General features: G+C 71.7%; 166 protein-coding genes, 2 tRNA genes and 12 pseudogenes (2 of these 180 running past the window's edge). 91 read left to right on the forward strand and 89 right to left on the reverse strand.

The genetic code is table 11. The features are described from left to right. Nucleotides 1-1,253: the 3' portion of a pyruvate, phosphate dikinase gene (gene ppdK, locus ACQCO7_RS42265; protein WP_464076816.1), read on the forward strand. 1,402 nt of this gene lie to the left of the window's left edge; 1,253 of the gene's 2,655 nt are visible here — the last part of the coding sequence; its start codon lies off the left edge, out of view; the stop codon is at nt 1,251-1,253. Nucleotides 1,254-1,315: 62 nt separating this feature from the next. On the opposite strand, the gene ACQCO7_RS42270 is transcribed toward ppdK, so the two are convergent. Beyond that, nucleotides 1,316-1,771, reverse strand: a complete 456-nt coding sequence (locus tag ACQCO7_RS42270) for a hypothetical protein (RefSeq protein ID WP_464076817.1) — start codon at nt 1,769-1,771, stop codon at nt 1,316-1,318. Nucleotides 1,772-2,043: 272 nt separating this feature from the next. Here ACQCO7_RS42270 and ACQCO7_RS42275 point away from each other — a divergent pair, with 272 nt between their 5' ends. The 4 genes from ACQCO7_RS42275 to ACQCO7_RS42290 all read left to right on the forward strand — a co-directional run bounded on the left by ACQCO7_RS42275 (nt 2,044) and on the right by ACQCO7_RS42290 (nt 8,604). Next, a complete protein-coding gene (locus ACQCO7_RS42275) occupies nt 2,044-3,036 on the forward strand; it encodes an ABC transporter ATP-binding protein (RefSeq protein WP_464076818.1) in 993 nt (330 codons plus the stop codon). Beyond that, nucleotides 3,033-4,412: an ABC transporter permease gene (locus tag ACQCO7_RS42280; protein WP_464076819.1), complete on the forward strand. Its 1,380-nt coding sequence runs from the start codon at nt 3,033-3,035 to the stop codon at nt 4,410-4,412. Before ACQCO7_RS42275 ends, ACQCO7_RS42280 begins: the two co-directional genes overlap by 4 nt. A 4-nt stretch (nt 4,413-4,416) precedes the next feature. Then, a complete protein-coding gene (locus tag ACQCO7_RS42285) occupies nt 4,417-7,143 on the forward strand; it encodes an alkaline phosphatase family protein (protein WP_464076820.1) in 2,727 nt (908 codons plus the stop codon). Nucleotides 7,144-7,416: 273 nt separating this feature from the next. Next, nucleotides 7,417-8,604: a S1 family peptidase gene (locus ACQCO7_RS42290; RefSeq protein ID WP_464076821.1), complete on the forward strand. Its 1,188-nt coding sequence runs from the start codon at nt 7,417-7,419 to the stop codon at nt 8,602-8,604. A 103-nt stretch (nt 8,605-8,707) separates the two neighbouring features. On the opposite strand, the gene ACQCO7_RS42295 is transcribed toward ACQCO7_RS42290, so the two are convergent. Further along, on the reverse strand, nt 8,708-9,241 hold the full coding sequence (locus ACQCO7_RS42295) for a GNAT family N-acetyltransferase (protein WP_464076822.1): 534 nt from the start codon (nt 9,239-9,241) through the stop codon (nt 8,708-8,710). Nucleotides 9,242-9,894: 653 nt separating this feature from the next. Between ACQCO7_RS42295 and ACQCO7_RS42300 the strand changes: the two genes are divergently transcribed. Continuing rightward, nucleotides 9,895-12,639 carry a hypothetical protein gene (locus tag ACQCO7_RS42300; RefSeq protein ID WP_464076823.1) on the forward strand — a complete coding sequence of 915 codons (2,745 nt, stop codon included), beginning with the start codon at nt 9,895-9,897 and terminating at the stop codon, nt 12,637-12,639. Nucleotides 12,640-12,660: 21 nt separating this feature from the next. Continuing rightward, entirely contained in the window at nt 12,661-14,403 is a 1,743-nt protein-coding gene (locus ACQCO7_RS42305) for a hypothetical protein (RefSeq protein ID WP_464076824.1), read from the forward strand. Nucleotides 14,404-14,468: 65 nt separating this feature from the next. On the opposite strand, the gene ACQCO7_RS42310 is transcribed toward ACQCO7_RS42305, so the two are convergent. From ACQCO7_RS42310 to ACQCO7_RS42335, 6 genes are all read right to left on the reverse strand, one after another. Next, the gene (locus ACQCO7_RS42310; protein WP_464076825.1) at nt 14,469-15,053 is read right to left on the reverse strand and encodes a hypothetical protein; all 585 of its coding nucleotides are present in this window, start codon (nt 15,051-15,053) and stop codon (nt 14,469-14,471) included. A gap of 132 nt (nt 15,054-15,185) precedes the next feature. Further along, complete coding sequence (locus tag ACQCO7_RS42315; RefSeq protein WP_464076826.1) at nt 15,186-15,371, reverse strand: AraC family transcriptional regulator; 186 nt, start codon at nt 15,369-15,371, stop codon at nt 15,186-15,188. Between the two features lie 142 nt (nt 15,372-15,513). Beyond that, nucleotides 15,514-15,954 (reverse strand): STAS domain-containing protein, encoded by a 441-nt coding sequence (locus tag ACQCO7_RS42320; RefSeq protein ID WP_464076827.1) that lies wholly within the window; start codon nt 15,952-15,954, stop codon nt 15,514-15,516. 84 nt (nt 15,955-16,038) lie between these two features. Further along, nucleotides 16,039-16,755, reverse strand: coding sequence for an ANTAR domain-containing protein (locus ACQCO7_RS42325; protein ID WP_464076828.1), 717 nt, complete (start codon nt 16,753-16,755; stop codon nt 16,039-16,041). Between the two features lie 61 nt (nt 16,756-16,816). Further along, nucleotides 16,817-17,560 carry an ANTAR domain-containing protein gene (locus ACQCO7_RS42330; RefSeq protein WP_464076829.1) on the reverse strand — a complete coding sequence of 248 codons (744 nt, stop codon included), beginning with the start codon at nt 17,558-17,560 and terminating at the stop codon, nt 16,817-16,819. 763 nt (nt 17,561-18,323) lie between these two features. Beyond that, complete coding sequence (locus tag ACQCO7_RS42335; RefSeq protein ID WP_464076830.1) at nt 18,324-19,355, reverse strand: ketopantoate reductase family protein; 1,032 nt, start codon at nt 19,353-19,355, stop codon at nt 18,324-18,326. Between the two features lie 386 nt (nt 19,356-19,741). Here ACQCO7_RS42335 and ACQCO7_RS42340 point away from each other — a divergent pair, with 386 nt between their 5' ends. Further along, on the forward strand, nt 19,742-20,335 hold the full coding sequence (locus ACQCO7_RS42340; protein WP_464076831.1) for a TetR/AcrR family transcriptional regulator: 594 nt from the start codon (nt 19,742-19,744) through the stop codon (nt 20,333-20,335). 347 nt (nt 20,336-20,682) lie between these two features. Here ACQCO7_RS42340 and ACQCO7_RS42345 read toward each other — a convergent pair. Continuing rightward, nucleotides 20,683-21,523, reverse strand: a pseudogene (locus tag ACQCO7_RS42345) (transposase); the annotation flags it as partial. A gap of 581 nt (nt 21,524-22,104) precedes the next feature. On the opposite strand from ACQCO7_RS42345, the gene ACQCO7_RS42350 reads away from it, so the two are divergent. Further along, the gene (locus ACQCO7_RS42350) at nt 22,105-22,911 is read left to right on the forward strand and encodes a serine/threonine protein kinase (protein WP_464076832.1); all 807 of its coding nucleotides are present in this window, start codon (nt 22,105-22,107) and stop codon (nt 22,909-22,911) included. A 274-nt stretch (nt 22,912-23,185) separates the two neighbouring features. On the opposite strand, the gene ACQCO7_RS42355 is transcribed toward ACQCO7_RS42350, so the two are convergent. The 5 genes from ACQCO7_RS42355 to ACQCO7_RS42375 all read right to left on the reverse strand — a co-directional run bounded on the left by ACQCO7_RS42355 (nt 23,186) and on the right by ACQCO7_RS42375 (nt 29,857). Continuing rightward, a complete protein-coding gene (locus ACQCO7_RS42355) occupies nt 23,186-24,412 on the reverse strand; it encodes a mandelate racemase/muconate lactonizing enzyme family protein (protein WP_464076833.1) in 1,227 nt (408 codons plus the stop codon). Between the two features lies 1 nt (nt 24,413). Then, a complete protein-coding gene (locus tag ACQCO7_RS42360) occupies nt 24,414-25,241 on the reverse strand; it encodes a carbohydrate ABC transporter permease (protein ID WP_464076834.1) in 828 nt (275 codons plus the stop codon). Beyond that, complete coding sequence (locus ACQCO7_RS42365) at nt 25,241-26,095, reverse strand: carbohydrate ABC transporter permease (protein WP_464076835.1); 855 nt, start codon at nt 26,093-26,095, stop codon at nt 25,241-25,243. Before ACQCO7_RS42365 ends, ACQCO7_RS42360 begins: the two co-directional genes overlap by 1 nt. A gap of 118 nt (nt 26,096-26,213) precedes the next feature. Beyond that, nucleotides 26,214-27,482, reverse strand: a complete 1,269-nt coding sequence (locus ACQCO7_RS42370; protein ID WP_464076836.1) for an ABC transporter substrate-binding protein — start codon at nt 27,480-27,482, stop codon at nt 26,214-26,216. Beyond that, nucleotides 27,479-29,857, reverse strand: a complete 2,379-nt coding sequence (locus tag ACQCO7_RS42375; protein ID WP_464076837.1) for a ricin-type beta-trefoil lectin domain protein — start codon at nt 29,855-29,857, stop codon at nt 27,479-27,481. Before ACQCO7_RS42375 ends, ACQCO7_RS42370 begins: the two co-directional genes overlap by 4 nt. 256 nt (nt 29,858-30,113) lie before the next feature. Between ACQCO7_RS42375 and ACQCO7_RS42380 the strand changes: the two are divergent. Together ACQCO7_RS42380 and ACQCO7_RS42385 are read left to right on the forward strand one after the other, a co-directional pair. Beyond that, nucleotides 30,114-31,013: pseudogene (locus ACQCO7_RS42380) on the forward strand (CE1 family esterase); the annotation flags it as partial. Between the two features lie 190 nt (nt 31,014-31,203). Next, nucleotides 31,204-34,059: a glycosyl hydrolase family 95 catalytic domain-containing protein gene (locus tag ACQCO7_RS42385; protein WP_464076838.1), complete on the forward strand. Its 2,856-nt coding sequence runs from the start codon at nt 31,204-31,206 to the stop codon at nt 34,057-34,059. Between the two features lie 36 nt (nt 34,060-34,095). On the opposite strand, the gene ACQCO7_RS42390 is transcribed toward ACQCO7_RS42385, so the two are convergent. Together ACQCO7_RS42390 and ACQCO7_RS42395 are read right to left on the reverse strand one after the other, a co-directional pair. Beyond that, complete coding sequence (locus ACQCO7_RS42390) at nt 34,096-35,781, reverse strand: ThuA domain-containing protein (protein ID WP_464076839.1); 1,686 nt, start codon at nt 35,779-35,781, stop codon at nt 34,096-34,098. A 12-nt stretch (nt 35,782-35,793) separates the two neighbouring features. Continuing rightward, entirely contained in the window at nt 35,794-38,613 is a 2,820-nt protein-coding gene (locus ACQCO7_RS42395; RefSeq protein ID WP_464076840.1) for a PQQ-dependent sugar dehydrogenase, read from the reverse strand. A 252-nt stretch (nt 38,614-38,865) separates the two neighbouring features. Here ACQCO7_RS42395 and ACQCO7_RS42400 point away from each other — a divergent pair, with 252 nt between their 5' ends. Continuing rightward, entirely contained in the window at nt 38,866-39,615 is a 750-nt protein-coding gene (locus ACQCO7_RS42400) for a FadR/GntR family transcriptional regulator (protein ID WP_464076841.1), read from the forward strand. 77 nt (nt 39,616-39,692) lie between these two features. Here ACQCO7_RS42400 and ACQCO7_RS42405 read toward each other — a convergent pair whose 3' ends face one another. The 3 genes from ACQCO7_RS42405 to ACQCO7_RS42415 all read right to left on the reverse strand — a co-directional run bounded on the left by ACQCO7_RS42405 (nt 39,693) and on the right by ACQCO7_RS42415 (nt 42,595). Next, on the reverse strand, nt 39,693-40,118 hold the full coding sequence (locus ACQCO7_RS42405; RefSeq protein ID WP_464076842.1) for an RICIN domain-containing protein: 426 nt from the start codon (nt 40,116-40,118) through the stop codon (nt 39,693-39,695). A gap of 437 nt (nt 40,119-40,555) precedes the next feature. Next, nucleotides 40,556-40,951, reverse strand: a complete 396-nt coding sequence (locus tag ACQCO7_RS42410; RefSeq protein ID WP_464076843.1) for a siderophore-interacting protein — start codon at nt 40,949-40,951, stop codon at nt 40,556-40,558. 711 nt (nt 40,952-41,662) lie between these two features. Beyond that, nucleotides 41,663-42,595, reverse strand: a complete 933-nt coding sequence (locus tag ACQCO7_RS42415; RefSeq protein ID WP_464076844.1) for a helix-turn-helix domain-containing protein — start codon at nt 42,593-42,595, stop codon at nt 41,663-41,665. Between the two features lie 175 nt (nt 42,596-42,770). Here ACQCO7_RS42415 and ACQCO7_RS42420 point away from each other — a divergent pair, with 175 nt between their 5' ends. The 4 genes from ACQCO7_RS42420 (at nt 42,771) to ACQCO7_RS42435 (ending at nt 46,749) form a co-directional block, all read left to right on the forward strand. Then, nucleotides 42,771-44,120, forward strand: coding sequence for an aldehyde dehydrogenase family protein (locus ACQCO7_RS42420; protein WP_464076845.1), 1,350 nt, complete (start codon nt 42,771-42,773; stop codon nt 44,118-44,120). Between the two features lie 38 nt (nt 44,121-44,158). Beyond that, nucleotides 44,159-45,247: an alkene reductase gene (locus ACQCO7_RS42425; RefSeq protein WP_464076846.1), complete on the forward strand. Its 1,089-nt coding sequence runs from the start codon at nt 44,159-44,161 to the stop codon at nt 45,245-45,247. Between the two features lie 237 nt (nt 45,248-45,484). Further along, nucleotides 45,485-46,045 carry a snapalysin family zinc-dependent metalloprotease gene (locus ACQCO7_RS42430; RefSeq protein WP_464076847.1) on the forward strand — a complete coding sequence of 187 codons (561 nt, stop codon included), beginning with the start codon at nt 45,485-45,487 and terminating at the stop codon, nt 46,043-46,045. 98 nt (nt 46,046-46,143) lie between these two features. Further along, nucleotides 46,144-46,749, forward strand: a complete 606-nt coding sequence (locus tag ACQCO7_RS42435) for a dihydrofolate reductase family protein (protein WP_464076848.1) — start codon at nt 46,144-46,146, stop codon at nt 46,747-46,749. Nucleotides 46,750-47,525: 776 nt separating this feature from the next. Here the strand turns inward: ACQCO7_RS42435 and ACQCO7_RS42440 are convergent. After that, nucleotides 47,526-47,915, reverse strand: coding sequence for a hypothetical protein (locus ACQCO7_RS42440; protein WP_464077434.1), 390 nt, complete (start codon nt 47,913-47,915; stop codon nt 47,526-47,528). Between the two features lie 213 nt (nt 47,916-48,128). After that, nucleotides 48,129-48,403: pseudogene (locus ACQCO7_RS42445) on the reverse strand (hypothetical protein); the annotation flags it as partial. 238 nt (nt 48,404-48,641) lie between these two features. Between ACQCO7_RS42445 and ACQCO7_RS42450 the strand changes: the two are divergent. Next, nucleotides 48,642-49,445 carry an alpha/beta fold hydrolase gene (locus tag ACQCO7_RS42450; protein WP_464076849.1) on the forward strand — a complete coding sequence of 268 codons (804 nt, stop codon included), beginning with the start codon at nt 48,642-48,644 and terminating at the stop codon, nt 49,443-49,445. A gap of 308 nt (nt 49,446-49,753) precedes the next feature. Here the strand turns inward: ACQCO7_RS42450 and ACQCO7_RS42455 are convergent, their stop codons facing one another. From ACQCO7_RS42455 to ACQCO7_RS42465, 3 genes are read right to left on the reverse strand one after another with little or no spacing between them, the layout of a single operon-like run. Beyond that, nucleotides 49,754-50,356 (reverse strand): RraA family protein, encoded by a 603-nt coding sequence (locus tag ACQCO7_RS42455; RefSeq protein ID WP_464076850.1) that lies wholly within the window; start codon nt 50,354-50,356, stop codon nt 49,754-49,756. After that, complete coding sequence (locus ACQCO7_RS42460; RefSeq protein ID WP_464076851.1) at nt 50,353-51,009, reverse strand: RraA family protein; 657 nt, start codon at nt 51,007-51,009, stop codon at nt 50,353-50,355. Before ACQCO7_RS42460 ends, ACQCO7_RS42455 begins: the two co-directional genes overlap by 4 nt. Further along, nucleotides 51,009-51,671, reverse strand: a complete 663-nt coding sequence (locus ACQCO7_RS42465; RefSeq protein WP_464076852.1) for an RraA family protein — start codon at nt 51,669-51,671, stop codon at nt 51,009-51,011. Before ACQCO7_RS42465 ends, ACQCO7_RS42460 begins: the two co-directional genes overlap by 1 nt. Nucleotides 51,672-51,745: 74 nt before the next feature. On the opposite strand from ACQCO7_RS42465, the gene ACQCO7_RS42470 reads away from it, so the two are divergent. Then, the gene (locus ACQCO7_RS42470; RefSeq protein WP_464076853.1) at nt 51,746-52,645 is read left to right on the forward strand and encodes a LysR family transcriptional regulator; all 900 of its coding nucleotides are present in this window, start codon (nt 51,746-51,748) and stop codon (nt 52,643-52,645) included. Here ACQCO7_RS42470 and ACQCO7_RS42475 read toward each other — a convergent pair. The 7 genes from ACQCO7_RS42475 to ACQCO7_RS42505 all read right to left on the reverse strand — a co-directional run bounded on the left by ACQCO7_RS42475 (nt 52,642) and on the right by ACQCO7_RS42505 (nt 59,572). Then, nucleotides 52,642-53,478 (reverse strand): HpcH/HpaI aldolase/citrate lyase family protein, encoded by an 837-nt coding sequence (locus ACQCO7_RS42475; RefSeq protein ID WP_464076854.1) that lies wholly within the window; start codon nt 53,476-53,478, stop codon nt 52,642-52,644. The two genes, ACQCO7_RS42470 and ACQCO7_RS42475, sit on opposite strands and share 4 nt — an antisense overlap. Next, nucleotides 53,475-54,341: an HTD2 family dehydratase gene (locus tag ACQCO7_RS42480; protein WP_464076855.1), complete on the reverse strand. Its 867-nt coding sequence runs from the start codon at nt 54,339-54,341 to the stop codon at nt 53,475-53,477. Before ACQCO7_RS42480 ends, ACQCO7_RS42475 begins: the two co-directional genes overlap by 4 nt. A gap of 24 nt (nt 54,342-54,365) precedes the next feature. Beyond that, complete coding sequence (locus ACQCO7_RS42485; RefSeq protein WP_464076856.1) at nt 54,366-55,706, reverse strand: MFS transporter; 1,341 nt, start codon at nt 55,704-55,706, stop codon at nt 54,366-54,368. 67 nt (nt 55,707-55,773) lie between these two features. After that, on the reverse strand, nt 55,774-57,240 hold the full coding sequence (locus ACQCO7_RS42490) for an aldehyde dehydrogenase (RefSeq protein ID WP_464076857.1): 1,467 nt from the start codon (nt 57,238-57,240) through the stop codon (nt 55,774-55,776). 15 nt (nt 57,241-57,255) lie between these two features. Next, a complete protein-coding gene (locus ACQCO7_RS42495; protein ID WP_464076858.1) occupies nt 57,256-57,852 on the reverse strand; it encodes a thiamine pyrophosphate-dependent enzyme in 597 nt (198 codons plus the stop codon). After that, the gene (locus tag ACQCO7_RS42500) at nt 57,852-58,391 is read right to left on the reverse strand and encodes a phosphonopyruvate decarboxylase (RefSeq protein WP_464076859.1); all 540 of its coding nucleotides are present in this window, start codon (nt 58,389-58,391) and stop codon (nt 57,852-57,854) included. Before ACQCO7_RS42500 ends, ACQCO7_RS42495 begins: the two co-directional genes overlap by 1 nt. Before the next feature lie 197 nt (nt 58,392-58,588). Then, complete coding sequence (locus ACQCO7_RS42505) at nt 58,589-59,572, reverse strand: LysR family transcriptional regulator (protein WP_464076860.1); 984 nt, start codon at nt 59,570-59,572, stop codon at nt 58,589-58,591. Nucleotides 59,573-59,734: 162 nt separating this feature from the next. Between ACQCO7_RS42505 and ACQCO7_RS42510 the strand changes: the two genes are divergently transcribed. Continuing rightward, complete coding sequence (locus tag ACQCO7_RS42510) at nt 59,735-60,934, forward strand: CaiB/BaiF CoA transferase family protein (RefSeq protein ID WP_464076861.1); 1,200 nt, start codon at nt 59,735-59,737, stop codon at nt 60,932-60,934. Nucleotides 60,935-60,963: 29 nt separating this feature from the next. Continuing rightward, the gene (locus ACQCO7_RS42515) at nt 60,964-62,133 is read left to right on the forward strand and encodes an acyl-CoA dehydrogenase family protein (protein ID WP_464076862.1); all 1,170 of its coding nucleotides are present in this window, start codon (nt 60,964-60,966) and stop codon (nt 62,131-62,133) included. Nucleotides 62,134-62,292: 159 nt separating this feature from the next. Here the strand turns inward: ACQCO7_RS42515 and ACQCO7_RS42520 are convergent, their stop codons facing one another. Next, on the reverse strand, nt 62,293-62,640 hold the full coding sequence (locus ACQCO7_RS42520; RefSeq protein ID WP_464076863.1) for an MmyB family transcriptional regulator: 348 nt from the start codon (nt 62,638-62,640) through the stop codon (nt 62,293-62,295). On the opposite strand from ACQCO7_RS42520, the gene ACQCO7_RS42525 reads away from it, so the two are divergent. Next, entirely contained in the window at nt 62,539-62,940 is a 402-nt protein-coding gene (locus ACQCO7_RS42525) for an SDR family NAD(P)-dependent oxidoreductase (RefSeq protein ID WP_464076864.1), read from the forward strand. The two genes, ACQCO7_RS42520 and ACQCO7_RS42525, sit on opposite strands and share 102 nt — an antisense overlap. A 200-nt stretch (nt 62,941-63,140) precedes the next feature. On the opposite strand, the gene ACQCO7_RS42530 is transcribed toward ACQCO7_RS42525, so the two are convergent. Continuing rightward, complete coding sequence (locus ACQCO7_RS42530; protein WP_464076865.1) at nt 63,141-63,956, reverse strand: SAM-dependent methyltransferase; 816 nt, start codon at nt 63,954-63,956, stop codon at nt 63,141-63,143. A gap of 155 nt (nt 63,957-64,111) precedes the next feature. Beyond that, complete coding sequence (locus ACQCO7_RS42535; protein ID WP_464076866.1) at nt 64,112-64,591, reverse strand: hypothetical protein; 480 nt, start codon at nt 64,589-64,591, stop codon at nt 64,112-64,114. A 566-nt stretch (nt 64,592-65,157) separates the two neighbouring features. Between ACQCO7_RS42535 and ACQCO7_RS42540 the strand changes: the two genes are divergently transcribed. Further along, nucleotides 65,158-67,470 carry a molybdopterin-dependent oxidoreductase gene (locus ACQCO7_RS42540; protein WP_464076867.1) on the forward strand — a complete coding sequence of 771 codons (2,313 nt, stop codon included), beginning with the start codon at nt 65,158-65,160 and terminating at the stop codon, nt 67,468-67,470. Nucleotides 67,471-67,561: 91 nt separating this feature from the next. Beyond that, nucleotides 67,562-68,113, forward strand: a complete 552-nt coding sequence (locus ACQCO7_RS42545; protein ID WP_464076868.1) for an EF-hand domain-containing protein — start codon at nt 67,562-67,564, stop codon at nt 68,111-68,113. Nucleotides 68,114-68,157: 44 nt separating this feature from the next. Here ACQCO7_RS42545 and ACQCO7_RS42550 read toward each other — a convergent pair whose 3' ends face one another. Genes ACQCO7_RS42550 through ACQCO7_RS42565 form a run of 4 tightly spaced genes read right to left on the reverse strand, consistent with a single transcriptional unit; the run spans nt 68,158 to nt 76,320 of the window. Further along, nucleotides 68,158-69,456 carry a TIGR02679 family protein gene (locus ACQCO7_RS42550; RefSeq protein WP_464076869.1) on the reverse strand — a complete coding sequence of 433 codons (1,299 nt, stop codon included), beginning with the start codon at nt 69,454-69,456 and terminating at the stop codon, nt 68,158-68,160. After that, the gene (locus ACQCO7_RS42555; RefSeq protein WP_464076870.1) at nt 69,444-73,514 is read right to left on the reverse strand and encodes a TIGR02680 family protein; all 4,071 of its coding nucleotides are present in this window, start codon (nt 73,512-73,514) and stop codon (nt 69,444-69,446) included. Before ACQCO7_RS42555 ends, ACQCO7_RS42550 begins: the two co-directional genes overlap by 13 nt. Further along, entirely contained in the window at nt 73,511-74,758 is a 1,248-nt protein-coding gene (locus tag ACQCO7_RS42560) for a TIGR02678 family protein (protein WP_464076871.1), read from the reverse strand. The genes ACQCO7_RS42555 and ACQCO7_RS42560 overlap by 4 nt, the downstream gene beginning before the upstream one ends. Beyond that, nucleotides 74,755-76,320 (reverse strand): TIGR02677 family protein, encoded by a 1,566-nt coding sequence (locus tag ACQCO7_RS42565; RefSeq protein WP_464076872.1) that lies wholly within the window; start codon nt 76,318-76,320, stop codon nt 74,755-74,757. The genes ACQCO7_RS42560 and ACQCO7_RS42565 overlap by 4 nt, the downstream gene beginning before the upstream one ends. A 308-nt stretch (nt 76,321-76,628) precedes the next feature. Between ACQCO7_RS42565 and ACQCO7_RS42570 the strand changes: the two genes are divergently transcribed. The 5 genes from ACQCO7_RS42570 (at nt 76,629) to ACQCO7_RS42590 (ending at nt 81,298) form a co-directional block, all read left to right on the forward strand. After that, complete coding sequence (locus tag ACQCO7_RS42570; protein WP_464076873.1) at nt 76,629-77,444, forward strand: oxidoreductase; 816 nt, start codon at nt 76,629-76,631, stop codon at nt 77,442-77,444. A gap of 53 nt (nt 77,445-77,497) precedes the next feature. Then, a complete protein-coding gene (locus ACQCO7_RS42575; protein ID WP_464076874.1) occupies nt 77,498-78,409 on the forward strand; it encodes an alpha/beta hydrolase in 912 nt (303 codons plus the stop codon). A 45-nt stretch (nt 78,410-78,454) separates the two neighbouring features. Then, nucleotides 78,455-79,468, forward strand: a complete 1,014-nt coding sequence (locus tag ACQCO7_RS42580) for an NADP-dependent oxidoreductase (RefSeq protein ID WP_464076875.1) — start codon at nt 78,455-78,457, stop codon at nt 79,466-79,468. Nucleotides 79,469-79,545: 77 nt separating this feature from the next. Beyond that, on the forward strand, nt 79,546-80,136 hold the full coding sequence (locus ACQCO7_RS42585) for a TetR family transcriptional regulator (protein ID WP_464076876.1): 591 nt from the start codon (nt 79,546-79,548) through the stop codon (nt 80,134-80,136). A gap of 421 nt (nt 80,137-80,557) precedes the next feature. Further along, nucleotides 80,558-81,298: a methyltransferase domain-containing protein gene (locus tag ACQCO7_RS42590; RefSeq protein ID WP_464076877.1), complete on the forward strand. Its 741-nt coding sequence runs from the start codon at nt 80,558-80,560 to the stop codon at nt 81,296-81,298. Nucleotides 81,299-81,558: 260 nt separating this feature from the next. On the opposite strand, the gene ACQCO7_RS42595 is transcribed toward ACQCO7_RS42590, so the two are convergent. The 4 genes from ACQCO7_RS42595 to ACQCO7_RS42610 form a co-directional block, all read right to left on the reverse strand. Further along, on the reverse strand, nt 81,559-82,200 hold the full coding sequence (locus tag ACQCO7_RS42595; RefSeq protein WP_464076878.1) for a TetR/AcrR family transcriptional regulator: 642 nt from the start codon (nt 82,198-82,200) through the stop codon (nt 81,559-81,561). Between the two features lie 77 nt (nt 82,201-82,277). Further along, nucleotides 82,278-83,495, reverse strand: a complete 1,218-nt coding sequence (locus tag ACQCO7_RS42600) for a cytochrome P450 (RefSeq protein WP_464076879.1) — start codon at nt 83,493-83,495, stop codon at nt 82,278-82,280. Further along, nucleotides 83,492-84,715 carry an NAD(P)/FAD-dependent oxidoreductase gene (locus ACQCO7_RS42605; protein WP_464076880.1) on the reverse strand — a complete coding sequence of 408 codons (1,224 nt, stop codon included), beginning with the start codon at nt 84,713-84,715 and terminating at the stop codon, nt 83,492-83,494. The genes ACQCO7_RS42600 and ACQCO7_RS42605 overlap by 4 nt, the downstream gene beginning before the upstream one ends. A 2-nt stretch (nt 84,716-84,717) precedes the next feature. Beyond that, a complete protein-coding gene (locus ACQCO7_RS42610) occupies nt 84,718-84,915 on the reverse strand; it encodes a ferredoxin (RefSeq protein ID WP_464076881.1) in 198 nt (65 codons plus the stop codon). A gap of 116 nt (nt 84,916-85,031) precedes the next feature. Between ACQCO7_RS42610 and ACQCO7_RS42615 the strand changes: the two genes are divergently transcribed. From ACQCO7_RS42615 to ACQCO7_RS42630, 4 genes are all read left to right on the forward strand, one after another. Next, the gene (locus ACQCO7_RS42615) at nt 85,032-85,526 is read left to right on the forward strand and encodes an SDR family NAD(P)-dependent oxidoreductase (RefSeq protein ID WP_464076882.1); all 495 of its coding nucleotides are present in this window, start codon (nt 85,032-85,034) and stop codon (nt 85,524-85,526) included. Nucleotides 85,527-85,544: 18 nt separating this feature from the next. Further along, nucleotides 85,545-86,306: a nuclear transport factor 2 family protein gene (locus ACQCO7_RS42620; RefSeq protein ID WP_464076883.1), complete on the forward strand. Its 762-nt coding sequence runs from the start codon at nt 85,545-85,547 to the stop codon at nt 86,304-86,306. Nucleotides 86,307-86,868: 562 nt separating this feature from the next. Next, complete coding sequence (locus ACQCO7_RS42625) at nt 86,869-87,846, forward strand: LLM class flavin-dependent oxidoreductase (protein ID WP_464076884.1); 978 nt, start codon at nt 86,869-86,871, stop codon at nt 87,844-87,846. 144 nt (nt 87,847-87,990) lie between these two features. Then, a complete protein-coding gene (locus ACQCO7_RS42630) occupies nt 87,991-88,359 on the forward strand; it encodes a nuclear transport factor 2 family protein (RefSeq protein ID WP_464076885.1) in 369 nt (122 codons plus the stop codon). On the opposite strand, the gene ACQCO7_RS42635 is transcribed toward ACQCO7_RS42630, so the two are convergent. Then, nucleotides 88,325-89,167, reverse strand: a complete 843-nt coding sequence (locus tag ACQCO7_RS42635; protein WP_464076886.1) for a helix-turn-helix domain-containing protein — start codon at nt 89,165-89,167, stop codon at nt 88,325-88,327. The two genes, ACQCO7_RS42630 and ACQCO7_RS42635, sit on opposite strands and share 35 nt — an antisense overlap. A 649-nt stretch (nt 89,168-89,816) precedes the next feature. On the opposite strand from ACQCO7_RS42635, the gene ACQCO7_RS42640 reads away from it, so the two are divergent. Next, nucleotides 89,817-91,262 carry a transposase gene (locus ACQCO7_RS42640; protein ID WP_464076887.1) on the forward strand — a complete coding sequence of 482 codons (1,446 nt, stop codon included), beginning with the start codon at nt 89,817-89,819 and terminating at the stop codon, nt 91,260-91,262. 67 nt (nt 91,263-91,329) lie between these two features. Here ACQCO7_RS42640 and ACQCO7_RS42645 read toward each other — a convergent pair whose 3' ends face one another. From ACQCO7_RS42645 to ACQCO7_RS42660, 4 genes are all read right to left on the reverse strand, one after another. Further along, the gene (locus ACQCO7_RS42645; protein WP_464076888.1) at nt 91,330-92,817 is read right to left on the reverse strand and encodes an MmgE/PrpD family protein; all 1,488 of its coding nucleotides are present in this window, start codon (nt 92,815-92,817) and stop codon (nt 91,330-91,332) included. Further along, complete coding sequence (locus ACQCO7_RS42650) at nt 92,814-93,797, reverse strand: diacylglycerol/lipid kinase family protein (protein ID WP_464076889.1); 984 nt, start codon at nt 93,795-93,797, stop codon at nt 92,814-92,816. The genes ACQCO7_RS42645 and ACQCO7_RS42650 overlap by 4 nt, the downstream gene beginning before the upstream one ends. Nucleotides 93,798-93,846: 49 nt before the next feature. Further along, nucleotides 93,847-93,936, reverse strand: a tRNA-OTHER gene (locus ACQCO7_RS42655). Between the two features lie 3 nt (nt 93,937-93,939). Continuing rightward, nucleotides 93,940-94,029: transfer RNA gene (locus tag ACQCO7_RS42660), tRNA-OTHER, on the reverse strand. Between the two features lie 208 nt (nt 94,030-94,237). Here ACQCO7_RS42660 and ACQCO7_RS42665 point away from each other — a divergent pair. Then, entirely contained in the window at nt 94,238-95,338 is a 1,101-nt protein-coding gene (locus tag ACQCO7_RS42665) for a fatty acid desaturase family protein (protein WP_464076890.1), read from the forward strand. 139 nt (nt 95,339-95,477) lie between these two features. Beyond that, nucleotides 95,478-96,893: an MFS transporter gene (locus ACQCO7_RS42670; RefSeq protein WP_464076891.1), complete on the forward strand. Its 1,416-nt coding sequence runs from the start codon at nt 95,478-95,480 to the stop codon at nt 96,891-96,893. Nucleotides 96,894-96,966: 73 nt separating this feature from the next. On the opposite strand, the gene ACQCO7_RS42675 is transcribed toward ACQCO7_RS42670, so the two are convergent. Next, nucleotides 96,967-97,143, reverse strand: a complete 177-nt coding sequence (locus ACQCO7_RS42675) for a hypothetical protein (RefSeq protein WP_464076892.1) — start codon at nt 97,141-97,143, stop codon at nt 96,967-96,969. A gap of 22 nt (nt 97,144-97,165) precedes the next feature. Continuing rightward, nucleotides 97,166-98,146 (reverse strand): bifunctional lysylphosphatidylglycerol flippase/synthetase MprF, encoded by a 981-nt coding sequence (locus ACQCO7_RS42680; protein WP_464076893.1) that lies wholly within the window; start codon nt 98,144-98,146, stop codon nt 97,166-97,168. Between the two features lie 182 nt (nt 98,147-98,328). Here ACQCO7_RS42680 and ACQCO7_RS42685 point away from each other — a divergent pair, with 182 nt between their 5' ends. The 11 genes from ACQCO7_RS42685 (at nt 98,329) to serS (ending at nt 108,869) form a co-directional block, all read left to right on the forward strand. Beyond that, nucleotides 98,329-99,927, forward strand: a complete 1,599-nt coding sequence (locus tag ACQCO7_RS42685) for an aldehyde dehydrogenase family protein (RefSeq protein WP_464076894.1) — start codon at nt 98,329-98,331, stop codon at nt 99,925-99,927. A 33-nt stretch (nt 99,928-99,960) separates the two neighbouring features. Beyond that, nucleotides 99,961-101,100 carry an acyl-CoA dehydrogenase family protein gene (locus ACQCO7_RS42690; RefSeq protein ID WP_464076895.1) on the forward strand — a complete coding sequence of 380 codons (1,140 nt, stop codon included), beginning with the start codon at nt 99,961-99,963 and terminating at the stop codon, nt 101,098-101,100. A 40-nt stretch (nt 101,101-101,140) separates the two neighbouring features. Further along, entirely contained in the window at nt 101,141-102,430 is a 1,290-nt protein-coding gene (locus ACQCO7_RS42695) for an aspartate aminotransferase family protein (protein WP_464076896.1), read from the forward strand. A gap of 5 nt (nt 102,431-102,435) precedes the next feature. Continuing rightward, nucleotides 102,436-102,930, forward strand: coding sequence for a type II toxin-antitoxin system RatA family toxin (locus ACQCO7_RS42700; protein ID WP_464076897.1), 495 nt, complete (start codon nt 102,436-102,438; stop codon nt 102,928-102,930). Between the two features lie 38 nt (nt 102,931-102,968). Beyond that, nucleotides 102,969-103,490, forward strand: coding sequence for a hypothetical protein (locus ACQCO7_RS42705; RefSeq protein WP_464076898.1), 522 nt, complete (start codon nt 102,969-102,971; stop codon nt 103,488-103,490). Next, nucleotides 103,487-104,038, forward strand: coding sequence for a flavin reductase family protein (locus ACQCO7_RS42710; RefSeq protein ID WP_464076899.1), 552 nt, complete (start codon nt 103,487-103,489; stop codon nt 104,036-104,038). The genes ACQCO7_RS42705 and ACQCO7_RS42710 overlap by 4 nt, the downstream gene beginning before the upstream one ends. A gap of 74 nt (nt 104,039-104,112) precedes the next feature. Then, a complete protein-coding gene (locus ACQCO7_RS42715; protein ID WP_464077435.1) occupies nt 104,113-105,036 on the forward strand; it encodes a ferritin family protein in 924 nt (307 codons plus the stop codon). Further along, on the forward strand, nt 105,033-106,049 hold the full coding sequence (locus tag ACQCO7_RS42720; RefSeq protein ID WP_464076900.1) for a beta-ketoacyl-ACP synthase III: 1,017 nt from the start codon (nt 105,033-105,035) through the stop codon (nt 106,047-106,049). Before ACQCO7_RS42715 ends, ACQCO7_RS42720 begins: the two co-directional genes overlap by 4 nt. A 43-nt stretch (nt 106,050-106,092) precedes the next feature. After that, a complete protein-coding gene (locus tag ACQCO7_RS42725; RefSeq protein ID WP_464076901.1) occupies nt 106,093-106,323 on the forward strand; it encodes an acyl carrier protein in 231 nt (76 codons plus the stop codon). Further along, the gene (locus ACQCO7_RS42730) at nt 106,320-107,543 is read left to right on the forward strand and encodes a beta-ketoacyl-[acyl-carrier-protein] synthase family protein (protein ID WP_464076902.1); all 1,224 of its coding nucleotides are present in this window, start codon (nt 106,320-106,322) and stop codon (nt 107,541-107,543) included. Before ACQCO7_RS42725 ends, ACQCO7_RS42730 begins: the two co-directional genes overlap by 4 nt. A gap of 45 nt (nt 107,544-107,588) precedes the next feature. Then, nucleotides 107,589-108,869 carry a serine--tRNA ligase gene (serS, locus tag ACQCO7_RS42735; protein WP_464076903.1) on the forward strand — a complete coding sequence of 427 codons (1,281 nt, stop codon included), beginning with the start codon at nt 107,589-107,591 and terminating at the stop codon, nt 108,867-108,869. Here the strand turns inward: serS and ACQCO7_RS42740 are convergent. Continuing rightward, entirely contained in the window at nt 108,821-109,723 is a 903-nt protein-coding gene (locus tag ACQCO7_RS42740) for an AfsR/SARP family transcriptional regulator (RefSeq protein ID WP_464076904.1), read from the reverse strand. The two genes, serS and ACQCO7_RS42740, sit on opposite strands and share 49 nt — an antisense overlap. 545 nt (nt 109,724-110,268) lie before the next feature. Between ACQCO7_RS42740 and ACQCO7_RS42745 the strand changes: the two genes are divergently transcribed. Beyond that, nucleotides 110,269-111,576, forward strand: a complete 1,308-nt coding sequence (locus ACQCO7_RS42745) for an APC family permease (RefSeq protein WP_464076905.1) — start codon at nt 110,269-110,271, stop codon at nt 111,574-111,576. A gap of 7 nt (nt 111,577-111,583) precedes the next feature. Here ACQCO7_RS42745 and ACQCO7_RS42750 read toward each other — a convergent pair whose 3' ends face one another. Together ACQCO7_RS42750 and ACQCO7_RS42755 are read right to left on the reverse strand one after the other, a co-directional pair. Then, nucleotides 111,584-112,198: a helix-turn-helix transcriptional regulator gene (locus tag ACQCO7_RS42750; RefSeq protein WP_464076906.1), complete on the reverse strand. Its 615-nt coding sequence runs from the start codon at nt 112,196-112,198 to the stop codon at nt 111,584-111,586. A 134-nt stretch (nt 112,199-112,332) separates the two neighbouring features. Then, complete coding sequence (locus ACQCO7_RS42755) at nt 112,333-115,209, reverse strand: AAA family ATPase (RefSeq protein WP_464076907.1); 2,877 nt, start codon at nt 115,207-115,209, stop codon at nt 112,333-112,335. Between the two features lie 188 nt (nt 115,210-115,397). Between ACQCO7_RS42755 and ACQCO7_RS42760 the strand changes: the two genes are divergently transcribed. The 5 genes from ACQCO7_RS42760 (at nt 115,398) to ACQCO7_RS42780 (ending at nt 124,750) form a co-directional block, all read left to right on the forward strand. Beyond that, nucleotides 115,398-118,199 carry a helix-turn-helix transcriptional regulator gene (locus tag ACQCO7_RS42760; protein WP_464076908.1) on the forward strand — a complete coding sequence of 934 codons (2,802 nt, stop codon included), beginning with the start codon at nt 115,398-115,400 and terminating at the stop codon, nt 118,197-118,199. Between the two features lie 281 nt (nt 118,200-118,480). Continuing rightward, on the forward strand, nt 118,481-122,212 hold the full coding sequence (locus ACQCO7_RS42765) for an nSTAND1 domain-containing NTPase (RefSeq protein ID WP_464076909.1): 3,732 nt from the start codon (nt 118,481-118,483) through the stop codon (nt 122,210-122,212). Between the two features lie 571 nt (nt 122,213-122,783). Next, complete coding sequence (locus ACQCO7_RS42770; protein ID WP_464076910.1) at nt 122,784-123,398, forward strand: hypothetical protein; 615 nt, start codon at nt 122,784-122,786, stop codon at nt 123,396-123,398. 69 nt (nt 123,399-123,467) lie between these two features. Next, a complete protein-coding gene (locus ACQCO7_RS42775) occupies nt 123,468-124,346 on the forward strand; it encodes a glycine betaine ABC transporter substrate-binding protein (RefSeq protein WP_464076911.1) in 879 nt (292 codons plus the stop codon). A 44-nt stretch (nt 124,347-124,390) separates the two neighbouring features. Then, nucleotides 124,391-124,750 carry a hypothetical protein gene (locus ACQCO7_RS42780; protein ID WP_464076912.1) on the forward strand — a complete coding sequence of 120 codons (360 nt, stop codon included), beginning with the start codon at nt 124,391-124,393 and terminating at the stop codon, nt 124,748-124,750. Between the two features lie 349 nt (nt 124,751-125,099). On the opposite strand, the gene ACQCO7_RS42785 is transcribed toward ACQCO7_RS42780, so the two are convergent. Continuing rightward, nucleotides 125,100-125,819 carry an SDR family NAD(P)-dependent oxidoreductase gene (locus ACQCO7_RS42785; RefSeq protein ID WP_464076913.1) on the reverse strand — a complete coding sequence of 240 codons (720 nt, stop codon included), beginning with the start codon at nt 125,817-125,819 and terminating at the stop codon, nt 125,100-125,102. Nucleotides 125,820-125,907: 88 nt separating this feature from the next. On the opposite strand from ACQCO7_RS42785, the gene ACQCO7_RS42790 reads away from it, so the two are divergent. Then, nucleotides 125,908-126,516 carry a TetR/AcrR family transcriptional regulator gene (locus ACQCO7_RS42790; protein WP_464076914.1) on the forward strand — a complete coding sequence of 203 codons (609 nt, stop codon included), beginning with the start codon at nt 125,908-125,910 and terminating at the stop codon, nt 126,514-126,516. Nucleotides 126,517-126,738: 222 nt separating this feature from the next. Beyond that, on the forward strand, nt 126,739-127,185 hold the full coding sequence (locus tag ACQCO7_RS42795; protein WP_464076915.1) for an NAD-dependent epimerase/dehydratase family protein: 447 nt from the start codon (nt 126,739-126,741) through the stop codon (nt 127,183-127,185). Nucleotides 127,186-127,793: 608 nt separating this feature from the next. Here the strand turns inward: ACQCO7_RS42795 and ACQCO7_RS42800 are convergent. Further along, on the reverse strand, nt 127,794-128,594 hold the full coding sequence (locus tag ACQCO7_RS42800; protein ID WP_464076916.1) for a PaaX family transcriptional regulator: 801 nt from the start codon (nt 128,592-128,594) through the stop codon (nt 127,794-127,796). Nucleotides 128,595-129,138: 544 nt separating this feature from the next. Between ACQCO7_RS42800 and ACQCO7_RS42805 the strand changes: the two genes are divergently transcribed. Genes ACQCO7_RS42805 through ACQCO7_RS42820 form a run of 4 tightly spaced genes read left to right on the forward strand, consistent with a single transcriptional unit; the run spans nt 129,139 to nt 132,563 of the window. Beyond that, nucleotides 129,139-130,116: an ABC transporter substrate-binding protein gene (locus ACQCO7_RS42805; protein ID WP_464076917.1), complete on the forward strand. Its 978-nt coding sequence runs from the start codon at nt 129,139-129,141 to the stop codon at nt 130,114-130,116. Then, nucleotides 130,113-130,934, forward strand: a complete 822-nt coding sequence (locus ACQCO7_RS42810; RefSeq protein WP_464076918.1) for an ABC transporter permease — start codon at nt 130,113-130,115, stop codon at nt 130,932-130,934. The genes ACQCO7_RS42805 and ACQCO7_RS42810 overlap by 4 nt, the downstream gene beginning before the upstream one ends. Before the next feature lie 5 nt (nt 130,935-130,939). Next, nucleotides 130,940-131,722: an ABC transporter permease gene (locus ACQCO7_RS42815; protein WP_464076919.1), complete on the forward strand. Its 783-nt coding sequence runs from the start codon at nt 130,940-130,942 to the stop codon at nt 131,720-131,722. Nucleotides 131,723-131,747: 25 nt separating this feature from the next. Continuing rightward, complete coding sequence (locus ACQCO7_RS42820; RefSeq protein WP_464076920.1) at nt 131,748-132,563, forward strand: ABC transporter ATP-binding protein; 816 nt, start codon at nt 131,748-131,750, stop codon at nt 132,561-132,563. A 91-nt stretch (nt 132,564-132,654) separates the two neighbouring features. Here the strand turns inward: ACQCO7_RS42820 and ACQCO7_RS42825 are convergent, their stop codons facing one another. Further along, entirely contained in the window at nt 132,655-132,801 is a 147-nt protein-coding gene (locus ACQCO7_RS42825; RefSeq protein WP_464076921.1) for a hypothetical protein, read from the reverse strand. Between the two features lie 449 nt (nt 132,802-133,250). Beyond that, nucleotides 133,251-134,150 (reverse strand): maleylpyruvate isomerase N-terminal domain-containing protein, encoded by a 900-nt coding sequence (locus ACQCO7_RS42830; RefSeq protein ID WP_464076922.1) that lies wholly within the window; start codon nt 134,148-134,150, stop codon nt 133,251-133,253. Nucleotides 134,151-134,431: 281 nt separating this feature from the next. On the opposite strand from ACQCO7_RS42830, the gene ACQCO7_RS42835 reads away from it, so the two are divergent. The 3 genes from ACQCO7_RS42835 to ACQCO7_RS42845 are packed head-to-tail and all read left to right on the forward strand — an operon-like array spanning nt 134,432 to nt 142,066. Further along, nucleotides 134,432-134,734 carry an acyl carrier protein gene (locus ACQCO7_RS42835; RefSeq protein ID WP_464076923.1) on the forward strand — a complete coding sequence of 101 codons (303 nt, stop codon included), beginning with the start codon at nt 134,432-134,434 and terminating at the stop codon, nt 134,732-134,734. A gap of 49 nt (nt 134,735-134,783) precedes the next feature. Then, the gene (locus ACQCO7_RS42840; protein ID WP_464076924.1) at nt 134,784-140,468 is read left to right on the forward strand and encodes a type I polyketide synthase; all 5,685 of its coding nucleotides are present in this window, start codon (nt 134,784-134,786) and stop codon (nt 140,466-140,468) included. After that, on the forward strand, nt 140,465-142,066 hold the full coding sequence (locus ACQCO7_RS42845) for a long-chain-fatty-acid--CoA ligase (protein ID WP_464076925.1): 1,602 nt from the start codon (nt 140,465-140,467) through the stop codon (nt 142,064-142,066). The genes ACQCO7_RS42840 and ACQCO7_RS42845 overlap by 4 nt, the downstream gene beginning before the upstream one ends. Nucleotides 142,067-142,124: 58 nt before the next feature. Here ACQCO7_RS42845 and ACQCO7_RS42850 read toward each other — a convergent pair whose 3' ends face one another. From ACQCO7_RS42850 to ACQCO7_RS42865, 4 genes are read right to left on the reverse strand one after another with little or no spacing between them, the layout of a single operon-like run. Further along, entirely contained in the window at nt 142,125-142,676 is a 552-nt protein-coding gene (locus ACQCO7_RS42850) for a carboxymuconolactone decarboxylase family protein (RefSeq protein WP_464076926.1), read from the reverse strand. 25 nt (nt 142,677-142,701) lie between these two features. Then, on the reverse strand, nt 142,702-143,571 hold the full coding sequence (locus tag ACQCO7_RS42855; protein ID WP_464076927.1) for an SDR family oxidoreductase: 870 nt from the start codon (nt 143,569-143,571) through the stop codon (nt 142,702-142,704). 49 nt (nt 143,572-143,620) lie between these two features. Next, nucleotides 143,621-144,178 (reverse strand): flavin reductase family protein, encoded by a 558-nt coding sequence (locus ACQCO7_RS42860; protein ID WP_464076928.1) that lies wholly within the window; start codon nt 144,176-144,178, stop codon nt 143,621-143,623. After that, a complete protein-coding gene (locus tag ACQCO7_RS42865) occupies nt 144,163-144,969 on the reverse strand; it encodes a thioesterase II family protein (protein WP_464076929.1) in 807 nt (268 codons plus the stop codon). Before ACQCO7_RS42865 ends, ACQCO7_RS42860 begins: the two co-directional genes overlap by 16 nt. Nucleotides 144,970-145,158: 189 nt before the next feature. Here ACQCO7_RS42865 and ACQCO7_RS42870 point away from each other — a divergent pair, with 189 nt between their 5' ends. Beyond that, nucleotides 145,159-146,037, forward strand: coding sequence for a 3-hydroxyacyl-CoA dehydrogenase family protein (locus ACQCO7_RS42870; RefSeq protein WP_464076930.1), 879 nt, complete (start codon nt 145,159-145,161; stop codon nt 146,035-146,037). A 57-nt stretch (nt 146,038-146,094) separates the two neighbouring features. Here ACQCO7_RS42870 and ACQCO7_RS42875 read toward each other — a convergent pair whose 3' ends face one another. From ACQCO7_RS42875 to ACQCO7_RS42900, 6 genes are all read right to left on the reverse strand, one after another. Then, nucleotides 146,095-146,424 carry a hypothetical protein gene (locus tag ACQCO7_RS42875; RefSeq protein ID WP_464076931.1) on the reverse strand — a complete coding sequence of 110 codons (330 nt, stop codon included), beginning with the start codon at nt 146,422-146,424 and terminating at the stop codon, nt 146,095-146,097. A gap of 34 nt (nt 146,425-146,458) precedes the next feature. Further along, complete coding sequence (locus ACQCO7_RS42880; RefSeq protein WP_464076932.1) at nt 146,459-147,628, reverse strand: LLM class flavin-dependent oxidoreductase; 1,170 nt, start codon at nt 147,626-147,628, stop codon at nt 146,459-146,461. A gap of 516 nt (nt 147,629-148,144) precedes the next feature. Then, complete coding sequence (locus ACQCO7_RS42885) at nt 148,145-148,732, reverse strand: aspartate/glutamate racemase family protein (protein WP_464076933.1); 588 nt, start codon at nt 148,730-148,732, stop codon at nt 148,145-148,147. Between the two features lie 118 nt (nt 148,733-148,850). Further along, nucleotides 148,851-149,870 (reverse strand): ornithine cyclodeaminase family protein, encoded by a 1,020-nt coding sequence (locus ACQCO7_RS42890; RefSeq protein WP_464076934.1) that lies wholly within the window; start codon nt 149,868-149,870, stop codon nt 148,851-148,853. Next, the gene (locus ACQCO7_RS42895; protein WP_464076935.1) at nt 149,867-150,769 is read right to left on the reverse strand and encodes an ABC transporter substrate-binding protein; all 903 of its coding nucleotides are present in this window, start codon (nt 150,767-150,769) and stop codon (nt 149,867-149,869) included. The genes ACQCO7_RS42890 and ACQCO7_RS42895 overlap by 4 nt, the downstream gene beginning before the upstream one ends. Nucleotides 150,770-150,822: 53 nt before the next feature. Continuing rightward, nucleotides 150,823-152,268, reverse strand: coding sequence for an MFS transporter (locus tag ACQCO7_RS42900; RefSeq protein ID WP_464076936.1), 1,446 nt, complete (start codon nt 152,266-152,268; stop codon nt 150,823-150,825). 299 nt (nt 152,269-152,567) lie between these two features. Between ACQCO7_RS42900 and ACQCO7_RS42905 the strand changes: the two genes are divergently transcribed. Further along, nucleotides 152,568-153,269, forward strand: a complete 702-nt coding sequence (locus ACQCO7_RS42905) for a GntR family transcriptional regulator (RefSeq protein WP_464076937.1) — start codon at nt 152,568-152,570, stop codon at nt 153,267-153,269. Nucleotides 153,270-153,334: 65 nt separating this feature from the next. Here ACQCO7_RS42905 and ACQCO7_RS42910 read toward each other — a convergent pair whose 3' ends face one another. Beyond that, complete coding sequence (locus tag ACQCO7_RS42910) at nt 153,335-153,811, reverse strand: hypothetical protein (protein ID WP_464076938.1); 477 nt, start codon at nt 153,809-153,811, stop codon at nt 153,335-153,337. 1,226 nt (nt 153,812-155,037) lie between these two features. Between ACQCO7_RS42910 and ACQCO7_RS42915 the strand changes: the two genes are divergently transcribed. Genes ACQCO7_RS42915 through ACQCO7_RS42935 form a run of 5 tightly spaced genes read left to right on the forward strand, consistent with a single transcriptional unit; the run spans nt 155,038 to nt 185,610 of the window. Then, the gene (locus tag ACQCO7_RS42915) at nt 155,038-164,517 is read left to right on the forward strand and encodes a type I polyketide synthase (protein ID WP_464076939.1); all 9,480 of its coding nucleotides are present in this window, start codon (nt 155,038-155,040) and stop codon (nt 164,515-164,517) included. 10 nt (nt 164,518-164,527) lie between these two features. Then, nucleotides 164,528-175,165, forward strand: coding sequence for an SDR family NAD(P)-dependent oxidoreductase (locus ACQCO7_RS42920; RefSeq protein WP_464076940.1), 10,638 nt, complete (start codon nt 164,528-164,530; stop codon nt 175,163-175,165). 25 nt (nt 175,166-175,190) lie between these two features. Next, complete coding sequence (locus ACQCO7_RS42925; RefSeq protein WP_464076941.1) at nt 175,191-184,121, forward strand: amino acid adenylation domain-containing protein; 8,931 nt, start codon at nt 175,191-175,193, stop codon at nt 184,119-184,121. A 37-nt stretch (nt 184,122-184,158) separates the two neighbouring features. Further along, the gene (locus ACQCO7_RS42930; protein WP_464076942.1) at nt 184,159-185,364 is read left to right on the forward strand and encodes a cytochrome P450; all 1,206 of its coding nucleotides are present in this window, start codon (nt 184,159-184,161) and stop codon (nt 185,362-185,364) included. A 48-nt stretch (nt 185,365-185,412) separates the two neighbouring features. Further along, entirely contained in the window at nt 185,413-185,610 is a 198-nt protein-coding gene (locus tag ACQCO7_RS42935; protein ID WP_464076943.1) for a ferredoxin, read from the forward strand. Between the two features lie 641 nt (nt 185,611-186,251). Here the strand turns inward: ACQCO7_RS42935 and ACQCO7_RS42940 are convergent. The 3 genes from ACQCO7_RS42940 to ACQCO7_RS42950 all read right to left on the reverse strand — a co-directional run bounded on the left by ACQCO7_RS42940 (nt 186,252) and on the right by ACQCO7_RS42950 (nt 188,326). Then, a complete protein-coding gene (locus tag ACQCO7_RS42940) occupies nt 186,252-186,572 on the reverse strand; it encodes a Scr1 family TA system antitoxin-like transcriptional regulator (RefSeq protein ID WP_464076944.1) in 321 nt (106 codons plus the stop codon). Further along, on the reverse strand, nt 186,569-187,669 hold the full coding sequence (locus ACQCO7_RS42945) for a Scr1 family TA system antitoxin-like transcriptional regulator (RefSeq protein WP_464076945.1): 1,101 nt from the start codon (nt 187,667-187,669) through the stop codon (nt 186,569-186,571). The genes ACQCO7_RS42940 and ACQCO7_RS42945 overlap by 4 nt, the downstream gene beginning before the upstream one ends. A 138-nt stretch (nt 187,670-187,807) precedes the next feature. Next, nucleotides 187,808-188,326 carry a flavoprotein gene (locus ACQCO7_RS42950; RefSeq protein WP_464077436.1) on the reverse strand — a complete coding sequence of 173 codons (519 nt, stop codon included), beginning with the start codon at nt 188,324-188,326 and terminating at the stop codon, nt 187,808-187,810. Nucleotides 188,327-188,783: 457 nt separating this feature from the next. Here ACQCO7_RS42950 and ACQCO7_RS42955 point away from each other — a divergent pair, with 457 nt between their 5' ends. Further along, a complete protein-coding gene (locus ACQCO7_RS42955) occupies nt 188,784-189,161 on the forward strand; it encodes a transposase (protein WP_464076946.1) in 378 nt (125 codons plus the stop codon). Between the two features lie 214 nt (nt 189,162-189,375). Here ACQCO7_RS42955 and ACQCO7_RS42960 read toward each other — a convergent pair whose 3' ends face one another. Together ACQCO7_RS42960 and ACQCO7_RS42965 are read right to left on the reverse strand one after the other, a co-directional pair. Beyond that, complete coding sequence (locus ACQCO7_RS42960) at nt 189,376-190,845, reverse strand: RICIN domain-containing protein (RefSeq protein WP_464076947.1); 1,470 nt, start codon at nt 190,843-190,845, stop codon at nt 189,376-189,378. A 76-nt stretch (nt 190,846-190,921) separates the two neighbouring features. After that, nucleotides 190,922-191,854, reverse strand: a complete 933-nt coding sequence (locus ACQCO7_RS42965) for a hypothetical protein (RefSeq protein ID WP_464076948.1) — start codon at nt 191,852-191,854, stop codon at nt 190,922-190,924. 259 nt (nt 191,855-192,113) lie between these two features. On the opposite strand from ACQCO7_RS42965, the gene ACQCO7_RS42970 reads away from it, so the two are divergent. The 9 genes and pseudogenes from ACQCO7_RS42970 (at nt 192,114) to ACQCO7_RS43010 (ending at nt 202,537) form a co-directional block, all read left to right on the forward strand. Beyond that, entirely contained in the window at nt 192,114-194,984 is a 2,871-nt protein-coding gene (locus ACQCO7_RS42970; protein WP_464076949.1) for an ATP-binding protein, read from the forward strand. A gap of 14 nt (nt 194,985-194,998) precedes the next feature. Beyond that, a pseudogene (locus ACQCO7_RS42975) lies at nt 194,999-195,133 on the forward strand (IS6 family transposase); the annotation flags it as partial. Nucleotides 195,134-195,538: 405 nt separating this feature from the next. Next, nucleotides 195,539-196,024: a transposase domain-containing protein gene (locus tag ACQCO7_RS42980; RefSeq protein WP_464076950.1), complete on the forward strand. Its 486-nt coding sequence runs from the start codon at nt 195,539-195,541 to the stop codon at nt 196,022-196,024. After that, nucleotides 196,018-196,407, forward strand: coding sequence for a hypothetical protein (locus ACQCO7_RS42985; RefSeq protein ID WP_464076951.1), 390 nt, complete (start codon nt 196,018-196,020; stop codon nt 196,405-196,407). The genes ACQCO7_RS42980 and ACQCO7_RS42985 overlap by 7 nt, the downstream gene beginning before the upstream one ends. Before the next feature lie 400 nt (nt 196,408-196,807). Then, on the forward strand, nt 196,808-197,047 hold the full coding sequence (locus ACQCO7_RS42990; RefSeq protein ID WP_464076952.1) for a hypothetical protein: 240 nt from the start codon (nt 196,808-196,810) through the stop codon (nt 197,045-197,047). 172 nt (nt 197,048-197,219) lie between these two features. Then, complete coding sequence (locus ACQCO7_RS42995) at nt 197,220-198,695, forward strand: aminotransferase class V-fold PLP-dependent enzyme (RefSeq protein WP_464076953.1); 1,476 nt, start codon at nt 197,220-197,222, stop codon at nt 198,693-198,695. Between the two features lie 125 nt (nt 198,696-198,820). Next, nucleotides 198,821-200,470 carry a benzoate-CoA ligase family protein gene (locus ACQCO7_RS43000; RefSeq protein WP_464076954.1) on the forward strand — a complete coding sequence of 550 codons (1,650 nt, stop codon included), beginning with the start codon at nt 198,821-198,823 and terminating at the stop codon, nt 200,468-200,470. Nucleotide 200,471: 1 nt separating this feature from the next. Further along, the gene (locus tag ACQCO7_RS43005) at nt 200,472-201,737 is read left to right on the forward strand and encodes a wax ester/triacylglycerol synthase domain-containing protein (protein ID WP_464076955.1); all 1,266 of its coding nucleotides are present in this window, start codon (nt 200,472-200,474) and stop codon (nt 201,735-201,737) included. Next, the gene (locus tag ACQCO7_RS43010; RefSeq protein ID WP_464076956.1) at nt 201,734-202,537 is read left to right on the forward strand and encodes an SDR family oxidoreductase; all 804 of its coding nucleotides are present in this window, start codon (nt 201,734-201,736) and stop codon (nt 202,535-202,537) included. Before ACQCO7_RS43005 ends, ACQCO7_RS43010 begins: the two co-directional genes overlap by 4 nt. 117 nt (nt 202,538-202,654) lie before the next feature. Here the strand turns inward: ACQCO7_RS43010 and ACQCO7_RS43015 are convergent. The 3 genes and pseudogenes from ACQCO7_RS43015 to ACQCO7_RS43025 form a co-directional block, all read right to left on the reverse strand. After that, nucleotides 202,655-203,029: pseudogene (locus tag ACQCO7_RS43015) on the reverse strand (hypothetical protein); the annotation flags it as partial. An 824-nt stretch (nt 203,030-203,853) separates the two neighbouring features. Then, complete coding sequence (locus ACQCO7_RS43020; protein ID WP_464076957.1) at nt 203,854-205,350, reverse strand: M81 family metallopeptidase; 1,497 nt, start codon at nt 205,348-205,350, stop codon at nt 203,854-203,856. A 105-nt stretch (nt 205,351-205,455) separates the two neighbouring features. Beyond that, nucleotides 205,456-206,646, reverse strand: coding sequence for an ROK family transcriptional regulator (locus ACQCO7_RS43025; RefSeq protein ID WP_464076958.1), 1,191 nt, complete (start codon nt 206,644-206,646; stop codon nt 205,456-205,458). A 174-nt stretch (nt 206,647-206,820) separates the two neighbouring features. Between ACQCO7_RS43025 and ACQCO7_RS43030 the strand changes: the two genes are divergently transcribed. The 6 genes and pseudogenes from ACQCO7_RS43030 to ACQCO7_RS43055 form a co-directional block, all read left to right on the forward strand. Continuing rightward, on the forward strand, nt 206,821-208,569 hold the full coding sequence (locus ACQCO7_RS43030) for a peptide ABC transporter substrate-binding protein (protein ID WP_464076959.1): 1,749 nt from the start codon (nt 206,821-206,823) through the stop codon (nt 208,567-208,569). Nucleotides 208,570-208,571: 2 nt separating this feature from the next. Beyond that, the gene (locus tag ACQCO7_RS43035; RefSeq protein WP_464076960.1) at nt 208,572-209,531 is read left to right on the forward strand and encodes an ABC transporter permease; all 960 of its coding nucleotides are present in this window, start codon (nt 208,572-208,574) and stop codon (nt 209,529-209,531) included. Then, entirely contained in the window at nt 209,528-210,391 is an 864-nt protein-coding gene (locus tag ACQCO7_RS43040) for an ABC transporter permease (protein ID WP_464076961.1), read from the forward strand. The genes ACQCO7_RS43035 and ACQCO7_RS43040 overlap by 4 nt, the downstream gene beginning before the upstream one ends. Further along, complete coding sequence (locus tag ACQCO7_RS43045) at nt 210,388-212,079, forward strand: dipeptide ABC transporter ATP-binding protein (RefSeq protein WP_464076962.1); 1,692 nt, start codon at nt 210,388-210,390, stop codon at nt 212,077-212,079. The genes ACQCO7_RS43040 and ACQCO7_RS43045 overlap by 4 nt, the downstream gene beginning before the upstream one ends. 167 nt (nt 212,080-212,246) lie before the next feature. Further along, on the forward strand, nt 212,247-212,378 hold the full coding sequence (locus ACQCO7_RS43050) for a helix-turn-helix domain-containing protein (protein ID WP_464077437.1): 132 nt from the start codon (nt 212,247-212,249) through the stop codon (nt 212,376-212,378). A 243-nt stretch (nt 212,379-212,621) separates the two neighbouring features. After that, nucleotides 212,622-213,233, forward strand: a pseudogene (locus ACQCO7_RS43055) (IS3 family transposase); the annotation flags it as partial. Between the two features lie 206 nt (nt 213,234-213,439). On the opposite strand, the gene ACQCO7_RS43060 reads toward ACQCO7_RS43055, so the two are convergent. Next, the gene (locus tag ACQCO7_RS43060) at nt 213,440-214,051 is read right to left on the reverse strand and encodes a TetR-like C-terminal domain-containing protein (protein WP_464076963.1); all 612 of its coding nucleotides are present in this window, start codon (nt 214,049-214,051) and stop codon (nt 213,440-213,442) included. Nucleotides 214,052-214,152: 101 nt separating this feature from the next. Between ACQCO7_RS43060 and ACQCO7_RS43065 the strand changes: the two genes are divergently transcribed. Further along, nucleotides 214,153-215,493 carry a carboxylesterase/lipase family protein gene (locus ACQCO7_RS43065; protein WP_464076964.1) on the forward strand — a complete coding sequence of 447 codons (1,341 nt, stop codon included), beginning with the start codon at nt 214,153-214,155 and terminating at the stop codon, nt 215,491-215,493. Between the two features lie 200 nt (nt 215,494-215,693). Here the strand turns inward: ACQCO7_RS43065 and ACQCO7_RS43070 are convergent, their stop codons facing one another. The 5 genes and pseudogenes from ACQCO7_RS43070 to ACQCO7_RS43090 form a co-directional block, all read right to left on the reverse strand. Further along, complete coding sequence (locus ACQCO7_RS43070; protein ID WP_464077438.1) at nt 215,694-216,245, reverse strand: aldo/keto reductase; 552 nt, start codon at nt 216,243-216,245, stop codon at nt 215,694-215,696. Then, a pseudogene (locus tag ACQCO7_RS43075) lies at nt 216,191-216,547 on the reverse strand (SDR family NAD(P)-dependent oxidoreductase); the annotation flags it as partial. The pseudogene ACQCO7_RS43075 and the gene ACQCO7_RS43070, both read right to left, overlap by 55 nt. A gap of 202 nt (nt 216,548-216,749) precedes the next feature. Beyond that, a pseudogene (locus ACQCO7_RS43080) lies at nt 216,750-216,932 on the reverse strand (transcriptional regulator); the annotation flags it as partial. A 298-nt stretch (nt 216,933-217,230) separates the two neighbouring features. Further along, a pseudogene (locus ACQCO7_RS43085) lies at nt 217,231-217,587 on the reverse strand (ABC transporter substrate-binding protein); the annotation flags it as partial. Nucleotides 217,588-217,843: 256 nt separating this feature from the next. After that, complete coding sequence (locus tag ACQCO7_RS43090) at nt 217,844-218,449, reverse strand: TetR/AcrR family transcriptional regulator (protein ID WP_464076965.1); 606 nt, start codon at nt 218,447-218,449, stop codon at nt 217,844-217,846. A 369-nt stretch (nt 218,450-218,818) separates the two neighbouring features. On the opposite strand from ACQCO7_RS43090, the gene ACQCO7_RS43095 reads away from it, so the two are divergent. Next, complete coding sequence (locus ACQCO7_RS43095; RefSeq protein ID WP_464076966.1) at nt 218,819-219,670, forward strand: alpha/beta fold hydrolase; 852 nt, start codon at nt 218,819-218,821, stop codon at nt 219,668-219,670. Nucleotides 219,671-220,290: 620 nt separating this feature from the next. Here ACQCO7_RS43095 and ACQCO7_RS43100 read toward each other — a convergent pair. Continuing rightward, a pseudogene (locus ACQCO7_RS43100) lies at nt 220,291-220,800 on the reverse strand (glycoside hydrolase family 3 C-terminal domain-containing protein); the annotation flags it as partial. A 591-nt stretch (nt 220,801-221,391) separates the two neighbouring features. Between ACQCO7_RS43100 and ACQCO7_RS43105 the strand changes: the two are divergent. Then, complete coding sequence (locus tag ACQCO7_RS43105) at nt 221,392-222,258, forward strand: alpha/beta fold hydrolase (protein WP_464076967.1); 867 nt, start codon at nt 221,392-221,394, stop codon at nt 222,256-222,258. Nucleotides 222,259-222,648: 390 nt separating this feature from the next. Here the strand turns inward: ACQCO7_RS43105 and ACQCO7_RS43110 are convergent, their stop codons facing one another. After that, the gene (locus ACQCO7_RS43110; RefSeq protein ID WP_464076968.1) at nt 222,649-223,221 is read right to left on the reverse strand and encodes a TetR/AcrR family transcriptional regulator; all 573 of its coding nucleotides are present in this window, start codon (nt 223,219-223,221) and stop codon (nt 222,649-222,651) included. A gap of 187 nt (nt 223,222-223,408) precedes the next feature. On the opposite strand from ACQCO7_RS43110, the gene ACQCO7_RS43115 reads away from it, so the two are divergent. Continuing rightward, on the forward strand, nt 223,409-223,594 hold the full coding sequence (locus tag ACQCO7_RS43115) for an AMP-binding protein (RefSeq protein ID WP_464076969.1): 186 nt from the start codon (nt 223,409-223,411) through the stop codon (nt 223,592-223,594). On the opposite strand, the gene ACQCO7_RS43120 is transcribed toward ACQCO7_RS43115, so the two are convergent. The 4 genes from ACQCO7_RS43120 to ACQCO7_RS43135 form a co-directional block, all read right to left on the reverse strand. Then, nucleotides 223,583-224,047: an SDR family NAD(P)-dependent oxidoreductase gene (locus ACQCO7_RS43120; protein ID WP_464076970.1), complete on the reverse strand. Its 465-nt coding sequence runs from the start codon at nt 224,045-224,047 to the stop codon at nt 223,583-223,585. The two genes, ACQCO7_RS43115 and ACQCO7_RS43120, sit on opposite strands and share 12 nt — an antisense overlap. After that, nucleotides 224,008-224,130 (reverse strand): hypothetical protein, encoded by a 123-nt coding sequence (locus ACQCO7_RS43125; protein ID WP_464076971.1) that lies wholly within the window; start codon nt 224,128-224,130, stop codon nt 224,008-224,010. The genes ACQCO7_RS43120 and ACQCO7_RS43125 overlap by 40 nt, the downstream gene beginning before the upstream one ends. Then, on the reverse strand, nt 224,088-224,390 hold the full coding sequence (locus ACQCO7_RS43130) for a hypothetical protein (RefSeq protein ID WP_464077456.1): 303 nt from the start codon (nt 224,388-224,390) through the stop codon (nt 224,088-224,090). Before ACQCO7_RS43130 ends, ACQCO7_RS43125 begins: the two co-directional genes overlap by 43 nt. A 356-nt stretch (nt 224,391-224,746) precedes the next feature. Then, entirely contained in the window at nt 224,747-225,856 is a 1,110-nt protein-coding gene (locus tag ACQCO7_RS43135) for a GlxA family transcriptional regulator (RefSeq protein WP_464076972.1), read from the reverse strand. On the opposite strand from ACQCO7_RS43135, the pseudogene ACQCO7_RS43140 reads away from it, so the two are divergent. Both ACQCO7_RS43140 and ACQCO7_RS43145 read left to right on the forward strand, forming a co-directional pair. After that, a pseudogene (locus ACQCO7_RS43140) lies at nt 225,846-226,781 on the forward strand (NADP-dependent oxidoreductase); the annotation flags it as partial. The gene ACQCO7_RS43135 and the pseudogene ACQCO7_RS43140 sit on opposite strands and share 11 nt — an antisense overlap. Before the next feature lie 39 nt (nt 226,782-226,820). Continuing rightward, nucleotides 226,821-227,573: pseudogene (locus ACQCO7_RS43145) on the forward strand (nuclear transport factor 2 family protein); the annotation flags it as partial. A gap of 895 nt (nt 227,574-228,468) precedes the next feature. Here ACQCO7_RS43145 and ACQCO7_RS43150 read toward each other — a convergent pair. After that, nucleotides 228,469-229,536, reverse strand: coding sequence for an alkene reductase (locus tag ACQCO7_RS43150; RefSeq protein WP_464076973.1), 1,068 nt, complete (start codon nt 229,534-229,536; stop codon nt 228,469-228,471). Nucleotides 229,537-229,724: 188 nt separating this feature from the next. Next, the gene (locus ACQCO7_RS43155; RefSeq protein ID WP_464076974.1) at nt 229,725-230,564 is read right to left on the reverse strand and encodes an alpha/beta fold hydrolase; all 840 of its coding nucleotides are present in this window, start codon (nt 230,562-230,564) and stop codon (nt 229,725-229,727) included. 68 nt (nt 230,565-230,632) lie between these two features. Here ACQCO7_RS43155 and ACQCO7_RS43160 point away from each other — a divergent pair, with 68 nt between their 5' ends. Further along, nucleotides 230,633-230,686 carry the 5' portion of a TetR/AcrR family transcriptional regulator gene (locus ACQCO7_RS43160; protein WP_464076975.1) on the forward strand. 618 nt of this gene lie beyond the right edge of the window, so the window shows 54 of its 672 coding nt (coding positions 1-54); it begins with the start codon at nt 230,633-230,635; its stop codon lies off the right edge, out of view.

Genomic DNA, 230,686 nt, shown 5'->3' on the forward strand with positions numbered 1-230,686 from the left:
TCGCCCGCCTCGCGACCACCGCCTCCGGGACCGTCGTCCGCGAGGGCGACACGCTCTCCGTCGACGGCACCGCGGGCACCGTCCACCTCGGCGCGCTCCCGCTCACCGACTCCGACGTCGCCCGCGCCCTGGAGACCGGCACCGCGACCGGACCGCTCACCGAGGCGGTCCTCGGCGCCCTCGCGCACGCCGACTCCGTACGCCGGTTGGAGGTGCGCGCCAACGCGGACACCCCCGAGGACGCCGTGCGCGCCCGCGCGTTGGGGGCTCAGGGGGTCGGGCTGTGCCGTACCGAGCACATGTTCCTCGGTGCGCGGCGCGCCCTGGTCGAGGCGATGATCCTCGCCCGCGACGACACGGCACGTGAACGGGCCCTGGACGCGCTGCTGCCGCTCCAGCGGGACGACTTCACCGGCATCCTCAAGGCCATGGACGGGCTGCCGGTGACGATCCGGCTGCTCGACCCGCCGCTGCACGAGTTCCTGCCCGACCGCACCGCCCTCGCCGTCCGCCTGGCCACCGCCGCCCACCCGGACCCCCGCGACCGCGAACTCCTCGGCGCCGTCGAGCACCTGCGTGAGCAGAACCCGATGCTGGGTCTGCGCGGCGTGCGGCTGGGCCTGGCCGTGCCCGGTCTCATGGCCATGCAGGTACGGGCCGTCGCCGAGGCCGTGGCACGGCGGCTGCGCGACGGCGGCACGCCCCGCGCGGAGATCATGGTCCCGCTCGTCGGTACGGTCGAGGAGCTGCGGCTGGCCCGCGCGGAGACCGCGCGCGTCCTCGCGGAGGTCGCCGCCGAGACCGGCGAGCCCATGGACCTGCCCGTCGGCACGATGATCGAGCTGCCGCGCGCCGCCCTCGTCGCCGGACAGCTCGCCAAGACGGCCGACTTCTTCTCCTTCGGCACCAACGACCTGACCCAGACGACCTGGGGACTGTCCCGCGACGACGCCGAGGCGTCCTTCTTCCCCCTCTACCTGGAGAAGGGCGTCTTCACCGAGTCGCCCTTCGAGACGATCGACGAGGAAGGCGTCGGCCGGCTGGTCGAGCTGGCCGTCACGGCCGGCCGCGCCGCCAACGCCCGCCTGGAGACCGGCGTCTGCGGCGAACACGGCGGCGACCCCGCGTCCGTCCACTTCTTCCACCGCGCCGGACTGGACTACGTCTCCTGCTCCCCGTTCCGGATCCCCGTCGCCCGGCTCGAAGCGGGGCGCGCGGCGCTGGAGGGGGTGGAGGCGAGCGACAGCAGGTGACGCGGCGGACGCCGGCGCCGAGGGCCCGGCCTCGCGAACCTCGGCGAGGCCGGGCCGCTGGCTCAGTGGTTGGTGCCGGTGGCCCAGATCGCCTGGCTGCCGTCGTAGATGACCACGTTGCCGTCGTCCTGGATCACCAGGCGGGAGCCCGGGTGGCCCGCCGTGTTGGACGCCCACACCGCCCTGTTGGAGGCCGTGTAGACGACGAAGTTTCCGTCGGTCTGGAAGCGGGCCGTCCAGCCCTGGTTCACGGTGTTCGAGGCCCAGCGGGCGCGGTTGAACTCGTCGTAGACGACGAGGTTGCCGTCGGACTGCATGATCAGCCGTGCGGTGTTGGAGGAGACCGACTGGTTGTGGTTGAGGGTGAACGGCGCGTAGCGCGTCTGGTTGGCGCGCAGCGCGGGGTTCTCCGCCGTCGTGCCGGCGCCGGCCGTCGTGGGCGCGGCGCCGGCCTGGCCGATGAGCGGCAGGGTGGCGAGGGCGGTTGTTGCGAGAAGTGCGATGACTTTCCGTCTCACGAGCGAACTCCCTGAGTCAGATGGTGCATCCAGCAGTTCCCTGGCCCCGAACTCTGGCAGCACAGCCGCGCCGGTCGCGAGGCTTTCTTTCGCTATGACCGGTTTGTGTCCACCGATGACTTGAAGCGGCGGAGGAGCGGAGCGGCCCGGCGCGCTCTTCACCGCCGCTTGCCCATACCTTGACGAACCGTTCCAGGATCGTTCAGCCCGCCTGCCGGGTCCGCGTCGTGTGCCGTGCCTAAGTTCCTTCAGCGTTGCGGAGAAAGGGACTCATGGACACACCACGTCTCGCGGTCAGGGCGCGCGCGGTCACCAAGTGCTTCGGCGAGGTGGTCGCGCTCGACGGTGTCGATCTGGAGGTGGAGCGCGGGCGGATCCACGGACTGGCGGGGCCGAACGGCGCCGGGAAGACGACGCTGCTCGGGCTGCTGCTGGGGCTCGCCCTGCCCGACGGCGGAAGCCTGGAGATCCTGGGCGCACCGGCGCGTCGGGCACTCGCCGGTCCCGAAGGGGTCGCCGGGTTCGTGGACGGGCCCGGTCTGTACCCCTCGCTGACGGCACGTCAGAACCTGGTCGCGCTGGCCGAGTTGAGGGGGACGGCCGAGAAGGCGGCCAGGACCGACGAGGCGCTGCACGAGGTCGGCCTGAGCGACGTCGCCGACGGCAAGGTCCGCGGCTTCTCCCTCGGCATGCGCCAACGCCTGGGCCTGGCCGCCGCGTTGCTCACGAGGCCCCGGCTGCTCGTCCTGGACGAACCCGCCAACGGCCTCGACCCCGCCGGTAAACGGCACGTGCACCGCGTCCTGGCCCGCCTCGCCGCCGAGGGAACCGCCGTGGTCCTCTCCACCCACCGCATGGACGACCTCGACGCGCTGTGCACGGAGGTCACCGTCCTGGCCACCGGCCGCGTCGTCTTCTCCGGCCCACCGGAGAAGCTGGCCGCCGAGAACGGCGAACTCGACCACCGCCTGCGGACGTCCGACCCCCAGGCGGCACGGAGGCTCGCCGGGGAGACGCCCGGCATCCGCATCGTCGACGACACCGACGGACGGCACGACCCCGAGGTGACCGTCGTACGCGGCTCGGTGCCGGCGCTCGACGCGCTCGTCACCCGGATCGTGCGCGCGGACGTCGCGGTGCGCGAACTCTCTCCGGTCGTCCCGCCTTTGGAAGCCGCGTTCCTCGCGCTCACCGAGCAGCCGACCGAGCAGCCGACCGAGCGGCAGCAAGAGCAGCGGGCCGACCGGCAGGAGACCGCCAGATGACCACGCCCACCACGACCACCGCCCCCGCCGGCACCACCCCGCCCACCTCCACCGCCCGCCGGGTCCCCCTCACCCGCGCCTACCGCTTCGAACTCGTCAAACTCGCCTCCCAGTGGCGCATCCGCCTCCTGCTCCTCGCCTGCTGGACCGCCCCAGGACTCTTCGTCGCCGGCGTCGGCCAGCAGAGCACCCTCCCCTCCGACACCCTCTTCGGCCGCTGGATGCACGCCACGGCATGGGCCAGCCCTCTGGTGATCCTCGGCTTCGCCGGCACCTGGGCGCTCCCGCTGCTGACGTCGGTCGTCGCCGGTGACGTCTTCGCCGCCGAGGACCGCCTGGGCACCTGGCGCCACCTCCTGGTCGTGGTCCGCTCACCGCGCCGCGTCTTCGCCGCGAAGGCGCTGGCCGCACTCACCGTCGTCCTGCTGTTCGTGGCCGGGCTCGCCGCGAGCAGCACGGCAGGCGGCCTGCTGACGGCCGGCGACCACCCACTGGTCGGCCTCGACGGCCACCTCCTTACACCGGGCGACGCCGCCGGCCGCGTCCTGCTCGCCTGGCTCTGCGCCCTCGCCCCCACCCTGGCCCTCGCCGCGATCGGCCTGCTCGGCTCGGTGGCGCTCGGCCGCTCCCCGACGGGCCTGCTGCTGCCCCCGCTGCTGGCGCTGGCGATGTCGGTCGCGCAGCTGCTGCCGCTGCCCGTCGCCGTACGCCTCGCCCTGCCCGGCTACGCCTTCATCGCCTGGAACGGCCTGTTCACCAGCCCGGCGCAGCTCACCCCGCTCATGATCGCCGTCGCGGTGAGCCTGGCGTGGGCGGCCTTGGCGACCGCGCTGGCGTATCTGCTGTTCCTGCGCCGCGACTTCACCAACCCGGTCCACGACGGCGCCGGGCGCCGCGCGCTCACCCTCGGCCTGCTGCCGCTCGCCGCGCTGACCGCCGTCACCGTCGGGGCGGTCGCCGCCGCCACCCCCTGGGCCGGCTCCGGCATCGAGCAGGGCAAGGTCCAGCGCTCCCTCGCCACGGCGTTCGCCCACCTCTACCGGCTCCAGACCGAGCAGCTCCACCGGCCCGCCGTCACCGAGGCCCAGGTGCGGGCCTCGGCCGCGTGCACCAAGAGCGACGGCCGGGGAGCGCAGGAGGGCGCGGGCAACGACTGGCGGTGCGTCGTCTCCTGGCACCTGCCCGGCGTACCGGTCACGGGGACGGCCGTCTACCAGCTCGACATCGGCTCGGACGGCCGGTTCGTGGCGGACGGCGACGGGCCCAAGGAGGTCAACGGCTACTTCCTGCTGCGGACGCCGACCGGCGACGCCCCCAACCCCCTCTGGCAGTTCGACGGCAACGTCGAGCTGCTCGACACCACCTCGAAGGGATAGGTCCATGCAGGTCACACGGCGTATCAAGGAGAAGCCGGGCAGACGCCTCAGCCGGCGGACGCTGCTGGTGACGACGGGCATCACCGTCGCCCTCGGCGTCACCGGCACGGCGGTCGCCTCCACGACCCAGTTCGGCCACCAGCACGTCGGCCAGGTCACCGCGCGCGGCCAGGTCGTCTCGGCCGACCAGTACATCAAGCCGTACGGCACCCGCACCGTCATCGACGACGGCAAGATCATGTCGTCCACGGTCAGCCCCGACGGCACGCACCTCGCCGCGTCCGTCACCGACGGCGACGCCTCCCTCGTCATCATGGACCTGACGACCGGTCGGGTGAAGCAGAAGATCGGCACCAACGCGGCCGACGACCTGCGCATCAGCAGCGGCGCCGTCGGCCAGGAAGGCCCGACGTACTCGCCCGACGGCAAACAGCTCTGGCTCGGCCAGGCGGGCGGCTACACCAGGTTCACGGTCACTGCGGACGGCACCCTCACCACCCCGACCGCCGTCCCGATCCCGGCGCAGGGCACGCAGCAGGCCCTGGTCGGCGCGGCGGTGTTCTCGCCGGACGGCTCCACCGTGTACGCCGCCGTCAACGGCCAGAACCGGGTCGTCGCCCTCGACGCCGCCACCGGCGCGATCCGGCAGAGCTGGACCGTGGGCACCGCCCCGCGCGGCATCGCCCTGGCCGACGGCAAGCTGTACGTCAGCAACGAGGGCGGACGCGCCGCCAAGCCCGGCGAGACCACCATGAACTCGTACGGCACCGACGTACCCGCGAACCCGAAGACCGGCGCCGCCACCACGGGCACCGTCAGCGTCATCGACCCGGCGCGCCCCACGGTCGCCACCCTCGCCGTCGGACTGCACCCGACCGCCGTGTACGCCGCGAAGGGCGCGGTGTTCGTCACCGACACCGCCGACAACAGCGTGTCCGTCATCGACACCCGCAGGGGCAAGGTCGTCCAGACCATCGCCACCCGGCCCTGGCCGGAGGCGTCCGTAGGGTACGAGCCCAATGCCGTGACGCTCACCGGTGACGGGCGCCTGCTGGTGACACTCGGCCGCGCCAACGCCGTAGCCGTCTACCGCTACACCTCCCCGCAGCAGCCCGCCCGCTACGTCGGCCTGCTCCCCACGGACTACTACCCCTCCGGGATCTTCGCCTCCGGCAAGAAGGTCGTCGTCGCCAACACGCGCGGCGTCGACGCCCTGCGCCCCGACAGCGCCGGCCACAGCACCCACGACACGACGTCGAGCCTGACCCGGTTCACGCTGCCGGACGACAACGTCGTCAGGGCACGGACGGGCGACGTCTTCCGGCAGAACGGCTGGACGTCCGGCTCCGTCGCGACCGCCCGGGGGCGCGGTCACGCGAGGCCCGTACCCGTCCCGGCGCGCCTCGGCGACCCGTCGACGATCAAGCACGTCTTCCTGATCGTCAAGGAGAACCGGACCTACGACCAGCTCTTCGGCGACCTCCCGCAGGGCGACGGCAACGCCTCGCTGACCCAGTTCGGCACCAACGTGACGCCCAACCAGCACGCCCTGGCCCAGCAGTTCGGGCTGTACGACAACTTCTACGACATCGGCACGAACTCCGCCGAGGGCCACAACTGGCTGACGCAGTCGGACAACCCGGAGTACACCGAGTCCTCGGCGGGCGAGTACACGCGCAGCTACGACACCGAGAACGACGTCCTCGGCCACCAGAAGACCGGCTTCCTGTGGACCGGCGCCCAGGCGGCCGGCAAGAGCGTCAAGGACTTCGGCGAGTTCCAGTCCGTGGAGACCAAGCCGGCCGGCGCGACCTGGCAGAACCTGTACTGCGACAGCGAGAACATGGCCGCGACCGGCGCGCGGACCGCGTACCCCATCAGGACGGGCTCGGCGATCCCCTCCCTCAACAAGGTCTCGGTGCAGGGCTTCCCGCTGTTCGACCTCGACGTCCCCGACGTCTACAAGGAACAGATCTGGCAGCAGGACTTCGCCGCGCACGGACCCGCGAACCTCAACATGTTCTGGTACTCCAACGACCACACCGGCGGCCCCGCCAACCCCGCCGCCGAGGTAGCCGACAACGACCTCGCCGTCGGCCGCATGGTCGACACCATCACCCACAGCAGGTACTGGAAGGACTCGGCGGTCTTCGTCGTCGAGGACGACTCCCAGGCCGGCCTCGACCACGTCGACGGCCACCGCGCCCCCGTCCAGGTCATCAGCCCGTACGCCCAGCACGGCGCCGTCGACAGCCGGTACTACTCCCAGATCACGATGGTCCGCACCATCGAGCAGATCCTCGGCATCCACCCGATGAACCAGCTCGACAGCGCGGCCACCCCCATGTACGGCGCCTTCACCGCGAAGCCGGACACCACCCCGTTCACCGCCGTCCCCAACCGCACCTCGCTCACCCTCGGCGTCAGCCCCCAGCCCGCCTGCGGCTCCGACACCCCGGCCGCCCAGGACACCCAGGCGGCCCCCGCGCCGACCACCGCCGCCGTCCCGCCCGCGCGGCAGGACCTCGCGGCCCAGTGGAAGAGGTGGGCCGCGCACCAGCGCCTCACCGGGCCCGACGCGGTGCCCGACTACGCGAACCCCACCCAGATGAACCGCTACACCTGGTACCAGACCCACGCCTGGAGCACCCCGTACCCCGGCGACAAGAAGCTCTACACACCGGACGCGGTGCCGGGCGCCTACCTCCCGTCGGCGGAGTCCGACGGCTGAGGCGTACAGGCCGACTTTCTCTCGGTGAGAAAAAAATCCGGTAAAGGGGGATTCGTATTCGACCGGTCGACAATGGAGACATCGGCGATCCGGAAAATGCGGACAGATCGATCTTCGCTCTTGTCATGTCCAGCGAAGGTCGTTCAAGATTCAGGGGCGGTCGCCCGAAACGGCGGACCGCCGGACGACGACCACCGGAAAAGGGGACCCCCATACCCTTTTCCACCCCCCACTGTTAGCGGTCGTCCGTCCGGAATCCGGAAGGAACAACCCTTGCGCATCTCCCGGAAATCCCTCGCGGTGCTCGGCGCCGCCGTTCTGCTCTCCTCCGTCACGGTCTCGGGCGCACAGGCGTCGGTGGCCTCGGCGGACCAGTACGACCCGGCCATGCTCAGCGCCCTGGCGTCCTCCCTCGGCGTGAGCCAGAGAGCCGCCGCCGAGCGCCTCGACCACGAGACGTCGCAGCAGCACACCCTCACCGCACTGGAGCGGAAGGGAGTCGCGACGGACGGGGCGTTCTTCGACGCGAAGGGCGAACTGGTCGTCAACGCCGAGAACGCCCAGGCGGCTCGGCGGATCGCGGACGCCGGACTGCACGCCCGCACGACGCGCCACGGCGAGAGCGAACTCAACGCGATCAAGGCCCAGTTGGACGCGGCGGCCCTCAACGCGACGCCCGCCGGAGTCAGTTCCTGGGAGGTCGACCTCGCCACCGACACGGTGACGGTCAAGGTCAGCGACGGCAGCGCCCCCGCCGCCCGCGCCTTCCTGAACGTCGCGCGGGCACACAAAGACGCCGTCCGCGTCCTGTCCGACCAGCGGGAACTCGCCCCGCAGGCCGTCATCAAGCCGGGCTCCGAGATGGCCTTCAACGGCTTCGTCTGTTCCGTCGGCTTCGGCGCCCGTGACTCCTCGGGCCGCCAGTACCTGGTCACCGCCGGGCACTGCATCGAAGACCTCCCCGTGCTCAGCTACCAGGGGAGCCGGTTCGCGCAGGGCACCAACACCCGCTTCGCGTCCGGCAGTCGGAGCGTCGACATGGGCATCGCCCGCCTGGACTCGGGCAACTCCATAGCCACCGTGGTCAACACGTACGGCCGGGCCACCGAACCCACCGTCAGCGGCAGCCGGCGCGCGGCGTCCGGCGCCACGCTGTGCAAGGCGGGCCGGACCACCAACTGGACCTGCGGGCGGGTGAACTCGTACAACGTGTCCGTCACGTACTCCGACCCCGACGGCGGGCCCGACACCGTCGTCACCGGCCTCGGCAGCTCGTCCGTCTGCACGCAGGGCGGCGACAGCGGCGGCGCCTACATCTCCGGCAACCAGGCCCAGGGGATGACCTCGGGCGGTCCGTCGAGCCAGCGGTGCAACGGGTCGGTGAACTCGCCCGGGTCGTCGTACTTCCAGCCGCTCGACGACGCGCTGTCGTTCTACGGGCTGACTCTCAACACCGCCTGATCTGCGGCGTGGTGGAGAGGTGAACACGGGGTCGGCCGACACTGGCCGGCCCCGTCGTGTCCGTCGGGAGAGGGCGGCGCCGGTACGGGCCCGTTCGGCGGACTCAACGACCGCCCGCGCCGCCCTGGCTCGGCGGGGTCTGCCTCGGCGTCAGTTCGGCGAGTACGTCGACGCTGTCCCGGCTCGCGGTCAGCGTCGCGCCGTTGCGGCGCAGGGCGGTGAGTGCCGCCGTGTTGTGCGCCATCGTGTCCGCGACCACCATCCGCGCACCGGCCTTCGCCGCTTCGCCGAGGAGGATGCGCAGAGCGGCGGTGCCGATGCCGCGTCCGCGCTGCGAGCGGCCGAGCCACATGCCGGTTTCGAGGACGTCGGGGCTGTCGCGCAGGGCCAGCCGGGCCGACCCCACGACCGCCCCGTCATGGACGACCGTGAAGGTCGCCTCACGGAGCGGACCGGCGAGCCCGGGGAAACGGGACCGGTGCCAGTCCCGGAAGGCTTCCCGGCGGTGCGCGGTCCACCCGGGCGGACCGGCCACGGGAGGCATGACCTCTTCGGGCACCGCGTCCTTGACGGCCACCGCGAGGAGCACGTCGAGGGCTCCCTCGTCCAGCTGCCGCACCGCCACTTGACCGACCACGCGGGTTCCTCTCCACCGAACGCCGAACGCCGAACGCCGAACGCCGAACGCCGGTTGCCGATCCTCATGTCCTACGGGGCACGGCGCCAGCGGTTTTCGCGGTCGCCCGGGCCGGGACGACCGGACGTACGGCTCACTGGCCGTCCTGCGCGAGCCGGACCCTGTCGAGGCCGAAGTCCATCGTGCCCAGCCCGAGACGGCTGGCCTTGAGACCGCTGGTGATCTCCACGCGAGGCTCCGCCTGACCGGCGGACGACGGCCGCCGGGCTCAACCCGGCCGGGTACGCCCCCGCCGGGGTGCCCGTCCGGTCCAGCTCTACGGCATCAAGGCCGCGACACCCACCGCACGACGTCAAGGACGTGACGGTGCGCACTGGTCGGCTCACCGACTCCCCAACACAAGGCGAGTCACCTCACCGACTCGTCGTCGGACCAACCGGTCCGCCCCGCCGCACAGTGGAAACCGTTCTTGCTGGCAGACTCCCCGCCTATGGAGGACCAGGTCACCCGAACTGGAGACCAGTGCCAAGCGGTTTCTCCGTTCCCGATGGAACAGAAGGCCAAGCGAATACAAAGATCAAGGGAGGGGAGCGGGAGGATTCCCGGGTCGGTATTGAATCGGGATATCGATGGTCACAGGGGGAGAAACCGTCATGGCACTCGTCGTCACCTTCGCAGGCCGAGTTCCGCTCACCACGCCGGGATCGGGGTCCTGGCTGAACGTGTGGTCGTACACGATCCAACCGGCCCCCGCCGACCTCCTGCCGGGGCAACGCGTCGCGCTGGCGCTGCCCGCGGACGCGGATGTGCGTGATCCCGCTCTGTTCCCCGGCGTACCGGCGCTGACCGGCACCTTCCTGGAGGCCGGTGACGGGGTCAACCGCCAGTACGTGGGGCGCGTGGTGAGCGGGACGGGTACTCAGACCATCTCCTTCGTCGCCCCGCAGGCCCAGCAGAACCGCGAACTGCTGCTGGTGACGCAGTCCCAGACGGGCCGGCCCTGGTCGGTGAAACCCTTCGCGACCAGCACGTCGGGGCCGAGCGACAACGTCGGCACACTCCCCGCCCCCGCCCCGGCGCCGGGCCCGGGACCGGGCCGCCCGGTCGGCGACTTCGCGGGCACGGTCCCGTACGCGAGCGAGCTGTTCGGCGTCTACCAGCCCCTGCCGGGCTGGCTCGGCCACTCCTCCACCGCACGGGCCGCGGCGGCACTCGGCGCACCGCTGCCGAAGGAAGCGCTGGCCGGCCCCCGGCAACTCACGCTCGGCGAAGGGCCCCTGGCCCCGCTGGCCCCGCTCGCGGTGTGGGGCAACCGGCCGCCGACGGACGGCATCCTCTCGCCGGTCGGCCTGGTCAACCTCTTCCGGGAGTACTTCTTCGAGTTCGACACCTTCCTCGGCACACCGGTCGGCCACCTGTGGTTGAGTCCGGGCGGCACCGTCGAGGTGGTGGAGACCTCCACCCGGCGCACCCTGGTCGAGCGGACCGCCGAGCAGTCCGAGACGTCCACCCGCAGGACCGAGGAGGCGCTGACCGACCAGACCGACCTCGCCGACGCGGTCAAGGAGTCCAACGCCAACGAGACCTCGCTGGGCGTGACCTCGAACGCGAGCGCCAACTACGTAGGCATCGTGCACGCCGACGTCAGCGCCAGCTACAGCACCAAGAACACCACGAACAAATCCTCCGAGGTCAGCCACAAGCACTCCCGGACCCAGAGCTCCAAGGCCGGCAGCGAGATTACCCGGAACTTCAAGACCACCTTCAAGACGGTCACCGAGACCACCGACACATCGAGCCGCCGGTACGTGGTGCAGAACACCACCGACAAACTCGTCAACTACGAACTGCGCCGCAAGATGCGCAAGGTCGGGGTACAACTCCAGCACATCGGCACCCAGTTGAGCTGGCAGGTGTTCGTCGGCGACCCGGGCCGCGCACTGGGCCTGGGCGAACTCGTGCATGTGGCACCCGCCCCGGACCTGACCGCGCTCAAGCAGCCGGTCAAACCCGCCCCCCTCGCCCAGGCACACGTCACGTACTCGGACAACTACCCGATCCAGCGGACCGCGGACAGCGACAACGCCCCGCACCAGGACGCCGACTGGGTGAAACAGGACGGCTGGGACCGGCTGTGGCGGGGCGAGGAGGACGAGTACATCGTCGCCCACTTCGAGTACTCCGCGCCCCCGCCGGGACCGGGCTGGAAACTCAGCACCGCGCCCGGCAACGAGATCCGCAAGGTCTCCGCGACGACCAGCAGCGGCCAGGTCGCCAAGTTCCTCGCCACCTACGAGGTGGTGGACGCCACGTCCGGCCGGTTCCGCGTCAACTGCACCAACGTGCACTTCGGGGGCGGCCCGTACGTCGCGTTCACCCTCGCGCTCGTCTGGGAGCCGCCGCCCCCGGACCAGGACCCCGCACTGCGGCAGTACCTCGCCGAACTCGCCGTGTACGAGCAGGAGGTGGCCAAAGTACAGCGCGCGGCGTACGCACAGGCGGTCCACGACCGGCTCGACCTGGTCACCAAGGTCCGGCAGCGGGACCCCGAAGACCTCCGCAAGGAGGAGCGGCACAGCGTCTTCGCCGACCTGATCGGCGGGCTCGACCTGTTCCAGGGCCAGGACGAGAAGCGCCACCTGTCGGCCGAACTGATCCGCGGGATGTTCGACGTCGACCAGATGCTGTACTTCGTCGAACCGGACTACTGGCGCCCGGCGCCCACCCCCACCATCCCCACCACCTCCGCCGACTCGGTGGGCCGCTACCCGGTCCCGCCGCACGACTGGAACGCCACCTCCGGCGATCCCGTCGGCGGCGCCACGGTCACCAGCCGCTTCAGCTACACCGGCGCGGTGAACCCGCCGCGCGCCACCACCTCGACACCCCAGGACAAGCTGGAGTACCGGGTCGACTACCTCATCACCGAGAACACCCCGCCCGCCCCCACCGGCAGCTCCCTGGGCTGGCTGATCCAGGCCGACGGCGACGAGCGGCGCAACGAGTTCCTCAACGCCTCCTGGGTCAAAGCCGTGCTGCCGGTACGCCCCGGCCACGAACTCGACGCCCTGGGCTGGCTGTCCAGCGCCCAGGTCGAGGGCGACGCGGCCCTCGACAAGGACTACGCCTGGCAGACCGGCGACCCCGCCGACTGGCAGGGCAAGTCGATCGGCTGGGTCCTCCAGGCGCTCGCCGCCGAACTCCAGGCCCGCAACACCGACATCACCCGCACCCTCGCCGCCGAAAGGGTCTTCGAGACCGGCTTCGACCCCCTGGACGGCGGCTTCCGTCCCGCCGACCCCTACCAGATCTTCGACCAGTGGACCGAAGTCCTCCCCACCGACCAGGTGGTGGCCGTCGAGGTCACCTACGACCCCCGGACGGGGCGGCAGCTGTGACGGCCGGGGCCCGGTGACGCCGTGCGGCTGACCGTCGTCAACGCCAACCCCGCCGTACCGCTGTGGACGCACTTCCTGCTGCGGAAGTGGACGGCCACCGTCGAGACACGCGCCCAGGGCGCCGGTGCGGGCCGGCCCGTGCCGGTGCCCGTGGGGCCCTCGGGGTTCACGGCCGACCTCGCGCCCGACACCGCCTGGCTGCGCCTGGTGATCGACGCGAGCGTCGACGTGGACCGTACGACCTACCCGATGCTCCGCATCCAGCAGGAGTTCACGGTCACGCCCGACGGCAGGCTCGTCCCGCTCGGCTGGCGCAAGGGCCCGGCGTACGACCCCCTCGGCCGCCCGAAGGGGATTCCGGCGCTGCACCCGCTGCTGGACGTCACCGGCTCCACCGTGGCGCTGGACGTGCGGTTCGTCGACATCACCGACCTCTACAACGCCCTGCACGGCCGCTCGGCCTGGGCACAGGTCATGAACCTCCTGCGCGGCACCGACCGGACGATCCGGGCCCTGGCGAGCCTGGGCGGCCACCCGCTGGTCTGGTACGCGGTCCTGCCCGCCAGCACGTACACCCTTCCCCGGATCAAACCGGCCGTCATGATCATGCCGGCCGACTACGGTGCGATCTCTTACGACAACAGCCTGGCCGGACTGCGGTCCTCGCTGCACCGTGTCTCCGCCGCCCTCCCGAACAACTACATCCAGTCGGGTCTTGAGATCCTCGCGAGGGTGCTGACCGAGCCGCTGACGGACGACCGGTACGAGAAGCTCCTCGGCCCCTACATCGCCCTGCGCAAGACGTTCCGCGGCGACCCGGCCGCCCTGCCCGGACCCCTGCACCACTTCCGGGGCGTCCTGTCCTACCTCCCCGGCAAGGATCCCGAACCCCAGTACTGGGACGTTCCGCTCGGCTTCGAGCGGGCGATCCACGACGAGAAGTACGTCCTGCTGGTGCCGGTGATGAACGGCGGCGAGGGCGGTGTCCTCCTGCGGCCCGGGCTCGACGATCTGACCGCCGGCGCCGTCGCAGCCGTCTACACCCATGGCACGGCCCTGGACGCCGACACCCTGACCGTCGACAAGCCGGTGATGATGGCTTACAGCCAGGCGGGCGGCAACGCCTTCACCAGCGCCGGCAACAACCTCGGGAAGATCGGCGGCCTCGTGCTGTTCGAGACCGTCTACACCAACGAATTCCCGCGCGATGCGACCAACCACCGGCTGCTGCTGGGCAAGGACGTCATCCCCAAGCTGCTCCAGGAGAACGTCAAGGTCGTCGTGATCGGCCGCTGGCGCGAGCGCCCGCGCGACTACCTGCCCGACGGCAAGATCCTGCGCGGAATCACCGTCCTCCCCGACGCCGCCAACTACTACCTGCTGGACTATCCGCTGCCTCCCGACGGCCGACTGGCCTCGGCGCACCCCGTCGTCGCGTTCCGCTACTCACGCCTCGTGAACGGCAAACAGGACAAGGCCCTCGACCTGATCCTCGGCTCGGACGACCCCGCCCACATCGACGACCCCACAGCGCGGAGCGAAGCGGCAGTCGAGGCGTCGATCGCCGCGTACCGCAAGGCGGGCCTCAGCGACGAGGCCATCGTGCGCCAGGTGTTCTCGGCGAAGTACCTGCCGGATGACCTGGCCCTGGGCGGTTTCTACCAGCACAACCTCATCCTGGCGGGGGGCCAGCACCTGGACACGAGGACGAGGACGTACCGGGGGTTCGCCCAGGAGGCGCTGAGAGTGTTCGGAGCACCATGACCGGACCGGCGGATGCCGTCGGCCCCGGGCAGGGGAGGCCGACGGCATGGCCGGGGCGCTCGGGCCTACAGGTACGGGAGGACGAAGTCGTACCCCGCGACGCTGTGCGCGGCGCCCGCCGGGCAGCGGCCGTTGGTGGGGTAGCCGTAGTAGTAGAGCCCGTAGCACTTGGGGCAGAAGCGCCAGTTGCGCTGCGTGTTCGGGGTCTGCGGGATGTCGTGCGGGAGGACGAAGTCGTACCCGGCCGCCGCGTGCGCCGCGCCGGCGGGGCAGCGGCCGTTGTCCGGGTAGCCCCAGAAGAACATGCCGTAACACTTCGTGCAGAAGCGCCAGTTGTGCTGGGCGGTGGGGGTCTCCGGGATGTCGTGCGGGAGGTTGAAGTTGTAGCCGGCGGAGTCGTGGCCGCCGCCGGCCGGGCAGGCGCCGTCGGTGGGGTAGCCGCGGAAGAACATGCCGTAGCACTTGGTGCAGAACCGCCAGTCGGCCTGGTTCGCGCGGACCGCCGCGTGCGCGGAGGGGGCGGTGGCCGCGGTTGCCGCGGCGGCGCCGAGACCGGCCGCCGCGAGGCCGAGTACCTTGCCGAGCACGGTCCGGCGGGCCGGGTGGGAGTGCTGCTGCGGTGCGTCGTCACGTCTTGCCGGTAAGCCCATGGGTGCACCCCTTCGTGAAGGGCCTTCTGATGGAGCCCGAGTGGGCGTTCAGGGCGACCAGTATTCAGCTCATCACTTTGCGTGGTCAACGGGGTGTGGGCGCACGACTGGCGGGCCGGGTGCGCTCCTGTACTACCCGGCGCGCAACGCGTGGGGAGTGACGCCGAGTCGGCGGCGCATCGTGCGCGCGAGGTGGCTCTGGCCGGTGAAACCGCAGGCGAGGGCGGACCGGGCGAGGTTCGTCGAGGACGTGGCTGTCCGGGCCGGCGGCCGGCGGGGTGTCCTCCTGGGCTGCCATGGCCCCGGCCGCGACCCCACTCCCCATGGAGCCGCGGACCGGGTTGCCTCTACCGGGTGCGCCGGGTGCGGGAGTGCCCGGCAGCGGGAGGCGCACGGTCGACCAGGGTCCGGGGCCGCTTGGTGAGCGTAGTTGTGCCGTGGCGGCGGGGACAGGGCGGTTTCAGGTCGGTCGGGCCGCCGCCCGGGGCGGCACCGGTGCGGGCATCTGGTCCAGGATGTCGAAGTCCAGGTGCAGCCGGGGAAAGGTGAGCAGCCGCAGGAGCACCGGGTTCGTACAGATCAAGCGCAGGCGTCCGCCGTGCCGGGCGGCGCGGGAGCGAGCGCGTTCGAGGAGCCGTACGCCGGTGCCGTCCATGAAGTCGACGGCACGCAGGTCGACCAAGAGGTCGACGCTGCCGGCGTGGTTGATCGTACCGAGGCGATGGTCGATGCCTGGGGCCGTCTGGATGTCGATTTCGCCGCACAGGACGACCAAGGTGCAGTCTCCGTGCGGACGGATGTCCTTGACGCAGATCACTGCGGGGAGCGGAAACACCGCGACCCTCTTCTCCGGGTGTGGATGTCCATCGGGACTGGTCACCAACGGGATCTGGGTCGGCACTTCAGGCTAGGAGAGGCGGCCTGTCGGCCGGCCGGTCGCGCCGAAAGTCTGCGGAGACGTCGGCCCGTCTGCTAGGTGGCGGAGTCAGGGGGTGCTCTCTCCGTTGTCCTCCAGGCGGACGCGGCGGGCCAGTACGTCCCGGGCGACGTCCAGGAGCGGCCGGTCGTGGCTGAAGGCGTAACCACGCAGCCGGATCAGGGCGTGGTCGCAGTCGGTGTCCAGCGCGTCGGCGAGCATGCCGGTGGCCTGATGCACCTCGGCGAAGTGGAGACCGGGGTCGTCGAGGAGCGGAGCGTGGGGCAGGTCGGCGTGGACGGCGGTGGTGATGGCGATCTGGGCGAGGGTGTCGGCCAGACCGAAGGCGTCGGTGAGCTGGTCGGTGGTCATCGGGCCGGGACGGGTCCGGTGACCGGTGAGCGCGCCGAGCGCGATGATCCCGATGCGCAGGGGGAAGGAGAACACCGCGCGTACGCCCAGCGCCTCGATCGCGCCGGGCAGGGCCGGCCAGCGGACGGTGGCGAACGCAGCGGTGTCGGCCACGTCGGGCAGCAGTATCAGGGCTCCGTGGCGGGCGGCGTCCAGGCTGGGGCCCTGGCCCTGGACCTGCTGGAGATCCTCCAGCGCGGGAGTGAACTCACCGGAGGACTGCACCAGTTCGGTCCGGTCGCCGGCGCCGAGGAGCAGGCCGAGGCCGTCCAGGCCCAGCATGTCGGCGCAGGCCGCGAGGGGCAGCGGTGCCAGGCCGGGGCCGGTGTGCGAGCTGAGGGCGCGCAGGTAGTCGGCCATCATCGGATGGGTCACCGCGACCGCCTCTTTCTCAGCGCCGCACAGTGCGGCCGACGATCGGCCAAGGGGCCGGTCCTCACCGATCACGCTGCGGGAGGAGGGACGCGTCGGCCGTGCCCTGGAGGACCTGGCGGGCGATCTCGGTGAGCCGTGTCTGGTGATCGCGTGCGTAGCGGCGCATGAGGGTGAACGCCTCCTCGACGCCGGTGCCACGGCGGTTGGCCAGATACCCCTTCGCCTGCTCGATGATGACCCGGCTGTCCAGGGCGGCCTGCAACTGCGCCGTCACGGTCATCTGCTCACTCACCGCCCGCTGTTGAAGAACACCGATGGCCGCGGTGTCGGCCAGCGCCTGACCGAGCCGCAACTGGGACTCGTCCAGCGGACCCGGGCAGTCCCGGAAGAGATTGAGGGCCCCGATCACCTGGTCGTGCAGCCGCAGTGGAGCCGCCACGACCGAGGTGAAGCCGGCCTCCACCGCCCGAGGCGCGAACCGGGGCCAGCGCACCCTGGCCATCTCGGTCGCCAGCGGTACGTCGGGGATCCGCTTCTTGGTCCGGAAGCAGTCACGGCAGGGGCCCTCGTCCCACTCGATGCTGGCCAGTTCCAGCAGGCGGGTGCGTTCGTCCGAGGCCGCGGCGTCCACCAGCCGGCCCCCGGGGGTGGCCAGCAGGACCCCGGCCGCCGCGACATCCAGCAGGCTCACACAGTGTTCGGCGAGCGAATGGAGGAAGTTGATGACGTCGAAGTCCTGCACCAATGTGTCGGCGAGGTCGACGAATGCCGCCGCCAACTGCTCCTCGCGCGGCAGTTCAGTCATGCCCCACCCACCTCCAGCAGTGATCCGGGGGGCAACCTTCCCACAAGCCGCCGCCTCCTGCCGTCACCCATCCTCGTCCGCCCGGGGTGCCTTTGCCAGGGCCGCCTGGTGCCGGGTTCCTGAAACGGTGCGCACATGGCGGCGGCGTGGTCGCGGAGGTGGGGACCGTGTACGGCTGTGCCGCCGCCGTGGCTGCTGGGGCAGATGGAGGCTTCTCGGGAGGTCGCCGATCCTGAGGCGGACCCTCGGCGGAGTCCTCGCAGCTCAGTGGCCATGGACGAGCACCGTGGTGATCGCGACGCATGTGGTGCAAGGCGGTTCGGCATTCTTCACCCGGCCCCGGACCCGCTCGACGTGACGCGCTCACCCGCCGGGCACGGCTGCTGGTCGCTGCGACCATCACCTGCGACGTCATCGAGGCGATCGTCGCCATCAGTGCCGGCACGATCGCGTCCTTCCAGTCCGCGACGAGGATGAGGCCCTGCTCGATCTCGCGCTGGAGGTCGCGGTCGCTCAGGTTGTGGACGACGAAGTCTTCTGCGCGCGGAGCATGGCCTGGTGGACGGGGTGGGAGGCGCTGCGGGTGAAGCGCGTCGACAGCCTGGCCCTGCTTGGCCGACAGCCTCGGGGCGATTTCATCGGCCGGCTCGGCGTGTGGCGCAGCCGGGGCAGGAGCGGGGCGAGCCCGCTCACGGCCGCTGGAGCCCGGGTGGATTCCGGACTCCGCCTGTCACTCTTCAGCACGCGGGCCCTCGATCAGGTGTCACCGTGCCTGGTCGTCAGGAGTCGCCTCAAGCCGGGCCAGCAGCTCCTCGAGTGCCGGCATGGCATGGCCGGTGCGGCGGCCTTCGGCCAGGCAGTCGTGCAGGATTCCGACGTCCTGGGCGCGGACCTTGCCGCCATGGTGGAATCGATTGAACGCCTGGTAGTCCAGCGGCAGCATGTCCTGTTCGATGTTCTGGTGCGTCTGGGCGGTCTCGCGCGGGCCCATGGCCTTGGCCATCTGCTGCCCCGTCTCGCCGTGGCGCGGGAGCGTCATGATCTCGGACTGGGCGCCGCAGGCCAGATTCCACAGCTCCTCGTCCTGCGTCAGGGTCGCGAAGTCGGGCCAGCCGGCGAGCTCGCTGGCTGCGTACACAGGCGCGGCGGCGTTCAAGAAGACGTCGTCGACGGCGCGGGGGATCTGCGCACACTGCGATTGACCGCTGCGCTCGTACAGAGAGGCGAACCGCTCGGCGGCAGCCGCATTGCCGGTCTCGATGCGGAAGCCGATCCGGTTCGCCGGATGCCGGTAGCAAACGCTCGCCTGCGCCAGTGTCGCCGGGTCCGTCGGCGGATGCACGGGCAGGCCGGCCGCGGCCTGGTGGCTGAACATGCCCAGGAACCCGTGGGTGAGCCGGTCCTCCTCGATGCCCAGGGCCTGGAGGTGGTGCTCGCGGACACCGAGGCCGAAGCCGCACATGATGACGTGTGCGTCGCAGGCCCGGACCACCTTGCCCAGGCCGCGCAGCAACTCGGTTCCCTCCTGCGTCCGGCTGGTGTGGCCGTCCAGCGTGATGACAACGAACTCGAAGCCCGTACTCGCCAGTTCCGTCACGTCATCGGTGACGCGGTAGTTGCCGAGGGTCTTCAGTTCGGTGTCGTCGTAGCAGTACAGCTGCTGCGTGGAGCCGAGCGCCCCCTTGCGGCCCGGCCGTACCAGGAAGGTGATATCGGCTCCCGCCAGCCCGAGGTGGTAGCCGACGGGCAGCCCCGTGGCTCCAGCGCCGACGACGAGGACGGATGAGGTGGTCATGCGGATGCCTCCGGTTGAACAGTGGTTGGTCGGTCTGGTTGATGCGGGAGTACTCGGGGTCGGCCGAGCTCGGCCGGGCATCGGGCGGCCGGGGCGGCGTACTCCTCGATGCACCGCGGTCTCCGTGTTGCGAGGGCAGGGACGTGATGACGGCGTCGAGGTCGAACGCGGAGCGCGTCACCGCTGTAGATCACGGCCTTACTGATCTCCGCCCAGTCCCGGCCCACGCCGCCGTAGTGCTGGCGTGGAACGTCCAGCTTGTGCGCACGCGTGTGAACCATGAGCGCTTCTCGGAAATGGCGATCCATATGTGAAACATTGTGTCAGAGTAGACGGAGGAGTTCAGGACTGCAATTTTGAGTCTTTCCTGCAGTAGCATCGGGGGCGTGACCCCAGCCGTGACCCGAACCAGCACCCGAGACATCGCCCGCAGTGCCGTACGGGCCGAGCTGGCCCAGGTGGCCTTCGACCTGGTCCGCCGCGAGGGGTACGAGAACGTCACCGTGAACGACCTCGCCACCGCCGCCGGCGTCTCGCGCAGCACGTTCCTGCGCTACATCGGCAGCAAGGAGGAGGCCGTCCTCAGCGCCTTCGACGCGCACGGCGAGCAAGTCGCCGAGGCACTGCGCGCCCGCCCTGCCACCGAGGACGACTGGACCGCGCTACGGCGTGCACTGGACACCTTGATGGAGCGCTATCGGCAGGACCCGCAGAGCGCGCTCGTGATCACGCGGCTGGTCCAGGACACCCCGGCGCTGTGCGCGCGCCACCTGGAGAAGCGGAAGGGCTGGCGGCCGGCTCTCGCGAAGACCCTCGCCGAGCGCACCGGCGAGGCCGAGTCGACGACGCTGGCCCACGCCGCACGCGCCGCCGCGGCACTGGAATGCCTCGACGTCGCCCTCGACCACTGGACAGCCTCCGACGGCCGACTGGATCTGCCCGGCCTCCTGGACGAAGCGTTCGCCGCTCTGGCCTTCTGACACTGCCCCCAGAACTCCTAACCTTCTGCAACCACATCCCCGACCTCCGCGAACTGCGCTCTGGCGTGGTCCCTCACCTGCTCGAAGCCGCGGAGCGGTGACCCGTGCCGCTCCGGCCGTGCGCAGCCTTCGCCGCCGCCGGCGTGAACCTGCCCGCGGAACGGGCCTGTTCCAGCGCGGTCGAGCCAGGAAAGGCATGGGCTTGCGCAACAGGGCTTCGGCGACTCCCACCCCCAGTTGCACAGCCACGCTGGGCTGTGGTCCATGCTCCTGGACCTGGGTTCGACATGATTCGGCGGCCTGGAGAGCGTTTCTCCAGGCGGTGGTGTTCGCGCTGGTCGGCGGGGTCCGGGCTGAAGGCCGAGGATCTGCTTCGGGGCAGGGATCCGGAGCGTGCTGAGCAGTCTCGTTGGGGCTTGGCCAGGGCGGTGACCTGCTGGAAGGTTCCGGTGGGGCTGGTGAACGTGCCGAGGTGGACGCGCTGGAGTTCGCGGCGGATGCTCGCCAGGTGGTGCTGGTGGTGGTCTCGGTGATGCGGATCAGCAGGAGAGCGAGCCGGGCACAGAGCGACGTGAGCGCGGATGCGTTCTTCGAGCCGGTGGTAGACCGGCCGCAGGTCGATGACCTGCTTCATGTCGCGCCGGCCGCGCTCGACTTCGAGGAGTTGCTTGTAGCCGAGCGCGATGTCCCCGGCGGACAGGTGCGGGTCCGAGCAGCGTTCACCGCGCTCGAAGTCGCTGAGCTTGGCAGTGTCGGCGATCAACTCTTCGAGCTGGGCCACGAGTTGGGTGCGCATGTGCTGACCGCGCTCGGCGGCCTCGGGGGTGTGGCAGATGACGAACCGTTCCGTGTCGTTGATCCGCACCTCTTGACGCGCATACTCTCGGCGATGTCCTGGTAGCGGCCCTGCCGTGACAAGGCGGCCTTGATCTGCGGTGATCCGGAGCGGAGCTCCTCGCCGATGATGTAGGCGTGCTCGCCACTGCGCAGGTGGCGGCGGTTGGCCTCGGAGGGGAAGCCGCGGTCGGCCACTCAGACGATCTTGGAGAGGGGCCAGTCCCGCATGTCGTCCTTCGGTACTGCAACCTGGCACCCTCGACATGGGCCTCGTGCGGCAATCCCGAGTGCCGGCCAGCTCGTGGATCTGACCGAGCACCCACGGCGGCACCTCGCCGATCCGGACACCACAGCATCCACCGACCTGTCGGCCTGTACCGGCGTGTACTTCAGCCACACCATGAACAGGCCCAGATCCTGTCACCGGCGTACGCCTTCGTGGTCGGCTCCGCGCGGTGCTGACCAAAGCGGAGATGGCGCAGCCATTGATCCGCTGGCCACACCACGTCCGACCCGTCGTCGATGACCGTCCAGTACCGCGTTCCGGACGGCATCCGAACCGGGAAAGCCCTCACTCCTCACCTCTTGCTCTGAGACCTGTGCAACGACCGGCCACGGAGCGGCACCCCCTGAGAACCGACCACCGGGACCTTGTCGGCCCGGACACGCTTCCCGTCGGCCGCGCGGAAGGCTGTGGCCGGGAGTGGGCAGCCGCCCGCGACGCCTGGCTGACGGCACGGGGACCGGCTCTGCGTGCGGGTTGAGGTTACGGCTGGGGGCGTCGGGCGAGGACTGACAGAGTGGAGCAAGTCGCAGTAGAACGCCCGCGGACAAGAAAACTGCTGAGGCGTCGGGAGCGCGGTTCGGGAACCGATGGTCGTGGTGTGCGTCCTCTACTGGTGAGGCAGACGGTGTGTTCGGGGGGATCTGGCGTGGAGACGATCATTGTGCAGCCGTTGGGGCGGGCGCGGGCGCGGGCCGGTGTGGGTGGTGTGGGGGTGGCGGGGTTGTTGAGGCTGGCGCCGGGGGAGGTGGCGGAGTTCGGGCGGGGGACGCCTGACGGGGAGGGGGTGTCGATCGTTCTGCCCGATCCGGGTATCTCCCGGCGGGCGGGGTTGCTGGAGGCGGCGGGGGACTACTGGCGGCTGTCCAACTTCAGTGCGGGTACGGCGTACTTGGTGGAGAACCTGGAAGGTGCGGGGGAGTACATGTCGGTGGGGCCGGGGAGGCTGTCCGCGCCGGTGCCGTTCGAGTTCGCGCGGGTGGTGCTGCCGGGGGTGCGGGGGACTGAGGGGTTCAAGGTGTTCGCTCCGCGTCCGGCGTACCGGGAGGAGCGGGTGGTTCCCGGGGCGGGGGAGCGGACCGTGCACCCGTACGCCCTCGACACGGCCGCGAAGTACTTCCTCGTCCTCGTCGCCCTGTGCGAACCGCGCCTGCGCGACCCCTCCGACAGCACCCTGCCCGGTGCCGGGGACATCGCGGAACGCCTGCGTGGTCTGCCGGACTGCGAGGACCTGACCCGGTCCGCGGTGAACTACCACATCGACTACCTGGCCTGCCGCAAACTCCGCCTGGACCACGGCGACTCCCCGGACGCCCCGGCCCGTACCGGGGCCAAACGCGCCGCCCTGGTCTCCGTGGCCCTGCGCTTCGGCCTCGTCCGCGAGGAACATCTCGCCCTGCTGCCCTCCCGCAAGAACTGGGGCTCCGGGACGACCTGGCTGCGGGTGGCGCCGTAGCGGGCGAGCGCCTTCTCGAAATCGGCGCAGGACTGTCGTCGGCGTGGAGGCAGTCGCCCTCCTCGTCGGGGGAGAGCTGTCCGGAGACGTAGATCGTGTCGGGGTGAGGTGGACACGAGGCGTGTGACGGCGCCGGGGATGTAGCCGCACCGCGAGCCCGCGACACCGGCACCGCCCTCGGCCTCTTCGCCGCGCACCGCCGCCACGCCGTCGACATGGTCGCCGGAACCACTGCCTGCTCCCCACCCCGCACGACGCCCCACGAGACCCGCGATCAGATCATCGGCTCCGCGTCGTGCCGCTCAGGACTCTCGTCCGGTCGGCGGAGCGGAAGGGGGCGGCGGGAGCCGGCAGCGGGCGGAGTGGGGAGCAAACGGCGGCCCGCCCATTCCGGGCGTACGTTCGTGCCGTTGCCCGCCGGGGGAGCGGGGCGGCGGGGCGCTGTCCGGATCGCCTCCTCGTCGATCCGGATGCCCAGGCCCGGCGAGTCGCCGAGGATGAACTCGCCGCCCTCGACGTGCAGATCGACGTGGATGCCGAGCGGCGGCCGGAGGTCCTGGAGTTCGCCGGCGAGGTGGTTCGGCGTGGCGGTCGCGGCGTGCAGCAGGCCGACCGGGGTGGTCCCGACGCAGCTGACCGGCAGATCGTGCGCGTGGGCCAGCGTGGCGACCCGCAGGAAGTGGGTGATGCCCCAGACCGCGCTCGTCTGGACGATGTCGACCGCCCCCGCGGCGAGCAGCGGGCGGAACTGTTCGAGGCCGGAGAGGTTCTCCCCGCTGGCCACCGAGGCCCGGATCCCCCTGCCGACCGCGGCCATCCCCTCGGCGTCCCAGCGCCGGACCGGCTCCTCGACCCAGGTCAGGTCGAGGGTGCGTTCCAGCGCGCACACATGGCGAACGGCCTGCTTGCGGGACCACGACTCGTTCGCGTCGAGCATCAGCGCGGGCTGCGCTCCCCGGGCGGCGTCGGCCAGGACCTCGCGTACCAGCGACAGCCGCCGCCGGTCCCGTTCGACGTCCAGACCGCCCTTGAGCTTGGCGGCGCGCACCCCGTGCTCCGCGTAGGACTGGTACACGGCCACGAGTTCGGCGTCGGTGAGGCCGATGTCCAGACCCGAGGCGTACGCGGCCACCCGCCGGTCCCGGCCGCCCAGCAGACGCCACAGGGGTTCCCCGGCGGCCTGGGCCTTGATGTCCCACAACGCCGTGTCGAACGCGCCGATGGTCCCGAACACCGCGCCCGCGTGACCGGCCTTGAACGTCTGCCGCAGCATCCGGTCGTACAGGGCCGTGACGCCGCGCGGGTCCTCGCCGTCGAGGGCGGCGAAGACCGCCTCCGCGTCGACGTCCGGCCCCAGACCGACGCCCGTGATGCCCACGTCGGTGGTCACCAGGACGATCGGCACGGGGACGACCCCGTCGGCGAAGACGCCGTTGGCGTCACCGACCGGCCGCCCCCATTCCAGGACCGTGTTCAGGGTTCGAAATCCGGTGATCCGCATGTCAGCCCTTCGTGGAACCGGCGGTGACGCCTTCGGCGATGTGACGCTGGAACAGGAGGTAGAGCAGCAGCATCGGCACGGCGGCGATCAGGACACCGGCGGCGAACGTCGGGATGTCGTCCGCGTACTGCCCGCGCAGCGAGGTGACTCCCACCATCAGGGTGCGGTTCTCGGCCGACGGCATCATCAGCAGGGCGATGAGGACGTCGTTCCAGCAGAACAGTGCGTCGAGGACGCCGACCGAGACCAGGGCCGGGGCACCCAGCGGCAGCATGATCCGCCGGTAGACGCCGAAGAGGGTGTTGCCGTCGACCCGGGCCGCGTCGACGAGTTCGGCCGGGACGTGCGCGTAGTAGCTCGCCATCAGGAAGACGGTGAACGGGAGGAACTGCGCGACATAGGCGAGGACCAGCCCGGCGTGGGTGTCGATGAGGTGGAGGCCGGCCATCGTCCGGGCGAGCGGCACCATGATGACCTGGAACGGGACGAACAGGGCCGCGAGGCAGCCGAGGAAGAGCGCCCGCGACCCACGGAACCGCAGCCGGCCCAGCGCGAAACCCGCCATCGACCCGATGAGCAGCAGGAGGACGACCGAGCACGTCACGACGGTGAGCGAGTTGACGAAGTACCGTGCCATCCCGGCGCTGTTCCACGCGGTGGCGAGGTTGCCCGGGCGGGGGGAGTGCGCGGGGGCGAAGCGGTCGAGGACGTACTCGTGCCGCGTCTTCAGCGCCACGTTCGTGGTGAACACCAGCGGATAGACAGTGGCCAGCGCGAGCGCCGTCATCGCGAGGGCGACCAGCCACTTGGCCGTCCGGGAAGCGGACATCATTCCGCCCTGCCGGAGCGGCGGAGCACGCCGATCTGCACCAGTCCCACCACCACCATGACGAGGAAGAGCACGGTGGACGCGGCCGAGGCGAGCGCCGGGCGGTTCAACTGGCCCTGCTGGATCCAGATGTAGTACTCCGGCAGATAGGTGGAACCCCCCGGGCCGCCGCCGGTCATCACGTAGAGCAGTCCGAACATCGACGTCAGCATTCCGATCATCGTGGTCACGAACACGAACTGGATGGTGCGCGACAGGCCCGGGACGATCACGTGCCAGATGATCCGGGGCACCGACGCGCCGTCGATCCGCGCCGCGTCCAGCAGCGAGGAGTCCAGCGTGGCGAACCCGGCGAGGAACACCACCAGCGCCATCCCGAAGGTCGCCCAGACATGGACGCCGACGACCGTGTAGAGCGCGATGTCCGGATCGCCGAGCCAGTCGACCCGGCCGAGACCGAGATCGTCGAGCAGCGTGTTGACGGGACCGTCGTAGGCCAGCAGGAGGTTGAAGATCGCGCCGACGATCACCGGTGACAGCACCGCGGGGAAGAAGTAGGCGCCGCGGAAGAACCGGTGCCCCGGAACGCGCAGGTGGATGAAGGTCGCGAGGAGCCCGGGAACGGCGACCGCCACCGGGAGCAGCAGCACCAGCACTCCCGTGTTGCGCAGCGCGCGGCGGAAGAGCGGGTCGTCGAAGAGGGCCGTGTAGTTGTCCAGCCCGACGGAGGTCCCGTCGAGTTTCCCGTCGCCGGTGAAGGAGAAGTTGACGCCGAGCACCAGGGGGTACAGCCGCAGGGCGACGACGACCAGCACCGCCGGGGCGACCAGGACGTACGGCGCGAGGCGGTCCACCCCAGGACGGCGGGACCTCGGCCGACTATCCGGGGGCGCACCCCCTGCGCCCGGCGGCCCCGTCCGCTCGGCCGGCGCCGGACGGACGGGGGGCGGCGTGCCATCGAGCGGCACCCGGTCAGCCTTCCCGATCGGAGGCGGCGAGCTGCTTCAGCGCCTCGTCGACGGTGACCGACCCGCTCAGCAACTGCTGGGACAGCCGCCCCATCAGATCGAGGGTCCGCGAGGAGAGCGCCACGTGCAGGGCGGGTTTGCCGCTCTTGATCTCGGAGACGATCGTGGAGACGGCCGGGCCGCCCTTCGACACGTCGACGGAGGGGTCGGCGACGATCGCGCCCGCGTCGGCGTAGAACGCCGCCAGCGCGTCCCGCGAGGTGAGCGAGCGGACCAGGTCGGCGGCGAGCTTCGGGTCGGCGGTCCACCGGGCGACCGCGTACCCGATGCCGCCGTCGTACGGAAGACTCGGTGTCGCCCCGGGCGTGATGACCGGCGCCCGCATGACGCCGATGTCGTCGGGAGCGAGGAACTCGCCGAAGTCCTTCCAGTGCCCGACGTCCGACATCAGCCCGATGACGTGGGCGGCCTTGCCGGAGGAGAAGAGCGCGAAGGCGTCGTTGAACATCGCCGTCGAGTTGGCCCCCTTGTTGTTGAGGCCGGCGGCGTCGGTCTCCTTCCACAGCTCGAAGATCCGCTTCACGTGCGGGGACGTCCAGTCCCGCTTCCCGGCGATCCAGTCGTCGTACTCCCGGCCGGTGAGCGCGCCGGAGCCCAGCCCGGAGAGGAAGAACTGGATGCCGGCGCCCTCCTTGTTGCCGAGCGCGACGCACGCGACGCCGGTCCTCTTCCTGATCGTGGCGCAGTCGCCGACGAAAGCGTCCCAGGTCGCGGGCGGGCGGTCGGGGTCGAGGCCCGCTCGTTCGTACAGCTTCTTGTCGTAGTAGATCGGGTGGCCCTGCAAGGTGACCGGTGCGGCGTAGGTCTTGCCGTCCTTGCTGAACGCGTTCCAGCTCACCAGGCGGTCCCGGTCCCCGGCGACGTAGGGGTCCAGCGGGACGAGCGCGTCCGTCCGGTCGCGGATCCGGCCGCCGCCGTTGAACAGCATGACGTCCGGCCCCTTGCCCGTCTGGATGGCCGTGCCGAGCAGGGTGTAGTACTGGTCGAACGGCTGGGCCACGAACTCGACGGTGACGTCGGGGTGCTTCTTCGCGAAGTCGGCCTTCGCCTTGGCGAGGTAGGAGGCCGCGGCCTTGTCCCCCGACTTCCAGTCCCAGACCACCAGCTTGTCCTTGTCGCCGCCGGACGACGGTTTCGGCCCCGAGGCGCTGCCGCAGCCGGCCAGGACGGCGACGGTCAGGAGGACGGCCGCCCACGGTGCGTGACGTCTCATCGCAGGCTCCACTTCTGGTTGGCTCCGCCGTGGCACGACCAGAGGTGGATCAGGGTGCCGTTCGCGGTCCCGCTGCCGCTGGCGTCGAGGCACAGCCCGGACTGCACGCCCGTGATGGTGCCGTCGGCGTTGACGTTCCACTGCTGGTTGGTGCCGCCGTGGCAGTCCCAGACGATCGCCTTGGTCCCGTTGGCGGTTCCCTGCCCGGAGGCGTCCAGGCACTTGGTGCCGTTCAGGACGAGCTGCTTGCCCGAGGTGTGGGTCCAGCGCTGGTTCGCGTCGCCGGTGCAGTCCCGGAGCTGCGCCTGGTCACCGTTGGCCGGGTTCGCGCCGCCGAATCCGACGCAGCGGCCCGACTGGCCGCCCACGATCGCGCCGGCCGGCGGGTCGCCGCCGCCGCGCGGTCCGGCGTTCGCCATCACGGCCTGGGCACCGGACGGCCAGTTCCCGCCCGTGACGGTGGTGTTGCCGCGGACGACGTTGCCGCGGTCGCCGTTCGCGACGTTGGTGCTGCCGTTGGTCGACCAGTTGTCGGTGACCGTCCAGTTGCCCATGTTCTCCCCGCCTCCGTAGTTGGCGGTGGCCCAGGTGCCGGTGGCGTCGAAGACGTTGCGGGTGGCGGTGTAGTAGCGGGAGCCCTCGTCGAAGTAGAGGCCGAAGTAGCCGTTGGTCCGCAGGCAGTGGTTCCCGCTGATCTCGGCGTTCGGGTTCCACCCCAGGGTGTAGATGCAGCCGCCGTCGTTCATCTGCCGCATGACGTCGTGGATGTAGTTGTCGGTGAGCCGGTTGCCGGACGCGGTGGTCGGTGTCGTGTACCGGGGCTGGTAGTCGTACAGGCCACGGCCCGCGTAGTGGTTGCTGCCGCCCGCGTCGTTGCTGCCCCAGCCGTAGCCGATCGACATACCGGAGTAGGGCATGTTGTAGACCTCGTTGTGGGACACGTCCGTGGTCGTGACGTACGTGGTCAGGACCGACACGTTGCCCCGGTACTCCAGGCCGAGGTCGTGGATGCGGTTGTCGCTGACGGTGATGTTCCGATTGGTCATCCGCTGGTCGCCGGGGTGGTGCGCGTCGGCGCGGACCCCGCCGACGACGATGCCGCCCGCCGAACTGCGGGCGATCTCGGAGCGGGTGACCGTGATGTCGCTCGCGCCCAGGCCGACCCCGCTGGCATGGGCGTTCGCGTCGTTGCCGATACCGATGGCCGTCTGTCCCAGGTTGACGAACTCGCTGTCGTCGAAGGTGATGCCGCGCGCGGCGGACACCTGCACGGCGGCCGGCATCTGGCTCCAGTGCGGCCGGGCCGCCTCGAACTGACGGCAGCCGCTCTGGCAGGACGTCAGCCGGTCGGCGGGCCAGTTCCAGTCGCCCGCGAGGTAGGCGCCGGTCTGCTGGTCCGCGTACCCCTGGTCGCCGCTGGGGCCGAGCCAGCTCGTGCCGGTGAACGTGATCCCGCTGAACGTGATGTCGTGCGCGGGCGCGTCATAGGTGCCGCCGACGTTCACCAGCGACGGGAGCACCGGCAGTTCCACGCGGGCGGTGCTCATGTTCTGTCCGGCCAGCGGGATGTAGTAGAGCGAGCCCGTGCCGGGGTTGATGTACCACTCGCCGGGGGAGTCGAGGAATTCGTACGCGTTGGCCAGGTAGAACGGGCCGGCTCGAAACGGCGCCGTGAGCGTGTCGTAGCCGAAGGAGTTGTTATTCCACGCGGGCTGCCGCATCGTGACGACGTTCCCGCGGATGCCCTGCACGGGCGAGTAGCGGTCGGTGAACGAGTTGACGCTCTCCACCTCGACCCGGCTTTGGCCCGCGAGGTTGTTCAGGTAGCCCAGCGCGGGGTCGGAGAAGGTCATGCCCGTATTGGTGAAGGTGAACGAGGACCGGTTCACCTGGGTCCGCGCGCGGGTGGCGATCGCGCCGTCGACGTACAGCTGCCGGGTGTCGGTCCCGGCGGCGACGTCCGCGCGCCAGATGTTCTTCCCCGCGTCGGCGACCGACCAGCCGGTGACCGCGCGGGCGCCGCTGAACACGGGGCGCGCGGAGGGGGCGGCCCGCCACACGACACGGTGGCCGTTGGTGCCGGAGTCCGCCGCGGTCATCCGCAGGGGCGCGGACAGCCGGTACACCCCGTCGGCCAGCTCGACGACGATGTCGTCCGACATCGCCCCGTCGAGCGCGCGCACCGCGGCCTGCGCGGCGGGTAACGAACACGGCTCGGCGGCCGAACAGGCGGTGCCGGTACCGGACGGGGAGGCGTACAGGGTGGGCGTGGCCTCGGAAGCGGCGGCGGGGGCCGGGGCGGTCACGGCCGTCGCGGCGGTCAACGCCGCGCCGGCCACTAAGGCCCGCACCGCCAGGGACAAGGATGCGAACACGGGATCTCCTTCTACGTGGGATGGATCCGGCGAACGCCCCTGCCTAGGCAGACCTCAGTGCACCATATGAATCATGTACATGCAATGGATGGATACGACTCATCGCGCGATCCCTTGACGACAGTGGGACCTGCCGCTTCCATGGGGGACGTTTGAGCATCCGATGGACGAAGATGAGTCGGACTCATTCGAACTTCACGCGTAGCCCATGTGTACGGCGAACCCCCACAACGTAGTGGAGTGGAGTGGCGTGATGATGAAGTGCAGATCCTTGTTCCGGTCCGCCGTGGCCGCGGCCCTGCTGGTCGTGGCCACGGGCGGCGCGGCGCACGGCGGTACGGGCGCTCCCCCGCCGCAGGCGTCCGCGCCGAGCGCCGGGTGCGGCACCGCCCCGGCACTGGCCAGCGGTACCCACACGATCCAGAGCGGCGGCAAGACCCGCAGTTTCACACTCAAGATCCCGGACAACTACGACAGGAACCGCCCCTACCGCCTCGCGTTCGGCTTCCACTGGTGGGGCGGCACCGCGAACGACGTCGCCTCCGGTGGGAGCGACGGGTACGCGTGGGCCTACTACGGCATGCTGTCCCAGGCGAACAACTCGACGATCTTCGTCGCGCCCCAGGGCATCGGCAACGGCTGGGCCAACACCAACGGCGAGGACGTGACCTTCACCGACGACATGCTTCGGGTCCTCGGCCGGGGCCTGTGCGTCGACACCGCGCAGGTGTACTCCGTGGGATTCAGCTACGGCGGCGCCATGAGCTACGCGCTCGCCTGCGCCCGGCCGGCCGCCTTCCGCGCGGTCGCGGCCATCGCCGCCCCCGGACCGATCAGCGGATGCGCCGGCGGCACAGGGCCCGTGGCGTACCTGGGCATCCACGGCGTCTCCGACACCATCCAGAACGGTCGCGCGCTGCGGGACAGGTTCGTCCGCAACAACGGCTGCACCCCGCAGAACCCGCCCGAGCCCGCCCGGGGCAGCCTGACCCACACGGTCACCGCCTACTCCGGCTGCCGGGACGGCCGTCCGGTCGTCTGGGCCGCGTTCGACGGTGGCCATCAGCAGGGCCCTGTGGACGGGTGCGCCGGCTGCGAGAGCGGCGCGAGGAGCTGGGTCAAAGGGGAGGTGTGGCGCTTCTTCACCCGGTTCAACTGAGCCGCCCGAGGCCGTGAACGGTGCCGCCCGCCGGCGGTTCGGGCTCCAGCGCGGCTGACCGCCCCGCAACCGCCCCGGCACACCCGGCAAGGGCACGGCACCGACCATCGGGACCCCCGGCACGCCGGCGCGGCTGCGCAGCCGCACCGGCGGAGCTCCGTGTACGCCACAGGAAGGTGGGAGCCAGATGTCCGATCTGACACGACGGCAGGCGATGAGACTGGGCGCGGCCGGTGCCGTGCTGGGCCGCACCGGGTGGACGGCGACCGCCCGCGCCGACGCGACCGCGCCGCACGAGGTGCGAGCGGCCGGTGACCTCGCCCTGTGGTACGACGAGGCGGCCGGCGCGGAGTGGCTTCGCGCCCTGCCGGTCGGCAACGGCCGCCTCGGCGCGATGGTGTTCGGCAACACCGACACGGAACGGCTCCAGCTCAACGAGGACACGCTCTGGGCCGGCGGTCCCCACAATTACGACAACCCGCGCGGCGCCGCCGCCCTCGGCCGCATCCGGCAGCTCGTCTTCGCCGACCAGTGGGGCCAGGCACAGGACCTGATCAACCAGACGATGCTCGGCAACCCCGCGGCCCAGCTCGCCTACCAGCCCGTCGGCGACCTGCGCCTCACCTTCCCCAGCGGGAGCACGGTGTCCGCGTACGAGCGCCTGCTCGACCTCACCACCGCCACGACGGCCGTCACCTACACCGCGAACAACGTGCGGTACCGGCGCGAGGTGTTCGCCAGCGCACCGGACCAGGTGATCGCCATGAGGCTGACCGCCCAGACACCCGGCTCGATCACCTTCTCGGCCGCCTTCGCCAGCCCGCAGCGCACGTCGGTGTCCAGCCCGGACGGTACGACGATCGCGCTGGACGGCGTCTCCGGCGACATGCGGGGCATCGCGGGTACGGTCCGCTTCCTCGCGCTGGCCGAAGCGGTGACAGAGGGCGGAAGCGTCACCAGTTCCGGCGGCACGCTGCGGGTCACCGGCGCGAACAGCGTGACGGTACTGGTCTCGATCGGCACCAGCTACGTCGACTACCGGACCGTCAACGGCGACTACCAGGGCATCGCCCGCACCCACCTGAACGCCGCCCGGGGCGTCGCGTACGACACCCTCCGCGCCCGCCATGTCGCCGACTACCAGGCCCTGTTCGGCCGCGTCCGCATCGACGTCGGCCGCACCCCGGCGGCCGACCAGCCGACGGACGTACGGATCGCCCGGCACGGCTCGGCCGACGACCCGCAGTTCTCCGCGCTGCTGTTCCAGTACGGCCGCTACCTGCTCATCTCGTCGTCGCGGCCGGGCACGCAGCCGGCGAACCTCCAGGGCATCTGGAACGACCAGATGAACCCGTCCTGGGATGCGAAGTACACGATCAACGCGAACCTGCCCATGAACTACTGGCCCGCCGACACGACCAACCTCGCCGAGTGCCTCGCGCCCGTGTTCACGATGATCGACGACCTCACGGCCACCGGCGCCCGCACCGCGCAGGCGCAGTACGGTGCCCGGGGCTGGGTCACGCACCACAACACCGACGCGTGGCGGGGCACCTCGGTCGTCGACGGCGCGGTGTGGGGCATGTGGCAGACCGGCGGCGCCTGGCTGGCGTCCCTGATCTGGGACCACTACCGGTTCACCGGCGACGCCGAGTTCCTGCGGCGCAACTACCCCGCGCTGAAGGGCGCGGCCCAGTTCTTCCTCGACACCCTGGTGACCGAACCCCGCCTGGGACACCTGGTCACCAACCCGTCGAACTCGCCGGAACTCACCCACCACCCGGACGTCAGCGTGTGCGCGGGCCCGACGATGGACATGCAGATCCTGCGCTCCCTGTTCGACGGATGCGCGTCGGCGAGCGAGGTCCTCGGGGTCGACGTCGGTTTCCGCGAACAGGTCCGCGCGGCCCGGCAGCGGCTGGCCCCGATGAAGATCGGCTCACGCGGCAACATCCAGGAGTGGCTGTACGACTGGGTGGAGACCGAACGCAACCACCGGCACATCTCCCACCTGTACGGCCTGCACCCCGGTGCCGAGATCACCCGGCGCGGAACCCCCGAACTGTTCGAGGCCGCCCGCCGCACCCTGGAACTGCGCGGCGACGCCGGCACCGGCTGGTCCCTCGCCTGGAAGATCAACTACTGGGCGCGCATGGAGGACGGCGCACGGGCCCACAAACTCCTGCGCGACCTCGTCACCACGGACCGGCTCGCGCCCAACATGTTCGACCTGCACCCGCCCTTCCAGATCGACGGCAACTTCGGCGCGACCTCGGGCATCGCGGAGATGCTGCTGCACAGCCACCACGGCGAACTCCACGTGCTGCCCGCCCTGCCGCCCGCCTGGCCGACGGGGAGCGTCACGGGACTGCGCGGGCGCGGCGGCCACACGGTCGGCGCGGTGTGGCAGGGCGGCCGGCTCACCGAACTGACCGTCACCCCCGACCGCACCGGCACCGTCCGGGTCCGCGGCCGGATGTTCACCGGCGCCCACGACCTGCGCGACACCACGAGCGGCGGCCAGGTACGGCCGGCTCAGCCCGAGACCGACCTGATCGAGTTCACCGGCCAGGCGGGACACACCTACCGCGCGACCGCCCAGGGGCCGGGCCCGGTCGTGGAGACCGGCGTGTACTACCGGCTGGTCGCCCAGCACAGCGGAAAGTTCGCCGACATCAGCGGCGTGTCCACCGCCGCGGGCGCGCTCCTGCACCAGTGGCCGGCCACCTCGGGGCTGAACCAGCAGTTCGACTTCCTCGACTCCGGCGACGGCTACCACCGCGTCCGGGCACGGCACAGCGGAATGGTGCTCCAGGTCGCGGGCCCGGCCGGCGGCGCGGACATCACCCAGCAGCCGGACACGAACGCCGCCGGCCAGCAGTGGCGGGTGGCCGACCAGGGCGGCGGCGCGGTCAGCCTGGTCAACCGGCAGAGCGGTCTGGCCATGGACGTGCTGAACGCGTCGACCGCCGACGGAGCCCACATCTCCCAGTGGACCCCCGCCGCCACCGCCCACCAGAGGTTCCTGCTCCGACGCGGATAGCGGCGTACGACGGGGGAGGAGCGTGCCCCGGGACGGTCAGGGCAGCGTCCAGCGCTGGTTGGTGCCGCCGTGGCAGGCCCAGACGATGAGCGGGGTGCCGTCGGCGCTGCCGGCCCCGCTCGCGTCCAGGCACTTGTTCGACCGCGGGTTCACGAGCGCGCCGCCGGTACCGGTGGTCCAGTTCTGTCCGGGGCCGCCGTCGCAGGCCGACAGCTGGACGGGGGAGCCGTCGGCGGTACCGGCGACGGTCATGCACCTGCCCTGGCTGCGCCAGGTGTCGCCGTCCCGGGTCCACCGCTGGCCGGTGCCGCCGTCGCAGGTCCACAGCTGGAGCCTCGCGTCGGCCCGGCCGGCGTCGACGCACTTGCCGCCGGTGCCCACGACGGGACCCGGGGTGGGGGCGGCGCCCAGCTCACGGATCCGGATGTCGCGGAAGGACACCTCGTCGCCGTCGCCGTGGTTCTGGATGCCGATGTGCCCGGAGACCAGGGAGCGCGCCGGGTCGGTGTTGGTGAAGTCGTTGACCTTGGTGCCGTTCAGGAACACCTGCACGCGCTCGCCCTCCACCAGCGCCTCGAAGGTGTTCCACTCGCCCGGCGGGTTGAGCGCCGCGTCGCGGGCGGCGATGTCCGGCGCCCGGAAACCGTAGATCGCGCCGGTGGTGCGGTCCGGCGTGTCCGTGGCGTCGATCTGGATCTCGTGGCCCTGGGTGAGCGACGTGTTCGGATCGGAGCCGGGCGGGAAGCCGATCAGCACCCCGGAGTTGTCGTCCCCGGCCATCCGCCAGTCCAGCTTCAGCGAGTAGGACCGGAACTCCTTGGTGCTGTACCAGAGCAGACCGAGCCCGCCGGACGACGTCAGGGTGGCGTCGCTGTTGGCGAATCCCCCCGGACCGGCCTGGGACCAGCCGGTGGTGACGCCGTTGTAGAGGGTCGTGTAACCGTTCTCCGGCCGGCAGTCCGCCTCGGCCCGGCCCGCCGTGTACCGGATGCCGCCGAGCACCAGCGCCCGGATGCCCGGCTCGGTGTAGCTCGCCTGGGCGTGGCCGTTGCCGGTGTAGAAGGACCGCCCGCCCTGGACCTGCTTGCACCAGGTGTGCGGGTGGTCGGCGCCCATCCTGCCACCGGAGTACGTCGACTCGTCCAGCGTGGCCAGCACCCGGGCACCGGCCCGGACGTTGCTCCGGAAGTCGTACCACTCGTCGGTGCGCACCCACGCGGGCCCGAGGTGCTGGGTGGCCGGGTGCGCCCGGTTCTCGACCCGGACGGTGGCCTGCTGGACGGCCGGGTGCGAGGCGAAGTACGCGCCGGCCAGCTCGCCGTAGAACGGCCAGTCGTACTCGGTGTCGGCGGCCGAGTGGATGCCGACGTACCCGCCGCCGCCCCGGATGTAGGACTCGAACGCGCTCTGCTGGGCGCCGTTCAGCACGTCCCCGGTGGTGTTGAGGAACACCACCGTCTCGTACGGGGCCAGGTTCGCGGCGGTGAACTGCGCCGCGTCCTCGGTCGCGGTCACCGTGAAGCCGTTCGCCGCGCCCAGTTCCCGGATCATCCGGATGCCGGCGGGGATGGAGTCGTGCCGGAAGCCGGCGGTCCTGGAGAACACCAGGACGTCGTACGGCGCGTCGGCGGCGGCGCCGGCCGGCGGGCTGGAGCCGAACGCGAGAAGGGCGAGCGTGGCGGCGACCGCGCCGAGCACGCGCCGGGTGAACGAGCGTTTCATCTCTTCGCCCTCCTAGGACGACGTCCACTTCTGGTTGGGGCCGCCGGTGCAGGTCCAGATGATCAGCCGGGTGCCGTCGGCGGAGCCGGCGCCCTCGGCGTCCAGGCACTTGCCCCCGTTGCGGATGGTGCCGTCGCCCTGCGCTGACCAGTTCTGTCCGGCGGAGCCGTTGCAGGTCCCGAGCTGGACCGCTGTGCCGTCGGCCGTGCCGCCGCCGGCGGTCGCCATGCACTTGCCCAGGGCGCGCAGCGTGCTCCCGCCGACCGCCCACCGCTGGTGGGCGCCGCCGTTGCAGGTCCACAGCCGGACCTGCGTGCCGTCGGCGGAGCTGCCGCCGGCGGCCTCGACGCACTTGCCGCCGATACCGGTGATCTGCCGGCCGGTGCCGCCGCCCGGCGCGCCGAACGTGAACGAGTCCACGTCGAACAGGAAGCCGCTGCCGCCGGAGAACGTCAGATACAGCGTCACGGTGCCGGACGGGACGCTTGTCAGCGTGGTGGAGACCTCCGTGAAGGTGTCCCACCCGCCGGTCACCGGCACGGCGACCGAGCCGAGCACGGGCCCGGTCGGTGAACCCGTCCGCACGGACAGCGTGCCGCCCGCGCCGCCGGACGACACCCGCGCGGTGAACCGGGTCTCCCCGCCGAGCGCGTAGGGCCCGAACGCGATCCAGTCGCCGTTGTGGATGTCGCCGACGGTCCTGCCGCCCTCGGCGCCCGCCTTGTCGAACAGACCCGTGCCCGACTGGGCGGAGCGGTGCTCGGCCTGGCGGTGCCGCAGTTGCAGGGTGTGCTGCGTGTGCGTGGTCAGCGCCGGCTGGCCGCCCCCGCCGAGATCGGTGTACTCGGCGTCGAACACCGCGAACAGGTTCGCCGCCGTGTCGTGCTCGCCGTCCACGGGGATCGGCAGGGTTCCCGAGCATCCGGTACGTGAGGTGATCTGGTGGCCGTGGTCGTCGTGGCCCAGGAGGTAGGTCAGCTTCACCCGGGCGCAGTCGACCGTGCCGTCCTCCGGGTCGGTCACGGTGATCGTGTACGGCACGGTGTCGCCGAAGGAGAACAGGCTCCCGTCGGCCGGCGTGTTCAGCGTGACCGCGGGGGCGGTGTTGCCGACCGTGATCGTCACACCGGCGGTGGCGGTGCGCCCGGCCGGGTCGGTCACCGTGAGGGTGGCTGTGCGCCGGCCGTTGTCGGTGTAGGTGTGGCTCGGGTCGGGGGAGGAGGACGTTTCGCCGTCGCCGAAGTCCCAGCGGTAGGTGAGCGCGCCGCCCTCCGGGTCCGAGGAGCCGGCCGACGAGAAGCCGACCGTCAGCGGCGCGAGCCCGGACGTCCGGTCCGCGGCGGCTCGCGCGGTCGGCGCCTGGTTGCCGGCCGGGTTGTACTCGATGCGGTAGAGGGCGGAGTCCGCGTTGCCGCTGCCCCAGCCGGTTCCGTAGTCCAGCACGTACAGGGCGCCGTCCGGGCCGAACGCGGTGTCCATGATCTGGGTGCCGCGCCACGGGAAGTCGTTGATCTGCCCGGCCGATCCGTCGGCCTCGACGTCGACCGTCTTCAGCCAGCGCCTGCCGAACTCGGCGAGGAACACGTGCCCGTCCAGCGCGGCGGGGAACTTGACCGGCGACGGGTTCGCCGCGTCGTGGCGGTACACCACGCCGCCCATGGGCGACTCGGACCCGCAGCCGAACGCCGCGAGCGAGCAGTTGTCGTAGTTGATCCACGCCGGACGTGCGGCGGGCAGGGCGGTCAGCCCGGTGCTGTGGGGCGAGTTGTTGACCGGCGCGGCGCAGTTGAACCGGTTCCCGGACGGTCCGGACGGGAACGTGTAGTCGACGTAGGTCTCCGCGGTGGTGTTCTTGCCCATGCAGTAGGGCCAGCCGTAGTTCCCGGCCGAGGCGATCCGATCGAACTCCACCTGTCCGGCGGGTCCGCGGCTGGTGCTGGCCGTGCCCGCGTCCGGACCGTAGTCGCCGAGGTAGAGCACGCCGGTGGCCTTGTCCACACCGAAGCGGAACGGGTTGCGGAAGCCCATCGCGTAGATCTCCGGCCGGGTTCCCGCGGTACCCGGCGCGAACAGGTTGCCCGCCGGGATCGAGTACGTCCCGTTCGCGTTCACCTTGACGCGCAGCACCTTGCCGCGCAGGTCGTTGGTGTTGGCGGCGCTGCGCTGCGCGTCGTAGGCCGGGTTGCGGTTGGTGCGCTCGTCGATGGGGGTGTATCCGTCCGAGGCGAACGGGTTCGAGTCGTCGCCGGTGGACAGGTAGAGGTTGCCGGCCGCGTCGAAGTCGATGTCCCCGCCGACGTGACAGCACATGCCCCGGCTGGTCGGGACCTCCAGCACGGTCACCTGGCTGGCCGTGTCCAGCGTGAAGTCGGCGTTCAGGGTGAACCGGGACAGCCTGTTGACGCCGTTCCACGCGGAGAAGTCCGTGCCGTTGTCCGGTGCGTCACCGCCCGGCGTGGACAGCGGGGGCGCGTAGTACAGGTAGACGAACCGGTTGCCGGCGAACCCCGGGTCCACCCCGATCCCCTGCAAGCCCTCCTCGTCGTGCGTGTAGACCGGCAGGGTGCCGATCACGCTGGTGGCCCCGTCGGCGGTGGTGCGGCGCAGCACGCCGTTGCGTGCGGTGTGCAGGACCGAGCGGTCCGGCAGCACGGCCAGGGACATGGGTTCGCCCACTTCGGCGACGCCCCGGGCCAGCTCGACCTGCTGGAAGTCGGCGGGGTTCACCGCGTGCGCCGACGCCGGCACAGGGGCGACGAACACCGGCACGACGAGGGTCGCCGCGATCAGTACGGCCACCGCGATCAGGCGTCTTGCGATCAGTCTCTTCACGGCATCGGCTCCGGCGTGAGGGCAGAGGGCAGAGGGCAGGGGGAGGCGCAGCGGGAGAAGGGGGCATGGTGTGGTGCCTGCCGTCGCCCACCGCGGCCAGGTGGAGTGTCGGCATGTATACGACTCATGGAGGCGGCAAGATGCGCCAAATCCTTATAGTAGGCCGATTTGATCGAGGTCAGTCAAGGGCAGGGACGGGCCGATGTATGCGATTCATCTGTGGATCTCGGGCAGTGTTGTAGGTTTTTCGACATGGTGGAAGCGACAGTGGGCGGCGCCGCCCAGCCGGCGGGCTCGTATCGGCCGGGGTACGAGGTGGCCGCCGAGCGGATTCTCCAGCTCATCGCCGAGTCGGGGCTGCGGCCCGGCGACCGGATGCCGACCGAGAAAGAGCTGGCCGAGCGGCTCGACGCCAGTCGCAGCGTGGTCCGTGAAGCGGTCAAGATCCTCTCGGCGATCGGGCGGGTCCGGGCACACAAGGGCCGGGGCCTCTACGTCGCCGACGACGACGGGATGCTGGGCTCGTCGCGCTGGGGCGGGTTCTTCCTGCCCACCGACCTCGACCACGTCTACATGCTGTTCGAGTTCCGCCGCATCCAGGAGACCGCCGCGAGCCGGCTCGCGGCGACCCACGCGACCCCGGCCGAGCTGCGCGCGATCGAAGCCGCCGTCGAGACCTGCCGGCAGGGGCACCTGACCGAGCAGGCCGCACTCTTCGACCGCGGCGACGACGACTTCCACCTCGCCGTCGCCGTCGCGTCGCACAACCAGTTCCTGGTCGCCTCGGTACGCGAATCCCGCCGCCTGCAACGCCAGTCCAGCACGATCGGGCTGCACGGCACGGTGGGCGGGCACGCGCCCGAGGCGGTCGAGGAGCACGCCGCGATCTACCGGGCGATCCGCGACGGGAAGCCCGACGAGGCGGCCGGGGCCGCCGCCGTGCACCTCGACAACACGCTTGAGGACTACCGGCGCGAGATCCAGCGCCGGGTCTTCGGCTGACGCGGCGGTCGAGCGTGACGGGGAAACGGCCAGGGGAGGGGCCGCGGAAAGCGGTCCCTCCCCTGATACGGGCTGTTCTAGAAGCCCGGCTTCCCCTTCTGGTAGCCACCGCCGTTGCAGCCCGTCACACAGGCGGCGCCGGCGTAGTTGCTGTCCACGCAGGTACGGAACAAGACGTTCGAGAGCTCGACCTGGTCCCAGCTCGGCCCCTTGGCGAGGAAGCGCTGGTTGTAGTTGGGGTTACCGGAGTCGTCGCACCAGTAGGTCGTCAGCGCGCCGTTGCCGTTGACGTGCAGACACTTGCCGGTCGCCTTGTTCTTCAGCTGGACCACGTCATAGGCGTCGTGACGGACGTAGATCGGCTGCCAGGTCTGGTAGGCGTTCCCCTGCTGGCAGGGCAGCGTGTAGATGCTTCCGGTGTTGTCGGCGTCCAGACAGCGCCCGGTCTCCCAGTTGCGCAGGAAGTTCTCCCCGACATAGGCGGAGGCGGGGGCCGTGCTCATGAACAGGGCCCCACGGACATCCCCACGGCGAGGGCCGCCGTCGAACCACGGCGGGCGAAACGCCCGAGGGCCGTCCGGACGGAGGACCGCGCGTCCCCCTTCAGCTCTTCCATATGCACCATGCCTGTCTCCCCTTGACGAAACGCTGATCGGAACAGGGACGGCCGTCCTCGGAACCCGATGCTGCCAGGCGGACACGGTCGATCCGGCGCCGTCGGCGCTTCAGCGGCTAAGTACAGGGAAACCTGCCGCGAACCTGCCAGGTCCGACGGGGCCGGGGAGTACGGCGGCGACGAGTCGGGTGCGGGCGGCGTCGGGGGTGTGCTGGCGCAGGGTGCGGGCCAGCAGCCGCAGCCGTGCCCGTCCGGGCGGACACCGCCTCGGCGGTGCGTCCCGTCCCGGCCGTCGCCCCGGCGAGGAGGACGGCCGCCGTCCGGCTACTCCAGCCCCCTCTTGCCCGGTGTCCAGAACGGCTTGGTGAGTACTGACCTCCGGTCCCAGCCCAGCTCCTTCACCAGCAGCCGGCGTACGGCCTGGATGGTCCGTGCCTCGCCGGCGACGTACGCGATGCCGCGCGGCTCGGGGGCGAGGTGCCGTACCGCGTCCGGGAGGGACGTGTCGCCCCTGGTCAGCCAGTCGAGCCGGTCGGCGTGGCGCAGGGGGAGCCGGTCCGCGGCCGTCTCCGTCTCCACGCACCCGGAGACGCGTGCCCCCTCCGGGAGCGCCTCCAGCATCGCCCCGAAGGCGACGGACGCCGTCTCTTCCCCGACGAAGACGTGCTGGGCGGCGTCGGGGCGGAGCGTGAACGCACCCTCGGGCTTGCGCAGTCGCACCTGCTCGCCGACCTGGACACTCCGCCCCCACTCGGCCCCCGGCCCCCCCCTCGGCATGGTCCAGCACACACAGCTCGACAGCGCCGGAGGGGGAGTAGTGCCACAGTGAGTACGTCCGGAGGACCAGCCCGCTCACCAGGACGCGCACCTGCTGGCCGGGCCGGACGTCGAGACCGGCGAGCCTGTCGCTCTCGATGCGCAGGTGGCGGATGCGGGCGGCGATCGGCTCGGCACTGGTCACGGTGCATCGGATGAACAGCCGGTCGAGAACGGGGCTCAGTAAGGCGACGGCCATGGGTGGCTCCTCAACTTGGCGGTGAACGAGGGAAGGTGACGCATATGGCAGGGGAACGGTGGATGCCGGTGCCCTGAAGGTGCCCTCCGGCGAGCCGCCTCGCTCCTCCTCCTCGTCGGCATGCCGGGCCCCCGGCGCCACCGTTGCCGTCTCACCGTCCCACGCGGAACCCGCACCCTGCGCGTGAACGTCGCCGCCCACGACAGGGCCGCCCCCCTGGCCCCGGCGACTGGAGTCCGCGCATCACCGCCACCGCCTTGACCAGGGGACCACCGTCTCGTACAACGTCAACCGGTTCACATCCGCCTCGGATGTCTTCACCCCTGAGCACCGCATCGCCTCGGGTGTGAGGCCAGGCCGTTCGAGATCTCGACGCGGGCGCCCTGAGCCGCGAGGTCCCACGGGTCAAGGGGTGTTCAGCGAGCCGTGTGTGTCGGCGGCATTCCCGCGCCCGCCTTTGTTGCGTCGGTGCCCCAGCTGGCCAGCAGTCGTAGTGCTTCCGCGGAGGGGGAACCGGGTTCGGCGTGGTAGGTGACCAGCATCTGTTCGTGGTCGTCGGCCTGGTGGAACGATTCGAGGCGGAGTTCGAGTGCGCCGACGAGGGGGTGGTGCAGGCGCTGGATGCCGTGGCATTTCTCCTTGACGTCGTGGGTGGCCCACAGCCGCCGGAACTCCTGGCTCTTCACGGAGAGTTCGCCGACCAGGGCGGACAGCAGGGGGTCGTCGGGGTGGGAGCCGGCGTCCATGCGCAGCTGGGCGACGACGTCGTTGGCCTTGTGGTCCCAGTCCGTGAACAGGTCGCGGGACGCGGGCCGCAGGAACACCAGCCGTGCCCAGTTGCGTTCCTGCGCGGGCAGCTCGTCCCAGTCGCCGAAGACCGCCGCGGCCATCCGGTTCCAGGCGAGGATGTCCGAGCGCCGCCCCACGAGGGTCGCCGGGACACTGTCCATGGTGTCCAGCAGCGTCCGCAGATGCCCCCGCACCTGCTGGGTACGGTCGGCCGGCTTCCTCCTCCTCCTCCGCTGTAGCGGCTTCGCCAGGTGCGTGAGGTGGGCGTGCTCGGCATCGCTCAACCTGAGCGCGCGGGCGATGGCGTCGAGGACCTCCGCGGACACGTGCCGCCCGTTGCCCTGTTCCAGCCGGGTGTAGTAGGCCACCGACACCCCGGCCAGCTGCGCCAGCTCCTCACGGCGCAGCCCCGGCACCCGCCGGTAGCGCCCGAAGTCCCGCAGGCCCACGTCCTGCGGCTTCAGCCGGGCCCGCCGGGTACGCAGGAATTCACTGAGCCCGGCCTGTGGATCCAGCCCGCCGCCGTCGGGCGCGTGGGCCGGTTCGGGGTGTTCGTCCATGCCTCCGATTATCCCCGCCCGGACGTACGTCTGCCTGACCCGGCCAGTGGTAGGCATCGCCGGCATACACAGAACGGTGGCCTGGGTGAAGGCCGGCCCGTCCCGGACTCTGGAGGCCATGCCCGACCGGAAGACGGCCGGGACGTGGCCTGCACCAGGAACGGAGCACACCCCCATGACCGCGACAACAGCCCATCACGAGTCCAGGACGCACCGGAGTGAAACAGCCGCGGAGACGGTCGGCCGCCTCCGCGCGACGTTCGCCACCGGTGTCACCCGCCCGCTGGAGTGGCGTCTGGGCCAGCTGCGGCGGCTGCGGGCCCTGCTGACCGACAACGAGGAGGAACTCCTCGAAGCGCTCTGGGTGGACCTGCGGAAGAACCCCGCCGAGGCGAAGACGCAGGAGATCGACTTCACCGTCGCCGACATCGACGAGACCCTCGCCGGCCTGGAGGAGTGGCTGCGGCCCCGTCCGGTGGAGGTCCCCGCCCACTTCGGCCCCACCACCACGGCGTACACGACGTACGACCCGCTCGGGGTCGTCCTGGTGATCGCCCCCTGGAACTTCCCGCTGCACCTCCTCATCGACCCCATCATCGGCGCACTGGCCGCCGGGAACACCGTCGTCGCCAAACCCAGCGAGATGTCCGTGCACACCTCGGCCGTGGCCGCGCGCCTGCTGCGGGAGTACTTCGACGCCGACGTCCTCACCGTCGTCGAAGGCGGCGCCGAGGAGACCACCGCCCTCCTCGCCCAGCGCTTCGACCACATCTTCTACACCGGCAACGGCACCGTCGGCCGGATCGTCATGACCGCAGCCGCCCAGCACCTCACCCCCGTCACCCTCGAACTCGGCGGCAAGTCACCGGTCTTCGTCGCCCCCGACGCCGACGTGCACGAGACCGCCAGGCGGCTGGCCGGCGCCAAGTTCGGCAACGCCGGACAGCAGTGCATCGCCCCCGACTACGTCCTGACCGACCCCGCCACCGCCACCGCGCTGGTCCCCGCCCTGCGCGCGGCGCTCGAAGACCAGTTCGGCACCAGCCCGCAGACCGCACCCGACTTCGGCCGGATCATCAACGAACGCCACTTCGACCGCCTCACCCGCCTCCTCGACTCCGGCCGGACGGCAGTCGGAGGCGAACACGACCGCGACGACCTCTACATCGCACCCACCGTCCTCACCCACGTCGACCCCGCATCACCCGCCATGCAGGAGGAGATCTTCGGCCCGATCCTCCCCGTCGTCGAAATCGACGGCCTCGACGCCGCCATCACCTTCATCAACGAACGCGACAAGCCCCTCGCCCTCTACGCCTTCACCGAGTCCGAGGCCACCAAGGCGCGCCTGGTGAACGAGACGTCCTCCGGCGGCATCGCCTGGGGCCAGCCCGTCATGCAACTCCTCATGACCGGCCTCCCCTTCGGCGGCGTCGGCGAAAGCGGCATGGGCCGCTACCACGGCCGGTACTCCCTCGAAACGTTCAGCCACCTCAAAGCCGTCGCCGACGTCCCGCTCACCTAGACCCGCGCTCCAACCACCCCTGAAAGGCAGGACCTGCCATGACCACCGCGTTCGACCCGATCGACCTGAGCGGCAAGACACTCGCCAACCGCGTCGCGATGGCGCCGATGACCCGCAGCCGTGCCGACGCTCCCGCCGCCACGGCGACAGAGCTGATGGCCACGTACTACGCCCAGCGCGCGAGCGCCGGCCTGATCGTCACCGAGGGCATCCAGCCGTCGGCCGTCGGCCAGGGTTACACCAACACCCCCGGCCTGCACTCCGCCCAGCAGGTCGACGCCTGGCGGAAGGTGACCGACGCCGTCCACGCCCAGGGCGGCACGATCTTCGCGCAGCTGATGCACACCGGCCGGATCGGCCACCCCAGCCTGCTGCCCGACGGACTCGTCCCCGTCGCCCCCTCTCCGGTCGCGGCGGCGGGCCAGGTGTTCACCTACGAGGGCCCCCAGGACTACGTCACGCCGAAGGAACTGGACCAGGACGCCATCGGCCGGACGATCGCCGACTACGCCGACGCCGCGCGCAACGCGATCGCCGCCGGTTTCGACGGCGTGGAGATCCACGGGGCGAACGGCTACCTGATCCACCAGTTCCTCGCGCCCAACACCAACCTGCGCACCGACGGCTGGGGAGGCGGGCCGGCGGACCGGGTCCGCTTCGGCATCGCGGTCGCCACGGCCGTCGCGGAGGCGATCGGCGGCCACCGGACCGGCTTCCGTATCTCTCCCGGCAACCCCTACAACGACATCGCCGAGACCGACCCGGCGGACGTGCTGGAGACCTACACCACCCTGATCGCCGCTCTCGCCCGGCTGGATCTCGCCTACCTGCACCTGGTGGAGAGCCCGGACCGCGACCTGACCACCCGGCTGCGCAAGGACTGGCCGACGGCGTTCGTCCTCAACCCCTTCACTCACCCCGAAACCACCGGCCCCGACGCTCTCGCCCTCGTCGAGGACGGCACCGCGGACATCATCACCTTCGGCGCGCTGTTCCTCGCCAACCCCGACCTGCCCGCCCGCCTCGCGGCCGGCGGCCCCTACAACACCCCCGACGCGGCCACCTTCTACGGCGGCGACCACCGCGGCTACACCGACTACCCGGCGCTGCCCGCTGTCGGCGCATGACCTGAAAAGCCTTCAGATGCAGGGCCCTTCACACCGGAGGGCCCTGCATCATGCCCGCAGCGGACAGAACGAACCCCCCTCCACACCTTCCTTTTCCGAAGGGGGCACTGACGGAGAATAATCATGACAGGTACATGACCTGAAGGGCTTCCGGGGCATACGATCGCAAGGCCCCGAAGAGCGGCCGACGGCACGCCCTTCGGGGCCGGACCTCCCCCCACGGATGAAGGAGCAGCAATGCCCCTCAGCACATGGCTCAAGGCAGGCACGTGCGCCGCGGCGCTCACCCTCGCCATGGCGAGCGCCGCGACCGCCGCCCCCGCGAGTACCCGGGTAGCAGCCGTGACCCTTCGGTACGACGACACCCGCGCCGGAGGCTGGGAAGCCGCGATCGCTGCCGGAGTCGCCTCGTGGAACGCGAACGTGAGCAACGTCAGACTGGTGGAAGCGGCACCCGGCACCGGGGCCGAGATCGTGATCGTCGCCACCACGGGCTGGCCGCAGGCCACGCTCGGCCCCGTCCGCCCGGGCCGTCAGGTCCGCGTCGAACTCGGCAGCCAGGCCGTGAGCGACGGCTACGACAAGACCCGGATCGCCGCCCACGAACTGGGGCACAGCCTCGGCCTGCCGGACACCAAACCCGGCCCCTGCTCACAGCTGATGTCGGGTTCGAGCGCCGGTACGGCCTGCACCAACGCCGTACCCGACGCGAGGGAGCGGTCCCGGGTGCAGTCCGCCTACGCAAGCGCCGCCGCGCTCGTACCCGCTGCCGGCCGCACCCTCGTCGACGCGCCCTGAGCCCACTGCGTCGGGTCGGTGCAACTGACGTTCTGCGCACAGCCACCGATGAGTCTCCCGCGCTGGTGCGGTCTATCCGTCGATGAAAGGAGCGCACCATGCGCAAGATCGTTGTCTGTACGTTCCTGTCGCTGGACGGCGTCATGCAGGCGCCCGGCGGTCCGGACGAGGACGCCGAGAGCGGGTTCACGTACGGCGGCTGGCAGAAGCCGGTGAGCGACGACGAGGTCGGTGCGGCCATCGCCGGATGGTACGAGCCCTCCGACGCGATGCTGCTCGGGCGCAAGACGTACGAGATCTTCGCGTCGTACTGGCCGACCGCCGATCCCGGCAACCCGTTCACCGAGCGGATGAACAGCATGCACAAGTACGTGGCGTCCAGGACCCTGGCGTCCGTGGAGTGGCGGAACTCCACGCTGCTGGAGGGCGACGTCGCCGATGCCGTACGGACGCTGAAGGCATCCGACGGCGGCGACATCAACGTCGTCGGCAGCGGCGACCTCGCCCAGACTCTCATGCGGCACGGCCTGGTCGACGAGTACCGGCTGACCATCCATCCGGTGATCATCGGCACCGGCAAGCGGCTGTTCGCCGACGGGGCGATCCCCACCGCGCTGGAGCCGGTCAGCGTCTCGACGACGAAGAGCGGCACCGTGGTCGGCGTCTACCGGCCGAACGGCGAGCCCGGCTACGACAGTTACTAGTCCACGGGCCCGCCGTCCTGTCGGCGCGTGCGGGGCGCGTCGCGCAGTTCGTCGGGCGGCACGGCCCGTGGGAGGAGGCGGGCGGGGCGAGCCGCTGGGCCTCCTCCGGCACCACGGTCGCGTAGAGCGGGCTCGGCCACCGCGCGCGGCATCCGGTGGATTCCCGGTCCGGCCCGACCGCCCGGTGGGCCGTGCTTCGACCACGCGGTCTGCCTGGAAGGTCCGCCCCTGCCCGCGTCCGGCGTCGAGCGTGACCAGGTCTCAGCGGTCGCGGGTTCGGACGAGCCGGTAGGGATCTGCCTCGCGGCTGCCGTGATCGCGGCAGACCGTGCGAACGCGCGCGGACAACGCCGTCCACGGAGAACCGGTCCCCACTGCGCCGCACCACGGACGTCCCGCCCTTCTCGCGCCAGCCCCGTACAGTCTCCGTGTCCTGCTCGACAGCCCGCCTCCCCGGCACCTGGCGAACACCGGCCGGCTTCCCGCACGGACGCATGACCAGCGCCTCCCGTCCACCGGCCCGCCACTGATCGACCGCCTTCAGCGACACCCCGAAGACCGAGGTCACGCCGCCACCACCAGCGGGGCGGTCACCGTCGGGACCGCCCCGGGACCGCCGGTGGTCGGAGCCTGTTGCCTTTTCCCGCCTGAGATTGCAGGTCACAAGGCTGGTGTGGGACGGGGCGGGACGCTCGGGTCCTTGATCGACAGCAGGTGATGGTCCGCCGGCGGGAGGGTGGCGCCGACACCTGGATCGTGCTGCTCTTTCGCGTGCCTTACCAGTACGTGGCCGGCCCCGTGACGACCCAGCCGGCGTCGGTGGACCTGACCCAGAAGCCCAATGCCACCTCGATTATCCGGGCGCGGTAGGTGATCTCAACGTAGACATGGCTGCCGGTGTGGCCCCAGCGGAAGTCCGCGAGGTTCAGTTCGCCGAGCCAGGACAGATCCTGCTCCCACTCGTCGGCAGCAGGGCTTCCGCTCGCCTCGTCCCCATCGGCGCCTGCTTCGACGGACCCGGTCCACAGCGACATGAGCACATGACGGACCGGGTGGTGATCGATGAGCTGTTCGGCCTCAGGGATCCTTCCGGCTCGGAGCAGGCTGAAGTAGCGGCGCACGACAGCTTCGACGTCCGCCTTGGCAGGGTGCTCCGTCCAGATCATCACCGCGAGATCGTACGAGTTCGGTAACTGCCTCAGTCCGAGCCGGCCAGTTGGAGGGTGGCGACGGCTTGTCCGGGGGCGCGCACCAACCCGGCGGTGGGCGGGGTGAAGATGGTGCGGATGGTCGCGGCGACCTTCCCTAAGCTCTCCACTTCGTTGGAGCAGGGGAGACCTCACCACCGGAGTCCCGGTCGATCACGTTGAAGACGTTGCGCAGGAGGTCGCGTCCAGGTAGGCGTAGGGGAAGCGGACGTGATCCAGCGGGCGGGTGCGGAACGCGGTCAGCGGTTCGTCCAGCGCGGCGAGAAGCTGCCGGTGCGGACCGATGTGGGCGGTTGCTTCGGGCTCGATCAGCTCCTGCACCATCCGTTCGGCGATGGCGCGGAGGAGCTCGATTCCATCGGTCGAGCGTAGTGACTCAGCAGCCGTATCAGTTCAGACCGGGACAGGGCCGTCGTGCACTCCCCGTGGTCGAACTGGGCGTTCACCAAGGAGAGTTGCGCGATGGCCCGCCTCCTGTGCGACTTCAGATCGCCGGTGACGCCAGGCAACAGGCAGCTCACCACCCCCGGCAGCACCCCGAGCCCAGCCGTCGCTCCCCTCGCAAGGGAGAAGGTGACCTCTTGACTGGTTCCAGGAGTGCCGGCCCGTCAAGAGGCGATCCATATCGCCGGAAGTCGGAATCAGACTTTGAGTCTATGGAAAACGTCTGGTGGACTCGATGCCATGGCAGTGACGAACGAGCGCCTCGACGTGCGGGTCGACGGTGTGGATCTGAGTGTCTCCGCGAGCCACCGGGACGGAACCGGCACCCCCGTCGTCTTCCTGCACGGCTTCGGCTCCACCAAGGAGGACTACGCCGACGTCGCGTTCCATCCGGCGTTCGCCGGGCGTCCCTTCCTCGCCTACGACGCTCCGGGCTGCGGGGAGACGGCATGCGAGGACCTGTCGAGGCTCTCGATCCCGTTCCTGGTGCGGACCGCCCAGGCGGTACTCGACCGGGCGGGGATCCTGCGGTTCCACCTGGTCGGGCACTCCATGGGCGGCCTGACCGCACTGATGCTGGCCCACCAGGAGCCCGACCGCGTCCTCAGCTTCGTCGACATCGAGGGCAACGTGGCCCCGGAGGACTGCTTCCTCAGCCGGCAGATCCTCACCCACCCTTCGGACGACGCCGAACGCTTCCTGACCGACTTCACCGAACGGGCGCACCGCGCACCGCAGTTCGCCAGTGCCCTGTACGCGGTGAGCCTGCGCCGCAAGGTCCGTTCCGGCGCGGTGCGCGGGATCTTCGAGTCGATGGTCGCCCTGTCCGACCACGGCGACCTGATGACGAAGTTCCTGTCGCTGCCCTTCCCCCGCATGTTCCTGTACGGGGAGCAGAACTCCTCCCTGTCGTACCTGACGAAACTCGCCGCGAACGGCGTCGAGTTGGCGGAGATCGCACAGAGCGGGCACTGGCCGATGTACTCCAACCCCGTCGCGATGTGGGAACGGATCGCCGACTTCCAAGCCCGCGCCCGGCGCTGACGAACCTCGAAGGCACCGGCGGTTCCCTTCCGGCCGTCCCGAGCCGTCTCCCGTGCCCAGCAGCCCTCCCGGCGGCCCGCCCCGGCGATGGGAGAACCCGACTTCCCTACCCCGGAACCCATCGCCCCGGCACTGGCGAGCCGCTTCTCCCCGGAGCCGTACTCCGAGCGTGACGTCCTGATCAGCCACGGCGGCCATCACCGCGACCGTGCCGGCCGTCATGGACCCCGGGGAACGCGTGATCATCCCCGAGCCCGCCTACTCGCTCTCCCCGGACGCCGTACGCCTGGCCGCCGGTCTCCGTCAGCTCATCCGGTCGGCAACGCGTAGTACTCCAGGGTCGTCACGCCCGTGCGGATGGCTTCGAGGGCCCGCTGCTCGGCCGCCACCCGGGCATCGGCGCGGTCGAGGGTCTCCGCCACGGCCTCGGCCGGGACGATCACCACGCTGTCCGCGTCGCCGACCACGAGGTCGCCGGGGTGTACGACGACATCCGCCACACGGACGGGAACGTCGAACCGGCCGGGGTGCTCCTTGCCGGTGCCGACCACGGTGACGTGGCGGGCGAAGACCGGGAAGCCCAACTCCGCCTGCTCGGCGATGTCCCGTACGCCACCGTCCACGACCAGGCCGAGGACGCCCCGCTGCTGGGCGGCGACCGCGAGGATCTCGCCCCAGTGGCCGTACCGGGCGCCCTGGAGGTCGACGACGAGGACGCTGCCGGCGGGGGCCTCGGCCACCGCCCGGTGCAGGGCGAGGTTGTCGCCGCCGATGCCGTGCACGGTGAACGCCGGACCGGCCGCACGAGCCCCCGGCCAGGTGGCGCGCAGGGCGGGATCACAGGCGTGGGCGGCCCCTGAGGACGCCTCGTAGAGGGTGGCGGTGCTGTGCCCGCGGGCCGGGTCCGTCATGCCTGGCTCCTGGTCTGGAGGGTGTGGTAACCGAACTTCACGCGGGCCTCGCGCAGGGTGCCGCCGGCGCGTGCGGCGGCGAGGATGTCCGACTCGACGCGTTCGATGCGTTCGGCGCTCTCGGTGATCCGCCCGGCCTCGGCGGCCGGTACGACGACCACGCCGTCGGCGTCGGCGCACACCAGCGCACCGGGGCGGATCTCGATGCCGCTCACGGTCACCGGCTCGCCGACGGCCACGAGCCGCACCCGGTCCTTGCCGGTACGCATGAACCTGCCGCGGCTGAAGAGCGGGTAGTTCTGCGCGAGGGACGCCGACACATCGCGGCAGACGCCGTTGACGACGGTGCCCGCGATGCCGCGGTGGGCCGCGACCTCGGTCATGATGCCGCCCCAGACGGTGACGTCGGTACGGCCGCAGTTGTCGATGACGACGACCGCGCCCGGCGGTACGTCGTCGAGGAAGTCACCGACCGTGCCGGTACCGGCCTCGTCGACGGGTGCGTAGCGGACGGTGAAGGCCGGGCCCACCGCGCGGAAGCCGTTCGACAGAGGGGACAGGCCGTGCAGGGCACCCTCGATGCCGATCCGGTCGAGGGCGTCGGAGACCGCGGCGGTCGGCAGCGCGCGGAGCCGTGCGACGAGGTCACTCATCACGGTGCCTCCGTTCCGGCCAGGCGGGCGTCCCGCATCGCTTGCGGCAGCGGGACCCCGGCCCGTACCTCGGCCTCGATGGCGGCCTCCCGGTCCGCGAGCCGCCGGGCTTCCCGGAGCACGTCGGCGGCGCGCTCGCGCGGGACGACCACGACACCGTCCCTGTCCGCCAGCACCACATCGCCGGGGTGGACGGTCACCTCACCCAGCGCGACCGGCGCGCCGGACGACTTCTGCCGCAGCCGGCCGCGTGCGGTCACCGGCACCCGGGCGCGGGCGAACACCGGGAAACCGAGCTCGTGCGCCTGCCCCACATCCCGGCAGGCGCCGTCCGTGACCACACCACGGACGCCGCGCACCGAGGCACCGACGCTGACGATTCCGCCCCACGAGGACACGTCCGTACGGCCGCCGTTCGCGACCACGATGACGTCCTCGGCACCGGCCTCGGCGACCGCACTCGTCAGGATGTGCGCCCCGCCGTGCTCACCGGTGAGGGGGGCGAGTTCGACGGTCCGGGCGAACCCGGTGACCTTGGGTGTGCCCCACATCGGCGGCAGACCGCCCTGTCCGGGCGGAAGGCCGCAGGCATCGAGGGCGTCGGACACGGTGGCGCTGTCCAGTGCCTCGAACTGGGCCAGCAGGGAAGTTTCAACTGTCATGCCGTTCAGTCAAACAACCCGGAGTCATACACTGAAGGTCTGATTTCCTCTCTTCTTGATATGCGGAGCGTCTTGTGATCGAGGTCCGCCAGGCCCGCTACTTCCTCGCCGTCGCGGAGACGCTCCACTTCGGCCGGGCGGCGGAACAGCTGCGGATGTCGCAGCCGCCGTTGAGCCAGGCGATCCTCCAGCTGGAGCGGCAGCTGGGCGTGCGGCTGTTCGACCGCAGTGAGCGCAGGGTGCGGCTGACGGAGACCGGCCGGGCGTTCGCCGAGGAGTGCCGCAAGCTGGTGGCGGCTGCCCGGCACGCCCACGACGTGGCGGCACAGGCCGAGGCCGGGCTGGTGGGCACGTTGCGGATCGGTGTGGTGACCTCGGCGTTGAGCGAGCCGCTGCTGGGCACCCTCTCCGCCTTCCGCGCGGCCCGGCCGCGCGTCGACCTGCATCTCACGGAGGTCGACACCGGGGAGGGACAGGAGGCCGTCGCCCGGCACGAGATCGACATCGCCGTCATCCGGCCGAGCGCACCGGTGCGCGGCCTGCGCGTGCGGCCCTGGCGGCACGACCAGTTCGTGATCGCGCTGCCGGACGGTCATCCGCTGGCCGGGGACTTCGCGGACCCGGTCGACCTCGCACGGTTCGCGGACGAGCCGTGGGTGTGGCTGCGCCGCGAGGCTTCCCCGGACTACCACGACCAGCTCATGGCGACCTGCCGCAGAGCCGGGTTCACTCCCGACGCGCGCCACGTCGCCAACTCCATCCTGACCCAGCTGGCGATGGTGGCCTGCGGTCTCGGCGTCACCCTCGTACCGAACGTGGCGGTCAGTTCCGTCCAGGGCCCCCTCGCCTACCGTCCCCTCACCGACTCCGCGGACATCGTGGAACTGTCCCTCGTCTCCCGGGACGGCACACACGAGCCGCTGGTGGCGGAGTTCCTGCGGCACGCGGCGACGGACCGGCAGGAGACGGACTAGGCACGTCCCCGTGCCTGGCCGGCCCGGGCCAGGACACCCCGCGCGCGTTCGAGCACCGGCCGGTCGACCATCTGTCCGTCGACCGTGGTGACCGAGTCGCCGGCGTCGAGGACGCCGCGAGCCCAGCGCAGTTCGCCGGCCGTGGGAGCGAACCCGTCGGCGACGGGCCGTACCTGCGCCGGATGGACACAGAGCTTGCCGGTGAACCCCAGGCGCCGGGCGTGCGCGACGTCCGCGTCGAGCGCGCCGGGATCCCGTACGGCGGTGGTGACGCCGTCGAGGGGCGGATGGGCGTCCGCCGCGGCGGAGGCGAGGACCAGGCGGGAGCGGGCATGGGTGAGGGCGACGTGGTCGTCGTGGGCGACACCGAGCCGGGTGGCCAGGTCGACGTTGCCGAAGGCGGCGCGCACGACGCCGGGCACGGCGCACACCGCGTGGGCCCGCTCGATGCCGAGGGCGGTTTCGACCAGCGGGATCAGCGGGCAGCGGCCGGCCGTGCGGGCGGCGATCTCCGCCAGGACGTACGGGTCCTCGGCCTTGGGGATCATGATCGGGCAGCCTTGGTCGGCCGCCCGGGCCAGGTCCGCCTCGAACCACGGGGTACCGGGCGCATTGACGCGTACGACCGCCTTGTTGCCGAGGGTGAGCCAGGTGTCGGCGTTGTCGCGGGCGCGGTTCTTCTCGGCGGCGGCGACGGCGTCTTCGAGGTCGATGACGACGAGGTCGGTGCCGGAGGCGGCGGCCCTGCCGAAGCGGTCGGGCCGGTGGCCGGGGACGAAGAGCAGCGTTCGCGCGGCGGCGACGCGGTCGGTGTCCGGGTGGATCGGGGTCATGCGAAGGTCACCTCGGCGCTGGCGTGCCGTGTCTCGCGGTGGGTGGCGACGTGCAGCCGGGCGTGGCCGTCGGCGGGTGTGCCGTCGGCGAGGAGGCGCTCGCCCAGGAACACCGGGTGGTGCAGCCGGTAGGACAGCGACCGGATCCGCCGCTGCGGGGCGTTCCTGCGGACCAGTTCCAGCATGAGCAGGGCCAGCAGCGGGCCGTGGACGACGAGGCCGGGGTAACCCTCCACATCACGGCAGTACGGGCTGTCGTAGTGGATGCGGTGGGCGTTCGCGGTGAGCGCGCTGAACCGGAACAGCAGGGTCTCGGTCGGGTCGAGGCGTAGCCGCCACGGTCCCTCGGGCTCCGGTTCGGCCGACGCGTCGAGTGCGGCCGGGTGCCGGGCCGTGTTGTTGCCGTCGCCCGACCGGTAGACGATGTCCTGCTCCTCCACCAGACACAGACGGCCGCCCTGCCGGAACTCCTGGCGCTCGGTGACGAACAGGAGCTCGCCGCTGCGGCCCTGCTTGGGGGTGACGGCGGCCAGGCCGGCGGTGCGTTCGGCCGGTTGACCGAGGCGTAGTGGTTCGGCGATCTCGCAGCGTCCGCCGGCGAACATGCGTCTGCGGTCGGGGACGGGCGGCAGGAAGCGGGCGTCGCGCGGATGCCCGTCGGGGCCGAGGGCCTGCTGGGGTGCCCAGTGCGGGAAGTGGAGCCACTGCCACAGCGGCGGCAGCGGATCCCCGGACCCGGCGGCGGGGCCGGCGAGGTCCAGCAGCGCCGACAGCGCCGCCGTCGGGGCCGGCGAAAGGGCGTCCTCGTCGGTGACCGGTTCGGGATGCCATGACTCCACGTGGGAGGCGAGGGAGGCGGGCATGGGCTTGTTCCTTGCGTGAGGGAGTCAGGTCAGCGGGGCGGTGGCCTGCGGCGCGGGCGCCGGGGATTCCAGGAGAGAGGTGCGGGACGGTTCGCGTACGACCAGCGTGGCCAGGAAGGTCAGGCCGATGCACGCGGTGACGTACCAGAAGAAGACGGTCTCGTGGCCGCCCTTCTTCAGGGCCAGCGCGATCGGCTCGGTCAGGCCGCCGAAGGTGGCGGTGACCAGGGCATGCGGCAGGCCGACGCCCAGGGCCCGGACCTTGGTGGGGAACATCTCGGCCTTGATGATGGCCGCCAGTGCCGAGTAGCCGCTGAGGAACGTCAGCGCCGCGGTCATCAGGAGGAAGGCGAGCCACGGGCTGCTCGTGCGGCCGAGGACGGTCATGATCGGGACCGTCAGGAGCATGCCGCAGATCGAGAAGGCGAACATGACCGGGCGGCGTCCGTAGCGGTCGGAGAGCGCCCCGGCGACCGGTTGCAGCAGCATGTAGACGAACAGGGCGGCGAAGCCGATGACGGAGACCGTGGACTTCGGGATGCCCGCGGTGTTCACCAGGTACTTCTGTAGGTACGTGGTGTAGGTGTAGAAGGCGACGGTGCCGCCGATGGCCAGGCCGAAGACGGCCAGCAGTTGACGCGGATACTCGGTGAACAGGGCGTGCAGGCCCTTGCGTTCCCGCGCCGTGGCGGCCTTCGCCCTCTCCTGCTCGAAGTGCTGCGACTCCTCCATGGTGCGGCGCAGGTACATCACGACCAGACCGGCCGCCGCGCCGATCACGAACGGGACGCGCCAGCCCCAGCTCTCCAGCTGCCCCTCGGTGAGCAGGTTCTGTAGGACGATCACCACGAGCAGGGCGGCGAGCTGGCCGAGCACGATGGACACGTACTGGAAGCTGGAGTAGAAGCCACGCCGTCCGGGAGGAGCGACCTCGGCGAGGTAGGAGGCGCTGGAGCCGAACTCCCCGCCGACGGAAAGCCCTTGGAGCAGGCGTGCCAGGATCAGCAGGGCGGGAGCCCAGAGCCCGATGGTCTGGTGACCGGGAGTCAGGGCGATGGTCAGCGAGCCGATGCTCATGAGCGTGACCGACAGGGTCAGGGCGCGGCGGCGGCCGTACCGGTCGGCATAGGCGCCCAGCAGCCAGCCACCGAGCGGGCGCATCAGGAACCCGACGGCGAACACGACCGCCGTGGACAGGAGTTGGGCGGTCTGGTTGCCCTCCGGGAAGAAGGCGGTGGCGAAGTAGATGCTGAACGTGGCGTAGGCGAACCAGTCGTACCACTCGACGAGGTTGCCGAGACAGCCGCGTACGACGTTGGCGGTGACCTGGGAGCGTGCGGCGACGGGGGTGCGGCTCTGCGACATGGGAAGCTCCGTTGCTCGTGTCGCGGTGGGGAAGGACGCGCGCGGTCCTCTTCGGCGGAGGACGAGTTCAGCGGAGGACGAACGGATTGCCGGTGGGGGCGCCGGTGTTGATCCAGACGCTCTTGTCCTCCAGGTAGGAGGCGAGGGCGCCGATGCCGTTCTCGCGGCCGATGCCGGAGTCCTTGAAGCCGCCGAAGGGAGCCAGATAGCTCACCGCGCGGTAGGTGTTGACCCAGACGGTGCCGGAGCGGATCCGGTCGGCCATGCGGAAGGCGCGGCCGATGTCGCCGGTCCAGACACCGGCGCCGAGGCCGTAGCGGCTGTCGTTGGCGAGGGCGACGGCTTCGTCCTCGTCCTGGAACGGGATGACCGCGAGGACGGGCCCGAAGACCTCCTCCTGGGCGATGCGCATGCTGTTGCGTACGCCGGTGAAGACGGTCGGTTCGACGAACCAGCCGTTGTCGCCCACGGGTCTGCCGCCGAGGGCGAGCCTGGCGCCTTCCTGCCGGGCGATGTCGATGTAGTCGAGCACCTTGGCGTACTGGGCGGGCGTGGTGACGGGCCCGACCTGGGTGGCCTCGTCCATCGGGTCGCCCATGCGGGCCGTGCGCGCGAGGTCGACCAGACGGCCCACGACCTCGTCGTGCACGCTCTCCTGGACCAGCAGCCGGGACCCGGCGACGCAGGTCTGCCCGGTGGCGGCGAAGATGCCGGAGACGGCGCCGTTCACGGCGGCTTCGAGGTCGGCGTCGGCGAAGACGATGTTCGGTGACTTGCCGCCGAGTTCGAGGCTGACGTGCTTGAAGTCGCGGGCGGCGGCCTGGTTGATGTGACGGCCGGTGGCGTCCGAGCCGGTGAAGGTGACCTTGCGGACCAGCGGGTGCTCGACGAGGGCGGCGCCGACGTCCCGGCCGAACCCGGTGACCACGTTGACCACCCCGGGCGGCAGCCCCGCCTCGTGGAAGAGCCGGACCAGTTCGAGCGTCGACGCCGAGGTGAACTCCGACGGCTTGACCACCACCGTGCAACCCGCCGCGAGCGCCGGCGCGATCTTCCAGGCCAGCAGCAACAGCGGGGAGTTCCACGGCGTGATGACCGCGACGACCCCCACGGGCTCCTTCTTCGTGTAGGCGAAGTAGCCCTTCTTGTCCAACGGCGGGACGGTGCCCTCGACCTTGTCCGCGAGCCCGCCGTAGTAGTGGAACCACTGGGGTACGTAGCCGACCTGGCCGTGCATCTCGGTGAACAGCTTGCCGTTGTCGCGGACCTCGGTCTCGGCCAGGTGGCGGGCGTTCGCGGCGATGGTGTCGCCGAGCCGCCGCAGCAGAGCGCCCCGCGCACTGGCGGTCAGCTCGGCCCAGGGGCCGCTGTGCAGGGCGCGGTGGGCGGCTCGCACCGCGTCGTCCACGTCCTGCTCGGTGCCCTTGGCTATCTCGGCCCACGGCGTGCCCAGATAGGGGTTGTCGGTGGGGAACCACTCACCATCGGTGGCCTTGCGGCTCTCGCCGTCGATGAACATCTCGTAGCGCTGCATCAGGAATCCCGCCCGCTAGAAGGTGCCGAGGCCGAGAGCGGCGCGGAACGTGTTCTTGTTGGCGACGCCGTCGCGGGGCGGCAGCGCGCGCGGGGGCTCGGTGGTGTCGATGAGCACCTGGGCGTACGTGGTCGCCGCGCGCGCCGTGATGCGCGTGGCGAGGCCCTCGACCTGGGCGGGGCCGGTGATCCGTTCGGCGTCGCGGATGCCGAAACCCTGGGCGACCGCGATGAGATCGGTGCCCAGGCCGGTGTGGCTGGGCTGCATGCCGGTCTCGCCGAAGTGGGCGTTGTCCAGCACGACGAGGGTCAGGTTCGGCGGGAGTTGGGCCCCGATGGTGGCCAACGTGCCGATGCCCATGAGGTGTTCGCCGTCGCCGGTGATCGCGACGACGGGGCGGTCCGGCCGGGCGAGGGCCAGGCCGAGGGCGAGGGGTGCGGCGGCTCCCATCGCGCCCCAGAGGTAGAAGTTTCCGGGCCGGTCGCCGGCGGCGAACACGTCGTAGCTGGGGGAGCCGAGGCCGGTGACGACGAGCGCGTCCTCCGGGAGCCGGGAGATCAGGCCGGCGACGAAGCGGCGGCGGTCGAGGCGTACGTCAGGGGTGGTGGTCATCAGTCGCGCTCCCACTTCTTGCGGCCGATCAGCTTCTGACCGAGGAGCACGGCGACGCGCTCGCCGGCCTTGAACACCGAGTCCAGGGCGGCCTCGACGGTCTCCCCGACGTCCTCGGGCTCGTCGGCCCGGAGCACGGTGATCCCCATGAGTTCCAGGGCCCGCTGAGTGGTGCGGCCCATGGGGCTCTGCCAGGGGTTGAACTCGGCGTACTCGCCGCGCATCGTCACCAGCGTCAGGAAGGGGAACCGGCACATCTCCAGCAGGGAGAACATGTTGACGCAGTTGCCGACCCCGCTGCTCTGCATCAGCAGAACAGCGCGCTGACCACCCAGCCAGGCCCCGGCGACCACACCGACACCCTCCTCCTCGGTGGTCAGCACCACATCGCGGATCGCGGGATCGCGCTGCGCCTCGACGATGGAGTGGGAGTGGCCGGCGTCGGGGACGTAGGCGATCTGCTGAATGCCGCGCTTCTTCAGCGCGGCGAAGACGTCCTCCTGCCAGGAGGGTGGCGCGGGGGCGGGTGTCTCGTTCATGCCGTTCATCATGGGTTCTGATGAGTGACGCTGAACAATAGAAGTTCGTGATACCCGCATGCGCCGCTCGCATAGCGAGCGGTTGTGGCCGTGACCCGTCGTACGGAGGCGTCCCGCTCGATGCTCGGATGGTCGAGTACCGCGACGGCGTCCCACCCGTGGTGGTTGTCCGCCTGCCGGTCATGCGATGTCCCGGGTCACATGCTCTCGGTGTCGGTGTCGGTGTCGGTGTCGGTGTCGGTGCCGGTGCCGGACCCGTGGACCTGGGCGGAGGGCCATCTGCCCTGCTGCACGGCCGAGTCGACCTGTCGGACCAGCTCGCGTGCGACGACCTCCACGGCGGGCGGCGTGCGCCCGTGCCGCGGGGTGCCGAGGACGATCGAGCGCCACACGGCGGGTTCGCTCAGCGGCGCGGCGCTCAGCGTGCCCCGCGCGACGTCCTCGGCGATGCCCACGCCGGGCAGGACGGTCCAGCCGTGCCCCGCCTGGACGAGCTGTTTCTGCACCCGCATGGAGTTGGTCTGGACGACGACGTCCATGGGGGCTCCGGCGCGCACCGCCGCCGCGTCGATCAGGCGGCGCAGGGCGTGACCCGAGGCGGGCATGACGAGAGGGTGCCGGGCCGCTTCCGCGAACGGAACGGGGCGGTCGGCGCGGAGGCCGGCGGATGCGGGGGCGACCGCCCACAGATGCTCCCGCACCAGCGGGTGGGCGTTGAGGGAGGGGGTGCTGTCGAGGTTGTAGAGCAGGGTCAGGTCGAGGTCGCCGGCGTCGAGCCACTGCTGGAGATGGCCGGAGTACGCGGTCATCAGGCGCAGTTCGACGCCGGGGTGGTCGCGGGCGACGGCGGTCACCAGCGGCTCGGCCAGCAGGTCGCTCGTGCTCTCCAGCAGCCCGACGGTGACGATGCCCGTCACCACACCCGGGCTCGGCTGCACCTCGGCACGCGCCCGCTCCAGTTCGTCGAGGGCACGCCGGGCGCGGTCCACCATGATCACTCCGGCGTCGGTGGGCCGCATGCCCTGCCCGGTCCGCTCGAAGAGGTCGATGCCGAGTTCCTGCTCCAGGGTGCGGATCTGCCGGGTGACCGCGGGCTGCACCAGGTGCAGCAGCTCCGCGGCGCGCGTGACACTGCCCACCTCGGCGACCGTGACGATCGCCTTGAGCTGCTTGATGTCCAACGGGTCCTTCCTTCCGCGGCCACACCTCCCAGGGGGTGCGTGAGTCATCCGCACCGCGCATGGGGGCATCACATATTGCTATTTCCCATCCACCATCATGAGTGTTGATGATGGTACTCCCGGTACGGGACCCGGGATCCGCACCCTCCTGGAGGCCGCCTCATGACCGGGCACCCCGAAGAACCGCCGCTGGCCGGCATCACCGTCGTCAGCATCGAGCAGGCGGTGGCCGCCCCCTTCGCCACCCGCCAACTGGCCGATCTCGGCGCCCGGGTCATCAAGGTGGAGCGGCCCGGCGGGGGCGACTTCGCCCGCCGGTACGACACCACGGTGCACGGCGAGTCCAGCTACTTCGTGTGGCTCAACCGGTCGAAGGAATCCGTCACGCTCGACCTGAAGTCGGACGCGGGCCGCGGGGTCCTGGACCGACTGCTCGCCGGAGCCGACGTGTTCGTGCAGAACCTGGCGCCGGGCGCCGCCGCGAGGATGGGCCTGGGCGCCGAAGCCCTCGCCGAGCGCTTCCCTTCGCTGATCCCCTGCACCGTCTCCGGCTACGGAACCAGCGGCCCCTGGGCCGACCGCAAGGCGTACGACCTCCTGATCCAGTGCCAGACCGGCCTGGTCTCGCTGACCGGCAACGAGGGCGGAGCGGCTCGCGTCGGGATATCGATCGCCGACATCGCCGCCGGCATGTACGCCTACTCCGGCATCCTCACCGCCCTGTTCACCCGGGCGACCACGGGCGCCGTACGGGCCGTGGAGGTGTCGCTGTTCGAGGCCCTGGCCGAGTGGCTGAGCCAGCCCGCCTACTACACCCGCTTCGGCGGCACCCAGCCCCCGCGCATCGGCACCCAGCACGCCACCATCGCCCCCTACGGCGCCTACCCCTGCGCCGACGGCAAGGACGTGCTGTTCTCCATCCAGAACGAGCGCGAATGGGCAGCCCTGTGCGAGCGGTTCCTCGGCCGGCCGGGGCTCGTCACGGACCCGCGGTTCGCCACGGGCCCGGCCCGAGTGGACCACCGCACGGAGCTGAACGCGATCGTGGCCGAACGGTTCGGCGAGCTGAACAGCGACGAGGTGACGAGGCTGTTGGACGAGGCGGGCATCGCCAACGCGGGCGTGAACGACATCGAGGAGTTCCTGGCCCACCCGGTACTCGGTGAACGAGACCGCTGGCGCGACGTACGGATCCCCGGGGAAGCCGTGGTGCCCGCGCTGCTCCCGCCGGTCGACCTGGCGGGCACCGCCCCGCGCATGGACCCGGTGCCCGCGGCCGGGGAGCACACCGGGGCCGTCCTGGCCGAACTGGGATACGGCAGCACCGACATCGACCGCCTCAGGGCCGACAGCGTCATCTGAACCACATCTGGACCACAAGGAGTTCCCGTATGAGCACCCTCGACATCCTCGCCGAGGACGAGCAGTTCATCGTCCGTACGGTGCGCGACTTCGTCGACAAGGAGGTGAAGCCCGTCGTCCGGGAACTGGAACACGCGGGCACCTACCCCGAGGCCCTGATCGAGCAGATGAAGCAGCTCGGCATCTTCGGGCTGGCCGTCCCCGAGGAGCACGGCGGCACGCCGGTCTCCATGCCCTGTTATGTCCTGATCACCGAGGAACTGGCCCGTGGCTGGATGAGCCTGGCCGGCGCGATGGGCGGCCACACCGTGGTCGCCAAGCTGCTGCTGCGCTTCGGCACGGAGGAACAGAGGCGCCGCTATCTGCCGAGGATGGCCACCGGCGAGATCCGCGCGACCATGGCCCTCACCGAGCCCGGCGGCGGCTCCGACCTCCAGGCCATGCGCACGATCGCCCGCAAGGACGGTGAGGGAGGCTATCTGGTCAACGGCACCAAGACATGGATCACCAACTCCCGCCGCTCCGGCCTGATCGCCCTGCTGTGCAAGACCGACCCGGACGCCACGCCCGCTCACCGGGGCATCTCGATCCTCCTCGTCGAGCACGGGCCGGGCCTGACCGTCTCCCGCGACCTGCCCAAGCTCGGCTACAAGGGCGTGGAGAGCTGCGAGTTGTCCTTCGAGGACTACCGGGCGCCCGTGGACGCGGTCCTCGGCGGCGTCGAGGGCAAGGGCTTCGCCCAGATGATGAAGGGCCTGGAGACCGGCCGTCTCCAGGTCGCCGCCCGCGCGCTCGGTGTCGGCCGGGCGGCATTCGAGGACGCGCTCGCCTATGCCCAGGAGCGCGAGTCGTTCGGCAAGCCGATCTGGAAGCACCAGTCCATCGGCAACTACCTCGCCGACATGGCGACATCGCTGACCGCTGCCCGCCAGCTCACCCTGTACGCCGCCCGAGAGGCGGACGCGGGCCGTCGCGTGGACATGGAGGCCGGCATGGCGAAACTCTTCGCCTCCGAGACGGCCATGCAGATCGCCCTCAACGCCGTCCGCATCCACGGCGGTTACGGCTACTCCACCGAGTTCGACGTCGAGCGCTACTTCCGGGACGCCCCGCTGATGATCGTCGGTGAGGGCACCAACGAGATCCAGCGGGGCGTCATCGCGAGCCAGCTGGTCAAGCGCGGAGGTGTGGACGCATGAGGATCGACCGGGACGGCGTGGACGGTCTGCTCTCCGAGCTGGACGAGAGAGCGGGCCTCCAGCTGTGCGGCGCCCCGCGTCTCGCAGGATGTCGCGGCGCTTGAGGAGCACCGCGAGGGCCTCGGCCAGAACGGCCGGGTGGCGCGGGCGGGTCGCCGATCAGGGGGTGAGCTGCTGGTGGCCTATCACGGAGAGCAGCTCCAGCTTGCTGTGGCTTTCCGTGCCGGGGCGGGTGGTCAGGACGACGAGGGTCTGGGCCCGGTTGTCCGTGAACAGAACCTGTCCGTCGACCTCGATACGGCCGAGTCCGGAACGGACGATGGTCTTGGTCTCGTCGTAGCGGAGGGCTACCTCCTGGAGTTCCCACACGCGGACGAACTCGGGGCTGCGGTCCTCCCGCTGCTCGTGGACAAGGACGACGCGGTCGTCATGAACGTCACCTCCGCGCTGGCCTTCGTACCGCTGCCGAGCACCCCGACCTGCAACGCGACCAAGGCCGCCCTGCACTCCTTCTCGGAGAGCCTGCGCGTGCAGGTCGCCGAGAGGGGTGTCAAGGTGATCGAGGTGGCACCGCCGGGCGTACGTGCGACCCTGCTCGGCCAGCAGGACGACGAGTCCTCCATGCCGGTGGAGGACTTCCTCACCGAGACCCTCGACCTGCTGCGCGACAACCCCGACGCCAGGGAACTCGTCGTGCGGCGCCACCGGACCGGTAACCCGTCCGCAGGTCCCCAGTTCACCTCTCCGCACCCCGACTCCCGCCCCTCTCCCCTGAGTCCGTCACCACGGAGAGTCTGTCCGGCATGACGGCAGGGGGGCCGCCGGACAACTTCACCCGATCTGGCACACGGACAACCGCCCGCTGCACGGACGGACCTCCGAGAGGACGGATCACCCCGCACGTAGAACGTGAGGAGCACGACCGCACCAACGCCGGCGCGCCCCGGGGCGAAGGCCCAGCAGGCTTCGACTCCCCGGAACCGCCCCGGCTCTCCAGCGGTGGAGGCTCACGGCTTCCGCGCCACGGCCCCGAGTTGAGGTACGACCAGGGGCTCGGTGCCGGCCTCCGGTCGCCACAGCGAGCAGGGCACGAGGCCGGGCTCCAGGAGGGTGAGCCCGTCGAAGTACGGGGCGATCTCCTCGCTGCCGCGGGCGGTGACCGGTGGTGTGGCGTTGGCGTTCCAGAAGTCCATCGCCTCAAGCTGGAGGGCGCCGCCGAGGTCGGGCTCAGTGGTGGGGTGGGTCAGGACGAGGAAACTGCCGGGGGCCAGCGCCTCCACGAGCCGGCGTGCGATGGCCCGTGCCTTGTCGCCGTCGAGGACGAAGTTGAGGACGCCGAGCAGCATGAGCGCGGCGGGCCTGGTGAAATCGAGGGTGTGTCCGGCGCTGCGCAGGATGGTGTCCGGGTCGTGCACATCGGCGTCGATGTACGCGGTGGCGCCCTCCGGGGCACTGGTCAGCAGGGTGCGGGCGTGCGTGAGGACGATGGGGTCGTTGTCGACGTACACGATCCGCGACTCGGGGGCGATCCGCTGGGCGATCTCGTGGGTGTTCTCCAGGGCCGGCAGGCCGGTGCCGACGTCCAGGAACTGACCGATGCCGTGCTCCTCGGCCAGACAGCGCACGGCGCGGCGGAGGAACTCCCGGTCGGCGCGCGCGATGTCGCGGATGACGGGGATCATCCCGGCGACGTACTCGCCCACCTGCCGGTCGACCTCGTAGTTGTCCTTGCCGCCCTGCCAGTAGTTCCACACGCGAGCGTTGTGCGCCGTCCGGGTGTCGAGTCGCTGCACCGCGGCGTCGGCGCTCTGGTTCTCGCTCACGTCTTCCTCCCCGCGCAGGCCCGAGGACCGCAGGGAATCGGGCACTTACGGTCAACGGCTGCGCTACGGCACATCGGTGGACGTCATCCTGCCCCACACACCACCGTCGCATTCCGCGACAGCGCCTCCTGCCCGAGCCGCATGACCTCGACCCCTCACTCGATCCCCAGCGGCCCGATCCCCAAGTCCTCCCGCATCAGGCGACGCATCTGCGCCATGGCCTTGCGACGCCGCTCGATCAGGGGCGCGTCGTCGGCGGAACCGACAGCCACTCCACGGGCGTAGGCATCGCGGATCGCGCGCAGGCAGTGGAACGCCTCGTTCCCCGCCTCCACCACCTGGGGCGGGCCCACGAGCCAGAGGCGTTCGCTCGCCGTGTAGATCCCGGTGCCCCGCACAGCCTCCCGCACCGCCGCGTCGCGCGCCGACTCGGACATGTGGTCGCCCAGAGCGACGGCCCGTACCTCCTCGCCCGCGGCTTTGAGAGCGGAGACGTACTCCGTGTACACCTCGCGCCGTACCTCCAGCGCGTGCCTGGACTCCTCCCGCCGCCACCGGCTGCGATCGGCGGTCAGAGTGGCCGCGATGCCGATGCCGGCACCGGTCAGTGTGGAGAGCAAGGGCATCCAGTCCATGCGGCGCAGTTTGTCCGACCTGACACCCCGACACCAGCGGCTTTCGCCCCGGCCGCGGGCTTCGAAGCCCGACCCCGTGCCGCTCACGCTCCCCGGCGAGCGGAACACCCGCGCCCTGGGCGCCGCCGCAGGCCACCCGTGACGAACTGCGCCTGTACCCCTGCAACTGCCTCACCTGTATCCCCGGGACCGGCTCCGGGATCGGTGGCGGCCCCGGCGGCGGGAGCCTCGCCGCATGGGCCCACAGAAGATGCCCGGGCTGTGGTGGACCGTGCCCACAGGGCTGGCGCTGGCGGGTCACGCGTGTTCGCCGGCCGGACTGACCCGGCCGCAGCACGAGGCTCGGCAACGACGTCGGCCTCCGGTTTCCCCCGCCGAGGCCGGCCTCGCCGATCAGGCGAGACGGCGCGGCCGTACCGGTGCCGGACGACAGGGCGCGGTCAGGGTTGGGCGGCGTCTGCCAAGGGGAGCCTGTGTCCTGCGACCGCTGACCGACGCGGAACCCCTGTGGTGCGGCGGCCGTTGTTCGTGAGCCGGAGTGACTTCAGGGATGGAGTTGATGCACGGTGGAACGGCGTATTCCGGTGGCGACGCACTGGGGCAGTTTCGAAGCCGTGGTCGATTCGGGTCAGCTGGTGCGCATCGAGCCCCGGGGTGACGACCCCGCACCGTCGCCGATCGGCCCGGGCATGGTGGCGGCTGCCGAGGACCGTGCGCGGGTGCTGCGTCCCGCGGTGCGCAAAGGGTGGCTCGACGGCGTGCCGCGTGCCGGTGGGACGGCCAGAGGCGCGGACGCCTTCGTGGAGGTCGGCTGGGACGACGCGCTCACGCTGGTGAGCGAGGAGTTGCGCCGGGTGCGCGCCGAGCACGGGGACAGCGCGGTGTTCGGCGGCTCGTACGGCTGGGCCAGTGCGGGCGGGTTCCACCAGGCGCAGGGTCAGCTCCAGCGGTTCCTGGCGTTGGGCGGGGGCTACACCGACTCGCGCAACACGTACAGCACCGCCGCTCTTGAGGTCGTCCTCCCGCATGTGATCGGCGGGGCCCCGTGGAGCTACCAGTCCCGGATGCCGATGTGGGACGAGATCGCCGAGAGCTGCGAGCTCGTGGTGGCGTTCGGGGGGCTGGCTCTGAAGAACAGCCAGATCAACCCTGGCGGGCTGGCCCGGCACCGGACGCGGGACCTGCAACGGAAGTGCCGTGCGGCCGGGGTACGGTTCGTGAACGTCAGCCCGATCCGCAGCGACACCGCCGACTTCCTCGACGCCGAGTGGCTGCCGGTCGTCCCCAACACCGACACCGCCCTGATGCTCGGCATCGCGCACACGATGCTGGTCAACGACTGGTACGACGAGGACTTCGTCACCCGCTGCTGCGAGGGGTTCGACCGCTTCGCCGCCTACCTGACCGGCGACACGGACGGCGTCGTCAAGGACGCCGACTGGGCCGCGAGGATCACGGGCGTCAGCCGCGACACGATCCCCGATCTCGCCCGCCGCCTTTCCGCACAGCGTTCCCTCGTCATGGTCAACTACGCCATCCAGCGGGCGGACCACGGTGAGCAGCCGATCTGGATGTCGGTCGTGCTGGCAGCCATGGCGGGCTCGCTGGGCCGGCCCGGCTGCGGCTGGGGCGCGGGCTACGCGACCATGGACGCGACCGGTGTCGCCCCGGGCCGCCCGTCGGTGGCGTCGATGCCGCGGGTGGCGAACCCTGTCGCGGACTTCATTCCGGTCGCCCGGATCGCCGACACCCTGCTCGAACCGGGCACGACCATCGACTACGACGGCCGACGCCTGACCCTGCCGGACCTGCGCCTGATCTACTGGTGCGGAGGAAACCCCTTCCACCACCACCAGGACCTCCACCGCCTCACCCGAGCCTGGCAGCGCCCGGACACGGTGGTGGTCCATGAAGCCTGGTGGAACACCACGGCGAAGTTCGCCGACATCGTGCTTCCCGTCGCGACCAGCCTGGAGCGCGACGACTTCGCCGCGGGGTTCTCCGACCCCCACCTCGTCGCGATGCCGAAGGTCCGCGAGCCGGCCGGCGAGGCACGCACCGACCACCGGATCTTCGCCGCTCTGGCCGCCCGGCTCGGCTACGAGCGCGAGTTCACCCAGGCGCGCTCCGAGATCGAATGGGTCCGGCACCTCTACGACCGCACCCGGGCGGACCTCGGCGACGACGCGGCCCTGCCGGACTTCGACGACTTCTGGCAACGCGCCTCCGGTGTCGAACTGCCCGCGCTCAAAGGGCCGTTCCCCGGCAGCTTCGCGGCACTGCGCTCCGATCCCCAGCGCTTCCCCCTGACGACGCCGTCGGGCCGGATCGAGATCTTCTCCGAGACGATCGACTCGTTCGGCTACGACGACTGCGCCGGGCATCCGACGTGGTTCGAACCCGTGGAGTGGCTCCGCGCCGGCCTGGCGGACCGCTTCCCGCTGCACCTGATCTCGAACCAGCCCGCCTCACGCCTGCACAGCCAGTACGACAACGGTGGCCACAGCCTCAAGTCGAAGATCCACGGCCGTGAGCCCGTGACGGTCAACCCGCGGGACGCGGCAGCACGCGGTATCGGGAACGGCATGATCGTGCGCGTCTTCAACGACCGGGGCAGCTGCCTGGCGGGCGCGATCCTGTCGGACGCCGTCATGCCCGGCGTCGTCCAGCTGTCCACCGGAGCGTGGTGGGACCCGGCCCAGCCGGGCCGGAGCGGAACCCTGGACCGGCACGGCAACCCGAACACCCTCACCGGGGACCGCGGGTGCTCGCGTCTGTCCCAGGGACCCAGCGCGCACAGTGCCCTCGTCGACGTCGAGGTCTACGACGGGCCGGTCGAGGAGGTACTCGCCTTCACACCACCACCCCTCGAACGCTGAACCGAAGCCGACCCGACGACCTGTGGGTTCTCCGCAGCCACCCTCGCCGGGCGTTCGCTTCGCCGCAACTGCGTGAATACGGTGCGCAGTTATGACGGCACTTCACGATCTCAAGTACGGCCAGTGGTTCAGGGGCGCCGACGTCGACGGCGACGGGTTCATCACCCAGCACGACGTCCGCAGGATGAGCGAGCGCTACATCAGCGCCCGCGAGACCACCCCTGATACCGAGACCGTCCGCCGGCTCACCGAAGGGATGGACCAGTTCTGGTCGAACGTCATCGCCCCGATGGACCAGGACGGTGACGGGAAGGTCGACGTGCGGGAGATGACCGAAGGCTTCAAGAGCGTCCTGACCGACCGCGCGCTCTACCCGCAGCAGATCGCGCCGGTCACCGACTGCTTCTTCGACCTCGTCGACCTCGACGCGGACGGCAGGATCGACCAGGCCGAGTTCCAGCGGATGTTCGGCTCGGTCGCCGCCGTCCCCGGCGAGGACTGCGCCGCCGTTTTCGCCGCTCTGGACCTCGACGGTTCCGGCGGACTGGACCGTGACGAGTTCCACCGGGCACTCGAAGAGTTCTTCTACGGCAACGACCCCGACGCTCCCGCCAACCACATCTTCGGCAAGGTCACCGCCTGACAGCCCCCGGACCCGTGTTCGCGCTGGTTGCCGCGGTCAGCCGTTCAGCGGACGACGTCGCCGAGCAGCAGGTCGAGAACCGTCTCCTCCTCGATGCGTACGCCGAGTCCGGTCAGGGCCGGACGCAGGTCCGCGTCCCAGGGGGCGTCGGTGGGGGTGCCGGTCAGGGGTGGGGCGAGGGGGGTGGCGGCGACCGCGGTGCGGTAGTCGGCGGCCGTGTAGCGCCAGGGCCGCCACGGGACGCGGTGCAGCAGGGCGGCGGCGATGCGCAGGCCACCCCAGTCGAAGTCGCCGTGATAACGCAGCACGGCACCCTGGGTGTGGAGGTGGCGCAGCAGGGTGACGGCGGCGGCGGAGGGCTGGCCCTGGACACAGACCAGAGGGGCGCAGGCCGGGCCGTGGGTGTCGGCGGCGGTGGCCAGGACCGTGGGGTTCTCGCACACGTACACCGTGGCCGGCGCCGTGTGCGGCGGGGTGCGGGTGAGCTGGCGCAGGGTCAGGACGGCCGGCTCGCCGGTCCCGGCGAGCGCGTCCAGAGCGGGGGTGCCGGTGAGCCCCAGGGTGAGCACGGTCGAGGAGAGCGCGTCCTTCAGCAGGCCGGCCGCCGCCCACGCCTCGCGGCGCCACTCGGAGCCGGTGCCGTCCGGGAAGCCGGTCAGCGCGCGGGCACCGGAGTGCACGAGGGTGGCGAGCGCGGTGCCGTCGTCGAGAGCGTGGGCGTCACCGAGGGTGCGCGCGGCGAAAGCGGCCAGGGACACGGCGGGATCGGCCGGCAGCGCGCGCAGCGCCGTGGCGGTGGCGGTGAGCAGGTCCCGCGCGGCGTGCGGGGTGCCGGCCAGGCGCCTCGCGAGGCCGTCCGTACGGATCCGGTCGGCCCAGGCGGCCAGTTCGGGACGCAGGCCCACGAGCGGGGAGTACGCCTCCCGCCAGGCGCGCTCCTCCCGTGCGCGCAGGTCGGTGAGCCGGGTGACGGGCCCGGTGAGCGCGATGACGGCGGCGGCCAGTCCCTCCGGCGCGGCGCCGGAGCGGCGCAGGACGGCGTCCACGGCTTCCAGCCGGACGCTGAGCGAGCGTCCGCCACCGGGTGCACGGCCCAGAAGCCGTTCGACGGCGGCGCGCTGGCCGGCGGTGGGGGAGCCGAGGGTGACCGGTCCGGTGAGGGGTTCGTCCCGGACCATACGGCGGTGTATCCGCCGGACCAGCCAGGCGAGGTCGGGCCGGCCGAGGAGACGGCCGAGGCGGTCGCGGTCGACGGACGGGGAGGCGGCACCCGTGGACGTCTCCCCGCAGGCTTCCCCCGAAACCCCCGAGGCGCGCTCCCCTCGCCCGCTCAGATCTGCCACAGCGACTCCTGGCCGGCGGGGAGGGACGACGGACGGCTGTCCCCGCCGTCGGCCCGCGTGCGGGTGGTGCCGTCCCACTCCCAGCGCGTCACCAGCACGGCCGGGATCTCGTCGACCCGGGACAGCTGGGCGATCGCGATGCCGGGGACCTGCGGATAGCAGGCCCACTCGCGTTCGGACGTCATCACCACGTCCAGGTCGAAGGCGTGCAGCAGCCCCAGGCACTTGGCGCGGGAGTCGTCGTCGACGCCGGCGAACGCCTCGTCCAGGGTGACCAGACGCGGCGCGTGCGGGGCGGCGGTCGCGTAGTGCGAGGAGGCGGCGGCGAACAGGGGGACGGACGCGGCCAGGACGCGTTCACCGCCGGAGGCGGGACCGGTGGCCGGTACCCACTTGCCGTGCTGGTGGCGCTCGATGCCGAACTCGTGCCAGGACCGGTGGTCGAGGGCCGTGGTCAGGACCTCCAGCCAGCTGCCGGCCGCGTCGTCGGCCTGCGCGCGGGCGATCTGCGCCTGGAGGAACTCACCCACCGAGGCCCGCTCCTCGTCCGTCCAGGCGTCCGCCGACTGCCGCAGCCGCTCACGGGCCCGCTCCAGGCCGGCCGGCGCCTTGCGGGAGGGACGCCACACCAGACGCAGCCGCATCCCCGTCGACGTGGGCCGCTCGGCGAGCTCGGCGTTCATCGCGCGCACCTGCCGCTCGGCGCCGCCGATCAGCTCCTGGAGCGTGCCCGCGACCTCGGTGAGCAGGTAGGTCTCCAGGATCTCGCGTTCGTGCGCGGACAGGATCCGGGTCAGCTCGGCCACCTCGGCACCGAGAGCCTCGGCGAGTTCGGGGACGGCCCGCTCGCGGCCCTGGTAGACGATGTCGACGACCATGCCGTCCTCCGTCATCCGCGCGGAGGCGCCGTGACCGCCGCGCGACAGGGAGTCCTGGAGCTTCTTGTACTCCTCGCCGAGCCGCTTCTGGAGGCGCTCCCAGGCGCCCTCGGAGTCGTCGGCGGAAGACAGCTCGGCCTCGATCGTGCGGGCCAGCGCGATCGCCGGGGTGGCGGCCCAGGGCTCGGCGTCCAGGGGCGGGAGGGCTGTCTCGGGCAGGGCGACGGCGAGCAGTCCGGTGGCGGCGAACCGCTGGAGCGCGGCGATCGCCTCGGTGCGCGCCCGCGCCGCGTCCCGCACGTCTTTCTCCAGCTGTTCGATCCGGCCCTCGGCATGGCTGGTGCGCCGGTCGGCGGCGGTGTACTCCTCACGGACCTGCCGCTGCTCGCGTGCGCAGTCGGCCCGTGCCCGCGCGGTCTCGGCCAGCCGGTGCTCCAGGTCGGCGACGGCGGCGCCGACGGTGGAGCGCAAGGTGGTGTGGCGTTCGCCGGACGCGACCGCCAGGCGGGCCGCCTCCTCGGCGCGCTCGGCGAGTTCGGCGACGCGTTCGCCGCTCTGCGCGGTCTCGGCGCGTTCGTCGGTGACGGCGCGGGCCGCGGCGGCGCGTTCGCGCAGTGCGGGCCACAGGGCGGCCAGGACGGCGGTGTAGTCGGACAGCGCCTGGCGGACGGCCGTGAGGCCGGCCCGGTCGGCGGGCAGGCCCACGGCGGCGGCCGTCTCCGCGAGTTCGGCGCCGGCCTCGGCCTCCAGCCGCTGGGCCTCGGCGAGTTCGGCGGCGCGCTCGTCACGCCGCAGGCGCGCCCGCCCGGCGGAGTCGGCCGCGGCGCCGGCCCGCGCGTGGGCGTCCCGCACAGCGGCGTCGTCGGGGACGGCGGACAGCTCGGCGTCCAGGACGCGGCGCCGCCCGGCGACCTGGGCCAGCTCGGACTCCAGCCGCCGCGCCGCGCCGGCCAGCTCCTCCAGCTCGCTCCGCAGGGCGGCGATCCGCGCCCGGCGGGCCTTCTCGCGGGCGCCCTCACCGACGTAGACGGCCTTCTCCTTGCCCCAGGAGCCGGTCAGCGCGCCGACCCGGAAGCGGCCGTCGGCGGCCATCCAGGTGTCGCCGCCCGAGCCGAGGCCCACCGAGGACAGCAGCCGGGCGACCGTGTCCTCGCCGACCGGGCCGGTGGGGTCGACGGCGGGCCGCAGCACCCCCGCGAGGGTCGGCCCGGCCAGGGGGCCCGCCGGGGCGAGGAGGACGTCGTGGCCGTCCGCGTGCAGGGCCCTGCCGTCCGGGCGCACCCAGGCGTCCAGCAGCCCGGACGCCTCCAACGCGGCCTCCAGGCCCGCCCGTTCACCGTCCGGGACGTGATCGCGGAAGTCGATCAGGCGCCACAGCGCGGCCCCCGGCACCGTGTCGCGCACGCCCGGCGTCCGGGTGCGCGGTGCCTCGGGACCGCGCTGCCCGCCCGCCTCCAGCGCGGCCAGCTCCTGCCCGGCCTCGGCCTGCCTGCGGCGCAGGGCGTCCCGCTCCTGCCCGAGCGCGGCGGCCCGGTCCGCCAGGCCGGCCGCCAGCCCCCGGTGGGCCTCAGCCGCCTGCTCCCGCGCCGGACAGGGCCCCTGACAGTGCGTCACCCAGTCCTGTAGGACGTCCAGGAGCCCCGCCGGGTCGGCCACCGCCAGCTCCCGGCAGCCCCGCAGATGGTCCCGGACCAGGCCGGTCAGCTCACGCCCCGCCTGTACGGCGACTTCCCCGGCCTGCGCCTGCCGGGTGGCGGCGTACCCGGCCTCCGCCTGCGCCTCGTCCAGCCGCCGGGCCCCGCCGCGCCGCTCACCGGCGGCGGCCTCGGCACGGCCGGCCAGCTCCTCGACGTGCTCGACGGTGCGGCGCCTGCGGGCCACCGCCTCCTCGGCCGACCGGCGCAGCTCGGCCTCCGCCGCGCCGTCGGGTGCCGGCTCGCCGTCGAGCCGGGCGGCCGAGGCCGTCTCCCGCTCGCGCACCAGCGTGTCCGCGACCTGCCCCTGGGCCGCCGAGAGCCGTCCCCCGGCCGCGGTGAGCCGGTCCAGGGCCCGGGTGTGGGCGGCGGCGGCCCGATCCCGGTCGGACGCGGCCCGCTCCGCCTCCCCGGCCGTGCGACGGGCGTCGGACGCCGCCTGCTCCAGCTCGCGCGCGCTGCGCATCTCCGGACCCGCGCGCAGCGCCGCTTCCTGGGCGCCGAGCCGGGTCGCGGTCTCCTCCAGCCCGGCGATCCGCCCGGCCGCCTCCTCCCGTTCCCGCTCGGCCTCCTCCCGCTGGGTGCGGGCCTGCGCCAGATCGCGTCCGAGCTGCTCGTAGCGCGCGTGCTCGCTGCGCGGCAGCCGGGCCCGGCGCCGGGTGGCGACCCGTGCGTAGCGGCGGTAGTGCTCCAGGAACCCGGACGCGGCACGCTCCGCCTCGGCCGCCGCGCGCAGCTCCTCCTTCTCCTCGTCCAGCGACCGGAACGCCTCGGCCACATCGGCGATCACCGCTTGGTCCATGGGCGGCAGTGCCTCCGTCAGCGCCCGTGACAGCGCCGCCTCGCCCGGCCGCTTCGACAACTGCGGCTGGCGCAGCTGGATCAGCAGGTCCACCAGGGCCGCGTACCGCTGCTCACCGAGCCCGAACAGCGCCTCGTCGACCGCGCGCCGGTACGCCCTCGCCTGGTCGTACACCATGCCGTGTCCCGCGAGGGCCTCGGCGAGCCGGTCGCGCGACAGCGCGGTGCCGGTGGCGTCCAGCAGGCTCAGACCGGCGCCGACGCGCTGGTCGGTGACGGCGTACCAGTGGCGGGCGATGCCCCGGCCCGCCACCGCCTTCAGCCCGCAGGCGAGCGTGCGGAACTCGGCCCGACCGGTGTCCTCGTCGACACGGCCGAACTCGATCCACGTGTAGCCGAGGCGCTCGGGGTGCGGATGCTCCCCGCCCAGCAGCAGGTTCCACTCCATGCGCTTGCCCGGATCGGCGTCGGGTTCCACCCGGCGCGCGGACAGGTCGCCGTCCAGCAGGAACGGCAGGGTCAGCGCGAGGACCTTCGACTTGCCGGTGCCGTTGTTGCCGCGCAGCAGCAGCCGGCCGTCACGGAACCAGAACTCCTCCGTGTCGTAGTGGAAAAGGTCCACCAGACCGACCCGCAGCGGACGCCACCGGCCGGGGGAGGGGACGGGCAGGACGGGGACGGTCACGGCTGCTGTGCCTTTCGCCGGGCGGGACGCGGCCTGCGCGCGGCCGGGATCCCCGGCTCCACGACGACGGTCTCACCGACCGCGTACCGGGCGAGCGCCGGCCGCGGCGTCACACCCCCGGACGTGCGGGCCACCAGGCCGAGCGCGGTCAGCCGGTCCAGCGCCTGCTCCACCAGCTCACCCTCGGCCCCCGGCTGCCGGGCGCTCTTCGCCCAGAACCCGCCGTGCTCCACGGCGAGTTCCCGCACCCGCCGCTCCAGCTCGGCACGGGACACCTCCCCCACCGAGCCGGCCAGATGCTCGGCGAGGAGCAGGGTGACATGACCGTGGGTGCCCTGCTCGGGCATCCGTACGTCGGTGAGGTCGTCCAGCGGGTCGACCATCGCGATGCCCTCGGCCCGCACCTCCGCGACCAGCCCGGTCAGCTCGGTGATCCTCGCCGTGAGGAACCCGCGCTGGCGGGTCAGGTAGGCCAGTTCCTCGTCGGCCAGCGTGTCGTAGTACAGCACCGGGTCGTCCAGCAGACGGCGGGTCAGGCGCTGGCGGATCGCGCGGAAGCGCAGTTCGTCGCTGTCCAGAGCGGTCTCGGCGGTCAGTTCGGCCAGCCGCTCCTCGAAGTCGCCGGCACCGATCGTCGACGGTCCCCGGCGCGTGGCCAGCAGTCCCGCCAGGACCCGGCGCCGCACGTCGTACAGGACGTCTCCGGCCCCGCTGACGTACGCGTCCTCGTCCCCGGCCACCCGCCGCAGCACCCCGTGCCGCATCAGCAGCCGCATCACCGCCGCCAGGTCCGTGCGCTCATCGCGCCGCTCCAGCGTGAACTCGACGCCGGCCGCGACCAGGTGCGGATCGGCGGCGTCCAGCACCACCTGCTCGGCGAGCCGTCCCAGCGCGGTCTGCGCCTCGCCCCGCTCCAGCGCGGCCAGTGTCAGGCACAGCAGGACGTACCGGCGCCGCGTGAACGGCGCGCGGGCACGGGACGCCTCGCGCGCCGGATGCGTCGCGTCCGTGGACGTACCGGGGGCCCGGTGCAGCCGGGCCGCCTCGGCGTCCACCCGCAGCACCCAGCCCGTGTTGCGGTCGAACCACTCCCGCAGCTCACCCGCGTACTGCCGCACCAGACGGAACTCGTCCGCCGACGCTCCGTCCGCCAGCAGCAGCGGCTCCTTCAGCAGGGCGCGGGCCGCTCTGCGCACCTCGGCCGCGCGCCGCGCGTCGAGTACCTCGCCGAGCGGTGTGGTCATCGCACGCCTCCCCGGTCGGTCAGGTCGGTGATCTCCACCAGGTGGTCGGCTCCGCGGAACACCCCGTCCGGCGTGCGGACTTCGGCCGTCGTGCCGTCCGTCAGGGCCGTCAGCCGGATCTCCATCATGCCGTCGTTGCCGGCGGCCACCGTCGTCGTGACACCCGGCCGCCACCGTGCCAGGGCGTCGCCCAGCAGACGCAGGAACAGGCCGAAGGCCACCGGGTCGAGTTCGCCGAGCGCCGACAGCCGGACCGGTCCTTCGGTTGCCAGCCGGGCGCGGGCCGCCGCGATCTCCTCGGTCTGGCGCGCGGCGATCTCGGCCAGCAGGCGCCGCTCCTCGGAGCGGTCCCGCACCTTGCGGGCCTTGCCGCGCCGCTCGTAGCTGCCGGTACGCCGCAGGTGCGGACTGATGAGCAGCGGTTCGGCGTCGGCCCAGGAGGTGACCGCCGGCTGCGGGCGCGCGGCCCGCTGCGCGAGGGTGTCGGCGTCCACGGTCAGGTGCCGCGCCGGGTACAGCCCGAAGGCCGTACGCCACAGCCGGTGGCGCGCCTCGTCGTCCGGTGCCTCGGCGAACCAGCGGGCCAGCGTGCGGAAGTCCGCCGAACGGTCCGAACGTCCGGCCCGGCGCTCGTTCAACTGCCGCACCACGGCCAGCAGTTGCGGAATCGCGCCGAGCGCACGGCCGCGCAGCAGGCGGGCCTGTGCGGGGCGTCCGTCGGCGGACACGAACCAGGACGCCAGCCCCGACCAGCGCGCCGCCCACCGCTCGTAGGCTTGAGCCTCGGCGCTCCCGGCCTCCTCCGGAGCCGCGTCGGCCGCCTCCCGGGCCGCCGCCAGCCGCAGCAGGCCGTCCGCCCGCCCGTCCCGCTCCAGTTCGCCGACGAGCAGCGCGATCCGGCTCCCCAGCGTGATCAGGTCCTGGACGAACCGTTCCAGATACTGGATCAGCCGGTCCTTGTAGGCGAGGAACACCTCCACCTCGACACCGTGCAGATCGATCGTGCGCTGCAACGACCCCATGAACGCCCGCGCGTTCTCCGCCAGCGCCTCGAAGCGGGCCGTCAGCGCCGACAGCGCCAGATGCGCCTTCGCCGCGTCCACCTCCGCCCCGTCCCCCTCACCCGCGATCACCAGGAGCGCGCGCAACTGCGTGACGATGTCGTGCAGCGCCACCGCCTGGAGCGCGCCACGTCGTCCCAGCGCCTCGTCGTACGCGCTCAGCGCCTCCTCGGCGGCCTCGCCGGCCCGGGTGAGCTGGTAGATGAACCGCTTGCGGTAGAAGTCCTCGACCGCCGTGACCCGTGCCGTGTCCGGGTCCGCCCGCAGGTTCCCCCACTCCACCAGGCTGTCCAGCGCCTTGACCACCGCGTCCGGATCAGCGGACCGGTGCTCCGGCGCCAGCGCCGCGTACACGTCCTCGGGCCGAAGGTGCACCGCGAACCGTTCCTTGGCCGCGAGAAACACCCGCATCACCTGCCGGTACAGGGCGGCGTTGGGCACCGTCAGGTGGGTGAAGGGGGTGTAGTCGGTGCGGCGGCGGCCGGTGGTCTGCGAGGTCATCGTCCGGCATTCTTCCCGATGCGTGCCCGGACAGGGGAGCCATGGCCTGAGATGTGCGCGGAGTGGCGGTGCGGGGTCCCGCCGCGTCCCGTGCACTCCCGGCCGCCGGGCAGGAGCGCGGCGGATCGCGGTGACCGGCAGGTCCGCGAGGACACGGGGCATTTCCCGGCCGCCACGGGGACGGGTCCGGCATCGTGGCCCACGAGCCGTACGCCGTGCTGAGCCTCGTCTTGCGGTCCGACTCGTTCCGGCATAGTCTTACGAACGTAAGATAAACGATCGTAATTCAACGATGCGGGGAGTCCGTGATGGCCACAGACCGGCTGGTAGCACTCGTGACGGGGGCCTCGTCGGGGATCGGCAACGCGACCGCTCGCGCCCTCGCCGTGGCCGGGTTCGAGGTGGTCGGGACCGGGCGGAGGACGGCGGATCTCACCCCGCCCGCCGGGGTGACCTTCCTCGACCTCGACGTGACCAGTGACGCGTCCGTCGCCGCCGCCGTCCAGGAGGTGATCGAACGGTTCGGCCGGATCGACGTCCTCGTCAACAACGCCGGTCTCGGCTCGGCGGGCGCCGTCGAGGAGAACTCCGTCGCCCAGGCCCAGAAGGTCTTCGACCTCAACTTCTTCGGCCTCCTGCGGATGACGAAGGCCGTCCTGCCGCACATGCGCGCCCAGGGCCGGGGCCGGATCATCAACCTCTCGTCCGTCCTCGGCGTCATCCCGCAGCCCTACATGGCCCTCTACGTCGCGGCGAAGCACGCCGTCGAGGGCTACTCCGAGTCCCTGGACCACGAGGTCCGCGAGCACGGCGTCCGCGTCCTGCTCGTCGAGCCCGGCTACACCCGCACCGCCTTCGACGCCAACGCCGCGCAGCCTGACACGCCGCTGCCGCTGTACGCCGAGCGGCGGCGCGTCTTCGACGAGGTGGTCGCCGAGGCGATGGAATCCGGCGACGACCCCGCGCTCGTCGCCAAGGAGATCGTCACGGCGGCCACCGCCCCCAAGCCGAAACTCCGCTACACCGCCGGACCGCTGGCCTCCCGCATCACCACCGCGCGCCGCCTCGCCCCCGCCGGGATCTTCGACAAGCAGATCCGCAAGTTCAACCGGATGCCCGGCTGACGCCCCCCTCCACCGACCCGATCCCTCCGACCCCTCCGAACAGGAGCACCACCATGGACATCAGCCCCGAAGCACAGGAGTTCGCGCGGTTCCTCGACGGCGTGCGCGCGCAGGCGGCGACACCCAGCCTCGACCTGGCCGTCGTGCGCGCCGTCGTCGACACCCACGCCGCCGCGTCGACCGAGCCGGAAGGCGTCACCTACGCCGACGTGGACGCCGACGGCGTCCCCGCCCTGTGGGTGATCCCCGAGGGCGCCGACCCCGGCAAGGCGCTGCTCCACTTCCACTTCGGCGGATCGGTCGCCGCCTCGATCGCCTCGGACCGCAAGGCCGCAGGCCACATCGCCAAGGCGGCCGGCGTCCGCTCCCTCGTCGTGGGCTTCCGCCTCGCGCCCGAGCACCCCCACCCGGCGCAGCTCGACGACGCCGAGACCGCCTACCGCTGGCTGCTCGCGCAGGGCTACGAGCCGCGGAACATCGGCAGCACCGGCCACTCCATCGGCGGCACCCTCGCGGTCATGCTGCCGCTGCGCCTGCTCGCCAGGGGCGAGGCGACCCCCGGGGCGATCGTCAGCATCTCGCCGTGGACCGACCTCACCCTCAGCGACCCGAAGGTCGACGAGAACGAGGAACACGACAAGATGCTCAGCCGGGGCACCCTCGAACTGTTCCGCTCCGCCTGGTTGCAGGACCCCGCCGTGGACTTCACCGCCCCGGACGTCAGCATCGCGAACGCCGACCTGACCGGCCTGCCGCCCACGGCCCTGCACTACGGCGAGTACGAGACGCTGGCCGGCGACGGCGCCGCCCTCGCCCGCCGGCTCACCGACTCCAAGGTCGTCTCCGAGGTCCGCCCGCTGCCCGCGGGCCAGCACTCCTTCATCCTCGGCGCGGGACGCGTACCCGAAGTGGACCGCGCGATCGGGCAGATGGGGCAGTGGCTCCGCCGCCACCTCGGCAACTGACACGGAAGACCGACCGAGAAGACCACGTGAAGGGAGACGGCTGACATGAAGGCATTCGTCGTCGAGAAGTACGGCCGGGACGGCCTGCGCGCAGCGGACGTTCCGGAGCCCGCCGTCGGGGACGGCGACGTCCTGGTCCGGGTCGCCGCCGCCAGTGTCAACCCGCTGGACAAAATGGTCCGCGACGGGGAGTTCAAACGGCTCCTGAAGTACAAACCGCCCTTCGTGCTCGGCCACGACGTCGCCGGCGTCGTGACACGGGTCGGGTCCGCCGTGCGGGACGTGGCCGTCGGCGACGAGGTCTACGCCCGCCCCCGCGACCTGCGGATCGGCGGCTTCGCGGAGTTCATCGCGATCGACCAGGACGACGTCGCCCCCAAGCCGAAGTCGCTCACCCTCCAGGAGGCGGCGGCGGTGCCGCTGGTGGCCCTGACCGCCTGGCAGATCCTCGTCGACCGGGCCCGGGTACGGCCGGGGCAGAAGGTGCTCGTCCACGCCGGTGCCGGCGGCCTCGGCTCGACGGTCGTCCAGCTCGCCAAGCACCTCGGGGCCACGGTGGCGACCACCGCGAGCAGCCGCAACCAGGAACCGGTCACGAGCCTCGGCGCCGACATCGTCGTCGACTACGCCAAGGACGACTTCGCACAGGTGCTGTCCGGCTACGACCTGGTGCTGGACTCCCTGGGCGGGGAGAACCTCACGAAGTCGCTGACCGTGCTGAAGCCGGGCGGCCTGGCCATCGGCGTCACCGGCCCGCCGGACGCCGGGTTCGCCCGACAGCTCGGCGCCCCCGCGCTCCTCGGCGTGGCCATGAACGCGCTCAGCCGCAAGGTCCGCAAGCGGGCCGAGGCCCTGGGCGTGCGCTACGAGTTCTTCTTCATGCGGGCCGGCGGCTCCCAGCTCCGCGAACTCGCCGCCCTCTACGACAGCGGGCGGCTCCGCCCGGTCGTCGACCGCACGTTCCCCTTCGACCGGACGCCCGAAGCGATGGCGTACGTAGAACAGGGCCGCACCGGGGCCGGGAAGGTCGTGATCTCGATGACCCCCGACGGGGACTGAACTGGGCTGATGTCCCAGGGGACATGCGGTGACGGAGCCGGCGGAGGGCGTTTCCGGCGGGCGGAGGGAGGGGGCGCGTGGCGCGTTACGGGAAAGAGCACAAGCAGGGGACCAGGCAGCGGATCGTCGAGACCGCCGGCCGCCGCTTCAAGCGGGACGGCATCGACGGCTCGGGCATCTCCGCGCTGATGGCGGACGCCGGACTGACCAACGGCGCCTTCTACGCCCACTTCGCGTCCAAGGACGACCTCGTGGCCGTCGCCGTCGCCGACCAACTGCGCGTCCAGCACGCGAGCGTCGTCGAGCAGGCGGCGCCCGGCATCGCCGGACTCGAACAGATCGTGCGGTGGTACCTGTCGCCCCAGCACCGCGACAGCCCCGGCGACGGCTGCCCCTCCGCCGCGCTCCTCGACGAGATCGGGCGCCGCGCGGACGAGACCAGGCAGGCGTACACCGAGGGTGTGCTCGTCGTCGTCGACGGCCTCGCCGCCCGCCTGGCGCCGGCCGATCCGCACTCGGCGCGCACGAAGACCCTCGGCGTCTACGGCATGCTGGCCGGCACGCTCCAGCTCTCCCGCGCCCTGGCCGACCGGCGCCTCTCTGACGAACTCCTCGACGAGGGCATCCGCAACGCCCTCACCCTCTTCGGCATACCGCGGTCCCCCTGACCCACCGCGGCGCCGGTCACCTGCCGAGTCCCGGGGCCCGGGCGGGAAAGGCGGCCTGCACGGGGGCGCCGCCCAGCGCGGCCACCGTACAGAGCGTCGCGGCCGGCGTCCGGTCCCCGCCGGTGCGAACGGCGTGCGCACGCCATGCGCCAGTGACCGGGAGCGGGGCACCGGCAGGGCCGCCGTGACGGTCACCGGGTGGCCGGTGACGTCCTCGCCCAGCGCGCCGAAGGTGCCGGCGCCGTTCGAACCGTGCGCGGGAGACCGTACTCGCGGTCCCCGTGTCTGCGTCTCGCCGGACTCGTCGGCACCCGCTGCGGGGCAGTTTTCTGACAGTTCGGGGATTTCGTAACAAAAGAAGGTAATCATCTGGAAGGGTGATGGTATCGAGATGAGCAGAGCAGGGGGCGGAATGTCGGTCATGAAGTCAGGAGTCAAGCGGCTCCTGAGGCGCGCCGGATTCGACATCGTGCGCAGCACCAGAATCCAGGGCGGGGTCGACGAGTTCATCCCGTTCGAGGCGACGATGAGCGCCGCACGGGCGGCCGGTCTGCCGGTCGGTGACTACATCGACGAGGTCATGAACGGGACCCCCGGCGCCACCCGGTCCACCATCGACCGGCTCCGCGCCCTGGGCGTCTTCGCCGCGGGCCCGCACACGGTGCTGGAGATCGGTCCCGGGTCCGGACGGTACCTGGAGAAGACGCTCAAGGAGTGCTCACCCGACCGCTACGAGATCTACGAGACGGCGGCGCCCTGGGCCGACTACCTCGTGGACACGTTCGGCGTGGTCGCCCGGCCGACCGAGGGATGCAGTCTCGCCCCCACACCCGACGGCAGCATCGACCTCGTCCAGGCCCACAAGGTCTTCAACACCGTGACCTTCCTCTGCGCCTCCCGCTACTTCTTCGAGATGGCCCGTGTCACGCGACCCGGTGGCCGGATCGTCTTCGACGTCATGACGGAGACCTGCCTGGACCCGGCCGCGGTGCGCACCTGGGCGACGAAGGGCGGCGAGGGGCACGACTCCTTCCCGGCCGCCATGCCCCGCCGCACCTGCGTGGACCTCTTCGAAACCCTCGGCTGCGACCTGGAGGCCGCCTTCCCGGCCCCCCTGGGTGTCGCCACCACCGAGGTCCTCGTCTTCAGGAAGAGGCCCTGACCCCGGACCGCCCACCACGCCCCCTCCCGGCCTCGCGCCGGCATCGCGCCGGCCCCGACACCGTCCGCCACCGATCCCCGGACCTTCACCGGAGCCCTCGCCCGCCCCGCCGGACGTCCCCGATACCAGGACCGCACACCTGGCCACGCATCCTGGAGATACGCCTCGCGGACGGCACGGCGGCGTCGGACGAACCGCGTGACGGTGGAGTGGTCCACTCGCCGGTTCGGGGTGGTGATCCGGCAGCCCGCATCGTCATGTCACGGTCGGCGGTCGGCCGGCCACAGGTCGAACTGGGCGGAGACGCGGGACAACAGGCTTTCCTCGCTGCCGTTGCGCATGACCAGCGTGAGCGTGAGGCAGCCGTGTACCGCGGCCCAGACGGCGTCGGCGGTCGTGGTGACCTCGCCGGGCACGCACCAGCCCTGCTTCTGGCACGCTTCCACCGCGGTGATCCACCGGTAGCGCAGCTGGCCGAGGTGGTCGGGCAGCGGTTCGCCCGGCTGCCAGTTCGCGGGGTGGGTGGCGAACATGATGCGCGTGAGACCGCGCCGGCGGTACAGGAACCGGCAGTAGGCCGCCGCCTGAGCCCGCAGCACGGCCGGCGGCTCTTGGTCCGCGCACTCCTGGACGGCCTGGTCGAGTTCGCGCAGCAGCAGGGTGAAGCCGGTGTCGACGGCGGCGGAGATCAGGTCTTCCTTGCTGGCGAAGTGGCGGTAGATGCTCGGGGTGGCGATGCCGACCTCGCGGGCGATCTCGCGCAGGGAGAACGCCAGCCGCGGGAGTTTGTAGTCGTCACTGGCCATGAGTTCCACGGCGTCGAGCAGCTTGGTCCGGACGTCGCGGCCTGCTGCGGTCGCGCCGTCGCTGCCGGTGTCATCAGCGGGAACGGGATTGGTCACGCGAGGAGAATACGGGTCCGGCCCGCGCCGGGCCGGACCCAGGTGGGCGGACGGTCACCGATGGTGCCGGTGACCGGTCACCACGTCACCCACAACTGCTCCAGGCCGTAGATGACCGCGGTGGTCCGGTAGGTGACGGGCTTGCCGGGGGCCAGGCGCAGACCGGGGATGCGCTCGAACAGGCGCGGGAGCGCGACTTGCAGCTCGACCCGCGCGAGGTTCTGCCCGAGGCACTGGTGCACGCCGTAGCCGAAGGCGACGTGGTTGCGGGCGGCACGGGTCAGGCTCAGCGCGCTGGCGGGCGCGTCTTCGCGGTCGAAGACGGCGGGGTCGAAGTTGGCGGCGTTGAGCGAGGCGATGATCGCGTCCCCGGCGCGCACCGGGCAGCCGCCCAGTTCGGTGTCCTTGGCCACCACGCGGCGCGGTTCGCCCTGGTTGACGCTGAGGAACCGGAGCAGCTCCTCGACCGCGCCGGGCACCGCCTCGGGCTGCTCGCGCAGGATGCGCAGTTGGCCGGGATGCTCCAGCAGGGCCCGGACCGACAGCCCGAGCATGTTGGCGGTGGTGTCCTGGCCGCCGGCGAACAGCACCAGCAGCATGCGCTTGACCGCGTCGGTGTCGAGCTCGCCGGTGGCGAGGTGGTCGTGCACCAGGCGGCTGACGATGTCCGTGCCGGGATCGGCCGTCTTCTCGGCGATGACCCGGTCGAACATCTCGTTCAGCTCATGGTGCGCGCGCTGATGTTCCTCCTCGGAGGAGGCGTAGTCGGTGGCGATGAGCACATGCTCGGCGAACGCGACGCGATCGGCGTCGGACAGGCCCATCATCTCGCAGATCACGCGGGCGGGCAGTTGGTGCGCGAAGTGCTCGACGAAGTCCACCGGCGCGGATTCGCCGCGCCGCAGCAGGTCGTCGATGAGGTCGTCGGTGATCTCCAGGACCCGGGGGCGCAGGGCCTCGACCCGCTTGACGCTGAACTCCCGGCTCATGATCCGCCGGTCGCGGGCGTGTTCGGGGTCGTCCTCGCGCATGATCGCGCCGGCTTCGGTGACGCGAGAGGTCGGGGTCGCCACCGGGAACCCGTCGCGGGTGACGTCGGAACTGAAGTGCTCGGCGTCACCGAGCATCGCTCGCACCTGGTCGTAGCGGGTCACGAGCCAGGTCCGGCCGCCGTCCCAGGTCGGGACCCGGTGCAGCCCGCCTTCCTCACGGAAGCGCGTGTACTCCTCCGGCGGCGCGTAGGGGCAGGTTCGCGGGAGCGGGAAGACTTCGGTGGTGTTGTCGGTGGTGGTCATGCGGGGGTGGTCTCCTTCCAGGGGGCGCGGTCGGCCACGGCGGTCCGCCAGGCGCGCAGCGCGCGGGGCATGCCGACGCCGAGTGCGCCGCGTACCAGGCCGTCGCGACGGGACACGCCGATGAAGCGGCGGGCGTCGAGGGAGCCGTCGACGACGGTGAACTCGTCGTCGGCGTCGAGCGTGCCGAAGGTCTGGAGTCTCAGGTCGTACTGGTCGGACCAGAAGTAGGGCACGGACGGCGCTGGGGTGAACTGTGGGTCGAGCAGGGCGCGGGCGACCGCGCGGCCCTGTTCGGTGGCGTTGAGCCGGTGTTCGTAGCGGTGGTGTTCGCCGGTGCGGGGGTCCTGCCAGGCGGCGACGTCGCCGGCGGCGTAGATGCCGGGTGCGGCTTGGCCTCGTGGGTCGCACAGCACGCCGCCCGACCCGGTGGCGGGTGCGCGTCCGCCGATCGTGACCGGGCTGCCGGCCAGCCATTGCACCGCCGGTGTCGCGCCGATGGCGACCAGGACGGTGTCGGCGGGCAGCACGGTGCCGTCGGCGAGTTCCACCCCGGTGACATGGCCGTCGGCCGCGTGCAGGCCGGTGACGGGAGGGCAGGAGCAGCGCAGGTCCACGCCGTGCTCGCGGTGCACCTCGGCCAGCCAGTCGCCGATCTCGCGGTTGACGATGCGGGCCAGTGGCCAGGCCAGCGGGTCGATCACGGTCACCTCGGCGCCGAGTCCGCGGGCGACGGCGGCGGCCTCGGCGCCCAGGACCCCGGCGCCCAGCACCACCAGCCGACGACCGGGCGTCAGCTCGGCGCGCAGGGTGAGCGCGTCGTGCAGGGTGCGCAGTACGTGGACCCCGCTGATCCCGTCGCTGCCGGGCAGCCGGCGGGCACGTACGCCGGTGGTCACGACCAGCGCGTCGTAGGGGATGCGGTCGCCGTCGGTGAGTACGACCTCGCGGGAGTCGGCGTCCAGGGCGGCGGCGGGCCGTCCGAGTCTCATGGTCACGGCCAGCTCGTCCAGGTGTGCCTGCTCGCGCAGGACCAGCCGCTCGGGCGACCAGTCGCCGGTGAGCAGTTGCTTGGACAGGGGCGGACGGTCGTAGGGCGGATGGGGTTCGTCACCGATCAGCGTCAGCTCGCCCCGGTAGCCCTGGCCGCGAGCCGCTTCCACCACGGCGAGACCGGCGGCCGAGGCGCCGACCACCACGACGCGGCCCGGTTCTGAGGCCATCGTCAGTTCTCCGTGACGTGGATGCACGCCGCGGGGCAGATCTGCGCCGCCTCACGGACCGCGTCGTGGTGGCCGCTGTCGGGGGTGTCGGTCAGCAGGACCACGATGCCGTCCTCGTCGCGCTGGTCGAACACCTCGGGCGCGGCGAGCACGCACTGCCCGCCGGCGCAGCACTTGTCCTCTTCGACGGTGATCTTCATCGAGCTTCCCTCCGGGTTCTGGGACGATCACGTCCACCACTGACGCTAACACTTGTTAGCTGATACCCTAACAGTCGTTAGCGTGGTTGGTAGTGATCACAACACGGAGGCTGTAAATGGGTATCGACTTCACCGGCCGGGTCGCCGTCATCACCGGCGCCGGCAACGGTCTGGGCGCCGAGTACGCCCGCACGCTCGCCCGTCTGGGCGCGGCCGTGGTCGTCAACGACATCGGCAGCGGCCCCGACGGAACCCCGGACGGCACCACGCCCGCCGAACAGGTCGTCGCGCGGATCACCGCCGCCGGTGGCCGCGCGATCGCCAACACCGACAGCGTCGTCGACCCGGACGGGGGCCGCGCCGTCGTCGAGGCGGCGGTCAAGGAGTTCGGCCGCCTGGACATCGTGGTCAACAACGCCGGCAACCGGCGCAACTCGCCCATCGACGAGGTGACCCCGCAGGACTTCGAAGCGATCCTGGCCGTGCATCTCAAGGGCGCCCTGCACGTCAGCCAGCCCGCGTTCGCCGTGATGAAGGAGCAGGGGTACGGGCGGCTGCTGTTCACCAGCTCGTCGGCCGGCCTGTTCGGCAACGCCGGACAGGCGTCCTAGGCCGCGGCCAAGGCAGGCGTGTTCGGGCTCGCGCAGGCGCTGGCCATCGAGGGCGAGCCGCACGGAATCCTGGCCAACGTCCTGCTGCCGATGGCCGGCACCCCGCGCGCCACCGCCGGCATGACCGCTCAGGCCAACGCCGCGGCCGGGGTCCAGGCGGCGTCCAGGTCCGACGGTGACACCGAACTGGTGAGCGCGCTGGTCGCCTACCTGGTCAGCCAGGAGAACACCCTCACCCACGAGGTGTTCGCCAGCGCCGGCGGTCGCTACTACAGCGCCTTCGTCGGTACCACGCCCGGCTGGCGCCACACCGGCGACCAGGTGCCCGCACCGGACGAGATCGGCGCACACCTGGAGCAGATCCGGTCGCGCAGCGGCTACTACGTTCCGGACTCCCTCGGCGCCGACATCGCGGTCAGCATGCCGACGGCCCTCAGCGCCCCGCAGCCTGTGCGTTCTCCCGCCGAAGCGGCACGCGGGTACTTCGACGCGTTGCTGCACGAGGACGCCGACGCGATGCAGGCACTGTTCGCCGAAGACGCCGTGCTCGACGTCCCCGGGACCAAGCTGACCGGGAACGCGGCGATCACCGCGTTCTACCGGAAACTGTTCACCACCGGCGGCCCGCGGCCCGTGCCCGGCCCGCTGCTGGTCGACGGTGACCGCGTGGCCGTGGAGATCGAGGTGCGCTACCAAGGGCAGGACCTGCGGTTTGCCGACTTCTTCACCGCCGACCACGAAGGACGCCTCACACGTGTGGCCGCCTACCAGGCCGCATGAACCATGGCCGGCATGCACGGACAGCGGCGGGAGAACCGCGGTCCAGCGGTCGCGCCCTCGTGGTCGTCTGCTCGACGCTGGCCAACCACGCGGCACGCGAACTCGCCGTCCGGCAACGGCCCGCCAGATGACAGCGTTGCTCCCTGGGCCGGCATCGCCGCGTGACTGTCCGGCCCCGGTTCGACCAGGGCACCGTGCATGCAGCCGCCTCGGCCGTCGCTGAGGCTTTTCGAGCCGGCGGCGCTGACCGCGAGTCGGACTGTCCTGCACAACGACGAAGCTCCTGGCAGACGGGTTCTCGACCAAGATCACCCGTGTCCGCCAGGAGCTTCGCGTGCTTGTCTGTCCAGCCGCACCTTGCGGTTCCTACGCCAGTCTGCACGTGACCGCGGAGGACGGGCAGTTCACGCGGGGCGCACTTCGAGGAAGACCCGGTGATCGCACGTCCGTATCCGGCAGAGAGGGACTCTCAGGCGCAGGTCAGCCGTGCGTCAGGAGGCGGTGCTTGGATCACTCAGCGGCATTGTCCGAATCCTCAGAACCCGAGAAGAAGAGGCATGCGATGGCACCCTCAGACCAGTCCACCCGCCTAGGCGTTCTGCTGCCGACCCGTGAACAGGCCATTCTCGGCGACTTCACCGCCTCGCCCTTGCTGGAGTTCGCCCGCCAGGCCGAAGACCTCGGCTTCGACTCGCTGTGGACGGGCGACTCGCTGACCGCGCGGCCCCGGCTCGACCCGCTGGTGGTGCTGTCCGCCGCCGGCGCGGTGACACGTTCCCTGACTCTCGGCACCGCCGCCCTCACACCGGCGCTGCGCCATCCCCTCATCGGCGCCAACATGGTGAGCAGCCTCGACCACGTCTGCGGGGGGCGCCTGGTCATGGGTCTGGGGTCGGGCTTCCCGGTCCCGGAGACGGAGGCCGAGTTCGCCGCCGTGGGAGCGTCGTTCGCGGGGCGGGCCGGCCGGCTCGACGAGATCGCCGCACTGTGGCGGACCGCCTGGGGGCAGGAGAGGGCGCAGTCGTTCGACGGGCGGTACTGGCAGGCCGACGGGCTCGACCGGCTTCCGAGCCCGGCCCGCCCCGGCGGCCCCCCGCTGTGGCTGGCGGGCAGCGACACACCACGCGTACTGGCCCGGGTGGCACGGCTGTACGACGGCTGGCTGCCGTTCCTGCCGTCGGCCGAGGCGTACGGCACGGCCTGGCGGCAGCTGGATGAGCTGCGGGCGCAGGCGGGGCGGCCCGAGGGCGCGGTGGTGCCCGGCTTCTACGCCACGATCACCGTCGGTGCCGACGAAGCCGAGGCGAAGGCCGAGTTGGAGCACTACATCGAGCACTACTACGGCCGCACCCTGGAGCAGATGTCGGCGATCCAGGCGTACGCCTGGGGCAGGCCCGAGCACTGCGCCGAGTGGCTGGCCGACTATGTGCGGGCGGGGGCGCGGCACATCGTGCTCCGGATCGGATCGCTGCGTCCGGAGACGCAGTTGAAGGAGATCTCCGAAGTGCTGCTGCCGGCGGTGCGGGCGGTCACGGTCTGACGCGAGCGGTGTGCGGGGGCGTGCCGGTCGCCCGCGACCGACGATTACCTGACGGGTAATCGACAGCTCACTCCGCCTCCCGGCACAGTGATCATGTGGCCGCGCCGACACCGCGGCTTCTGAACGAGAACTGAGGAGAACAGCATGACGACGTACGCCACCGCTGCCGAACGCTACTTCGCCGCCTGGAACGCCGACGGACCCGAGGCGATCGCGAAGGCGGTGTCCGAGGCATTCACCGAGGACGCCACCTACACCGACCCGCTGGCGGACGTGGCGGGCCACGACGGCATCACCGCCGCCATTGCCGGTGCGCACGAGCAGTTCCCGGGCTTCGAGTTCCGGATGAAGGGCGCGGTGGACGGCAACCACCACATCGCCCGCTTCTCGTGGGACCTGGTGTCGAGGGCCGACGGCTCTTCCCCGGCCGGCGGCTCCGACGTCATCACCATCGCCGACGACGGCCGCATCATCTCCGTCAGCGGCTTCCTGGACCGGGCTCCCGGGGCCTGACCTCGCCGAGCGTGTCCCGCAGGGCGGCGGCCGTCGCCGGGTCCGAGGGCAGGAAGGTCTCGATGGCCAGCTCGGAGACGGTCACGTCCAGCGGGGTGTTGAAGGTCGTCAGCGTCGAGATGAACGACAGGTGCCGTCCCCGCCACTCGATCAACAGCGGTAGCGCGTAGGCGGCGGGGGTCTCCGGCTCCACGGGACGCGCGTCGGTGCCGGTGTAGGCGGCCACCTCCCGGTAGAGGCCGACCAGGGCCGCCGAACCGGTCACCGAGATCTGCCGTTCCATCTGGCTCAGCAGGTGGGTGCGCCACTGAGCGAAGTTGCGGATCCGGGGGGCCAGGCCCTCCGGATGCAGCGTCAGGCGCAACGTGTTGATGGGGGGCTCCAGGAGGTGACCGGCGACCCCCTCGATGAGCGCGAGCAGACTGCGGTTGGCCCCCACGACGTTGTAGAGGGCGTCGTGGACGAGGGCGGGGTTCGGCTCGTGGTGTTCCAGCAGGCGGTCGAGTTCACCGCTGAACGTCTTCATGGCCGGGTCGTCCAGCGGGGTCTCTGAGAAGACCGGGGCGAAGCCGGCCGCGATGAGTAAGGTGTTCCGGTCGCGTACGGGCACTTCGAGATGCTCGGTGAGCCGCATCAGCAGGGAGTGGCTGGGGCGGGCCCGGCCGGTCTCGATGAAGCTGATGTGCCGGGCCGAGGTGTCGGCCCGGGAGGCGAGCTCGAGTTGGCTGACCTTGCGCCGGTCACGCCATGTGCGCAGCAGTACTCCGACGTCGGGGGCACTGGGCGACCGCAGTAGTTGGTTGATCACCACTCAACATTAACTGCGGAGAGCGACAAGCCCAATACTTCACGCACGCGCACCAGTTGACGCGGACGAGGTCTCACACCGGCTCGGCCGGCCGGCGCATCGACAGGCCCGGCAGGTAGGCGGCGTCGCATCCACAAGCGCGGGCGACGGTCACCGCCAGGGTGCCGGTGGAGGCCGGCTGGTCGACCACGACCAGGACTTTCCCTTGCGCTTGAGGCGGCCTCCCGCAGCTGGGGCTCGCCGTCGGGCAGCGGCTTGTCGAAGGTCGTCCGTCGGCCGACAAGGCCGTGGTGGGTGGACTCGCCCACGTCCAGGGCGCAGAACACAGCGATCGAGGTGAAGTCATTGCTGGTCACGGGGCTATCCCGCCGCAGTCACGACCGGTGGCCCACGGGGTACCGGAGATCGGCAGCCACATTACGCAGCCCTGCCTGCCGGCGGACACGCTTCCACCAGCGATCAACCGGTGCCACCGGGACCGGCGACAGCACCCCCCGGATCATCGAGGACAGGGGCGGTTCTGGCTCACGGATGCTGTTGGTGATCTTCATCCGGTGAGGTCAATGGTTTGGGCTCTGCTCCCATTGCGTTGAGGGTTGTGCTCTGTTGGTGGGAGCGGGGCGGCCTCGGCGGTCCAAGGGGGACCGCGATGGCAATGGGCGTGAGTTCGGGGCGGGCGATCCCGGCGCCGACGGTGCGGGTGGCACGGGCGAGCAACCCGCGGGGCACGGTAGCGATGTGGGTACGCGACCGGCTCGACGAACTCTTCACGGACGGCGATTTCGCCGACTGGTATCCGGCCAATGGCCGGCGGGGGATGTCACCGGCCGGGCTGGCCATGGTCTCGGTGTTGCAGTACGCGGAGAACCTCACCGATCGGCAGGCGGCCGAAGCGGTCCGTTGCCGGTCGGACTGGAAGTACTGCCTGAGCATGGAGTTGGACGACTCTGGGGTCGATCATTCGGTGCTCAGCGAGTTCCGGGACCGGATGGCCCGGGGCGATCGCGCCGATCGCCTCCTGGCGGTGGTGGTCGACCGGCTGGTGGCCGCCGGTCTGGTGGGACGGCGGGGCCGGGTACGGACCGATTCGACGCATGTGCTGGCCGCCGTGCGCACGCTGAACCGTGTCGAGTTGGTCGGCGAGACGATGCGCAGGGCGCTGGAGCAGCTCAGTGAGACCGGTGAGGACTGGCCGGCGCCGCTGGTTACTGCGGAGTGGGCGCGACGCTACGGGCGGCCGGTGCGCTACGAGCGGCTGCCGCGCAGTCCGGAGGACCGCTTGGAGTACGCCCTTGAGGTCGGTGCGGACGGCGTCCGGCTGTTGAGTGCCCTATACGGCACTGATGCACCGCACCGGCTGCGAGGGCTGCCGGGAGTGCAGGTTCTGAGGCAGGTGTGGTTGCAGCAGTACTGGTTCGACGGAGAGGGACAACTGCGCCGGCGTGAGCCGAAGTCCACACATGACAGGCGGTCCGGGCGGGAGACCCCACGTCGGTCTGCCGTCGCGGAGGCCCAGGGCCGGCCGGATCCCGCGGTCGCGCGGGTGCCCTGGGCCGGCGTGGAGATCGTTACCCCGCATGACGCCGAGGCCCGCTTCAGCCGGAAGGTTGTCTCATCCGGGGCCCGGTCATGGATCGGCTACCGCGATCACCAGACGGAGACGTGCGACGGCACCGGCCCGAACGTGATCATCCAGGTGGTCACGGCCCCCGCCCCGGAACAGGACATCGACGCCCTTCCACGGATCCATGAGGGCCTGACGGTCCAGGGGTTCCGCCCCGCGCAGCACCTGGTCGACGGCGGTTGCATCAGCCCCTCCACCATGCACCGGGCTCTCAGCGAGTACGGAATCAGGCTCACCGGTCCCATGCGCACAGTGTCCAGCGACCGTGAGCACCCCGGCTTCGACAAACGCGACTTCCGTCCCGACTGGGAGCAGCACACCCTGACCTGCCCGCGCGGTGAAACCCGTTTTCCCCGGAACGAAACCCGCCTGGACGGCCGTCCGCAGTACTCGGTCCGCTTCCCGACGGCCGTCTGCCGCGCCTGCGCGGACCGCGCACGGCCCAGGCAATGGCGGTCGAACAACGCGTGAGAGGGCGGCCGGTTCAGACCGGCCGCCCTCGTCGGTGCCATCGCGGGCGCGCTTCGGACACCCGGTCTCAGCGGGGTGCCAGCGCCGCGTCGAGCCAGTCGCGCAACTGTCCCGCATCCATCCCGCCGAGCCCGCAGGCCCCCTTGGCGGTGTCCGGGTCGCCGCCGAGGGACACGAACTTCTCCCGCACCAGCTCGTCGTGGCGGGCCCTGGTGTGCGGGCCGGCGGCACCCAGCGGGACGAGGCGTTCACGAGTGAACGCCCGGCCGTCCCGCAGCCGCACCGTGACGCGGGCGCCGGTCGCCTTGGTGGCGGCCGTGAAGTCGGGCTCGGGCGGCCCGGCGGCGGCGAGCGCCGTGCGGGCGGTCTCAGGTCCGGCGAACTCCCGCAGCCAGGGTTCGGCGGCGGCGCCCGCCCGGCGCAGGGCGGCGCCGAACGGCGCGGCCGACGCGAACAGTTCCCGGGTGAAGGCGGGATCATGGGTGAGCCGGACGAGCTGCGCGAGCTGACGGCGGCGCGGGTCCGCGAGAGCGGGCCGCTCGAAGTCGGCGACCGTCAGGCCGCCGGTGAGCAGGGCCGTGGCGACCGGGTAGGGGGTGTGCAGCACGAGCGCGCCCAACGGGGCGTCCGGCCCGGTGACGTAGCGGTCGGCGCGGCGGCCGGCGTACAGGGTGTAGAGGGACGCCTCCACGAGTACCTCCGCCACGGCGGCCGGGTCCAACGGGCCGACGGCCGGGAGCAGTTCGCCGTGGAGGTCGATGGCGCAGTCGACGGCCGCGTCGATGCCGGGGCCGCCGGGGCGCATCTTGAAGGACAACGTGTCGGTGTGCCATCGGCGGCCCAGGCCGTCGGTGACCTCGTCCGGCAGCGGCACCGTGGCCAGCGCGGCGAGGAAGCCGTCGGGATGTTCCAGCAGGTCGGGTGCGCCATGCAGGCCGGCTGCCGCCGCGTCGCAGGCGTCCATGCCGGCCCGCACCGGCGTGAGGGCGTTGAGAAGACGGGCGTCACTGGCCAGGAAGGCCCGCATCAGCGGCCGGTGCGGCATCGCGAGAGCCAGCCCCAGCGCGTCGGTCCAGCGCCTCGGATCGGTGACGCCCTCGCAGTGCAGCCTGCCGCAGACGGCACCCACCAGATGGGTGTGGACCGCGCTCTGCCCGCGCAACGGCCCGAGGGTCGCGGCGGCGGTGATCCGTGCCGCGCACTCGGTGGCCGCGACGACCGCCGTGAGCAGCGCCGCGCCGGTCAGCCGGCGGGCCCGCGCGAAGGCGAGCGGGACGGCGACCGTCGAGTTGGACAGGTGGCCGGCGTAGGCGGTGTCGTCCAGGTTGAGCCAGGACCCGAGGCCGGCCAGCACACAGGCGCCCTGCCGGGCATCGGGCTGGAACGGCTCCCCGAAGGCGGCGACCATACGGGCGCCCAGCGGATGGGCGGCCCCGGCCCGGATCGACGCGGCCTGGGACAGGATCTGGCTCGCGGCCAGGGCGCGGACCCGCTCCGGGATGTCGTCGTAGGTCAGCCCGGCGGCCCACGCGCACAGTTCCTCCAGAGGTGTCACGCCCGCTCCCGCGCCGGGGCGGTGGCGAGTACGGCGCTGTCGGCGCCCCACACCGGCAGCGCGCCGGCCAGCACGTCGAAGGTGAGGCGGCCGAGCCTCGGCGGCTGGAGGTTGCCGTCGTACTCGAAGCACAGGGGTACGCCGTCCAGCCGCTCCACGACGATCCGGCGCCCGCGGCCGTAGTGGACGCCCGGCAGGCCGAGGTGGTCGGCCCGACGGGTGAGCTCGGGGACCTCGTGCGGGGAGACGGGCGAGCCGATCACACACACGTCGAGGAGTCCGTCGTCCAGTTCCGAGTGCGGGAGCACCTGGTAGCGGCCCCCGCGGAAGCGTCCGCCGCCGACGTTGGCGAGCACGGTGGGGCCTTCGTGGAGGACGGTGCCGTCGACGGTGACCCGGCCGGGGTACGGCGCGAAGGCGTCGGCCGCGTCCTGGAACGCCCTGGTGTAGCGGTCGCGACCGGTCTCCGGGAGGTGGCGGGCGACCCGCAGGGCGTCGGCGATGACCCCGGTGCAGGCACCGAGGAACACGCGGGCACCCGTCTCGGTGAGGTGCGCCAGGTCCAGCCGGCGCAGCCGGGCGCCGTGCCCGGGGCCCTCCAGCACGGTACGCAGGGCGGTCCGCCAGGAGTGCTCGGCCCACAGCATCTTGTACCCGGAGTTGCCGGTGCCGGCGGGGACGATGGCCAGGGCGGGGGCGGCCGGGGCCGTGCCGAGACCGGCGACGACCTCGTGGACCGTGCCGTCGCCGCCCACCGCGACGACCAGGTCCGGCCGCGGGTGCCCGGCGGTGCCCTCGCTCGCGGCGCGGACCGCCGAGGCGGCGTCGCCCCGGCCGGCGGTACGGTGCAGGCGCACGTCAGGCACGTGCGCCGCGCACAGGGCGAGCACATCCGCCGTCAGACTCTCACTCGTGGTGCCCGCAGCGGGATTGGCGACGACGAGCACGCTCCGTACGGGCGCCTCGGATTCCTCGATCATGAATACGCTCCGAATGCCGATGAGATGGACAACGGCGCCCGACAGCGAGCGGAGAGGGCAGGATTCGAACCTGCGCAGGCGGGTGTGCCACCCGACCGGGTCGCCCCGGTCCCCGTTGAGCCGCTCCGGGCACCTCTCCAAGCGGAGAGGGCAGGATTCGAACCTGCGCAGGCGGGTGTACCACCCGACCGGGTCGCCCCGGTCCCCGATAAACCACTCCGGGCACCTCTCCAGCGATCTCGGAACCGGTTTTCTTTCGCCCCGGTCCCGTTCACGAGGACAACTCTGCCGGACCCTTCTGACGTCTTGCTGATATACGCCTGACGGCATCGAAAAGGGAATGCGTCAGGATGCAATCAGGTGGCTGTCAGGCTTTTCGCCGAAGCTGAAATTCCGCACGCCTCATACGACGGAACCATCTCGCGCGAGGGGACCCAGGCATGAATCCTTCCTTTGACGACGCCTTGCCAGGACAACGGGGCCTCCCGACCGGGTCACGCCGAGCGGGCGGGGGCGACAAGGCCGTCGGCGCGTCGGCGACGTTCGCCGAACTGCTCCAGCGCGTCAAGGCGGAGGGCCTGCTCGATCTGGCCCCGGGCTACTACTCCTTCCGCCTCACACTGAACGCCGCCGTCTTCGCCGTCGGCCTCTTCGCGTTCTTCACCCTCGGCGACTCCTGGCTCCAGCTCCTGGTGGCCGTATGGATGGGCCTGAGCGGCGGCCAGAGCGCCTTCATGTGGCACGACGCCGGCCACAAGGCCATGTTCCGCAGGCGCCGCCCCGCCGACATCGTCGGCTACATCCACGGGAACCTGGTCAACGGGGTCAGCTACGGCTGGTGGGTCAACCACCACAACCGGCACCACTCCCACCCCAACCACCTGGACATGGACCCGGACATCGCCCGGCGCACCATCATCTTCGACATCAACCAGTACGCGAGCCGCAAGGGCCGGCAGAAGCTCGTCGTCCGCTACCAGAGCGTGCTGTTCTTCGTGCTCCTCGTGCTGGAGGCGTACAAGATACAGAAGACCGCGGTGCAGATGATCGCCCGGCGCGAGGTGCCCCGCCCGGTCCTGGAGGCCACCCTGATCGCGGCCCGCGCGGCGATCTACCTCACGCTCGTGTTCACCGTCCTGCCGCCGCTGCTGGGCGTGGCCTTCATCGTGGTCCAGAACGCCGTCCTGGGCGTGTACCTGGGTCTGATGTTCGCGCCGAACCACAAGGGCATGGAACTGCGCGAGGGTGAGGAGGAGACCCTGGACTGGCTGGCCCGCCAGGTGCTGACCTCCCGCAACATCCGCCCGTCCGTGGTCATCGACTTCTTCTACGGCGGGCTCAACTACCAGGTCGAGCACCACCTGTTCCCGTCGATGCCGCAGAAGAACCTGGCGCGGGCCCGCGAGCTGACACGCGCCTACTGCGCGGAGCGCGGGATGCCCTACCACGAGGTCGGTTTCTGGACCTCGTACAAGGAGGTCGCCTCCTTCCTGCACGAGGTCAGCGCGCCTGTACGGCAGGGGACGGCCCAGACTGCCTGACCCCGGCCCGCCCGGCCCGGCTTCGGCGCCCGCCGCCGACGCCGGGCCTCGGTACGTCCCGGACCCGCCCCGCGTCCCCGCAGCACGGCGCCGGTCGCGGGTCCTGGCACTCACCCACCCCGAGAGGAGCCCCTTCGCCATGTCCGAGAAGTCAGCCAGAGTGATCCCGGCTTCGGGTGCCGACGGGCACCGCCTGTCCGTGGGCGAGCGGCTCGACAGGCTGCCCGTTCTCCCGTCCCACCACCGGCTCACCGGTGTCATCGGGGTCGGCCTGCTGTTCGACATGTACGAGAACAACCTGTCCGGTGTGCTGTCGAAGGTGCTACAGGCCGACTTCGCGCTCACCGGCACCACACTGAAGCTGGTGCTGGCGTCCGCGTTCCTCGGCCAGTTCCTCGGCGCGATCGTGCTCGGCCGCTTCGCCGACCGGTTCGGCAGGCGGCGGGCCTTCCTGCTCAACCTGGCGCTGTACTCGGGTGCTTCGCTCGCCGGCGCGTTCGCGCCGTCGGTGGCCTGGCTGGTGGCCCTGCGTTTCGTGGCGGGTATCGGCATCGGGGCGGAGCAGTCGCTGACCGACAGCTACCTCGCCGACGTCCTGCCCGCCCGTCACCGCGGCCGGCTCATCGCGTGGACGTACACCATCGGCTTCTGCGGGGTGCCCGCGGTGGGCCTGCTCGCGGTGTGGCTGGTGCCGCTCAGTCCGCTCGGCATCGCCGGCTGGCGCTGGCTGTTCCTGTTCGGCGGACTCGGCTCGGCGGCGGTGTGGGTGCTGCGCCGGGGGCTGTTCGAGTCGCCTCGCTGGCTCGCGGCGGTCGGCCGTACCCGGGAGGCGGAGGAGATCACCGCGCGGCTCGAGGCGGAGGCGGGGCCGTCGTACGTGACCGGGTCCGGGGACGCCGGTGCGGGGGAGAAGGAGGAGCGCCCGCCGGCCGCTTCGTCCGGGCGCGGCATGCTGCGGACGCTGTTCTCCCCGCCGTACCGGCGGCGCACGGTGATGCTGTGGGTGTTCTGTCTGCTGTCCACGGTCGGCTACTACGGCTTCGGCACGCTGGCTCCGCAGGTGCTGGCGGCCAAGGGGTACGGCATCGTGGCCGGGCTCGGGTACACGGCCGTGTCGTTCTTCGGATACCCGGTGGGCTCGCTGCTGGCGGCGCTGCTGATGGACCGCGTCGAGCGGAAGGTGCTGGTGGCGGTGTCGGCGTGTGCCATGGCCGCGTCCGGGCTCGGCTTCGCGTTCGCCGGCTCGGGTGTCTGGGTGGTGGTCTTCGGCTTCGCCTACACGCTGCTGAGCAACGTCTTCTCGGCCGCCTCGCACGTTCTGCTGGCGGAGCAGTACCCGACGGCGATCCGGGCCGGCGCCTCCGGACTGGCCTACTCGCTGTCGAAGCTGACCGCGGCGGCCCTGCCGTTCCTGCTGCTGCCGCTGCTGGACGCCGGCGGCGCGGGCCTGCTGTTCACGGTGATCGCGGGCGCGATGGCCGTGCTGGCGCTGGACGTCGCCGTCCTCGGGGACCGCACGACCGGCCGTCCGGTGGACGTGGTTCCCACCCGCTGAGCGCACAACTGTGGCGGGGGTCCCCTGTCGGAAGGGGACCCCCGCCACAGCCGTACGCGAGACCTGGAGGAGGTCAGCCGAGCCGCTCCTCGGCCAGCCGGGCGTCCAGGAGCCGGACCGCCTGATCGGCGTTGCGGGCGATCTCCTCGTCGTCCGGGGCTCCGATGACGGCCATGAGGTACTCGACCATGGAGTGGCGCAGTTCGTCGGTGCTCCTGGTGGGCTGAGCGGTGCTCGTCTCGGTGGACATGGGTCTCTCCCTGGGATCGTTGTCAGAAGGAGTTGCAGGCGCGGAAGATGTGCGCGAAGGACGGCAGCGACGCCTGCCCCTGGAAGGCGACGTACTCCGGGATGCTCAGCTCGGGCCCCCACTTCTCCTTGTAGGCGAGCTGGGTCTGCGCCGGGTAGAGGGCGCCGCCCTCGGCCCACAGGAACTGCATGAGCCAGCTGAAGGCCGGGCTGTGGCCGGGCAGTTCCGCGTCCGCGTCGAGCCCGGTGAACGGGGTGAAGCCGAAGTGCAGCCACTCGGTGCCCTCGGCCCGGAAGACCTCGATCGCGTGCGCGTTGACGGCTTCCATCAGTCCGGGTGAGCCGCCGGGCAGACGGCGGCTGAGGTCGTGCATCCAGCCCGCCCGGTCGCCGTAGACCGGGGAGTAGGAGATGTAGGCCACCGGTTCGCCCTCGATGGTGCCGAGGAAGAGCCGGCGGTGTTCCTGCGCCGGGCCGCCGATCTGGCCGACGAGGAACTCCAGCGGCCGGACGTTCTCGCCCTTCGACCTGAGCCAGGGGCCGTCGATGTGCTCGATGGCGTCCCCCCAGTTCGCGGCGTCCACCTCCTGGACCGTCAGGCCGTTGCGCAGCGCGCGGGAGATCTTGTTGCGCAGTTGCATGTACTTCGTCCCGCGCAGGCTGAACTCCGGGAGCTGTACGGCCCAGGAGGCGCCGATCTGGTTGACGGTGAAGCCGTGGCGGACGTGGATCTCGGCGTCGGAGCGCTGGAGCTGCACCCCCACCACCAGCAGCTCCTGCTGCCGGGTGTGTTCGAGGAAGGCGTCGAGGAGGCGCTCGTAGGTCTCGGGCGGGGCGAACGGGCCGCCGAACTGGACGGCGTACTTCCCGGTCCGCCGGTAGAACACGGCACCGTCGGTGCCGGGCAGCGTGAACACCTCCTTGTCGTCGTTCATCGCCAGGAAAGCGCTGGGGTTCTCCGCCTGGGTCCAGTTCCTGATGGCATGCAGAAGAATTTTGGACATGGGGAAATTAGAGCAGACATCAATTCGCCGCGGAAAGGGGCGGCGAGGTGGAATCGGGAGAACGTCAGACCAGGGTCAGCGGTGCGTCAGGACCGCGTCAGAGAGCACTGGGACACTATTTTCCGAGCAGGCTGCACGAGAAATTTGACAGCAATACGGAGGCGTATTCTATGGGGCGGCCGATGCATGCTTCGGAAAAGCGCAGTTATCGACTCTACATCGGTGGCAAGGATGTGGAGAGCGAGCACTGGGTGTACACGGTCAGCTCGCGTTCTCTGCTGGAGGACGTCTTCACGAGCGTCAGCCTGAAGCGTGAACTGGAGCGGAATCCGGAGTCGGAGGCGGCGAACCATCCCTACGTGGCCGGCCGGTGCGCGGTCGCGAGCGACGCGGACATCGACCGGGCCGCCGCCGCGGCAGCCGAGGCGGCCCCGGTGTGGGCGGCGGTCCCGCTGGCGGAGCGGATGCGGCTGGGCACCTTGTTCCGCGAGGAACTCCTCAGCCGCCAGGACGAGTTCACCGAGATGCTGATGCTGGAGGGCCACCCGGTCAAACTCGCCCGCTGGGAGCTGAGCTGTCTGCTCCAGGTCTACAGCGAGGAGAGCCTGGGCTGGTACCGGCAGCGGATGCACACCGAGTTCGAGCACGGCCCGCGGCGGCTGATCGTGCGCCGCCAGCCCGATGGCGTGGTCGCCTTCAACCCGCCGCAGAACGCCCCCGCTCCCAGCGCCGCCCTGGCCGTGCTCGCCGTGATGGCGGGCAACGCGGTGGTGGTGCGGGCGCCGCGCAGCATCGCGCTGAGCACGATGTGGCTGATGCGGGACGTGGTGGCGCCGCTGCTCGACCGGGTGGGCGCGCCGCCGGGGGTGCTCAACGCGATCTGCGGCAATCCCCGCCAGACGCTGGACCGCTGGCTGGAGGACCCGCTGATCGACGACATCTTCTACATCGGCGGCAGCCAGGAGGGCCTGCGCTTCCAGGAGCAGTGCGTGGCCCGCGGCAAGAAGCCGATCCTCGAACTGGCCGGCAACGACGGCATCGTGGTGTGGAAGGACGCCGACGTGACGCGGGCGGCGCAGGCGATCTCGGAGGCGTTCTACGGCTCCGGTCAGATCTGCATGGTGCCCAACTACGTGCTGGCGCATCCCGAGATCGCCGACCGGCTGATCGCGGAGGTCGCCCGGCGGGCGGAGGCGATCCGCCCCGGCTACCCGGAGGACCCGGAGGTGCTGCTGTCCCCGGTGCGCCGCAGCGAGCGCTTCTTCGCCCTGCTCCAGCAGGCCCTGGACCAGGGCGCCGAGCTCGTCACCGGCGGCAGCCGGGCCGAGGTCGACGGGACCCCCTCGGACACGGGCGTCTTCCTCCAGCCGACCGTGCTGCGGGTGGAGGGCCTGACCGAGGCCCGCAAGTACGACGTGGTCCGCGACGAGACGTTCTTCCCGCTGCTGCCGATCGTGGTGCCCGAGCAGGGCGGTGACGACGAGCTGCGCGAGCGGATGATCGCGTTCGTCAACTCCAACGAATACGGCCTGCGCAACTCGCTGTGGGCCGGCTCGCAGGACATCGTCGACGCCTTCGTGCGCCGGGTGGGCAACGGCGGCCTGCTGAAGGTCAACGACTCGCACATCGGCTTCCTGCCCTATCTGCCGAGTCACGGCGGCACCGGCCTGACCGGTGGTGCCTTCGGCGAGGCCAACTACCCGATGCTCAAGACCTCGCACCTCCAAGGGGTGAGCATCGCGCGGGACGTCAGTCCGCTAGAGGCGGTCTTCGGCTCCTGATCACTGCCCCCTAACCTCCCTCGGAGATCTGCCATGCGATCCCTGAACCTCGCACGAGACGTGTGTGAACGCCATCACCCGGGCCTCCTCGCGGCGCTGGAGGCCATCCCCTTCGACCGGCGCGAGGCAGCGGGCTCCCCGGTCACCGCGCTGCTGCGCGAGCACGGCGGTCCGGGGCTGCTGGTGCCGCACGAGTACGGCGGAGCCGGCGCCGGCATCCTCGACGCGATCTTGGTGCAGCGGGCCGTGGGCTCGGTGTCACCGTCGCTCGCGGCGGCCGGCGCGATGCATCACTTCACGGTCGCCATGCTGTTCGAACTCGCCGGTGACGCGGGACGCCTGACGCCCGCGCAGACGAAGCTGCTGCACGGCATCGCCCCGGAGCGGCTGCTGCTGGCCTCCGGCTGGGCGGAGGGCCGTACCCAGCAGAACATCCTGATCCCGTCGGTGACCGCCACCCCCACCGAGGGCGGCTACCTCCTCAACGGCGTCAAGAAGCCGTGCAGCCTGGCCCGTTCCATGGACCTGCTCACGGCGAGCATCGCGGTTCCCGGGGCGGACGGCGCCCCGGAACTGGCTCTGGCACTGCTGCCCGCCGACTCCGACGGCGTCTCGGTGGCGCCCTTCTGGAGCAACGAGGTGCTGGCGGGGGCGGAGAGCGACGAGGTGCGGCTGACCGACGTGTTCGTGCCGCACGATCTCGTCGTACGGACCGTGCCGGAGGCCCCGCACCTGCTGGACGACCTCCAGACGACCGGGTTCATCTGGTTCGAGCTGCTGATCTCGGCGGGCTACACCGGGGCCGCGAGCGCCCTCGCCGCCACCGTGCTGGAGCGCGGGCGCGGCGCGGTGGGCGAGCGCGCGGCGCTCGCGGTCCGCGCCGAGTCGTCCTTCGCCCTCCTGGAAGGCGCCGCCCGCGCCGTACGGGACGGCCTGGAGGGCGAGGCCGCCGTGGCGGCGGTGCTCGTGGCCCGGTACGCCGCCCAGGAGACCCTCGTCCAGGTCGCCGACCAGGCCCTGGAGCTCCTCGGTGGCATCGACTTCATCCGGGGCGGCGAGCACACCCGGCTCGCCGACTCGGTCCGCCCGCTCCTGTTCCACCCTCCGGGCCGGGCGTCCGCGGCCGAACCGCTGCTCCAGTGGTTCACCGGCGGCGCCCTGGAACTGTCATGACCACGCTCATCCCCTGTACCGGCGTCACAGGAGTCACCGCATGACCACCACCGCACAGCCCCCGGCCGCCCACACCCTGTCCGAGGAGCACTGCCTCGACCTGTACCGGGCGCACCTGAGCAAGGGCCGGGCCACCGTCGCCGAGCTCTTCGGCAGCCATATGGAGGTCGAGTCCTCCGGCGCCTGGCTCACCACGAGCGACGGCGAGCGCTTCCTCAACGCCGGCGGCTACGGCGTGTTCCTCATGGGCGCACGCCATCCCCTCGTCATCGAGGCCGTCGAACGCCAGCTGCACCGCCACCCGGTGGCCACGCGCATCCTGCTGGAGCCCACCGTCGCCCAGGCGGCCGAGGCGCTGGTGTCGGTGATGCCGGCCGGCCTGGACCGGGTGCACTTCGCGCTGTCCGGCACCGAGGCGGTCGAGGCCGGACTCAAACTGGCCCGCGCGAGCGGCCGGCGCCGTACGGTCGCGATGCACGGCGGCTACCACGGCAAGACCATGGGCGCGCTGTCGGCGACCGCGAAAAAGGTCTACCAGGACCCCTTCCGCCCGCTCCTGCCCGACTTCACCCACATCCCGTACGGCGACACCGACGCCCTGCGTGAGCAACTGGCCGCGCATCCCGGCGAGGTCTGCGTGATCCTGGAGCCGGTCCAGGGAGAGGGCGGCGTGATCATCCCGCCCAAGGGCTACCTGAAACAGGTCGAGGCGCTCGTCCGCGAGTACGACGGATTCCTCGTCCTCGACGAGGTGCAGTCCGGATTCGGGCGGCTCGGCGAGTGGTGGGGCGCCGACATCGAGGGCATCACGCCGGACGTCCTGCTGGCCGGCAAGGCACTCGGCGGGGGAGTGGCGCCGGTGTCCGCCGTCGTCGCCACCCGCAAGGCGTTCCGCCCCTTCGACAAGGACCCCTACATCCACACCGGCACCTTCTCCGGGCAGCCGCTCCTGATGGCCGCCGTCCAGGGGGCGATCCGGGCGGTGCAGGAGGAACGCCTGGTCACGCGCTCGATGGAGCTGGGCGCCCGCCTGCTGCCCCGGATCACCGAGATCGCCCGCCGCAACCTGCCCGGCCTGCTGGTCGAGGTGCGCGGCCAGGGCCTGCTGATCGGCGTGGAACTGGTCGAGGCGGGGCTGGCCGGCGAGCTGCTGATCGAACTGTTCAACCACGGAGTGGTGGCCAACCACTCGATGAACGGCAGCTCCGTGGTGCGCTTCACCCCGCCCGCGATCCTCACCGACGCGGACGTGAACCATCTTCTCGACTCCTTCGACAAGGCGACCCGCGACCTGGTCAGCGGCTCCGCCACGATGCCGGAAAGGCGGTAGCGACCGTGCGACAGGTGACCCTTGAGGCGCTGGTGCCCGCGCAGTCGGCCGAGGACGTCTTCCACGCCGTACGGCGCTGGGAGCGCTACCCCGAGCTGGCCCCGCACGTGGAGGCGACCACCGTGCACGCCACCCACCCCGACCAGGACGGCTCCTCCAGCTGGGAACTGCACTTCCGCAGCGGCCTGCTGCGCTGGACCGAGCGCGACGAGTTCCTCGTCGACGCGCTGGAGATCCGCTTCGAGCAGACCGACGGCGACTTCGACTCCTTCCAGGGCACCTGGAGCCTGGTCCAGGAGGGCGCGGACGTCCGTCTGCGGTTCGCCGCCGACTTCGACTTCGGCATCCCGAGCCTGGAGGGAATCCTCGACCCGATCGCCGAGCGGGTGATCCGGGAGACCGTCGCCTGGGCCGTCACCGGGATGTTCCCCGGCACCGAGGTCGTCGGCGAACACCACGAGCCGGACGGCCGGGCCGCCGAGGTGCCCGCCACCGCATGACGTGATCCGCCCGACGGACCTTCGGCAGGAGACAGAGCATGGACCAGGCGAACCCGTTCGAGACCCCCCGCACCTACTCCCTGCACCGCGCCGAGTACCTGGTCGGATTCGCGGTGTCGACCGGACTGATCATCGCGCACCTCGGAGACATCCGGTGGCTGCCCTTCATCGGGCTCTTCCTCTACATCGACCTCATCGGCTACATCCCGGGCGCGATCGCCTTCAAACGCGCCGGCGGGCGGCCCATATCCAAGACGTACTACGTCCTCTACAACGTGATGCACAGCCTGATCACCCAGGCCGCCGTGATCGGCCTGTGGATCTGGCTCGTCGGGCCCGAGTGGGCGCTGCTGGCGATCCCCTTCCACCTCTTCGGCGACCGGGGCCTGTTCGGCAACTTCATGAAATCGTTCGCGCTGCCCTTCGAACCGGTCCGGCAGGACGGCTATCTGCGGCTCCTGGACGACCTGGGCCTCGCGCACCCCAAGCCGGCCGGGCACGCCACGCACGAGGGCGAGCCGGCTCCGGTGGGCCACCTCCCCGCGCGGGCCGGACGATGAGGGCCGACGCCGCGCCCGCCGTGAGACGCCTCGCCGCACCCGTCACCGTCCTGACGGTCTGCCACCAGGGGCAGGTGCACGGCACCATGGTCTCCTCCCTCACGACCGTCTCATCGACCCCCCTGCTGCTGGCCGCGAGCCTGCGCGAAGGCTCCCACCTCGCCCATCTGGCCCTCGCCGAAGGGCGCTTCGCGGTCAACGTGCTCAGCGGCGGCCAGCAGCCGGTGGCCCGGCGGTTCGCGGACGAGGGCCCTACGGCGGACAGCTCCCCGTTCGAGGAGCTCGGCTGGCGGCCCGACCGCTACTCCGGCGCCCCACTGCTCGACGGCGCGCTCGCGCACTACGCCTGCCGGGTGCGCGGCAGCTTCCCCGTGGGCGACCACGAGGTGCTGCTCGGCCTGGTGGTACGGGCCCACGGCGGCCCCCGCGGAGTGCCGCTGCTCGCCTACGACGGCGAGCTGTGCGCGGGCGGCCCCGACCCGGACCTGGCGTACGTGCCGGACTTTTCCGTGACCCACCCGAAAGAGAAGGAAGGCGCAGCACTGTGAGCATCGACGACACCGACCGGGCCGTCGCCCCGGAAGCCGGCTGGGACACCGCTCCCGGACTCCTGGACGGCGCCATGCAGCTCACGCTCGGCCCGGACGACTGCGATCTGGCCTACTGGATCACCTCGGTCGCCCAGGGCACCCTGAAGGACCGGGGAGTGACGGGGCATCACGCGAACGCCCAGGTCCCCGACTTCCTCAAGCAGCCCGGGAACCCGCTGCGCGAGGCGCTCATCCTGGAGTTCGGCTACCGGGGCGTGTCCGAGGAGATCGCCACCCGCCTGCTCGCCCCCTACGTCGAAATCGCCCCCGGCATCGCGGAGATGGAGTTCTACGCGACCCAACTGCTCGACGAGGCCCGGCACGCCCGGGTGTTCCGGGGCCACCTGGTCGAGCTGGGCCTGCCGGAGAAGACACTCCTGCGTGACATCGAGGAGATGGCCGCCGACTACCGGCGCCGGGTGCTGCGGCCGGTGGAGGAGTTCACCCTCGACATCGTGCGCGACAAGAAGGACTTCGCGGGCGGCGTCGCGGTGTTCTGCATCGTCATCGAAGGCGTGCTCGCGCCGGCCGCCGAGCTGAGCGAGCGCAAGTGGGGCCCGCTCTCCCCGGCGACCAGCGAGATCTCCCGGGGCACCTCGATCGACGAGATCCGCCATCTGACCGTGGCCAGCACCATCCTCAAGGACCACCTCGCGGCGCACCCCGAATCCCGGGACCGGATCGTGGAGATCATCCAGGCCGGCGTGAGGATGTGGGACGAGGTCCCCGACCGGGAGTTCGTGATCCACCGCGAGGAACTCTTCCAGGAGGGCATGGCCGCGCGGGCGGACCTGATCGGCGACTACGAGATCTGGCCCGGCACCCGCATGCTCGACACCACCGCCGAGCAGCGCTACGACATGGCGGAGCGGTGGACCGAGCAGATGGCCGAGGTCCGCATGGCCTACATGGGCCTGCCGCCGGAGCTGCTGGGCGGCGCCGGGAGCGCCGCATGAGCGGTGCCGCGGCCGGGCGGGGGGCGGTGATAGCGGGCCTCGGCTGCTATCTGCCGCCCGACGTGGTGACCAACGAGGACCTGACCCGCCGGCTGGACACCTCCGACGCGTGGATCCGCTCCCGCACGGGAATCGCCAGCCGTCACATGGTCGCCCCCGGAGTCGCCACCTCGGACCTCGCCGTTCAGGCGGGACAGCGGGCGCTGGACGCCGCGGGCGGCGGCGCGGACGCCGTGGTGCTCGCCACCACCACCCCCGACCGGCCGTGCCCGGCGACCGCCCCCGACGTGGCCGACCGGCTCGGACTGCGCGGCGTCGGCGCCTTCGACGTGGCGGCGGTGTGCAGCGGCTTCCTGTACGGGCTCGCGAGCGCCGCGGGGCTGATCGCCGCCGGCACCGCGCGGCGGGTCCTGCTGATCGCGGCCGACGCGTTCACCACGATCATCGATCCCACCGACCGGGGCACCGCGGTGATCTTCGCCGACGGCGCGGGCGCGGTCGTGCTGCGCGCCGGCGACCCGGCCGAGCCCGGTGCGGTCGGCCGGGTGGTGCTGGGCAGCGACGGCGGCCTGAGCAGACTGATCGAGGTACCGGCGGGCGGGTCGCGCCAGCGCGGCTCCGGGGCCGCGGCAGCGCCGGGCGAGGAGTACTTCCGGATGGCGGGCCGCGAGGTGTACCGGCACGCCGTGGCGCGGATGACCGAGTCGTCCCGGCTGGCCGCCGGGGCGGCGGGCTGGGACGGCCCGCAGGACGCGGACCGTTTCGCCGCGCACCAGGCGAACGCCCGCATCCTGACCACCGTCGCCGACGACCTGGGCATCCCGCCCGAGCGGCGGCTGTCCAACATCGAACACGTGGGCAACACCGGCGGCGCGTCGCTCGCGGTGCTGCTCGCGCAGGCCGCCGCCGAGGGCACGCTGAAGCCCGGCCACCGGCTGCTCGCGACCGCGTTCGGCGGCGGCCTGGCCTGGGGGGCGACCGCCCTGGTCTGGCCCGAGGTCGCTTCCCTCTGATCCTCATCGCACGCAACCATCCGACCTGCCCGAAGGAGACCCCGTGTTCGAGACACTGAAGGAAATGCTGGTCAGCAAGCTCAAGGTGACCCCCGAGGCGGTGGTCCCCGGCGCCACGCGGGAGGACATCGACCTGGACTCGCTCGCCGTGGTGGAGCTGTCGCTGGTGCTGGAGAAGGAGCTGGGGCTGGCCATCAGCGACGACGAACTGCTGGAGGCGGCCACGGTGGGTGACATGGCGAAGCTGATGGAGGAGCGGAGCGCGGCGGCATGACCGTCGGCGCGGACATCGCGGTCACCGGTGTGGGACTGGTGACGCCCGCCGGGACGTGCACCGCCGACAGCTGGGCGGCGGTGTGCGCCGGGCGGCCGACGGCGGCCGTCGATCCGGCGCTGGAGGGAAACCCGGTACGGCTGTCCTGCCGGGTACCGGGATTCTGCGCCGAGACCCTGCTGGGTGCCCGGCGCGCCCACCGGCTGGACAGGTTCGTGCAGTTCGCCCTGGTGGCGGCGCAGGAGGCGGTGGCGGACGCCGGGCTCGACCCGGCGTCCTGGGACGGTGCCCGGGTCGGCGTGGTGATGGGATCGGCCGACGGCGGCCCGGGCACCGTGGAGGAGCAGCACCTGGTGCTGATCACCGAAGAGGCCCGGCGGGTGTCGCCGCTGCTGCTGCCGATGCAACTGCCGAACATGCTGGCCGGGCAGCTCGCGATCACGCTGGGCGCCACGGGACCGAACCTGGTGGTGGCGACGGCGTGCGCGTCCGGGGCGACCGCCGTGGGCACGGCCCGTGACCTGCTCGCCCTGGACCGCTGCGACATCGTGCTGGCCGGCGGCAGCGAGGCGATGATCACACCGCTGGTGATGGCGGGCTTCGCGCAGATGGGCGCGCTGTCCGGCCGGGAGGACGACCCGGACGGCGCGTCCCGTCCCTTCGACGTGGACCGGGACGGCTTCGTCGCCGCCGAGGGGGCGGGCGTACTGGTCCTCGAACGCACCGCCGACGCCCGGGCCCGGCGCGCGCGCGTCCGGGGCAGGGTCGTCGGGTACGGGGCGAGCGCCGACGCCCATCACATGACGAGTCCGCACCCGCACGGAGTGGGGGCCGAGGCCGCGGTCCGTGCGGCGCTGGCGGACGCGGGCGCGGCCGTGGCGGACGTCGGGCACGTGAACGCGCACGGCACCTCGACCCCGCTGAACGACCTGGCGGAGGGCCGGATGCTCAGCCGCGTACTGACCGGTGATCCGCTGATCACCTCGACCAAGGGGGTGACCGGGCACCTGCTGGGCGCGGCGGGCGCGGTGGAGGCCGCGCTGACGGTACTGGCCCTGGAACAGGGAGTCGTGCCGCCGACGGCGGGGCTGTCCCGGCTGGATCCCCGGCTCGACATCGAGGTCGCGACGTCCGCGACCCGTGTCCGGACGGAGCTGGCCCTCAGTAATTCGTTCGGCTTCGGCGGGCAGAACGCCGTCCTCGCCATCGCGGCGGCCTGAGGACGATCGGCGCCGCACCTCGCGGCCGGAGGGAAGGGAAGAGCGATGCACGATGCCCGTGAGCTGCTGGCGCTGGGCGACAAGGCGGTGGCGCGGCTGGCGCGGCGCGGATACGCGCTGCCGCTCGACGCGTTGGAGGTGCTGCACAAGGAGCGGACCGGAGCGGCCCAGGAGGTCGACCGGGTCCGGGCCGAACTGAACCGGGCCACCAGGGGGGCGCGGGGCGAGGCCGCCACCGAGGAGGCGCGGGCCGCGGCACGGGAGCTGCGGGAGCAGGCGCAGCGGGCAGAGACCCGGCTGCGCGCCGCACAGGAGCGGCTGACCGAGCTGCTGTTGTCCGTGCCGAACCTTCCCCTGGACGAGGTGCCGGACGGGCGGACCGAAGCGGAGGCGGTGGAAGTGCGCCGCTGCGGTCCGCCACCGGCGGCGGCCGACAAGAACCGTCAGCACGCCGTGGTCGGCGCGTCGCTGGGGATCCTGGACGGCGAGCGGGCGGCGAAGCTGTCCGGGGCGCGGTTCTCCGTCGCCCGGGGGGCGGGGGCGCGGCTGGAGCGGGCCCTGGCCGACTTCCTGCTGGACCTGCACACCGGGTCGCACGGCTACACGGAGTATTCGGTGCCGTACCTGGTGACGCGGGAGACGATGACGGGGACGGGCCAGCTGCCGAAGTTCGAGGAAGAGCTGTTCTCGACCCGGGTGGGGGAGCGGGAGCTGATGCTGATCCCGACCGGCGAGGTGCCTCTGACGAACCTGTTCGCCGGTGAGGTCCTCGACGACGCGCGGCTGCCGCTCGCGGTCACCGCCCGCACTCCCTGCTTCCGTGCCGAGGCCGGCTCCTACGGCCGGGACACGCGGGGCATCCTGCGGCTCCATCAGTTCGAGAAGGTCGAGCTGGTCAGGCTGTGTGCGCCGGACGACGCCCGGCGCGAGCTGGAGCTGATGGTGAGCCAGGTGGAAGAGTGCCTGCGGGCGCTGGAGCTGACGTACCGGGTGGTGCTGCTGCCGGCCGGGGACCTCGGGTTCTCGGCCCGGATGACCTACGACCTGGAGGTGTGGCTGCCGGGCGGCGGGGCGTTCCGGGAGATCTCGTCGGTGTCCGACTGCGGGGACTTCCAGGCGCGGCGGGCGGGCATCCGCCGTCGTGGCCCGGGTTCCCGCAAGACTCCCCTCACGACGCTCAACGGTTCGGCGCTGCCGATCGGCCGGACCGTGGCGGCGATCCTGGAACAGCACGTACGGCCGGACGGATCGGTGCGCCTGCCGAAGGCGCTCGTGCCCTACGCCGGCTTCGAGCGCATCCTGCCGGGCGGGGCCATCACCACCTGATCGACGGTCCGGGAACCGTGCGCGGCCTGGTAGCCGCGCACGTGGGGCACCTGGTTGAGGATGTCCTTGAGGCGTTGCTGGAGCTGGATCGAGGGTTCGATGCCCAGCTCGTCGACGAGCCTGCGGCGGATGCTGTTGTAGGTCTCCAGAGCCTCGGCCTGCCGGCCGGCCCGGTAGAGGGCGATCATGAGGAGTTCGGTGATCCGCTCGCGCCAGGGGTGGGCCACACTCATCCGCTTGAGTTCACCGATGACGCGCACCGGGTCGGAGATGTCGATGCCGAGCGAGAACTTCTCCTCGACGGCGGCGAGGTACTCCTCCTTGAGCTGGAAGGCGATGCTGTGGCACATCGGGCCCTGGATCACGTCCTGGAGCGGGTCTCCCCGCCACAGGGCGAGGGCCTCCTCGAACAGCGCGTGAGCGATGTCCGGAGCGGTGTGCACGTGCGCCCGGGCCCGGGCGAGCGTCCGGTGGAAGGCGTCCGTGTCGACGGTGGCGCCGTTCAGTTCCAGCACGTATCCCGAGGGCCGGGTGACCAGCTGGGGTCCGGCACCCGTGGTGGACAGCTGCTGGAGCCTGCGGCGCAGCCGGTAGACGTGCGCCTGGAGGGCGTTGCCCACGGTGGGCGGCAAGGTCTCGCCCCACAGCTCCGTGTAGAGCTGCTCGACGGGCAGCAGGCGTCCGCTGTGCAGGAGTAAGGCGGCCAGCAGCGTGCGCTGGCGGGCGCCGGCCAGCACGCTCGCCCGGGAGCCGGCCGTGATTTCCAGCGGGCCCAGCAGCCGGAAGTGCAACTCCCTAGCGGATTCTTTACCCGACTCCAGGTTTATCTCGGCGGATTCAATTATCTGAACCACGGAAATTCTCCGATCCTTGCACGTGGAAAGCACCCCGTCGCGTTAATTAATGCGAAGCGGAAAGTGCTACGCAAGGGGGTCGGAAGGTGGAAGTCGATTATCGGCCAGAAGTCGAAGTACGGCTCTATTCGGGCACACACGGGGCCGCGTAAGCGTGCAAAAGGTGCATCTGTCGCGGTCGTGAGGCATCTCGTGACCGATACCCTTGCTCCTTTCTTCGTGACGTTGACTGAATCGGTTCGGAATGGGTGGCCAAGTGGGCGCGCCGGATGCACTATCGGCCATCGAGAATCTGTCATTACCTCGAAGGTAATTGACATGAGCTGTGTGTTCAAGAACGACCGCTCGGCCTGGGTGGGAATAATCCACTCGCGAACAGCCCTGCCGTTCGCTTCGCTCTTTATGCTCCCGCCCCGGCCTGGACAGGGTCAGCGCTCAATCAGTTCGCCGTCAGAGCGGGCAGGCATAGTCGCGGCTGTAATTGTGTGGTCGTTCACAAGCCGGGCCCGAAGCCCGGCATTGTCACTTGGGCGTCGGAGGGAAGAATGCTGGACCAGGCTCCATCCAATACCGCGGCCACGGTCCGCCCGCGGGCGCTGGCCACCCGGCACATCGTCTATCTCATCGTCTCGGCGGCGGCCCCGCTGTCCGCGATGGCCGGTACCGTCCCGCTGGCCTTCGCGTTCGGCAACGGCGCCGGGGTCCCGGCCGCGTTCGTGCTGACCGGGATCGTCCTGCTCGCCTTCTCCGCCGGCTACGCCGCGATCGTCCGCCGCACCGGCGGCCACGGCGGCTTCTACTCCGCCGCCTCCGAGGGCTTCGGCCGCCCGATGGGCGTGGTCAGCGGCTACGTGGCCGTCGTCTCGTACAACCTGGCGACGATCGGCCTGCTCGGCGCCTTCGGGTACTTCACCTCCCTGGTGCTCGCGGACCGCGGGGTGCACGTGTCGTGGTGGGTGTGCGCGGCGGCCGGCACGGCGGTCGTCGGCTGGCTCGGCCACCGGGACATCGGCGCAGGCGCACGCACCGTGGCCGCGATGATGACCGGCGAACTGGCGATCCTGCTCGCCCTGGACGCCGCCGTCATCGTGCGCGACGGACTGCCCGCGGCTCTGCCGGCCGCGTCGTTCGCGCCGCACGAGGTGTTCGGGACGGGCTTCGGCGTGTCGGTGATGTTCGCGGCCATCTCGTTCATCGGGTTCGAGTCGGCCGCGCTCTACGGCCGGGAGGCACGCGATGCGCGGCGCAGCGTGGTGCGCGCCACGTATGCCGCGGTCGTCCTCATCGCGGGCTTCTACGCGCTGACCAGCTGGGTCGCGGTCGGCGCGGTGGGCGAGCAGCAGGTACGGCAGGAGGCGGGCGAGCAGCTCGGCAACCTGTTCTTCCTGCTGACCGACACCTACCTCGGGTCGAGCGCCGGCACCGTCATGCAGGTCATGCTGTGCACCAGCCTGTTCGCCGCGACCCTGGCCCTGCACAACGCGGCCAACCGCTACACCCAGATCCTGGCCGGCGACCGGTTGCTGCCGGCCGCGCTGGCCGCGTCCCACGCCCGCCACCGCTCCCCATACCGGGCAGGCCTGCTCCAGACGGTGCTGAACGCGGCAGCCGTAGCGGGGTTCGCGCTCGCCGGACTCGATCCCTACACCGGGATGACCACCACCATGCTCGGGCTGGGCACGCTCGGCATCGTGGCACTCCAGGCGGTCGCCGCGCTCTCCGTCCTCGGTGTCGCCCGACGGTTCGCCGACGTTCCGTGGCCACGGCTGGCCGCGTCGGCAGCCGCTTTCCTGGGGCTGGCCGCCGCGTTCTGGCTCGGCGTCGACAACTTCGGCCTGCTGACCGGCTCCTGAGGAGGACTCAGATCAGGCCGGCCCGGATGGCGTACGACACGACGTGCGTGCGGTTCTTCAGCTGCATCCGTTTCATCAGGCCGTAGAAGACGTTCTTGATCGTGCGCTCGGAGTAGGGGAGTTCCCTGGCTATCTCGATGTTGCTGTACCCCTCCGCGGCCATCCGCAGGACGGCGATTTCCCGGGCCGAGAGACCGGAAGAGGCGAGGCCCTTCTGGATACGGCTCATGTGGTCGAGCAGGCCGCCTTGCAGCTCGGTGGGAAAACGCGCTTGCCCGTCTACCACGAGACGGATCGTTTCGACCAGTCGTTGCTGGGTGAATTCTTCCCGACGTAATACGGCACGCACGCCGAGTTCGATCGCCTCCGAGTATCCGGCGCGCCATGCGTTGTCGGAGATGAGGAGGAAGCCGGACAGAGGTTTGTCCAGACATTTCAGCGCCTCCATCGCGGCAGGACCCACCTGCTGCTCGGACACGACGGTCACGTCGGCCTTCTCGCCGGTCGCGGGGGTGACCAGAGCCAATCCGGGTGTTGCCGTGAGCGATCCGACCAGGCCGAGGAAAGTGAGGGCGTCCTTCGCGTGCACGCCGACGCGAACTACCGACATGATGATCTCCAAGCGGGAAAAGACCGCGATCGAACGCAGTAGATGGTGGCATAGGATTCCGGTTCGCCCTACAGCGAACAGCCCCCGTGAACGGGTTGTAGGGAAAAGTCACACGAGCAGGCGGAGCCCTTTTCACCAGGTGAAAATCACGGCACGGAGTGCCGGTCCAGAGGTGTGAAGCGGTCAAGGTCTCCCTCCAGCCAGGCAGTGGCCAGTTCCACCCGGGAGCGGCAGCCGGTGCGCCGGAAGATCTTGGCGAGGTACGCCTCGATGGTCTTCTCGCTGAGCGTGAGCGCGGCAGCCAGCTGCCGGTTGGTGAAGCCGTCCGCCACCATCTCGATGACGCGCAGGTCCAGCCGGCTCAGCGCGGCGGGCCGCTTGCTCAGGCGCGGCAGCGGCAGTTCCAGTTCAACGGCGAGCCGGGCAAGAGCGTCGCGGACGGGACGGGCCGACGTGCCTTCCTGGAGCCGCCATGCCTCGTCGAGCCACCGGCGCTCACCGGTGCGCCGCAGCAGCAGCACCGCCGTGCCGAACGCGTGCTGGCGGTTGCCGTGGGCCGCGAGCATGCCCTGCGCGGCGGCGATGCGCTCCACGTCCCCTCGTACGAGTCCACGGCCCAGCAGCACCGTCGCCCGGGTCAGCCAGGAAGGGCCGGCCGAGTCGAGTTCCTCCAACTGCTCCAGCGCGGCAAGGGCGATGGCCTCCTGATCGTCCCGGCGCGCGAGCCCGAACACCCTCAGCAGCGGGATCTCGAGCCCGGCCGTCCGGCCGCTGCGCCGCAGTGCGCGGCACTCCCGCCAGCCTTGCCGCCAGGCACCCTCGGTGTCGCCGCGGTCATGCCGCACCCCCATCCGGGCCCAGGCGAGCAGTGGCCAGCACCCGGCGTCCGGCGCGATCCTGCCCAGCCATGCCTCGGCGCGCGGGAGATCGCCCTGGATGCGGCAGATCTCGGCGGCGATGCTGCGGCTGTGCGCGTACAGCGGACCGTGGCCGGTGGCCCCTGGCGCCGCCTCCAGGCTCCCGGCGAGCCGTAGAGCCTCGTCCCAGGAACCGGTGTGGTACTCGCGTACCAGGTCCCGGTGGACATGGATGGGGCTCTTCGGGAAGAGCGGGGCCCGTTGCCCCGGCAGCGCCTCCCAGGCGGAGGCCAGGTTCCCCCACCCCAGCGCGTGGCGCATCTCGTAGAGGGCGGCTTCCGCCTCGGTGAGGCCACCGCTGTCTCCGGAGCGATCGCCGTGCGCACCGGGACCGGGCCGGCTGCTCCGCGCGTCAGGACGTTCCCGGCCCGACCCCGGTCCGGCGAGCCGCGTCCGGTGACGGCCGGGGCCTGCGGCGTCGCCCGACCAGGCTCTTGACAGAAGCTCGATCTCGCCGGCCGAGGGGGGCGTGATCAGGTCCGGGCCGGGCTGTTCGCCTGCGGGCACGTCGGGCGAGCGGGTGCAGACGGCCAGCAGGGCTGCGGCCCCCGGTGTCCGCCGCGCGGCCTGGGCCGCCGGGGAGGAGCGGTGCGGGGTGCTGGCGCCCAGCCACTGGTCGTGACGGACGGCCAGCGTCCAGGCGGACGCCAGGCGCGAGAAGATGCGGCGCTTCTCGTCGGGGGCGTCGGACAGCGGGGGCAGCAGCCGGGCGCCGAGGTCGAGCAGGTCGGCGTGGGAGCCGTGGTGGAGCACGAGGTCCAGCGCTGTCTCCAGCACCGCCGGCAGACGGATGTCGTCGTGGCTGAGCTGACGCAGCAGGCCGAGACATGTCCCGAGGGCGCGGTGCGGGTCTTGGCGCTCGCCGGAGGCGGCGAACAACAGGTCGGTGCGTAACCGGGGAGGCAGGGCGTCTTCGGCGGCCAGGGCATGGGCGACGAGCCGTGGTGCGGGGCACGGGGCATGTCCGCGAGACGCGGCGGTCGCGTTGAGGACGAGCCGGGCGTGGAGCCTCGCGACGTCGGCCTCGGTCCAGTGGGGCGGCAGCTCCGCGGGGACGGTGCTGGTCAGACGCAGCCGGTCGTCGACGGCGACGAGTCCACAGCCGGCCAGGGTGTCCAGGACGCCGCCCAACTCGTCCTGGGATGCGCCCAGTTCGCCGGCGAGGCGCAGAAAGTCGTCCACGGTCGTCTCGCCGACGCCGGTGAGCCGGGTGAGCAGGGCCAGAACCTCGCCGGGAAAGCGGTCGTCGGCCGAGGCCGACCCCTCGGCCCGGGGGAGCCAGCCGCGCAGTTCTGTCCGGAAGCCGGGCACCGGGATCGGGGTGCCCGGGTCGTCGAGGTGGACGTGTCCGTCGATGGTCGTCAGCCGGTCGTGGTCCCGTAACGCGCGGACCGTGCGCAGTACCGGGCCCGGGATGCCCGCGAGGACGGGCCCCAGCCGGTGACGGACCGCAGCCACCAGTTCCCGTGCGGCGGGCGCGGCGAGACAGCGGTGGATGAGGTCGGCGCTCTGCGCCTCGGTGAGCGGAGGCAGGACCACGGTCCGGTCGGCTCCCGGGACGCGTCCGGCCGCCGACGGGCCCACCGCCGTCGGCACCGCGCAGACCACGACACAGGCGCCGGCCGTGCGCAGCCCGTCCAGGAACGCGGCCACCGCCACCTGGTCGCGCTGTGCCACCAGGTGCACGTCGTCGAGGAACACCGCCATCGGCCGCGTACCGGCCGCCCGGACGACCGTGGTCAGCGTCTCCGTCATCAGCCACGGGCCGGAGCGGTCGTGTGTCGCCAACTGCCGCTGTCTGCGCCGCAGGGCCATCACGAGGTCACGGGCGCGGCCGTCGTCGACGAGCGTGTCGCACACCTGGTCCACGATGCCGTCGAGTCCCTGGACACCGCGCGCCTGGGGATGCAGCCGTACCACCAGGTGACCGTCCGGCGCACCCGTCCGCAACGCCGCCTGCACCACCGCGGTCTTGCCCATTCCGGGCGGGCCGTGCACGGCCAGCAACTGCCCCCGGGTGCCCGCGTCGCGCAATGCCGCCCTGAGTTCGTCCAGTTGGGGCTGGCGTCCGATCAGTGCGCCGACCCGCCGACTTGGTACCGACACCCCTCAGTTCAGCGCCTTCCGCGTCACCAACACCTGGACTGAATTCAAGGTTGGACTAGGGTTTGTCTTGGATCGCGTACACCTCGGAAGCAGGGTGATCTCATCTTAGTTGAACTGTCAAATGGCGCTGCCGGCCGATGCCCGCCTCGTGCGGAAGGCGGCCTGTCGGCACCTCCGAGGGGGTGGCCATGACCTCCTGCACCACCGCTCGCCCGGACACCGGCGCGGAGCCCTCGAACCCGCTCGCGACGGCCGGCCGGGACCAGCAGATCCGCCGGCTGCGGAACGCTGTCACCTCCCCTTCGGGCCCTTCGGTGTCGCTGCTGCGCGGCGCCGTGGGATCCGGGCGCACAACCGTCCTCGCCGCTCTGGAGCGCCGTCTGCGTGCCACGCGCAAGCCCGTGTACGCCGTCAGATGTCTCCCCGGCGAGAAACTGACACCCAAGCTGCTCGCCCACCGGCTGTTCCTCGCGATCACGGCGCCGTCGTCCGCGTCACCGCCCACGGCCCGCCCGACCGGGCACGGGGACGACCCGGGCCCGCCGGGCAGCGCCCTTCGCCTGGAGCGCGTGCTGCGCGCCCGCGGCCCCGCCGTCCTGCTGGTGGACGACGCGCAGCACGCGGACCCGGACACCCTGGCCCGGCTGCGTACCGTGCTGCCCTCGCTGCCGGCGGTCCGGCTCGTCCTCGCCGTCCCCTCGGTCGGCCCCGCACCACCACCCGAGGCGCGGCCCTCGGACCTCGTGGTGGACCTCCCGCCGCTCACCCGGGACGCCCTCGCCGCACTGCTCACCGGACTGCTGCGAGCCCTGCCCGACGACGCCCTGGTGAACGAGGTGCACCGGCTCAGCGGCGGCAATCCCGCAGCGGCCATGGCCGTGATCGAACCCTCCGGACCGGCGATGTTCCGGGTACGGGCAGGCCGCGCCCGTCTCGTGGCGGACCGGCAGCCGCCCGTCCCGCCCGGAGCCGACCGCTTCACCTGGGCACTGCGCGACCTGGGCGAACCGGTCTGGCGCACCGCGCGGGCGCTGAGCCTGCTGGAGCCGCTGCCCCTCCCCGCGCCGGAACTCATCGCGAAAGCCACCGGACTGTCCCACGGCACGGTCGACGAAGCACTCCGGTGCATGGCCGGGTACGGGATGGCCTCCGGCCCGGATCACGTGACACGTGTCGGCTGGAGGTTCACCGTGCCCCTGGTCGCCGCCGCGGTGCGTGCCCGCGTCGGCCCCTACGAGCGCCGGGTCCTGTCCGCCGTCGCCGTACGAGCCTGCTGGGCCGCACGCCACCCGATGTCCGGGGCCGACAAGGGCGACACGGCGCAGCTCGCCTGGCTGGCGGACCGTCTGGTGGACGCCGGGGACGCCGTCGGCCGGGAGCGGGCGGCGCGTGAACTGGCCGCCATCGCGGAGCGGCTGCGCGACACCCACCCCCGGCAGGCGGCACGCTGGCTGGCAGCGGCAAGGGAAGCCGGCGACGACGAGGCGGCGACCGCTGACGCGGCCCTCGTCCGCACGGCGGGCGTCCCGCGCGAGAGGCAGCCGCACAGCGACGACAGACCGTGGGCACAACTGCTGACCCTGCCGGCCGGCCAGGACACCGCCACCCGCAGACGCCTGCTCGCCATGGAGGCGGCCCGGCGGTCCGCCGAAGGCGACCCGGCAGAGCGTTACGAGGCGTCGGCCACGGCAGCGCACGAACGTTCCAGGGAGCCCGCCGCCCTGACGGCCCTGATGCCCGACCACGGGCCCGGCTCGCCGTGCTCGAACGACGAACAGCCCACGGAACCACCGGAACCGACCTCAGCCGATCTGTCACACGCCGAGACCCAGCTCCTGGCGGGCGACCCGACCAGTCTCTACGAGACGCTGTGGGCACACGCCGAGGGCCCGGACCTCCGCGCGGCCACGGCTTCCTTCTGCACATGTCTGCTGGTCGCGGAGGACGCGAGGACAGTCACCGCACTCCTCGCGAAGCACGGGGCCACGGTGGAGCAGCTCCCCCCGGAGAGCACCGTCGTCCACCGTTTCCTCACCGGCGACTGGCGCGAAGCGATGGCTGCGGCCAACTCCCTGATGAGCGGCGGCCGGCCGGCCGTGCACGGGCCGATCCGTACGCTGGTCCACGCCAAGACCTCCACCGCACTGCTCGCCCAGGGATGGCCCTCCCGCGCGGCCACCGCCCTCGACGTCGCGGATGCCGCGCACCCGCCGACGGCGTATCTGCTGGCGGCGCAACGGGCTGAGGTCGAGCAGTTCCTCGGACGGGCGGACACAGCCCGGGAAACCCTGCGCCGAGGTCTCGCCGAGGCGGCCCGGAGCGGACACGTCCTGGGCACCGCGCCCCTGCGGGCGGCCCTGGCGCTGTCGGAGGCCGAACGGGGCCACGGCGACCTCATGGCGTCCCACCTCCTGGAGTTGCGCCGGATCGCCCACCAGGGCCGTGACTGCGACTGGCTGACCTACCTCCGCACCCAGATCGCGTGTCTCGCCGTCCTGTCCGGCTCGCGCTCCCGCCCACCGGAAAGGGTCCCGGACATGCGCGCCGCGATCGCCCTGGCCCGTTCCCTGGGGCAGCCCTTCGAACTCGCCCGCACCCTGCTGGCGGTCGCCCGCACCGAGCACGCGATCGGGCACCGCCACGACCCGCCGTCCGGCGACGCGTCCGCCAAGCACCTGCTGGAGGAGGCGTACGACCTCTTCGGCGACCTGGGCGCGCTGCTGTGGCGGCACCGGACCAGAGCGGCCCTGCGGGAGGCCGGCATCCGGGTACCGGGCCGGTCAGCCGTCGCCGAAGAGACCGAGGTGCTCCTGACCCGACTGGTCTCCGAGGGCCTGCCGAACCGCCTCCTCGCCCAGGTCCTGGCGGTGAGCGAGAGCAGCGTCTCGACCCGTCTCAACCGCCTGTACCGTCGCCTGGGAGTCCGCTCCCGGGTCGAACTGGCGACAGCGGTGGTCACCGGTCACCCAGGGCTGGCGACCCTGCCGTGAAGGACGCGGAGACGGCCGGTGCAACCCCGAAGGCCCTGCGCACCAGCCGCTCAAGGAGTCCGGGGCCGGCTGGAGGGACCGGCGGAAGCAGGTGGCCCCGGCGACGGTGCCGACGCGGCCACCATCCCCGCCCGTGACGCCGAAGCGCAGGCCCGCCGACTTCCCGGACCGAGAGGTCCGGTGCGGTTGGACACACCGTTGAGGAGTTCCCCGTTCTGATGCTTTAAAGTACAAGGAAATTGCTTTCCGGGGCAGGATATGCCCTGAGGTGAGGTGGCATCTTGGGACGTCCCGAACGACCGGTCGACCCCGACGCCGGGCCCTTGCAGCACTTCGCGCACGAGCTGCGGTCGCTGCGCAGAAACGGCGGATCGCCCCCGTACCGGATGATGGCCCAGCGCACCGGGCTCTCCGTGACCGCTCTGTCACGGGCGGCCTCCGGCGAGCGGCTGGCGTCGGCCGCGGTGGTGCGGGCGTACGCGCAGGCATGCGGAGCGGATCCGGACGAATGGGAGCGCCGCCGCCAGGCCGTCGCCGAGGAGACGGCGCCGCAGGGCGCGGAAGAGGGGAACTCCCCCTACAAGGGGCTGGCGAGGTTCGAGACGGGCGACAGGACGCTGTTCCTCGGCCGGGACCGGTTGGCCGAGGACGCGCTGAAGCTGGTGGCGGACCACCGGTTCGCGGTGCTGCACGGCGCCTCGGGCAGCGGGAAGTCCTCTCTCCTGCGGGCCGGGCTGTTGCCCCGTCTCGACGACCTGATCCGGGAGCGGGGCTGCGGTACGGAACTCCGGCTGATCACGCCGGGACCCCGGCCCGCGATCACCCACGAGCGACTGCTCGATCCACCGCCGGACGGCCCCGAACGGCTCGTGGTGGTGGACCAGTTCGAGGAGATCTTCACGCTCTGCCGGGACCGGGCCGACCGCTGGCGGTTCGTGGACCGGCTGCTGGCCGCCCGCGAACCGGGGAGCCGGCTGCGCGTGGTGATCGCGGTGGGCTGCGGCTTCCACGTCCGGTGCGCGCAGCACGACGGTCTGGCCGACGTGCTGCGACACGCCGCCCTGGCAGTCCGGCCCATGACACGGGCGGAGTTGCAGGAGGCGGTGGTCGGCCCGGCCACGGCGGCGGGGCTGCGGGTGGAGCGGGAGCTCACCGCCCGGATCGTGGAGGAGGCAGCGGACCGGCCCGGCGCGCTGCCGATGCTCTCGCAGGCCCTGCGGGAGACCTGGCGAAGACGGACCAGCGGCGTCCTCACGCTGGCCGTGTACGAGGCGGCGGGCGGCATCAACGGCGCCATCGCCGCAGCCGCCGAGGAGGTCTACGCCGGCCTCTCGCCCGTCCAGGCCGCCACCGCACGGCGCTTGCTGCTGGCGCTCATCACCCCCGGCGAGGGCAGCGCCGACACCCGCCGCCCGTACAGCCGCGCCGATCTGCGGGAGTGGCCCGACCCCGAACTGCCCGCCGTCCTCGACCGGTTCACCGACGCCCGGCTCGTCAACCTGGACGACGAGAACGTCGAACTCGTCCACGAGGCCCTGATCACGCACTGGCCCAGGCTCCGGGAGTGGATCGAGACCCACCGGGAAGGGCTGCGCGAGCACCGGCGCCTGCGCGAGGCCGCACGGCTCTGGAAGGAACGCGGCCACGACCCCGCCAACCTCTACCGGGGAACCCATCTCGCCGTCGCCGACCTGCTGTTCGGCCGGGACACCGAGAACCATGGCCTCACCGGGCGGGAGCGCGCCTTCCTCAGCGCCTCCCGGGTCGCCGACTCCATGGAGCGCTGGACGGCGGGGCGCATACGGCAGCGGATGCGGTCACTGTCCGTCGCGTGCACCGTCGTCGTGGTGGGCGCGCTCATCGCCGCACAGATCGCCTGGCAGCGCAGCGACGCCGCCGGCCTGGAGCACATCCGCGCCGCGGCCCTGGCGGCCGTCGCCCTCGCCGCTCGCACCCAGCCGGTCGACCCCCGTACCGCCGCACTGCTGAGCGTCGCCGCCTGGCGGCTCGACCCCGGCCCGGTCAGCCGTTCGGCCCTGGCCAATACGCTCGCCGAACCCGAGAACGACGTCCTGACCGGGCCGGTGCTCGGTGACGGCGACCGCGCCTTCCTCACCGACTCCGGCCGCACCCTGCTGGTCGCGGGCTCCGGCATCTGGTCCTCCTGGGACGTGGACACGCACCGCTCCGCCGGAGCGGGTCCGCTGCCGAAGGGCCAGGTGGCCGAGGCCGACCCCGCAGGCCAGAACCTGCTGCTGACCGGCGGGGGCCTGTGGCACCTGGCCGCGGGAACCGGTACCGGTCGTCCCGTGGCGGGTGGCCGCGTCCTCGGCTTCGGCGCCGACGGACGCAGCTATGTCGTACGGGACTCCGGACCGGCCCCCGCGGTGCGGCTGCGCGCGGTCGACGACGGCAGGACGCTGTTCGAGGCGGCGGGCGACGCCTATCCCGTGCCCTCGCCGGACGGCCGACTGGTGGCCGTCTGCTCGCCGGACCGGCCGCCGGAGGTGTGGGACACCGCCCGGGACCTGGTCCGGCCGGGTCCCTGGGGGACCCTCCGGCCGACGGACTGCTCCTCGGCGACCGTCGCCTTCGGCGCGGGTGGCGCACGGCTCGCCATGGCCACGGACACCGGCGTCCGCGTCTGGGACACCGCTACCGGGCGACAACTCGCCGACCTCGCCGAGCCGGCCGCCGGGCACCTCGCCTTCACCCCGGACGGCGCGTTTCTGGCGGCGGCCGGCCCCGACGGGGTCACCGTCTGGCGGATCGCGGCGCCACGGCTGCCGGTGCTGCGCCAGCCGGTGCCCGGCGGTCTTGTCACCGCCCTCGCCTGGGACCCGGCCGGCCGGCCCCTGCGCTATCTGACGGGCAGCACCGTGCACTCCCTGGACCTCACCTCCGTGCCGGTCTCCCCGTGGCGTGAGCGACCCGTGGAGGCCGTGCTGCTCAGCCCGGACGGCCGGCTCCTCGCCACGGCGGAACGCAGCGCGGCCGGCTACCGGCTCCGACTCCGGGAGACCCGTTCCGCCCGCCCCGTCGCCGAACTGGCCTTCCCCCGCCGGGCCACCGGCCCCGTCGGGACCTCCCGCCCGCTGATCGCCTTCAGCCCGGACAGCCGCAGCATCGCCTACGGCACCACCGCGGTGTCCGGACCCGCGCGGTTCGCGGTGCGCGACGTCTCGCCGGACGGCCGCGAGGGCACCGCGTTCGACGTGACGGGTCCGGCGGGGGCCACGGCCCGCGGCATCGTCCTCACCGGGCGCGGCCGGAAGCTGCTGGTCGGCTGGAGCACGCCCGCGGGCCCGCCCGTCGCACAGATGTGGGACACCGCGCACGGGGTCCCGTCGGCGCGGTCGGCCGATCAGGAGGCCGTGGCCAGGGAGGCGACGGCCGCCGGCTTCACCGGCCAGATGCCCATATGGCCCGACGGACCCGTCCCGCACCCCCCGTCCGCCGACCCGACACAGACGTACGACGTCGCGGTCACCGCCGGCGGCACGCACGTGGCGACGGGCGGGGCCTTCGGCACCGTCACCGTGTGGGACACCGCGACGGACCGGGTCCCCGAAGCCGTGATCCCCGCGCCCCCCGCGCGCGCCGGATGCGTCCCCTGCGAGCAGGTCACCGCCCTGGCCTTCGGCCCCGACGGCACCACCCTCGCCGTCGCCTACGGCTCGGGAACCCTGAGTCTGTGGGACCTCCGTCTGAACCGGCCCCTGGGCGGCAGCCAGGCCACCTCGGGTGAGGCGATCGACTCGCTGGCCTTCGGCCCCGACGGCTACCTCTACGCCGTCGGCCCGCACCTCTCCGTCCGCGCCCATCCCGTCGGCCCGGCACAGGTCGCCGCCCTGCTCTGCGTCCGCGCGGGGCGGTCCCTGACCACCGCCGAGTGGCGGCGCTACCTCCCGGGCGTGCCCTACCGCCGCGTCTGTGACGGGGTACGCCCGGACGACGGGGCCGGGCAGGCCGTGACCGAGGCCGGTCCCGGCCTCGTCGAGCCGGCCCGCTAGAAGGCCGCTTGTCCCTCCCCGGCGCCCGGCCCCGGACACGGGGGAACACCGGATGGGCACGGACCGGGCGGTGAGCACCGGAGGACGGAAAGCACTCCGTCTGTGGAGCGTGGTCCTCGTGGTGCGCGGTCTGCCGGGACGCCCGCTCGCCTGATCCGCCGCAGCCGCACCACCCGTGAACCCGCCCGTGCCCGCCCGGGGTGCGACCGATCACGGCCTGCCGCCCGAGAATTCGGCGCCATTCGACAGAACACCCCTGCCATGTCCGTGTATCCCGTTTGTCACAACGGCGTCATACGGCCGCGCTGTACCCGGCAGTAAGGTCGCCGATCGCGTTGTTTACCCCTCTGACCTGCATTGATCAACAATTCCGAGGCTCCGAGAGTGGATGTCGAACGGCCCGCTCCACCGCTGCCCACCCCCCCCCGGTACGGCGGCGGCGCGGTCACCGGTGCCGGCCCTCACACCCCCGAGGGCCGGCAAAACAGATCAACGCAGAAGTAATTCCCGGGCTTTCGTCAGCGCTGTTTCCCCTCTTCATGGGGAAAGCCGACTTCCACTGGAGTATTCGATGCGATTCGCGCTCCGCTCAATTCCCACCGTCGCCGCCCTCGCCCTGGGCGCCTCCCTCATGGCGGCCCCGCAGTCGTACGCCGCCAGCAGCCCCTCCATCAAGGAGCTCCTCAACGCCTGCGACTCGGCAGACGTGTGCGAGTTCCACCCGCAGAGCTACACGGCGTACACCGGCCCGGCGCACCAGGTCGGCTCCACGGCGTACAACTGCGCCAGCGAGGTCAACCAGCACACCGTCACCTGGTCCGACACGACCTCCGCCACGAACACGGTCGGCGTCGCGATCGAGGCGAGCGTGGAGTTCTGGAAGGTCTACAAGGTCGCCGTCGAGGTCTCGTACTCCCACTCCTGGACGACCTCGCACACCGACACCGAGACCAAGACGCTCAACGTCCGCCCCGGATACAAGGGCTGGCTCCAGCGCGGCACCGCCAAGCAGAAGGCCAAGGGCTGGTACGAGCTTCACTTCGGCCGCCGCTACTACGGCCACTACATCTGGTACATCAACAACTACGAGGCGGCGGGCTGGGACAGCGACCACCCCCAGAACGGCTACGTCAACTTCAAGGACCAGGCGATGACGTCCGGCGAGCGCTCCGCGCACTGCCGCTGAACCGTCCCGTCGTAGGACGGCGGGCGGCGCCGGGCCGCCCGCCCCCACCGAGAAGTGTGGTGTTCCGTGATGCCAGACAGCCGACTCCGTCCGCGTGCCGCCGTCGCGGCGGCCCTCTGCTCGCTGCTGTTCCTCGCGGGCTGCGGCGGCACGGCGAAGGGAAACGACGCGACCGCCTACGCGGACGCCGTGGGGCCGACGGTGATCGGCACCGACGATTCGGCCGAGAGCCGGGTCGTGGCGGCCCTGTACGGCGAACTGCTCACCGACGCCGGGGTGAAGGTACGCCCGGCGAGTACCCGATACTCCTCGCTCGCCGACACCGCACGGGCCGTCGCGGAGGGCAGGATCGCTCTCGCACCCGCCTACGAGACCTCGACGCTGCGCGCCCTGCCCGGCGGCCAGACCCTGCCCGGCAACCTGGCGGCCACCCTGAGCATGGCCCTGCCGCCCGGCGTCGACGCCCTGCCACCCGCGCCGGCACAGAACGGCGTCGTCCTCGCGGTCACCCGGGCCACCGCCCGCACGCACGGCCTGCACAGCCTCGCCGACCTCGCGAAGGCCGGCCGCCTCACCCTCGGCGGCCCCGCCTCCGGCGATCCGGACGCCCCGTCGGCCGCCTCGCTGCTGAAGGCGTACGGCATCCACCTCACCGAGACCGGCACCCCGGCCACCGCCGACGTCCTGGTCCTGCGCGGCACCGACCCCGTCATCACCCGGGACGCCCTGGTCGTGCTGACCGACCCGAACAGCGCCCTGCCGCCCGAGCACGTCTTCCCGCTCATCGGCGCCCCCTACGCGGGCCTGCCCGCCCGCAAGGCCCTGGCCCGCCTCAACTCCCGGCTGACCACAGCGCAGTTGGCCGTACTGGCCGCCTCCGTCGACGGCGGGGCGTCCCCGTCCGGCACGGCGCGGGCATGGCTGCGGTCCAACGGCCTGCTGGGCTGAACACTCCACGCCCTCTCCGCCCTCCTCCGAAAGGAACCATCGACATGGGCCACCTCCGCAGAAAGCTCACCATCGCCGCGCTCGCCGTGGCCTCCGCCACCGGCGTCCTCGCGGCGCCCGCGACAGCCGACGCCGCCACCGCCAACGTGCAGATCCAGATCTGCAACGACCGGGGTTCCGCCCTGAAGTTCTTCCTCGTCGGCTACAACGACCAGGGCGACTGGGTCAACTCCCGGTTCTGGGACGTCCCGGCCAACGGCTGCACCACGGCCTCGGACTACTGGTGGCGCACCAACAGCTCGGTCGAGTTCCACTACGTCCGTCCGCCGGCCGGCTGGAACTGGCACCAGGTGTACGTCTCGAAGTCCAAGAACGGCCGCACCTTCACGTACCACCAGTCGTAGGAACGACCACCGCCCGCCCCGGGGTCCGTCCGACGGTAAACCGCCGGCGAAGGTACTCCGGGGCAGGTGGGAAGCGAGTACACGAAAGGACCTGTCCCACCAGCCTCGTGTATCCCGTGCGGTTCACCGCGTCCGAGATCCACACCTCCTCGCTCTGGTGCGGCCCCTGTCCCCGCGAGAGGAGCGGATCTGGCTGGCCTGGTTCTTGTGGCGGCGCCTCCGCCAGGCCGTCGATTGGGCCTGTCATCGGCGCGGACGCGCCGCTACCCGGCCGAAGGACACCCTCCGCCTCACCGGCCGGACACCGAACCGCACCGGGCCCGCTGATCTCCAACCGAAGGGCTGGGGTTCAGAGTCCGGCGACGACGCGTCGTAGTGTGCCCGGCGCGATGCGCAGCATGGCGGGCATGACTTTCGTCTGGCCGGGGAACGCCATGGTCCGCCTGCGTCGAAGGGCTTTCATCGTGACCGCCGTCACCTGTGCGGGAGTCAGTTTCTTCCCCGTGGCCGCGGCGTTCATGGGTGTGTCCGTGGACGGGGGGAGGACCTCAAGGACATGGGTGCCCTGCGGGGCGAGTTGGCGGCGCAGGCCGTCCGCGAAGCCGTGCAGGCCGGCCTTGACCGCGCCGTGGGTAGGTGCGCGGGTGGGGGAGACCAGGGCGAACCCCGAGGTGATGAAGACGATCGCGTCGGGCGAGGGCCATCGTTCGAGTACTTCGCCCGTCAGGTGGATGGGGGCGGTGAGGTTCAGCGCCACTTCGTCGTCGAGCGTCGCGTTGGGGTTCTTGCCGGTGGTGTAGTCGCGTTCCTCGAACGTCCCGGCGTTGTTGACGAGCACGTCCAGATGCCCGAAGTGATCGGCGACGGTTTGCAGCAGTGCTGCCCGGTCGGCTGCGTCGGTGACGTCGGCCCGTACGGCCAGTGCCTGCGGGTGCGCCTGCGCGAATCGGTCGAGCGCGTCCTGTGAGCGCCCGCAGACGACGACGGACGCCCCGAGTTCCATGAAGGACTGCGCGAGGCTCAGGCCGATGCCTGAGGTTCCGCCGGTGATGAGCACGGTCTGTGACATGATGTCGCCTCTCCGTGTAGCGTACTGGTTGGTACGAAACACGTTAGCACATCCGTACCGATCGGTACCGAAGGGGTAGGATGAAGAAATGACCTCGACGACACCGGTCCCTCCCGGCAGGCCCCGCGCGTTCGACATCGACGAGGCGCTCGATCGTGCAGTGCTGGTGTTCTGGTCGAAGGGCTTCGAGGGCGCCAGCCTCGACGACCTCACCGAAGCGATGGGGATCAGCCGCCCCGGCCTGTACCGGGCGTTCGGCAGCAAAGAAGACCTCTTCCACAAGGCGCTGGAGCGGTACACCGAGGGCCTGACCTCCTACTTCGCCCGGGCTCTGGCAGAGCCCACCAGCGAAGCGGTGGCCGCTGCCGCGCTCCGCGGGACGGCCGAGGCGGCAACCATGCCGGGACTGCCCCCGGGCTGCCTCGGCGTGCTGGGCGCGCTGGCCACCGGGGACGAGAGCCGCCCGGTCCGAGACGCGCTCATCGCATGGCGCCAGGAGGGCATAGCCCACTTGACGCGCCGGTTCCAGCAGGCGGTGGACGCCGGTGACCTTCCGCCTTCCGCGGATCCCCGTCTTCTCGCGCTCTACCTGAGAACAGTCGCCAACGGGATCGCCGTCCAGGCCGCGAGCGGCAGCACCCGCGCTGAACTGCTGCAAGTCGCGAACCTCGCGTTGGGCAGCTGGCCAAAGCCGTAGTCGGCCAAGGGCTCGCAGGGAACCATGGAAGCAACACCTTGATTCCAGGTGACTGGCACTCCGAGACGACGAGTAGGACCCGGCCCGCCGCACCACCCATGTCCTGCCGGGCACCATCCCGGTCGGCTCCCGACCGGCGCGGAGTCCCTCTTCGGCCACTACCGGGTGATCCGGGCCGGGAGGTGGATGCACTACCGGTGACAGCCAAGGTGTCCGGAACGCATGGCCGCCCACCCCGCATACGGCAACTTCAGCACCGGTTTCCGCTGCGCGGCCGACCGTCACCCTGACGAGCCGTCGACGGTCGCCTCCGCGTGCCTCGGCAACGGCATCGAGCCGGTCGTCCTGGACAACCTCGCCACCGGACGCCGGGAGTTCACCGAGGGGCGGATCTTCACCGAGCACCCCGACCTGTACGCGGTGATCGACTGCGCGGCCCTGATCGTCGTCCCCGACTCGGCCGCCGACCCGCTCGGCTACTACCGGGAGAACGTCGCCAAGGGCATCGAGTTCCTCGGACACCTGGTCCGCAACGGCTGTACGAGGCTCCTGTTCAGTTCCTCGGCCACCACACCGGCGGGACGTTCACGGTCACCGGCCAGCACGAGGGCCCGCTCGCCCTCAACCCCCGACACCGAGGCTGCCCCCGAACATGCACCTTCCGCATGACGGGGGAACCTCGACTGGACACCCATGGCCTCGGGTGAGCCTACGCAGGCGCGTAGTGCGCCCTTGGTCAGGATGATGTGTGCACTTCCCGGCTCTTGCTCAGGAGTGCCTTGCGCCGGTGGGGTCGTCGGGGAAACGAGGGCGGTGAACAGCCCGGCGAGCGCGGGGCGTTCGGGCCGCCGCTGTTCCATCTCGGTGACGGTCACCCTGCCCGTCCTGGAGACCCTGTTGGGCATCGGGTGGCTGTCCCCCAGAAGGCACCGTTCCTGTCCGCCGACCGCCTTCGAAACGGCTGACAGGGACCCTCATCCGCCTGGCCCGTCCGCAGGGCGCCGAAGCCGCCGACACCCTACTTGCCGCTTCCGGCGACGGCGTCCGGTTCCCGCCCGGGCTGCGGACCTCCGTCGAGGACGGCACGGTGGCCGCCACCGTCCTGACGGCCTCGCCGGACCCAAGGCGTACCGCCACGCGGCCTCGTTCTCCTGCACCGGCCGGCCCATGGCCGAGGCACTGACCACCGTCTGTCTTCCTCCGGGGGCCATCGGCCGACGACCAGGACCGCACCGTCGCCGAACGTGCCCGCGGTCAGGGGATTGCCGCCGCTCTCCTCAAACGGACCTGGCGGGAAGGGTGTCCAGAACGGCGGAGGCCAGCTCGCGGGCAGGCGCTTCCGTGCCGGAGGCGACGCGATGGAAGATCTCCTCCGCGCGGCGGGCGGGCCATTCGGCGGGCAGGCAGGGCCCGGGGAGCCTGGGGTCGGAGCGGATGATCCCCAGCCATTCGCTGACCAGACACAGGCGGACGGCGATGGCGTCCGACGCGGACCACTCGACGGCGGACCAGTGCTGTGCGAAGGAGGCGTAACGGGCCGCCAGGGAGTCCAGGTCCCACGTGTCACTGACCATCAGGCGGATGTCGGTCGCGTCGTCGGCCCGGGCGTGGAAGATCTTCACATGCGCGGAGAGGTTCAACTCGTCGATCACGGCCGTGAGTTCCACGTGGCCGGGCGCGATCCACAGACCGTTGTAGAGCGGGCCGAACCCCAGCCAGCTCAGGCGTGACCGGAGGTCGTGCCGCCGGCTGTGCCAGGAGTCGGGAAGGGAGAAGCCCAGCAGCGTCCAGGTGCCGTCCCAGTCCTCGTTCACCGCGCTCGTCTCCCAGAGGCGGCGCCTGCCGTCGCAGAGGATCTCGGTGGCGAGCGGGGTGAGTCCGAAGTACATGCGGCGCCCGTTCTTGCGCCGGGTGAGCAGGACGCGGTTGACCATGCGACTGAGCGTGGAACGCACCGCCTGTTCTCCCACTCCGGTCCTGGCGAGGATGTCGATGATGCTTCCGGAGTAGACGTAGAGGGGTCCCTCGTCGAGGACGTGGTTGCCGAAGAAGGCGAGCAGGAGCGACTGCGGGCGCATCGAAGGCCCTCCGGAGCGGTTCGGAGAGTTCGGCGGGGCGAGCGGCTGTGGTTCGTGCGCGGCGTCCACGTTCATCCGCGCGAGGTCAGGGCCGGCCGGTCCGGACGGACGTCGGGTGGTCACCGCCGTACGCCACCCTTCGCGTGGCGTACGCGAGGCCGGCCGGTCGGTGACCCGGGTCCGGCGGCGGCTTCCTCGTGGCGTCGTCCGGTCCGCTGCGCGGGGGGTGGCCACGGTCGTACGGATCGTGCGGCGGTGCGGTGTGGCATGGGCCGGGACTCCTCGTCGTCGTGGGGCGGCGCGTGGAGGGGGGTGGTGAGTTCCTTTGTCGCGGGGACTGACACGGCGAACATAGGTGTGTAGATTGCGGTCGTCAAGATAGTGCACAACGTGGGTCCGGCCGTTCCGGCTCCGACGCCCGAGCGGTTCTTCCGGATCCCGGGGCCGTCGCCGATCGAGCCGCACGGACGCGGTCGGCTCGTCTGTTCCCCTCTCTCCCCGTGCGGCAGCCCGTCTCGTTCCGCTCTTGCTCAAGGAGGAACTCATGCACAGGCGTTTGGTGGGCCTTGCCCTGGTCGTGCTGTCCGTCACCGGCCTCGCCGGATGCGGTTCATCGGACTCCGGCAGCGCCGGGGCACCCTCGTCGGCCGACGGCAAGACCACGCGGGTCACGGTCGGCATCATCCCCATCGTCGACGTGGCACCCCTGTATCTGGGCCAGAAGCAGGGCTTCTTCGCGGACCGCGGCATCGACCTCAAGATGGTCAGCGCACAGGGCGGCGCCGCGATCATCCCCGGTGTGGTGAGCGGCCAGTTCCAGTTCGGCTTCAGCAACACCACGTCCCTGATGCTCGCCCAGACCAAGGGCGTACCCGTCAAGGCGGTCGCCAACGGCGCGGCCTCCAACGGCAAGGTGGGCTCCGACGTCACCGGGGTGCTGGTGAAGAAGGACAGCCCGCTCAGGTCGGCCAAGGACCTCGCCGGACGTACCGTGGCCGTCAACACCCTGCAGAACATCGGCGACACGACGGTCCGCGAGACGGTGCGCAAGGACGGGGGAGACCCCTCGAAGGTCAAGTTCGTCGAGATCCCCTTCGACCAGATGCCCGCCGCCCTGAACGACGGCCGGGTCGACGCCGCCTGGATGGGCGAACCCGCCCGCACCATCGCCCAGGGCCAGGGCGCCCGCGTCATCGCCTCCCCCTTCGCGGAGACCGATCCCGCGCTCACCGTGGCCGCGTACTTCACCTCGACGAAGATCGCGCAGCAGAACCCCGCCCTCGTACGGAAGTTCACCGAGGCGATGAACGCGTCGCTGGAGTACGCGTCCGCCCACCCGGACGAGGCCCGCCGCATCATCACCGCCTACACCAAGATCAGCGGCGACGTACTGGACAAGCTGATCCTGCCGAGCTGGCCGACCGCCGTGAACCGCGCCTCCCTGGAGAAACTGGCCGAACTCGGCGAGCAGGACGGCGTCTTCGGCGACAAGAAGCCGGACATCGGAGCGCTGTTCTCATGACCCTCGCGGACGTCGACAGCCCCGCCTCGGCAACCGCCCGGCGCGGGCCGGTCCCCAGCGCGTCCGCCCTGCGCGGACTGGCCGGGCTGGCCGGACTGGTGCTCGTCCTGGAGACGCTGCCCCGCACCTCGCTCGTCTCCCCCGACTACCTCCCACCGGCCTCCACGACCGCCCGGGCCTTCTGGGACATGCTGGGGGAGGGCGCGTTCTGGACCGCCCTCGGCGACACCCTGACCGGCTGGGGGATCGGCCTCGCCACCGCCTTCGCGGCCGGAGCGGTGGCCGGTGTGACCATCGGCTCTGTCCCCCTGCTGCGCGCGGCCACCGCCTCCACCATCGAGTTCCTGCGGCCCATTCCCTCCGTCGCGCTCATCCCCGTGGCGGTCCTGCTGTACGGAACCGACCTGCGGTCGAAACTGCTCCTGGTGGTGTACGCCTCCTTCTGGCAGGTACTGGTCCAGGTCCTCGCCGGCCTGCACGACGTGGACCCGGTGGCCCAGGACACCGCCCGCAGCTACCGGCTGGGCGCCTGGGGACGGATCAGACACGTCCTGTGGCCCACGGCGCTGCCCTACGTCATGACCGGCGTACGACTGGCCGCGACCGTGGCGCTCGTCCTCACCATCACCGCCGAACTCGTCATCGGCTCACCCGGCCTCGGCCAGCAACTGGCCGTCGCCCAGTCGTCAGGGGCGGTGCCCCGCGTGTACGCCCTGGTCCTGACGACCGGTCTCGTCGGGGTCGCGGTCAACCTGGCCGCGCGTGCCGTCGAACGCCGGGTCCTGCACTGGCACCAGTCCCAGCGGACCGAGAGGTAGGCACCATGTCAGCCCGCAGCGCCGTACGCCGTGTCCTGCTCGCCGTCACCCTGCCGGCCGTGCTGCTGGCGGTGTGGTGGTTCGCCAGCGCCGGCAGCACCGACTTCTACCTGCCCCCGCTCGCCACGATCCTGGAGAGGTTCACCGAGGTCTGGACCCCCGACCGGCTCAGGTCGGACGTGCTGCCCAGCCTGCTGCGGCTCACCGCCGGATACCTGCTCGCCGCGGTCGCCGGCGTCGCACTGGGCCTCGCGGTCGGTACCAGCCGGATCCTGCGCGACGTACTGGAACCGGTCCTGGAACTCTTCCGCGCCGTCCCCCCGCCCGTACTCGTCCCCGTGATCATGCTGTTCGCGGGCATCGGCGACACCATGAAGATCATCGTGGTGGCGAGCGGCTGCCTCTGGCCGATCCTGCTCAACACGGCCGAGGGCGTCCGCGCCGTCGACAGCGTGCTCGACGACACCTGCCGCTCCTACGCGATCTCCGGATGGTCCCGGCTGTGGCACCTGGTGCTGCGCTCAGCGAGCCCGCAGATCCTGACCGGCATGCGGCAGGCGCTCTCCATCGGCATCATCCTGATGGTCATCAGCGAGATGTTCGCCGCCAGCAACGGCCTGGGCTTCACGATCGTGCAGTTCCAGCGCTCGTTCGCCATCCCCGAGATGTGGAGCGGCGTCCTGCTGCTCGGACTGCTCGGCTTCCTGCTGTCCCAGCTCTTCCAGTTCGCCGAGAACCGGGCCCTGGCCTGGTACCACGGCTCACGCCGCGCCCAGCGTGACTCCTGACCGACAGGCTCCCCCGGAGGTGCCCATGTCCTTGCTCGACATACGGAATCTGCAGAAGACCTACACCGGGCACGGCCGCACGGTCGAAGCGCTGCGCGACGTCACCTTCTCCCTCGACGCGGGCGAACTGGTCTGCCTGGTGGGGCCGTCCGGCTGCGGCAAGACCACCCTGCTCAAGTGCATGTCCGGCCTGCTCGACCCCACCGGCGGCGAGGTGCGCCTCCAGGGCCGGCCGATCACCGGCCCACCACCCGGAATGGCCGTCGTCTTCCAGGAGTACGGCCGCTCCCTGTTCGCGTGGATGACCGTCCACCAGAACGTCGCGCTGCCCCTGCGCCGCAAGAAGCTCGGCAAAGCACGCCAGGCCCAGTTGGTCGAGCACGCGCTGGACGTCGTCGGACTCGCGGACGTCCACACCGCCTATCCCTGGCAGCTCTCCGGCGGCATGCAGCAACGCGTCGCCATCGCCCGCGCGGTCGCGTACGAACCCGAAGTGCTCCTGATGGACGAGCCGTTCGCCGCCGTCGACGCCCAGACCCGCGCGGACCTGGAGGACCTCGTCCGGCGGCTGTGGCGAGACCTCGGCGTCACCGTCCTGTTCGTGACCCACGACATCGACGAGGCCGTCTACCTCGGCCAGCGGACGATCGTCCTGTCCAAGTCGCCGACCGTCGTCAAGGAGGATCTGCGCATCGACCTCCCCGACGAACGGGATCAGCTGCACACCCGTTCCAGCCCGCGCTTCGCCGAACTGCGGACCCGGGTCTACGAACAGATCCAGCGGGCCAGGCGCGAACCCCTGGAACAGCCTCCCGCCCCGGCCGTCCCCACCGGACACTGACGGGGTGCCGCACACGACGCCCTGACGCGGGCCGCGCCGCCGACCGGCCGGCCCCGTCGGGATCTGGACCCGGACTTCGCGGGTCACCGTTTCAGGTTTGTGGCCGGCGGGTTTGTCCGATGCCGGTGTCGAGGAGGTCGAGGAGACGGAGTTGGACGCCGCAGGTGATCTGGACGGTGGGCGGGTCGGTGATGTGGCCGATCCGCAGGGTGAGTTCGCCGAGGCGGTAGAAGATCACGCGGCCGACGAGCCACAGCGGCGTACCGCCGGGCGGGGCGGCCTGGGCAGCCGGTCCAGGTTCCGCACCTGCCAGTGGCGCCCGGTGAACTCGCTCGGCGCGCCCGGCTCGTCACTGGCCCAGGCCGTGCGCCGTACGTCGGTGATCTCGTCCAGCCGGCTGGCCCGGCGAAGGACGCGTCCACGGCGGCGAACTCCTCCTCGGTCTCCGGCACGGGGAAACCCGAACCGAGACCGAGGATCAGCCGTCCGCCGCGGACGTCCGATCAGCGGATGGCGCAGCGCAGGGGTGAGCGCGGCCGTGCCCAGGGTGATCGACCGCGTCACCGAGCAGGTATCCCCGGCGGAGCCGACCAGCGGTGACTGATACACGCCTGACGGCAGTGCTCGGTGGCCAGGCCGACGGGCGGGACTCCGGTCAGGTGCCCCGCCCGCCGGCCGTACGCGGCGTCACACCATCACGTGCGTCAGCCAGTGCTCCAGCAGCCGCGCGTCCCCGGTGACATCGACCGCCGCCTCGCGCTGCGGGACACGCCGCTTGAGAAGCAACAGCAGGTCACCGGCCCGGCCGGCGATCGTCACACCCGCTCGCCGGCCGTCGTCCGCGGCCAGGACCGGCCCCGTGGGGGTCCGTACGACCAGCCAGTCGGCGAAGGCCCCGCCCATCACGTCCGTGGCCCGGAAGCGCAACGACTCGCCGTCCCCGGCCAGCGCACCGATACCCGGTCCGAAGAATGCCTCCGCTCCCGGCGCGGTGACCGCCCGCAGCCAGAACCGCACACTGTCCAGGGAGAGTTCGGGGGACAGGCGCACGGCGTCCGGTGCGCGGCCGAGCAGCAGTTCCGTGTCCGCCCGGTGCACCGCCGTCTCGAGGGCACCCCAACTCGCCCAGAACCGCGCGCCGCCCGTCCCGAAGGAGCTCCACACGTCGGCGTCCGGCCCGGCACGCCGCAGCGCGGCCACGAGGTTGTCGGCGGCCCCCTGCACCCACCGCGCGCGGGCCTCGGCACCGCCGAGCGAGGCGGCCTCCTCCATCGACACACCGATCAGCTCGTCCACGTACTCGGCCCAGGTGCCGGTGTGCTTCCCCCACCGGTCGTCGTCGGCCGCCGCCACGAACACGTGCGGGGGCACGAACTCGGCGGCCCGGGTCTCCACCAGGCCGGCCGCCCAGATGAACGCCTGGAACAGATGGGCCGTCAGATGGTTCACCGTCCACCCGGGACAGGTGCCGACCGGCCGCGCCGGATCGGCGTGCCGCAGCGCCTGCGCGAGCAGCCCGGCCTCGTGCTCGATGCCCTCGCAGATCCGCTCATGACTGATCTCGTATCCCTCGTACGTCTCGCGCAAGGAGCCCTCCTTCGGCTACGGCCATCCCGACTGCCAGGAGTGGCGCGCCCCACTCTGTGCCGGGCCACTGACACCGCGCCGATCGCCCGCTGACCGGCGTACCCGCGTCCTGGAGCCCGGCATCCGGACCCTGCCGGGGTCGCGGGTCCTGGGTCAGCCCGTGATCAGCGCACTGTCAGGCCGGTTTGTTTGCATCGGGGCGTTGACCATGCGGGGGACCTGGAACGAGTCGCCCGCGTCCGGGAACACACCGGAACCGCCGGAACCGCCGAAGAAGAGGTATGGCGATGGCCCCCTTCCACGACACCACGCCCGTGAACCTGGCCGCCCTGCCGGAGTCGGAGCAGTACGACACCGTCGAGGCGCTGGTGGCCCAGACGTTCAGGGAAGCCCTGCTCATGGACGACGACGAGGACCTCCCCCTGGAGAGCAGTTACCTGGAGATGGGGCTGACCTCGCTGCGCCTCATGGACATCCGGCGCTTGCTGGAGGAGCGGTTCGGCCTACAGATCGACACCGCCGCACTCTTCAACCGGCCCACGATCGAGCAACTGGTCGACTACCTCGTCGAGCGCGTGCGGTAGTGACACCCGACACCCGAGACCCCGAGACCCCGAGAGAGGCAGGCCGAACGTGCCGGACGAGACAGATGCCGGGCAGCGGACCGTGACCGGCGCCGAGCCGATCGCCATCGTCGGAGTCGGACTGAGGTTCCCCGGCGGTTGTGACTCGTTCGAGGAGTTCGGCGAGTTCCTCGCGGCGGGCCGCTCGGGCATCCGACCCATCCCCGAGGACCGCTGGGACGTCGCCGCGTACGCCGCCGACCCCGACGACCCGGAGGCACCGGGGCGGATCCGCACCACGCACGGCGGATTCCTCGACCGCATCGACCAGTTCGACGCCCCGTTCTTCAACATCTCCCCGAAGGAAGCCCAGTTCATCGACCCCCAGCAGCGCATGCTCCTGGAGACCGCCTGGCACGCCCTGGAGCACGCCGGTATCGACCCGGCGCCCCTGCGCCACGGCAACGGCGGGGTCTACGTGGGCGCCAGCTCCATCGACTTCGCCTTCGAGGTGGAGGCGCTGCCGTACGAGAAGCTCGACGGCCACCTCTCCGCCGGGATGACCATGTTCCCGCTGTCGGGGCGGCTCTCCTACTTCCTGGGCTGGCGCGGCCCCAGCATGAGCATCGACACCGCCTGCTCCTCGTCGCTCACCGCGCTGCACTCCGCCGTGACCGGGCTGCGCGCCGGGGAGTGCGACATCGCGCTCTGCGCCGGAGTGAACGCGGTGCACCACCCCCGGGTGTCGGTGATGTTCAGTCACGCCCGCATGCTGGCCCCGGACGGCCAGTGCAAGACCTTCGACGAGTCCGCCGACGGCTACGCCCGCGCCGAGGGCTGTGGCGTCCTGGTCCTCAAACGGCTCTCCGACGCCCGCCGGGACGGCGACACCGTCCTCGCACTGGTCCGTGGCACCGCCGTCGGTCAGGACGGCGACAGCGCCGGCCTGACCGTGCCCAACGGAGCCGCCCAGGAGACGGTCCTGCGCCGCGCCCTGTCCGCCGCCGGACTCACCCCCGGCGACATCCAGTACGTCGAGGCGCACGGCACCGGCACCCCCCTGGGCGACCCCATCGAACTCAGCGCCATCAACGAGGTGTTCGCCGAGTCGCACACCAAACAGGACCCGGTCCTGGTCGGCTCGGTGAAGACCAACCTGGGCCACATGGAGCCGGTCTCCGGCCTGGTGGGCGTCGTCAAGACGGTGCTCCAGCTGCGCGCCGCCACCGTCTTCCCCCACCTGAACTTCACCACCCCCTCCGGGCGCATCCCCTGGGACGCCTATCCGATCGAGATCCCGACGGAGTGCCGCCCGTGGCAGGCGCCGGTACGCCGCGCCGTCGTCAACAGCTTCGGCTTCGCCGGGACGATCGCGGCGACCGTACTGGAACAGGCCGAGGAGGTTTCCGACGAGCCCCAGCAGCCCGCCGCCGACCAGCCCCGCGTCTTCACCCTCTCCGCCAAGGGCGGCGCGGCCCTCCGCCGCCAGCTGGAGCGCTACCGGGACTACCTCGACGAGCACGCCGACGTCGACCTGGACGGGCTGTGCTACACCGCCAACACCGGCCGCGCGCACCTGACCCACCGCCTCGCCGGGCCCGTCTCCGACCGGGCCTCGCTCACCCGGCTGCTGGCGGAGGGCCTCGCCCGTGAGACGCAGCCGGGCTCCTCGGGCATCCGCAAGGTGGCGTTCCTCTTCAGCGGTCAGGGCGCGCAGTACGCGGGCATGGGCGCCGACCTGTACCGCCGCTTCCCCGTGTTCCGGCACTGGCTGGACGAGTGCGACCACCGCTTCGCCCCCCACCTGGGGCTCTCCGTCCGCGACCTCGTCCTGGGCACCGCCCCCGCCGAGGACCTCGCCCTCATCGACCGCACCGGCTACGCCCAGCCCGCCCTGTTCTCCCTGGAGTACGCCCTCGCCCGGCTCTGGCTGTCCTGGGGCGCCAAGCCCAACGTGCTGCTCGGCCACAGCATCGGCGAGGTGGTGGCCGCGACCGTGGCCGGCGTCTTCTCGCTGGACGACGCGGTGACGCTGGTCGCCGCCCGGGCCCGGCTGATGGAGTCGGTCCGCACGCCCGGCGCCATGGCCGCCGTCTCCGCACCCGCCGAACTGGTCGAACCGCTGCTGTCCGGGCGTCCGGACGCCGCCCTCGCCGCCGTGAACGCCCCTGACCAGTGCGTGGTCTCCGGCTCGGTCACGGCCGTGGCGCAGGTCTCGGAGCAACTGCGGGAGCAAGGTGTCCGGGTGGAGCCGCTCACCGTCTCGCACGCCTTCCACTCCCCGCTCATGGGCGAGATCCTGGACGACTTCCGCAAGGCCCTGGACGGGATCACCTTCCGCCGCCCGTCCATCACCCTCGTCTCCAACCTCACCGGAAAGCCCGCCACCGCCACGGAACTCGGCGACCCCGACTACTGGGTCCGGCACATCGCCGAGCCCGTACGTTTCCTCGACGGCATCCGGGCCGTCGGCAAGCGCGGCCGGCACGCCCTCGTCGAGATCGGCCCGTCCGCCGCCCTGACCGCCCTCGCCAAGCGCTGCCTGCCCGTCGACGACCACCGCTGGCTGCCCAGCATGAGCCGCCGCGACGCCACCGGCACCGCCACCCTCAGGGCGCTGTCCGACTACTACACCGCCGGGCTGCCCGTCTCCTGGACCGGCTTCCACATCGGGCGCCGCCACCCGAAAGAGGTTCTCCCCGGGTACGCCTTCGATCGCAAGCGCCACTGGCTGCCCACCGGCGGCAGGCGTGCGGGCACCGCCGAAACCACGGCCTTCCACCACCCGCTGCTCGGCCACGAGCTGCCCGTCGGCGCCGACGGAGCGAGGGAGTTCCGCACCGAGGTCGCCGCCGGCCTGCCGGCCGTCCTGGCCGGCCACCAGGCCGCCGGTGAGCAGCGGCTGCCCGCCGCCGCGTACATCGAACTGCTCCTCGCCCTCTCCGACGCCGTGTACGGACACCCCCGGGGCCCGCTCCTCGACCTGGCCCTGCTCCAGCCGCTGCCGCTCGCCGAGGAAACCGTCACGGAGCTGCGCACCCGGCTGCGGCCCCGCCCCGACGGGGGTGCGGACGTCGAGGTGGTGAGCGGCCCGCACGACGCCGAGGTCCGGCACGCCACCGCCGTGCTGGCGCTCACCGCGCCGGACGCCGGCCCCGCACCCCTGGCCCTCGACCCCGGCACTCCCGTGGAGGAGACGGACGCGGTGGACATGTCCACCGACCTGGCGGCGGCGGGCCGTCGTTTCGGCGAGGCGTACCGGATCGTCGACCGGCTGGTCCGGCACGACGACGGCACACTCACCGGTGAACTGGTCCTGAGGGACCCCGTTCCCATCGAGCATCTGCCGGTCGAGGCGGTGGAGTGCGCGCTGGCCGCCCTCACCGTGCTCGACCCGGACGGCCCGGTGTTCCTGCCCGAACGGTTCGCCCGGATACGGCTGTTCAAGAAGCCCCGGGGAACGCGGCTGCGGCTGACCGCCACCGTCGTCCCGGCCCCGGACGCCCCCGATCGCCGCCGAGCCGACCTGCTGCTCGCCGACGAACACGGCCCGGTCGCCGAACTGCTCGGCGTCGAACTCGCCGACCCCGCACCGCCCGGGGAGCGCAGCCCCTTCCTGCACCGCACGAGCTGGCTGCGCCGCACGGCCGACGCCGCCGACAGCCGCCCGCGCCATCTCCTGGTCCTCAACCGCACGCCGGAGGAGTTCGCCACGGCGCCGGACGGCATCCGCCTCTCGTACGGCGCCGACGCCCTGACCGACCCCACCCTGACCGACGTGTGCTGGTTCTGGCGCCCCTGCCCGGACGAGCCCGGTGCCGCCGCCCTGCGCGCCGAGTGCCGCCTCAACTACCAGGACCTGCTGGACACCCTTGCCGTGCTCCGCACCCGCGAGGGCCGGCAGACGCCCCGGCTGTGGCTGGTCACCGAACGCGCCCAGTGGCTCCCGGGCGACCGGCCCGGCACCGGCGAACGGCTCGCCGCCACCACCCTGTGGGGCTTCGCGCACGTCCTGCTCTACGAGGACCCCCGGCTGCGCACCACCCTGGTCGACGTGCCGGCCGACGGCACCGGCCCGGCGGCGCTGCTCGCCGAGGTCCGCACCGCCGCACGGGACGAATACCAGGTCGCGTACCGCGACGGACAGCGGTACGTCCGCCGGGTGCTGTCCGGGGCCACCACCCCCGCCTGGCCCGGTGGCTTCGCGGCCGTCGCCGAACAGGACGACCGGCCGCCCGCCCTCGTCCCCGCCGAGGACCGCGTCCCCGGCCCCCGCGAGGTGCGGGTCCGCGTCCACACGGCCTTCCTGGGCCCGGACGACCTGCTCGCCGACGGGGGATCCCGAACGCTGGGCACGGGCTGCACCGGCACCGTCGTCGCCCGCGGTCCGGGCTCGGCGTACACCGTCGGTGACGTGGTCACCGTCACAGGTGCCGGCACCCTGCGCCGGACGGTGACGGTGCCGGACGGCGCGGTGTCCGGCCACGCGGCGCCGCTCGGAGCCGGCGGGCAGCCCCCGTACGGTCTCGACGAACTCGACGAGGCGCTGCGTGCCGTGGAGCGGACCCCGGACGGAACGCCCGTACCGGTCCGCGTCGACGCCGAAGGCGCAAGCTCCACGCCCCTGCGGGTCCGCCCCGACCGCACCTACCTGGTCACCGGCGGACTCGGCAGCCTCGGCCTGGTCACCGCGCGCCGGCTGGCCGCCCGCGGCGCCCGGCACCTGGTGCTGGTCAGTCGCAGCGGCCGGCCCGCGCCGGAGACCGCCGACGTCCTGGCCGACCTGCGCGCCCACGCCGAGGTGAGGGTACTGACCGCCGACCTCGCCGACACCGGCGACGTCGAGCAGTTGACCGTAGCCTTGCGTGAACTCCCGTACCCCGTCGGCGGCGTAGTGCACGCGAGCGGCGTCCCGGGGGAGTCCCTCGTCTCCGGGCTGACCTGGGAGGCGATCGACGAGCAGTTCGCCGCCAAGGTCTACGGCGGCTGGCTGCTGCACCAACTGGCCGACGCCTGCCCCGAGGTGGAGTTCTTCCTCGCCCACACCTCCATCGCGTCCGTCGTCGGCGGACCCACCCGCAACTCCGCGGCCTACGCGGCGGCCAACGCCTTCCTCGACGGGCTCGTGGAATGGCGGGTCCGGCAGGGGCTGCCCGGCCTCGCGGTCTCCTGGGGCGCCTGGTCCAGGATCGGCATGACCGCCCGGCTCGGCGAAGGCCTGACCCGCGAACTGGAGCGCAGCGGCGTGCTGTTCTTCTCGCCCGGCCGTGCCCTGCGCACTCTGGACACCCTGTGGAACGGCCCGCTGACGGTGCCGGTCGTCGGCCATTTCGACTGGCCGCGCCTGACCGGGAACACTCCCGTCGTCGACGCCCTCTACGAGCGTCAGGACCAGGACTCCGACGCTGCCGACGGCGCCCGGGACACCGCCTCCGATCCCGCCGCCCTGGCCGCGCTGCCCCGGGCGGAACGGCTCCCGGTGATCTCCCGCGCGGTACACGCCCGGCTCGCCGCGGTCCTGCGTCTCGAACCCGACGACGAGGTGGACCCGGACACCGAGTTCGGCTCCCTGGGCCTGGACTCGCTGATGGCGCTCGACCTCAGGTCCGGCCTGGAGAAGGAGTTCGGCCTCGCGCTGCCCGCCTCCCTCGCCCTGGACCACCCCTCACCGCAGCGGCTGGCCGCGTTCCTGGACACCCAGCTGACCGCCGGCGAGGAGCCCGCGACCACCGCAGCACCCGGAGGGACACCGTGAGCCACACCCCCGACGACCGACCCGCCGTGCCCTGGACACTGACGGCGAGCAGCGCGGCCCTCGCCCGGGAGCGGCCCACCCACCCCGCCGTCGTCTGCGAGGGCCGGGTGACGACGTACGAGGAACTGCACCGGCACAGCAACCGCGTCGCACACGCACTGCGCGCCGCCGGCATCGGCCCCGGCGACCGCGTCGCCCACCTGGCCAGGGAGTCGGAGCACTACTACGCCGCCATCCTGGCCTGCGCCAAGACCGGCGCGGTGATGGTGCCGGTCAACTGGCGTCTGACCGAGCGGGAGGCCGGGCACATCCTGCGCGACTCCGGCGCCGTCCTGCTCTTCACCGAGGGGGAGTTCCTCCCGCTGGCCGAACGTGCCGTCACCGGGCTCGACGCCCCGCCCCGGATCGTCCGGTTGGACGCGCCCGGGCGGGACGGCGGCGCCGACCGCGGGCCCGGCCTGCGCGCCTGGTGCGCGGACGCCCCCGACACCGACCTGAACCCCGGCACCGGACCCGACGACCCGGTGGTGCAGATCTACACCAGCGGCACCACCGGGCTGCCCAAGGGCGCGGTCCTCGCCCACCGTTCGTTCTTCACACTGCCCGCCGCGACCCGGGAAACGGCGGGGGAGTGGATCGACTGGCTGCCGCAGGACGTGAGCCTGATCTCCCTGCCCGGCCTGGGCATCGCCGGTATCGGGTGGTTCATGCACGGCTTCAACGCGGGCTCCACCAACGTCCTGATGCGCGCCTTCGACCCGGCCGAGGCGGTACACCTGATCGAGGAACACCGGGTCACCACCACCTTTGTGGCGCCGGCCATGCTCCAGATGATGCTGGCCGAGGCGGACCGCGCCGGCGCCACCCTCGCCTCGCTGCGCATCGTCGCCTACGGCGCCGCGCCCATCTCCGAGGGCCTGCTGCTGCGCTGCCTGGAGAAACTGAGCTGTGCGCTGGTACAGATCTACTCCAGCACCGAGGCCGGGAGCATCGCGGTCGCCCTCCCGTTCTCCGCCCACCGGCCCGGCAGCCCGCTGCTCAAGGCCGCCGGACTGCCCTGTCCCGGCAACGAGGTGAGGATCGTCGACGGCGACGGCCGCAGCCTGCCGCCCGGCCGGATCGGCGAGGTCTGCGTCCGCACCCCGGCCCGCATGCTCGGGTACTGGAACCTGCCCGAGGCCACGGCCCGGACGCTGGTCGACGGCTGGCTGCGCATGGGCGACGCGGGCTACCTCGACGAGGACGGCTATCTGTTCCTGTGCGACCGGATCAACGACACCATCATCGTGGGCGGCCAGAACATCTACCCGGCCGAGATCGAGAAGCAGCTCAGCGAGCACCCGGCCGTCGCCGACGTCGCCGTGGTCGGCGTACCGCACCCGGAGTGGGGGGACGAGGTGCACGCCTGCGTCCTGACCCGGCCCGGCGCCCGCGTACGGCCACGCGAGCTGATGACGTATCTACGCGGTCGGATCGCCGACTACAAGGTCCCCGTGCGCTACCACCTGGTGGAGGACCTGCCGCGCAACCCCTCGGGCAAGATCCTGCGCCGCGAGGTACGCAGGCGGCTCCTCGCCGGGGCCGACGCCGCCAAGTGACGTACCACGGCTCTGCCCCCGGCACCTTCTCGGTGCCGGGGGCAGAGCCGTGGGGGTGTCAGACGCTCGCGTCGGCCTGGACGTTCATCAGCCGGCCGTCGGCCGGGTCGATGTCGATCTCCAACACCGTGATGATCCTGGCGAGCTGGAGATAGGAGCCGGTCAGCAGGAACAGTTCCAGCAGCTGCCGGGGCGTCAGCACCTGCCGTAGTTCCGCCACTTCGGAGTCGGGCACGTCCTCCCCCCGGCACACCCACTGCGCCACTCGGACCGCGGCGCGCTGACGGGTGTCGAACCCGGTCGTGTCCCCGGCGCGCAGCGCGGCCAGTTGCGCGGGGGAGACGCCGGCGCGCAGCGCGAGGGGCTCGTGCTGCACCCACTCGTACTCGGCGCCGGTGTCCAGGGCCACTTGGAGGATGGACAGTTCGGCCACCTCCGGTGGCAGGTCGAGCCGGGTGAAGAGCGCCTCGGCGAGATCGAGTACCGGCTCTATCAGAGTGTGCGCGTGCGACACCATCGCCATGATGTTGAGCGGGGAGGCGAGCCGGGCCAGCGCCTTGCGGGCCTCGGCGGGCAGGGAATCGGGATCGGGATAGGGCAGACGTGCCATCGCCGTCATCTCCGGGGTTCGGGTGTCAGGTACGGGGTGCGGGTGCGGTGGGGCGGGGGCCGCAGACGGTCTCGATCATCTGCGTGGCGGCCGTCACCCAGTTCTCGAAGCTGCCGACGGCCGCCGCGGCCTCGGTGAACGTCGCAGCCGTGGGTCCGACGAGGACGTGCACGGGGGATTCGGGATCGAGTGCGGCCGTGACGACAGCCTCGGCGGCGTCCGCCGGATCGCGGTTCGCCTCGGCGCTGCCGCGTACGACGTAGTTGTTGGCCCACTCGTGATCGGCGCTGTAAGGACCCTCGGCGGTGGAGCCGATCACGCCGTGGTTGAAGATCTCGGTGGCGAAGAACTCCGGCTCCACGATCAGCGCCCTGACGCCGAAGGGGGCGACTTCCCAGCTGAGCGCCTCGGTGAGCAGAGACAGGGCGTGCTTGCTCGATCCGTAGAAACCGCTGTGCGGCATTCCGGGCAGCCGGCCCGCGATGGAGCCGACGTTGACGATGACACCGCAGCGGCGCTGTCGCATGGACGGAAGCACCGCCCGGGCGAGCCGGACAGGCCCCCACACGTTGGTCTCGTAGACCGCTCGCGCGCGTTCCATCGGGATCGTCTCGACCGGCCCCGCGTCGCCGACGCCCGCGTTGTTGACGAGAATGTCGACGCGGCCCTGCTCCTGGAGGACCGTGCGCACCGCCGACTCCACAGAGGCGTCGGAGGTGACGTCCAGCGGCAGCAGCCGCAGCGGCAGGCCCTCGGCGTCGGCGGTCTTGCGCAGTTTCTCGCTTTTGGACAGATCTCGCATGGTCGCGTAGACGACTGCCCCGCGCCGGGCGAACTCGATGCTGGTCGCCAAGCCGATGCCGCTGCTGCAGCCGGTGACGAGTACCACGTTCATGATGTGCGGTCTCCTTCTTCGGAGAGGTGGTGAGGGGTACGGGCGACTTTCAGGCCGGCTCTTTCAAGCGGTCTCCAGGGGTGGGCGGTACGGCGATCCGCGGGCCCGGGCGGCGGAAGGAGCCGTCCTGGAAGAGAAGCGGGTCGCCGGAGGTGGAGGCGAAGTCCTGTACCTCGCCGACGAACAGGACGTGATCGCCGCCGTCGTAGGCGCGCCACGGCCGGCACAGCAGCCAGGCCACCGTGCCGTCGAGCCGGGGTACGCCGCCTTGGTCCACCCACGGGACGGGCAACCCGGACTGCGGCCGGCCGGCGAAGTGCAGCGCGAGCGGCGCCTGGTCGGCGGCGAGGACATTGACCACGAACGGCGCGCCGCGCAGTCCCGCGCAGGCCCGGGCCCGGCGGCCGACGCTCACCAGCACCAGGGAGGGGGCGAGGGACACGGAGGTGAACGAACTGATGGTGATGCCGCGGGAACCCTTGCCCTCGGCGTAGGTCACCGTGCTCACCCCGGTGCCGAACCGGCCCAGACAGTCGCGCAGGTGCCGGGCATCCGGGTCAGTCGGACCGGTGGGTGGGGGAGGCGGTCCGGTCAGTGCCGGCTGCATGAACCCTCCAGCGGAAGTGGACTCGACCAGTCGGCGGGCGCGGGGCCGGCCGACTGCCGTCGGATATGGCGGTCCAGATCGAGCTGGATCGCCATGGCGTGCTCGAACAGGTAGAAATGGCCGCCCGGGAACTCCCGCACACCGAGGAACGACGCGGTCCGGCCGGACCACGCGTGCATGGCCCCGGGCGGCACCAGAGGGTCGGCCGCCCCGGTGTACGCGGCGATCGGGCACGGCGTACGCGCACCGTCGTCCTCGTACCCCGCGACCAGCGAGAAGTCCGCCCGCAGGGACGGTACGGCGGCCTCGAGCAGCGCCCGTTCGCGTGGCGTCGCGGCGGGCACCAGCCCCAACCGGTCCACCGTGGCGAGCAGTTCGGCGTCCGGCATCCGGTGCACCAGGGACAGTCCGATGGCGTCGGGCAGTTCGGGCGCCCAGCCGGACACGGCCAGGAGCGTCGGTGGAGCCGCGCCCCGCTCGGCGAGTGCCACCGTCAGCCGGTAGGCCAGCAGCGCGCCGAGACTGTGCCCGAAGAACAGGTACGGCCGGCCGTCCAGCTCCGCCTCGACCGCGTCGCACAACTCCTCGACCAGCGGACCGAGCGCCGAACGGGGCGCCTTGCCGCTCTGCCCGGGCCGTCCGGGCAACTGCACCGCGCGCAGCTCCAGCCCGCGGGGCAGACCGGCGCTCCAGGACAGGTAGCCGAGCGGGGAACCGCCGGCGTGCGGAAGGAGGAAAAGCTGGGCCTCGGCGTCCGGGCGGGCGTCCGCCGACGGAAACCACTCGTTCATCAGAACTCCAGCAGGAATGACAAAAAGGGGCAGACCTACGGTTAGGGCTTTTTGAAGCTACCACGGAAAAGTGTGCCCACAGAAGGCAGATTAACCAGGAAAAACCGTATCAGTTCTCCGTCAGTAGCCGATCAGTAGAACATGATTGAATCCCACAGATGGTTACCTGAATTCGAAAGTGGAGGCGTGATGCAGAATTCCCCGGAGGTCGCCGAATTCACCGTGCCGGACCGTCCGGCAGCCGTCGTGGGAGCGGGGACGATGGGCCGCAGGATCGCCCTGATGCTCGCGGCCCGGGGCGGCGAGGTGCGGATTCTCGACACGTCCGCCGAGCAGCGCGCCGCCGCGGCCCGCTATGTGACGGACCGGCTCCCGCACATCGCGGCAGATGTACCGGGCGGCTCCCCGGGCACGGTGGTCCCGCTGGAGGACCTCGCCGACGCGGTCCGCGACACCTGGCTCGTGGTGGAGGCCATCCCCGAGCGGCTGGACCTGAAACGCGACCTGTTCGCCGCACTGGGCCAGGCCGCCCCCGAGTCGGCGGTCCTCGCCAGTAACTCCTCCTCCTACTCCACGCGCCTCGTCGCGGACGCCGTGACCGTCCGGCCGGAGCGGGTGGTCAACACCCACTTCTTCACCCAGCTCCCCTCCTGCCGCATCGTGGAAGTAATGTCCAGCGGCAGCACGGACCCCGACGTGATAAAGCAGCTGATGGCCGTCCTGCCGGAATTCGGACTGAGGCCCTATGAAGTGCGCGGAGAGAGCACCGGATTCATCTTCAACCGCATCTGGGCGGCCATCAAACGTGAATCCCTGATGGTCGCCGCCGAGGGTGTGGCCACTCCCGAGGAGGTCGACGAGATATTCCGCGACACCCTGCGCACGCCCCTCGGTCCGTTCTTCGCGATGGACCAGGTGGGCCTGGACGTCGTCCTGGACGTCGAGGAGCACTACGCCAAGGAACGCCCCGGCATCCCGGAAGGCCCGCGCCAACTCCTGCGCACGTTGCTGAACCAGGGGCACCTCGGTGCGAAGAGCGGACGCGGCTTCTTCTCGTACGACGGCTGAGGCACGTAGGCACGTGGGCGCTCAGGCGGCGGGAGCGCACGCGGCCGAGGCGGTCGGTCACGATGTGCCGCTTCCGCCCGTTGATCTGCGTGCCTCCGGCGTGGCCTCGTGAGCCGGCGGGACCGCTCCCGACTCCACCCCCACCTTCGTCCAGGCACCCACCTCAGCCTTCTTCCGGCCCGGCGTCTGGTTGAACAGCAGGTTCAGCGGGAACGCGGCCACGGTCGCGCTGGAAGGACGGCGCCACGACCGGCAGCATGCCCACCTGCGCAGGGTGCTGATGCCGACGGAGGTGACGGTGGCGAACACGACCAGCCCCGCGCCGCCGATCACCGGGCCGGGCAGGGCGGGGCGGGTCCCGTCCGTCGCGACCTCGACCCGGTGCACCGAGAAGCCCCGCAACTGGTTCCCGCGAGACGGGTCAGGTGGAGGCGGGTTGCGAGCGGTCGCGTTCCTGGGCGTGGCGTGCGGTCGCCGCCTGGATGGCGTCGGCCTGGCGCTGGTCCAGTTCGTTCCAGCGCGACACCGCGTGGTCCCGGGACCGCAGGAGACGGTCGGCGCTGCCCTGGAACCGCGGCTTGACGTGGTCGGCGAAGAGCTCGTAGCTCTTGAGCGTGGCGTCGTGCCGGGCCCACTCGTGGTGGATGAGCAGGAACGAGCCGAAGCCGCCCGACTGCCGCTCCAGCCGCTCGATCTGGGCGATCGCGTCGTCCACGGTGCCGATGACACCGAGGCCGCTCTCGTTGAGCCAGTCGATGCGTTCCTCGAAGGTCCTGCCCGCGGCCCGGAAGTGCGGAGCGGCCAGCACGCCCTGGGTGTAGTCGCACCAGGCGTCGAGGCCGTGGCGGACGTCCTCGACGGCCTGCTCCTTCGTCTCGGCGAGGTGCATCGGGCCGCACAGGCGCCACTTGGTCCGGTCGGGAGTGTGGCCGAACAGCGGCGAGCGCTCCTCCATGACGTCCCAGTGCAGGGCGAGCGCGTCGAAGCCGCTCCGGTCGGTGGCGCCGATCGACATCAGATGGATGCCGTTCTTCGCCGCGATGCGCGGGCCGGTGGGGGAGGCGATCGCGGCGACGGTGATCTCGAAGTCGCTGTAGGGCGCGTACTGGGTGTGTGCGTCGACCAGGTTGTAGCGGTTCGTCTTCGCGGTCACGGTCTCGCCTCGGAGGATCGCCATCAGCACGTCGACGTCCTCCTCGAACGCCGTGCGCTGCTCCTCAAGACTGATGCCGATCATGGTGGCGTCGGTCGGCAGCGCCCCGGGGCCGAGGCCGAGCATGAACCGGCCGCGCAGCAGGCGGTCGAGGAAGAGCGCGCGGTCCGCGACCCATAACGGGTTGTGGTACGGCAGGGAGAGCACGCCCGTGCCGAGTTTGATGTGCCTGGTCTGCGGCGCGACCCAGGAGATGAACGACATCGGGTCCGGGATCAGCTCGTGGCCGGCCGAGTGGTGCTCGCCGATCCAGGCTTCGTCGAAGCCGAGCTTGTCCATGTGCTGAATGACGGCCAGGTCACGCTCGTAGGCCGTCGTGGGGTCCTGGCCCGGGGGGCAGTGGAAGGGAGCCATGAAGGTTCCGAACTTCAGTGCCATTGCCTTTTCCTCTTCGTCGAGGGGCGAGTCCGTGCGTCGCTCGGTGCCGCGCAGTGGTGACGTGTCAGGCGTATCGCGCACTCACAGTGGTGCCACGTGGGGACCTCCCGTGCTGTTGAAGAGCGGACAGGTCAGTCGAGGCCGTCGTGTTCCACGGCACCATGTTCGGGCTCCGGACGCGTTTCGTCGATGGCGCCTCACGCCCCCTTCGACGCGGTCGAGGTATTCGCGCCCTGCGCCGCGCCGTTCTCGCCCAAGGCCGAGGAACCGGCCTGCCGGCGGACCGTCAGCCGTTGAAGAAGAAGGCGCTGACGGGTCCGGACCGGCCGGTGAGCACGGTGGGGTGGTCAGGGTGCGGTTTTCAGCGGGGCTCCACAGGGCGACCGGCCATGTCCGGCCGGAGCCCCGCCCGCTGGTCCCCGCGTAGCCGCGTCACACGCCAGGGAGCGGTGGAGCTGACCCCCGGCAGGGCGGTCACTCCTCAGGCCCGTCTCGTCGGCGTACTCCCCGGAGTGTCTATCGGAGAGTGCGGAGTTTGGGCAGGGGTGTCGCATAGGTTCCGCTCTTGCTGGTGGTGAGGCGGCGGTGGGCGAGGGATTCGACGAGGGCGACCGCGCAGCTGACGCCGTCGACGACGGGGATACCGAGCCGGTCGGTCATGCGGGTGTCGAGTCCGGTCATGCCCGCGCAGCCGAGGCAGATGACCTCGGCGCCGGCGGCCATGGCCTGGCGGGACGCGTCGACGAACGCCTCCTCGGTGGTGGCCGGGTCGAGTTCGAGGTCGAGTACGCCCAGACCGGTGGCGAAGACTCCGGCGCAGCGGTCGAGGAGTCCGGCGGTGCGCAGGCTGTCCTCGATGGGGCCCTGGGCCCGGGCGAGTGTGGTGACGACGGCGAAGCGGCGGCCCAGGACGAGGGAGTACAGGGCGGCGGCCTCCGTGATGTCGACGACGGGGACGTCGAGGAGTTCGCGTGCCCCTTCGCGGCCGTGTTCGCAGAAGCCCGCCATGACCACCCCGTCGACCGGTTGGTCCAGGTTCTGGAGGAGGTCCAGGACGGCGGCGGCGCTGAGGAAGCTGTCGAACCAGCCCTCCGCGGAGGCCACGCCCCAGGTGGGGTGAGGGGGAGGATGCGGGTGCCGGGCAGGGCTACGGCGCGGGCCCCGGCGGCGATGGTGTCGGTCATGGTGGTGCTGGTGTTGCAGTTGACGACGGCGATCACGGTCATCGTGCCGCTCCCGCTGTGAGGCGTAGGCCCGAAGTGCCGTATGCCGTGCGGGTGTCGATGCCGATTCCGGTGGCGCGGGCGCGGTCCACGGCCAGTGCCGCGTAGGCGAGGTCCTGGAGGGCGATGCCGACCGAGTTGAACAGGGTGACCTCCTGCGAATCGCTCCGGCCCGGGGTCGATCCGGCCAGGACCGCGCCGAGTTCGCGGCTGAAGGTCTCGGCCGTCGTGGCGCCTTCGGCGATCGAGAGCACGGCTTCTCCGGACTTGAGGAGTTGGGTGGGGGTGCTGTCCACGACGACGGTCGCGCGGGCCATGCCCGCCGCGTCGATCTCGCGGTGGTCGGGGCGTGGTGGCGCGCCGACCGCGTTGACGTGCAGTCCCGGGCGGAACCACTCCCCGTGGACGACGGGGAGCCGGGCCGGGGTGAGGGTGCAGACGATGTCCGCCGCCTCGACCACGCGCTGCGGATCGGGTGCCTCCACGACGTCGACGAGGTCGCCCACCGCGTCGTGGAAGGCGCACAGGGTGGCGGCGGAACGGGACCAGACGTGCACGGTGTCGAAGGCACGGACCTCCCGGAGGGCGTGCACGTGCTCGACCGCGAGGCGGCCCGCGCCGACCAGGCCCAGCACGCGGGCGTCCGGGCGGGCGAGCGCGTCGGTGGCCACCGCGCTGGCCGCCGCTGTACGCGTCCGGGTGCCGACCTCGCCGTCCAGTACGGCGAGGCATTCTCCCGTGCGGGCGTCCAGGAGCAGGACCGTGGAACGCTGGGTGGGCAGGCCGGCCGCGCGGTTGTCGGGTGCGTCGGACATGACCTTGACCGCCGAGAGGCCCAGCCGGTGGGAGGTCGCGGTCATCGGCAGGAACTGGGTGGTGCCGGTTCCGGGGAGGGCCGAGGGGGCGGGTTGTTCGGCCCGGCCTTCGGCGAGATCGATGAGTGCGGTGCGTACGGCGGTGATGACCTCGGCGCGGCTGACCAGCCCGGTGAGGTCGGCGGAGCCGAGCAGCAGCGTCATCGGTAGTCCGCCATGAAGCTGTCGTCGGCGAGGGAGGCGTAGGAAGGCGCGGTGCGCACCAGGCCGCCCTCCGCCAGGATGCGCATCCATCGGTCGCTGGCGCTCTCGTCGATGGCCACGGTGTCCCATACGGCGCTCTCGGCCATCTGGCGTTGTGCCTCGCGCAGGATGCCCTGGTCCTTCTCGGGCCAGCGGCGCTTGAGGATGGCGTCGACGGTGTGCGGGTCGACGGTCGGCAGCAGCCGCATCGCGGTGTCGATGCCGGAGACGAACCGGGTGATGCGGTCGCGGAGTTCGGCCACGCGCTCGGTGCGGCAGTAGTAGACGCTGTTGGGCATGATGCCGCCGTCGTCCAGGTGGCGGAAGACGATCCGGGCGGTGCCCGACGCCTCCAGCTCGGTGGCGGTGACCAGGTCGGCGATGATGGCGTCGCCGAGTCCGGCCGTGAACAGCTCCACGAGCATCGCCGTGGAAAGGTCGCGGACGAAGCGGATGCCGGCCGGGTCCACGCCCGCCTCGCGCAGCAGTCCGGCGGTGAACTCGTAGGGGGCGCTGCCGCCTGCGCCGGGGGCCAGGACGACCTTGCCGAGCAGGTCCTCCAGGGAGAAATCGTCGGAGCCGCCGTCCCGTACCGCGATGGCCGTCGGGAACTGGTGGTTGAGCTGGCACACGACGCTCAACTCCCGCTCGCTGCCTGCGTACATGGCCGGTACCCACAGGCCGCCGAGCGCGATGTCGGCGCGGCCGGATTCGAGGTCGTCGAGGACGCCGGTCCAGGGGTCGCGGGCGACGGCGGTGACATCGAGTCCCGCGTCGTGGAAGAGGCCTTCCTGGTCGGCGAGGTATTCGGGGAGGTAGTTCAGGCCGTTGGCGGTGGCGGAGATGCTGAGCTTGTCCATGGTGTCGGTCCTCTCCAGGGGATGAAGGGGTACGGCGGTGCGGGTGCCGCCGGTCAGGCGTGGGTCGGTGTGGGGGCCGTCGTCTCGTTGACCTCTTCGAGCGTGCGGCTGCGGGTCTCGGGGGCGAACCGGGAGGCGATGACGAGCGCCGCGTACATCACCGCGACCATCCCGAAGACACCGGCGAAGGAGAACCGGTCCCACAGCGCGACCGCGGCGAAGGGCATGACGGCTCCGGCGATGTTGCCGATGCCGTTGACGATGGAGGTGCCGCTGGCCCGGATCGGCGTCGGGTACAGCTCCGGGGACCACACGGCGAGGGTGGTGTTGGTGAGCATGGTGAAGAACTGGAAGAGCGCGCCCAGGAGGAGGATCGCCGCGGTCTGGTGGGCGAACACCGCGAAGGCGACGGCGGTGAGGCAGCCCAGGCTGCCGGCCGCGCCGATGACCGACCGCCTGCCGTAGTGCCCCGCGAGCAGGGCCGAGGCGCAGGCCCCGAGCAGCGAGCCGACATTCATGATCATCGTGTAGAGCAGGCTGTCGGACAGGGTGTAGCCGCGCTCGGTCAGCAGCGTCGGCATCAGGAAGTTGAGGGTGACCTGGGCGCCGAACGCCATCCAGGACGCGGCGCCGATGGTGACCGTACGGGACAGGACAGAAGGGCCGAAGACCGCGGCCGGTGACGCCTTCACCTGCCGGGCGGGGATGTCCGCCTCGGTCAGCACGGGCGGGACGGACGCCGGTAGGTGTTTCGGGTCGAGCCGGTCGCCGGTCAGCCGGGCCAGGGAGCGGTTGGCGTCGTCGACGCGGCCCTGGGAGAGGAGGAAGCGGGGGGTCTCCGGCAGGCGCCTTCGGTATACCACCACGATCAGGGCGGGCAGGGCGAGGAGCACGAACGTCCAGCGCCACACCAGGTGGTCGCCGCCGAGCGCGGGGGCGAGCGGGCCCAGGAGCAGCAGGAAGAGGCCGTAGGAGAGGAAGTTGCCTACGCCGCCGGAGCCGACGTTGAGGATGGCGACGAGCGTGCCGCGGTGGCGGGTGGCGACCATCTCGCACAGCATCGCGATGCCGATGGTGAACTCGCTGCCCAGGCCGATCCCCACGACCAGCCGACTCGCCAGCAGGGTCGGGTAGTTCATCGCGACGGCGCTGAGCAGGCCGCCCAGGGTGTAGACGAGGAGATTGACGCTGAGCGAGGTGCGGCGGCCGTAGCGGTCGGCGATCCAGCCGCCCGCGAAGCGGCCGATCAGCCCGCCGATCACGGTGAAGCTGTTGATCGCCGTCAGCTCGTCGTTGCCGATGTGCAGGGACGACTTGATGAGGCTGCCCATCGCCCCCACGGAGTTCTGCTCCAGGGTGTCGAAGAACATCCCGGCCAGAATGATCATGAACACCCAGAACTGGGCCCGGGTGAAGCCGGCCTCGTCCAGGGCCCGCGCGAGGGTGTTGCCTGCGGCCGGGCGCGCCGCCGTCGGCGCGGAGAGCTGCGGGGCGCTCATGCGGCACCTGTCGGGGATGCCGGTGCGGCGGTCGGTGCCGCGGTCGGGGTCGTGTTGTCCAGGTGACTCGGTTCGGTGCGATCCATGAGGGCCTCCGTCAACCAGTGAGTGCTATTGGTATACCAACAGCGGTCCGGTGGCCGCAGGGCTGCGATGTTAACTCGATGTAAGGGGTGGGGGCTTCAGGTTCCGGACCTGTCAAAACACCAGGTGAAAGCGGTGGTTGGTGGATGCTGGCGGCGTGAATGTCGCTCAAGGGGCTTGATGGCTCAAGTGGAGCCTCGGCTATCTTGTATGCCATGTCACTTACGGACTCCTCCGGCGCCGACGGTCGTTCGCTGGTCCACAAGGTCTACGAGTACCTGCGGGACGGCATCATCGAAGGTGATCTGCCGCCCGGCACGCGGCTGTTGGAGCGCGAGCTGTCCGAGCGCCTCGACGTCTCCCGGATCCCGATCCGCGAGGCCCTGCCCCAGCTCGAAGCGGAAGGGCTGATCACCACGCTGCCCCGGCGCGGATCGATGGTCACCCAGCTGACCCTGCGCGACATCGACGAGCTGTTCAGCGTGCGCACGAGCCTCGAAGTGCTCGCCGCGCGGCTCGCCAGCGGGCAGGCCGCCGAGCGCTCCAGCGCGCTGCTCTCACCCGCCTTCGCCCGCGCCGAACTCGCCACGGCCGAAGGGCGGCAGGCCGAGATCGCCGCCGCCAACGCCGCCTTCCACGAAGCGATCGTGCGCCTGTCGGGCAGCCGCCTGCTCAACTCGATGATGTCGCCCATCAGCGCCCGGGTGCGCTGGCTGTTCCGGCTCACCTCCGACCGCGACCCGGGCATCCTGTGCACCGAACACCGCGAGCTGTACGAGGCGATCTGCGCCGGCGACACCGAACTGGCCGCGTCCCTGGCCTTCGTGCACGTGGAGCGCGGGCGGCGTCCGTCGCTGGAGTCGCTGGCCGGAGTGCTGCCGCCCGGGACCGACCCCGGCGAGGAACAACGGGGATGACCCTCACCCGTCACCACGGCCAGGTGGTGAGGTGAGCGCGCGGACGCGTCCGAGCCGCGCGGAAGCTACCGGGAGGCCCTGCCCGTGGACGGTTCGGCGGCCAGGCGGAAGAGGTCGCGCGTCGGGTGCACGTCGACCGGGATGCTTGTCCCGACGTCGATGATCTCCTCCCCGGCGACGAGGTGGCTCGTGGTGAACGGTGGCCGGCCCGGCACGGTGACCAGCATGCGGACCCTGGTGCGGCGGTCGTCCTCGCCGCACCACACGTGCTGTGCGGACGTGACCTCGCCCATGACGCGCACGCCGGCCGTGTCCAGGTCGCGCCACACGCGCTGGTCGCGCACGGTGCCGACGACGGCCAGGACCAGGACGGCCACGGTGAGAGGGGTCCAGACGAGGCCGGTCACGACGACGCCCGGTCTGTCGTCGCCGGGGGCGTGCCCGCTGATCGCGGCCAGCAGGATCAGGGGGCCCGCGCACACGACCAGAAGCCCGAGCCCGGACCGGACCGGCTGCTCGAAAAAGCCCGGCGGACGGTTCACCGGACCCTCGCCCTCGGGTATCGCACCCCTCGTCACGGCGTGGCCCGCCCGTCGTGGGGAAGGGACTCCGAAGCGCTTCGCGGGCATCCTGACACAGGCGAAATGTAACGGACTTGATCCAGCCGCCGCCCGGCTCGGGCGGTCCAGCCGAGGTGTCCGGCGCGGCCGGTCGGGCCGGTGCCTGCTGGAGTTGGCGGCGCGCATCGGCGATGTTCCAAGTGTCCACGGCCTGGTCGACCAGGTCGGCGTCGCCGAAGCGGTACAGGCTGGTGCCGACGGCGCTGACAGGGTGCCATGGCGTTGCGCGCCCCAGAACACCTACCGTTTCGGATCAATACGACGAAGCAACCGCCTGCCCGCATTACGCGGAACTGGCTACGATGTGGCGCTTACGCTCCTGGAATATCGCTCACGAGAGCCATCTGCCCCTCTGTCACCAACCTCCGCATTTCGGGGGAAGCCCAGCCGGCCCGGGTTCGGCGAGCAAGGCCAGAAGGAACAACGAGAGCGAACCAGTGATTGACGCCCCGTAAGCGTAGAACCGGCTCACATCTGGTGGAGCCGAAGAAGCGCGGCGCAGGCGTGGCGAGGTCGTCGGGGCGGAGCGTGGTGAACGTGCGGACTGTCCCCGGTCGCCCCGAGGGCCGGACCGCCGGTCCGGACAAGGGAAGGCCCGTCGCCGGCCGAAGGCCGTGGTCGTAGTGGTCCGAGCCGGGGAGAGCCCGGCACACCGCCATCACGACCGTCCGCGCCGTCACCGGCCTGGCCGCCGAACGGACCACACCCGCCCGCCCAGACACCAACGCACCGCGCGCCACGGCCACCCGCCGCAACGCCCGCGATCCACGCCGACCGGCCGCACTCCCCGGACTCACGTGATCACCGAACGGACGCCGCTCGACGACGCCGAAGCCCTGTCTTCGTGTCGGCCGTCGTAAATCGGAATTCTCCGGTAAAGAGCGTCAGCCCGCCGTCAGTGGAGGATCAGGAGAGCGCGGTTGAATTCCTCGAAAAGTTGCTTCGCTTTGCAAGAGGAGGACGCGGACCGAAGGTTCAGGACATGTCCTCTGCCGCCCGGAACGGCAAAGACCACTGCCTTCGGAATTCTCCAGAAAGATTTCGGCTGTGCCCAGCCTCTTTCGCTCGCACGCGGGACGGAAGCCACCGAGCTACGACCCGCACGCCTCTCGGCACCGCCATCGCCCGTAGACATCTGGATGTGCACCATGACTCGGAACACGCAGGATGAGCCCGTCGCTGTCGTCGGCCTGGCGTGCAGGTTGCCGGGCGCGCCGGGGCCGGAACAGTTCTGGCGGTTGCTCAGTGAGGGCCGTGCCTCGGTCTCCGCGGCTCCGGCCGGACGGTTCGCCCCGGAACACGGTGCGGGGGCGGCCGTCCGTGGTGGGTTCCTCGACGCGGTGGACGAGTTCGACGCCGCCTTCTTCGGTATCTCGCCCCGTGAGGCGCGCGCCATGGACCCGCAGCAGCGGCTCGTGCTGGAACTGGCGTGGGAGGCGCTGGAGGACGCGGGCGTCGTCCCCGGATCCCTGCGCGGCAGCCGTACCGCGGTCTTCGTGGGCGCCCAGCGCGACGACTACGCCGGCCTGCTCCTCCAGCACGGCGCCACGGCGATCACCCAGCACTCGATGACCGGCGTGAACCGCGGTGTCATCGCCAACCGGGTCTCCTACCACCTGGGCCTGCGCGGGCCGAGCCTGACGGTGGACACCGCTCAGTCCTCGTCGCTGGTGGCCGTGCACCTGGCGTGTGAGAGCCTGCGCGCCGGTGAGTCCACGGCCGCGCTCGCCGCGGGCGTCGACCTCCACCTGCTCGCCGAGCACAGCGTGCTCCAGGAGAGGTTCGGCGCGCTGTCCCCCGACGGTGTCGTCCACACCTTCGACGCGCGTGCCAACGGGTTCGTGCCGGGCGAGGGCGCGGGCGTCGTCGTCCTCAAGCCGCTGCGGCAGGCGCTCGCCGACGGTGACCGGGTGCTCGCGGTGATCCGGGGCAGCGCCGTGGGCAGCGGTGCCTCAGCCGACGGTCTGACCGTCCCCGACGCCCAGGCGCAGCAGGACGTCCTGCTGCGCGCCTACGAGCGGGCCGGTGTGCGCGCCGACGAGGTGCAGTACGTCGAACTGCACGGCACCGGTACGCCCGTGGGCGACCCCGTCGAGGCCACCGCCCTGGGCGCGATCCTCGGGACGGGCCGGTCCGTGGACGGGGCGCTGCGTGTCGGGTCGGTCAAGACCAACATCGGGCACCTGGAAGGCGCGGCCGGCATCGCGGGACTGATCAAGACGGTGCTGAGCATCCGGCACCGGCAGTTGCCGCCGAGCCTGAACTTCGCCACGCCGAACCCGGCCATCGCGCTGCGGGAGCTGGGGCTCGCCGTGCACACCGCCCTCACCGGGTGGCCGGCGCCACAGCGCCCGCTGGTGGCCGGCGTCAGCTCCTTCGGCATGGGCGGCACCACCTGCCATGTCGTCCTCGCGGAGGCACCGGCGACGACCGCACCCGCACAAAGCCCCACCACCCCCGCGGCCGTGCTGCCGTGGGTGGTCTCGGCCACCGGCCCGGCCGCCCTGCGCGCCCAGGCGGGGCGTCTGCACGCGCACGCCACCGCGCACGGCCTCTCGGCGCTCGACGTGGGCCGCTCCCTGGCCGAGACCCGGACCGTGTTCCGGCACCGGGCGGTCGTCCTCGCCCCCGACGCGCGGGGCCTGCTCGACGGGGTCGACACGCTCGCCGCCGGACGCGGCGGCCCCGGGGTGGTGACGGGGACGGCGGGGCTCGGGCGCACCGCGTTCCTGTTCACCGGGCAGGGTGCCCAACGAGCGGGCATGGGAAGCGAGTTGTACACGCGGTTTCCCGTGTACGCGGAGGCGTTCGACGAGGTCGCCGCCGCACTGGACCCCCTGCTGCCGCACCCGGTGGCCGACACGATCCGCACCGGCCGGGGCCTGGACGAGACGGTCAACGCCCAGCCCGCCCTGTTCGCCGTCGAGGTCGCCCTCCACCGGCTGCTGGAGTCCTTCGGGCTGCGGCCCGACCACGTGGCCGGGCACTCCTTCGGTGAACTCACCGCCGCCCACGTGGCGGGCGTACTGAACCTCACGGACGCGGCGGCGCTCGTGGCGACCCGGGCCCGGCTGATGCAGTCGGCGCGGGCCGGCGGCGCGATGGTGTCGGTGCGGGCGACGGAGCAAGAGGTCGAGGAGCTGCTCGCGGGCCGCGAGGACCGGGTCGCGGTCGCCGCGGTGAACACCCCGCACTCGACCGTCGTCTCCGGCGATCCGGACGCCGTCGCCGAGGTCGCGGAGATCCTGCGCCGAAGGGGACGCGAGACGAAGAGGCTGAGGGTCAGTCATGCCCTCCACTCGCCGCACATGGACCCGATCGTCGACGAGTTCCGCCGTGCCGCGGCCCGGCTGACCTACCACGCTCCCGCGATCCCGCTGATCTCCCACGTCACCGGCGTTCTCGCCGACCCGCGGGAGGTGGTCCGCGCCGACTACTGGGCCGCCCACGTCCGCCGGGCTGTGCGCTTCGCCGACGGTGTGCGCACCCTGCGCGCCGCGGGCGTCACCACGTTCCTGGAGGTCGGGCCCGACGGCGTGCTGTCCGCGCTGGTCCGCGACACGGTCGACGACCCCGGCACGGTGGCGGCCGTACCCGCGCTGCGCCGCGACCGGCCCGAGACCGAGACCCTGTTCACCGCGCTGGCCACGGCGTTCGTACGCGGCGCCGCCGTGAACTGGGACGTGCCCTACCGGGGTACCGGCGCCCGCCGCGTCGACCTGCCCACCTACGCCTTCCAGCGCCGGCGCCACTGGCTGGACGGCACACCCAGGACACCCACGGCTCTCACACCCGAGAAGCCCGAAAAGACCGAGAAGATCGAGGTGTCCGAGGTCGACGGCCTCCCGGACACCGCCCCCCGCAGTGACCCGGCCGCACACCTGGCCACGCTCTCCCCGGCCACCCGCGACCGTACCGTCACCGAACTGGTCGACGCGCACATCGCGGCGGTCCTCCAGTACGACGGCGACGACCGGATCGACCGGGACGTGCCCTTCCGGGAGCTGGGTCTCAGCTCGCTGATGACGACCGAACTGCGCGCCTCACTGGCCGACGCCACAGGGCTGCGCCTGCCCACGGGGCTGCTCTTCGACCACCCGACCCCCCGCGCGCTCGCCGAGTTCATCGGCGCCGAACTGCTCGGCGGTGCCCCCAGGGACACCGAGGACGTCCACATCGGCGACGGCGACGAGCCGATCGCGATCGTCGGCATGGCCTGCCGCTACCCCGGCGGGGTCGCCTCACCGGAGGACCTGTGGCGCCTGGTGTCCGAGGAGGTCGACGCCGTCTCCGTCTTCCCCGCCGACCGGGGGTGGGCCGAGGACCTGTACGACCCCGATCCCGACCGGCGGGGCCACAGCTCGGTGCGGCACGGCGGCTTCCTGGACGGGGCCGGGGACTTCGACGCCGCCTTCTTCGGCATCTCCCCGCACGTCAGCCTCGGCATGGACCCGCAGCAGAGGCTGCTCCTGGAGACCTCCTGGGAGGCCGTCGAGAGGGCCGGGATCCTGCCCGAGACGCTGCGCGGCACCCGCACCGGTGTCTTCGTGGGCGCCACGGCGCTGGAGTACGGGCCCCGTATGCAGGACGCGCCGCCGAGCGTGCAGGGCCATGTGCTCACCGGTTCCGCGCCGAGCGTGATGTCGGGCCGCATCGCCTACCAGCTCGGACTGACCGGGCCCGCGGTGACCGTCGACACCGCCTGCTCCTCGTCCCTGGTCGCGCTGCACCTGGCGATCCGGTCCCTCAGGTCCGGCGAGGCGGACCTGGCCCTGGCCGGCGGCGCCGCCGTCATGGCCTCACCCGGCATGTTCCTGGAGTTCTCCCGCCAGCGCGGGCTCGCCCGGGACGGACGCTGCAAGTCCTTCGCGGCGGCGGCCGACGGCACCGCCTGGGGCGAGGGCGTCGGCATGCTCGTGGTGGAGCGGCTGTCCACGGCGCGCGCGGCGGGTCACCGGGTGCTGGCCGTGATCCGGGGCAGCGCCGTCAACCAGGACGGCGCCAGCAACGGCCTCACCGCCCCGAGCGGCCTCGCCCAGCAGCGGGTCGTCCGCCAGGCGCTCGCCGACTCCCGGCTGTCCGCCGCGGACGTCGACGCGGTGGAGGCCCACGGCACGGGGACCGCGCTCGGCGACCCCGTCGAGGCGGAGGCCCTCATCGCCACGTACGGCGACCGCCGTGACCGCCGTGAGCCGGTGTACCTCGGCTCGCTGAAGTCCAACATCGGCCACGCGCAGGCGGCGGCGGGCGTGGGCGGCGTGATCAAGATGGTGCAGGCCATGCGGCACGGCGTCCTGCCCAGGACCCTCCATGTAGACCGGCCCACGCCCCGGGTCGAGTGGTCGGCCGGCGCCGTCGAACTCCTCACCCGGAGCAGGCAGTGGCCCGCCACAGGACGGCCGCGCCGCGCCGCGGTGTCCTCGTTCGGCATCAGCGGCACCAACGCGCACGTGGTGCTGGAGTTCGACCCGGCGACCGACGCCGCCCAGGACCACACGGCCGTCACCGCCCCTTCGGCCGTCCCGATGCCGTGGCTCGTGTCGGCCCCCGACAGCGACGCGCTGCGCGCCCAGGCCGCACGGCTGCGCAGCCACCTCGCGCCGGACGCCGACGAGGCCCGCGTCGGCTTCTCGCTCGCCACCGCCCGTACCGCCTTCGACGAGCGTGCCGCGATCCTCGGCGACGGCATCGCGGAGCGCCTCGCGGCCCTGGAGGCCCTCGCCGAGGGGCGCGCGGCGGACCATCCGCACGTGGTCACCGGGAGCGCGGCACGCCACGGCCGTACGGCGTTCCTGTTCACCGGCCAGGGCGCGCAACGCCCCGGAACGGGCCGGGAGCTGTACGCGGCGTTCCCGGTGTTCGCGCAGGCTCTGGACGAGGTGTGCGCGGCCTTCGACGGCCTGCTGGAACGCCCCCTGCGCGACGTGATGTTCAGCCGGCCCGGCACCTCGGACGCCGCGCTGCTGGACGAGACCCGCTACACCCAGCCCGCCCTCTTCGCCCTCGGAACAGCTCTCTGCCGTCTCCTGGCCCAGCACGGCCTGACCCCCGACGTGCTCGCCGGTCACTCCCTCGGCGAAGTCACCGCCGCCCACGTCTCGGGCGTCCTCACCCTCCCCGACGCCGCCACCCTCGTCGCCACCCGCGCCCGGCTCATGCAGTCGGCCCCCGCCGGGGGCGCCATGTTCGCCGTCCAGGCCACCGAGGACGAGACCCTCGAAAGCCTCGCCGGGCACGAACACGCCGTCTGCCTCGCCGCCGTCAACAGCCCGCACTCCGTGGTGATCTCCGGAGACACTCCCGCCGTCGAGAAGGCCGCCGCCGTCTGGGAGGCCCGCGGACGCAAGACCACCCGGCTCAACGTCTCCCACGCTTTCCACTCCCACCACATGGACCCCGTCCTCGACGAGTTCCGGGACACCGCCTCCCAGCTCACCTACCACCCTCCCCTGATCCCCGTCGTCTCCGCCACCGCCGGCCACCTCACCGACCCCGACCACTGGACCCGGCAGATCCGGGCCACCGTCCGCTTCGCCGACACCCTCCACACCCTGCACGACGAAGGCGTCACCACCTACGTCGAGATCGGCCCCGACGCGGTCCTCACCCTCCTCGCCCGGCAGACCCTCGACGAGCCCACCGCCATCGCCCTCCTGCACCGCGACCGGTCCGAGACCGCCGCCGTGGTGGAGGGCCTGGCCCGCGCCCACACCGCCGGGGCGGCTGTGGACGGCGCGAGCCTCTTCCCGGGCGGAACGCTCGTGGACCTGCCCACGTACGCCTTCCGGCGCGAGCGCTTCTGGCTGGCCCCCCAGCCCGCCGCCGACGTGCGCGGGCTCGGCCTGGACCCGGCCGACCACCCCCTGCTCACCACGGTGGTGGACCTGGCCGAAAGCGGGGACGCCGTGTTCGCCGGCCAGGTCTCCGTGAGCGGGCACCCCTGGCTGGCCGACCACGTCGTCGCCGGAGCCACCCTGCTGCCCGCCACCGCGTTCCTCGAACTGGCCCTCGCCGCGGGCAGCCGGCTCAAGGCGCCGTACGTGGACGAGCTGACGCTGGAGGCGCCCCTGCACCTGCCGTCGCAGGGGGCCGTGCGCCTCCAGGTGAGCGTCGGCACGCCCGACGCCTCGGGGCGCCGCGCCTTCGCGGTGCACGCCGCGCCCGACGCCGCGCCACCGGCCGGTCCGCCGGCCCGCCCCTGGACCCGGCACGCCTCGGGCACACTCGGCCCCCAGCCGCCGCACGCCCCGGCCCGGCAGGGCTCCCCGGCGACCGCCGGCGCCGACCCCGAGCCGCCCCAGGACGTGTACGAGCGGCTCGGCGACCTCGGTTACGCCTACGGTCCCGCCTTCCGGAACCTGGTGTCGGCGCCGCACGAGGGCGAGGACGTCGAGGCCGTGGTCCGGCTGCCCGAGGAACTGCGGGACTCGGCCACGGGATTCGCCGTGCACCCCGCGCTGCTCGACGCCGTCCTGCACCCGCTCGTCCTGGCGTCCGCGCCCGATGCCGGCCTCCTTCTCCCGTTCGCCTGGTCCGGTGTCACCCTGCATGCCACCGGTGCCACGGAGCTGCGCGCCCGGATCACCCGGACCGGTGCCGCCACCGTGCGGCTGCTGCTGACCGACCCCGCCGGTGCGCCCGTCGTCGAGGTGGAGTCCCTGACCCTGCGTCCCGTCGACCCCGGCCGGCTGGCCACGCCCGGTTCCACCGCCGTCCCCCGCGACCGGCTGCTCAGGCTCGACTGGGTGCCGGCGCCGCACACGGCCCCCGCGTCCGGGGCTTCGTGGGGAGTGGTCCGCGGGGCCGCGGCGCCCGCGGCGGTCGAGGAGTTCACCGCCGCCCTGTCCGCTTCCGGTGTCACCGTGGCCGCCTACGACGATCTCGACGCGCTGGCGCTCTCGGTGGACGCGGGCGCGGCCCCGCAGGTCGTCGCGGTACCGGTGCGTCCTTCGGCCGCGACGGCGGACGGGGCAGCCGCGGCACGGGCGACCGTGGCCGCCGTCCACGAGACGGTCCGCCGATGGCTGGCCGACGACCGGTTCGAGGGGCGCCGGCTGGTGCTGGTGACCCGGGGCGCGGTCGCGGCGGGCGGTGTCGTGCCCGATCTGGCGTCGGCTCCCGTGTGGGGGCTGGTGAGGTCGGCCCTGGAGGAGCATCCCGGGCGGTTCGCGCTCGTCGACCTCGACGACGACGCCTCCGCGCGGGCGTTGCCGGCGGCGGTCGGCGCCGGTGAGACGCAGGTCGCGGTCCGGGCGGGCGACGTGCTGCTGCCCCGGCTGACACCGGCCGGGGGCGACGGCCTGGCCGTCCCGCCCACTCCCGCCTGGCGGCTGGACATCCCGGTGCGCGGCACCTTCGACAACCTCGAACTCGGCCCCGCCCCCGAGGCGCTGGAGCCGCTGGGGCCCGGCCAGGTCCGCATCTCGATGCGGGCGGGCGGCCTCAACTTCAAGGACGTGCTGCACGCCCTGGACGTGACCGGTGAGCAGAAACCCGGTCTGGAGGGGGCCGGGGTGGTGCTGGAGGTCGCTCCCGACGTCACCGACCTGGCTCCCGGCGACCGGGTGCTGGGCCTCGTCCCCCACGCTCTGGGTCCGGTCGCCGTCACCGATCGCCGGCTGGTCGCTCCCATGCCCGAGGGCTGGTCCTTCGCCGAGGCGGCGGCGGTACCCGTGGTCTTCCTGACCGCGTACCACGGGCTGGTGGAGCTGGCCGGGCTCCGCGAGGGCGAATCCGTGCTGGTGCACGCCGCCGCCGGGGGCGTCGGGCTCGCCGCCGTGCAACTGGCCCGGCATCTGGGCGCCGAGGTCTTCGGCACGGCGAGCGACGGCAAGCACGGCGTGCTGCGCGCGTGGGGGCTCGACGACGCGCACATCGCCTCGTCCCGGACGCTCGACTTCGCCCGGCGCTTCGGCCCGGTGGACGTCGTGCTGAACTCCCTCACCGGGGAATTCGTCGACTCCTCCGCCGGCCTCCTGCGTCCGGGCGGACGCTTCCTGGAGATGGGCAAGGCCGATCTGCGCGACCCCGCGGACACGGCCGCCACCTGGCCGGGCACCAGCTATCAGGCGTACGACCTCACCGAGCTGAGCCCCGACCACATCCAGGACCTGCTGACCCGTGTCCTCGGCCTGTTCTGCTCCGGAGCCCTGCGGCACCTGCCGCTGACCGTCCGGGACGTCCGCCGGGCGAGGACGGCGTTCCAGGAGCTGGCCCAGGCCCGGCACGTGGGCAAGGTCGTGCTGACGATCCCCCGTCGCCCCGACCCGGGCGGAACCGTGCTGGTCACCGGCGGTCTCGGGGCGCTGGGCCGCGGCGCGGCGCGACGGCTCGTCTCCGCTCACGGGGTGCGCCACCTGCTGCTCACCGGCCGCAAGGGCAGGGCCTCGGAGGGGGTGGCCGACCTGGAGGCCGAACTGTCCCGGCTGGGGGCGCAGGTGACGGTGGCCGCCTGTGACGTCTCCGACAGGCGGTCGCTGGCCGCGCTGATCGCGTCGGTGCCGCCCGAGCACCCGCTGACCGGGGTGATCCACGCGGCCGGTGTGCTGGCCGACGGGGTGGTGACGGCGCTGACACCGGAGGACTTCGACGCCGTCCTGGCGCCCAAGGCCGACGCCGCCTGGCACCTGCACGAGCTGACCCGCGACCTGGACCTGTCGCTGTTCGTGCTGTACTCCTCCGTCGTCGGGACGCTCGGCGGCGGAGGGCAGGCCAACTACGCCGCGGCGAACGTCTTCCTCGACGCCCTGGCCCACCACCGCACGGCGGGCGGCGCTCCCGCCCTGTCGCTGGGCTGGGGCCTGTGGGCCGGGGACAGCGGCATGTCCGGCGGGCTCGGCGACAACGACGTGGCGCGGCTCGCGCGCAGTGGTGTCGCCGCGATGTCCGCCGAGGAGGGCCTGGCCCTGTTCGACGCCGCGCTCGCCTGCGACGACCCGTTCCTGGTGGCCATGAAACCCGACAGGCGGGCCCTGCGTTCCGGCGGGCCGCTGTCACCGCTGCTGGGGAATCCGGCCGGCGGGCCGGCACGGCGTGCGGTGGACGAAGCCGAGCAGGAGGGTCCGGCGCCGGCCCGGCGGCTGGAGGCGCTGTCCCGCCCCGAGCGTGAACGGGCTCTGCTCGACGTGGTCCGTACGCACGCCGCCGCGGTGCTGGGGCACACCGCCCGGGATCGTGTTCCGGCCCACGCCACGTTCAAGAGCGTCGGGTTCGACTCCCTGACCACGGTGGAACTGCGCAACCGGCTCATCGCGGCCACCGGCCTGCGGCTGCCCGCCACCCTGGTCTTCGACCGCCCGACGCCGCAGGAGATGGCGGCGCACCTGGCGACGGAGTACTTCCCCGAAGCGGCACAGCCCGCTTCACCCGCGCCCGCTCCGGACGCGACGTCCGGCGGCTCCGGGAGCCTCGGGGGCTCCGGGGACGAGGACCTGCGCCGGATGCTGGCCGCCATCCCCGTGGACCGTCTGCGCTCGGCAGGCCTCGTCGACGTGCTGCGCGGCCTGGCCGAGCAGGACCCCGGGGACAAGAGGGACGACGAAGAGCCTGAGCAGGGCCCGGACGCCGGGATCGACGGACTGGACGCCGGCGAGCTGGTCCGCCTGGCGATCCGCGGAACGGATGCGTGAGGAAGACACCATGACCGACCCCTCCCGTGCGGACCTCGTCCGCGCCCTGCGCACCTCCCTCAAGGAGACCGACCGGCTGCGCCGGCACAACCAGGAGCTCACCGATGCCGCCGCGGAACCGATCGCGATCGTCGGAATGGGGTGCCGCCTGCCCGGCGGAGTGACCTCCCCCGAGGAGCTGTGGACCCTGCTCGCCGCCGGGGGCGACGCCATCGGCGCGTTCCCCCCTGACCGCGGCTGGGACCCCGGCCCCCGAGACGACGGGGCGGACTACTGCCGGCAGGGCGGATTCCTCGACGGCGCCGCCGACTTCGACGCCGAGTTCTTCGGGATCTCGCCCCGCGAGGCGCTGGCGATGGACCCCCAGCAGCGGGTGCTCCTGGAGACGGCCTGGGAGGCGCTCGAAGGGGCGGCCATCGGCCCCCTCTCCCTGAAGGGCGGCCGAACCGGCGTGTTCGTCGGCGGCTTCCACCAGCCGTACGGTCCCGCGCTGCACGAGCCGCAGCCCGGCGTCACCGGGCTGCGGGTGACCGGCGACGCGGCCAGTGTGCTGTCCGGGCGGCTCGCCTACACCCTGGGCCTGGAGGGTCCCGCCCTCACCGTCGACACCGCCTGCTCGTCGTCCCTGGTCGCCCTCCACCTGGCGGCGCAGTCGCTGCGCCGGCAGGAGTGTTCGCTGGCGCTGGTCGGCGGGGTCTGCGTCATGCCCTCGCCCTGGCTGTTCGTGGAGTTCGACAAGCAGCGCGGCATGTCCGGGGACGGCCGCTGCCGGGCCTTCTCCGCCGAGGCGGACGGCACGGGCTGGTCCGAGGGCGTGGGCGTGCTGGTGGTGGAGCGGCTGTCCACGGCGCGCGCGGCGGGTCACCGGGTGCTGGCCGTGATCCGCGGCAGCGCCGTCAACCAGGACGGCGCCAGCAACGGTCTGACCGCCCCGAGCGGCCCGGCCCAGGAGCGTGTCGTCCGAGCGGCTCTGGACAGCGCCGGGCTCACCGCCGCCGACGTGGACGCCGTCGAGGCGCACGGCACCGGGACCCGGCTCGGCGACCCCATCGAGGCCCAGGCCCTGCTGGCGACGTACGGGCGGGCGCGCACGCCCCGGGACCCGCTGTGGCTGGGGTCGGTGAAGTCCAACCTCGGTCACGCCCAGGGCGCCGCCGGGGTCACGGGCGTGATCAAGATGGTGCTGGCGCTGCGGCACGGCATGCTGCCGAGGACCCTGCACGCCGATACGCCCTCGCCGTTCGTCGACTGGAGCGCGGGCACGGTGTCCTTGCTGACCGAGGCCGTGCCGTGGCCCGAGCGGGACGGGCCGCGCAGGGCGGGCGTCTCCTCCTTCGGCATCAGCGGCACCAACGCCCACGTGATCGTCGAGGAAGCACCCCCGCCGCCGGCCGCGCCGCCCCCCGAGCCGGTGCACGCCGACCACGTCCCGGTCGTCCTCTCGGCGCGGACCGCGTCCGCGCTGGCCGAGCAGGCGGCGCGGCTGCGGGCGCGGCTGCGGGCCGATGCCGGGCTCGGTGCGGGCGAGGTGGGGCACGCGCTGGCCGTCGGCAGGTCGGCCCTGGAGCACCGGGCCGTACTGTTCCCCGGCGACCGCGACGGCCTCGTCGAGGACCTCGGGCAGCTCGCCGCGGGCCGGTCCGCGCGACGGCTGGCCCAGGGGGTCGCGGACGGCGGTGCGCTCGCCTTCGTCTTCGCCGGGCAGGGCAGCCAGCGGGCGGGCATGGGCGGCGAGCTGTACACCCGCTTCCCCGTCTACCGGGCGGCGTTCGACGAGCTGGCACGGCACTTCGACCCGGCGCTCGGGCGGTCCCTGCACGCGGTGGTCCTCGACGCGGACTCCCAGGTGCTGGACCGCACGGAGTTCACCCAGCCCGCCCTGTTCGCGACCGAGGTGGCGCTCTGCCGGCTGCTGGAGTCGTTCGGTCTGCGCCCCGACCTGGTGGGCGGGCACTCCATCGGTGAGATCGCCGCCGCGCACGTGGCCGGCGTGCTCTCGACCGAGGACGCGTGCACCCTGGTCGCGGCGCGTGGCCGGCTGATGCGGGAGCTGGAGACGGCCGGGGCGATGGTGGCGGTACGCGCCTCGGAGGACGACGTGCTGGACGTCCTGCGGACCGTGGGGGGCGAAGCCGCCGTCGCGGCGGTCAACGGGCCCCGGTCGGTGGTGGTCTCCGGCGCCGAGGGCGCCGTGACCGAGGTGGCCGGCAGGCTGGCGGAGAAGGGCGTGGAGACCAGGCGACTGCGGGTGAGCCACGCGTTCCACTCGCCGCTGATGGATCCCATGCTGGCCGGCTTCCGGCGGGTGGCGCAGGGGCTGTCGTTCGCCGCTCCGAAGATCCCGCTGGTGTCGACCCTGACCGGCGACGTCGCCGGCTCCGCCGAGCTGTGCACCGCCGAGCACTGGGTCAGGCATGTGCGGGAGCCGGTCCGGTTCCTCGACGGGGTGCGACGGCTGTGGGAGGAGGGCGCGGCGACGTTCGTCGACATCGGCCCCGACGGGTCCCTGTCCACCCTGGTGCGCGACTGCCTGGCGGACTGCGCCGAGCCGGCGCCGGCCGGCGGCGCGGAGCGTGCGGCCCGCCGCCGTGAACCGGTCGTGATACCGACGCTGCGCCGCCGCCGCGACGAGGCCCGAGCCGTCACCGACGCACTGGCGTCCGCGTTCGTGAACGGGGCCGCCGTCGACTGGGGTGCGCTGTTCACGCCGTCGGCGGCCCCTGCCGTCGATCTGCCCGCGTACCCCTTCCAGCGCCGCCGGTACTGGCTCGCCCCGTCCGGGCCGCGCGGTGGCGAGGCCGGCGCGCCCGGCCACCCGCTGCTGGGGGCCGTCCTCACCGTCGCCGGTGACGGAAGCACCCTGTTCACCGGACGGATCGGGCTCGACACCCACCCCTGGCTGGCCGACCACGCCGTCCTCGGCAGCGTGCTGTTCCCGGCGGCGGCGCAGGCGGAGCTCGTCGGCCGGGCGGGGGAGCCGGCGGGCGGGGGCACGGTGGTGGAGGAGTTGACGCTGGAGGCACCGATGGTGCTGCCCCAAGGCGGCGCCCTTCAGGTGCAGGTCGCGGTCGGCCCCGCCACCCGGGAGGGGCGCCGCGCCGTCACCGTCCACGCGATGTCCGGGCAGGGGTGGAGGCGGCACGCGGTGGGGATGCTCGGCGTGCCGTCGTGCGAGCCGGCTCGTACCTCCTGGGCCGGTGCGTGGCCACCCCCGGGCGCCGAGCGCGTCGACGTGCCCGGCGTCTACCGGGCGCTGGCCGAGCGCGGCCTCGACTACGGCCCTTCCTTCCAGGGGCTGCGTGCCGCCTGGCGGCTGGCCGGCGAGGTCTTCGCCGAGGTGGCGCTGCCGGAGGAACTCCGCGAGGACGCCGCGCGGTTCGGCCTGCATCCCGTGCTGCTGGACTCCGCGCTGCACGCCATGGACCTGGGCGGCCCCGACGGGTCGCTCTCGCTGCCCTTCGTCTGGTCGGACCTCCGGCTGCACGCGACCGGCGCGAGGGCTCTGCGGTGCAGGCTCCGCACGCACGCGCCGGACCGCGTGTCGGTCACGCTCTTCGACGAGGCGGGCCTGCTCGTGGCCGAGGTCGGTTCGCTGACGACGAGGCCGGTCACCGCGGACCGGTTACGGCTGGACACCGGGTCGGACGCGCTCCACCGGGTGGACTGGGTGCCCGTCGCGGCGGGCGACGGGACGAGTGACGAGCGCGTCGTCGTGTGCACGGCGCTGGGGGAGGTCCCCGCCGGGCTGCGCGATGCCCCGGTCCACCCCGATCTCGCCGCGCCCGGCGGGCCGGCGCACGTGGTGGTCCCCCTCGCCCCCGACGCCGGCGACGACCCTGCCGGGAGCGCCGAGGCGACGACCGGCCGGCTCCTGCGCCTGCTCCAGGAGTGGCTGGCCGACGGACGGTTCACCGGGTCCCGGCTGACCGTGCTGACCACACGGGCCGTCGCCGCGCACGACGACGACGTCCTCACGCTCGCCCAGTCCCCGCTGTGGGGCCTGCTGCGCACGGCGCAGACCGAGCACCCGGGCCGGTTCGCCGTCATCGATGTGGACGGCGGTGCGCCCAGCGCCCGCGTCCTGCGGGCCGCCCTGCTGCGCACCGGCGAGCCCCAACTCGCGCTGCGCGCCGGGCGGATACTGGCACCCCGGCTGGTGCCGCTGCCCGCAGTCCCCGGTGCGCCTGCCCCGACGCCGTGGGACCAGGAGGGCACCGTCCTCATCACCGGGGCCACGGGCGCCCTGGGCGCCGAGGTGGCCCGGCATCTGGTGGCCACGCGCGGGGTGCGGCACCTGCTCCTGGCCTCGCGGCGCGGTCCCGCGGCCGAGGGCGCCGCCGGCCTGGTCGCCGAACTCGGCCGGTACGGCGCCCAGGCGCGGGTCGCCGCGTGCGACGTCTCCGACCGGGTGGCGCTCGGCGCGCTGCTCGCCGAGATCCCCGGGGACCATCCGCTCACCGCGGTCGTGCACACCGCCGGTGTCCTCGACGACGGCGTGCTCGCCGCACAGAGCGCCGACCGCCTCGCCGACGTGTTCGCCCCCAAGGCGACGGGCGCCTGGAATCTGCACGAGGCGACCCGTGACCTGGACCTCTCCGCTTTCGTGCTCTTCTCCTCCGCCGCCGGTGTGCTGGGCACCGCGGGCCAGGCGGGATACGCGGCGGCCAACACCTTCCTCGACGCGCTGGCCCACCAGCGCCGGCAAGAAGGGCGCGCGGCCTGCGCGCTGGCCTGGGGCCCCTGGGAGGGCGGCGGCATGGCCGGCACTCTGGACGGCGCAGGCCGCTCCCGGCTCGCGCGCGCCGGTGTCGGGGAGCTCCCGAAGCAGAGCGCCCTGCGCCTGTTCGACGCGGCGCTCCTGCTGGACCGTCCGCTGACGGTTCTGCTCCGGCCGGCCCCCGCCGGGGCGGACGACGAGCCCGGCCCCCTGCTGCGGGGTCTCGTGCCCGCACTCAGGCCCCCCGCCCCGAGCGCGGCGGCGCACGGCACCGCCCGTGCGCGGCTGGACGGCCTCAGGGGCGAGGAGCGCGCGCAGGCCGTCCTCGGCCTGGTGCGGGCGACGGCGGCCGAGATCCTCGACCACGGGAGCGCCGACGACGTCGATGCCGACCGCAGCTTCAAGGACCTCGGCATGGACTCGCTGATGGCTCTCGAACTGCGCAACGGCCTCAGCAGGGCGACCGGCCTGCGGCTGTCCCCGACCCTCGTCTTCGACCACCCCACCCCGTCCGACGTCGTGGGCCATGTGCTGGACCAGCTCGACGGACATGGACCGCGCCAGGCCGGGGCGCCCGCCGGCCCCGCCGCCCCGGCCCCGTCCGCCGACGACGACCCGATCGTGATCGTCGGCCTGGCCTGCCGCTTCCCGGGTGGCGTCCAGACCCCGGACGACCTGTGGGCGCTGGTGTCCTCGGGTACGGACGCGATCAGCGCGTTTCCCGCCGACCGCGGCTGGGACCTGGAACGGCTCTACGATCCGGACCCCGACATCCCGGGCACGTCGTACACCCGGCACGGCGGCTTCCTCGACGGCGTCGCCGACTTCGACGCGGACTTCTTCGGGATCTCCCCCAAGGAAGCCCTGGCCATGGATCCCCAGCAGCGTCTTCTCCTGGAGACGTCGTGGGAGGCGATCGAACGCGCGGGGATCGACCCGATGACGCTCAAGGGCAGCCGTACCGCGGTCTTCGCGGGGGTGATGTACCACGACTACGCGCAGCGCCTGCCCGAGCCGCCCGGCGCGCTGGAGGGTTACCTCGCGACCGGCAACACGGGCGCCGTCGACTCGGGCAGGGTCGCCCACTACCTCGGTGCCGAGGGCCCTGCGGTGACCGTCGACACGGCCTGTTCGTCCTCCCTGGTGGCCCTGCACCTGGCCTGCCAGTCGCTGCGGCTCGGCGAGAGCAGCATGGCGCTGGCCGGTGGCGTGACCGTGCTGTCGACCCCTTTCTGCTTCACCGAGTTCAGCCGCCAGCGCGGTCTGGCACCGGACGGCCGCATCAAGTCCTTCGGCGCCGGTGCCGACGGGACGAGCTGGGCGGAGGGCGCGGGCATGCTGCTGCTGGAGCGGCTCTCCGACGCGCGCCGGGCCGGCCACCCCGTGCTGGCGGTGATCCGTGGCTCCGCCGTCAACCAGGACGGGGCGAGCAACGGTCTGACCGCGCCGAACGGGCGTGTCCAGCAGCGCGTCATCGAGGAGGCGCTGTCCCGGGCCGGCCTCACCGCCGCCGACGTCGACGCGGTGGAGGCGCACGGCACCGGGACCGTGCTGGGCGACCCCATCGAGGCACGGGCCCTTCAGGCGGTCTACGGGGACTCCCACCGGGGGGACCACCCGCTGTGGCTGGGCTCGGTCAAGTCGAACCTCGGTCACACGCAGGCGGCCGGCGGCGCGGCCGGAGTGATCAAAATGGTGCTGGCCATGCGCCACGGGATACTGCCCAAGACCCTGCACGCGGACGAACCGTCCCCGAAGGTCGACTGGGAGGGCGGTGGCGTCGCCCTGCTGTCCGAGGCCCGGTCCTGGCCCGACCGCGCCCGGCCCCGCCGCGCCGGCGTCTCCTCCTTCGGCATCGGCGGCACGAACGCCCACGTGATCCTCGAACAGCCGCAGCCGCAGCCGCAGCCGCAGCCGCAGCCTGCGCGGGCAGGCGGCGAACCGGACGCGACGACCCCGGTCCCCCTGCTCCTCAGTGCCAGAAGCGCATCCGCCCTGCCCGGCCAGGCCAGGCGCCTCCTGGACCACCTGCGGGCCCGCCCCGAGGCACGCCTCGCCGATGTCGCCCTGTCGCTGGCGACCACGCGCCCGGCGCTGGAACACCGCGCGGCGCTGGTGGGCTCGGAGCGCGCGGACCTGCTGAAGGGGCTGGCGGACCTGGCCTCGGGCGGGCAGCCGGCGAACACCGTGCGGGGCCGGGCGGCACAGCGGGGCAAGGTCGCCTTCCTCTTCTCCGGACAGGGTTTCCAGCGGGCCGGCATGGGCCGGGAACTGGCCGCCGCGTACGGGGCGTTCCGGGAGAGTCTCGACGAGGTGTGCGGGGCGCTGGACCGCCACCTCGACGCACCCCTGCGGACGGTGCTCTTCGCGGCGGCCGGCAGTGACCGGGCGCGGCTGCTGGACCGGACGGACTACACCCAGCCGGCCGTGTTCGCGCTGGAGGTCGCCGCCTTCCGGCTGCTGGAGAGCTGGGGTCTGCGGCCCGATCTCGTCGCGGGACACTCCGTGGGAGAGCTGGCGGCGGCGCACGTCTGCGGCGTACTGCCGCTCCCCGACGCGGCTGGGCTCGTGGCCGCGCGCGGGCGCCTGATGGCGGCCCTGCCCGCAGGCGGGGCCATGGTCGCGGTCCAGGCCGCCGAACCGGAGATGAGGCAGTGGCTGGCCGCCACCGAGCCGTCGTTGAGTGTCGCCGCGGTGAACGCGCCGGACTCGCTGGTCCTGTCGGGCGACGAGGACGCGGTGCTCAGGGCCGAGGCCGTGTGGCGTTCACGTGGGGCGCGCACCAAGCGGCTGCGGGTGTCGCACGCCTTCCACTCGGCGCGCATGGACCCGATGCTGGCGGAGTTCACGGCTCTCGCCGCCTCCCTCGCGCCCCACGCCCCGCACACGAACCCGCCGATCGGCTGGGTCTCCACGGTGACGGGCGAGACCGTCGATCCGTCACTGGTGGACCACCGGTACTGGGCCCGGCAGGTGCGGGAGACCGTACGGTTCGACGACGCCCTCACGACCCTCCGCGCGGCCGGTTCGACCGTGTTCCTGGAGGTGGGTTCGGATCAGCTCACCGGGGTCGCCGGCGGCCACGGTGACGAACGGCTGTTCCTGCCGCTGCTGCGCTCGGGACGGGAGGAGCCCCGGTCCGCGCTCACCGCCCTGGCCCGACTGCACGTGCACGGCGCGGAGGTGGACTGGGCGTCCGTCCTCGAAGGCGACCGCGTCGAACTGCCGACGTACGCCTTCCAGCGACAGCGTTACTGGCTCGACGCCCGCCCGGCCCGGCACCGGCCCGCTCTGCTGGGGCTGGACGTCTGCGAGCACCCGCTGCTCGGGGCGGCGACCAGGCTGCCCGGATCGGGTGGGCTGGTGATGAGCGGGGCCGTCACCCGGGATGCTCACCCGTGGCTGGCCGACCACAGCATCGGCGGGGTGGTGCTGGTGCCGGGCGCCGCCCTGGCCGAACTCGCCTGCGCGGCGGGCGCCGAGGTGGACCGGCCGGTCCTGCGGGAACTCACCCTGCACGCCCCCCTGACGGTCCCCGACGGCGAAGGGACCCGGCTGCGGCTGGTCGTCGAGGGCGACGGAGCGGTGGGCATCCACGCCCAGGCCGCACCGCAGGAGCCGTGGACGCTCCACGCGTCCGGCCGGCTCGGCGACCAGCGGCCCGAGGACGCCGCCACCGGGTTCGACTTCGCCGCCGAGGCATGGCCGCCGCAGGCCGCGCCCGTGGACGTCTCCTCCCTCTACGAGGACCTGACGGAGCGGGGGTACGGCTACGGGCCCGCCTTCCGGGGCGTACGGGCCGTGTGGCGCCGTGGCGACGAGGTGTTCGCCGACGTCGAGCTGGGCGACGACGAGCCGGTCGACGGCTTCGGTCTGCACCCGGCTCTCTGGGACAGCGCGCTGCACGCCCTGTTCCTCACGGGGGCCACCGACCGGCCCGCGGGCGGGCCCCGGGTGCCGTACGAGTGGCGCGGCGTCAGGGTGCACCGTGCGGGCGCCCGCGTGCTGCGGGTCCGGCTGCGTGTGTCCGGCCCGGACACCGTGTCGCTGCACGCGGCCGACCCCGAGGGCCGCGCGGTGCTCTCCGCCGAGGCGCTCGCTCTGCGGGTGATGTCCGGGGACGCCGGGCGGTTCCTGCACCGAGTGGTCTGGTCGGCGCTGCCCGACGACGCGCGAGCCCGGCCGGACACGAAGGACGTCGTGGCCGCCTGTCCCGAGGGGCCGGTCGAGGAGGTCACGCGGTGGGCCCTGTCCGTGGTCCAGGAGTGGCTGGCGGCCGAACAGGCGGACCGGGAGGGCGCACGGCTGGTGATCGTCACCCACCGGGCCGTCGCCACCCGGGCCGGCGAGGACACCGACCCGGCCGCCGCGGCCGTGTGGGGGCTGGTGCGCTCCGCCCAGGCGGAGCACCCCGGCAGGTTCGTCCTGCTGGACGCCGAGAGCCCGGGGCCGAAGCAGCCGGTGGCCCTGCCCGACACCGACGCGCCCCAGCTGGCGTCGCGCGGCGGACGCCTCCTGGTGCCCCGCCTCGTACCGGTCACCGGCCGGCCGGGCGCCGACCTGCCGAAGCCGGTCCTGCCGCCGCACCGCACGGTCCTCGTCACGGGCGGCACGGGGACGCTGGGCGCGGCCTTCGCCCGGCACCTCGTGGCGCACTACGGAGCCCGGCACCTGCTGCTGGTGAACCGCCAGGGCCCCGATCGTCCGGGGGTGCCCGAGCTGGTCGCCGAGCTGGCCGCACTGGGAGCCGACGCCACGGTGGCCGGCTGTGACGTCGCCGACCGGGAGGCGCTGCGGCACCTGCTCGCCGCGATCCCGGCGGACCGTCCGCTGGGTGCGGTGATCCACGCGGCGGGTGCCCTCGACGACGGCGTCGTCACCCGGCTCACCCCGCAGCGGCTCACCGCCGTCCTGGAGCCCAAGGCGATCGCGGCCCGGCATCTGCACGAGCTGACCCGCGATCTGGATCTGACGATGTTCGCGATGTTCTCGTCGGCGGCCGGGACCCTCGGCAGCGCGGGGCAGGCGAACTACGCGGCGGCCAATGCCTACCTCGACGGCCTGGCCCAGCATCGTGCGGCCGGCGGTCTGCCCGCGCTGTCGCTCGCCTGGGGCCTGTGGGAGCCCTCCGCCGGTATCACCGGCAGCCTCACCGACGCCGACCTGGAACGGCTCGGCCGGGCCGGGATCGGCGCGCTGTCGACGCCGGAGGGACTGGCGCTGTTCGATCGCGCGGTCGCCGGCGACGACGCGGTGGCCGTGCCCGTGAAGCTGAACGCCGCCGCCCTGCGCCGACGTCCCGAAGGCAGCGGCGCCCTGTCACCCCTGCTGCGTCCCCCGGCACCGGCCCGCACCGGCGCCGCCCCTGCCGTCGGGCAGGGTGGTCCGCTGCTCGGTGAACGGCTGGCGGCCGTGCGGCCCGCCGATCGGCTGGAGGCGGTGGTCGATGTCGTGCGGGACCAGCTCGCGGCCGTCCTCGGGCACACCGCGCCGGCGCGGCTCGACACCGCACGCGGCTTCCTCGACCTGGGCGTGGACTCCCTCGCGGCCGTGGAGCTGCGCAACCGGCTGCACACGCACACGGGCCTCGCGCTGGCGACCACGCTGGTCTTCGACCACCCCAACGTCACCGCTCTGGCGGGCCATCTGCTGGAGCGGCTGTCCGGTCAGGACACGGGGGACGCCGGCGGGGAAGACCCCGCCGAGGCCCGGGTGCGCACCGCGCTCGCCGGGATCCCGGTCGCACGCCTGCGGGAGGCCGGCCTGCTGGAGGCCCTCCTGGGGCTCGCCGGCCTCGCGGTCTCCCCGGCGCCGTCCCCCACCGGCCTCCCCGGCACCCCGGACGCGGCACCGCGGCAGGACACCGGCGGGATCAGGTCGATGACCGACGACCAGCTCATCCGATTGGCGCTCGACGGCGCCCAGCAGTGACGTGGCAGCACCTGGAGGTTTCCCCATGACCCCGACCACCCCCGACGCCGACGAGAGCGCCACCGAGACGAGTCCCGGCGCGGGCACCGTGCACACCGCCGCGACGAACGAGCGCGCCATCGCCGCCCTGCGCGCCTCCCTCCTGGAAACCGAGCGCCTGCGCCGCGAGAACGAGCGGTTACGGGCGGCGGCCGACGAACCCCTGGCGATCGTCGGCATGGCCTGCCGGTACCCCGGGGGCGTCACCGGCCCCGAGGAGCTGTGGCAGCTCGTCGCCGACGCCCGGGACGCGATCACGCCCTTCCCCGACGACCGTGGCTGGGACGTCGGCGACCGCTGTGCGACGACGGAAGGCGGCTTCCTCCACGACTGCTCCGGTTTCGACGCCCCCTTCTTCGGGATCTCCCCCCGCGAGGCACTGGCGATGGACCCCCAGCAGCGCCTCCTGCTGGAGTGCTCCTGGGAGGCGGTGGAGCGGGCCGGTATCGACCCGCTCTCCCTGCGGGGCAGCCGGACCGGTGTGTTCGTCGGGCTGATGTACGGGGACTACGGTTCCCGGTGGCCCACCGCGCCGGAGGAACTGTCGGGTTTCCTCGGCAACGGCAGTGCGGGCAGCGTGGCGTCGGGCCGCATCTCCTACACCCTGGGCCTCGAAGGCCCGGCGGTGACCGTGGACACGGCGTGTTCCTCCTCCCTGGTGGCCGTGCACCTGGCCGGTCAGGCACTGCGCCAGGGGGACTGCTCGCTGGCGCTGGTGGGCGGCGCGGCGGTGATGGCGACCCCGGAGACCTTCGTCGACTTCTCCCGGCAGGGCGGGCTCGCCCCGGACGGCCGCTGCAAGTCCTTCGCCGCCGCCGCCGACGGGGTCGCCTGGGCGGAGGGCGTGGGCATGCTGCTGGTGGAACGGCTGTCGGACGCCAGGAGCGCGGGGCATCCGGTGCTGGCCGTGATCCGTGGCAGCGCCGTCAACCAGGACGGCGCCAGCAGCGGGCTCACCGCGCCGAACGGGCCCTCGCAGCAGCGCGTGATCCGGGCGGCCCTGCGCAACGCGGGTCTCGCTCCGGCGGACATCGACGTGATCGAGGCGCACGGCACGGGCACGGTGCTCGGTGACCCCATCGAGGCGCAGGCCGTCATCGCCGTCTACGGGCAGGGGCGGGAGCCCGGGCAGCCGGTGCTGCTCGGCTCGGTGAAGTCGAACATCGGGCACACCCAGGCCGCCGCCGGAGTGGCCGGGGTGATCAAGATGGTGGAGGCGATGCGGCACGGCGTCGTCCCGCGGACCCTGCACGTGGACGAGCCGTCACCGAAGGTGGACTGGGACGCGGGAGCCGTCGAGCTGCTGACCGGGAGCAGGCCCTGGCCGGTGACGGGGCGCCCGTTCAGGTCGGCGGTGTCGTCGTTCGGCGTCAGCGGGACCAACGCCCACGTCATCCTGGAACAGGCGCCGCAGGAGACCTGCGACCTCCCGGGCACACCGGCTGAGGCCGTCGTCCCGTGGGTCCTGTCGGGCCGCACCGAGGGCGCGCTGCGCGCCCAGGCCGGCAGGCTCGCGGCGTTCGTCGAGGGCAGGCCCCAGATGGCGCCCGTCGACGTGGCCCACTCGCTGCTGACGGCGCGCAGCGTCTTCCCGCATCGCGCGGTGGTGCTGGGCCGCGACCGCGCGGAGTTCCTGCCGAAGCTGACGGCTCTGGCGAAGGGCGACCCGGCGGCGGGGGTGGTGTCGGGGGTGGCCGCGGGCAGGCCCAAGCCGGTGTTCGTCTTTCCCGGCCAGGGCTCCCAGTGGGCGGGCATGGCCAGGGAACTGCTGGAGTCGTCGGAGGTGTTCGCCACGTCGATGCGGCGCTGCGCCGAGGCGCTGGCGCCTTTCACGGACTGGTCGGTGCTGGACGACGACCTCGATCTCGGCAGGGTCGACGTCGTCCAGCCGCTGCTGTTCTCGGTGATGGTGTCCCTGGCGGAGCTGTGGCGTTCGCTGGGTGTCGAACCGGCGGCGGTGGTGGGGCACTCGCAGGGCGAGATCGCCGCCGCGTACGTGGCCGGCGCGCTGACCCTTGAGGACGCCGCCCGCGTCGTCGCGACGCGCAGCCGGATCATCGCGAGGCAGCTCGCGGGCGGGGGCGGCATGGCCGCCGTCGAGCACGGCGAACTGATCGGTGACGACGTCTCGTTGGCGGCGGTCAACGGCCCGTCCTCCCTCGTCGTGTCCGCGGCCACCGAGGCGCTGGAGGCGCTGGTGGAGCGGTACGAGACCGCCGGAGCGCGGGTGCGCCGGATTCCGGTGGACTACGCCTCGCACTCGCCGCAGGTCGAATCGGTGCGGGCGCCCCTCCTCGACGCCGTCGCCGGTACGTCTCCCAAGCCCTCGCGGATCCCGTTCTTCTCCACCGTCACCGGCGACTGGCTGGACACGTCGGCACTCGACGCCGAGTACTGGTACCGCAACCTGCGCGAGACCGTCCGGTTCGGCCCCGCGATCGAGAGCCTCAGGGAACAGGGCTACACCCTCTTCATCGAGTCGAGCCCGCACCCCGTGCTCCTGCCCGCCCTGCCCGACGACGCCCGCACGGTCGGCACCCTGCGGCGCGACGAGGGCGGCATGGCCCGCATGCTGGCGTCGGCGGCCGAAGCGTACGCGCAGGGCGTGCCGGTGGACTGGCGGCCGGCCGGAGGGCGTCCGGTCGACCTGCCGACCTACGCGTTCCAGCGCCGCCGGTACTGGCTGGACGGGCCCGACCCGGGGCAGCCGCCCGCCCGCGCCCTGGCCGTCCCGGGGCCGGAGGAAGAGGCCGAGCCGGTCTCGGGCGGCCCGGTCCGGTACGCGGACCTGCTCGCTGTCGTACGGGCCGCCGCAGCCGCCGTCCTCGGCCACGCCGGCGGCCAGGACGTCGCCCCGGACGACAACCTGCTCCAGCTCGGCCTCAGTTCCATGAGCGCGCTCGAACTGCGCAACCACCTCACGAAGGCGACCGGGCTGAGCCTGCCCACCACGGTCGTCTTCGACCACCCCACCCCCGCGTCGCTCGCGGACACGCTCCGCGAGCTGTCCCGGTCCGCCGACGCCCTGGAACCGGAGCTGGTGGCGAGCAGCGACACGGACCGCGTCCCGCTCACCTTCCAGCAGCAACGCCTGTGGTCCCTGGACCGGATGGTGTCCGGCAGCCCCGCCTACAACGTGACCGTCGAGTTCACTCTCGACGGAGAGGTGGACGAACGGGCCCTGACCGAGGCCCTGCGGGTGATCGTCCAGCGGCACGAGGTGATGCGCACCGACTTCCCCAGCGTCGACGGCACGCCCTGGCAGCGGGTGCACGACCAGGTGCGGGTGGAACTGCCCGTGACCGACCTCGGTGACCTGCTGGAGGAGGAACGGCCGACGCAGTTCGCCCGGCTCGCGCACACGATGGCCCGGCACGTGTTCGACCTCGCGGACGGGCCGCTGTTCACCGCCCGCCTCGTACGGCTGGCCCCGGACAGCCACCGGATGCTGATCACCCTGCACCACGTCATCACCGACGGCCAGTCCGGCTATCTCCTCCTCGAAGAGCTACAGACCGCGTACGAGGCGATCACCCACGGCGAGCCGGTACGCCTGCCGGAACTGCCCGTGCAGTACCGCGACTTCACCCGGTGGGAGCGGGAGCGGCTCAGCGGTCCCGTGCTGGAGCGGGGGCTCTCCTTCTGGCGCGAGCAACTCGGAACGGGCAACCCGGGGCTCGAACTCCCCATGGACCGGCCCCGGCCGGCCGTCCAGACCTTCGAGGGCGGCAGCCTCGACTTCAGGGTGGACCGGGAGCGGGTCGACGCGCTGGAGGCGATCGCCCGGGACCACGGCGTCACGCTGTTCATGACGATGGTGGCCGCTCTCGACGTCCTCCTGCACCGCTTCAGCGGCAGCGACGACATCGTCATCGGCACCCCCGTCGCGAGCCGGCACCACGCGGACATCGAGAATCTCCTCGGGTTCTTCGCCAACACCGTGGTGCTGCGGACGGACATGTCCGGCGACCCGAGCTTCCCCGAAGTCCTCTCCCGGGTCAGCGCCGTGGCCAAGAGCGCCTACGCCCACCAGGACATCCCCTTCGAGCTGCTGGTCTCCGAACTGCTCCCCGAGCGCGGGATGAGCATGAACCCGCTCTTCCAGGTCTGCCTCGCGCTCCAGCCGCGCCTTCCCGACGACTTCAGGCGGGACACGGTCTTCACCGGCGGGCGCGAACTGCGCAACGGCACCAGCAAGTTCGACCTGTGGATCTCCCTGACGGAGGGGGACGACGGCCTGCACGCCGAAGTCGAGTACAACTCCGACATCTTCGAGCACGCCACGGCCGAACGGATGGTCGCCGCCTACCGTCTGCTGCTCGACGCCATCGTCGACAGCCCGGGGGAGCGCGTCGCCGACCTGCCCGTCCTCTCCCTCGCGGAACGCGCTCAGCTGGTGGAGTGGAACCGTACCGAACGTGACTACTCCGATCAGCCGGGCCAGGGTCTGCACCACCTCGTCGAGGAGACGGCACGCCGCTGCCCCGAGGCGACCGCCCTGTGGTGCGAGGACGCCGAACCGGGTACGGAGCGCGGCCACACCCTCACCTACGCCGAACTGGACAGCAGGGCCAACCAGCTGGCCCATCGGCTGGTGCGGATGGGGGTGCGCCGGGACGAACCCGTCGCGATCTCCGTCCAGCGGTCGCCCGAGCTGGTGATCGGGCTCCTGGGCATCCTCAAGGCGGGCGGCGCCTACCTCCCCGTCGACCCCGACTACCCGGCCGACCGGCGTGCGTTCATGCTCGACGACGCGGCGCCCCGCATCCTGCTCACCCAGCAGGGGCTCCTGGACTCCCTGCCACCGCACCGGGCCGACGTGCTGTGCCTCGACGCCCCGGACAGCGGACTGCGGGAGGAGCCCGCCCACGCCCCCGACGTACCGGTGGGCCCCGACGACCTGGCGTACCTCATCTACACCTCCGGCTCGACGGGACGCCCCAAGGCGGCGATGATCAGCCACCGGGCGGTGCGCAACCGCATCCTGTGGATGCAGGAGGAGTACGGCCTGACGGCGCGGGACCGCGTCCTGCAGAAGACGCCCTTCAGCTTCGACGTCTCCGTGTGGGAGTTCTTCTGGCCGCTGGTGACCGGGGCCCGTCTGGTGCTGGCCCACCCCGGCGGGCACCGGGACGCCCGGTACCTGGCCGCGCTGATCCGGCGCCAGGACGTCAGCGTCCTGCACTTCGTCCCCTCCATGCTCCAGGTCTTCCTGGAGGAACCCGGGGTGCCGGACTGCGCGTCCGTGCGGCGCGTGTTCACCAGCGGCGAGGCGCTGTCCTACTCGCTGACACGCCGCTTCTTCGACCGGCTGCCCCACAGCCACCTGCACAACCTGTACGGGCCCACCGAAGCGGCGATCGACGTGACCCACTGGACCGTGCCCCGGGAGCCGTCGTCCACGACGGTTCCCATCGGCAGGCCCGTGGCCAACACCGCGATCCACCTCCTCGACCCGGCCATGAACCCGGTCCCGATCGGCGTCACCGGAGAGCTGTTCATCGGCGGTGTCCAGGTCGCCCGCGGCTACCTGGGCCGCCCCGAACTCACCGAGGAGCGGTTCGTGCCCGACCCGTTCTCGGCCGGCGGAAAGCTGTACCGGACGGGAGACCTCGCCCGCTACCAGCCGGACGGAAACATCGTCTACCTGGGGCGCACCGACTTCCAGGTCAAGATCCGCGGACTGCGTATCGAACCCGGCGAGATCGAGAGCGCCCTCGAACAACACCCCGCGGTCCGTGAAGCCGTGGTGGTCCCGCGCCGGCTCCACGGCGCCGACAGCCACGAGCAGCTCGTGGGATACGTCGTGCCCCGCACGGACGACACCTGGGGCCGGGACCCCGAACTGGCCACGACCCAGGTCACCGAGTGGAGCCAGGTCTTCGACCGCACGTACGGCGGTACCCGAGCCGGTACCCGGGACGAGGGCGCCGACTTCAACATCGTCGGCTGGAACAGCAGCTACACGGGCGAACCGCTGCCCGCCGAACAGATGCGGCTGTGGGTGGACAGCACCGTGGAACGGGTACGGGAATGCGCTCCGGAACGTGTGCTGGAGATCGGCTGCGGCACAGGGTTGCTCCTCTCCCGGATCGCCCCGCGCACCCAGCTGTACTGGGGCACCGACGTGTCGCCGACAGCGATCGACTACATCGGAACGCACCTGCTCCCCACCTTGCCTCCCGCCTCCCGGGTACGGCTGTTCCCGGCCGCCGCCCACGACATCGGCGGCCTCGACGAGCAGGAGTTCGACCTCGTCCTGCTGAACTCCGTCGTCCAGTACTTCCCGGACCCTTCCTACCTGCGCGGCGTCCTCACCGACGCGGCTGCCCGGCTGCGCCCGGGGGGCGTCATCTACCTGGGCGACCTGCGGAGCCTGAGCCTGCTGGAGACCTTCCACGCCGAGGTGGAACGGGCCAGGGCGGAACCCGGGCTCTCGGTGGAACGCCTGCGGGCGCGGGTGCGGCAGGGTGTCGCGCAGGAGCAGGAACTCGCTCTCGACCCCGAGTTCTTCCTGGCGGTCTCCCGCGAGATTCCGGGCATCTCACACGTGGACGTGCTGCTCAAGCGAGGTGACTTCCACAACGAGCTGACCCGGTACCGCTACGACGTCGTCCTGCGGATCGGTGAGACCCCCGCGGCGGCCACGGGCAACACCGGCGCCGAGCCGCTGCGGCTGCCCGGGGCCACCTCTGTCGCCGACGTGGACCGGGTGCTGCGCACCGAGTGTCCCGACGTGCTGATCGTGGACGACGTGCCCAACCTGCGTCTCGCCTCGGCCAACGCCTTCCGCACGGCCCTGGCCGCCGCCAGCGGCACGACCTGTGTCGAGGACCTGCCGCCCGAGCCCGCCTCCGGCGCCACGGAGCCCGAGGACTGGTGGCGGCTCGCCGACGCCCACGGATATCACGCCCGCATCGGCTGGGCCCCGGGCACGACGACCGGCAGCTACCGTGTGGTGCTGCACCGTCCCGCGGTCGCCCCCGGTCCGGGCTGGCCGGGGCCGGACGGGGCCCTGCGCCCCGCCTGGCACTACATCGGCAACCCGCTGCTCAACGAGATCAGCCGCCGGCTCACCGAGGAGGCCGACGGCTTCCTGCGGGACAAACTCCCGGAGTTCATGATCCCCTCGGCGATCGTGGCGCTCCCGCACCTGCCGACGGACGCCAACGGCAAACTGGACCGGCGTGCCCTGCCACTGCCCCGGCACACGGCGGCGGCCGGGGACGAGATCACCGCGCCCCGCACGCCCGAAGAGGCGATCCTCACCGAGATCTGGGCGGACGTGCTCGGCCTCGACGAGGTCGGCACGTCCACGGGCTTCTTCGCCCTGGGAGGCGACTCCCTGCTCGCCATCCGTGTCGTGAGCAGGGCCGCGGCCCGTGGCCTGTCGCTCACCCCGCAGGACGTCTTCCAGAGCAAGACCGTCGCGGCCCTGGCGGAGCTGGCCGTCTCCCGCAAGAGCACCCTCGCCGACGCCGCCCCTTCGGCCTGGTCGTACGAACGGATCGAACCCGACCTGGTGCGGCGGGTGCGGGAACGGTTCCCGGACGCCTCGGACGTCTATCCGGCGACGGGTACGCAGGCGCACATGCACCGCCGCATCCGCGAGACCCGCCAGTCCGGCAGCAACGTCATCCACCACCGGTTCCGCATCACCGGCGAGAGCTTCAGCCCCGAGGCGCTGCGACGGAGCTGGCAGCACACCGTCGACCGGTTCCCCGCGCTGCGCACCAGCCATGTGACCGTGGAGGGCCACCCGCTCCAGGTCGTCCGCGAAGGTGTCGCCGTGAGCATCGACGCGTACGACTGGCGCGCGGTCCAGCCCGTCGAACAAGAAAGGCGCATCCAGGCGTACATCGCCGAACGGCGTCGCCGCGGTTTCGACCCCGAGGCCCCGCTCCAGATGAGCCTGGCCCTCTTCCGGATGCGGGAGCACGTCTACGAGTACGTCTACCTGTTCAGCCTCGTCGAGCACGACGGCTGGAGCTACATGATCGTCATGAAGGAACTGCTCGACGCGTACGAGGCGATCACGACGGACGCCCCCCTCGACGCCGCCGCGCCCGGCACCGCGTTCGGCGAGTTCTGCGTGGCACAGCAGCACCGGGACACCGAGGAGGCCGAGGAGTTCTGGCGCCCTCAGCTCGCCGGCCTCGCCTCGCCCGCGTGGCGGATCGCGCTGCCCGCGTCCGAGCGCAGGCCCGATCCCGGATGCCCCTACCTCCAGGAGAGCGTCCTGCTGCCTCCGGCGCAGACGGCCGCCCTCACCCGTTTCGCACGACGCTTCGACCTCACGCTGCACACCGTCGTGCAGGGCTGCTGGGCACTCCTACTGGGCGCCGTCACCGGCGCGCCCGAGGTCGTCTTCGGCGCCGTGTTCTCCGGCCGGGGAACGGCTCAGCTCGACGTCGAACGCGCGGTCGGACAGTTCTTCAACTTCCTTCCGGTACGCGTCTCGATCGACCGCGCGATGCGCCTCTCCGGTTGGCTGGACCTGCTCCAGCGGAAGATCTCGACGATCAGCCGGTACGAGTACCTGCCCGCACCCCGCCTGTACGAGCTGGCCGGCCTGCCACCGTCCTGCGACCTCTTCGACAGCTACGTGGTCAACGAACACTTCCCCGAGTTCGACGAGAACTTCGACCGTTTCCACCGTCTGCTGGACGCGGAGCCGGTGGAATTCATCAACCAGACGGAACACCCGCTGCGGGTCGAGGTGGCCCTCTGGCAGGAGTCCCTGCTGGTCAACCTCAACCACTACGCGGGGTACTTCCCGGACGGAACCGTCCCCCACCTGAGGAAGACACTCGAAGCCCTTCTGACCGCCGTTGCCACCGGCGAGGACCGGTCGATCGGGGCACTGCTCGAAGACGTGCGGTTCTCACCTCCGGAGAGTGCACAGGGAAATCGGTAAGTGAAATGCGGACATTCCCGAGCGGAAAGGAACAGTCATGCCCGCTGCTTCGCCCCTCCCCGCGTTCGACCTCACCCGTTCCAAGGACGCGCCTCTGGATCTCCCTCCGCTTTTCACGCGGCTGAGCGACAAGGGCCCCGTCACCCGCGTCCTGCTGCGCGAGGGCCTCAGCACCTGGGTGGTCACGCGCTGGGAGGACGCCCGCGCGGTGCTCGGCAACCCGGCGTTCAGCTCCGACCCGACCCTGCCCGGCGCACCCACCGACAGGGAGGAGCGGGAGCGGCCCGCACCCGGTCTGTTCGTCCTCCACGACGACCCGGTCCACAGCAGTATGCGGCGCACCGTGAGCCGGGAGTTCATGGTCAAACGGGTCGACGCGCTGCGCCCGGCCATCGTCCGACTGACCGGGGAACTCCTCGACTCCCTCACCGAGCACCAGGGACAGCCCGTCGATCTGGTGGAGCACTTCGCGCTGCCGCTGCCGTCCCTGGTCATCTGCAAGCTGCTGGGCGTGCCGTACGAGGATCACGAGTTCTTCCAGGAGCAGGCGAGGCAACTCCTCGACCGGACCGTCCCGATCGAGGAGTTCCAGCAGGTCCTCGCGACGTTCTCCGGCTATCTGCTGGGACTCGTGCAGGTCAAACGTGTCACCCCCGGTGACGACGTGCTCTCGCGGCTCGTCGCGCAGGCGGACGAGGGTGTCATCACCGACAAGGACATCGCCGACATCTGCACCCTGCTGCTGATCGGCGGGCACGAGACGACCGCGAACATGATCGCGCTGAGCACGTTCGCCATGCTGCAGCACCCCGAGCAGATCCCCTACCTGCTCGCCGGACCGGAGCAGGCCGTCAAAGCCGTGGACGAACTCCTGCGCTACCTCACGATCGTGCACCTCGGGCTGCGCCGCACCGCCCTGGAGGACGTCGCCGTCGGCGGCGTCACCATCCGTGCGGGGGAAGGCGTGATCATCTCCCTCAACGTCGCCAACCGCGACCCGGACTTCTTCGCCGACGCGGACGATCTCAACCTGGACCGCGAGGACGCCCGCCGGCACCTGGCCTTCGGCTTCGGCATCCACCACTGCGTCGGCCAGGCGCTGGCCCGCGCCGAACTCGAAATCGTCCTGCCGGAAATCTTCCGCCGGCTGCCCGGCCTGAAGCTCGCCGTTCCGCTGGAGGAGATCACCTACAAACAGGACAGCGCCGCCTACGGCGTCGACGAACTCCCCGTCACCTGGTGACCCCCGCCAACTCCCCCCACCTGGAAGGACCCAGAGGGAAGCACCGTCATGCGTGTAGAAATCGATGTCCCCAAGTGCGTCGCCTCGGGCCAGTGCGTGCTGCTCGCCCCGGACGTCTTCGACCAGCGGGACGAGGACGGCACGGTCGTCCTCCTCGACGAGACCCCGCCCGCCGAACTCCACGACGCCGTCCGCGAGTCCGCCACCGTGTGCCCCTCCGCCGCCATCCAGCTGGCGAGGCCGTGAGTACACCCGCGACCCGGCGGCGCCCCGTGCCGTCAAGTGTCTCCGCAGGCCGAGGCATGGGGAAGCGCCGCCTTCCTTCCTGGGGCGCCCCAGCCTTTCGGCTCGTCCTGCTGTACGAGATCCGGCCGCGTGGCCACGGGGTGTACGTGCGGGGCGATTCGGCTCGTCGAACGTGGGCCGGTGCCCACGATGACCGTTGGGACGCAGGGGTGTGTCATCCAGGGGATCAGCATGGCGCACGTGCGGTTCTTGGAGGCGGGCGTGCGGGTGGCGAGCCCGTTGTGTCGTCAGAGCGGCGCCGTTCGTGGGTGACTGTCTCGATCGTTGCCGATGTGAGGCATGCACGGGAAGCCGGGAGGAGGCGGCTGACGCGTACGCTCCGGAGTCCGCCAGATGCTCCCGTCGAACGTGAGGGTTCGTGTTGTCGCCGGGTGTTCGTACGGCGGGCCGATCAGGTGGCTTGGTGCGCTGGATGTGCGAAGCGGTCCGTTTCCTCGGGGGAGGAGACGGACCGCTTGGAGTTCTCGCGGGGTGGGGCTAGCTCAACTCGCTCTCGCTCACGGCGCTGATGAAAGCGGCCCAGGGGGGCGGCGGGGACTATGAACGCGGCTCCGTGGGGGAGCGGACGGCCATGGCGCCGGTCAGCTTCCCGCCCTGGATGTACGCGCCGCCTTGCTTGCTGCGTAGATCATGCTCAGGGATTCCTTGTAGCCCGGAGCGAGTGCTTGGAGGTCGCTGAACGCGTCCCTGTACCTCTTCACGTCGGCCTCTCGGCGGGAGACACCCGCACTGATGAACGTTTCGAGATAGACGATCGGTTTGAGGGCGGGTGACCCGAACTTCAGGGCTGTGAAACTGCCGCTCATTCCGGGGTGCGCCCCAAGAGAGAACGGCACGACCTGGATCTTGACATTCGGGTTGGAGGAGGCGAGGTCGGTCATGTGGAGGAGCTGTTCCTTCATGACCTCGGCGCTGCCGGCCTTCCGGCGGAGTACCGCTTCGTTGACGATCGCTGTGAACTCCAGAGCCCCCGCTCACGGTGCAGGACTTCCCGGCGCGCTATGCGGACCTCGACGAGCTTTTCGCTCTGATCGACGGGCAAGCCGGCGAGGGCCGGTTCGTGAATGGCGCGCACGTAGGCGTCGGTCTGGAGCAGGCCGGGGACAGGGCCTCCGGGGTTGACGGATTTCTTGGTCGAAACCAGTCGACACAGAGGCCCTGTTGCCACGTCAAGGACTCCGACGGACCCATAACTTGCCGGCGTTGCGGCATGCCGGAGTAGTTCTTCCGGTTCGCCGTGCCGGTGCACCGCCGGGTCTGTATCAGGATGCCGTCGAGCAGGACCACCCCGCCACCCGTTCGGGCGATCTTCCCCGCGGGCAGGGCCCGCCACCGCGAGCCGGTCTTCTTCAAGTGGCCGCGTATCAAGGTGGCGAGGTAGTTCGAGGTGGCGCTCGACAGCGGCAGGCGGGCGGTCTGGACAAGGCCGTCCTGGCCCTCGACGGGGCGGGTGCTGTTCTTCACAAAACACGTCAACTGTCGTCGGGGGCCCGCCGATTACGCCCCCGACGCTCCGTCTTGGCGTGGCTAGTGCCGTGAACCGTCCGTCGGGCCGTTTGTGCAGCCAGCCGCGGTCCGCGAGCTTGGTCACCTTCGCCCGCGGCGGCTCCAGCTTCCCGCGCACCGCCACCTCAAGTCCCAGCGCCTCACCCACCGCCCCGACCTGCACCGGGCCGTCGGCCTTCCGCACGATCGCCAGGATCCTGCGGTAGTCGCCGGGCAGGGCTACCTCGTCGGTCGCGTCACTGCGGTGCGGAATCAGCAGGACCGCCCGCCCGGCCACCTGCGCCTTTGCCGGAACGACAGCCCCGGCCTCGGCCAGGGAGTCCAGTTCGCTCCGGCGAGCGGTGATCCACTGCCGCTCCTGCGTTCCGCAGCCCCCGCGATCTCGTAGCGTGCCGACCGCTAACGGATCGTAGGCGGAGGTCGGTCTCGGCCGCAGTCGAACCGGGCATCCCACCGGAACCGCCCGATGATCTACACCATGGTCATCGGCCACCGACCAGCGCGTGTACCCGAGCCGTCACTCACACCAGATCCGTGACCTGCGAATTCACGATGCTCACCGCACACTGCTCCACCCAACATGACCCCATCGGCTTCGTCTCCGGAGTCCTCGAAGGGACAGCGGCGCTGATTACACCCGCGCGGACGGCCGGGGAGCGAGAAGTTCCAGCGCCTCCTCCCAGCGGAAGCGGTCGGCCCCGCCTCCGGCTTTCGGCTTGTGTGGCTCGTACGAGCCGATCAGAACGCCCATCCCGCGTAGCCGTTCCAGGCTCTGCTCGTACGCGGGGTGGGCGGCCTGAGCCGCGTTGAGGTACGGCACGACGGCTGTGGGGGTTTCCATGCCGTACGCCTCGCACAGGATGCCCAGGGCGAGGGTGTCGGAGATACCTGCGGCCCATTTGCTGACCGTGTCGAAGGTGGCCGGCGCGACCGCGATCGCGTCCGCGGGCGGGAGCGGACGGAGCTCACCGGGTGTGCGCCGGGCGGAGCGGATCGGATAGCCGGTCTGCGTCTCGATCGCCTCGGAGTCGAGGAAGCCCAGACCCTGCGGGGTGGCGACAACCCCGACGCCCCACTGGCGCTCCTGGGCTGCGGTGATCAGCTTGCCGACGTCGCCGGCGATACCGCGGGCGCAGACGACGACGTACAGGAAGGCTTCTTCTCCGGGGCGTTCGGCTCGGTCACGCGGGGGCTCCCAGTTGGCGACTGAAGTGGCGCAGTTCCGGAAGGGTACGGCGAACGCGCAGGCGGGCGTAGGCCAGTAACCCGGATGTCGCGGACGGTCCGGACACGAACGGAACGAGAGTGCAGGCGCTCGTAAGCGTCATGCACATCCGGCTACACCTCCCTGATCCACCTCGGTCGCGCTGCTCGCGAACGCCAAGTCACCGTCAGCGGGCCGCTGCCGGGCAACTCCACCGGCCGGCACCGCAGGAACGAGGGCTTCAACCGCGACGACTTCCACATCGACTTCGACCACCGGGAAGTCACCTGCCCGCAGGGCCAGGTCGGCGCGGGCCGGCACTGACCGTGCCCGACCTCCCCGCCCACCGCGGCACCCCCTGATCGTCGCGCGGTTCACCAAGGCGCAGTGCCAGCCGTGCCCAGTGCGCACCCAGTGCACCACCTCCAAAGAAGGCGCCCGCAACGTCGGCTTTCCCCCGCGAGAACTGTGCGACCTGCGACTGCGCGTACGCGCCGAGCAGCAGACACCCGAATGGAAGGCCCGTTACGCAGTCCGCTCCGGAGTCAAGGGCACCATCGACGAATTCGCCCATGGACACGGCATGCGCCGCTGCCGCTACCGGTCAGAGCCGAAGGCCCACCTGCAACACGTGCTTACGGCCATCGCCGTGAACATCGAGCGGCTCAGCGGCCGGTCATCCGAGGAAACCCCCTCGCCGAGACCGCCAACCGCCTTCCAGACCTTCCTGGACCGCCGGGCAATCCCTCGCCCGAAGTCCTGGCGCACCCTCGACACCTGACCCCCGACCATCAAGATCCCCGACAGAGTCCAAGCTGAGGGCCGCGGACAAACATTCGGCCCTGCGTCTGAGTCTCTCGCGGCACTCGATCGGCGCGACTTGAACGGCCGACGATCGACAACGAGGGAGCGGAGCGCGACACATGAACCGGCCCGGGTTGCGCACGACAGGTGCGCGCAACCCGGGCAATGCCCGCGGAGGCGACCGCCACTCGTCAGCTGATCGGAGTCAGCTGCCAGAGCTCGGAATCGGTCCCGTTGTCGGTGTTCTGGAGCGTGCTCGCTCCGGAGTCGGTCGAGGCTCCGTCGACGTCCAACGCGAGCCCGCTGCGCACGTTGACCAGCTTGACGTAGCCGTGGCCGGCGTCGACCACCTTCCACAGGTGATCGTCGTGGCCGTCGTCGCCCCATTGCACGGCGGGGGTGCCCGGGTCGCCGACGCCGCCGGCGATGCCGAGCAGCAGGCCGCTGTTGACGTTCTTGAGCTTGTACTGGCCGTTGCCGGCGGAGATCAGCCGCCACTGCTGGTTGGCGGTGCCGTCCGCGGTCTGCTGCTTGACCCCAGCGCTGTACTCGGTGGAGGCGCCGTCGATCCCCAGGTCGAGGTTGCTTTTCTTGTTGACGATCTGCATCGCCGGGGCCTTCTGGCCGGCGATGGTGACCTGGTCGGGGTAGGCGGCCACCAGGGGGTCGGTGACCGAGGAGGGGGCGTCGGTGTTCACCACGATCCGGTCGCTCATCCCGTCGTAGTGGGCGGCGGCGTAGTAGATCGTCGAGCCGACCGGCTCGATCTGCGCGATGGCGGCGGCGATGATCTCCTGGACCTGCGCGGCGGTGAACTTGACGCTGCGGGCAGTGGTCGGGGTGGGCCAACTGGTCGGGGTGTTGCCGTTGGAGTCGGTCCAGTGCTGCGGGATCTGCAGGTTGTCGATGTCACCGGCGTAGTCGGACGGGAAGACCATCGCCGGGCCGTTCTTCGGGTCCTGGAAGGCGGACAGGGCGCAGTTGTAGTCGGCCAGGGCCTGCAACTGCTCGCTCGCCGCGGTCGCGCCGCCGGTGTTGCCGGGGTTGGACGTGAGGGAGGTCTGCGGCACGCACGTGGCGGGCGGGGTGGTGTTCGCGGGCGGGCCCTGGATGACGACCTGGTCGGGGTACTGGGCGGCCAGCGGGTCGGTGATGGACGAGGGGGCGTTGGTCTGCGTGATCACCCGGTCACTCGTGCCGTCGTAGGTGACGGCCAGGGAGTACTTGGTGTCGCCGTTGGGCTGGATGGCGTTGGCGACCGCGTTCTGCACGCTGTTGAGCTGGTCCTGCGTGAACACGGCGCTTTTGGCGGTCGCGGGGGTGGGCCAACTGGTCGGCGTGGCGCCGGTGGAGTCGGTCCAGTCGCTCGGGTGTTTCAGGTCGTGGATGTCACCGGTGTAGTCGGACGGGAAGATGATCGTCGGGCCGCTGTTCGGGTCGTCGAACGCGGTCAGGGCGCTGTTGTAGCCCGCGAGTTCCTGAACCTCCTCCCAGTCGGCGCTGGTGGCGGTCGTGGTGGTGGTGTCGGCGTGTGCGGGCGCGGCCGGCAGCAGCGACCCGCCCGCCAGCAGAAGCGACAGGAGGGCGAGCAGGGCGGAGCCCGGCCGCTCCCGCAGCGCGGAGCGCGTGCGGTGCAGCGCTGTCGACGCGTCGTTCAACATGGTCTTCCTTGGGTCCGAGGGGAGGGCGATCACGGCGGCGTCCGCGTGGCCGGTTGTGTCGGGAGTCGAGCCGGTTTCAGCCATTGCCGTCCCTGCACCGGTTGATTGCACTGCAGCCGCGGGTATACGGGTTCGCCGCGGGCGCGGGCACGTTGAGGTAGGTGCCCCCGTCGAAGTGGGCGCCCGGGTCGGCGGCCGGGTCATAGGTGACCCGCGCCTGGCCATGGGCGGGATTGCCCATGAAGCGGTCGTACCTGAACGTCTGAGACCTGAAGTCGATCCTGCCACCGTTGTCGACTTGCGCCCTCATGCGGTACACGCGCACGCCGATGACCGCGGTGTTCGGGATGTGGTGGATGTACGCCCACTCCTGCTGGCTCGCGTAGCGCCCCAGCGTGGCGTCTCCGCGCACCTGGTCGGGGATGTACAGGGCGTTTCGCGCCATCTGGGAATCGATGACGTACACGTAACTGTCCGCCTCCACCCATCTGTTGGCGCACGAACCGGTCAGGGTCCAACCCATCCCCGGAAAGGGAGTCCACTGCGCGATCGGGCGGCCGGTCCGGCAATTGGGCTGCGCCGCCATCGAGTCGAGATTGCGGCCACCCTGGCTACGGGCGAAGACTTCCGACTCCGACAGCGCCGCGCTCGTGGAGATGTAGCCGCTGCTGGCGTTGTTGCCGCCTTGCACGTGGCGCCGGATGTCGTAGTCGCCGCCGATCGCCGTGAAGCCGTTGTTGAAGATCTCGTACGGCGACCGCGAGTCCCCGCGGTACACCTCGGACGGCAACTGCCGTTCGCTGACGGTGTCGCTGTTGACAATGTTGGAACACGAGGAGGAGTTGCCGAAGCCGTTCGGGCAGTTCATCCACCCTGCCGCGTGCGCCGGGCTGGTCGAGACGACGGCCTGGGTCAGGATGATCGCGACGGCGGCGAGGAGCGCCGCGAGTGCCGATATCCGGTAGCGCATCCGCCACATGGGCAGAAGCGTTTCTGCTCGATTGAACATGAGCTCTCCGTGTCGGGGAGTGGTTGCGGCCGTGCCACTGCACGCGCCGGTTGGAGTGCGTGAGCGTCCTCACGCGTTGTCGTGCTTTCCACCTGTCTGGATGGCATCGAAAATGCAGGTGAAGGGCAGGCCGAAACAATGGGGGACGCACTGAATGGGTAGGCGGCCGTCCTAGGATGGGTAGGGCCGATGACGCTGGCCGCCCCGGCGGCCACTGCGGGTGACCGGATAGGGGCGTCCCGTGAAGGACGGTGGTGGTGTGGCGACCCAGCAGGGATCTCAGGGGCTTGGCCGGGGCTTCGTGTTCGTCGGTCGCCGCCACGAACTCGACCTGCTGCTCGCCGCCATCCGACAGCCACCGGCCGTGGTGATAGTCGAGGGCGACGCCGGCATGGGCAAGTCCCGGCTGGTGCGCGAAGCCACCACGATCCTGAGGTCGGAAGGGTGGCGGGTCATGACAGGCTTCTGCCACCCGCTGCGGGAGCCCCTGCCGTACGGGCCGGTGATCGACGCGCTCGGCAAGATCGGTCCGTGGCTGCCTGACGCCGCCCTGCCGCCGACCGCCGGCGCCCTGGCCCCGCTGCTCCCGGACCTGGCCGACCGCCTACCGCCGGCGCCGGCGAAGCCGCAGGGCCCGGGCGCAGCGCGCCACCAGATGATCCGGGCCGTCCGCTCTGTGCTCGACGCGGTCGGGCGGGTGGTCCTGGTCGTCGAGGACCTGCACTGGGTCGACGACGCCACCCGCGAACTGCTCCTCCTGCTCGCCCGCGACCTGCCCGACCAGTTCGCGCTGGTGGTCACCTACCGGGCCGAGGACTTGCCGCCCGGGGCCGCGGCCTTGGGCGCCGCCTACCGCCCGCCACCCTGCGCCAGCGGCACGGTGATCCGGCTGTCGCCGCTGACCAGGACCGACGTGGCCGAACTGGCCGGTGCCGCGCTCGGCGCCCAGGCCACGCCCGAGCTGTGCGCGGCGCTCCATGGCCGCAGCGAGGGCCTGCCGCTGGTCGCCGAGGAAGACCTGATCACGCTGCGGGACCAGGCGCGCCCGGACGTCGGGGAACTGGAGCGGGCCGAGGTGCCGGGCAGCCTGCGGGAAGCGGTCACCGAGCGTCTGACATCGCTGTCCCAGGCCGGGGCGGCGGTGGTGGACGCGGCGGCCGTACTGGCGGTGCCCGCCACCGAGGCGCTGCTCGCCGAGGTCGCGGGACTGGACGGCGACACGGCCACCGAAGCGCTGACCGAGGCGCTGCGGGCGGCGGTGCTGCGCGAGACCGACACCGGCCGGTACGCCTTCCGCCATGTGCTGGCCCAGCAGGTCGCCTACCGGCAGATCCTCGGGCCGCGCCGGGTCCGCCTGCACCGGCGTGCCATCGACGAACTCCAGACGCACGACCCGCTGCCGCTGGTGCAGATCGCGCACCACACGCTCGCCGTCGGCGACCGGCAGGGCTGGCTCGATCGCACCGAGCAGGCCGCCGAACAGGCCGTCGCGCTCGGCGACACCGGCACCGCGGGCACGCTCCTGCAACAGATCCTGGCCCAGTCCGGGGCGGACACCGAGCGACGTTCCCGGGCCGCGCTCGCGCTCGCCCGTACCGTCAACTTGGGCGTCGACTACGCGGCGACCGTCCGCGAGCTGCGCGCCGTGCTGGCCGATCCGCGGCTGCCTGCGGCCACCCGGGGTGAGATCCGCCTGGAACTCGGTCTGACCATGCTCAACATCGACCGTGACCCTGCCGGCTTCCGCGAGCTCGAACACGCCATCGACGAGCTGGCCACCCTCCCGCACAAGGCGGTGAAGGCGATGATCGCGCTGGCCCTGCACGACCTCGACGGCGCCGCCACGCAGGGGTGGAAATGGCTCGGCCGGGCCGAACAGGCCGTGGCGGACGGTACCGACGAGGCGAGCCGGATGGCGGTCAGGAACACCCGACTGCTGTTGATGGCCAGGGACGGTGATCCCGCCGTCTGGCCCTTGGTGGACCGGCTGCCGCGGCGCGGCGCTGACGGCGTGGTGCTGAGCCAGACCATTTTCGCCCTGTACAACCTCACCACCGCGGCCATCCAGCTCGGCCACGACCGGCGGGCCCGCGTCCTGCTGCTCGCGATGAGAGACCTCGCCGACGGCGTGGACGGTCGGCCGTTCGAGTGCCTCGTCCGCGCCCAGGAACTGTGCATCGACCGGCTGGTCTGCCGCTGGGCCGACCTGGACGGCGAGTACGCGGCCCTGGGACGTGCCCACCCCGATATGAGACAGATCGAGGTCGACCGACTGCTGTGTCAGGGACACCGTGCCCTCGCCCAGGGCCGGCACTCCCGGGCCCTCGACCACTTCAGCGCCGCCGCGGAGCACGGAGGCACCTCGGCGGACGTCACGATGAGGATCGCCGCCGCCCTCACGGCCGTCCGGCTCGCCCAGCATGACCCGCGGGCGGCCTGGGCAGCCGCCGAACCGGCGTTGTCGACGTTGCGTGGACTCGGTTCCTGGACACGGACCTTCGGCCTGCTTCCCGTCGCGGTCGAGGCCGCGTTGGGCTGCGGGCACCGCACGGCGGCCGAACAACTCGTGACGGAGGCCGAGTCCGGTGTCCGCGACCGGGACGCGCCGGCTGTCCTGGCCGAACTGGAACTGGCCCAGGGGCTGCTGCTGCTCCGCGACACCGGGCCGACGGCGACCACCGAGCGGGTGAAAGCCGCCGAGCACTTCGCCGAGTCGCAGCGGAGGTGGCAGGAGATCGGCCGCCCCTACGAGGTGGCCAAGGCCGCCGAACACCGTGGCGACGCCCTGACGTGCGCCGAACCGGAGGACGCGGCCGGACACCTGGCCGAGGCCCTGCGCGCCTACACCGACCTGGGCGCGACCGGTGACGCCGCGCGCTGCCAGCACCGCCTGCGTGAACTCGGCGTGGCGGCGGTGGGGCGCCGTGGCCGGCGCGGCTACGGGAGCGATCTGTCGCCCCGGGAACTGGAGGTCGCCGAGCTGCTGGCGGGCGGCGCCACCAACCAGGACATCGCCGCGACCCTGTTCCTGTCCCCGCGCACCGTCGAGAAACACGTGGCCCGGGTGCTGACGAAGCTCGGCAGGTCGAGGAAGGACGTCCACACCGCCTCGCCGGACTCCCCCGCCTGACACTTGGAGGGGAGCTTCACCATGAGGTCATGCCCTTGTGGGAGTACCGCTCCCACAAGGGCATGAACGACCGGGCTGAGAACAGCCACCAGCCCACCAGGCAGCACGAACGCGCGATGAGAGGCTTCCGCGGTACCGGCGCTGCTCAGGGCGCCGAGCCCGGCCGCCCGGAGTTTCGCGGTGAGCTGGTCGTGACGGCAGGCGGTGATCTCCGAGGATCGTCCGGGGCGGGCCGCCGAGGCCCACAGCGGGTGGCCGCGGTCGTCGGTGAGCGCGATCACCAGCAGGCCATGACACTTGTGCTTGCCGCAACGCCGGTAAGTTATGGGTCCGTCGGAGTCCTTGACGCGGTAACAGGGCCTCTGTGCCGACTGGTTTCGACCAAGAAATCCGTCAACCACGGAGGCCCCCTCGCCCACCCATGCTCCTGCCGCGGAATCCTTTTCGGCAAGCCGACCGCGCGATCCCTGGCACTCACCGGTCGCCGGGCGATTGACGCTGGGAGCTGTCACCGAGATCGTCCCGCCGGCCCTGATCGACGAGGTGATCATCCGGTGCTCGCGTTGTGGCTGTATCCGGGCGTCGGCTACCGGGAAGTACCGCGCATGCTCTTCGAGCAGTTGCATCACCGTGCGGGCGCCCGCCACCTGCGGGTGCCCAGTGCGCCGGCGGCGGTGCAGGCACGTCGCAGGCTTGGCCGTGAGCCCCTGAAATCCTTGTTCCTGCTGTTACGGGGTGCTCACTGCGGACCGGAAGACCCCGGCGCGACCGCGTTCGGGCACGATCTGGCTCTGCTGACGGCCGCCGTGGACGGCACGACCCTCGATGTCCCGGACACCGTGCCCAACCGTGCCGCTTTCGGCCCGGCTCCCGGCCGCAGCAACAAGGATCCGGGCCGCTGCCCCCAGATCCGCGTCCTGACACTGATCGCGTGCGACACCCGCGCCATCCTCGACGCGGCATGGAGCGGCCGCTCGACCAGCGAGGGAGCCACTGCTGCGCAAGCTGGTGCACGGCGGGAGTCCGCGCGGGCATGCTGATCCTGGCGGACCGCTACTTCTCCGGGTCCGCGCACGTCGCGACCGTCCGCGCCACCGGCGCCGATCTGATCATCCGGGCCATCGCCAACCGTCGGCTTCCGGTCCACCCGACGCAACCCAACGGCGTCGCCCAAGAGCTGTACGTGTTGCTCATCGTCCACCAGACCGTGCAGATCATCCGGACCCGCGCAGCGCGCGAGAACCCCGACGAAACCCCTGTGGACCCGGACCGCATCTCCTTCACCAGCACCGCCCGGTCGGCTCGCGCCACAGCGCCAACAGACGCCGAGGGGGCCGGATTCCGGTGGAGCACCTCACGCACCTCCACCGCGGCCGTCAACGGAACCAGACTTATTCATGCGCGACAGCACACCTTCGGGTGATGCCGAGGGCAAGTAATTTCAGAGCGATTGATGAGATCGGCGAATGTGAGGAAGAGGGTAAGTGTGGGTAATTCCGTTCCATCTGTCGCGCGCAGCATCAGGCCCAAGCGTTGAACGCCGCCGGTGCCCCGTGAAGGACACCGGCCCGGCAACTGGTGGAGACGGACCGGATGGACGCCCTGCTGGTCATGCCGACGCAGCCGTACGTCTTCCGCAGGGGCGTCCCCATCGCGCTCGGTCCGGAGCACCGGCGGCGCTCGCCTCGCTGGACGGTGCGGCTGTCCTGGCGCAGATCAGGGCCGCACCGTCACTGTGGGGATCTTGAAGGGGCTGGTATGGCCGTTTGGTCCCTGTCGCCGAGGTTTCGTCACCGGAGGGTCCTACGACCATCAGGACCGAGGTGTCCTCGGGCACAGGGAAACCGGCTTGCCCGGCGAGCCGGTGGGCCGAACCGCTTCGACAGCGCGATGCCGCGCACCGCTCCCTCGCCGTCTTCGCCTCGCTGTTCGTCCGCACCAGGGAGCGGCTCGGCGCGTTCGGCTCCACCCCGATGACGATCCTGCTGGTCCTGGTCGTCAAGTACAACGCCGTACGGGACGCCGACGCCGCCGGTCCGGTCATCACTCGGATCATCGTATGAATACTTCCGCGCCGTCGGTACCCATGGAATGCGCTGATCCCCGCATGCGCGCCCTTGAGGCAGTTCATTCCCGTCGGCTGCACTGAACACCTGGCGGCAGGTCGGATTCCGTAAGGGTCGGGAGAGTTCCCAGATGGTCGAAGAATGCCTTTCCGGTGACTACGCGGTATGCGTGGGACGGGAGTTCCCGGCGCTGGCCCACAAGGTCTATCTCGACAGCGCGTGTATCGGCGTGGCGCCCCTGCGGGCCGTTCGGGCCGTGACGGATCTCGTGCAGGGAATGCAGTACTGCCCGGCCGAGTCGGGCACCGCCATGCACGGTCGGCTGAATGAACTGCGGGCCCTGGCAAGGCCGCTGGCGGCGCGGTTGATCGGTGCGCAGGCGAGTGACATCGCGCTGACCGAGAGCGCGACCCACGGTCTGAAGATCGCGCTGGAGTCCCTTCCGCTCGGCGCCGGCGACCAGGTCCTCATCCCCGACCTGGAGTTCATCCAGATGGGCGTCATGTGGCGGCAGTTCAAGGACCGCGGCATCACGGTACGGACCGTCCCGCACGACGCGGCCGGCCGTATCGGGGTGGACGCGGTACGGGCCGAACTCACCAGCGACGTCAAGGTACTCGCGCTCAGCTCGGTCCAGTGGACCAACGGCTTCCGGGCCGATCTCGCGGCCCTGTCCGAGTTGTGCCGGCAACGCGACGTCTGGCTGGTCGTCGACGCGGCCCAGCACCTCGGCGCGCTGCCGCTGAACATCCGCCGCACCCCCGTCGACATCCTGGTCTGCGGCGGACACAAATGGCTGTGCGCACCGTTCGGCACCGGCTTCCTCTATCTGAACCCCGAAGCCCGCCCCCGCCTGCGCCGTCCCCTCGCCGGCTTCTTCGCGGCGAGACCGCCCGCCCGCACCTGGGGCGACGCCTTCCTGAGGCCCGACATCACACCTCTGCGGGACTACGAGTTCAGCGAGGACGCCTACGCCTGGGAAACCGGCGGCACCGGCAACTGTCCCGGCGCGGTGGGCCTCTCGGCGGCCCTCTCCCTCCTTCTCGAACTCTGCCCCCAGCGCATCGAGAACCATCTGCGCACCCTCACCGACCACGTGACCGACGGCCTCGACCGGCTCGGCCTCACCGTCGTCAGCCCGCGCGAACCCCGGCACCGCTCCGGCATCGTCACCTTCAGCACCGGACGCCCCACCGCCGACGTCACCCTCATGAACGCGCTGCTCGCGGCGGGCATCGCGGTGAGCGTCCGCTTCACCTCCGGGGTGGGCGGCGTGCGGGTCAGCTGCCACCTCTACAACACCCTCGCCGACCTGGACGCGCTGCTGGAGGCCGTCGCGGTCTGGCAGAGTCGCTCCAGCGGCAACGCCAGACCCGCACCCCGCACCCCGCCCCGCCGCTCCGCAGCCGCGCAGCTCGTCCGCCAACGTGCCCTGATAGACGCCCTCGACGACGACCTGATGGGCCTGATCGCCGCCCGCGGCGGAGTCAGCCGCGGCATCAGCCGCTCCCGCCTCGAAGGCGCCATGTCCCGCACCGACCTGGCCCGCGAACGCGAGATCGTCGAACGCTTCCACCACCGCCTCGGCCAGGACGGCACCCGCCTGGCCCTGGAACTCCTGCGGATGTGCAAGGGCTACACGTGACCCTCCGGGGGTGAGACGGCGGCTCACCAACCCGGCGGACGCGGACCACGCGGCGACCGGCCCGGGCGTCGAACCCGGCCCGCCCTCGCCCCCAACCCGACACCCCCGTCATGAAGGAAGGCCCCGTGAGCGTCCCCTTCAACGCCGCCACCCACCTCGTCGACCGGCAGATATCCCGCGGCCTCGCCGACCGCCCGGCCCTCATCGGCCCCCGCGCGACCCTGACGTACGCCGACCTCGCCACCCGTGTCGCCACAGCCTGCGCCGGCTGGCGGGCTCTCGGGGTCCGTCCCGAGGAACGCGTCCTGATCCACGCGGCCGACGCCCCGGACACCGTCGTCGCCCTGCTCGCGCTGATGCGTATGGGCGCCGTACCCGTCCCGGTGTCCACCATGAGCACCCCGGCCGAACTGACCGCCCTCGTCGCCGACTCCCGCTGCCGTCACCTGCTCGCCGGGCCGGAGTTCTGCGACCGGGTGCAGACGGCCGTACGCGACTGCGCGGCCGTTCCCGACCTGGCGGGGGTCGTCGTCCTGGACGACGCTCCCGTGCAGCCCCCGCCCGCCCTCCTGCGCATCCGCTGGGAGCATCTGATCGCCGCCGGCGAGTCCGCCGGGCCCGCCGACCGCGAGGCCGACCGCACCACTGAGGACTCCCCGGCCCTGTGGCTCTACACCTCCGGCACGACCGGCACTCCCAAGGCCGCGATGCACCGGCACGGGAGCATCCGTTTCGTCGCCGAGCGGTACGGACAGGAGGTGCTGGGGCTGAGGCCGCAGGACCGCTGCTTCTCGGTCGCCAAGCTCTTCTTCGCGTACGGCATCGGCAACTCCTGCTTCTTCCCCCTCGCCGCCGGCGCCGCCGCCGTCCTCGACCCCGCCCCGCCCACCCCCGAGACCATCGCCCGCCGCCTCGCCGAGGACGCCCCGACGGTCTTCTTCGGCGTCCCCACCTCGTACGCGGCACTCCTGAGAGCCGACGGCGTCCCCGACGACGCCTTCCACGGCGTACGCACGGCCGTCTCGGCGGGCGAGCCGCTCCCGCCCGAGCTCCAGCACCGCTTCCGTGCCCGCTTCGGCACCGACCTCGTCAACGCGATGGGCTCCACCGAGGCCCTGCACATCTTCCTGTCCCACCGGCCCGGCGAGGTCCGCCCCGGCACCCTGGGCACGCCCGTACCCGGCTACGAGCTGCGCATCGGGGACGACGGCGTCCTGAAGGTGCGGGCCCCCTCGGCCGCCACCGGCTACTGGTGCCGCACCGACGCCACCCGCACCGTGTTCGAGGGGGAGTGGCTCAACACCGGCGACCTGTTCACCCGGGACGCCGACGGCCACTACGTCTGCCACGGGCGCACCGGCGACATGATCAAGAGCGGCGGCATCTGGGTCGCCCCGGCCGAGGTCGAGAACCTCCTCCTGCGCCACCCCGCCGTGGCCGCCGCGTGCGTGGTGGCCGCACCGGACCCGGACGGCCTCGACCGGCCGGTGGCCTGCGTGGTGCCCGCCTCGACGGGCGACCTGGACACGGCCGGCCTGACCGCCTTCTGCCGCGAGCGGCTTCCGGCCCACAAACGTCCGCGCCACTTCCTCGCCGTCCCCGCCCTGCCCACCACCACGACCGGCAAGGTCGACCGGCGCAGGGTACGACAGGAGGCGCTCGCCCGGCTCGATCCCCGCACCGAAGCGCCGGACCGCGCGGCGACCCCACCCGTACCGGAGCAGCCCGCGCCCCGGATCACCGAACTCCCCCTCCCCTCCACCGGAGCAGACTGACATGACCGTCCTCTCCTCGGTCCTCACCCCGCCCGCCCCGGGCCCCGTGGACCTCCTCTTCCACACGGCGGACCGCCGCGCCTCCCACCCGGAGGCCACCGCCCACGTCGGAGTCGTCCTCCACCTCACCGGCACCACCCCCGACCTGCCCCGCCTGCGCGAACGGATCGCCCGGCGGCTGCATCGCCTGCCCTGCCTCACCCACGTCCTCGACACACACGAGGGGCCACCCCGCTGGACCCCGGCAGCCCCCGACCTCGGCACACACGTCAGCGAGCACCAGGTCGCGGGGAACCTGGACGACACGGTCCGCGACCTCCTGCACCGTCCTCTTCCCACCGACGCCCCCGCCTGGCACCTGGCCGTCCTCTCGGGCCACGCCCCCCGCGAGTACTGCCTCGCCCTGATCACCACCCACGCCGTGCAGGACGCCGCCAACCTCGTGACCGTCGCGCAGACCCTGCTCGCCCCCGACGACGACACGCCCGCCGCCTCGGCGACGGCCACGATCCCGCTCCCCGAACCGCGACAGCTCCTGGAGACCTCGGCACACCTCTGGCGCACCACCCGCCCGCACGACCTGTGGAACGACCCGGACCGCCCCCTGTCCGGCCGCCGGCACATCCTCTGGCAGGAGGTCCCCACCCGGCTGCTGCGGGAGACGGCCCAGGCGTACGACGCCACGACCAACGACGTCCATCTGGCCGCCCTCGCCCACGCGTTCGGCCGCTGGGCCGCCGAGCACCGTCCTGACGCCGACCGGGACCCGCTGCCGGTGATGATCCCGGTGAACCTGCGCACCCCCGAGGAGACCGCCCTGCCCGGCAACCGCTTCTTCCTCGCCCGCCTGGACCTGCCCGGCGGCCCCATGACGGCCGCCCGCCGTCTGACCCGCACCCTCTCCTCCACCGCCCCGCTGCGGGACCCGTCCTACCGCCCCACCCTGCACCGGATGATCCGTCAGGACCCCGCCGAGTACGCCCAGTTGATCACCCGGACCGCGGCCCCCGGCTCCCTCACCCTCGTCGGCTCGACGTACCGCATCCGTGAACGCCTCGCCCACCTCGGCGACCCCGTCGACCGCGTCGTCCCGATCATCTGCTGCCCCGACGGCTTCCCCCTCACCACCGGTCTCTTCCTCTACGGCGACACCTCCACGGCCTCCTTCCAGATCGACCGCGCGCTGCCCGGCGCCGCAGCCATCCCCCGCCTGTGGCGCCGGGCCCTCGACGACATGGCGACCTGCGCACCGGGAGCGGACCGGTGACCGGCGCCCTGTTCGAGGAACGGACGGCGCTGGTCGTCTCCGCGAGCCGGGGCATCGGGTACGCCATCGCCGCCGAACTCGCCCGCCAGGGCGCCTCGGTGGCCCTGACGGCCCGCACCGAGGACCCGCTCCGTGAGGCGGCGAGCCGCATCCGCGAGGAGACCGGCCGGCGCACCCTCGCGATCACCGCCCACAGCAGACAGGAGAAGGACCGGCAGGCGGCCGTCGAGGCGGTGATGGACACCTTCGGCCGCCTCGACCTGCTCGTCTACGCCACCGGCATCAACCCCGCCCTCGACCTCCCGGCGGTCGACCTCGACCTGGACTGCGTACGCCGGATGTTCGAGACGAACGTGCTGGGCGCCCTCCACTTCACCCAACTCGCCTGGGACGCCTGGATGAAGGAGAACGGCGGCTCGGTTCTCATGCTCAACACGGTCGCCGCGCACGCGACGTTCCGGATGCCGGCGTACAGCGCGAGCAAGGCGGCCCTGCACCGCCTCACGGAGGACCTGGCCGACCAACTCGCCCCGCGCGTACGGGTCAACGCCCTGGCTCCCGCCTTCATCCGCACCTCCTTCATGGAACCGATCAGCTCGGTCCCCCCGGAGACGGCGGCGTCCAGCTACCCGCTGGGCCGCCTCGGCGAACCGGAGGACGTCGCCCATGCGGCAGCCTTCCTCCTCTCCCCCCGCGCCTCCTGGATCACCGGCACGACCCTGCGCGTCGACGGCGGCAAGTCGGTGGCGACGGCTACGCAGGACCGCCCCCATCCGGCGCCGGGCCGACCGGTGCTGTAGCGGGCGGACGGCGAAGCCGCCGTGTCCGTAGATGCCGTCGCCGGTGTGGCGGACGGTGCAGACGAAGGTGCCGCCGGGGCGCAGGACGCGGCGGACCTTGCCCATCGCGGCGTGGATCTTCTCGGTGGACAGGGCCACGCGCAGCAGCATGTGCGCGCACACCGCGCCCACCGACGCGTCGGGCAACCGCAGAGCCTCGCGGGCGTCCTGGACGGTGGCGCTGATCCGGTGGCCCAGACCCCGGGCGTAGGCGGTGGCGCGCACGGTGAAGTAGAGGGTGTCGCGGCCGTGTCCCGCGCAGAGCTCCAGTACCTCCCGCGCCCCGGCGGCCCGGAAGACCGAGCTGGCGCGGACGGCGGCCTCGGACGGCTCGGCGCCGTACACGTCCGGATGGGCGGAGCAGGCGTTCCGCCAGTGCGCTCGCTGAATGAGTGAACTCCGGAACCCCGTGCATCCCGGTCCGGACACCTCCGGTCCAGCGGATCCTTCCACGTGGCGCGGCAGCGGCCAGGGTGGCTAAGCCCTTCAGCAGGGCGCCGGCGCCGATGCTGACGGGGCAGGTGATCACGCACGTCGAGTCGTCCGCGCAGGTGTCGACTGCGTCGTAGCCGTACGCCTCCAGGAGCGCGTGGGAGGCGGCCGATGTGGATCGTGGAGCCGTCCTCGCGGAAAGTGCGGTCGCGGACGTGGCGCAGGAGATTTTCGATGTGCCACTGTCCTCTGATCCAGGCCGCGAGCCGGAAGCCGGTCACCGCGCCGGGCGACAGGCTGGTGAGCGCCCGAATCCGCTTCATGCCGAAGACTCCGGCGCGCATCCGGCGAAACCGGGTGTGCTCGCTGCCGTCGTAGTCGAGCAGCACTCCCGGCTGATTCATCACCGAGCGCGAACCGGACGTCGGACAGGACCGCGCGGGCGTCCTCCTCACGGGTGACGAGCACGGCCCCGACCTTGCCGGGCTGCGAGTTCGGCACCGGGTCCCGGTGGAGATCGACGAGCCCTGCTCCAGGCCGGAAAGGGCACGTAGGTGGTGGGCTTGTGGCTCTTCGGGCCCCGGATCAGGTGCCAGCTCGCCTTCGCGGCAAAAGCCTCGATCTGCGAGGTGGCGGTGCCCGGCGAGCTCTGTGCCGCCGGCACTCCGACCGTCAACGCGACTTGCTCCAGGAGGCGTTCGGGGTCAAGGCCGTCGCTGATCTCGTGTCCCTGAAGTACGCCCGCCGGGCCCAGGCGCTGGCCGATCCCGGCACGGGCCGAGCAGACGCCCCCGGACCGGCGCCCGCCACGAGGTGGGCGCCGGTCCGGGGGCGTGGATGAGGCGTCACTTGTCCGGAAGGTCGGCGGGAGCGACGATCCGGGCGGTCAGGTCCGGGTCCGGCATCGCCGGGTCGAAGGGGAACATCGGGCGCTCGATGCGGTGGTGGCCGAGCCGCGACAGGTCCTGGTCGACGCCGCCCGGGGTGAGCGCCATCTTCCAGTCGGCGGCCATCGCGAAGAGTTCGGGTTCCAGGTACCCGATCTTGACGATCACGACGTCGGCATCCCGGGGGCTCAACTCCAGGTCGGTGAAGTCATGTTCGTGGTGGTACGGCTTGCGCAGCCGGGTGAGGATCACGTACACGCTCCCGACCCGCACGACGGCCTCGGTCTCGGCGTCCCGGTCCCCGTGCCGGATCGCGTGGACCACGCCGGTCAGGGTGAGCGGCCCGCAGTGCCGGTCGTCGACCTCGGCACCGGCGGTGACGGTGACGGTCGCGCCGACCCCCGCCCGTACGGCCGTCTCCACGGCACCGGGGCCGGGCAGCGAGGCGTACAGGACGGTCGGCCCGTCCGGGTCGCGGAACTCGGGGCGGGCCAGGATGCGCGCGAGGCTCCAGGTGACGTCCCCGGCGCCGCCCGCCGTCGGGTTGTCGCCGGTGTCGCTGACGAAGTAGGGGCGGGCCGGGGAGGCGAGCGCCGCGTCGAGGCAGGCGTCGAGGGTGTCGGTCGGCGCGACGAACGCGAAGTCGTGCCGGGCGTCCCAGAATCCGCGCGCCAGCCGCTCGGCGCCGGCGGTGACGGCCTGCTCGTCGTCGCCGGTGACGACCACGGCGGCCCGGTTGCGCGGTTCGTCCGCCCACGCGTAGCCGACCCAGATCGCCGCGTCCAGGACGCCGGCACCGGCCTCGACCTCGTCGACCGCCGCGTACACGCCGCGCGCGGGCTCGATCCGCGTCGACGTCTGCTCGCCGGCCAGCAGCACCGGCACCGGGACCCACGCCTTGACCGGGCGGGACGCGCCGGACGTCAGGTGGTCGACGAGGTTGCGGGCGGCGCGTTCCTTGGTCCGCATGGCGTCCTCGTGGGGGGCCATGCGGTAGCAGGTGATCAGGTCGGTGAGGTGGACCAGGTCGCGGGAGACGTTGCCGTGCAGGTCCATGGAGGTGGACACGATGACGTCCGGGCCGACCGTCTCGCGGACGCGGGCGAGGAGGTCCGCCTCGGCGTCGTCCAGGCCCTCGACGGTCATCGCGCCGTGGATGTCGAACCAGAGGCCGTCGAGCGGGCCCGACTCGCCCAGCCGGGCGAGGAGTTCGCCGGAGAGGTCGGCGTACGCGGTCGCGGTCACCGTACCGCCCGGCAGCGCCTTGCCGACGAGGGCGCCGCGCCAGTCGGCCGCGTCGCGCAGGGGCTCGCCGGGGGCCAGGAACGGGTAGCGGGTGAGGACGTCGGGGCCGCGCAGGGGGTGGAAGGCGGGGGCCTGGGTGCGGGCCGGGGAGAAGGTGGACGACTCGATGCCGAGACCGGCGATGGCGATCACGGGGCGGGTGGGGGGCATGGTTCCTCGCAGGGTGTCGATGCAGCTTGTCGGTGCGGGTTGTCGCTGGTCTTCGGGTCGGTTCAGGTGACCGCTTCGTGCTCTGTGGCCGCTCGCACGGCCGGCCTACGGCCCCGCCACCGCCCGCAACGCCTCCCCCAGCGCCCGCTGCAACGCGAACCGCCCCGCTCCCGCCAGCCCCGCGTCCGCCCCGAGGCTCGTCCGCTCGATCACCAGATGCTCGGTCACCAGCGGATGGCACACCTCGTACAACTGACTGCGTACCGCGGCCACGAACGGCTCCAGGGTGGACAGGATGCCGCCGAGGTACACGGCGTCGGGGTTGAAGAAGTTGACGTTCGCGGCGAGGACCTGCCCGAGGTAGCGCCCGGCCTGGCGGACCGCGCGGGTCGCCTCGGGGTCGGCGTCGGAGGCGAGGCGTACGACGTCCTCGGTGCAGGTGACGGCGAGGCCCCGCGCGCGCAGGACGCGCACCAGGGCGGCGCCGGACGCGACGGTCTCCAGGCAGCCGGCGTTCCCGCAGGAGCAGGGCGTGTCCTGGGCGGCCTCGACGCGGACGTGGGTGATCTCGCCGGCGGCGCCGGTGCCGCCCCGGTACAGGCGGCCGTCCACGAGGACGCCCGCGCCGATCCCGGAACCGGCCTTGACCATGATCGACTGGCGGTGCCCGGCGGGCCGTACGCCGTGTTCGCCGACGGCCATGCAGTTGGCGTCGTTCTCGACGGCGACCGGGACCGCGAACCGCTCCTCCAGCCAGTCACGGACCGGGAACCGGTTCCAGCCGGGCATCCGGGCGGGCAGGGTGACCAGGCCGGGCTCGACGTCGACGGGGCCCGGCAGACACACGCCGACGCCGCGCAGGCCCTCCCGGCCGTACCGGTCGACCAGGGACGTCAGCGTCTCGACCAGGGCGGGAAGGGCTGCTTCGGGACCCTCGGCGGTGGCGAACGGGACGGTCGTGACGTCGGTGAGGGCGCCGCCCGCGTGGACGGCCCCGACGCGGGCGTGGTTGCCGCCGAGATCCGCGGCGACGGCGTACCCGTCGTGGCCGCCGAGGCGCAGCACCTTGCGGGGCCGGCCGCCGGTGGAGGAGCGGGTGCCCTCCTCGGCGACCAGACCGTGCTCCAGCAGCTGTCCCACCGCGAACGACACGCTGGAGGGCGCGGCGCCGAGCAGCGCGGCGAGTTCCGTACGGGTCGCCGCCTGACCGGAGGCGAGGAGTTCGAGGACCCCTTCGGCGAGGGACGAGAACCCCGTGCCGTTCCTCCGGTGCTGGGGGGCACTTTTTTCGGTCATGTCCGGCGTTCCTCCCGGGATCGGCGGCTGGGAGACCGAGAGTAGGCCGGAATTCCGGCTCAGGACTTTTTCCAGAACGGCAGTAACAGGCTTTTTACGGCAAGACGCCTGTTTTCTCCAACCGTCGGGGCGTTCACTGGCTGAACCCCCGATTCCGCCTCCCTGGAGTGCCCGATGTCACCTGCCCGCCCGAGACTCCTCGCCGGTGCCGCCGCCCTCAGCGCGGGCACCCTCCTGCTGGCCGCCTGTTCCGGGGCGGGCGGCACGTCGTCGTCCTCGGACCACAGCCGCGTCACCTACGCGCTGCCCGCGAACTTCACCCCGAACTGGATCCTGCCGATCGGCACGGCCGCGCACCTGAACACCAACAACATCTCCATCGCGAACACGCTGTGGGAACCGCTGATCGCCTACGACGGCTCGACCGGCGAGATCGCCTGGAACAAGGCCGGCTCGATCGCCACCGCCGCCGACTTCGCGGCCGACGACAAGAGCGTGACGATCACCCTCGGCGACCGGCACTGGAGCGACGGCAAGCCGGTCACCTCGGCGGACGTCAAGTTCTGGTTCGACCTGATCAAGGCGAACAAGGCGCAGTGGGCCGGCTACAACCCGGGCAAGGCGCCCGACAACTGGACGTCCTTCAAGACGGTCGACGCCCGGCACTTCACGATCACCTTCGACAAGGCGTACAACCCGCAGTGGATGCTCGCCAACGAGCTGAGCGCCATCAACCCCCTCCCGCAGCACGTCTGGGACCGGGGCGGCGACCCCGCGAAGACGTGGACGTACCTGAACGACGCCGCGAAGAACATCTCCGGCTACGCCTCGGACCCCCTGTGGAAGACCGTCAGCGGCCCCTACACCGTGAAGTCGTTCTCGACCGCCGGAAAGGTCGTCCTCGCCGCGAACGCCAAGTACGACGGCGGCGAGAAGCCCGGCATCCCGACGGTGGACCTGCTGCCGTTCACCACCGCCGACGCGGAGAAGAACGCGCTGCGCTCCGGCAGCGTCGACTACGGCTACATCGAGGCGACCGACCTCGACCAGAAGGACAGCTTCACCGCCCAGGGCTACACCGTCCGCCCCTGGTCGGGCTGGGCGATCACCTACATGCCGTACAACTTCGACAACCCCGCCATGGGTGCGGTGTTCAAGCAGCTCTACGCCCGGCAGGCCATCCAGCGCTCGATCGACCAGGCGAGCCTGGCGAAGGTCGTCCTGGGCGGGACGGCGGTCCCCGGGTACGGGCCGATACCGCAGGGCCAGACCTCGGACTTCCTGTCGCCGGCCCAGAAGGCGAACCCGTACCCGTACTCCACGAACGCCGCCCGCGCCCTCCTCACCAGCCACGGCTGGAGCGAGCAGGGCGGGGTGATGACCTGCGCCGAACCCGCCCGGTGCGGTCAAGGGATCGCCCGGGGAACCAAGTTCGAGATGCAGGTGCTCTCGCAGTCCGGGTCCACCGTCACGGACAACATGATGAGCGCGATCCAGTCCTCGCTCGCGAAGACCGGCATCAAGTTCACGATCAAGACCGCGCCGGTCAACTCCGTTCTGTCGCAGACCCCTTCGTGCAAGGCGAGCCAGGCCATCTGCACGTGGCAGCTCAGTTTCTTCGGCACGGCGGGGAGTTGGTACTTCAACGCCTTCCCCACCGGTGACTCCCTGTTCCAGACCGGCGGCGGCTCCAACTTCGGCGGCTACTCCGACCCGGCCGTCGACCAGCTCATCTCCGCCTCCACGACGTCGAGTTCGAACCAGGCGATCCAGCGGTACAGCGCCGCCCTCGCCCAGAACCTGCCGGTGATCTGGCTGCCCGAACCCGTCTACCAGATCTCCGTCATGAAGAACGGCCTCGGCGGCTTCTCCCAGGACTCCCTCGCCAACTTCCACCCGGCGCAGTGGAAGTGGACCAGCTGAGCATGGAGACCGCCCTCTACCTCACCCGGCGCCTCCTCCAGGCGCTGGCGGTGATCCTCCTCGTCACGGTCGTCGTCTTCGGCCTGCTGCACGCGCTGCCCGGAGGCCCCGCGCGCGGCATCCTCGGCCCGCAGGCCACCGCCCAGCAGATCACCGCGTTCGACCACGAGCAGGGACTCGACCGCTCACTGCCCGTCCAGTACGTGTACTACCTGCGCGACCTGCTGCGCGGCGACCTCGGCACCTCGTACACGCTCAACGAGGCGGTGTCCGCGCTGATCGGGCAGCGGCTGCCGAAGACGCTGGTGCTGACGGGCCTGTCCGCGCTGGCCGGGCTGCTGTTCGCGATCCCGCTCGGCATGTGGCAGGCGGTGCGCCGCAACAAGCCGGCCGACTACGTCATCACCACGCTCAGCTTCGTCGCGTACTCCACCCCCGTCTACTTCCTCGGCCTGATGCTGGTCCTGCTGTTCACCCAGACCCTGCGCTGGTTCCCCTCCCAGGCACCCCAAGGGGACACCCTGGCCCAGGTGCTGGGCGACCCGTCGGCGCTCGTGCTGCCGGTCGTCACCGGGGCCGCGTCGATGGTCGCCGTCTTCAGCCGGTACCTGCGCGCGGCGACCCTGGAGAACCTCTCCGAGGACTACGTCCGTACGGCGCGCGCGGGCGGCGCACGCCCGTACGCGATCCTCTTCCGGCACGTCCTGCGCAACTCCCTCACCCCGGTGATCGCGATGCTCGGCTACTACGTGCCCGTCCTCTTCGGCGGCGCCCTCGTCGTCGAGCAGCTCTTCAACTACCCGGGAATGGGGCTGCTGTTCTGGTCCGCGGCCCAGTCCTCCGACTACCCGGTGCTGCTCGGCTGCGTCCTCGTCATCTCCGTCGCGACCGTCACCGGCACGCTCCTCGCGGACGTCGCCCAGCGGATCGTCGACCCGCGCGTGAAGGCGGACCGCACATGACCACCCTCGCGTTGCGTTCTGTCCCCGACTCCCTCGCCCTGCGCCGCTTCACCCGCAACCGGCTCGCGGTCGCCGGGCTCGCCGTCATCGTCCTCTTCCTGCTGCTGTGCTTCGCCGGACCGCTCCTGTACTCCACCGACCAGACCCACACCGACCTCACCCAGGTCAACCTGCCACCGGGGAGCGGCCATTGGCTCGGCACGGACGCCGTGGGCCACGACGAGCTGGGGCGTCTCATGTACGGCGGGCGGGTCTCCCTGCTCGTCGGGCTGGCCGCCGGCCTCCTCGCGACCGTCATCGGCGCGCTGTGGGGCGCGGTCGCCGGGTACGCGGGCGGCTGGGTCGACGCGGCGATGATGCGGGTCGTGGATGCCGGGATCGCGATCCCCGCGCTGTTCATCCTGCTCGTCGTCTCCGCGATCACCTCACCGGGCATACCCGGCCTGATCGTCATCCTCGGTCTGGTGTCGTGGCTGGTGCCCGCGCGGCTCGTGCGCGCCCAGACCCTCACCCTCAAGAACCGCGACTACGTCCTGACGCTGCGCGCCACCGGTGGCACCCACGGCCGGGCCATCCGCCGGCACATCCTGCCCAACTCGGTGTCCACGCTGCTCGTCGCGGCCACCTTCCAGGTCGCCGACGCGATCCTCCTCGTCGCCTACGTCTCGTACCTCGGCCTCGGCGTGCAGCCGCCGTCGACCGACTGGGGCGGCATGCTCTCGGCCGGGCTCACGGCCGTCTACTCGGACCGCTGGTGGCTGATCGTGCCGCCCGGTCTCGCGATCATCCTCGTCGTCTGCGCGTTCAACGCGCTCGGCGACGGGCTGCGGGACGCCTTCGACGTCAGGGGACGTGCGTGAACTTCCTTCAGATCGACGACCTTCGCGTCTCCTTCGCGACCGACGCGGGCGAAGTCCCCGCCGTACGCGGGGTGTCGCTCGCCGTCCGGCCCGGCGAGACGCTCGCGCTCGTCGGGGAGTCCGGGTCCGGCAAGTCCACCGTCGCGCTGGCCGCGTTGGGGCTGCTGCCGCCCAACACCCGTGTCTCCGGGCGGATTTCGGTCGACGGCACGGACATCGTGGGCGCCGGGGAGCCGGAGCTGTCCCGGCTGCGCGGGCGTACGGCGTCCATGGTGTTCCAGGAACCGGCCACCGCGCTCGATCCGTTGATGCGGGTGGGGGCGCAGATCGCCGAGGTCGTCCGCAATCACCGTCCGGTGTCGCGTGCCGAGGCCGCCCGGGAGGCGGTCGAACTCCTGCGCAGGGTGGGGATTTCCGAACCCGAGCGGCGGGCCTCGGCGTTTCCGTTCCAGTTGTCCGGCGGGCAGCGGCAGCGGGTGGTCATCGCGATGGCCATCGCGAACTCGCCGGGGCTGCTGATCGCGGACGAGCCGACGACCGCGCTCGATGTGACGGTGCAGGCCGAGATCCTCGATCTGCTGCGGGAGTTGGCGGTGGAGGCGGGGACGGGGGTGTTGCTGGTGACGCACAACATGGGGGTGGTGGCGGATTTCGCGGACCGGGTGGCGGTGATGCTGGAGGGGGAGGTGGTGGAGAGCGGGAGTGTGGAGGAGGTGTTGTTGCGGCCGAAGCATGCTTATACGCGGGGGCTGTTGGGGGCGGTGCCGCGGCTTCGGGTGACGGGGGCTTCGGACAGTGCTGCTGAACTCGGCGACGTCTCCGCGCCGTTGGCGTCCGAGGCCGCTGTCGACACTGACCTCGCCGGCGGTGACCCTGCCGTTGGTGACCCCGTCGTCCGACTCCGCGACGTCTCCGTACGGTTCGGCCGCGTCACCGCCCTCGACGGCGTGTCCCTCGACATCCGTCCCGGTGAGACGGTCGGCCTCGTCGGGGAGTCCGGGTCGGGCAAGTCCACCGCCGCGCGGGTGGCGTTGGGGTTGATCCGGCCCGGCGCCGGGTCGGCGGCCCTGTTCGGTGCCGACCTCGCGCGCACGCGTGGGCGGGCGCGGCGGGCGCTGCTCGCCGGGGTGGGAGTGGTACTCCAGGACCCGGTGGCCTCGCTGGACGCGCGGATGAGTGTCGCGGAGTGCGTGGCCGAGCCGCTGCGGATGCACCGACGGGGCATGTCCGGGGCGCAGCGCCGGGAGCGGGTCGCCGAAGTGCTCGAACTCGTGCGGCTGCCCAGCGCGTTGGCGGCACGCGGGCCGCGTGAGCTGTCCGGCGGCCAGCGGCAGCGGGTGAGTCTCGCGCGGGCGCTGGTACTGCGGCCCCGGCTGCTGGTGGCGGACGAGCCGACCAGTGCGCTCGATGTGAGCGTGCAGCGGACGGTGCTTGAGGTGATCACCGAACTGCGGGGGGAGTTGGGGTTCGCCTGCCTGTTCGTCTCCCATGACCTGGCGGTGGTGCAGGAGTTCGCGGACCGGGTCGTCGTCATGCGGTCCGGGGCGGTGGTCGAGGAGGGGCCGACCATGAGGACGCTGTCGCGGCCGGAGACGGAGTACACGCGGAAGCTGGTGGCGGCGGTGCCGGTGCCGGATCCGGTGGTGCAGCGGGAGCGGCGGGGGAGGGTTCGGCGGGGGGCGGTGTGACAGGCGCTCGCGGGACGGGGCCCGCTTTCAGGGGCCCGGCGATCTCGATGTGGGTGTGGCGGAGGTGGGTACGCCCCATCGAGATCGCCGTCATGAGGCGGCTCCGGACAGGAGGCGGGCGCCGCGCGGGACGGTGAGGGCGTCGGGGTCCGGGGTTGAGCGTCAGGTTGAGGCGGGACGCGATCGCGCTCGTCGATTCCTCGGGCGAGACGGTCACTGCTGTCGCCCGGGAGCTCGGCATCAGCTCCGAGTCCCTACGTGGCTGGTACCGCCGGGCGAGGGCGGGTCCGGCGAGCTGACCAGCGCCGAGCGCGAGGAGCTCAAACGGCTGCGCAAGGAAGTCCGCGAACAGCGGCAGACGATCGAGATCCTGGAAAAGCGACGGCCTTCTTCGTGAAGGAGAACGACCGGTGAGCGAGCTGTACCGGTTGATCCATGCGGAGAAGGCGACCTATCCGATCGTCCTGCTGTGCCGGGTGCTGAAGGTCTCCCGCTCCTCCTGCTGCGCCTGACGCGAGGGCGAGGCCGCCCGCCGCGCTCGTCAGGCTGCCGACGACACGCTCGCGCACGAGATCGCCGTCGTGCACATCGCCTCCCGCCACACCTACGGGGTCCCGCGCGTCCACGCGGAACTGCGCCGCCTGTGCCGACGGGTGAACCGCAAACGCGTCGCCCGTGTGATGCGTGAACGCGACATCCGCGGCGTCACCCGCCGCAAGAGGCGTTCGCTGACCCGGCCGGATGCGAAGGCGAAGCCGGCCCCGGACCTGATCGGCCGCGACTTCCCTGCCGAGCGCCCCGGCACCAAGCTGGTCGGCGACATCACCTACCTGCCCACCGCCGAGGGCCGGCTCTACCTCGCCTGCCGGCTGGACCTGGCCACCCGCGAGGCCGTCGGCTACGCCATGGCCGACCACCACCGCGCCGAACTCGTCGTCGACGCGCGCGACATGACTCACGGACGGGGCGGACTGGAGCCCGGCCGCGTGATCCACAGCGATCGCGGCAGCGAATACACGTCCACCCAGTTCCGGGAACGAATAGGGAAGTTCGGGCTCCGGCAGAGCTGCGGACGCACTGGATCATGCTTCGGCTGTCAGTCTGTTGGCACCGGATCCCGCAAGGATTCGGTAGCCCCGGCCGTGACGGTCTGACTCTTGCCTACGACGACCCCACGGGTGTCCTTGCGTTGATCTGTCGACCGTCCGGCCGGGCACGCAGCAAGCGCTGCCGCCGGCCGGACGTGACCTGATAGGAGCCTGGAGCACCGCACCACCGCCACCCGAACTCCAAGCCCTGATCAACGCAGTCGGTACAGGCCACCCACTTGACCTCTACTCCTCGGTTCAACAAACCACCGCTAGGGGCCTTGTCCTACGCTGCTGTTGATGGGGGTCGAGCGGGCTCCGGCCAGGACCAGGTCGACGAGTCGGCGGATGTAGTCGTGGTCCGCAGGCTGGTCGCGTTGCAGGATACGTAGGTGAAGCGGGCCCGTGAGGGCTTCGAGCAGGAATTCCGGATCGGTGTGCTGGGGAAGGTCGCCGCGGGTGATGCCGCGTTGGACGAGAACGCTGGCCCGATCGAGGCGGGCAGTCCAGAACTTCTGGCGTAGTTCCTCGAAATGCGTGTCCGGCGGGGCGAGGGTGATCCTGGCCAGCGCGCGGCCCATGGGTGTGGCCAGGAAGGTGGCCAGGGCGGCGAAGAAGACGGTCAGGTCCTCGTGTGTGGAGCCGGTGTCCGGACAGGGCAGCTCGGCATCCAGGCGGTGAGAGAGGGCATCGAGGATCAGGTTGGCCCGGGTGCCCCAACGCCGGTAGACGGAGGTCTCGTGGACGTGGGCGCGGGCGGCGATGTCCGCTATGCGGGCACCGGCCAGGCCCTCGGCGGCCAGGAGTTCGGTGGTGGCTTCGAGGACGGCTTGGCGCACGGCGGCGCCGCGCCGGTGCGATGGGGCCGGGCGGGATGGTGTCACGTCCACATTATCGCAAGCGGACTTGCGTTGTGCTTCATGGGCGGTTTCACTTCTCTCATCGCAAGCGGACTTGCGATGGAGGGTTCAGGGAAAGGCTGCCCATGCTCACCAGGGTGAAGATCAGCGATGGAGTGCTGCGTGGTCGCATCGAGGACGGCGTGACCGTGTTCCGGGGTGTGCGCTATGCGACCTGCGAGCGGTTCGGACCGCCCCGCCCGGTGCCTGCCTGGAGCGGGGAGTGGGACGCCACGACCGACGGTCCGATCGCCCCCCAGAGGCCGTCCCGGCTGGAGCCCGTGATGGGGGTGCCGGAGCGGCACGAGCAGGGCGAGGACTGCCTGAGCCTGACCATCACCACGCCGGACGCCGACGACCGGGCCCGGCCGGTGCTGGTGTGGTTCCACGGCGGCGCCTGGGTCTCGGGTGCCGGATCGTGGAAATGTTACGGCGGTCACCGGCTGGCCCGTGAGGGCGACGTGGTCGTGGTCTCGGTCGGCTACCGGCTCGGCGTGCTCGGCTACCTGCGGGCACCAGGGATCTCCCCGGGCAACCTGGGCCTGGCCGATCAGCTCGTGGCCCTGCGGTGGGTGCGCGACAACATCGCGGCATTCGGCGGTGACCCGGACGCAGTGACCGTGGCAGGCCAGTCCGCAGGCGCCCACACCGTGCAGTGCCTGCTGGGCATGCCCGAAGCCGAGGGACTGTTCTGCCGGGCGGTCATCCAGAGCTCTCCGGGCGGTCTCGGTCTCGGCAGTGTCCGCACTGCCGAGCGTGCCGCCCAGCGCTTCCTCGCCCGCCTCGGCTCGGATCCGCGCACCGCGTCCACGGCCGACATCCTGGCTGCCCAGAGCGAGGTCGCACGCCACGCGGCCGGCCGGCTCCAACTCAACACCGCACCCCAGTTCATGCCGGTCGCCGGAGTCGACCCGCTCCCGGACGAAGCGGCCTGGGCCGCGCGCCTGGCCCACCGGGCGCCCGCCGTGGATGTCATCGTCGGCACGACCGGGCGGGAGATGAGCGCCTTCTACGCCCTGAATCCGGCGCTGCGCCGCCTGCGCCGGATCCCTGTCCTGGGGCCGGCGGCTGCGGACGCCGTGGAATGCACGGTAGGCGCGGCCGTCTTCGACCGCCCTGCCCGCCACCTGGCCGCGCGGCTGGCCAAGTCCGGCGCCCGCGTCTGGGCCTATCAGTTCGACTACAGCGCCTCCGGCTCACCTTTCGGCGCCACCCATTGCATCGAACTACCCTTCCTGTTGGGCACCGACGCCGACTGGGCCACCGCACCGATGCTCGCCGGCACCCACCCGGACGATCTTGACACCCTCGGACGACGTCTGCGCACCGCCTGGCTCGGCTTCATCCGTACCGGCGCCCCGACCGTCGACACCTGCTGGCCCCAGTTCACGGCAGACACCCGCGCCACCCGCCACTGGCACCTCTGAGAGCCACGCCGAGGGCGCCCATGATTACGTCGGCGCGGCCCCAACACCGAACGAGTGGGCGGCCACGCCTCAGCCCCGGGACCCCAACGGCCAAGGGGCCGCCGCGTTGGCCGACACCTCCCACAGCGGAGTCACTTCTCACCTGCCAAACGAGACCCTCCGGCCGCCAGGTGGAGTCAGAGCGAGAACCCAACGAACACCTACGAAGCCACGTAGGCGGCGTGGAACTCGCGCAGCTCCGGCTGGATGAAGCGCGGGTGCAGTTGCACCTGGCTGACGGCGGGGACGATGCCGGTCCGGTCCATCAGGTCGGTCAGGTGCCGGGGCGTGTGGTTGCACACGCCGACGGCCCGGACCCGGCCCTCGGCCAGGAGCCTCTCGGCGGCCTTGCAGGAGTCGACCTCGGTCTCGAAGCCGCTGTTGGTCGGCTGGTGCGGCAGGTAGAGGTCCAGGTGGTCGATGCCGAGGTTGGCCAGGCTGGTGTCGAAGGCGCGCAGGGCCGAGTCGTAGCCGTAGTCGGTGAGCCACGGCTTGGTGGTGACGAAGATGTCCTCGCGGTCGACGCCGGAGCGGCGGATCCCCTCGCCGACCTCCTTCTCGTTGGCGTAGGCGGCGGTGTCGATGAGCTGGTATCCGTCCCGGAGGGCGGTCTCCACGGCGGGGACGGTCTCCTCTGTGGCCAGGAGGTCATGCCGCCGTCGACGGCGAGGGCCGCGCCGGTGATGAAGCTCGCGGCGTCGGTGCAGAGCCAGACCGCCGTCTCGGCGATCTCCTCGGGCTGTGCGGTACGGCCGACCGGCTCGGACGCGATCATCATCGCGCGGCGTTCCGGGTCGTTGCCGAAGTCGGCCGTCATGGGGGTCTCGACCCAGCCGGGGCAGATCGCGTTGACGCGGATGCCCTGGGAGGCGTACTCGACACCGATGTCCTTGCTCAGTCCCACCACGCCGTGCTTGCTCGCGTTGCAGGCGGCCAGGCCGGCGGCCGAGGACAGGTTCACGATCGCCCCGGAGCCCTGCCGCACCATCAGGTCCGTGCGCCGGGCCGAGAGCACGGCTCCGGCACCGGCCTGCGCGGACTGGCGTGCCGTCGCCAGTCCGATGCCGCCGCTCGCTCCGGTGACGAGCGTGACCTTGCCCTTGCTTCCTTTCGGGACGTGCTGTCGTTCCTGTGGTCAGCCGTGGGTGGCGGTGGTGTGCACCGCTGCCACGTCCTGCTGGATCCGGGCGGGTTCCGTGTTCAGGGGGACCCGGGTGCTCCCTGCCGCGTTCCAGGCGGGTGTAGTAGCCGATGCTGATCCCCGCCAGGGTGGCCAGCTCCTCACAGCGCAGCCCGGACGTGCGACGCGGCCCCGAGGCGACCGTGAGACCGGCCTCGGCGGGGGAGATCCCGGCCCGACAGGCGCGCAGGAAGCGCCCCAGCTCGGTGCCCCCGCTCAAGGGCTGCTCACGTGTCGTGCTCTTGAGCGTGCGGTCGCCGGTGACCGACCGGTAGGCATATGAGGGGCCCTGTCATACCCGGGAACACGGTTCCCCGGCACACCACGGTCCGGCACGTGCGCGAGAGCGGTACGTCGGCCGCCGAGCGCCAGGAGCGTCAGCACGCGGCTCATGAGGAAGACGAACCGCGGCCGACGAACGTTCCCCGTGGAACCGGACCTCCCGGCCGAGGTACGCGACATGACACCGACCACCCGCCCTCACTCCCGTACGGAGGGTGTGCTGAGTGGCTGTCCGGTCAGGCGCCGGGACGCAGTCCGCGCCAACCGGGCGTGGGGGCGCCCTGGACCTCGCCGAAGTAGAGGGCGAAGGTCTGCTTCCAGCGTTCGACCTGGGCGCGGTCGGTCATGAACGCGGGGAAGTCGTCCATGTGGGCGTTCGGGTACTCCCACAACGGTTTGAGTCCGGCCGGGGGAGTGATGTCGGTGCGTACGGACCAGCCGTTGAAGGAGTTGCGCTGCGACTCGGTGGACAGCTGCCAGTTGAGGAACAGTTTGGCGGCCGTGGAGTTCCTGGCCTGCTTCAGGACGGCCATGCGCTGGCCCCAGCCCATGAAGGGGTGCCCGTCGGCGATCACGAACTTCGCGGGCGACGACGAGGAGACCTGGTCCCAGTAAGGGCGTCGTACACCGTCGACCTCGAAGGGCCGCCCGAACCAGTCGATCAGTCTGTTGTGACGAGCGGGGGCGGCCGTCGGCGTGACCGGCATGAGCACGATGTCGAAGTCCTGGAAGAACTCGAACCAGCGCTGCCGGAGTTCGTTTTCCCGCAGGGGCGTCGCGCCGCAGGTGAGGGGTCGGCGCGGCGTGGGCGGTGCGGCGCGCGCTCGGCGGTGTCTGTGCGCACGCCGGTCAGTGCGCCGTCCTGGTGTCCCCTTCGTGTTCGATGCCCAGGAGCGCGAGGGCGTTGCGGACGCCCTGGTCGAGGACTTGGTCGGCGAGCTGCGGGTCGGCGAGGGCCCGCGAGAGCTGGAGTGTGCCGGCCATCATGGCGTAGGAGCTGAGGGCCAGGGGGCGGACCGAGAGCGGGTCGCCCGGCGCCAGGCGGGCGGCGATGCCGTCGGCGACCACCAGCACGCCCTCGGTGTAAGCCTGCTTGGTCGGGTGTGTGCAGCGCCCTATCGCGTCGAGCAGGGCGGCGGAGGGGCAGCCGACGTCACGGCTGTCACGGTGCCAGGGGGACAGATACCAGCGCACGATCTGTTCGAGGCCGGCGCGGCCCGGTTGTGCGTGCGCGACGATGCTCGCGTTCTGGGCCTGCAACTGGTCGGCGATCGTGGTGGCCACCAGGTCGTCCTTGGACGTGAAGTGGGTGTAGAAGGCGCCGTTGGTCAGCCCGGCGTCCTTCATGAGCGCCGTGATGCCCGAGCCGTCGATGCCGTCCTTCTTGAAGCGGCGGCCCGCCGTCTCGATGATCCTCCGCCTGGTGGCCTGCTTGTGCTCATTTCTGTACCGCACCGCACACTCCTCTGCGCGCCGGGTGGGCCGCTCGCCCTCCGCCGGCTCCTCCAATATATTGTATTGCGAACGTAATCTAATGACTCCGGATTCCGGCGCCCCCGTAGTCGGGTCGCGGGCTCCGCTCGCCACGGGGACCCTCTTGCGCGACACGGTCGCCCCCGCTTAATATTATGAGCATAATTCAATTGCCCTGCGGCTCGGCGCGATGGATTCCGGGGTGATCGGAGCGAGCCGGTGACCGGGTGATCCGAGCAGGCCGTCGGCCTGATCCACAGCCCTGGCTCGTCGCACGGGGCGCCGGTCGAGGGTAGCGACCCCGCAGACCCGCGAGACATGACGGGCACCCGCCCACAAGAGAAGGACGTCATGAGCACCTATCTGGCAGACAAGGCCGAGAACCTCACCGTGGAGGGCCCCTCCGCGACCTTCACCTACCGGCGCATGGGTCCGCAGGGCGGCACCCCGCTGGTCCTGCTGCAGCGTTTCCGGGCGACCATCGACTGGTGGGACCCGGAGTTCCTGGACTACCTGGCCGCCGACCACGACGTGATCGTGTTCGACAACGTCGGCACCGGCTACACCACCGGCGAGCCGCGCGACTCCCTCGACGGATTCGCCGAGGGCGCCGCCGAGTTCATCGAGGCCCTCGGCCTCGCGCGGGCCGACGTGCTCGGCTGGTCCCTGGGGGGTTTCGTGGCCCAGCGCCTGGCCGCGCGTCGCCCGGAGCTGGTGCGCAAGATCATCGTGGCGGGCAGCGGCCCGACCGGCTGGGTGCCCGGCGCGCCGGAGGCGAGCGAGAAGGTCCTGGGCATCATGGCCAAGCCCGACGCCGACCAGGAGGACATGCTGTACCTGTTCTACCCGGAGACGAAAGCGGCCCGCGCCTCGGGGCACGAGCACTTCGCCCACGTCGCGCCCCGGCTCGCCGCCGGTGGCCCCGCGGTCACCGAGGCGACGGCGCAGGGCATGCTCGCCGCGATCGGCCAGCTCCTGGCAGCCCCCTTCGACGAGGTCAAGGCCGAACTGGAGTCCATCAAGCACCCCGTCCTGTACGCCAACGGCCTGCACGACGTGATGGTCCCCGCCCACGCGTCCTACGTCGCCGTCCAGCACCTGGCCGACGCCACCCTCCTCCTCTACGGCGACGCCGGCCACGCCTTCCTCTTCCAGCACGCCAGGGCCTTCACCAAGCAGGTGGCCGACTTCCTCGCCGCCTGAAGACGCCGACCGCGCTGCCGACCCCGAACCTCGGGCGACGGCCGGTCAACCCTCGTGCAAGGGCCGCCTCACAGCCGTGAGGCGGCCCTTGCACGACTCCGGCCGTCATCACCGTCGAGCCTGGGCAGCCGGTGCGGACCGGCACGCGACCTCGTAGCGCTCTCCGACACGACAGGCGGCATCCCTTACTGGTCGTCCGCCTGCCGTCACCTCGTGCCTGTCCTTGGGACAGGGGTCCGCGGGTCTGCTCCCGTCGCCGTCGGGGTCCGGCGACGGGGACTTTCGGCGGCACGCAATGATGTCTCGGTGCCGGATCTCGCGAAGAGGCCGTGAAGCTTCCCGTCCCGCGCGCTCACAGTGAAACGATCACGCGCACCGGGCGTCACCGCGTTGCCGGGCCCGTCCAGGGGATGCCGTAGCGCGCTCTATGCAGGTGGCCGACGGTGAAGGCGGCGGCGCGGAGGTCCTCGACGCGTGAGCTGCTGCCGAGCAGGAGATCGAACTCACCCGGTCCGACGACGCGGCGTCCCGGGCGGCGACGAGGGTGCAGTCACCGGCGGGAACGAGGGTCATCGCCTTGACCCATTCGCCCGGCTCGGCGCCGGTATGGGGGAATGCCTTCATCCGCGATCGGTCCACGTCACGCTCGTGACGTGGTCGCGGGCATACGCCTGCGCGGTCTCTTGTGCGGGACGGTGGCCCGTCCTGGTCAGCGCCACCGTGGCCCGCGGTGTCCCCGTGGACGTGACAACGGATTCTGGATCGTCGGGTCCGAGTCGTGCACCGCCGTACAGCTGAGGCCCTCGCCGAAGGCGAACGGCGGATCCTGTGTCAGATCGGCGCATCTGTAGCCGTGCTGGCCCCGGACCTGGTTGGTGGTGGACCGGCAGCCGTCCGCTCGGCTCGGTGTGCCCGAGCAGGAGCGACCGCCCGACCACCTGCATCCCCGGGGTGAAGGCCTGGACGATGGCGTCGGCGCCGAGTGCCCGGGTGGGCAGGGTCGAGGACTTGCCCTGGACCAGGACGACGACAGGCCGGCCGAGCTTCCAAAGGGTGCCGAGGAGTGCTCTCTGACGTCCCATGAGCTCCAGCGTCGCCGTGGAGCGGCTTTCCCCGGTCAGGCCGGCGGTGTTGCCGACGAGCGCCGCAAGCGCTGCACCAGATCCACTGCGGGTGCAGGCGGGAGGTGTGCCGCACCGGTGGCAGGGGGTTGAGGGCTGAGGCGGGCGTCGTCATGGTCCACGGTGTGCACTCCGGCCCGGCCCTCGTCCTGGAATCCGGACGCAGCCAGGCGTTGTCCTCACGCCGGACATCGAAATCCTGAAACCGTCGTAGACCGTCGGCTGTCCCCGGTCCGGGGCCGGACGGCCACGACTTGCCGGTCACGACCAGCGTCTCGTGGCCGCCGGCGTAGGTGAGCCGCTCCTGCCCTGGTGGTTCGCTGCGCTGGTGCACCCCGACGCCCGGGGAACCCGTGATTCCGCCGCAGTGCATCTTGTTTGACCCGCTCTTGCGTCCTGATGGGATTACGGTCATACTTCAATGGTCGGCGGGTTGTTCAGGAACCTGATCCAGGCGGTTCTCCATGAGCCCCCTCTGACCGTCGACTCCGGACTGCGGTCGCAGCCGGGAGGCAGGAGCACCGTCCGCTCTACGTCCACCTGCGAGGAAGCAGAAATTGGCGCACAGTGGCGGTAACCCACACATCGAAGGGCACGACCGTGAACGCACACGAAACACGAGGCGACGTGGTGACGTCGTACAAGAACGCGCAGACCCGCACCGTCACCGCCGACGGAGTGACCTTCGCCTACCGCGACCTCGGCCCCCGGACCGGCATGCCGGTCGTCTTCATCACCCACCTCGCCGCGGTCCTGGACAACTGGGACCCCCGGGTCGTCGACGGCATCGCCGCCCAGCACCGGGTGATCACGTTCGACAACCGGGGCGTGGGTGCCTCCACCGGCGTGACGCCGAAGACCATCGAGGAGATGGCCAAGGATGCCGTCACCTTCATCCGGGCGCTGGGGTTCGAGCAGGTCGACGTCCTCAGCTTCTCGATGGGCGCCATGATCGCCCAGGTGATCGCCGAGACCGACCCGCAGCTCATCCGCAGGCTGATCCTCGCGGGCACCGGTCCGGCCGGCGGCGAGGGCATCAAGAACGTCACCCGGATCTCCCACTTCGACACCGTCCGGGCGCTGCTCACCTTCCAGGACGTGAAGCAGTTCCTCTTCTTCACCCGCACCCCGAACGGGATTCGGGCCGGCAAGGAGTTCCTGGCCCGTCTGAAGGAGCGCACCAAGGACCGCGACAAGGCGATTGCTCTCAAGTCCTACTTCTCCCAGCTCAAGGCCATCCACCGCTGGGGGCTGGCACGGCCGCAGGATCTGTCCGTCATCAAGATCCCCGTGCTTGTCGCCAACGGCGACCACGACAGGATGGTTCCGACGCCGAACTCGTACGACCTGGACCGGCGACTGCCGAACTCCGAGCTGGTGATCTACCCCGACGGCGGCCACGGCGGCATCTTCCAGTACCACGAGCAGTTCGTGCCGACGGCTCTCGAGTTCTTCGGCCGGCCGTAGTAGGGCCGCGGTGCGGTCTGTACGGGCCGAGGACTGGGTCAGAGCCGTGACGCCCGGGTGGGCGGGCGGCTCTGTCACCTGTCCGACGTGACCGACCTGCTCGCTTCTCGGTCAAACGGCGCCGAGGCGGTTGCCGTGCAGGAGGGTGACGCGGAGACCGGTGTGGTCGGCGTCCCGTCCGGGCGCCGGGCCCAGGAGTGCGCTGCCGCTGCGGCGCCTGCCGAACGCGCGCGACGCCGGCCGCCGTACGAGCGGAGGGCCGTCGCGTCGGTGTCGCTGCCGAGAGCGCGTCGCCCCAGGGACCACCCGCTCAGGCTGAGCGCGCAAACGCGGGTGCACGGCGCCGGCGTCCCGGCCCATGCCAGGTGCTCACCCAGCCGGTACTGACCGTCATCGCCCGAAGGCGAGGGCGTTCTCGATCCCCTGCTCAAGGACTTCGTCGGAGAACTTCCGGTCGGAGAGCGCGCGGGACAGCTGCAGCGTTCCCACCGCCATGGTGTAGAGCCCGATGGCCTGCCCCCGGGCGGACTGCGGATCCTCGGGCGCCAGACGGGCGGCGAGCTCGTCCAGGATGGCCCTCGCGCCGTCGGTGTAGGCATCCTTGGTCGCGTCACCGCAGCGGCCGATCTCGTCGAGCAGGGCCGCGGACGGGCAGCCGTCGCTGGGGTTGTCCCGGTGCTCGGGCGACAGATACCAGCGAATGAAATCCTCGAGTCCCTCGCGGCCGGGCCGCAGCGTGCCGTACTGCTTGACCTGCGTGCGCAGCTGCTCGGCGACGACGTGGGCGACGAGGTCGTCCTTGGACTCGAAGTGGGCGTAGAAGGCGCCGTTGGTGAGCCCGGCGTCGGACATCAGCGTGGAGATGCCGGAGCCGTCGATGCCGTCCTGCTTGAACCGGTGGCCGGCCCGCTCGATGATCCGCTGCCGCGTGACCTGCTTGTGTTCCTTGGTGTAGCGCGCCACAGGGTTCCTCCCTCAACTCCGCCGGGCCATTGCCTCGTATCCCATCCTAATCCGTGATCTGACGTATGTAATATTATGATCGACAGGTGATTTTGTGGCCGATCCGCGGGCCATCGAACGGGCTCACGTGGCGGCCTCGGCCGTTGCCCGGCTCGACCGCCCCCGCCCGCAGACCAGGAGAGCAATGATGCTCAGCCCGAGCCGCAACGTGTCACGACTGCTGACGGACACCGCGTCCCGACACCCGGAGCGCACCGCGATCGTCTTCGGTGACGACCGCATCACGTACGCCGCCCTCGACGCCGCCGCCAACCTGCTCGTCTCGCGCGGGATCAAGCCGGGCGACAAGGTCGCACTGTGCTCAGCGGCCTGACCGCCCGTCGAGCTTGCCGAGGATCGCGTGCAGCACGCGATCCTGTGCCGGCCGCCCGTCGGTCGCCGGGTTGATCACTCCTCGCAGCACGGACCGCGGGGCCAGCGAGCCGGCCGGATCACACGGGGTGACCGGTGTTCGATGGCCTGCGGCTTCGGCGGCCTGGTCCAGTTCCAGGCGCTTGAGCAGAGGCCGCGGCGATGTCCTGGCCAGCATCTCAGTGATCGCAGGATCCGCGTCGACGCCGTTTCCGACCATGTCCGTCTGGATCAGAGAGAAGTAGGCGGTGGTGGCGGAGGCGCCGTGGCGGGCGAGTTCCACGCGCAGTCCGCGCCCGAGCTGCTCGACCGCGGACTTGCTCATCGCGTAGGGAATGGCCCCCACACCGTTGAGGAAGGCGAAGACGGAACTGATCAGGACGACCTGGCCCTGGTTGGCGATGATCTGCTCCACGGAAGTGTGGAGCCCTGCCCCATGATGCCGGCGTTCGAGATCACGACGTCAACCCGCCCGAACCGCTCACACACGTGGGCCACGGCATCGTCGAGCGCGCTGCGGTCGCAGACGTCCGCGGTAGAGCCGACGACGTGGGACGACGAATGCCGGCCGCGATCTCCGGCGTGTCCGGATGCAGATCCACGATGCCGACCTGGGCGCCGCGGGAGAGGAGGGCTCGGGCCGTGGCGCTGCCGAGTCCGCCGGTGACGAGTACGGCCTTGTCGGCGAGTCCGGAGGCGGAGCCGCGGGACGGGACCTCGTGGTCATCGACGGCGCACCGCTCGCGTCGCGAGTGCATGTTCACCGCTGTTTGGCTGCGCCGTGCGTACGCCGAAGCGCCCGGGGAAGGCGACTGCCTCGGGCGCCGGGGGCTGTGGTCAGGCGGTGTGGGTGGGGTAGTCGGTGTAGCCGGCCGCGCCGCCGCCGTAGAAGGTGGATGCGCTCGACCAGGCAGGGGTTGGCGAGTGCCATCGAGCCCACGGTGACGACGTCGGCGATGCCGTTGTCGATGTCCTTGGCGCGGGTGGCGATGTCGGTGCCGGTCCGGTTGAGGATCAGAGTGTTCGGCCACAGCTCGACTCGCGGCTGCGTTTGCTGTCATACGCGCGACCGATACTGGCTCCCGGCATGGCCGATGGTATGGCGTACACAATTTTACGGTCGAGGGCGACGTGCTTGACCGTCCCGCCGGGCATCCGTCGCGGCGGCACGGCTCGTTGCCGGTGCGCCTCGGAAGGTGCGCCGGTAGGCCAGTGGTGTGACGCCGATAGCGGTGTGCAGGTGTTCGCGTAGCGAGGTGCCGCCGGCGAAGCCGACCTGGCCGGCGATCTCGTCGACCGGCAGGTCGGTGGATTCCAGCAACTGCCGGGCCCGGTCGACGCGTTGCTGGATGAGCCAGCGTCCGGGGCTCAAGCCGACTTCTTCGTTGAAGCGGCGGGCGAAGGTGCGCAGGCTCATGTTCGACTGCTCGGCGAGGTCGCTCAGGGTCAGCGGGTTGTGCAGGTTCTGTAGTGCCCACTGCCGGGCGGCGGACGTGTCGTTCGCCGTTGCGTCGGGGACCGGGTGTTCGATGTACTGCGCCTGGCCCCCGTCGCGCCACGGGGGGACGACGCAGGTGCGGGCCACACGGTTGGCGATCTCGCTGCCGTGGTCCTTGCGGACAAGGTGCAGGCAGACATCGATGCCGGCGGCGGCACCGGCCGAGGTCAGCACGTCGCCTTCGTCGACGAACAGGACGTTCGGGTCGAGTTCCACCTGCGGGTACCACTCCTGGAAGAGGTCCGTGGCGTGCCAGTGCGTGGTGGCCCGGCGCCCGTCGAGCAGCCCCGCCGCGGCCAGCATGAAGGCGCCGGTGCAGGTCGACACGATCCGGGTGCCGGGGGCCACGTACGCGAGGACTTGCGCCAGATCGACCAGCGTTTGACGGCCGGGGTTGCTGGTCTGGAACGGTGGGATGACGACGGTGTCGGCGGTGCGCAACGCCTCCGGGCCATGATCGACGGTGATGGAGAAGTCCGCGTTGGTGCGCACCGGGTGGCCGTCGATGCTGCAGGTCACGACCTCGTAGCGGCCGTCTGCGGCGCCGAAGACGCGGTGGGGAATACCCAGGTCGAACGGGTACACCCCGTGCGAGGCGAGGACAACGACGCGGTGCACTTTGATCACGGCAGGATCCCGTCGAAAATTGGCGATCGTGCCATTGTAGTGGGCCTGTGACGGCGGCCAGGCTGGGCCCATGAAAGACACCGAGACCATGCGAGTCATCAGCCAGGACACCTACGGCACCCCAGACGTGCTGCAGGAGACCCTGCTACCCAAACCGGCGCCAGGGGTGAGTGAGATCCTGGTCGCCGTCCACGCGGCCGGGGTCAACCCGACCGACTGGGGGAACCGTGCCCGGTCCGCGACCATCGCCCGGCTGCCGCTGGTGCTCGGCTGGGACGTCTCCGGCGTCGTCGAGGCCGTCGGCGTGGGCGTCACCCTGTTCAAGCCCGGCGACGAGGTCTTCGGCATGCTGCCCTACCCGGGCGGAGTGGGCTCGCACGCCGAGTACGTGACCGGGCCGGCCCGCGTCTTCACGCACAAGCCCGCCGGCATCGACCACGTCCAGGCCGGTGCGCTGCCGCTGGCCGCGCTGACCGCCTACCAGGCACTGGTCGACACCGCAGGCGTCCGGGCCGGGCAGCGAGTCCTGATCCACGCGGCGGCCGGCGGCGTCGGTCACCTCGCCGTGCAGATCGCCAAGGCCCGCGGCGCGTACGTGATCGGCACCGCCAGCGCCGCCAAACACGACTTCCTGCGATCCCTCGGTGCCGACGAGGTCATCGACTACCACAGCGTCGACTTCACCGAGGTGCTCAGCGACATCGACGTGGTCCTCGACCCGATCTCCCTCGATTCCGCCGCCCGCGCCCGATCCGTGGCCGTGCTGCGCCCGGGCGGCACCCTCATCTCGATCCTTCCGGTACCCGTCGACGCCGGCGAACTGGCGGCGATCGCCGAGCGGGGGATCCGCTACGAGTCGCTGCTGGTCGAGGCCGACCAGGCCGGCATGCAGGCCATCGCCGCCCTCGTCGAGACCGGCGCACTGCGCGCCCACGTCGAGGCCACCTTCCCGCTCGCCGAGGCCGCGAAGGCGCACACGCTCGGCGAGACCGGCCGCACCACCGGCAAGATCGTGCTGACCGTCCGAGACAGCAAGGCACACGTTGCCGGCCAACTGCTGCATGACGTGTTCGTCCTCGGCGACACGGCCATCGTCGATCGGGTCGTGCGGCCCGATTCCTACATCCAGCACAACCCCCTGGCGCCCGACGGAGCCGACGCCCTCAAGTACTTCAGCGGCGCCATGCGACAGCAGTTCCCGCAGGCCGCCTTCGAGCCCCGCCGGATCATCACCGACGGCGATCTGGTGCTGCTGCACTCCCGCTATGTCATGGTGCCGGGCACCGAGGGTCTGGCCGTGTTCGACCTGTTCCGCTTCCAGGACGGCAAGATCGCCGAGCACTGGGACGTCATTCAGGAAGTGCCCGCCACCACGGCCAGCGGCAACGACATGTTCGCCACGCTCAGCGAGCCGCGGACCGACGCGGTCGGGCAGCGCTGGTTCACCGCCTACCACAAGGAACTGGTCACCGCGTTCGTCGACCAGCTGCTGGTCCGCAAAAACCTGACCGCCATCGACGCCTACGTCGGCGCCGACTACCACGAACACAACCCGAACATCTCCGACGGCGCGGCCGGCCTCAAGGCCGACCTGGGCAGCTACTTCGACAAGTTCCCGCAGTCGAGTGTCACACCGAAACGCGTCATCGCCGAAGGCGACCTGGTCGCCGTGCACAGCCACTACGTCGACACGCCGGGCGAGCGTGGCCGGTCGGTCATCGACCTCTTCCGGGTCCGCGATGCCAGGATCGTCGAGCACTGGAGCTCCGAGCAGGCCGTGCCCGAGACCGCCGCCAACGACAACACGATGTTCTGACAGCCGCCGGGGGCGGGGCGCATCGTGTCCAGCCCCCACAAGAGCGACCGGCATCAGGCCATCAGCGCGGCGATCCCCGAACCGTCGATCCCGCCGCTCTTGAACCGACGCCCAGCCGTCTCGCTGATCCGCCACCGCGTCTCCTGCTCGCGCTCTCGCCCGCATCGAGTTCGCGCAGTTCCTGGACGGTGTGCGCACCAAGTGGATGACGCCGGACCTGGACCTGGGCATCCTGCGCGACATCGCCGAGACGCACCACCTGGCGTCCACCGAACCGGAAGACGTCACCTACGCCGAGGTCGGCGCCGACGGCGTCCCCGCCCTCTGGGCCATCCCCGCCGGCACGACCCCGACCGGGCGCCGCTGCACTTCCACTTCGGCGGCTCAGCCACCGCCTCCATGCATTCGGACCGCAGGCCGCCGGGATCCGCTCGCTCGTCGTGAACCTCCGCCATGCCCCCGAACACCCCTACCCGGCACAGCTCGACGACGTCGAGACCGCCTACCGACTACGCCCCTTTCGACTCCAAGGACGATCCGGTCGCGACGGCGGTCGCCGACCAGTTGCGCGCGCAGTGCGAGGCTGTGGGTGCGGCGGTGCCCGGCCAGGCCGGGATGGAGCAGATCCTGCGGGCCTCTCTCTCGGTGCAGCACCGTGACAGTCCTGAGCACGGCTGCCCGTCGGCCGCCCTGCTCGACGAGATCGCCCGCGGCACGGACGCGACCCGACGCGCGTACGACGACGGGGTGCTCACCGTGATCGACGACGTTGCCGCCCGGGTCGCACCCCAGGACCCGCGCTCGGTACGCGTGCGGACGTTCAGCATCTATGCCCTGGCGTGCGTACGCCGGAGCGCCCGAGGGAGGCGATTGCCTCGGGCGCCGGGCGCTTGGGTCAGGCGGCGTAGGTGGGGTAGTCGGTGTAGCCGGCTGCGCCGCCGCCGTAGAAGGTGGCCGGGTCGGGGGTGTTCAAGGGCGCACCCGCACGGATGCGCTCGACCAGGTCGGGGTTGGCGAGTGCCATCGAGCCCACGGTGACGACGTCGGCGATGCCGTTGTCGATGTCCTTGGCGCGGGTGGCGATGTCGGTGCCGGCGCGGTTGAGGATCAGCGTGTTGGGCCACAGCTCGCGCAGCGTGCCCAGGAGTTCCTCGTCGCCGCCGTGGGCGAGGTGCAGGTAGGCGAGGTCGAGGGGGGCGAGGGCGCGTACGAGGTGCGGGTAGAGCTGGTGGGTGTCGTCCTCGGTGAGGTCGCCGAGCTGGAAGGGGTTGCCGGGGGAGAGCCGGATGCCGGTGCGGTCGGCGCCGATCTCGTCGGTGACGGCGGTGGCGACCTCGACCGCGAAGCGGACGCGGTTGTCGAGGGAGCCGCCGTACTGGTCGGTGCGCTGGTTGGTGCTGGGGAAGAGGAACTGGTGGACCAGGTAGCCGTTGGCGCCGTGGATCTCGACGCCGTCGGCGCCGGCCGCGATGGCCGCCGCGGCGGCCCGCCGGAAGTCGTCGACCGTCGCGGCGATCTCCTCGGTGGACAGTGCGCGCGGCTGGGGCATCGCCTGCATCCCGGAGTCGGTGAACATCTGGCCTGCCGGCCTGATCGCGGAGGGGGCCACCGCCTGCCGGTGGTGGGGGGTGTTGTCGGGGTGGGAGATGCGTCCGACGTGCATGAGCTGGATGACGATGCGTCCGCCGGCCCGGTGCACGGCGTCGGTGACCTTGCGCCAGCCGGCGATGTGCTCGTCGGTGTAGATGCCCGGGGTCACCACATAGCCCTGGCCATCGGCGGAGGGCTGGGTGCCCTCGGTGATGATCAGGGCGTGCGAGGCGCGCTGGGCGTAGTACTCGGCGTTCAGCTCGGTCGGCACACCGTCAGGCGTGGCCCTGCTCCGGGTCAGGGGGGCCATCGCCAGACGGTGCGGCAGGGAGATCTTTCCGGCGACGGTCGGGGTCCACAGGCTGTCGAGCATGCGTGATTCCTCAGGTTGTTGGTGGCGGACATCCGGGCGGACCCGCGTTCCGGGCTGTGCATCCGATGAGGCATTCGCCATGAGCATGGGCAAATTATATTACGTACGTAATGCTTTATGGGTGGCGGACGGCGCAGGAATGCCCGGGGCGGCTGTCGGCCGGGGGTGTGCCGTTCGCGTGCAGCTGCCTACTCGTCGAGGAACTGAAGGGCGTGCTTCAGGAATCGCTCGGGGTACTGGAACTGCGCTCCGTGCCCGGCGTCGGGGTAGATCAGCAGCTGGGCGTCGGGGATGTTCTGGGCGAGGTGCCAGGAGTTGACCGAGGCGATCATCACGTCGTTCTCGCCGTTGAGGACCAGCGTGGGCTGGGTGATCGCGTTCAGGTAGGCGTAGGGATTGTCGCCCGGCAGCGGTTCCGCATAGGCGATCAGCGCTTCGACCTGCGCCTGCGCGACTGCGGGCGAGGCCGGCGTGTCCTGGTCGGCCCGCTGGTGACGCCGCTCCCAGAAGGTCCGGCCGGCTTCGATCGCGGCTTCCGAGCGGCCGAAGAACAGGAAGAGGAAGTTCTCCAGGACGTGGACCGGATTCAACGCGTGGTCAGGCACCTGGGGGTCACTCGTCGGGTCCCCGCCTCGGAGGCCGGTGCCGAGCAGGAGGAGCTTGCGCACCAGCTGAGGGTGGCGCAGCGTGACCTCCTGTACCTGGAAACCGCCGATCGAGAAGCCGAGCAGATCGACCTGCTCCAGCCCCAGCGCCCGGATGACCGCGGCGATGTCGTCGGCCATGTCCTCGATCCGGTTACGCGGCGTGCCGGATGACGAGGCGATGCCGCGCCCGTTGAACAGGATGACCTCACGGCCTTCGGCCAGGCCGTCGGTGAGCAGGGGGTCCCAGTGGTCCATCCCTCCGCGGAAGTGCTGGACCAGGAAGATCGGGACGCCGGAGGGCTTGCCCCAGCGGCGGTAGGCGAACCGGTCGCCGTCGACCTCGACGTACCGGGTCGGTGCGGTCACATGTGTGTCACTCATGGCCTGAGCCTTTCTGGTGGGGATGAACAATAAGATGACGATCGACATCTAAGAAGTCAAGTTCTTTGATGTCGATCGTCATCTATGTATCCTTGGGCGACGAGCGTCGACTCACAGGAGGG

This window comes from Streptomyces saintjeani (assembly GCF_055409605.1).

Excerpts from the sequence above, each read along its gene's own strand:
- ACQCO7_RS42275 (WP_464076818.1), top strand. The coding sequence starts at position 2,044 with ATGGACACACCACGTCTCGCGGTCAGGGCGCGCGCGGTCACCAAGTGC.
- ACQCO7_RS42280 (WP_464076819.1), top strand. The coding sequence starts at position 3,033 with ATGACCACGCCCACCACGACCACCGCCCCCGCCGGCACCACCCCGCCC.
- ACQCO7_RS42285 (WP_464076820.1), top strand. The coding sequence starts at position 4,417 with ATGCAGGTCACACGGCGTATCAAGGAGAAGCCGGGCAGACGCCTCAGC.
- ACQCO7_RS42300 (WP_464076823.1), top strand. The coding sequence starts at position 9,895 with ATGGCACTCGTCGTCACCTTCGCAGGCCGAGTTCCGCTCACCACGCCG.
- ACQCO7_RS42310 (WP_464076825.1), bottom strand. The coding sequence starts at position 15,053 with ATGGGCTTACCGGCAAGACGTGACGACGCACCGCAGCAGCACTCCCAC.
- ACQCO7_RS42330 (WP_464076829.1), bottom strand. The coding sequence starts at position 17,560 with ATGACTGAACTGCCGCGCGAGGAGCAGTTGGCGGCGGCATTCGTCGAC.
- ACQCO7_RS42335 (WP_464076830.1), bottom strand. The coding sequence starts at position 19,355 with ATGACCACCTCATCCGTCCTCGTCGTCGGCGCTGGAGCCACGGGGCTG.
- ACQCO7_RS42355 (WP_464076833.1), bottom strand. The coding sequence starts at position 24,412 with ATGCGGATCACCGGATTTCGAACCCTGAACACGGTCCTGGAATGGGGG.
- ACQCO7_RS42360 (WP_464076834.1), bottom strand. The coding sequence starts at position 25,241 with ATGTCCGCTTCCCGGACGGCCAAGTGGCTGGTCGCCCTCGCGATGACG.
- ACQCO7_RS42370 (WP_464076836.1), bottom strand. The coding sequence starts at position 27,482 with ATGAGACGTCACGCACCGTGGGCGGCCGTCCTCCTGACCGTCGCCGTC.
- ACQCO7_RS42385 (WP_464076838.1), top strand. The coding sequence starts at position 31,204 with ATGTCCGATCTGACACGACGGCAGGCGATGAGACTGGGCGCGGCCGGT.
- ACQCO7_RS42390 (WP_464076839.1), bottom strand. The coding sequence starts at position 35,781 with ATGAAACGCTCGTTCACCCGGCGCGTGCTCGGCGCGGTCGCCGCCACG.
- ACQCO7_RS42400 (WP_464076841.1), top strand. The coding sequence starts at position 38,866 with ATGGTGGAAGCGACAGTGGGCGGCGCCGCCCAGCCGGCGGGCTCGTAT.
- ACQCO7_RS42405 (WP_464076842.1), bottom strand. The coding sequence starts at position 40,118 with ATGAGCACGGCCCCCGCCTCCGCCTATGTCGGGGAGAACTTCCTGCGC.
- ACQCO7_RS42415 (WP_464076844.1), bottom strand. The coding sequence starts at position 42,595 with ATGGACGAACACCCCGAACCGGCCCACGCGCCCGACGGCGGCGGGCTG.
- ACQCO7_RS42420 (WP_464076845.1), top strand. The coding sequence starts at position 42,771 with ATGACCGCGACAACAGCCCATCACGAGTCCAGGACGCACCGGAGTGAA.
- ACQCO7_RS42425 (WP_464076846.1), top strand. The coding sequence starts at position 44,159 with ATGACCACCGCGTTCGACCCGATCGACCTGAGCGGCAAGACACTCGCC.
- ACQCO7_RS42430 (WP_464076847.1), top strand. The coding sequence starts at position 45,485 with ATGCCCCTCAGCACATGGCTCAAGGCAGGCACGTGCGCCGCGGCGCTC.
- ACQCO7_RS42435 (WP_464076848.1), top strand. The coding sequence starts at position 46,144 with ATGCGCAAGATCGTTGTCTGTACGTTCCTGTCGCTGGACGGCGTCATG.
- ACQCO7_RS42440 (WP_464077434.1), bottom strand. The coding sequence starts at position 47,915 with ATGATCTGGACGGAGCACCCTGCCAAGGCGGACGTCGAAGCTGTCGTG.
- ACQCO7_RS42450 (WP_464076849.1), top strand. The coding sequence starts at position 48,642 with ATGGCAGTGACGAACGAGCGCCTCGACGTGCGGGTCGACGGTGTGGAT.
- ACQCO7_RS42455 (WP_464076850.1), bottom strand. The coding sequence starts at position 50,356 with ATGACGGACCCGGCCCGCGGGCACAGCACCGCCACCCTCTACGAGGCG.
- ACQCO7_RS42460 (WP_464076851.1), bottom strand. The coding sequence starts at position 51,009 with ATGAGTGACCTCGTCGCACGGCTCCGCGCGCTGCCGACCGCCGCGGTC.
- ACQCO7_RS42465 (WP_464076852.1), bottom strand. The coding sequence starts at position 51,671 with ATGACAGTTGAAACTTCCCTGCTGGCCCAGTTCGAGGCACTGGACAGC.
- ACQCO7_RS42475 (WP_464076854.1), bottom strand. The coding sequence starts at position 53,478 with ATGACCCCGATCCACCCGGACACCGACCGCGTCGCCGCCGCGCGAACG.
- ACQCO7_RS42480 (WP_464076855.1), bottom strand. The coding sequence starts at position 54,341 with ATGCCCGCCTCCCTCGCCTCCCACGTGGAGTCATGGCATCCCGAACCG.
- ACQCO7_RS42485 (WP_464076856.1), bottom strand. The coding sequence starts at position 55,706 with ATGTCGCAGAGCCGCACCCCCGTCGCCGCACGCTCCCAGGTCACCGCC.
- ACQCO7_RS42490 (WP_464076857.1), bottom strand. The coding sequence starts at position 57,240 with ATGCAGCGCTACGAGATGTTCATCGACGGCGAGAGCCGCAAGGCCACC.
- ACQCO7_RS42495 (WP_464076858.1), bottom strand. The coding sequence starts at position 57,852 with ATGACCACCACCCCTGACGTACGCCTCGACCGCCGCCGCTTCGTCGCC.
- ACQCO7_RS42500 (WP_464076859.1), bottom strand. The coding sequence starts at position 58,391 with ATGAACGAGACACCCGCCCCCGCGCCACCCTCCTGGCAGGAGGACGTC.
- ACQCO7_RS42510 (WP_464076861.1), top strand. The coding sequence starts at position 59,735 with ATGACCGGGCACCCCGAAGAACCGCCGCTGGCCGGCATCACCGTCGTC.
- ACQCO7_RS42515 (WP_464076862.1), top strand. The coding sequence starts at position 60,964 with ATGAGCACCCTCGACATCCTCGCCGAGGACGAGCAGTTCATCGTCCGT.
- ACQCO7_RS42535 (WP_464076866.1), bottom strand. The coding sequence starts at position 64,591 with ATGGACTGGATGCCCTTGCTCTCCACACTGACCGGTGCCGGCATCGGC.
- ACQCO7_RS42545 (WP_464076868.1), top strand. The coding sequence starts at position 67,562 with ATGACGGCACTTCACGATCTCAAGTACGGCCAGTGGTTCAGGGGCGCC.
- ACQCO7_RS42560 (WP_464076871.1), bottom strand. The coding sequence starts at position 74,758 with ATGACCACACCGCTCGGCGAGGTACTCGACGCGCGGCGCGCGGCCGAG.
- ACQCO7_RS42565 (WP_464076872.1), bottom strand. The coding sequence starts at position 76,320 with ATGACCTCGCAGACCACCGGCCGCCGCCGCACCGACTACACCCCCTTC.
- ACQCO7_RS42570 (WP_464076873.1), top strand. The coding sequence starts at position 76,629 with ATGGCCACAGACCGGCTGGTAGCACTCGTGACGGGGGCCTCGTCGGGG.
- ACQCO7_RS42575 (WP_464076874.1), top strand. The coding sequence starts at position 77,498 with ATGGACATCAGCCCCGAAGCACAGGAGTTCGCGCGGTTCCTCGACGGC.
- ACQCO7_RS42580 (WP_464076875.1), top strand. The coding sequence starts at position 78,455 with ATGAAGGCATTCGTCGTCGAGAAGTACGGCCGGGACGGCCTGCGCGCA.
- ACQCO7_RS42590 (WP_464076877.1), top strand. The coding sequence starts at position 80,558 with ATGAAGTCAGGAGTCAAGCGGCTCCTGAGGCGCGCCGGATTCGACATC.
- ACQCO7_RS42600 (WP_464076879.1), bottom strand. The coding sequence starts at position 83,495 with ATGACCACCACCGACAACACCACCGAAGTCTTCCCGCTCCCGCGAACC.
- ACQCO7_RS42605 (WP_464076880.1), bottom strand. The coding sequence starts at position 84,715 with ATGGCCTCAGAACCGGGCCGCGTCGTGGTGGTCGGCGCCTCGGCCGCC.
- ACQCO7_RS42610 (WP_464076881.1), bottom strand. The coding sequence starts at position 84,915 with ATGAAGATCACCGTCGAAGAGGACAAGTGCTGCGCCGGCGGGCAGTGC.
- ACQCO7_RS42615 (WP_464076882.1), top strand. The coding sequence starts at position 85,032 with ATGGGTATCGACTTCACCGGCCGGGTCGCCGTCATCACCGGCGCCGGC.
- ACQCO7_RS42625 (WP_464076884.1), top strand. The coding sequence starts at position 86,869 with ATGGCACCCTCAGACCAGTCCACCCGCCTAGGCGTTCTGCTGCCGACC.
- ACQCO7_RS42630 (WP_464076885.1), top strand. The coding sequence starts at position 87,991 with ATGACGACGTACGCCACCGCTGCCGAACGCTACTTCGCCGCCTGGAAC.
- ACQCO7_RS42640 (WP_464076887.1), top strand. The coding sequence starts at position 89,817 with ATGGCAATGGGCGTGAGTTCGGGGCGGGCGATCCCGGCGCCGACGGTG.
- ACQCO7_RS42650 (WP_464076889.1), bottom strand. The coding sequence starts at position 93,797 with ATGATCGAGGAATCCGAGGCGCCCGTACGGAGCGTGCTCGTCGTCGCC.
- ACQCO7_RS42665 (WP_464076890.1), top strand. The coding sequence starts at position 94,238 with ATGAATCCTTCCTTTGACGACGCCTTGCCAGGACAACGGGGCCTCCCG.
- ACQCO7_RS42670 (WP_464076891.1), top strand. The coding sequence starts at position 95,478 with ATGTCCGAGAAGTCAGCCAGAGTGATCCCGGCTTCGGGTGCCGACGGG.
- ACQCO7_RS42675 (WP_464076892.1), bottom strand. The coding sequence starts at position 97,143 with ATGTCCACCGAGACGAGCACCGCTCAGCCCACCAGGAGCACCGACGAA.
- ACQCO7_RS42680 (WP_464076893.1), bottom strand. The coding sequence starts at position 98,146 with ATGTCCAAAATTCTTCTGCATGCCATCAGGAACTGGACCCAGGCGGAG.
- ACQCO7_RS42685 (WP_464076894.1), top strand. The coding sequence starts at position 98,329 with ATGCATGCTTCGGAAAAGCGCAGTTATCGACTCTACATCGGTGGCAAG.
- ACQCO7_RS42690 (WP_464076895.1), top strand. The coding sequence starts at position 99,961 with ATGCGATCCCTGAACCTCGCACGAGACGTGTGTGAACGCCATCACCCG.
- ACQCO7_RS42695 (WP_464076896.1), top strand. The coding sequence starts at position 101,141 with ATGACCACCACCGCACAGCCCCCGGCCGCCCACACCCTGTCCGAGGAG.
- ACQCO7_RS42705 (WP_464076898.1), top strand. The coding sequence starts at position 102,969 with ATGGACCAGGCGAACCCGTTCGAGACCCCCCGCACCTACTCCCTGCAC.
- ACQCO7_RS42710 (WP_464076899.1), top strand. The coding sequence starts at position 103,487 with ATGAGGGCCGACGCCGCGCCCGCCGTGAGACGCCTCGCCGCACCCGTC.
- ACQCO7_RS42715 (WP_464077435.1), top strand. The coding sequence starts at position 104,113 with ATGCAGCTCACGCTCGGCCCGGACGACTGCGATCTGGCCTACTGGATC.
- ACQCO7_RS42720 (WP_464076900.1), top strand. The coding sequence starts at position 105,033 with ATGAGCGGTGCCGCGGCCGGGCGGGGGGCGGTGATAGCGGGCCTCGGC.
- ACQCO7_RS42730 (WP_464076902.1), top strand. The coding sequence starts at position 106,320 with ATGACCGTCGGCGCGGACATCGCGGTCACCGGTGTGGGACTGGTGACG.
- serS (WP_464076903.1), top strand. The coding sequence starts at position 107,589 with ATGCACGATGCCCGTGAGCTGCTGGCGCTGGGCGACAAGGCGGTGGCG.
- ACQCO7_RS42745 (WP_464076905.1), top strand. The coding sequence starts at position 110,269 with ATGCTGGACCAGGCTCCATCCAATACCGCGGCCACGGTCCGCCCGCGG.
- ACQCO7_RS42760 (WP_464076908.1), top strand. The coding sequence starts at position 115,398 with ATGACCTCCTGCACCACCGCTCGCCCGGACACCGGCGCGGAGCCCTCG.
- ACQCO7_RS42770 (WP_464076910.1), top strand. The coding sequence starts at position 122,784 with ATGCGATTCGCGCTCCGCTCAATTCCCACCGTCGCCGCCCTCGCCCTG.
- ACQCO7_RS42775 (WP_464076911.1), top strand. The coding sequence starts at position 123,468 with ATGCCAGACAGCCGACTCCGTCCGCGTGCCGCCGTCGCGGCGGCCCTC.
- ACQCO7_RS42780 (WP_464076912.1), top strand. The coding sequence starts at position 124,391 with ATGGGCCACCTCCGCAGAAAGCTCACCATCGCCGCGCTCGCCGTGGCC.
- ACQCO7_RS42785 (WP_464076913.1), bottom strand. The coding sequence starts at position 125,819 with ATGTCACAGACCGTGCTCATCACCGGCGGAACCTCAGGCATCGGCCTG.
- ACQCO7_RS42790 (WP_464076914.1), top strand. The coding sequence starts at position 125,908 with ATGACCTCGACGACACCGGTCCCTCCCGGCAGGCCCCGCGCGTTCGAC.
- ACQCO7_RS42795 (WP_464076915.1), top strand. The coding sequence starts at position 126,739 with ATGGCCGCCCACCCCGCATACGGCAACTTCAGCACCGGTTTCCGCTGC.
- ACQCO7_RS42800 (WP_464076916.1), bottom strand. The coding sequence starts at position 128,594 with ATGCGCCCGCAGTCGCTCCTGCTCGCCTTCTTCGGCAACCACGTCCTC.
- ACQCO7_RS42805 (WP_464076917.1), top strand. The coding sequence starts at position 129,139 with ATGCACAGGCGTTTGGTGGGCCTTGCCCTGGTCGTGCTGTCCGTCACC.
- ACQCO7_RS42810 (WP_464076918.1), top strand. The coding sequence starts at position 130,113 with ATGACCCTCGCGGACGTCGACAGCCCCGCCTCGGCAACCGCCCGGCGC.
- ACQCO7_RS42815 (WP_464076919.1), top strand. The coding sequence starts at position 130,940 with ATGTCAGCCCGCAGCGCCGTACGCCGTGTCCTGCTCGCCGTCACCCTG.
- ACQCO7_RS42820 (WP_464076920.1), top strand. The coding sequence starts at position 131,748 with ATGTCCTTGCTCGACATACGGAATCTGCAGAAGACCTACACCGGGCAC.
- ACQCO7_RS42835 (WP_464076923.1), top strand. The coding sequence starts at position 134,432 with ATGGCGATGGCCCCCTTCCACGACACCACGCCCGTGAACCTGGCCGCC.
- ACQCO7_RS42850 (WP_464076926.1), bottom strand. The coding sequence starts at position 142,676 with ATGGCACGTCTGCCCTATCCCGATCCCGATTCCCTGCCCGCCGAGGCC.
- ACQCO7_RS42855 (WP_464076927.1), bottom strand. The coding sequence starts at position 143,571 with ATGAACGTGGTACTCGTCACCGGCTGCAGCAGCGGCATCGGCTTGGCG.
- ACQCO7_RS42860 (WP_464076928.1), bottom strand. The coding sequence starts at position 144,178 with ATGCAGCCGGCACTGACCGGACCGCCTCCCCCACCCACCGGTCCGACT.
- ACQCO7_RS42865 (WP_464076929.1), bottom strand. The coding sequence starts at position 144,969 with ATGAACGAGTGGTTTCCGTCGGCGGACGCCCGCCCGGACGCCGAGGCC.
- ACQCO7_RS42870 (WP_464076930.1), top strand. The coding sequence starts at position 145,159 with ATGCAGAATTCCCCGGAGGTCGCCGAATTCACCGTGCCGGACCGTCCG.
- ACQCO7_RS42880 (WP_464076932.1), bottom strand. The coding sequence starts at position 147,628 with ATGGCACTGAAGTTCGGAACCTTCATGGCTCCCTTCCACTGCCCCCCG.
- ACQCO7_RS42890 (WP_464076934.1), bottom strand. The coding sequence starts at position 149,870 with ATGACGCTGCTGCTCGGCTCCGCCGACCTCACCGGGCTGGTCAGCCGC.
- ACQCO7_RS42895 (WP_464076935.1), bottom strand. The coding sequence starts at position 150,769 with ATGGACAAGCTCAGCATCTCCGCCACCGCCAACGGCCTGAACTACCTC.
- ACQCO7_RS42900 (WP_464076936.1), bottom strand. The coding sequence starts at position 152,268 with ATGAGCGCCCCGCAGCTCTCCGCGCCGACGGCGGCGCGCCCGGCCGCA.
- ACQCO7_RS42905 (WP_464076937.1), top strand. The coding sequence starts at position 152,568 with ATGTCACTTACGGACTCCTCCGGCGCCGACGGTCGTTCGCTGGTCCAC.
- ACQCO7_RS42915 (WP_464076939.1), top strand. The coding sequence starts at position 155,038 with ATGACTCGGAACACGCAGGATGAGCCCGTCGCTGTCGTCGGCCTGGCG.
- ACQCO7_RS42920 (WP_464076940.1), top strand. The coding sequence starts at position 164,528 with ATGACCGACCCCTCCCGTGCGGACCTCGTCCGCGCCCTGCGCACCTCC.
- ACQCO7_RS42925 (WP_464076941.1), top strand. The coding sequence starts at position 175,191 with ATGACCCCGACCACCCCCGACGCCGACGAGAGCGCCACCGAGACGAGT.
- ACQCO7_RS42930 (WP_464076942.1), top strand. The coding sequence starts at position 184,159 with ATGCCCGCTGCTTCGCCCCTCCCCGCGTTCGACCTCACCCGTTCCAAG.
- ACQCO7_RS42935 (WP_464076943.1), top strand. The coding sequence starts at position 185,413 with ATGCGTGTAGAAATCGATGTCCCCAAGTGCGTCGCCTCGGGCCAGTGC.
- ACQCO7_RS42940 (WP_464076944.1), bottom strand. The coding sequence starts at position 186,572 with ATGAAGGAACAGCTCCTCCACATGACCGACCTCGCCTCCTCCAACCCG.
- ACQCO7_RS42960 (WP_464076947.1), bottom strand. The coding sequence starts at position 190,845 with ATGTTGAACGACGCGTCGACAGCGCTGCACCGCACGCGCTCCGCGCTG.
- ACQCO7_RS42965 (WP_464076948.1), bottom strand. The coding sequence starts at position 191,854 with ATGTTCAATCGAGCAGAAACGCTTCTGCCCATGTGGCGGATGCGCTAC.
- ACQCO7_RS42985 (WP_464076951.1), top strand. The coding sequence starts at position 196,018 with ATGCTGATCCTGGCGGACCGCTACTTCTCCGGGTCCGCGCACGTCGCG.
- ACQCO7_RS43005 (WP_464076955.1), top strand. The coding sequence starts at position 200,472 with ATGACCGTCCTCTCCTCGGTCCTCACCCCGCCCGCCCCGGGCCCCGTG.
- ACQCO7_RS43020 (WP_464076957.1), bottom strand. The coding sequence starts at position 205,350 with ATGCCCCCCACCCGCCCCGTGATCGCCATCGCCGGTCTCGGCATCGAG.
- ACQCO7_RS43025 (WP_464076958.1), bottom strand. The coding sequence starts at position 206,646 with ATGACCGAAAAAAGTGCCCCCCAGCACCGGAGGAACGGCACGGGGTTC.
- ACQCO7_RS43030 (WP_464076959.1), top strand. The coding sequence starts at position 206,821 with ATGTCACCTGCCCGCCCGAGACTCCTCGCCGGTGCCGCCGCCCTCAGC.
- ACQCO7_RS43035 (WP_464076960.1), top strand. The coding sequence starts at position 208,572 with ATGGAGACCGCCCTCTACCTCACCCGGCGCCTCCTCCAGGCGCTGGCG.
- ACQCO7_RS43040 (WP_464076961.1), top strand. The coding sequence starts at position 209,528 with ATGACCACCCTCGCGTTGCGTTCTGTCCCCGACTCCCTCGCCCTGCGC.
- ACQCO7_RS43065 (WP_464076964.1), top strand. The coding sequence starts at position 214,153 with ATGCTCACCAGGGTGAAGATCAGCGATGGAGTGCTGCGTGGTCGCATC.
- ACQCO7_RS43095 (WP_464076966.1), top strand. The coding sequence starts at position 218,819 with ATGAGCACCTATCTGGCAGACAAGGCCGAGAACCTCACCGTGGAGGGC.
- ACQCO7_RS43115 (WP_464076969.1), top strand. The coding sequence starts at position 223,409 with ATGCTCAGCCCGAGCCGCAACGTGTCACGACTGCTGACGGACACCGCG.
- ACQCO7_RS43130 (WP_464077456.1), bottom strand. The coding sequence starts at position 224,390 with ATGCACTCGCGACGCGAGCGGTGCGCCGTCGATGACCACGAGGTCCCG.
- ACQCO7_RS43135 (WP_464076972.1), bottom strand. The coding sequence starts at position 225,856 with ATGACTCGCATGGTCTCGGTGTCTTTCATGGGCCCAGCCTGGCCGCCG.
- ACQCO7_RS43150 (WP_464076973.1), bottom strand. The coding sequence starts at position 229,536 with ATGCTCGACAGCCTGTGGACCCCGACCGTCGCCGGAAAGATCTCCCTG.
- ACQCO7_RS43155 (WP_464076974.1), bottom strand. The coding sequence starts at position 230,564 with ATGAGTGACACACATGTGACCGCACCGACCCGGTACGTCGAGGTCGAC.